We start from the raw sequence: 223,546 nt of genomic DNA on the forward strand, positions 1-223,546 counted from the left end.
GCATCGTCATGCCGTTCGGCTCGATCTTTCCGGATTTTCTCGCCCGTGACCCGATCCTCAAGGTGATCTTCGGCTATTCGCCGATCGTCTATTTCGCGCTGATCATGGTGCCGCTGGTGGCTTGGTTCCTGAAGTCGACGCGCGCCGGGCTCATCCTGCGCGCTGTCGGCGAGAACGACCATTCGGCGCATTCGATCGGCTATTCGGTGATCGGCGTGCGCTATGCGGCGATTGCTTTCGGCGGGGCGATGGCCGGCATTGGCGGCGCCTACTTCTCGATGGTGATCACGCCGATGTGGGCGGAGAAGATGACCGCGGGCAGGGGCTGGATCGCTCTTGCACTCGTCGTCTTCGCCGGCTGGCGGACGGGTCGCCTTCTGGTCGGCGCCTACTTCTTCGGCATCCTGATGGCGCTCGAACTTTACGCCAAGGCCGCCGGATTCTCCTTCCTTCCGTCACAGTTCTGGGCGGCCATGCCCTATCTGATGACCGTTGTCGCGCTGGCGGTTATTTCCGCCCGCAAGAATGCCGGGGGCAGCGCGCCTGCCTGCCTCGGCAAGCCTTTCCTACCCTCAACCTGAACATCATAAACAGGAGACCTCCATGGGAATTATCAATCGTCGCACAATGCTCAAGGCCGCTGGCGCCGCTGCGGCCCTGCCGCTGCTGGGCCGCGCCGCCTTCGCCGCTGACAAGGTCAAGATCGGTTTCGTCTTCCTCGGCCCGATCGGCGACTACGGCTGGACCTGGGCCCACAACAAGGGCCGCCTGGCCGTCGACGAAGCGCTCGGCGACAAGGTCGAGACGGTCTATGTCGAAAACGTGCCGGAAGATGCGTCCGCCATCCCGGTCATCCGCGACCTGGCGCAGCAGGGCTGCAAGCTGATCTTCACCACGTCCTACGGCTACATGGACCAGACCATCGAAGTCGCCAAGGAATTCCCGGATGTGATGTTCGAGCATTGCACGGGCTTCAAGCGCGCCGATAACGTCTCGACCTACAACTCGAAGTTCCATGAAGGCCGCGCCGTTCTCGGCACGATCGCCGGCAAGATGTCGAAGTCCGGCACGCTCGGCTACCTCGGCTCGTTCAAGGTTCCGGAAGTGGTGCTCGGCGTGAACTCCTTCTGCCTGTCGGCGCAGAAGCAGAACCCGGACGCCAAGGTCAAGCTCGTGATGATCGACAGCTGGTTCGACCCGCCGAAGGAAGCGGCTGCGACCGAAACGCTGATCAACCTCGGCTGCGATATCGTCACCACCCACACCGACAGCCCGGCTGCGCTGCAGATCCTCGAGCAGAAGGGCCTTTACGGCTTTGGCCAGGGCGCCGACATGTCGTCCTTCGCACCGAAGGCGCACCTGACCGCCATCGAAGACATCTGGGGTCCGTATTACGTCGAGCGTGCAAAGGCGATTGTCGAAGGCACGTGGAAGTCGGCCGACACCTGGGACGGCATGAAGGAAGGCACCGTGGTGATTTCGCCGTACAACGAGGTCATTCCGGAGGATGTGCGCAAGCTCGCCGACGACATTCAGGCCGGTTACAAGGACGGCAGCTATGACATCTTCACGGGCCCGATCTACGATCAGGACGGCAACCTCAAGGTCAAGGACGGTGAGGTCATGACCATGGATCAGCTCGCCGTCATCGACTGGTTCGTCAAGGGCGTCGAGAGCGCCGCCTGATTTCAACGCGGTATTCGATCAGGAAGGGCGGGGAGCGATCCCCGCCCTTTCTCGTTGCTCCGTCGAGGCTTGCTGTTCTTTTGACACTTGTCAAAGCCATGGTGTCCTGTGTGCTGTAGGAAAGACCGGTATCCTGTCGGTCTCTGGCATGAAGGGATGGCGCGCGGATGATTACCGAGGACCAGAAAGCCGTAGCCGACTTCCTGCGCAGCGCGGCGGGGAGCGCAGAAGCGGACGAGATCGAGACGCATATTTCGAGGATATTCCTCGGCCGCGACCGCGTCTTCAAGCTGAAGCGGGCGGTGGCGTTGCCCTATGTCGATTTCTCGACGGTCGGCAAACGCCTGGCAGCCTGCGAGAAGGAAGTCGCGCTCAACACGCCCACCGCGCCGGGGCTTTATCTCGGCATCGAGCGGATCGTTCGGCAGGCTGACGGCAGCCTCGGATTCGGCGGCGAGGGGGAGCTTGTCGATGCGGTCGTCGTCATGCGCCGCTTTGAGCAATCCGCGCTCATGGACGCCATGGCGGAGGTTGGCGAGTTGACGACGGCTCACGTCGAGCGGGTCGCCGAGACTGTCGCCGCATTTCACCGGGGCGCTGAGATCATCCACGGCGAGGGTGGGGCCGCCAATATCGCGGCTGTCCTTGACATCAACGAGCAGGGCTTTGCCAGCAGCCGGGTCTTCGATCCGGACGAGGTCGCGCGCCTCAATGCGCTGTTCCGCGTACATCTTTCCCGCCATGCCGGACATCTCGATGCACGAGCCGTCGCGGGAAAGGTCCGGCGCTGCCATGGCGATCTGCACCTGCGCAACATCTGCTGGCTTGATGGCGCGCCGCGGCTGTTCGATTGCATCGAGTTCAACGACCGGATCGCCACGACCGACGTGCTCTATGATCTCGCCTTCCTGTTGATGGACCTCTGGCATCGCGGCCTGACTGCCCATGCCAATCTGGTCGCCAACCGTTATTTCGACCTGAGCGGAGAAGAGGACGGCTTTGCTCTCCTGTCGTTTCTGATGGCCCTCCGCGCCGCCGTCCGCGCTCATGTGACCGCGACGGCTTTCGAGGAAAGCACAGTCGACAGGACTGATCTCGAGGCAGTCGCATTCAGCTATCTTGCGCTGGCCCGGGACCTTCTGGAGGAGCGTCCGCCACGACTTCTGGCGATCGGTGGTTTCAGCGGATCCGGCAAGAGCACCGTGGCGGAACGGCTGGCCGATCGGCTGGGGCCGCCGCCGGGTGCCCGCATTCTGGAAAGCGATACGATTCGCAAGGCGATGCACGGCGTATCGCGTGAAACGCATCTGCTACCGGAAGCCTATCGCCCGGAGGTCTCGGAACAGGTCTATGGGCAGATATTTGCCCGCAGTCAGGCCACACTTATGGAGGGGGCGGCGGTTCTTGCAAACGCAGTCTTCGATCTGCCGGCGATGCGGGCCGGGATTGCCGAAAGCGCGGTTGCGGCAAACGTGCCCTTCTGCGGTGTCTGGCTGGACATCGAACCGGAGCGCCTGCGCGAAAGGGTCGGCGCGCGCCGGGGCGGCTCGTCCGATGCCACCGTCGATGTATTGGAACGCCAGCTGCAGCGTGGCGGCGGTGACAACGACTGGGTTCGCATCGACGCGGATCGGCCGGTGGATGAGGTGGTCCGCTCCATTCTTGATATCGCCAATTGCATCTGACATGCGCATGAAGAAGACGGACCGATCGGCAGGAGGAGATTACCCATGACTATTCTCGCAGTCGCCCTCAACCCCACCATCGACATATCCAGCGAGGTGCAGCATGTGCAGCCGACGCACAAGATGCGCACGTCGCTCCAGGAGCGCCATGCCGGTGGCGGCGGCGTCAATGTCGCGCGGGTCATCGCCAAGCTTGGCGAGCGTCCGGAACTTCTGATTCTCTCAGGCGGGGCGACGGGCGCGCTGCTTGAGGAAATCCTGGCGCAACTGCCGATTACTCTCAGAACGGTCCATGTCAGCGGCTCCACGCGCATTGCCTTCATGGTCTTTGAAAGGGACACTGGGCAGGAATATCGCTTCGTGCCGGAAGGTGCGGACATCACCGCAGATGAACTCGAAAAGGCGATGGCGGCGGTGGCCGGGTTTCGCGGCGACTACATCGTTGCCAGCGGCTCGCTTCCGCGTGGGGCGCCGGACGATACCTATGCGAAGATGTCCGATATTGCTGCCGCCAATGGGGTCCGTTTCGTGCTCGACACGTCCGGCGCGCCGCTGCGCGCGACGCTTGAGAAGGGCCAGGTCTTTCTGGTCAAGCCGAGCCTCGGTGAGCTGGAGACGCTGGCAGGCCGAAAGCTCGACGAGGCGGGCCTGCGCGAAGAGGCGATGCGGCTGGTGAGAGACGGCCGTTCGCAATATGTCGCGGTCACGCTGGGGCGCGAGGGCGCGATCCTTGCCGGTGCGGACGGCATCCTGCGGGTGCCCGCCATTCACGTTCCGGTCAAGTCGGCGGTCGGCGCGGGCGACAGCTTCGTCGGCGCACTGGTGTGGATGCTTTCCAACGGCGGCACCATGGAAGAGGCCTTCCGCTTCGGGGTTGCGGCGGGTGCTGCGGCGGCCATGACACCGGGCACCGAACTCTGCCATCGCGACGATATCTTCGCGATTTACGAGGGCAGGGCGGCCTACGACACCGAAGCCTGATGGCGACGGCGTTCAGATCAGCCGCAAGCCCTTCAGGCTCGCATGCCCCTGCTTGCCGATGATGATGTGATCATGGACGGTGATGCCGAGCGGCTTGGCCGTGTCGATGATCATGCGCGTCATGTCTATGTCGGCGCGCGAGGGCGTCGGGTCGCCGGAGGGATGGTTGTGCACGAGGATGACGGCCGTTGCCGACAGTTCCAGCGCGCGTCGCACCACTTCGCGGGGATAGACCGGCGTGTGGTCGACGGTGCCCTTACCCTGCACCTCGTCGGCGATCAGCGCGTTGCGCTTGTCGAGGAACAGGATGCGGAATTGCTCGCGGGCTTCATGGGCCATCGCCGTGTGACAGTAATCGATGACGGCCGACCATGAGCCGAGAACCTGTCGGCCTTTCAGCTCGCCCTTAAGCATGCGCTGGGAGATGCTGGCGACGAGCTTGATGTCCAGCGCCACCGTTTCGCCGACGCCGCTCACCTCCTGCAGCAGCGCAGGCGGCGCGCCGAACACTTCAGCCAGCGAGCCGAAGCGGTCGATGAGCGCCTTTGCGATCGGCTTGGTGTCGCGCCGGGGGATCAGGCGGAAGAGAAAGAGCTCCAGCAATTCATAGTCGGCGAGCGCGCCGTCGCCGTTTTCACGGTAGCGGGTGCGCAGGCGTTCGCGATGGCCATGGAAATGGGAGGCCTTTGCGTCCCGACCCGCGACAATTGGCGGTCCCGCCGGCATTCCGCCGCGTTTGGGTGCCTGCTCGGCGAAGAAGCCGCGTTCGTCGTCGGGCAACGCATCTTCCGGCCCTTCAGCGAAACCGGGGAGAGCGTCGCCTTTCCCATTGTTTCCTGAACGGCTGGAGCGTGTTGCCATGTCGACCCTCTAGGTGTTCGACGCGAGGCCCGGGCGATCGAGGCCCGCCGGCGACAGGGTGAAGATCTCGCATCCATCCGCCGTCACGCCGACGGTATGCTCGTATTGCGCCGACAGTGAACGGTCGCGGGTGACGGCCGTCCAGCCGTCCGCCAATACCTTCACATGCGGTCGGCCGAGATTGATCATCGGCTCGATGGTGAAGATCATGCCTTCGCGGATTTCCGGGCCTTCGTTGGCGCGGCCGTAATGGAGGATGTTCGGCGTGTCGTGGAAAAGCTGGCCGACGCCATGGCCGCAGAAGTCGCGGACCACAGAGCAGCGCTCCGCTTCGGCGAAGGTCTGGATGGCTTCGCCGATGGCTCCGGTGCGCGCGCCCGGCCTGACGGCGGCAATGCCGAGCATCAGGCATTCATATGTCACCTCGAGGAGACGTTCCGCCGCCCGCTTGATGACGCCGACAGGATACATGCGGCTCGCATCGCCATGCCAACCGTTGAGGATGAACGTCACGTCGATGTTGACGACGTCGCCTTCGCGCAGCGGCTTGTCGTTCGGGATGCCGTGGCAGACGACGTGGTTGATCGAGGTGCAGGACGACTTGGTGTAGCCGCGGTAATTGAGGGTCGCGGGCAGGGCGCCGTGATCGAGACCGAAAGCCAGGATGAAACGGTCGATTTCGTCGGTAGTCACGCCCGGCTTGACGACATCCACGAGCGCATCAAGGCAGCGCGCCGTCAGCTGGCAGGCGGCCCGCATTCCTTCGAAAGCCTCGGAGCCATAAAGCCGGATCGCGCCGGTGTTCTTCAGCGGCGCGCCGGCCGCTTCGATGTAGTTCACCATTTGGTTGTATTCCCGATGTGTTTTTTCAATACATAAAGCAGTCTGGCGGCTCTCGTCCATGGCGCCGCCGCCGGCAAAGGCGTTTTGTGACCGGATCAGCCGAGATTTCCGCCGCAGAGGTGCAGAAATTCATGCGCAGCGCGGCTCAAATGCCGCTCCTTGTGACAGAGCGCGTAGAACCGGCGTGGCGGCAATGGGAGGTCCAGGAGCCGCAGGCGGCCGGTAGCGACGAAGGGCTCCGCCGCCGCCTTGGAGACCGCCGCCGCGCAGGCACTGCCGATCAGCGCCGTGAGGATGCTTTCGTTCGACGGCAAGATCAGGGCAATGCTCATCTGATCGCTGTCCAGCCCGAGGGTGGCGATCGCGCTTTCGAAGACGGATCGGGTGCCGGACCCCTTTTCACGCATGATCCAGCGGGTCCTCGTCAATTCCTCAAGCATCTCCTTGCGCGGCATATCTGCCAGCGGGTTCGAGGCATCGACGATGATGCCGATCTCGTCGCTGCCGACCATGATCTTGCTCAGTGCCGGCTCATCGATTTCCCCTTCGATGAAGCCCATGTCGGCGGCACCATCGCGAATCGCCCGGCTGACGGTGTCCGTGTTTCCGACATGCAGCTGAATGTCGATGTCCGGATAGCGTTCGTGAAAGCGCATCAGCCGCGGCGGGAGCCAGTAGCTGGCGACCGTCTGGCTGGCCTGGACCTCCAGCGCGCCGCGCTTCAAGCCGCCAAGTTCGCTCAGGACCAGCGAGGCCGCCTTGGCGCGGGCCAGCGTATCGCGTGCCTCCTGAAGGAAGATCACACCGGCCCTCGTCAGGCGGATGCCCCGCCCGACGCGGTCGAACAGGCTGACATTATAGAAGTTTTCCAGTGTCTTGATCGCGGCGCTGACGGCGGACGGGGTCAGGCCGAGCGCGTCGGCGGCCTTGGTCACGTGCTGGCGTTCCGCGACCGCGACGAAGATGGACAGTTGTTCGAATGTCATAGTTCATGAAATCCAAGTGCATGAAACATGCATTATTATTCGATTTTTCTGAATGAATTTCAATGCCAATGTCAGGCCACATTAGCGAGGTCGACATGAAGCACATTCAATTTGCCAAGGACGTTCTTCCGGGAATTCTGCTCTGCGTAGCCATCGCCGGGATATCCTATGGCGCGGAATGGCTCGAGGTTCACCTCACGGGTGAACGCTTCATCGACGCCCTCGTCTTTGCCATCCTGCTCGGGACGGCCTATCACAGCCTCGCCGGCCTCCATCCGCGTTTCCATCGCGGGGTCCAGTTTTCAGCCAAGACGTTGCTGGAGCTGGCAATCGTCTTTCTCGGCGCGTCTCTCAGCCTTTCGGTCATCACCGGAATGGGCGGCCTGCTGGTCGCGGTCGTTGCCGGTGTGGTGGTTGTGGCCATCATGGTCAGCTACGCGATCGGGCGATCGCTCGGCCTTCACCGGCAGCTGGCGCTTCTTGTCGCCTGCGGCAATTCCATCTGCGGCAATTCGGCGATCGTCGCGGCGGCCCCGGTCATCGAAGCCGAATCCGACGACGTCGCTGCATCGATCGCCTTCACCGCAGCGCTCGGGATTGCGGTCGTGCTTCTGCTGCCGCTCGGCGCCAGGGTCTTCGATATCGGCCAGCACAGCTATGGCATTCTCGCCGGCATGACGGTCTACGCCGTGCCGCAGGTGCTGGCCGCCACCGTGCCGGTCGGCGCGATCAGCGTGCAGCTTGGTACCGTCGTCAAGCTGATGCGCGTGCTCATGCTCGGACCTGTCATTCTTGTGCTTGGTCTGAGCAGCGGGACAAGGACCACCGGCTCGCTTAAGATCCACCACCTCGTTCCCTGGTTCATCGTCGGCTTCTTTGCCATGATGATGCTGCGCACCGCCGATGCGCTGCCGCATTGGAGCATCGCGCCGATGAGCGAGGTCGCAACGCTTCTGACGATCCTGTCGATGGCTGCGCTGGGTCTTTCCGTCGACATCCGTTCCGTTTTCGCCTCCGGCGGACGGGTTCTGGCAGCAGGCTGTCTGTCGATCCTCGCGTTGACCGCGATCAGCGGCGCGCTGATCTACTTCCTGGCGCTCTGAGGCCGGTCAGTCGACCAACGGCACGGCCTGCATGGGCGTGATCGCGTCGGGCGTTGCCTGACATTTGACGGCATAGGCCTCGACACCGAGCGCCCGGGCACTCTGGAACGCGGTTTGATAGGCCGGGTCGAGATCGCCGCAGATCGAAAACCGGTCGCAATCGTCGCGCTGGATGAGATAGACCATCACCGCCCGGTGACCCATCGCCGCCATGTCCGAAAGTTCCTGAAGATGCTTGGCGCCGCGGGCGGTGACGGTATCGGGAAACTCCGCAAGTCCGGGCTTTCGAATGAAGTGCACATTCTTGACCTCGACATAGGCGTCCGGCAGCCCGTCCGACTTGAGCAACAGGTCGATGCGGGAGTTGCGGCCGTATTTCTGCTCGCGCAGGATTGTCGTATAGTCGCCCAGATTGGCAATCATCCCCTTACGGATGGCCTCTTCGGCCAGCCGGTTGGGCAGGCCGGTGTTGACCCCGACGGTCGTGCCGTCCGCCTCGATCATCTCGAAACGGTGACGGTATTTCCGCCCGCCGGACATGTCGTGCTCTGAGAGCCAGATACGGGAGCCCGGCGTGGTCAGACCAAGCATGGAGCCGGTATTGGGGCAGGAGCCGGTGATCGCCTCGCCGGTGTCGAGGACGGCATCGAACAGGAAGCGCTTGTAGCGGCGCACCAGGGTTGCCGGAACGAGAGGCGAGGGGAACTTCATTGAGACAGTTTCGACTAGATGCGGGCGCGGACGTAGGAGCCCGGCGCTTCCTCGATCGCGTTCATGTGACCGCCGCCCGGCTGGCGCGCCGGCACCTGCTTGTCGTTGTGGCTCCTGATCCAGCCGTCCCAGTGCGGCCACCAGGAGCCAGGAGTTTCCTTGGCATTGGCAAGCCATGTTTCCAGATCGCCGACCGGTTCGCCGTTCGTCCAGTACTGGTACTTCTTCTTGTCCGGCGGATTGACCACGCCGGCGATATGTCCGGAGCCGGACAGCACGTACTCGACCGGACCGCCGAAGAACTGGCAGCCGTGAAAGACGGATTTCGGCGGGGCGATGTGATCTTCCTTGGTCGCCAGATTATAGACCGGGATCTTCACATCCTTCAGCGACAGCTTGTAGCCGGCCAGCACCATCTTGTCCTGAGCGAGCGTGTTGTCGAGGTAGCAATTGCGCAGGTAGTAGGAATGGTTGGCCGCCGCCATGCGGGTGGAATCGGAATTCCAGTAGAGCAGGTCGAATGGCGTAGGGTCCTGGCCGCGAAGGTAATTGTTGACGAAATAGGGCCAGATCAGCTCCTGCGAACGCAGCATGTTGAAGGCCATCGCCATCTTCGAGCCGTCCAGATAGCCATTGGCCATCATCTGCGTCTCGATGGTGTCCAACTGCTCCTCGTCGACGAACACCTTGAGGTCGCCGGCATAGGTGAAGTCGACCTGCGTGGTAAACAGCGTCACCGTCTTGATACGGGTGTTCTTCTCCCGCGCATGCAGGGCCAGCGTCGCGGCCAGCAATGTGCCGCCGACGCAGTAGCCGATGGCATTGACGCCCTTTTCGCCGGTCGACGTTTCCACCGCTTCGAGCGCGAAATCTATGCCTTCACGGATATAGGATTCCCAGTTCTTGCTTGCATGCCGCTCGTCCGGGTTGACCCAGGAGATCACGAAGACGGTATGCCCCTGATCGACGCACCACTTGATGAAGGATTTCTGCGGGTTGAGGTCGAGGATATAGAACTTGTTGATCCATGGCGGCACGATCAGCAGCGGACGCTTCAGCACCGTTTCCGTCGACGGATTGTACTGGATCACCTGGCAGACATCGCTCTGCGCAATCACCTGGCCGGGCGTCAGCGCCATGTTCTCGCCGACGGCGAACTTGCTCGCATCCGTCTGGCGCATGCGCAGGTCGCCCTTGCCGGCCTTGATATCCTCGGCGAACATCTTCATGCCCTTGACGAGGTTCATGCCGCTCGTGGCAACCGTTTCGCGATAGACTTCGGGATTCGTGACCGAGAAGTTGGCCGGCGACAGCGCCGCGACGATCTGCGTGACGTAGAACTGCGCCTTGTGGCGGGTGTGCTCGTCCAGCCCCTCCGCCTCGGTCACGAGCTTTGCCGCCCAATTGGACACGAGTTGATAGGCTTCGCGCAGGAAACTGTAGAAGGGATTGCTGTACCAGTCGTCGAAGGCGAAGCGCTTGTCCTTGGACGGGACGGGTGGCGCCGTTTCCTGTCCCTGCATGCGCTGCATCGTCTGCATCCAGATGCCGAAGAAGCTGTTCATCAGCATCGTCTGAGCTTCGAGCGTCCGCTTCGGGTCGGCGACCCAGTATTCCACCACCTTGGACAGCGTCTTGACCATGTCGGCCATCGGTTCGGCGACGACATCGGCCACCTCGCCGCGCTCGCGAGGGCCGATCCATTCGGATGCGGCTTCGCCCAGATTCTGGAGCGCGCGGGCGATGTTCATCGCCATGTTTTCGGGGTCCTTGACGACAAAAGGCTCTATGTCGATGGAGCCGGGAGCCTCACGGTCACCGTTTTCACCTCGCGCAGTGCGACCTCCATCAGCCAATCCAGTTTCCTCCCGAACAACGCATTTTCTTTTGGCTTTTTACATTCTGCATGAAAAAGAATACAAGCGCTAGGCATCCCGCCATTGCAGTTGCCCGCGTCTTTTCGATAATAGACGTGAATAGGGTGGTGCGGGGGTGCACCGGAATCGTTGTTGAAGGAATTTCTGTGACCTACCGTACGATGTCACTCGGGGCCAGATTTCTGCCCGTTGCTGTCCTGGGTTTCGGGCTGATCAGCGGATGCAGCGCCTTTCCGCTGGAAGACCTGGCTTTGCGCAAGCCGCCACCGCCGACCATTTCGGCGCGTTCGGCTGAGAAGTCCGCCCTTGTCGGCAAGGATGGCTATCCCAACATTTCGACGCCCCTGGTGGCCGCCAATACCCAGATGAGCGACGGCGACGCGGCCGCCCTGCAGGCGCAGCTGACAGCCCTCGGCCAGCAGCGAAAGGCCGGCACGCTTACCGATGCGCAGTACAAGGCGAAGGTCGCGGAACTGCGCAAGCTGGCCCAGTCGCACGGCACGGATATGGAAACCCAGATCAAGCAGTAGGCAAGTTTTCTCGATCGCGTGCGCCACGGGACTTGCGTTTCAGACATTTTCGCCGCAAATCACTGTGCCGAAATGCGGCGCAGGCCACAAATTCGCCAGCGTCCATGCGTTCGAATGCACTTCATGCTACCCTGTTTTTGAACCCCGTTGCCGGGTAGCGTCGAAAGAGAAAGGAAAACGGGGATCGCTGGCGGCCGGCTGAGCCGCAGATTTCCATGAGGAACGATGATGGAAGAATTTCATAAAGTCCGGCGTCTGCCGCCCTACGTTTTCGAACAGGTCAACCGTTTGAAAGCGAGCGCGCGAGCGGGCGGAGCGGACATCATCGACCTCGGCATGGGCAATCCCGACCTGCCGACCCCGAAGGCGATCGTCGACAAGCTGTGCGAAGTGGTCCAGGACCCGCGCACGCATCGCTATTCCGCGTCGAAGGGCATTCCCGGTCTTCGCCGGGCTCAGGCCGGCTATTACGCCCGCCGTTTCGGCGTGAAGCTCAATCCCGATACGCAGATCGTCGCCACGCTCGGTTCCAAGGAAGGCTTCGCCAACATGGCGCAGGCGATCACCGCCCCCGGCGATGTCATTCTCTGCCCCAACCCGACCTATCCGATCCATGCCTTCGGCTTCCTGATGGCCGGTGGCGTCATCCGTTCGCTTTCCGTCGAGCCGGATGAGAGCTTCTTCGGACCGCTGGAGCGCGCCGTGCGCCACTCCATCCCGAAGCCGCTGGCGCTGATCCTCAACTATCCGTCCAACCCGACGGCCTATGTCGCGACGCTGGACTTCTACAAGGACGTCATCGCGTTCGCCAAGAAGCACGACATCATCGTGCTGTCGGACCTGGCCTATTCGGAAATCTATTTCGACGGCAACCCGCCGCCGTCCGTTCTGGAAGTGCCCGGCGCGATCGACATCACCGTTGAATTCACCTCGATGTCGAAGACCTTCTCCATGCCCGGCTGGCGCATGGGCTTTGCCGTCGGCAACGAGCGGCTGATCTCGGCGCTGACCCGCGTTAAGTCCTATCTCGACTACGGCGCCTTCACGCCGATCCAGGTGGCAGCGACGCATGCGCTGAACGGTGACGGCAGCGACATTGCCGAAGTTCGCTCGATCTACAAGAAGCGCCGCGACGTGCTGGTCGACAGCTTCGGCAAGGCAGGCTTCGACGTGCCGCCGCCGGCGGCGACCATGTTCGCCTGGGCGAAGATCCCGGAAAAATTCCGCCATCTCGGCTCGCTGGAATTCTCCAAGCTGCTGGTTGAAAAGGCGGATGTCGCGGTGGCTCCGGGCATCGGCTTCGGCGAGCAGGGTGACGAGCATGTCCGTATCGCGCTCGTTGAAAACGAACACCGCATCCGCCAGGCCGCGCGCAACATCAAGCGCTTCCTGTCGACGGCGGACGACACGCTGCACAACGTCGTCTCGCTCAACGCCCACCGTTAAGTCCATCACCCTCCGACGGGCGGCCGTCCGGCCGCCCTTCAGCCCAAACGTCAGGAATACCCAATGGCAGATGCCCTGAAGATCGGCATTGCGGGCCTCGGCACCGTCGGTGTCGCGCTTGTCCGAATCCTCCAAAACCGTGCCAACCAGCTGGCCGTAACCTGTGGTCGCCCGATCACGATTACGGCCGTTTCGGCGCGCACGCGCAACAGGGACCGCGGCATCGACATTTCGACATACACCTGGTTCGACGATCCGGTCGCCATGGCGAAGGACGCCGACATCGACGTCTTCGTCGAGTTGATGGGCGGCGAGGGCGGTTCGGCCCATGCGTCCGTCGAGACGGCGCTGGCCCGCGGCCTTCACGTGGTGACCGCCAACAAGGCACTACTGGCCCGCCACGGCGTGGCGCTCGCCAAGCTTGCGGAAAATCAGGGCGCGCTTCTCAATTTCGAGGCCGCCGTCGCCGGTGGCATTCCGGTCATCAAGGCGCTGCGCGAATCGCTGACCGGCAACAACATCTCCCGCATCTACGGGATCATGAACGGCACCTGCAATTACATCCTGACCCGGATGGAGAAGGAAGGCCTGTCGTTCGAAGCATGCCTCGCAGAGGCCCAGCGTCTCGGCTACGCCGAGGCCGAACCCGCCTTCGACATCGAGGGCAACGATACGGCACACAAGCTGGCGATCCTGACGACGCTTGCCTTCGGCACAGAGATTGCCGCCGACGAGATCTATCTGGAAGGCATCACCAACATCACCATCGAGGACATCAATGCGGCCGCCGATCTCGGCTATCGGATCAAGCTTCTCGGCGTCGCGCAGAGGACCGAGACGGGGATCGAGCAGCGCGTCCATCCGACCATGGTGCCGCGCGATTCGGTGATCGCCCAGGTCGATGGTGTGACCAACGCCGTGGCGCTGGAAGCCGACATTCTCGGCGAACTCCTGATGGTCGGTCCTGGCGCCGGCGGCGATGCGACGGCCTCGGCCGTGCTTGGTGACATTGCCGACATTGCCAAGAGCCAGCCGGGTGCGCAAAGCGTGCCGTCGCTCGGCCGGCCGGCCGCACTTCTTGCGCCCTACAAGCGTGCGGAAATGCGCAGCCACGAAGGCGGCTATTTCATTCGTCTGACGGTCGAGGATCGCACCGGCGTCTTCGCCTCGATCGCCACACGCATGGCCGAGAACAAGATTTCGCTCGAATCGATCGTCCAGCACTCCAAGGAGCCGGTCAATTCGGCCGGCGACAAGACGATCATCCTGGTCACGCACGCGACGATGGAAGAAGCGGTGCGCCAGGCCGTGGCGTCGATCCAGCGGGAAGGCTACCTGCGCGGCGAACCGCAGGTCATCCGCATCGAGCGCCCCTGAGCGCTGCCGCAATCGTGAAGACAGGCCCGCGGCTCCGGTTGTCGCGGGCCTTTTCGTGTTTGCGGCAGAGACACAACTGCCATATGTCAAACCTTGCTAAACTTTAAGTTTCAGGCGGAATGCAACTCTGATATCGGTCTTTGAGGTGTGACGCTTTGTCACCCGATTTTTTCAACCAGTGTTGTTCTCGATGGACCGCATGCCAGATTGCGGCAGTATGTGATGAAATTCCGTTTGTTTATCTCCGCTTTGGGTCTCCTTCTTCTGATTGGCGGAGGGTACTGGATAAAGACGCGTTATTTTGGGGCCGAGACGCCGCGCTACATCGCAGCGGACGTGCACAAGGGCACGATTTCGCAAACTGTCCTGGCCACCGGCATCATCAAGCCGAAACAGCTGGTCGCCGTCGGGGCCCAGGTGTCCGGACGGATCACGTCTGTCAAGGTGGCTGCCGGGGATCAGGTCAAGAAGGGAGACCTGATCGCCGAGATCGATTCGGCGACGCAGGAAAACAACCTGAAGACGAGCCAGGCGCAGCTCGATTATGCCAAGGCCCAGCGCAACGAGAAGGCGGCCGATCTCAGAAGTGCGGAGCTTACGCTGGCACGCCAGCAGTCGATCTACAGGCAGAAGGCCGGCTCCCAGGCGGACCTTGAGACGGCCGAGGCCAATGTCGAGGCCGCCAAGGCACAGATCGCCGCGATCGATGCGCAGATCGTCGAATCGCAGGTCGACGTCGACACTGCGAAGGTCAATATCGGCTATACCCGGATTTCCGCCCCCATCGACGGCACCGTCCTTGCCGTCGTCAACCAGGAGGGCCGGACGGTCAATGCCTCGCAGTCGGCACCGACGATCGTCATCCTGGGCGACCTCAGCACCATGACCGTCAGGGCCGAAATTTCGGAGGCGGACATCGTCAGGGTCGAGCCCGGGCAAAAAGTCTATTTCAACATTCTCGGGCAACCGGATCACGAATATGAGGCGACGCTTGCCTCGATCGAACCGGCACCGGAATCAATCACCAGCGACAGCGCCGTAACGACGTCCACAAGCTCGAGTTCGTCGTCATCCTCGTCGTCCGCGGTCTACTACATCGGTGTGTTCGACATCGACAACAAGGATCGCAAGTTCCGCACCTACATGACGGCGGAAGTGAAGATCGTCCTCGGCGAGGCGAAGGACGTGCTCGTCATCCCGTCCTCGGCATTGAGCGGTGCGGGCAAGGATGGTGCATACAGCGTGCAGGTGGTCGGCAAGGACGGCACTCTCGAAAAGAGGCAGATAGAAACCGGACTGAACAACAAGACGCTGGTCGAGGTAAAGTCCGGACTGTCCGAGGGCGAACGGGTCGTCATCGGCGAGGGGACGGGGACGGCTGGTCCCTTTTCGGGCAGGGGCGGGCCGCCAGCAGGCGCCATGGGGCTCTAGCCGATGAAGGACGCAATCATCCGCCTCAAGAACGTCCGGCGTGAATATCCCGCAGGCGATCAGGTTCTGACGGTCCTCAACGATATCGATCTTGAGATCGCCCGCGGCGAAATGGTCGCGATCGTCGGGCCGTCCGGTTCGGGCAAGTCGACGCTGATGAACATCATCGGACTGCTCGACCGGCCGACATCCGGCAACTATCAGGTCTCCGGCAAGGAGACGAGCCTTCTCGATCCGGATGAGCGGTCTGCGCTGCGGCGCGAACATTTCGGATTCATCTTCCAGCGCTATCACCTTCTGGGTGAACTCTCCGCCATCGGCAATGTCGAGGTGCCGGCAATCTATGCGGGCCGAACGCGGCGAGACCGTCTGTCCCGGGCAAGCCAGCTTCTCGACCGGCTCGGCATGCATGAGAGGCTCGATCACCGTCCGGGTCAGCTTTCCGGCGGCCAGCAGCAGCGCGTCTCGATTGCCCGCGCGCTGATGAACGACGGCGATGTCATCCTGGCCGACGAGCCGACCGGCGCGCTCGATCAGGCGAGCGGCGACGAGGTGCTGCGAATCCTCGACGAACTCAACCGTGACGGCCGAACGGTCATTATCGTCACGCACGACATGAATGTCGCCCGCCGCGCCAACCGGATCATCGAGATCGCCGACGGCGTCATCGTCGGCGACAGCCTCTCCAAGGAGAAGCGGGCGGCGTCGGACGTACCCGCCAAGGCTTTGGCAGGGCGGGGGCGCTCGGCGGTCGGGGCTACGCTCGACCGCTTCCGGGAGGCGTTCTTCATGGCGCTTCTGGCGCTGAAGGCGCATCGGCTGCGGACCTTCCTGACGATGCTCGGCATCATTATCGGCATTGCATCGGTCGTCTGTGTCGTCGCGCTCGGCGAAGGATCGCAGCGCAAGGTGCTGGAGAACATCTCCAGCCTCGGAACCAACACGCTTGAGGTGTTTCCCGGCTCGGGATTCGGCGACGTGCGGTCTGGCAGGGTGACGACGCTGGTCGTCTCCGACGCGAATGCGCTGGCACAACTGCCCTATGTCGCCGCGGTCACTCCGACCGTTTCGACCAATGGCACGGTACGCTTCCGCGCGACGGTGGCCAACGCGCTCGTCAACGGCGTCGGCGCGCAATATTTCGCCGTCAAGGGCTCCAGGCTCGTCGACGGACAGTTCTTCGACCAAAGCGATGTCGATTCCATGTCGCAGAATGCCGTCATCGACGAGGATGCGGCCAAGGCGCTGTTCGGCGACAGCGGCGTCGATCCGCTGGGTCAGGTGGTCTTCATCGGCGATGTACCGTGCCGGATCGTCGGCGTCATCGCGGCTTCCCAGAGCGGCTTCGGCGGGCGCAACAACCTCCCCATTTACCTACCCTACAGAAGCGTGCAGGCGCGCTTCCTCGGCAGCATGTCGCTTCGCAGCATCACCGTCAGGGTCTCCGACGACACTGATACCGGCGTGGCGGAAAAAGCGGTCACGGATTATCTGACCGCGCGGCACGGGACCAAGGACTTCTTCATCCTCAATACCGACGACATCCGCCAGACGATCACATCGACCACACAGACGCTGACGCTTCTGGTGGCGGCGATCGCGGTCATTTCCCTCGTCGTCGGCGGGATCGGGGTGATGAACATCATGCTGGTCTCCGTCTCCGAGCGCGTCGGCGAGATCGGCGTGCGCATGGCTGTCGGCGCGCGTCGCTACGACATCCTGCAGCAGTTTCTGATCGAGGCCGTGCTTGTCTGCCTGATCGGCGGAGCGCTCGGTATCGGCACCGCGCTCGGTTTCGGCGCTGTGTTCAACGCCTTTGTTCCGAGCTTCAGCCTCGTCTTCTCGACGGAATCGATCGTATTGGCCTTCCTCTGCTCCTTCATGATCGGCGTCGCCTTCGGCTTCCTGCCGGCGCGGAATGCCTCGCGCCTCGATCCGGTGGCGGCGCTGGCCCGCTGATCTTTCTCGCGCCGCTGGTGTTGACGACGGGCCAGGAAAAAGGACAAGGAAGGGCAAGCGAAGGGCATATATGACGAAAGCCATGAACGAACCCGCCGATCCTGTACAAAGGGCCTTTCTCAACGTCGAAAAGTCGGCCAGCGGGCAGAGCTGGATCTCCCGGCTCGACCAGGCGGCGCAGAACCGCGCGCTGGCGATCGCGCAGGTGCACGGCATTCCCGAGCTGATCGCCCGGGTGCTGGCGGGACGCGGCGTCGGGATCGACGAGGCGCCGGCCTTTCTCGACCCCACCATTCGCAACCTGATGCCGGATCCTTCGACGCTGACCGATTGCAACAAGGCCGCCGAACGCATCGTCGACGCGATCGGTCGGGATGAACATGTGGCGATCTTCGGGGACTACGACGTCGACGGTGCAGCCTCTTCGGCACTGCTCTACCGGTTCCTCACGCATTTCGGCGTGAAAGCGCATATCTACATTCCCGACAGGATCTTCGAAGGCTATGGCCCCAACCCGCAGGCGATCAACCAGCTGATCGACGAGGGTGCGCAACTGATCGTCACCGTCGATTGCGGCTCCACGAGCCACACCTCTCTGGAGGCCGCGGCAAAGCGCGGCATCGAGGTGGTCGTCATCGATCACCATCAGGTCAACCATGACCTGCCGGTCTGCCATGCGCTGGTCAATCCGAACCGGGAAGACGATCTGTCGGGGCAGGGGCATCTCTGCGCAGCGGGCGTCGTCTTTCTCGTTATGGTCGCCTGCATGCGGCTCCTGCGCGAGCGCGGCGACAAGCGGGTTGGCAGCTTCGACCTGCTGGCACTGCTCGACCTGGTGGCGCTGGCCACGGTCTGCGATGTCGTGCCGCTCAAGGGACTGAACCGCGCCTATGTGGTCAAGGGCATGCTCGCCGCCCGGCTGATGTCGAACCCGGGGTTGGCCGCCCTGTTTCGCAAGGCGGGCGTCAATGGTCCTGTGACGCCCTATCATCTGGGCTTCCTGATCGGCCCCCGGATCAATGCCGGTGGACGGATCGGTGACGCAGCGCTCGGCAGCCGGATTCTGACGCTTGACGATCCGATCGCGGCCGAAGAGGTCGCCGGCGAGCTCGACGAGTTGAACCGCGAGCGTCAGGCGATGGAGGCCGTGATGCTGGAGGAGGCGGAAGCCGAGGCGCTGGCGGAATACGGGGACGGCTCGGCCGCCTCGGTGATCATCACGGCGCGCGACAACTGGCATCCGGGGATCGTCGGTCTTCTGTCCTCGCGGCTGAAGGACCGGTTTCACAGACCAGCCTTTGCCATCGCCTTCGATCCATCAGGCAAGGGGACGGGTTCCGGACGCTCGATTGCCGGCTTCGATCTCGGACGCATGGTGCGCGCCGCCGTCGACGAGGGCCTGCTTGTGAAGGGCGGAGGGCATGCGATGGCGGCCGGCCTGACGGTCGAGCGCAGCAATCTGGGCAAACTCCGGCAGTTCTTCGACGAGCGTACTCAGAAAATCGTTCCGACACTCACCGACAACCGCACGCTCAAGGTGGACGGCGCGCTCTCCGCCTCCGGTGCCACGCTGGAGCTGGTGGACAGGCTGGAGACCGGCGGTCCCTACGGCTCGGGCCATCCGCAGCCGATCTTCGCGTTGCCCTCCCATCGCATCACCGATGTCCGGGTCGTCGGCACGACTCATGTGAAGATCAGTGCAGCGGCCGCCGACGGCAGCCGGATCGACGGCATTGCCTTCCGCGCCGCGGAGACGCCGCTCGGACAGTTCCTGCTGAACGGCCGCGGCACGCAGATGCATCTGGCCGGTTCGCTGTCAGCCGATCACTGGCAGGGTTCGCGGCGCGTACAGATCCGCGTCGTCGATGCGGCAAGTCCGCTTTGACATATTAAGGATGATGTTTGGGAGATTTGGGTGGCACGCCCTAGGGGAATCGAACCCCTCTTTCCAGAATGAAAATCTGGCGTCCTAACCGATAGACGAAGGGCGCATGCCGTTCCGCGGGGCGCCGATCCGTCGGCGTCTTGCGGTGTGGCGCCCTTATAGTCAGGGCTTTGCTGCGCCGCAAGTAGAAAAATTCAGCCCGGCCGGATTTTTTCGGAGATTCTCAAGTAAGGAATGCAAGCGTTGATAACGTCACGATATCAGCGCGATAGAAGTATATCTTAAAGTCAATACCGAGGGGAGAGGGTGGCACGCCCTAGGGGAGTCGAACCCCTCTTTTCAGAATGAAAATCTGACGTCCTAACCGATAGACGAAGGGCGCATGCCTTTGTCGCTTTCGCCTTGCGGCGTCTCGCGACGTGGCGACCTTATAGTCAGGACTTCGGATTCCCGCAAGCGGGATTTCCGTTTTTTTTGCAAAAAGATGACAGCCGGGGTACGTGCTGTGAACTTCATGCAAACATCCATTGAAAACAGATATTTACCGATCCGCTGGGGAAGGCCTGCGCCCGGCTACTTTCGCGAGGCGACGTCGCAGGTCCAGTTCCAGTCGCGCGGGCGGCCGGTATCGATATGGATGGACTTGGTGTGACAATAGGTGCCGACGCCGCCGCGATCCGGAAGCGCGCGGACGTAATTGGCGAGTTCGACGTTGGTAACGCCCTTCACCTGGATATCGGCGGCGTCGCAATGGGTGTGGAGCGATCCTTCGACACCGCCGACGCGGCGATTCCTTTCCTTGTCGCGGTAACCGGAAGTGACCAGCACCTTCTTGCCGAAATGGCTTTCGATATTGTGGATCATGCCCATCAGCTCGGGCTTGAAGCAGGAGACATCGATATCCGGCGTCTGGATGGCGAGACCGTTGGGCGCGATGCGCGTCATGCCGGAGAGGGAGACGAGACGTGCGAGGCCTCGCGGCTTTTCGTCCTCCTCCGAATCCTCATCCACCGCCATGCGCGTCGAGAGTTCCGGATGGGTTTCCTTCGGCGATTCGATCTGCAGGCTCTGATAGAGGCCGGGCGAGGCCGCGTAGGCCTGCTCGGGCATCGAGTAGACCTGTGCGAAGAACGAGCGCGTTCCCGTATCCGGCGCATAGGACGCGACCTGGACCGGCTGGGCAGCGGAGCGGGCGTTGGCGAAGATGCTCATGGCCGACGCGTTGATCGCGGTCGGCTGCATCACGGCGTTCTGGAAGGAGGCGGCCGGATCGGATGCGGGCACGGATGCAGTCTGGAGATTGTCGGGTGTCTGGCTGGCATCGGCCAGATTGGGCGTCTGCAGCCGGTCGGAGTTTTCGGCGTTGCTGCGGGCAACGTCGGTTGCGCTCGTCTCGGCGGCGTCGGCATCTGCGGCCTGCGAGAGGACCGAATCGACATCAGCCTTGCCGGATGTCGTGCAGGCGCTCAACGGCGCAACGGTCATCAGGATCGCCAGGCCGCCAAGGAGATGGCGGCGGGATGGAATGGAAACTGGCTTTTGCCGCACCTTCGAGAAATCCCCGCAAACAACACATGGCCGCCTTCATTCCGGGCTGGACATGAAGGCGGCCAATGCAGTTGAGCATGCAGGGCTTGCGTTAAGCTGTGCGGTTTGACGCGGTTCGTCTCGGCAAGCGCCGATGCGAGCGGTTGTTACCAGCTGCCGGTGTTCGGCATGGAGGCCCAGGGTTCCTGCGCGGGAAGCGCTTCCGTCTTCTGCAGGATCTCGATCGAAATGCCGTCCGGCGAACGGACGAACGCCATGTGGCCGTCGCGCGGCGGGCGGTTGATCGTCACGCCATTGTCCATCAGCTTCTGGCAGAAGGCGTAGATGTCATCGACCTCATAGGCGAGGTGACCGAAATTGCGGCCGCCGGAGTAGTCTTCCGGATCCCAGTTGTAGGTGAGCTCCAGGCAGGGCGCCTTGTTCTCCTTGGCGGCCGGGACATCCTCCGGCGCGGCCAGGAAAATCAGCGTGAAGCGGCCCTTTTCGTTCTCGATGCGGCGGACTTCCTCGAGCCCGAACAGCTCGCAGTAGAAACGCATGGATGCGTCGACGTCCTTGACCCGGACCATGGTGTGCAGATAGCGCATGACCTCTCCCTTTGTTTGTTGCAACGCATATTTGGTCGCAAATCAGCTTCAGGCAAGGCATGGCCCATAAAAAGCCCATGGGATAATTGCAATCTGGGGCTTGCGCCCTATGGTTAACCGGATGTTAATCTCGTCTGCAAGAATCAAAATTGCACGTATCCTTTATTGTGGTAACGCGTATTCGAGGGGCTGACTTAGGCATGGCTGACAGGATTTCATCCAAAGGGATACCGCAGCTTGAAGATCTTGCGGGCGAACCGGTAGACCTCATCGAAATCACCGGCGTCGTGAAATGGTTCGACGTCGCCAAGGGATACGGTTTCATCATTCCGGACAACGGCATGCAGGACATTCTCCTGCATGTGAGCTGCCTCAGACGGGACGGCTACCAGACCATTCTCGAAGGCACGCGCATCGTGGCGCTGATCCAGAAGCGCGACCGCGGCTTCCAGGCCTTCCGCATTCTCTCCATGGACCAGTCGACGGCGGTGCATCCGTCGCAGCTGCCGCCGGTCAAGACGCATGTGCAGGTGACGCCGACGAGCGGCCTGGAACGGGCGATCGTCAAGTGGTTCAACCGCACCAAGGGTTTTGGGTTCCTTACGCGCGGCGAGGGCACCGAGGACATCTTCATCCACATGGAAACGCTACGCCGGTTCGGGCTCACCGAATTGCGTCCGGGCCAGGTGGTGCTGGTCCGTTTCGGCGACGGCGACAAGGGGCTTATGGCTGCCGAAATCCATCCGGACATGCCCAATCCGGGCAGCCGCGCGCACTGATGCGACTCCTGTCCAGAACGCTCCTGCATTTCAGCGCCGTCATGGCGCTGTTTTCGTTTGTGCTCGTCGCTTCGAATTTCACGGCCAGCGCCGGTGGCACGCGGGCGCTGGAGATTGCCCGCGCCAGCGGTGGCACGGTAACGTTCCAGGTCGAGATCGCCGCGACCCAGGCCGAACGGGAAAAGGGCCTGATGGAGCGCAAGACGCTCGACGAGACCGCCGGCATGCTCTTCGATTTCGGCACGACGCGGATGGTATCGATGTGGATGCACGACACGCCGCTGCCGCTCGACATGCTGTTCATCGACGAGGACGGCAACATCCGGAATATCGCCGAGAACACCGAACCGTACTCCGACACGATCATTTCATCCGGCCAGCCGGTCGCCTATGTGCTGGAGATCAACGGTGGCGCCGCCAAGCGGGCAGGGGTAGCCATCGGGGACAAGGTCATCTCCGGCCTGAAATGAGAGTTTGAAAATATTCGGCGGCCGCAATGTCCGGCTTGCAAAGCGGGCGGCCATTGTTCATAAGGCAGCCGTTGGATGGGTGTCCGAGTGGTTTAAGGAACCGGTCTTGAAAACCGGCGTGCGGGAGACCGTACCGTGGGTTCGAATCCCACCCCATCCGCCATAACCATATGAAAACATATTATATAGCTACACTCCCCCAAGCGTCTCAATTTGAGGCGGCTTGCAACATTCTCGATTCTTTTCTGCAACAATGCTGCAACTGCATACGTGTTGCAAAACTGCCGATTGGCTGTTGCATCTTCAAATACTCAGATTGACGGCGCGGAAATCGGTTAAAATCGGGTGAGGACGCTCGCGACGGGCGCTGGACTGCTCCATTTGCAGTGCCTGCGCACGGCTATGGTCAGCCTACTTGGGAATCAGTGTGTTGTGCGATTCCTTCCAGACCCCTTGGTACGAACTATGCTGACTATTTTAATGCCTCTTTTCCAAGATCGGTCAAAGCGCCGCGCGGGCGGCCCATGAGTTTTCCACTGACAACGAGATGTTCGAAGGTTGTTAGGAACTGCTGGCGCGCGGCATTGACCAGATAAGATTTAGATGCCTCGCTGCGTTCGGCTAGATAAATTGTCCTCTGAAATTTTGGCTGCCGAATGGGAATTGCCACCAAGTCTCCTGCTGCAAGTTCAGGTGCTGCAGCCGAGCGCGACAGCACCATGCCGCAACGTCCGGCAATGCCTTGCCGGATGAGTTGATGGCCCGCGTCGATGGAAAGGATGTTAAGCTCCAGTCCGGCCTCCGCTGCTGCCGATTCAAGCAGATATCTCGTTGAATGCCGACGGCTCGGCGCAACCAGCGGAAGCCGGGCAATATCGCGAATGGTGACCGACGCTGGCAGGTCGGCCGCGAGCTCAGGGATGACCAACAAATAAAGTTCCTCATCCAGAAGCGGCGTGGTTGATATTCCTTCGACATGCGGCCTTTGAAAAACGATCGCGAAATCGGTTTCACCATTTTCCAGCCAGCCTTCCAGATAGCCAGACATAGCTTCTGTCAGGGAAATCTGAACATTAGGCAAGTGGAGGGCGAAGTCATTTATGAGAGGTTCGACAAGCGTCGGCGTCAAGGAAGGGGGGAGGCCGAAAGTGATCGAGCCACTTGGCGAGGACAGCCATTCGTTGAGCTCTTGGTTGGCATTGAAGAGCAATGTCTCGAAGCTCTCGGCCAGCCGCAACATGACTTTCCCTTGGTCAGAGGGAGACACGCCCCTTGAGTGACGAACCAGAAGCTCGGTTCCGCAAGCCTCTTCCAATCGTTGAACGCGCTGGGTTATCGCCGACTGCACTGTGTTCAACTCGCGAGCCGCGGCGCTGATGCTTCCGCTTCGGCAGACAGCAACGAAATCCATCAAGAGCGGCAGATCTCTCGACCTCAGCATGTGGCATCTCCAAATTTGATATCAGATATCTATTCCCATAATTTTTCCCGATCCGCAATTTCTGTTAAAAAGCCTCGTGTTTCCGTGGCAGGCAGATGAGCAGGCCACATCAACTTGGGAGGAATAAATGGGAAAGTTACTGGCGTCTTACGCGCTTGCGATCGCCGCTGTGCTGACAACGGCCGCGCAGGCGGCCGAATATAAGCTTGAGATTGCATTGGAGTCTCCGCCCACGCATGTTCGCAGCAAGGCGATGATCCGTTTTGGTGAAGAGCTTGAAAAGAATTCAAACGGCGAGATCAAGGTAACCGTCTTTTCATCGGGTTCGAAATACAGCGGAGCCACCGTTCCGATCGCCTTGGCGCAAGGCGCCATCGACATGGGCGCGCCGCTGCACCAGCATCTGACCAAGGTCGTTCCCGAGGCGAATGTCCCGCTTCTGCCCATGTTTTACGGCCTCGATCCGGATACAATTGCAAAACTCTGGGATGGTCCCGCCGGTGACAAGCTCAATGAGCTGATCGAAGCGAAGCTGGGCGTCAAGGTCATCGGCCACTATTTCGATCTGGGGTATGGCAGTGTATTTACGACCCAGAAAAAGCTGCTTGTTCCGGAAGACATGGCGGGTCTGAAGATCCGTGTTCCCGGCGGCGCAGCGACAATCCAACGATATGAAGCGCTGGGTTCAACGCCTGTGGTCATTCCCATTTCTGATGTGCCTCAGGCGCTTCAGCGAGGTACGGTCGACGGAATTTGGAGCACTCAGGAATCTGTCCGCAGCTCCAAACTGTTTGAAAGCGGCATCAAGTACGGCTTCGAGGATCGTCAGGCTTTCCTTCAATATGTGCCGATGATCAGCAAGAAGGCGTGGGACGGATACCCGCCGGAAATTCAGGCTTTGATCGAGGAAACCTGGAACACGCTGGTTGCGGATGCCCGCAAGTCTGCTCTCACCTCCCAGGAAGAAGCGCGTCGCTTCAATTCCGACAATGGGGTGGAGACGATTGATCCGGATCCGGCTGCGCTGGACGCGACGCGTCGAAAGCTGCTGGAAGGTCAGCCTGACCTGATCAAGGAACTTGGCATCGATCCGGCGTTCATCAAATTGGTATCCGACGAACTAGCCAAATCGAATTAAAGGCCGGTCTCCCTCATAAGGAAATCATCTCAAAGGCACGGACACCAAACCTTCATTAGGTTGCGTGTCCGTGCGTTCCGTGGGTCTTAAATCTATGAAATACATTAGGAAACTGTGCCATTTCTCCGAGTATGTTTCGGGGATCATTGGCCTCCTGGCGCTTCTTCTCGTTTGCTACGAGGTTGTGGGACGATATTTTGCTCCGCAAATCCTGACCGATTGGGGATCTGAAGTCACTGTATATGCGGTGATCTGGGCGGTGTTTCTTTCATTTGGAGAACTCGCCTTGCGAAACGAGCATGTCAGCGCAGACTTTTTGGTTGCCCGCTTGGAGGGGGGTGCCAAACGCGCCTATCTGATCGGGACATGGTGCATCGGTCTCGCATTTTCCGCGGCGCTGGCTTGGGCTGGTTGGAAAATGGTGGGTTTTGCGCTGATGCTGGGCGAAGTCGGTGATACGTCTCTGCATTTCCCGAAGGCCTACTATTACCTCGCCTTGCCGGTCGGAATGCTATTCCAGTGCCTCGTCTATGGGGCCAGTCTTGTGACACGCCGCCACGCAGCAGCTGAAACGGAAGAGGGCTAAGCCATGGAATATATTCTGGTAGCCTTCGCCCTGTTTGCGCTTTTGGCGGTGGGCATTCCAATCTACATTGTTCTGGGTTTGATATCCGGTGTCATGCTGCTCCTTGAAGGCATGCCTCCCGTCAGCGTAGCCCAGATCTACATGGATCATCTGAACTCGCTGACATTGTTGGCAATTCCCTTCTTCATAATGTCCGCGACATTCATGGAGAGGGGCGGGATTGCTGCAGCTCTTATGGATTTCGCCAATGTATTGGTGGGGCGAATGACCGGTGGCCTTGCCGTGGCCGGCGTCCTCGCAACCACCGTCTTTGCGGCCATCTGCGGTTCCTCCGTGGCCACCGCGGTTGCGCTCGGGGTGATTCTCGTGCCTGCAATGGTGCAGCAGAATTATCCTCGCTCCTTCTCCGCCGGCTTGATCGGGGCGTCGGGTACGCTCGGAATCCTGATCCCTCCGAGCCTGGCGTTCATCGTTTACGCGATGCTTGCGGAGCAATCCGTGCCACGCCTTTTTCTTGCAGGAGTGCTGCCGGGGCTGATACAGGCCGGTTTGTTCATCGCCTATTCGGTATGGACAGCCCATCGCAAAAATTATTCGAAGTCTCCACCAATTGCACGTGCCGAGGCAATCAAGCGGACATGGAGCGCACTGCCCGCGTTGTCGATCCCCGTCGTCATCCTGGGCGGCATCTATTCGGGAATTGTCACAGTAACGGAAGCCGCCGGCATTGCTGCACTCCTGTCGATCATCGTGAGTGTTGTCTTCTACGAAGGCTGCACACTACGCAGCGTAATCCCGATTATCGGGGAATCGATGCGCAGAACCGCCACCATCATCGCGATTATCATGACGGCGGTTACCTTCGGACATTGGTTGACAGGATCCGGGGGGCCGCAGGCACTTGCGGATGTTATTGCTGACGCCAATCTCAAGTCATGGCAGTTCCTCATCATTATCAACATTTTCTTCCTGATACTTGGAACGTTTCTGGAAGTGATGGCCATCATGTTGATCACGTTGCCAATAATATTGCCGTTGCTAGGGCCGTTGGGAATCGATCCCATCCACTTCGCGGTGGTTATGGTGATCAACATGGAGCTGGCTCTCATTACTCCACCGATTGGCCTGAACCTGTTCGTTCTTTCGTCGTCAACCAATACGCCATTGTCGGAGGTCACCCGCGGTGTCATGCCCTTCATTGCGATTATGGTGGCTTTGCTGATTTTGGTGACCTTTGTTCCCGAACTGGCACTATGGCTACCAACGCTTGTCTATGGGTGAGAATTTTCCGCTGCAAACGTCACACAGGGCAAGGTTGAAATGAAGAAATTACGTGTTCGCGGTTACGAGTTTTCCTACATTTGCGAGGGCAATGGACCGCCGCTTGTCTTCATTCACGGATCGGCATTGGATCTGCGGTACTGGAACGATGCGATAAAGGGTCTTTCCGACTCGTATCATTGCATCGCGCCCAGTCGCAGATTCCATTGGCCAGTCCCGACAGACCACGAGAACGTTCCATACCGCGCCCAAGACCAGATTGAGGATATGATTGCATTCATAGATGCACTCGGCTTGGGGCCTGTACATCTTGTGGGGCATTCCTATGGCGGGTATCTCGCAGCGTCCCTGGCAGGTTTGCGGCCTGATCTGACGAGATCCCTCATTCTCATGGAGCCGGGCGGATCAGCGGAAGGGCAGCGGCCAGCGCGCAGCCTTGCCGAGGACCAGAAAGAGGCGCTACTTCTGCTGCAGGCCGGCGAGACGCGAAAGGGAGTAGCCCGTTATCTTGACAGTGTCTGCGGCGGGCTGAAATGGGAGGAGCGCTTGCCGGAATTGAAGGCGATATCTCTGGCGAATGCCTCCTCCATTCTGCTTCAGATGCAAGACAAAAGTCGGCCGCCGCTTTCCGCAACTCTATTGGGCGCGGTAAAGGCTCCAACACTCGTGCTTGTCGGCAGCATGTCTCCATCTCCGTTCCCGACCATTGCGGAACGAGTCAACGAGTTGGTGCCAGATTCGCAACTCGTGCAGGTACGAAACGCTGCTCACCTTATCAACCAAGACAATCTTGAGGAATTTTTGGTGCTGGTGGAAGGCTTCTTGCGAGATATCCAAGCTTGAAGCCGAAACTGCTCAGAAATTGTGGAATCTCTGGGAAGGCAGAGCAGATCGTTGGTGAGCTCCGAGAGACTGGTTCTGAAGAGGGCATCGCGTTGGTTTCGCCCGCCGTATCGCTGGCTGGCGGGCCATTCGAACGGCGCAGGCGGGATTCGTCCTCGATGCTTTCGACCAGGCACTGCATGATCGGCGCGCCCTCAAACGTGGCGGGCTGATTCACCATTCCGACCATGGCTCGCAATGCGTGTCCATTGGATTTTCCGAACGACTGGCGGAGGCGGGCATCGAGCCGTATCAAGTCTGGCCTGGAAATTGACGTCAGCTTGTGCAAGATAACGACATGAAATCCGCAGATTGTACCACCTCCATAGCGCTTCCCCGTCCTTGACGTGAGAAGCGCTCGGCCAGCGATCCTGGGGATTGCTGCCGGAGGTGCCCGCGCGAGCGGGTGAGTGCCGCTTTATGCGCGGTTTGCTTATCAATGGTACTTCACTATGCACAATGTTTTCGAAAGCCCGTTCAGGGGCATCACTCTCGATCGTCTCGTCACCAATCCAAACATTCAGGTCGGACGATACAGCTACTATTCCGGCTATTATCACGGTCACGGATTCGATGACTGCGCCCGCTTCCTATTGCCGGACGAAGGCGTGGATCGGCTCATCATCGGCTCCTTCTGCTCGATCGGTTCGGGTGCCGCATTCATCATGGCGGGAAACCAGGGGCACAGAAACGACTGGATCAGCACGTTTCCGTTCTACTGGATGAATGAAGTTCCGTTCTTCGAGGGGGCCGAGAACGGATATCGGTCGGCCGGCGACACCATCATCGGCAATGATGTGTGGATCGGGTCCGAGGCAATCGTGATGCCGGGCATCAGCATCGGGGATGGGGCGATCATCGGAACAAGAGCGCTGGTCACAAAAGACGTCGAACCTTATGCGATCGTTGGCGGCAACCCCGCCAGAGTGATCCGAAAGCGGTTTGACGACGCCCAAATAGCGATGCTTCTCGAACTTCGCTGGTGGGACTGGAAAGACGAGGACTTGCAGAAGGCCATGCCAATCCTGACCGGCGGCGACATTGCGGCACTGCATCGCCACTGGAGGGCGGTTATTCAGCCGACGGAGTAACAGGCGCGCAAATACCGGTGTCTGCCCGTGCCCTTTGCATATGCGGCCGGGAAGGGCGTGGCGATCACAGCGCCACCGTCTTCCCCGGCCAAGGATTTCGGCCGTCCCTCAGCCAGTGAAGCGTATCCGTCCAGAATCCATCCCTGTGGCTGTCGTGGAACAGGTTGAAATGACCGATCGCCTGCCGACCATAGTCGGCAGGTGCCAGTTGGGCAATCTGCCTGTTGGCGGACGTGTAGTAGTCAAGCGTCCGGCGGATGGCGGGCAGGGTGCCGAGTTCGTCGTCGGCCATGGCGACGGCGAGGATCGGGGCCTTGACGGCTGCCATGCGTGACAATGCTGACTTGCGCTCGGGGGCCGGATGGCTGCGTTCAAATTTCGGGCCGCGAAACGACCATTCATTGGCGACGCCGGCGGGCAGGTCCTCCAGCCAGCCGAGCCGCTTTCCCGGAAAATAGCCGAACAGAGCGGTCGCGGCCGGCATCACCATGTGCCACTTCCAGAACAGTGCGGCGCGCCGGCGTACGGCATAGTCGCCCCACCAGGCGTATTGCGCGCCCATGGTCAGCATGCGGTCGATGGCCGCCGCGTTCTCCGACAGGCCCGGCAGGAAGCCGCCAATGCTGTGGCCGACGACCATGATCGGCCCGTCCGGCTGCCATGCGGTGGCAAAGCGCAAGGCTGCATCGAAGTCCTGCTCGCCCCATTCCCGCCAGAGATAGCCGCAGCCGCGAAGGTCTTGCGGTCGGGATAGGCCGATGCCGCGATAGTCATAGGTCAGGACATGGAAGCCGTGTTCGGCCAGGAAGCGCGCGTAGCGATGATAGTAGCGCGCCTGCACCCCGGTCGCCGGATTGACGATGACGCAACCCGATTGCCCGCCTGTGCGCGCCGGCCATCTGTGACCGGACAAATGCACGCCGTCGCGGCAGTACAGGCTGACGGGAATCATGACGTCATCTTGTGCGGCGGGCGGCGTATCAGGCATGTGCAAACGATAGGCACAAGCCTCGCGCATGTATATTCAAGAATAGTCATGAAACCATGAAAAATATTGGGGTCGCGTACCGTTAACCAACCGCTAACCATAGCGGAATTCATGGCAGGGAAATTGAGCGTTCCGTTCTCAATTTTGCCATGTTATAAGGCGTTACATATCGTGATTGCATATTGTAATCGGGTCTTGCAAACTGAGCTTTCGATCGATCGAACCATGCGGGTGGAGCATTGATCGGAAATGAGAATTTCGCGGCAGGGGACAGATAGCATTGCGAATTGGCGGGGTTAAAGGCGGCGCGCAGGCGCGATGGCTGGCGGTAGTGGCAATGTGTGCCGCAGCTGCTTCTTGCACGACGACGGAGACCAAGCCGGTCAAGACCTCCGCGACGAAGGAATATTTTTCCGAGAAGGAATATGGCGTAAAGGCCAGCCCGCGCGTGACGACCGCCTCGGCGAAAATCCCGCGCGGCGGCGGTCGGGCGCTTGTCGGCCAGCCCTATCAGGTTCGCGGCAAATGGTATTTCCCCTCAGAAGACGAAAACTACGCCAAGACGGGCCTAGCCTCCTGGTACGGTTCCGCGTTCCATGGCCGCCTGACCGCCAACGGCGAAATCTATGACCAGCAGTTCATTTCCGCGGCCCATCCGACCTTCCCGCTGCCGAGCTATGCCCGCGTCACCAATCTTGAAAACGGCTCTTCGCTGATCGTCCGCGTGAACGATCGCGGGCCGTACCATCCGGGTCGTATCATCGACGTTTCCGGCAAGGCTGCCGAGCTCCTCGACATGAAGCAGGCAGGCACCGCGAAGGTAAAGGTCGAATATGTCGGCCGTGCGCCGCTGAACGGCAACGACATGCAGTATATGATGGCCTCCTATGTCAAGAAGGGTGGCCGGGTTCCGCAGGACGGCTTCCCGGGCAATCTCGCTGGTGGCATCATGATGGCCGCCAACAAGATCCTGCCGAACTCGCTGTCGCACAGCGAGAATGTTCCGGTTCCGACACCTGTTCCGTCGCTGAAGGGATCGCGGCTGCCGAGCGCTCAGCCGTCGTTTGACGCCACCGCATCGAGCCTCTATTCCCAGACCGCCTTCGCCGGCCCGACACCGACGGGCGGCTATAGTGGCGATGTTCCGGTGCCGAGCGCCGAGCCGACCTCTGCCTTCGATCAGTTCGTACTTCTGCCGGAAGAAGGCCCGATTCCGCTGGCCCGTCCGGGCGGCTACATGGCCATGACGACGTCCGGCAGCAGCCTGGTCGCCGGTTATCAGGATGACGCGTCCGCCGGCGCTTCGCAGGCGCCGTTCGATGCGGTCTTGCGGCCGCAGGGCGATCTGACACCTGCCTCGATCGTCGCCTTTTACCACAAGATGCAGAACGCAGACGCCGGCAATTGACGGCCGGTCCTTCAGCCCGCATTGTCCCGGATGGATGCTTGGACGGGGTGTGAGCTGAACCATCATGCGCATTTCGCAAATCAGACAGGTTTTCGGCTGGCTGGCCTTGGTGATGGCACTGGCCGCGATGCCAGCAGCCGCCTTCGGCCAGGACTTCGAGACCAAGGCGGACCGGGTGCTGCTGCTCGAGGCGAACACCGGCACGGTGCTGATGTCGCGCAACGCCGACAGCCCGCTCCCGCCTGCCTCTCTCGCCAAGCTGATGACCATGGAAGTGGTGTTCGACGCGCTGAAGAAGGGCGAGATCACCCTCGATACGCAGTTTCCGGTTTCCGAGCACGCCTGGCGGACGGGCGGCGCGCCCTCGCGCACGACCACCATGTTTGCGGCGATCAAGTCGCAGATCCGGGTGGAAGATCTCATTCGCGGCGCTGCGGTCCAGCTCGCCAACGATGCCTGCATCATCCTCGCGGAAGGCATGGACGGGTCGGAGGAGAAATTCGCCGAACGGATGACCCGCAGGGCCGCCGCGATCGGCTTGAAGAATACGTTCTACTCCAATCCGACAGGGTTGCCGCATCCCGGCAACCGGACGACCATCGGCGATCTCGTCAGGCTCGCCGAGCATCTGAAGAAAACCTACCCTGAGTATTACCGCTACTTTTCGGAGGAATCGTTCGAATGGAACGGGATCTTCCAGCGCAACAAGAACCCGCTGATCCGGATTGACAGCGGTGTCGACGGCCTCGGCCTCGGCTATTCCGACGGCTATGGCTACGCCTATGTCGGCTCGATGCAGCGTGACGGGCGCCAGCTTTATCTCGCCTTCAGCGGCGTTGCCACGGAGAAGGACAGGGCAAGCGAGGCGGAGGCGCTGTTCAACTGGGGCATGACCGCCTTCAAGCCGCGGCACATGTTCGACGGCGGTGAAGTGGTGGGGCAGGCAAACGTTTATGGCGGCATCGCGCCAACGGTGGCGCTCAAGGTGGCGAAGCCGCTCGATCTTTACGTGCCTGCCGCCGAGAGCGCCGGCATCAGGGGCAAAATCCGCTACAACTGGCCCCTCAAGGCACCGGTGGAGGCGGGCAGCGAGATGGCGTCGCTGCAGATCCTCTCCGGCGATCAGGTGCTCGGCGAGGTGCCGCTTCTGGCCGGAGAGGCGGTCAGCCGCGGCTCTCTGGAAAGCCGGGCGATGGATGCCGCGAAATCGCTCATATTCTTCTGGATGTAGAAACCGGCCGTTTTCTGTGGCGGCCGTCGGCGGATTGTGTGCGGGACGGTTGCGGCACGATCTCGATTGAAGGTAAGGATAGCCCAACGACGGGAAATGCGCATTGGCGAACGAACCAGGATTATTCATCAGCTTCGAAGGCGGGGAAGGGGCCGGCAAGTCGACCCAGATTCGCCGGCTTGCCGAATGGCTGCGGTCGCGCGGCTATGACGTCTTGACGACCCGCGAGCCCGGCGGCTCTCCCGGTGCCGAGGCCGTGCGCCATGTGCTTCTTTCAGGCGCTGCGGAAAATTACGGCGTGCGCATGGAGGCCGTGCTGTTTGCCGCAGCCCGCTCCGATCATGTCGAACAGGTTCTGCGGCCGGCGCTGAAGCGCGGTGTAATCGTGCTCTGTGACCGCTTCATGGATTCCTCGCGCGTCTATCAGGGCGTGACCGGAAATCTGGAGCCGGAATTCATCGAATCGCTCGAGCGCGTGGCGGTGAACGGCACAGTGCCGGACTGCACCATCATCTTCGACATTCCGGCAGCCATCGGGCTGGAGCGGGCGAGAAAGCGGGCGGACGCGGCAGCGGGCAGCCTGCCGGTCGAGCCGGACCGTTTCGAGCGCGAAAAGATCGACACCCACGAGAAGCGCCGCGAAGCATTCCTGGAGATTGCTGCCAACGAGCCCGGGCGTTGCCGGGTCGTCGATGCGCAGCGCGGCGAGGAACAGATCGCCGCCTACGTTCGCGACATCGTCGAACCGCTGCTCGACAGGGTGGCCCGCGTCTCGGCCACGCATACGGAAACCGTGCAATGAGCGACGAGAGCGAGCGCATCCTCGACGGCGCGATTGCGCCGGCGCGCAACACCATGCTCTTCGGCCATGAGGATGCGGAGCGCTTTCTGGCGCAATCCTATCGGTCCGGCAAGGGACACCATGCCATCCTGATCGAAGGGCCGGAGGGCATCGGCAAGGCGACGCTCGCCTACCGGTTTGCCAACCACATCCTCACCCATCCGGAGCCTGAACATGCGCCCGATCATATATCGGATCCGGATCCCGACAGCCCGGTGAGCCGTCAGCTTGCCAGCGGCGCGTCGCACAATCTCCTGCACCTGGAGCGGCCCTTCGACGAGAAGAGCGGACGATTCAAGACAGCGATCACTGTCGACGAGGTCCGCCGGGCCGGCAAGTTCTTCGCTCAGACCTCCGGCAGCGGCAACTGGCGGATCATCATTCTCGACCCGGCCGACGACCTGAACCGGAGCGCCGCCAACGCCATCCTGAAAATTCTCGAGGAGCCGCCGAAGCGGGCGCTGTTCCTGGTGCTGTCGCATGCGCCGGGCAAGCTGTTGCCGACCATCCGCTCGCGATGCCTGTCGCTCAGACTGTCACCGCTCGATGACCTGGCCTTGCAGAAGGCTCTGGACCACCTGCAGGTGCGTGTGGAGCCGGGTGCTGCCGGTAGCCTTCTGGCGGCTGCCAAGGGCAGCGTCTCGGAGGCGCTGAAGCTTTTGAACTATGGCGGCGGAGAAATTATCTCCGCCTATCAGGATGTGCTGGCGCAGCGGGGACCGGCGGCGCGCCAGGCCATGCATCGGCTGGCGGACGCCTTGTCACAGAAGGGTGCGGATACGATCTACACCTTCTTCACGGCCCATATCGCCACGGAGCTGATGGATCGGGCCCGGCAAGCGGCTCATTCGGGTGATCTCGCGGCCGCAGAGCGCTATGCGACGCTGACCAGCGCCGTCAACGAACAGCTTACGGTGGCCGATGCCTACAATCTCGATCGCAAGCAGACGATCATCTCCGTGCTGGAATCGATCAGCCAGTGAAGACGGTTCAGTCCGTTATGGATTGTCGTTCTTTGTGACCTTGCGCGCGACCCAGGAATAGCTGTCGGTCACGACATGGACGGGCGCTTCGACGATCTTCTTGAAATCCTTGCCGGTCGGCAGAATTTTCTTGATTCGCGTCATCGCGCGGGCGGCGAAGCCGGGATCTTCCTCCTCGGGCGGCATGGGCACGACGACCGGGGCAGGGGCCGCCGGAGGCTCGGCGCTCGCCTGGAGGCCATTGCCTGTCGGTTGTTCGCTCTGCGTGGCCGGCGCCGGCGTCGGCACAGGGACCTTTGCCGGCAGCGTGGTCTTGGCCTGCTGTTTGGGCTTGACCTCCGGGGCGGCAGGCTTCTCAGGCGTGGCGGCCGGAGTTGCCTCGGAACTGGCCTTGGCCGCGGCGGCGGCTGCCTGCATGGAGCCGGGCTCGTCCGCCTGGCAAACGGCGATCACCATCGGAAATTCAGCATCGGAATAGCCGTCGAGGACATTGGCCGTATCCTGATCGCAGGCGGCGACGGTCGTCCATTGCTGGTTCGCCGTCGCGATGAAATTGCACTTGGTAGCGGTGTCGTCACATCCAAGGATGGTCATGATCACCAATGCTGCAGGTTGCATGACTGCCGACCTTTTTTCTTCGGTTGCCGTGTTGCTATTGCTTATAGGGGAGACATTGCCGCAAAACCAAGGCGGGTAATGTAAAATTTGGAATCATCTCAGTCGGCCGACCAACAAGCGGGAGCGACATCTTGCGGATATCTATTGCAACAGAAACGCCGCGCCAGCCGGAAATCCTGCGCCTGATCGCGCTTTCGGACGAATACATGGCGTCTCTCTATCCGCCGGAAAGCAATCATCTTCTTGACATCGAGACGCTGGAGCGGCCGGAGGTCAGCTTTCTCGTGGCGCGAGGTGACGGAAAGGTGCTCGGATGCGGGTCGTATGTCGCCCATGACGGCTACGGGGAGATCAAGCGGATGTTCGTCGACCCGCAGGCGCGCGGATTGAAGATCGGCGCGCGCTTGCTGGAAACGATCGAGCGGCTGGCCATGGAGGCGGGTCTGGCGGTTCTGAGGCTGGAAACCGGCATCCACCAGCCAGAAGCGATCGGGCTCTACCGTCGCTTCGGCTATGTGGAGATCGAGCCTTTTGCGGACTATCGTCCCGATCCGCTCAGCCTGTTCATGGAGAAGCGGCTGTCCTGAGGCCCGTGCTGTGCCGGATCAGATATCCAGATTGTCGGCAAACTCTGCGCGGTCCTGGATGAAGCGGAAACGCGCCTCGGGCTTGGTGCCCATCAGGCTGTCGACCGCATCGCGCGTGCCTTCGAAATCCACCTGGTCGATATCGACGCGGAGCAGCGTGCGCTTGCCCGGATCCATGGTGGTTTCCTTGAGCTGCGCCGGCAGCATTTCGCCGAGACCCTTGAATCGGCCGATTTCGACCTTCTTGCCCTTGAACACCGTTTCCATCAGTTCCGCCCGGTGCGCGTCGTCGCGGGCGTAGAGCGTCTTGCCGCCCTGCGACAGCCGGTAGAGCGGCGGTACGGCAAGGAAGAGATGGCCCTGACGGATGAGGTCGGGCATCTCCTGATAGAAGAAGGTGATCAGCAGCGAAGCGATGTGCGCACCGTCGACGTCGGCATCGGTCATGACGATGATGCGTTCGTAGCGGAGGTCCTCCTCGCGGTATTTCGACCGCGTGCCGCAGCCAAGCGCCTGGATGAGGTCGGCCAGCTGCTGGTTGGCCGTCAGCTTTTCGCGGCCGGCGCTGGCGACGTTGAGGATCTTGCCGCGCAACGGCAGGATGGCCTGATTGGCGCGATTGCGCGCCTGCTTGGCGGAACCGCCGGCCGAATCGCCTTCGACGATGAACAGTTCGGCGCCCTGGGCGACGTTCTGCGAGCAATCGGCGAGCTTGCCCGGCAGGCGCAGCTTGCGGACCGCCGTCTTGCGATTGACCTCGCGCTCCTTGCGGCGGCGAAGGCGTTCCTCGGCGCGTTCGATCACCCAGTCGAGCAGCTTCTCTGCTTCTGCCGGGTTGTCGGTCAGGAAGTGGTCGAAGGGATCGCGCAGGACGTTCTCGACAATGCGCTGCGCTTCGATCGTCGCAAGCCTGTCCTTCGTCTGGCCGACGAATTCCGGCTCGCGGATGAAGACCGACAGCATGCCGACGGCCGAGATCATCACGTCGTCCGTGGTGATCTGGGCTGCCCGCTTGTTCTGCGTCAGTTCCGCGTAGTTCTTCAGGCCGCGCAGCAGCGCCATGCGCAGGCCGGCCTCATGTGTGCCGCCTTCGGGCGTGGGGATGGTATTGCAGTAGGAGTGAAGCTGCGCGTCGCCGCCGTACCAGGTGACTGCCCATTCGACCGCGCCGTGGCCGCCGGTCTTCTCCGTTTTGCCGGCGAAGATTTCGCGCGTGACGGTGAAGTCTTTGCCAAGCGTCGCCTTCAGATAGTCTTTCAGCCCGTCGGGGAAGTGGAACACCGCCTTGTCGGGGATGTCCGAACCTTCGGGCAGGACGCCGGGATCGCAGGCCCAGCGGATTTCCACGCCGCCGAAGAGATAGGCCTTCGAGCGGGCCATCCGGAAGATCCGACCGGGATCGAAGCGGGCGGCGGGGCCGAAGATCTCGGGATCGGGATGGAAGCGGACACGCGTTCCGCGGCGATTGTGGATGTCGCCCAGATCCTCGATGCCGCCAAGCGGAATGCCGCGCGAGAAGCACTGCCGGTAGAGGCGGCGGTTGCGGGCGACCTCGACCTCGAGACTGTCGGACAGCGCGTTGACGACCGAGACGCCGACGCCGTGCAGACCGCCGGAGGTCTCGTAGGCCTTGCCGTCGAACTTGCCGCCGGCGTGCAGCTTGGTGAGGATGACTTCGAGCGTCGACTTGCCAGGCACCTGCGGATGGTTTTCGACCGGAATGCCGCGGCCGTTGTCGGTCACCGTCAGGAAGCCTTCCGTATCGAGATGGACCTCGATGAAGTTGGCATGTCCGGCGACGGCTTCGTCCATCGAGTTGTCGATGACTTCGGCGAAGAGATGGTGCAGCGCCTTTTCGTCCGTCCCGCCGATATACATGCCCGGCCGCATGCGGACAGGCTCAAGGCCCTCCAGTACGCGGATGGCGGAGGCGTCGTAGTTGTCGGAGGAGGCAGTCACCGGTGCGGGTGGCGCGGCCGGTGCAGGTCGCGGCTTCACTTCCGCTGCCTTGGGGGCAGGCGGGGTTGCCTCGTCGCTTCTGGCCGGTGTTCCGGTTGCGAGGGTCGAAAAGAGATCGTTGCTATCGTCCATATGACCGTTCGAATTCCAGGCTCAATCTGTGAGAGAAGCATCCGCATCCCATATTTCAGTCGCATTTTGCAACTCGGATGCGAATCAACTCAATTCTGCCAGAAAGCGCGGATGCGCGCGATTCCCGGCACATTTTTCGTTTCAGGTTTGCTTTCGCGCGGACCCGATGGCAAGGCAATAAGGGGTGGGGAGCGCGACTGCATGCCGATGTCCACAGTTCATTTCATTCTACGCACCGGCTTGGCCGTCTTCCTGGCGCTCTCTGCCGAAAGTGCTGTGGCCGGGGATCTTGTCGGCCCCTACAAGGACAAGCTCTTTTCCGACCAGACGGTGCTCGAAAGCCGCGACAATGGCAATTTCCGCGTGATCGACTACCAGGAGATGCGCGACATCAACGGCCGCGACCGCATTCCCGAACGTTATGTGAAGTCCGAATACCAGTCTCTCGGCGTCCGGCGCAAGCAGGTGATGGAGACGCTCGACATTGGCGGACTGAAGCTCGATGTCGGGCGGGTGGGGCCGGATGGCGGCCAACGGTTCACGGTGATCTTCATTCACGGACGCGGTGGAGACCGGCGGCTCGGGATGAACGACAATTCCTTCGGCGGCAATTTCAACCGGCTGAAGAACCTTGCTGACCGAAACGGCGGCACCTACTACGCGCCCAGCATTCCGGTGTTCGATCAATCCGGCGTCGATCGCGTCACGGCGCTGATCGACTATGCCAGCCGGCGCGCACCCGGCACTCCGGTGATCCTCAGCTGTGCGTCCATGGGCAGCTTCCTCTGCTGGGCGGTGGCCAAGGAGCCGGCGGCGGTCGCCGAACTCAAGGGGATGGCCATTCTCGGCGGCGCGACCGATCCCGATTTCACCAAGAGCGCCGCCTACAAGGCGAAATTGCCGATCTATTTTACCCATGGCGGCAATGATCCGGTCTATGCGGCGAAGGATCAGGTGGCGCTCTACGAGACGCTGCACGGCAAGGGATATCCGACCCGCTTCGACCTGTTCAACAGCGGCTCGCACGGCACGCCGGTGCGCATGAGCGACTGGAAACGGATGCTGAACTGGATCGTCACCGCGCAGTGACTGACGTTATTTTCCCGCTCAGGTAGCCGATTGCGGAAGAAATCGCCAAAATTGGCGAAAAATTGAATGCAAACAGGCCTCCGCTGCTTTGCAATCCGGGCATGCTCCTTTAAGAACACAGATGGTGGATCAAGGCCGGGACGGAGGCCTTTTTCCGATTGGCGATGAGGAAAGGGCGGAGCCTCTCGTCTACCAGCAAACAGGCGCCTTACGACCAACCTCATCAATGGCACCAACGCCTGTCCTGGCATCATGTTGTTACTGCCCCACAAATTTAAGGATGGTATTTGCGGATGACCCCGAATGTCCGACCGCTTGTTGCGGGTAACTGGAAGATGAACGGAACGCGCGCGTCGCTTGACCAGATCAAGGCGATCGCAGCCGGTGTGAACAAGCCGCTGTCGGAGAAGGTCGACAGCCTGATCTGCCCGCCTGCGACCCTGCTTTACGTTGCGACGTCACTGGCGACCGACAGTCCGCTGGCGATCGGATCGCAGGATTGCCACCAGAACGTGTCGGGGGCACATACCGGCGACATTTCCGCCGAGATGGTCGCGGACTGCTTCGGCACCCATGCCATCGTCGGTCATTCCGAACGCCGCACCGACCATGCCGAAACCGATCACCTCGTCTGCGCCAAGGCAGAGGCGGCCTATGGTGCCGGCCTGACGGCGATCATCTGCATCGGCGAAACGCAGGCGGAACGCGAAGCCGGCCAGACGCTCGATATCCTCAAGCGTCAGCTTTCCGGGTCCGTGCCGGACAACGCCACGGCAGAAAATACCGTGATCGCATACGAACCAGTCTGGGCGATCGGCAGCGGCCTGACGCCGACGCTCGACGACGTCGCCGAGGCGCATGCCTTCATGCGGGCAGAACTGACAGCGCGTTTTGGCGCGGAGGGCCTGTCGATGCGCATCCTCTATGGCGGCTCGGTCAAGCCGGGCAATGCCAAGGAACTGATGGGAGTCGCCAATGTCGACGGCGCACTCATTGGCGGCGCCAGCTTGAAAGCGAGCGACTTCCTCGCCATATGGTCGGTCTATGAAGAGCTTACCGCCTGAAATGCGGCAATAGACCGCGTCAAAGGGCTTGGAATGCGAGCGCGGCTCATGTAAAGAGCCGCAATCCAATCATTTCGTATGCCCGCGACCATTCGCGGGCAGGACCGGAAAATCATGCAGACTGTTCTTATCGTAATCCATCTGATGATCGTGCTCGCGCTGGTCGGGCTGGTGCTTATCCAGCGTTCCGAAGGCGGCGGCCTCGGCATCGGTGGGGGCTCCGGCTTCATGTCGGCCCGCGGCACGGCCAATGCGCTGACCCGCACGACCGCCATCCTGGCGACGCTGTTCTTCATCACGTCGCTCGGCATGAGCATCCTTGCCCGCTATCAGGGCGATCCGACCGACATTCTCGACCGCATTCCGCAGTCGACGTCGACCGACGGCACCGGTAGCGGCGCCGGCGTTCTCGACAAGCTTGGCGGCTCGGTCAACAGCCAGACGCCTGCCGCGAATGGCACGACGCAAGCTCCGACCACGACGGCTCCGTCGACCACAGCTCCGGCTGCGGGCGCGGAAACCCCGGCTCAGGGCTCGACGGCCCCGACACAGACCCCTCCGGCCGATAATTCGGGCGTCCCGACCGGTCAGTAAGGGCCAGTCACCAGCATCACTCTCCGGCAGGTCAATGACCTGCCGGTTTTCTTTTGTGCGTATTTTGCTTGTCCACCTAAAATTTCGGGAAGCGGAATTTAGGGGCTAGCGGAATCAGTTTTGAAACGGTATCCGGTGAATCCCATGGCGCGATATGTATTCATCACCGGCGGCGTGGTTTCCTCCCTTGGTAAGGGAATTGCGGCCGCAGCTCTTGGAGCACTCCTGCAGGCCCGTGGCTACAGAGTCCGGCTTCGCAAACTAGACCCCTATCTCAATGTCGATCCCGGCACGATGAGCCCGACCCAGCACGGGGAAGTGTTCGTGACCGACGACGGCGCGGAGACGGACCTCGATCTCGGTCACTATGAACGCTTTACTGGCCGTTCGGCGACCAAGACCGACAACATCACCACGGGTCGCATCTACAAGAACATCATCGACAAGGAACGTCGCGGCGACTATCTCGGCGCGACGGTGCAGGTCATTCCCCACGTGACGAACGAGATCAAGGACTTCGTTCTCGAGGGCAATGACGACTATGATTTCGTCCTCTGCGAAATTGGCGGCACTGTGGGCGACATCGAGGCGATGCCGTTCATGGAAGCGATCCGCCAGCTCGGCAACGACCTGCCGCGCGGCACAGCCGTCTACGTCCACCTGACCCTCATGCCGTATATCCCGGCGGCAGGTGAGCTGAAGACCAAGCCGACGCAGCATTCGGTCAAGGAACTGCAGGCGCTGGGCATCCATCCGGATATCCTGCTGGTGCGTGCCGACCGGGAAATCCCCGAGGCGGAACGCCGCAAGCTTTCTCTGTTCTGCAACGTTCGCCCGTCGGCGGTCATCCAGGCGCTCGACGTCGCCAACATCTATGACGTGCCGATGGCCTATCACAAGGAAGGCCTCGACAACGAGGTACTAGCGGCTTTCGGGATCGAACCGGCGCCGAAGCCGCGCATGGCGGCCTGGGAACAGGTTGCCGACCGCATCCACAATCCGGAAGGCGAAGTCACAATTGCCGTCGTCGGCAAGTACACCGAGCTCAAGGACGCCTACAAGTCGCTGATCGAAGCGCTTCACCACGGCGGCATCGCCAACCAGGTGAAGGTCAATATCGAGTGGATCGAATCCTCGATCTTCGAGGAAAAAGATCCGGCGCCCTATCTTGAAAAGGTGCACGGCATTCTCGTCCCCGGCGGCTTCGGCGAGCGCGGATCGGAAGGCAAGATCCAGGCGGCAAAGTTCGCCCGCGAGCGCAAGGTGCCGTATTTCGGCATCTGCTTCGGCATGCAGATGGCCGTCATCGAGGCGGCTCGTCATCTGGCCGGCATCGAGAAGGCATCGTCGACCGAATTCGGCCCGACGTCCGAGCCGCTGGTCGGCCTGATGACCGAGTGGATGCGCGGCAACCAGCTGGAGAAGCGTTCGTCATCCGGCGATCTCGGCGGCACGATGCGCCTTGGCGCCTATCGCGCGGCGCTCAAGAAGGGCTCCAAGATTGCCGACATCTACGGCTCGACTGAAATTTCCGAGCGCCACCGCCACCGCTACGAAGTTAATGCCGAGTACAAGGAGAGGCTCGAAAGCTGCGGCCTGGAGTTCGCCGGCATGTCGCCGGACGGCCTGCTGCCGGAAACGGTGGAGTATCCGGATCATCCGTGGTTCATCGGCGTCCAGTACCATCCGGAACTAAAGAGCCGTCCGCTGGAGCCGCATCCGCTCTTTGCAAGCTTCGTCGAGGCAGCGCTGGAACAGAGCCGTCTGGTCTGACGCGAAAGTCGCCAAGACGCAATGACATCAGAAAACCCGGCTCAAAGGCCGGGTTTTTCATTTTTGGACAATGTCGGGTTCAAACGATCTCAGGCCTCAGGAGGATGACCGGGCAGGGGGCCGCGGCCGGCAGTTCCGGCGCATGCGGCGGCCGGACGATCAGGCAATCGGCCTGCGCGAACACCTTCATCATGGACGAATCCTGCTTGCCGAAAGGCTCGGCCAGCTGATGGCCGGAGCTGTCCTTGATGAGCCGCGCGCGCATGTAGTTCTGGCGCTGTCCGTTGGCGGGCAGGGAGCTTGCCGAGAGGACTGTTGCCTTGCGGTTGACCGGCGGCAGGTGTGCGAGCTTTCTGATCAACGGTTCGGCAAAGAGCAGGGCGCAGACGAGGCTGGAGGCGGGGTTGCCGGGAAGACCCAGCACCTGCATGCCATCGAGCCTTCCAACCATCAGCGGCTTGCCGGGACGCATGGCGATCTTCCAGAAGTCCAGTTCCATGCCGCAATTCTTCAAGGTCTTCTGGACAAGATCGTGATCGCCGACCGAGGCGCCGCCGAGCGCCACCAGGACGTCCGCATTGGCAGCCTGCGCCTTACGGATGGCGGCGGCGATCGCCTCCTCGTCGTCCGGGGCGATGCCGAGATCAAGGATATCCGCGCCGGCCTTGCGCAACAGCGCTCCGATGCCGAAGGTGTTCGAGGCGATGATCTGGCTCGGGCCGGGCCGGGAGCCGGGCTGCAGGAGCTCATCGCCGGTGGCAAGGACGGCAACCAGCGGCTTACGGAAGACCGCAACCGATGCATGGTTCATCGCTGCGGCGACGGTCAGCTTGGTGAAGTCGAGCGCAGTCCCTGCCGAAAGCACGACCTCACCCTCGGCGAAATCCTGGCCGCGGGGACGGATATGCCGTCCCGTCTCGGGCAGAAAGTTCGCACGGAAGCGGCCTTCTCCGGCGATTTCGGTGTCTTCCTGGATCAGCACCGTGTCCGCGCCGACAGGCACCGGCGCGCCGGTGAAGATGCGGACGGCTTCGTTCCTGCCGATGTCGCCATCGAAACCATGGCCGGCAGAGGATGTCCCGATGACGGAGAGTTCCGCGCCGATGGACGCGATGTCCTTGGCCCGTATCGCATAACCGTCCATTGCGGAGGCGTCGAACGGCGGCTGGGTGAGACGGGCTGCGAGATCGGTGGCGAGAACACGGTCGCCGGCCATGGCGAGCGGTAGCTCTTCGGTGGCGGTGACGGGGTTGGCCGCTCTCAGCAGCCGCTCAAGGGCATCTTCGACCGGCAGCAGGCTCATGGCTTCAGGCCTTCGTGTTGCGGAAATGACCGGACTTGCCGCCCGTTTTCTCCATCAGCCGGATGCCGCTGATTTCCATTTCCTTGTCCGCGGCCTTTGCCATGTCGTAGATCGTCAGGCAGGTCACGGAGACCGCCGTCAGCGCTTCCATCTCGACGCCGGTCTTGCCGGTGAGCTTTGCGGTGGCCGAAACCCGAAGGCCGGGCAGGGTGGCGTCTTCCGTGATGTCGACCGTCACCTTGGTGAGCATCAGCGGATGACAGAGCGGAATGAGGTTGGCGGTCTGCTTGGCGGCCATGATGCCGGCAATGCGCGCCGTGCCGATCACGTCGCCCTTCTTGGCGTTGCCCTCGGCGATCAGCTTGAGCGTTTCCGCACGCATGCGGACATAACCTTCAGCAACCGCAACGCGCTCGGTCTCGGTCTTGTCGCCGACGTCGACCATGTGCGCTTCGCCGGACGCGCCGATATGGGTGAGGCTGGCTTTCCCGGTCGTCATTCGGCAGCCATCGCGCCGGACGCACCGGTCAGCAGTTGGCGGGTCGCGGCGGTGACATCGTCCTGCCGCATCAGGCTTTCGCCGACGAGGAAGGTCGAGATGCCGGCCGCCTTCAGCCGTTCGCAGTCGGCATGGGTGAAGATGCCGCTTTCGCCGACCAGCAGGCGGTCCGCCGGCACCATGGGCGCCAGTGCCTCGCTGACGGCGAGGCTGACCTCGAAGGTGCGCAGATTGCGGTTGTTGATGCCGACGAGCGGCGAGGTGAGCTTGAGGGCTCTTTCCATCTCGGGTGCATCGTGGACCTCGATGAGGACGTCCATCCCGAGGCCAAGGGCCTCGTCTTCCAAACGCCTTGCATCGTCATCGGAAAGCGATGCCATGATCAGGAGAATGCAGTCAGCCCCCCAGGCGCGGGCTTCGTGCACCTGATAGGTCTCGAACATGAAATCCTTGCGCAGCGCCGGAAGGCCGCAGGCATCCCGCGCCTTGGTCAGGAATTCGGGCGCCCCCTGGAAACTTGGTGTGTCGGTCAGAACGGACAGGCAGGCAGCGCCGCCCTCTTCGTAGGCCCTGGCGAGCGCGGGGGGATCGAAATCCGGACGGATCAGCCCTTTCGACGGGCTCGCCTTCTTGATCTCGGCGGTCAGGCCGAAGGAGCCGTCCTGCCTGCGGGCTTCGAGCGCCTTATAGAAGCCGCGTGGCGGAGCCTGGTCGGCGGCCATCGCCTTCAGTTCGGCGAGCGGCACGGCCGATTTCGCAGCGGCGATCTCTTCGCGCTTGTAAGCTTCGATCTTGCGCAGAATGTCGGTCATGAACTTTAACCTATCCTCATTCGCCGCTGTTGGAAACGGCGACGAGCTTTTCCAGTGCGGAAGACGCACCGCCGTCCTCGAGCGAGTGCGTGGCGATCTTCATCGCGTCGGCGATCGTCTCGCCCTTGCCGGCCACGATCAGCGCTGCCGCCGCATTGCAAAGCGCGACATCGCGATAGGCGTTCTTCTTGCCCATCAGCACCTCGCGCAGCGCCTTGGCGTTGGCGACGCCGTCGCCGCCCTTGAGGTCGGCAAGCGTGGCGGTTTCGACGCCGAAATCCTTCGGCGTCAGTTCGAATTCGCGGATCTTGCCATCCTCGAGCGCCACAACATTGGTCACGCCGGTGGTGGTGATTTCATCCATGCCATCGCCGAACACCGTCCATACCGTCGTCGAGCCCATGTCCTTGAGCGATTCCGTCAACGGGCGCAGCCATTGCCGGGCAAAGACGCCGAGCAGCTGGTGCTTGACGCCGGCCGGGTTGGAGAGGGGGCCGAGAAGGTTGAAGATCGTGCGCGTGCCGAGCTCGACCCGGGTCGGGCCGACATAGCGCATGGCGGAATGATGCATCTGGGCAAACATGAAGCCGATGCCCGCTTCGGCGATGCAGCGGGCAATGGCGTCGGGGCCGATGTCGAGCTTCACGCCCAGCGCCGATAGACTGTCAGCGGCGCCGGACTTGGAGCTCAACGCCTTGTTGCCGTGCTTGGCGACGGGCACGCCGGCACCCGCCGTGATGATCGCGGCGAGCGTCGAGATGTTGTAGGTGCCCGTTCCGTCGCCGCCTGTGCCGACGATGTCGACGGCATTTGCGGGCGCTTCGACCGTCAGCATCTTGGAACGCATGGTGGTGACCGCGCCGACAATCTCGTCGATCGTCTCGCCGCGCACGCGGAGCGCCATCAGGAAGCCGCCGATCTGCGAGGGCGTTGCCTCACCCGACATCAGGATGTCGAAGGCCTGGCGCGCTTCCTCGCGGTTCAGGGCCTCGCCGGCGGCCGCCTTGGCGATAAAAGGTTTGAGTTCTGCCATCGCCTGGTAGCTCCCCTCGTTCCGGTTTACCGGACCAGCGCCTGTTCGGCGAGCTGCTGATTGATCGATACGCCGTACTTCGCCTGCAGTTCGCTCACCATTTCGTCCAGGATGTCGTCGCCGGCGGCCTTGGCCATCTGGTCGATCGTCTGGTCCTGGTTGTCGAGCGCGGTCGTTGCCGGCTTCGGATCATCCGCCGTAACCTTCAGGAGAACCTGATTGCTCCCGTCGCTGGTCGCGCCGGTCGCCACGGTCCCGACCGGGCCGGAAAAGGCTTCCTGGATGGCCGCGGAGCCGATGATCGGATCGTTGGAGTGACGGGTCAGGCCGCTCTTCTGCTCGACGGCGATCTTCAGCTCGTCAGCGATCGCCTGCAGCGTCTCACCCTTCTCGACGCGCAGCTTCAGCTTCTCGGCGAGGGCGCCCAGTGCTTCCTTCTGCTGTTCGGCAGTCCAGTCCTGCGTCGCCTGGGCCTTCACCTCGTCGAGCGTGCGGTCGCGGTCCGGAGTGATGTCCACGACCTCGTACCAGAGATAGCCGTTGCGGCCGATGTTGAGCGGCAGGTTTTCCACGCCGACATCGGTCTGGAAGGCTTCGGAGACCAGGTCCCTGCCGGTCGGCACATCGGCGACCGGCTTGCCGTCCGGACCATTGCCGTCGGCATCAATCGCGTCGATGGTGACAACCTTCAGGCCCAGTTCCTTCGCCGCGTCGGTGAGCGAGGAGCCGCCGCCGCGCAGGTCTTCGTACCGGTCGTGAACGGACTGGATTTCATCGAGCGCGTTGTTCAGCGCCAGATCCTTGCGGACCTGATCCTTGACCTCGTCGAGCGTCTTGGTCACGGCCGGCTTGATGTCCTTGACGCGCAGGATGACCGGTCCGAAGGCACCCTTGACGACGCCCGAAGTCGCGCCGTCGGTCTCGATGGCGAAAGCGGCATCGGCGATTGCGGCATCCGGAACGCGGGCCTTGGTGAAGGTGCCGAGCGTGACGTCGCTTTCGGTCTTGCCTTGTTCCTTGGCGAGATCGTCAAAGCTCTTGCCGGCCTGCAGTTCCTTGAGCGCCGCGTCTGCCTTGGCCTCGTCGGCAAAGGTCAGCTGCTCGATCGTCCGGGTCTCGGCAGTCGTGTAGCGGTCCTTGTGCTCCTCGTAGTCCTGCTTGACCGCATCGTCGGTAACGGCGGTCGGATCGGCGATATCGGAAGGCTCGAGCTTCACATAGGCGATCTTGCGGAACTCCGGCGCATGGTAGCGCGCCTTGACCGTGTCGAACCACTTCTGCAGCACTTCGTCCGAAGGCGCCTGGACCGGATCGATATTGGCGTCGGTCAGGAGCAGGTAGTCGACCGAGCGGGTCTCGTAACGGTACTGCTTCAGCGCATCGATCAACACCGGCGGGGCGGTGAAGCCGCTGCCGACAGCGTCGATGATCTGGCTGCGCACGGCGACATTGCTACGCTCGGCGATATAGTCCTGTTCGCGGATGCCGGCGTTACGCAAGAGAGCGGTGAACTGCTGGCGATCAAAGGCGCCATTCAGGGACTTGAAGGCCGGATCTTCGGCGATCAGACGGGCGAGCCGGTCCTGCGACAGGCCGAGATTCATGTCGTCGGCCAGCTGGTCGAGGGCGGCGCCCGCCGAAAGCTGCGCATAGACCTGACGGTCGACGCCGAAGGCCTTGGCCTGCTCCAGCGTCAGCTGTGTGCCGAACTGCTGGCTGAGCGCCGCCATCTGCCGCTGGAACGCGAAGTGCAGGTCGGTGACCGACACCTTCTGATCGCCAACGGTGATAACGGTGTTGCCCGCAGGCGCGAGCAATGATGCCGAAACGCCCCATATGCCGAAGGAGCCCACCAGAACGATCATCAGCAGTTTCGCCACCCATGTCTGCGACGCGCGTCTCAGTATCTGGAACATCCGGTGTCTTCCTCGTCATACGATGCTGCGCCCGTTTGTTTTTTCGGGCGCAGGAAACATTTTTGTGAACGTTCCTTAAAGCAAAGCGCAGCGGAATTGAAGGCGGCGAGCGGTGAAAAAAGGGCAGCGCGACCGACATTCGGGCACGCTCTTAACGCCGTCTGCATGGACCCGTTGGACAGGTGTCGCCGTTGTGGCCTAAATGATCGGGAAAGGAGACCCCATGACCTGTCCGTCTTACACGATTCACAGCCGGAACTGCCATTGCGGTTGGAACAATGCTTTTCCGCCGGCCTACACGGCAGAACCGGGCCAGACACTGACATTCGAGTGCAAGGATGCATCCGGCGGCTATTACACGGCCGAGAGCACCTCGGCGGATGTCGGCGGGCAGGATCCCGCGACGATCAACCCGGTGACCGGCCCGATTTTCGTCGACGGCGCGAATCCCGGGGATGTGCTGAAGATTACGCTCGACAGCTTCGCGCCGGGCGGTTTCGGCTGGACGGCGATCATTCCGGGATTCGGACTGCTGGCGGACCAGTTTAAGGATGCTCGCCTCAATCTCTGGTCCTACGAGCGGGACCTCAAGACGCCCGCCATGTTTGGTGGCCATGCCCGAGTTCCGTTGAAGCCGTTCACCGGCACGATCGGCGTTGCACCCGCGGAGCCCGGCACCCATTCCGTCATCCCACCGCGCCGGGTCGGCGGCAACATGGATATCCGCGACCTGTCGGCCGGTTCCGTTCTCTACCTGCCGGTGGAAGTGGAGGGGGCATTGCTGTCGATCGGGGATACGCATGCGGCGCAGGGTGACGGGGAGGTGTGCGGAACGGCAATCGAGAGCGCGATGTCCGTCACCGTCACAGTCGACCTGATCAAGGATCAGCCGCTGCGCTTTCCGCGTTTCGAGACCGCTGGACCGGTCACCCGTCATATCGACGGTGCGGGCTACGATGTCACAACGGGAATTGGCCAGGACCTGATGACCGCCTGCCGGGATGCCGTTTCGGGGATGATCGACCTCCTGGCCATGAGCCGTGGGATGTCGGCGGAAGATGCCTACATGCTCTGCTCGGTTTGCGGGGACTTGCGCATATCCGAGATCGTCGATGCGCCGAACTGGGTCGTCTCGTTCTACTTCCCGCGCGCTGTCTTCACCTGAAAAGCGAAACGGCCCGATTTTCGGGCCGTTCGCATTTTCGTCAGTGTGCCATGATCAGTTTCGATCTCAGCGACCCCGAGGGTTCGCGATCAAAAATCTGCGCGATATTGGGGTTGCGCAGCGGCGTGCCGCTGTCATCGACCACAATGTTCTGCTCGGACACGTAGGCCACATATTCGGACTCGTCGTTTTCGGCCAGCAGGTGGTAGAACGGCTGGTCCTTGCGCGGTCGGATTTCGGCCGGAATGGAATTCCACCATTCTTCCGAATTGGCGAATTCGGGATCGACGTCGAAGATCACGCCCCGGAAGGGAAATATCCGGTGACGCACGACATCTCCGATATTGTACTTGGCGTTCTGGATCTTCATGGGCTTTATCCTTTCCCTGAAATATTTGGGTTGGATAGGCCATGATATCAAGGGTCTGCCACGTCACGGGGCCGTGAGGTCACGATCTCCTGTTGAAAAGTGCGGCGGGGGCCGTTGCCAGCATGACACCGCCGGTCACGAGCACGATTCCATAGGCATGATAGGTCTCGAACGTCTCGCCGAGAAACAGGACGGCCATGACGATGGAGATCGGCGGCATCATGTAGAGGGTGATACCGGCAACCGCCGGACCGAAGACGTGTACGGTGTGCTGGAAGCAGTAGAAGGCCGCCAGCGACGCAAAGAAGATGATGCCCGCAAGTTTCAGGAAGTCGCTGCCCGAATCCGGCAGATTGCCGCCTGACAGGGTTTCGATGATTGCCGGCGGCAGCAGGACGATCGCGCCGGACATGGCAATCAGCCCGAACAGGGTGAGCGGCCTGACGGTGCGGACCGCAGGATGACGCAGCAGAAGCGAGTAGACCGCAAACGAGATCGCCGCACCGAGGATGCCGAGATCGCCGATGTTGAACTGCATGTGCAGCAGGGCCTGCGGCTCGCCCTTCAGCACGATGGCGACGACACCCGAGAAGGCGACGACCATGCCGGCGAGTTCGCGGGCGCTGATCCGTCCACCGGCAAACAGCCACTGGAACAGGATGATGAAGAGCGACGAGGTCGTGTAGATCAGCGTCGCGTTGGAGGCGGTCGTCCTCGTCAGCGACCAGTAGACGAAGCCGCCACAGATCCCCATGCCCAGCACGCCGAGCAGAAGCCATAGCCCGACATGGCCGCGCACGAAGGCGATCGCCGCCCGCCGGTCGGCAAGCATGAAGGGCAGCATGATCAGCGCCGATCCGGCCCAACGGATGAAGGCAGTGATGAACGGCGCGATCTCGCCGATGATGCCGCGGCCGAAGATCAGGTTGCTCGAAAAGAAGATCGGCACGGCGATGAAGATGGCCCAGGCGAGAAGGCCGGGCGACTGTTTCTGGTTCGGATCGAAGGGCGTCATCGGTGACCTGGCATTGGACCGTGATCGGAAAAGGCTTGAAAAGAAACAAGGCAGAAGCCGTTTGGCTCCTGCCTTGCTTGTCGTTCTCAGGCCCCTGGCGGGGCCGTCCGTCGGTCGATCAGACCGAGTAGTACATGTCGTATTCGACCGGATGCGGGGTCATTTCGAAGCGCATGACTTCCTGCATCTTCAGTTCGATGAAGGCATCGATCTGGTCGTCGTCGAAGACGCCGCCGGCGGTCAGGAACTTGCGGTCCTTGTCCAGGCTTTCCAGCGCTTCACGCAGCGAGCCGCAGACGGTCGGGATCTTCTTCAGTTCCTTCGGCGGCAGGTCGTAGAGATCCTTGTCCATCGGCTTGCCGGGGTGGATCTTGTTCTTGATGCCATCGAGACCGGCCATCAGCATCGCGGCAAAGCCGAGATACGGGTTGGCGGCGGGATCCGGGAAGCGGACTTCGACGCGCTTGGCCTTCGGGTTGGAGCCGAAGGGGATGCGGCAGGAGGCCGAACGGTTGCGGGCCGAGTAGGCCAAGAGAACCGGAGCTTCATAACCCGGGACCAGACGCTTGTAGGAGTTGGTCGACGGGTTGGTGAAGGCGTTGATGGCCTTGGCATGCTTGATGATGCCGCCGATGTAGTAGAGGCAGGTCTCGGAAAGACCGGCATATTCGTCACCGGCGAAGGTCGGCTTGCCGCCCTTCCAGATCGACTGATGCACGTGCATGCCGGAGCCGTTGTCGCCGAAGATCGGCTTCGGCATGAAGGTCGCCGTCTTGCCATAGGCATTGGCAACCTGATGGACGCCGTACTTGTAGATCTGGATCTTGTCGGCGTTGCGCACCAGCGTGTCGAACTTGACGCCAAGCTCGTGCTGGGCGGACGCCACTTCGTGGTGATGCTTTTCGACCACGACGCCCATCTCGGCGAGCACGGTCAGCATTTCCGAGCGCATGTCCTGGCAGCTGTCGACCGGCGGAACCGGGAAGTAGCCACCCTTGACGCGCGGACGGTGACCGAGGTTGCCGGTCTCGTATTCCGTGTCGTCGTTGGAAGGCAGTTCGGACGAATCGAGCTTGAAGCCGGTGTTGTAGGGATCGGCCTTGTACTTGACGTCATCGAAGATGAAGAATTCGGGCTCGGGGCCGACGAAGACGGTGTCGCCGATGCCGGACGCCTTCAGGTAGGCTTCTGCCTTCTTGGCGGTGCCGCGCGGATCGCGGTTATAGGCCTCGCCGGAGACCGGGTCGAGAATGTCGCACATGATGACCATGGTCGACTGGGCGAAGAAGGGATCCATGTGGACCGTATCCGTATCGGGCATCAGCACCATGTCGGATTCGTTGATGGCCTTCCAGCCGGCGATCGACGAGCCGTCGAACATGACGCCGTCGGCAAACATGTCCTCATCCACGCAGGAGACGTCCATGGTGACGTGCTGCAGCTTGCCCTTGGGATCGGTGAACCGCAGATCGACGAACTTGACGTCGTTTTCCTTGATCTGCTTCAAGATATCATTCGCTGATGTCATTTAGGCCTTCCTTCCTGGTTTTTCCCGAATTGTTATGAACCTGCCGCCACGTCGGGAACAGACGGCCCTATTGGATCACGTTATCTGGATCAGATTGCGTCGACGCCGGTCTCGCCGGTGCGGATACGGATCACTTCCTCCACGTTCGACACGAAGATCTTGCCGTCGCCGATCCGGCCGGTTTGGGCCGCGTTGCGGATGGCTTCGATCACCGCATCCGCATTCTCGTCGGCGAGGACGACTTCGACCTTAACCTTGGGCAGAAAATCGACAACGTATTCAGCGCCGCGATAGAGCTCGGTGTGGCCCTTCTGGCGTCCAAATCCCTTTGCTTCCGTTACAGTGATACCCTGCAAGCCGACTTCCTGAAGCGCTTCTTTCACTTCATCCAGCTTGAACGGCTTTATGATCGCCTCGATCTTTTTCATCAGAAAATTTCTCTCCGCTTCTCCCTTGGAGGCGGACCTCGTGTCCGCTCGGCCATGTCGATGCACGTAGCATGCCAAGACATTTGTATATCTCCGCTTGCGGTCAGTGCAATAGCAGGTCGGCGTGCGGAACGACCTGTTTTTGCCTGAATGGCAGGAAATCGCACCGCGCACGGCATCATTCCCATTTCTCACATCATGCGGAAACCAGAGGATGCGGTTAATTGAATGAAAATGCTATCGATTTTTTGAATGCAATTTATGCATATGCCTAATATTTGAGCCAAAGAGCCTGTGTTTTTTGATTGTTTTTTCCCCGGACTCGGCATCAACTTCCCGCATGACATTACCAATCGAAACAGTGCTTCTCACACCCGATGAGATGGGACAGGCGGACCGCGATGCCGCGGCATCGGGGATCGACAGCTATGGATTGATGGAGCGGGCAGGGCAGGCGGTCGCTGCCGCCGCGCTCCGGCGTTATCCCGGCGCGCGGCGCTTCGTCGTGTTCTGCGGTCCCGGCAACAATGGCGGCGATGGCTATGTTGCCGCGCGGGGCCTGAGTGAAAGCGGATGCGATATCAAGGTCTTCCATCTCGGCGATGCCGACCGGCTGAAGGGAGATGCGGCGGAGGCACGGCGGCGCTTTACCTCGGGCTCCGAACCGCTGGAAACCTACCGGCCAGAGAGCGGGGACGTCATCATCGATGCGCTCTTTGGGGCGGGCCTGGATCGCGACGTGCCAGCCGCGGTCGCAAGTCTCATCGAAACGGTAAATTCTGCCGGCATGCCGGTCATCGCTGTCGATCTTCCCTCCGGTCTTTGCGGTCGGCGCGGCGTGCCGCTGGGTGCCTCGTTCACGGCCGAGATCACCGTCACCTTCATGACGCGCAAGCCCGGCCATCTTCTGCTGCCGGGACGGGCGCTCTGCGGCGAGATCTCGGTCTTCGACATCGGCATTCCCCGGCGCATCATTACCGCGCAGGACAGCCGTCTGGCTGTCAACGGGCCGGGGCTCTGGCGGGAGGACGTGCCGACACCCGATTCGGCCGCCCACAAGTTCACCCGCGGCCATCTCGCCGTCTTTTCCGGTGGTCCGGCGGCGACCGGGGCGGCACGGCTTTCGGCACAAGCCGGTCTCGTCAGCGGCGCCGGCCTGGTGACCGTCGTCACGCCGCCGAACGCGGCACTCGTCAATGCCGGCGCGCTGACGGCGATCATGCTGAAATCCATAGCCGATGCGGACGACCTTGCCGGCTGGCTGAAGGATCGTCGCGTGACTGCAGCAGTCATCGGCCCCGGATTCGGCGTCGGTGAAAAGGCCCGGCAATTCGTGCGGGCGCTGGCGGACAGCGCAGTGCCCATGGTGCTCGACGCAGATGGCATCACCTCGTTTCAGGATGCGCCGGACGAGCTATTCAGTCTTTTTTCAGAGGGCGCTACTCGACTGGTCCTGACCCCGCACGAGGGCGAGTTCCGGCGGCTTTTCCCCGACCTAGCCAGCGACGAGCAACTCTCGAAGGTGGAGCGGGCGCTCGCCGCGGCGGAGCGCGCGCATGCGGCGATCCTCTACAAAGGAGCGGATACGGTGATCGCCGATCCGTCGGGCAATGCTGTTATCAACGACAATGCGCCGCCCTGGCTGGCGACAGCCGGCTCCGGCGACGTGCTGGCGGGCATTATTGGCGGTCTTATGGCCCAAGCCGTTGCGCCCTATCAGGCCGCCGCCGCGGGCGCGTTCCGCCACGGCGAAGCCGGAAACCGGGCAGGGCGGGGCCTGACTGCCGAGACGCTGATCACACATTTGAACGGCGTCATCGAGAGTTAGCTCGCGCCTGAAACCACTCAGAGAAGGCGGCTGTGGCGCAGCATGCCCTGGTCTTCAAGCACGGGATAGGCGATCGACACGACCAGGGAATTGACCTCCTTCAGGTCGCGCATCGTGTCGATGTGCAGCGAGCTTGAATCGAAGCTTGCGACATTGCCGGCGCGCAGGCGCTGCAGGTGCCGCTCCTCGCTCTCTCGCACCAAAGCCCGCATGGCTTCCTTACTGGCGACCAGCTGGCGGGCGTGCTCGATGTCGCGGTTGATCAAGAGGTTGAAGGCGAGGTGGGCGTTCTTCAGCACCTCGGCATGCATGGCCTTCAACTCCGCCCAGCCTTCCGCCGAGAAGGCGGTGTTGCGCTCGTGCTTCTTCTTCACCCGGTTCAGCATGTTCTGCGAGATGATGTCGGCTGCCTGCTCGATCTTGATCGTGGTCGACAGCAGGCTCTGACATTGGGCCGCCGACGCCTCGTCGAGCGCGCTTTGCGAGATGCGGGCGAGATAGAACTTTATCTCCCGGTGGATATGGTCGATCTCGTCGTCGAGTTCGTCGATACGGGCGATCTTCTTCGGATCGTTCTTCTCGAAGAGGTCGAAGATCCAGTTCAGCATTACCTCGGTCTTTTCGCAGGCCGTCAACACCTCGCGCGTCGCATTGGCGACCGCTTGGCGCGGATTGGCAAGATCGGCGGGATTGAGTGAGGAAATCCGCGCATCCAGGGGAATGCCGGCAACCGGCGCCGGGTTGGCGAAGAGCCTCTCCAGGGCCATGCCGACGATGCCGCAGAAGGGCAGACCGAAAATGACGACGGCGGCATTGATCGCCAGATGCACCATGACCACGGCGTCACCGGGGCCGTTGGCGAAATCGGTCGGCGGCAGCTGCACGGAGAACTGCAGCGCGAGCGCCAGCAGCGTGGCGGTGCCGCGGATCGCCACATTGCCGAGCGGCACGATGCGCGCGGCACTCTCGGCATTCTTGGTCAGCATGGCGCCGATGACGGCTGCGCCGAAATTGGCGCCGAGCACCAGCGGAATGATGAGGACGGACGGGATCAGCTCACGGTCGGCGAGAGAGGCGATCAGCAGGATGGTTGCGACGCTGGAGTGAAAGGCCCAGGCGAGGATGGCCGCGAGAATGAAGGCGGTGATCCAGTCGCGCGAGAGATAGTTGATGATGATTGGCAATATTTCGCTGGAGCGCAGCGGATCGGAGGCCTGGCCGATCAGCTTCAGTGCCAGCAGCAGCAGGCCGAGGCCGAACAGGATGCGGCCGATCTGGCGCCAGTTGCGCGCCTCCGACGCCCGGAAGGCGACGGTCCCGGCCAGAAGCAGGACGGGGATCAGTAGCGACAGGTCATGACGCAGAATGCGGACGACGAAGGCCGAGCCGAAATCGGCGCCGAGCAGGGTGGCAATGCCGATCGCCGAGGACACATAGCCGCCGGCGACGAAGGACGCGATGATCAGCGAGACGGCCGTGGCGCTCTGCAGCGCGACGGCAAAGAAGAAACCGGCAATGGCGGCGGTCACACGATTGCCAACGGCAAGCCGCAACTTGTCCTTCAGGATCGACCCATAGGCCCGCTCGATGCCGGTGCGCACCATGCGGGTCGCCCAGAGCAGGAGGGCGACCGCTCCCGCGAGATTGATGAAGACGACAATACCTGACATGGGCGAGACCGGATGAATGTGGCGGAGCGGGCGTAGCCGGAGCCGGCATCAACCCAAAAGACAAGCAGCGATGCTTCGCGATTATCTCCGCGGATGGCGCTGGCTCAGCGACATCCTATAGCCCAGATTCGACACCGTCACAAATTGCCCATCCTTGATTGCGTCAATTCAATCAACACAACCAAAGTTCAATCAACCAAGCTTTTCCTGCAGCGCCATTGCGCCGGCCGGGGCGTTCACCTTGCCGCTGGTGATGAAGTAGCCAAACACATCGCGCGGCTTCTTTTCTGGCTTGTCGTCGGGTGCAAGCAGCGGCAGGTCGGAAGGCTGGTCGCCGCCCGCCCATTCGCCAAATCGCCTGGCCCAGGCATCCAGCTTGTCCGGCGGATAGCAGGTCGGCACATCATCCGAGCCCTTCTGCAGGCGCGCATAGACGAAGTCGGCCGTGATATCAGCGATTTCCGGATAGTCGAAATGCTCTGCGTAAACGATCGCCACATTGTGCCGGCGGGCCAGCGCAACGAATTCCGGCACCATGAAGGAGGGATTGCGTACCTCAACGGCATGCCGCAACTTCAAGCCGTCCAGCCTTTCCGGCAGCAACGCCAGGAAGGCGCCGAAATCCGCCTCATCGAACTTCTTCGTCGGCATGAGCTGCCAGAGGATGGGCCCCAGATGGTCGCCGAGTTCGGTGACGCCCGAGGCCAGGAATTTTTCGACAGACTCGCCTGCCTCGGCCAGCACGCGCCGGTTCGTGGCATAGCGGATTGCCTTCAGCGAGAAGACGAAGCCGTCCGGCACGTCGGCCGCCCACTTGGCGAAGGTCGCCGGCTTCTGGCTGGAATAATAGGTGCCATTGATCTCGATCGTCTTCAGCTTGGAGCTGGCATATTGCAGCTGCTTCGTCTTCTTCAGATCGGCCGGATAGAAGTGCCCCTCCCACGGATCGAACGTCCAGCCGCCGATGCCGGTGCGGATTGTGCCTGAGGTGGTCATGCTATCCTCCATTGTAGTTAGCTAATGCGTTAGCTATATTGTCTGCGAATATTGGAGCGGTCCGATGGACAAGGTCACCATTCACAAGGCGAAAACAGAGTTGTCGAAGCTGATCGCCCGCGTCGAAGCTGGCGAAGAAATCGTCATATCGCGCGGCAACGAGCCTGTCGCCAAATTGGTGCCGTACACCGCACGGGACAGGGGGGCACGCAAACCTGGCTCCTGGAAAGGACGCTTTACCGTCCCGGACAGTGCACTTGCCCCACTGACGAACGAGGAGTTGGGCGATTTCGATGAAAGACCGCCATATGGCGGCTTCTCCGAGTGAGGTTGCTTCTCGACACCCACGCCTTGGCTTGGTGGGTTCTGGATGAAAAGCGCCTGTCGACAGCGGCGAAAAGTGCCATTTCTTCGCCAGACAACGAGATCGTCGTCAGTGTGGTTTCCGCGTTCGAGATGGGCACGAAACACCGTCTCGGGAAATGGGATGGAATTGGTGAATTCGTCCACTCCTTCCGCTCTGCAGTGACTGCCGAAGGCTTCGAGATTGCCGACGTAACCGCGGAACACGCCATCCTCGCCGGCGTCATGCCCGGTCATCATCGTGACCCCTTCGATCGCCTGCTGGCCGCGCAAGCGAAACTCGACTCCCTCGTTCTTGTCACAGCCGACAGCGCCTTTTCTCAGTTCGACATCGACCGTCTCTGGTGATCTCTACTCCGCTGCCTGACGCTTGCCCTGGCCGGGGCGGCGGCTCATCAGTTCGCGCAGATAATGGCCGGTGTGCGAGGCTTCGTTCTCGATGACGGCTTCCGGCGTGCCGAAGGCCACCACCTCACCACCGCCATCGCCGCCTTCGGGACCGAAGTCGATGATCCAGTCGGCGGTCTTGATGACCTCCAGATTGTGCTCGATGACGACGACCGAATTGCCCTGGTTGACCAGTTCGTGCAGCACTTCCAGGAGTTTCGCGACGTCGTGGAAATGCAGGCCGGTGGTCGGCTCGTCGAGGATGTAGAGCGTGCGGCCGGTCGAGCGCTTGGAGAGTTCCTTGGCGAGCTTGACGCGCTGCGCCTCGCCGCCGGAGAGCGTATTGGCCTGCTGGCCGACCTTGATGTAGCCGAGCCCGACATTGAACAGCGCCTGCAGCTTGTCGCGCACCGCCGGCACGGCAGAGAAGAACTCGACGCCTTCCTCGACCGTCATGTCGAGCACGTCGGAAATCGACTTGCCCTTGAAGGTCACGTCCAGCGTTTCTCGGTTGTAGCGCTTGCCGTGGCAGACGTCGCAAGTGACGTAGACATCCGGCAGGAAGTGCATTTCGATCTTGATGACGCCGTCGCCCTGGCAGGCTTCACAGCGGCCGCCCTTGACGTTGAACGAGAAGCGGCCGGGCTGATAGCCGCGCGCCTTGGCTTCCGGCAATCCGGCGAACCAGTCGCGGATCGGCGTGAATGCGCCGGTATAGGTCGCCGGGTTGGAGCGCGGCGTGCGGCCGATCGGCGACTGGTCGATATCGATCACCTTGTCGATATATTCGAAACCGTCGATGCGGTCGTGGTCGGCCGGGTGCTCACGCGCGCCCATGATACGGCGGGCTGCCGACTTGTAGAGTGTCTCGATGAGGAAGGTCGACTTGCCGCCGCCGGACACGCCGGTCACGGCCGTGAAGACGCCGAGAGGGATCGAGGCGGTGACGTTCTTCAGATTGTTGCCGCGCGCGCCGACGACGGTGATCTCCTTCTTTTTCTTCGGCTTGCGCCGTTCGGAAGGCACCGGCACGCCCATTTCGCCGGAGAGATACTTGCCGGTGAGCGACTTGGGGTTCGCCATGATGTCGCCAGGCGTTCCCTCGGCCACGACCTCGCCACCGTGAATGCCGGCGGCCGGGCCGATATCGACCACGTAGTCGGCTGTCAGGATCGCATCCTCGTCATGCTCGACGACGATCACCGTATTGCCGATGTCGCGCAGATGCTTGAGCGTCGCCAGGAGGCGGTCGTTGTCGCGCTGGTGCAGGCCGATCGACGGCTCGTCCAGCACGTAGAGCACGCCCGTGAGGCCGGAGCCGATCTGCGAGGCGAGGCGGATGCGCTGGCTTTCGCCGCCCGACAGCGTGCCGGAATTGCGCGACAGGCTCAGATATTCAAGGCCGACGTCGTTCAGGAACCGCAGCCGCTCACGGATCTCCTTGAGGATGCGGAGCGCGATCTCGTTCTGTTTGTCGGAGAGATGGGTTGGCAGTTCGTCGAACCAGTCGCGCGCGATCTTGATCGACATCTCGGTGACTTCGCCGATATGCAGCTTGCGGATCTTCACCGCCAGCGCCTCGGGCTTCAGGCGAAAGCCGTTGCAGGCCGGGCAGGGGGCGGCCGACATGTAGCGCTCGATTTCCTCGCGCGCCCAGGCACTGTCGGTTTCCTTCCAGCGGCGTTCGAGGTTCGGCACGATGCCCTCAAAGGTCTTGACCGTCTTGTAGGACCGGGCGCCGTCGGCATAGTGAAACTCGATCTTCTCGTCGGTTCCCTTGAGGATCGCCTTCTGGGCCGCAGCGCTCAGCGCGCTCCAGCGGTCGCCGAGCTTGAAGCCGAAGGTCCTCCCCAGCGCCTCCAGGGTCTGGTTGTAATAAGGTGAGCTCGATTTCGCCCAGGGGGCGATCGCACCGTCGCGCAGCGTGCGGTCCGGCTCCGGAACGATAAGGTTCTCGTCGATCTTCTGCTGCGATCCGAGACCGTCGCAGGTCGGGCAGGCGCCGGCCGGATTGTTGAAGGAAAACAGCCGCGGCTCGATCTCGGAAATCGTGAAGCCGGAAACCGGGCAGGCGAATTTTTCCGAAAACAGCACGCGCTCATGCGTCTCGTTCAGCGACTTGTTGGCGGAGCCGCCGGCAGAGGTTTCCTCCGGCGGCAACGGCTTGTCGGCGAATTCGGCGACGGCGAGGCCATCGGCAAGCGTCAGGCAGGTCTCGATGCTGTCGGCAAGGCGGGCGGCCATGTCGGGACGTACGACGATGCGGTCGACCACCACGTCGATATCGTGCTTGTACTTCTTGTCGAGGGCAGGGGCGTCGGCGATCTCGTAGAACTGGCCGTCGATCTTGACGCGCTGGAAGCCCTTCTTCATGAGCTCCGCGAGTTCCTTCTTGTACTCGCCCTTCCGGCCGCGCACCATCGGCGCCAATATATAAAGTCGCGTGCCTTCCTCGAAGGCCAGCACCCGGTCGACCATCTGGCTGACCGTCTGGCTCTCGATCGGCAGGCCGGTGGCCGGCGAATAGGGCACGCCGACACGGGCAAACAGGAGGCGCATGTAGTCATAGATCTCGGTGACCGTGCCGACCGTGGACCGCGGATTGCGCGATGTCGTCTTCTGCTCGATGGAGATTGCCGGCGACAGGCCTTCGATCTGGTCGACGTCCGGTTTCTGCATCATTTCCAGGAACTGCCGCGCATAGGCGGAAAGGCTTTCCACGTAGCGTCGCTGGCCCTCGGCATAGATCGTGTCGAAGGCAAGCGAAGACTTGCCGGAGCCCGAGAGGCCCGTCATCACGATCAGGGAATTGCGGGGAAGATCAAGATCGACGCCCTTCAGATTGTGTTCGCGCGCGCCGCGAATGGATATCGTCTTCAACTCGCTCATATTCACATAATCCGGATTGGAATTCCGCCCCTATGTAATGTTACTACGCCGCCTGTCGAGAAGCGGACGCCGCAATTGCCGCAAAAATCGATTCAGTTGACAGGATCATACATATTTAATAGAACAAAAAAAGAACAAAATTCCACATGGGGAAAGCTGTGGATTTCGCCCTCGGGGCAAGCGCGCCTCGGCGCTTTCCTTTAGAGTGGCGCAAGTTTTTACGGAATGGAAGCCGTTTCGGCGGCAATCGAGGTGAAGAGTATGGCAGGCAGCGTCAACAAAGTGATTTTGATCGGCAATCTGGGCGCGGACCCGGAAATCCGCCGTACGCAGGATGGCCGACCGATCGCCAATCTGAGGATCGCGACATCGGAAAGCTGGCGCGACCGCAACAGCGGCGAGCGTCGGGAAAAGACCGAATGGCACTCCGTGGTCATCTTCAACGAAGGCCTGTGCAAGGTGGCCGAGCAGTACCTGAAGAAGGGCTCGACCGTTTACATCGAAGGCCAGTTGCAGACCCGCAAGTGGACCGACCAGAGCGGCCAGGAACGCTACACGACGGAAGTCGTGCTGCAAGGCTTCAACGGCAACCTGACGATGCTTGGCGGCCGTGGTGACGGCGGCGGCGCACGCGGTGGCCGTGACGAAGGCTATGGTGGTGACTACGGCGGCGATTACGGCTCGCCGGCTCCGGCATCCCCGTCGCGCGGCGGCGGCGCTGCGGCACCCTCCGGCGGCGGTTTCTCGCGCGATCTCGACGACGACATCCCGTTCTGAGAACGATTTGGATCGACAGACAGACGGCGTCAGGCGAAGGCCGATTTGACGCCGTCTATCACGAACTGGACGGAGAGGGCGGCCAGCAGCACGCCCAGGAGCCGGGTGAGGATCGCCCGGCCTGTCATGCCGAGGAAGCGGTCCAGCCGTTCGGCCACCATCAGCACCACCAGCATGATCGCCAGACAGAAGGCGATGACCGTCACGAGGCCGGCCTTTTGAACAGGGCCATCCAGCGATCCCGACAAAAGGATCGTCGCCGATATGGCGCCCGGGCCGGCAATCAGCGGAATGCCGAGCGGGAAGGCGGCGAGGTCGTGGATCTGGTCCTTGGTCAACGCCACTTCCTTGGTGTTTTCATGCCGCTGCTGGCGCTTCTCGAAAATCATCTCGAAGGCGATCCAGAACAGGAGCAGTCCGCCCGCCACCCGGAATGCACCCATGGAAATGCCGAGCTGGGTCAGTACCGTGGCCCCGGCGATTGCGAAAAAGGCAAGAATGAAGAAAGCGATGATGACGCCGCGCAGCGCGACCTGCCGGCGCTGGCTGGTCGACATTCCGGCCGTCATACCGAGAAAGATCGGCGCCAGGCCGGGCGGATCCGTGGTCACCAGCAGCGTGGTGATCGAATTGATGAGAAAATCCGTCGTTGCCATGCGCCCGCCTTGCCCCTTTTCCGTTCCGTTTTAGCCCGGTGGGCGGCAGATGCCTAGAGCGGCGGCCGGTGTTTGGCGGCCAAGACTTGCAAAGGGGCATGCCAATGCCTTACTGCAGGCCAAAAGCCTGTTCAAAACCCGGCTTCAAATTGGCACCCCCGAACGCTTTCCGATATAACCCGGATAGTGATTCTGACAATGAGAACGTGAACCGTTTTGACCGAACATAGCACACCTGGCAGCGGGTCTAACCCGCCCGGCATCGAGCCGATTTCCATCATGGAGGAAATGCAGCGGTCTTATCTCGACTACGCAATGAGCGTGATCGTGAGCCGCGCGCTTCCCGACGTCCGCGACGGACTGAAGCCAGTGCACCGGCGCATCCTTTTTGGCATGTCCGAACTCGGCGTCGACTGGAACAAGAAATACGTCAAATGCGCCCGCGTGACCGGTGACGTGATGGGTAAATACCATCCGCACGGCAATTCGGCGATCTACGATGCGCTGGCCCGTATGGCGCAGGACTGGTCGTTGCGGCTGCCGCTGATCGACGGGCAGGGCAATTTCGGCTCGATCGACGGCGACCCGCCGGCAGCCGAACGCTACACCGAGTGCCGCCTGCAGAAGGCCGCCCATTCGCTCCTCGACGATCTCGACAAGGAAACGGTCGACTTCCGCGAAAACTACGACGGCACCCTGTCGGAGCCCGTTGTCGTTCCCGCCAAGTTCCCGAACCTGCTGGTCAATGGCGCGGGCGGCATCGCCGTCGGCATGGCGACCAACATCCCGCCGCACAATCTCGGCGAAGTGATCGACGGCTGCGTCGCGCTCATCGACAATCCGGCGATCGAACTGCCGGAGCTGATGGAAATCATTCCGGGACCGGACTTCCCGACGGGCGCCCTGATCCTCGGCCGCGCCGGCATCCGCTCGGCCTACGAGACGGGCCGCGGCTCGGTCATCATGCGTGGCCGGGCGACCATCGAGCCGATGCGCGGCGACCGCGAGCAGATCATCATCACCGAGGTTCCCTATCAGGTGAACAAGGCGACGATGATCGAGAAGATCGCCGAATTGGTGCGCGACAAGCGCATCGAAGGCATTTCGGACCTGCGCGACGAATCCGACCGCCAGGGCTACCGCGTGGTCGTCGAGCTGAAGCGCGACGCCAATGCCGACGTGATCCTGAACCAGCTCTACCGCTACACGCCGCTGCAGACCTCGTTTGGCTGCAACATGGTGGCGCTGAACGGCGGCAAGCCTGAACAGCTGACGCTGATCGACATGCTGAAGGCCTTCGTCTCGTTCCGCGAGGAAGTCGTCAGCCGCCGGACCAAGTACCTGCTGCGCAAGGTGCGCGATCGCGCCCATGTCCTCGTCGGTCTTGCGATCGCCGTCGCCAATATCGACGAGATCATCCGGCTGATCCGCTATGCGCCGGACCCGCAGACCGCCCGCGAGCAGTTGATGGAACGCCGCTGGCCGGCCGCCGACGTGGAAGCGCTGATCCGCCTGATCGACGACCCGCGTCACCGCATCAATGACGACATGACCTACAATCTGTCGGAAGAGCAGGCGCGCGCCATCCTCGAGCTGCGCCTTGCCCGCCTGACGGCGCTCGGCCGCGACGAAATCGGCGACGAGCTCAACACCATCGGCGCGGAGATCAAGGATTATCTTGAAATCCTGGCGTCGCGTGAGCGTATCCAGACCATCGTCAAGGACGAGCTGACGGCCGTGCGTGACGAATTCGGCACGCCGCGCCGCACCGAGATCACCTTCGGCGGTCCGGACATGGACGACGAGGACCTGATCGCCCGTGAGGACATGGTGGTGACCGTGTCGCATCTCGGCTACATCAAGCGAGTGCCGCTGGCGACCTATCGGGCCCAGCGTCGCGGCGGCAAGGGCCGTTCCGGCATGGCGACGCGCGACGAGGATTTCGTCACGCGCCTGTTCGTCGCCAACACGCACACGCCGGTGCTGTTCTTCTCCTCGCGCGGCATCGTCTACAAGGAGAAGGTCTGGCGCCTGCCGATCGGCACGCCGACCTCGCGCGGCAAGGCGCTGATCAACATGCTGCCGCTGGAACACGGCGAACGCATCACCACGATCATGCCGTTGCCCGAGGACGAAAGCGCCTGGGAAACGCTGGACGTCATGTTCTCGACGACCCGCGGCACCGTTCGCCGCAACAAGCTGTCGGACTTCGTCCAGGTCAACCGCAACGGCAAGATCGCCATGAAGCTGGACGAGGAGGGCGATGAAATCCTCTCCGTAGAGACCTGCAGCGAGCTTGACGACGTGCTGCTGACCACCGCGCTCGGCCAGTGTATCCGCTTCCCGGTTACCGAAGTCCGTGTCTTCGCGGGCCGCAATTCGGTCGGCGTGCGCGGCATCAACATGGCGGACGGCGACCGCATCATCTCGATGACGATCGTCGGCCATGTCGACGCAGAGCCATGGGAGCGCGCCGCCTACCTCAAGCGCTCGGCCGGCGAACGCCGCGCCATGGGCACGGACGAGGAAGAGATCGCGCTGGTCGGCGAAGAGGTCACAGAAGAGGGTCACCTCAATGACGACCGCTACGAAGAGCTCAAGGCACGCGAGCAGTTCGTGTTGACGATCTCCGAACGCGGATTCGGCAAGCGGTCCTCGTCCTACGATTTCCGCACCTCGGGTCGCGGCGGCAAGGGTATCCGCGCCACCGATACCTCGAAGACCGGCGAGATCGGCGAACTGGTCGCGGCCTTCCCGGTCGAGGACAAGGACCAGATCATGCTGGTATCAAACCGCGGCCAGCTGATCCGCGTGCCGGTCGACGGCATCCGCATCGCCAGCCGCGCCACCAAGGGCGTGACGATCTTCTCCACCGCCAAGGACGAGAAGGTCGTATCGGTCGAGCGCATCAGCGAGCCGGAAGGCGAGGATGTGGAAGACATTCTGGAAGCGGGCGACACCATCGTCGCGCCGGAGGGCGAGACGCCTCCGGATGCCGCACCCTCCGAGGAATGAAGAAATCAGGCCGGGCTCCAATGCCCGGCCTTTTTCGTATGCGGCGCCGCAACTCCGGTGGCCGGACAACAAAAAAAGACCGGACGCCAGGGAAGCATCCGGTCTTTTTCTTGGGAGGTCATTTCAATTCAATGCGGCACGGCGGCGAATGCGTCAGATGAAGTACTGGCGATCGTTGCCATGCTGCTTCATTTCCTTGGCTTCGTGCTGAAGCTCGCTCACGGTAAACGCGATGGACGTGATGAACATCGTGGCGATCAAGGTGCTCAAAAGAATCAAGGCAATAAACATCGGGGCATCCTTCCTAAGCTCTGCCGGCGGGGACCGGCGCGATCAGGTCAGTGAATGTAGCGGTGCGTGTTGACGGCAAAAACACGATCACCAGCGTCGGCGGTCCGGATGTTTCCATCGTGACCGATAAACATCGCTGCGAGCATCGCTGCGATAAAGCCTGTCCAGACCACGTTGATGATCATAATCTTGTCGGTCATGGCCAATTCCTTCCTGTTTACATCTTTTTAATGCGCAGCGATTGGCTTTGTTCCCGCCTTCGTCTGCTGCATACCCTTAAAACACACTCAATCTGAAGACGCCTTGAATGCCCCGTTCATCTGGCGTTCATGTAGCCTTACATTTCTTAACGTATGTGGCGAAGCTATGTCGGACGTGATTTAGCCTTTTTTAAGAGGGCTTGCGGCTCTCACGCTTCCATGACAAAAGACGGCGAAACAGAAACCCGGACGCCCATGAAAACAGCGTTTTACCCAGGCTCATTCGACCCTATGACGAACGGTCATCTTGACGTACTCGTTCAGGCGCTGAACGTGGCGGAAAAGGTGATCGTGGCGATCGGCGTCCATCCTGGCAAGACGCCGCTTTTCTCTTTCGATGAACGGAAAAAACTGATCGTCAGCTCGCTTTCGGAAGTCATGCCGGATGCCGAGGGCAGGGTCTCCGTCGTTTCCTTCGACAATCTTGTGGTCGATGCGGCTCGCGCCCATGGTGCAAGCCTCCTCATCAGGGGATTGAGGGACGGCACCGATCTCGACTATGAAATGCAGATGGCCGGCATGAACAACCAGATGGCGCCGGACATTCAGACCGTGTTTCTGCCGGCCGGCACGGCATCCCGGCCGATCACCGCCACATTGGTGCGGCAGATCGCGGGTATGGGAGGAGATGTGAGCGCATTCGTGCCGAAGGTCGTCCTGGACGCCCTCCTGGGGAAACGCAATGCCGCTCGCGGATAAGGGTCTCAAGGAGAAGATATGAAACTCGCAAAACTGGCCTTTGCAGGCGCATTGTTCCTCGCAGCCTCGATCGGATCGGCCTTTGCCGCCGAGAACGATTATCTGACCATCCAGCTGAAGGACGGCCCGGTGGTCGTCCAGCTTCTGCCGGACGTCGCGCCGAAGCACGTCAAGCAGATCGAGACGCTCGCCAAGGAAGGCAAGTATGACAACGTCGCCTTCCATCGGGTGATCGAAGGCTTCATGGCGCAGACCGGCGATGTCGAGTTCGGCAATATGAAGGACGGTTTCGACGCGTCGCGCGTCGGCACCGGCGGCTCCAAGCTGCCGGACCTGCCGGCCGAATTTTCCGACATCGGCTTCGAGCGCGGCGTGGTCGGCATGGCCCGCGCGCAGGATCCGAATTCCGCCAATTCGCAGTTCTTCATCATGTTCGCGGACGGTCCCTTCCTCAACGGCCAGTACACGGTCGTCGGCAAGGTCGTCTCTGGCATGGAATTCGTCGACAAGATCAAGCGTGGCGACGGCGCTAACGGGGAAGTCACCGATCCGGACCGCATGATCAAGGTGACTGTCGGAAAGCCCCAGTAAAAAAACCAAGCGGTACAGTCAAGGAGACATAGCATGGCCGAGATCAAGGATCCGGAAAACACGATCATCATGGAAACCACAAAGGGCAAGGTCGTGATCTCGCTCCTGCCGGACGTGGCGCCCGGCCATGTGGCCCGCATCAAGGAACTGTCGCGCGAAGGCGCCTATGACGGTGTGGTGTTCCACCGCGTGATCGAAGACTTCATGGCGCAGACCGGCGACGTGCAGTACGGCAAGCAGGGCGGTCCGAGCTTCAACCCGGCCCGCGCCGGCATGGGCGGCTCTTCCAAGCCGGACCTGAAGGCCGAATTCTCGGCCGTTTCGCACATTCGCGGCACCTGCTCGATGGCCCGTTCGCAGAACCCGAACTCCGCCAACTCGCAGTTCTTCATCTGCTTCACCGATGCGCCGTGGCTCAACAAGCAGTATTCGGTCTGGGGCCAGGTCATCGAAGGCATGGACATCATCGACCAGATCAAGCGCGGCGAGCCGGTGCGCGATCCCGACTCCATCGTCTCGATGAAGGTCGCCGCCGACGCCTGATTTTCTGACGGCTTTTCAGCACCCGCTCCGGCAATTTGCGTGCCGGGGCGGGTTCGCCTTTTCTTGGACGCCCGCATAGCCATGAAAGTTGACCTTTTCGATTTCGACCTGCCGGAAGAGCGCATTGCGCTGAGGCCCGCCAGCCCGCGCGACAGCGCCCGCATGCTGATCGTCCGGTCGGGAGAGGCGCTGGAAGACCGGAACGTCTTCGACCTGCCCACCTTCCTGCGTCGCGGCGATGCGCTGGTCTTCAACGACACCAAGGTCATTCCGGCCCAGCTCGAAGGCGTGCGACTGCGCGAAGGAGCGGAACGGACGCCCGTCTCCATCACCCTGCACATGCGCACCGCCGGCCATCAGTGGAAGGCGTTCGCGCGGCCCGGCAAGCGCATCAAGGCCGGTGACCGGATCGAATTCGGCCATGGTGGCGATACCTGCCTTCTCGGCACGCTTCTGGCGACGGTCGCGGAGAAGGGCGATGCGGGTGAGATCACGCTCGATTTCGATCTCTCGGGCCCGGCGCTGGACGAAGCGATCGCCACCGTCGGCCACATTCCGCTGCCGCCCTATATCGCGGCCAAGCGCGGCGAGGACGAGAAGGACCGGACCGACTACCAGACCATCTATGCCCGCGAGGACGGTGCCGTTGCCGCGCCGACCGCCGGGCTGCACTTCACGCCGGAGCTTTTCCGGCAGCTGGACGAGATAGGCATCGAACGCCATTTCGTGACGCTGCATGTCGGCGCCGGCACGTTCCTGCCGGTCAAGGCCGACGATACCGACGATCACAAGATGCATCTCGAGACGGGTTACGTCTCCGAGGAGACCGCGGCGGCACTGAATGCAGTGCGGGCGCGGGGAGGGCGGATCGTTTCCGTCGGCACGACGTCTCTGAGGTTGCTCGAAAGTGCTGCCGACGAGTCCGGTGCGATCCAGCCATGGGCGGGTGCCACCGGCATCTTCATCACGCCCGGCTATCGCTTTCGCGCTGTTGATGTGCTGATGACCAATTTTCACCTACCGAAGTCGACGCTGTTCATGCTCGTTTCGGCGTTCAGCGGACTGGAGGCGATGCGCGGGGCCTATGAGCACGCCATTGCCACCGGCTACCGCTTCTATTCCTATGGCGATTCCAGCCTGCTGTTTCGGAAAGACTGACAGACGATGACCGAGAATTTCCAGTTTACACTGAAGGGCAAGAGCGGCGGCGCGCGCCTTGGCGAAGTGTCCATGCCGCGCGGTACCATCCGCACGCCCGCCTTCATGCCGGTTGGCACGGTCGGCTCGGTCAAGGCGATGTATCTCGACCAGGTGCGCGACACCGGCGCCGATATCATCCTCGGCAACACCTATCACCTGATGCTCCGTCCCGGTGCGGAGCGCGTCGCAAGGCTCGGTGGTCTTCACGACCTGATCCGCTGGCCGCATCCGATCCTGACCGACAGCGGCGGCTTCCAGGTCATGTCGCTGTCGGCGCTCAGAAAGATCGACGAGCAGGGTGTCACCTTCAAGAGCCATGTCGACGGCAGCCTGCACCACATGTCGCCCGAGCGCTCCATCGAGATCCAGGGCCTGCTCGACAGCGATATCCAGATGCAGCTCGACGAATGCGTGGCGCTTCCGGCCGAGCGCAAGGAAATCGAACGGGCGATGGAAATGTCGCTGAGATGGGCCGAGCGCTGCAAGGTGCAGTTCGGCAACCAGCCGGGCAAGGCGATGTTCGGCATCGTGCAGGGCGGCGACATCCCGGACCTGCGCGTCCGTTCGGCGCGCGCGCTGAAGGATCTCGACCTCAAGGGCTATGCCATTGGCGGCCTCGCGGTCGGCGAGCCGCAGCATGTGATGCTGGAAATGCTCGAAACGACGCTGCCGGAACTGCCGACCGAGAAGCCGCGCTACCTGATGGGCGTCGGCACACCGGACGATATCCTGAAATCGGTGGCCCGTGGTATCGACATGTTCGACTGCGTGATGCCGACCCGCTCAGGTCGCCACGGCCTGGCGTTCACCCGTCGCGGCAAGGTCAATCTGCGGAATGCCCGGCATGCCGAGGATATGCGGCCGCTGGACGAGCAGTCCAATTGCCCGGCGTCCCGCGACTACTCGCGCGCCTATCTCCACCATCTGCTGCGCGCCAATGAAGCGCTCGGCGGCATGCTGCTCTCCTGGCACAATCTCGCCTACTACCAGGAACTGATGCAGGGTATCCGCAAGGCCATCGCTGAAGACCGCTTCACCGATTTCATGGGCGAGACAATGGAGACGTGGGCGAGGGGTGACATCGATCCTCTCTGAGGGTCAGATGCCCTTGCTGGCCGTGTCGACGTCCATCTGTACGCCGTTGATCTTGTAGCTGCCGTCATTGTCGCGCGTCATCTGGTAGATGGCGCGCCAGCTCTTGCCGTCGCTGCCGGTGATCAGCAGTTCCTGGAACAGCATGCTGTCGTCAGGCGCAACCGCCGAACGGCCGAAGGCGTAGTTGCCGGGCCGGATGACCGGCGCGTAGCCGCGCTTGACCATCTCGAAGAACGTATCCTTGTCCGGGAAGCGCTGCCTGATGGCCGGCGACGCGAAGGCATAGGCCGCCTCCGCGTCATCCTTGAGGAACGCATCGATCTGCTGCTGGATGACCTTCTGCGCCTCGGCGGCCGGCTCTTCCGCCATGGCGGCGACCGGCAGCAGGAATGCCATGAACGCGACTGCAACAAGTGGGATGAACGCACGCATCGTCGTCTCCTCTCCGTCTCATGAAGAAGTATACGCCCGATTTGGCGCAACGGATCGAAAAACTCAGCGAGCGGCGGGCGCTGCCTGCTGGATGGCCTGGATCAGTTCCTTCAATCCGCGATGAAGCGGCTTGTCGCGCCGGACGACGATCGCCAGCCGGCGGGCAAGCGGCGGGGTCAGGGTGCGGATGGAAAAGCGGCCGCGGTCGCGGGCATTCTGCACGGCCATGCCCGGCAGGACGGCGGCGCCAAGGCCGGCGGCGACCAGCTCCTTGGTCGCCTCGACGCTGCCCAGCGACATCACCGGCTTGATCGACGCGCCGGCGCCGGCGAGCCACTCATTGGTTATGAAGCGCGTGTTGCCGCCGGACTCGAACAGGATCACCGCCATGTCCGTCAGCCGGGCTGGCGTGATATCACCCTCGATGGCATCCTCCGGCCGGGCGATCAGCACGAACTCGTCCTCCATCACCGGGATGATCTCCAGCGAGCGGCCGGCGACGGGGAGGGTGACGAAGCCGATGTCGATGACGTTTTCTTCCACCGCGCGCACGACATCGGCCGTATTGCCGGTCATCACCGAAATGTCGATCAGCGGAAACTTGGCCCTGAGGCTGCCGAGCAGCGGCGGAAAGAAGAAGGCGCAGGCGGTGGCGCCGGTTCCGAGCCGCACCCGGCCGCCGACGCCGCCCTTGAGCGCATCCATGGCATCGATGGCGGCTGTCACGTCGGCCTCGATGCGCGCCGCATGCGAGAGAAGAAGCTCGCCCGCCGCCGTCGGTCGCGCGCGCCGGCCGACCCGTTCGATCAGCTGGACGCCAAGCGAACGCTCCAATTGCCGAACCTGCTGGCTGACCGCTGGCTGGGTAAGGTTGCGCCGCTCGGCCGCGGCAGAGAAGCTGCCAAGGGCGACGACCTGTGACAGGGTGTCGAGATAATCGAGATTGAGCCGTTTCAAACCAAACTTTTTCTTATCCAATGTATGATTTCGACAATATTCAATTATGCCTGCAATTTTTGCAAGATGGTGTCACGAACTTGCCAGCATAGAGAATTGCGTTGACCCAGAACTCAGAGAAGATGTCCGCACCAGCACACACATGGATCGTCCGCGACGCGGAAGATGTCGACATGCCGGCGATCCAGGCGATCTACGCCCACCATGTCCTCCACGGCCTCGCGAGTTTCGAGGAGACGCCGCCATCCGTGGAAGAGCTGCGGACGCGGCGCGCGGGCGTGCTGAAGGCCGGACTGCCTTATATTGTCGCCACGAGAGACGGCGCGGTGGTCGCCTACGCCTACGCCACCATGTATCGGCCGCGGCCGGCCTATCGCTACACGATCGAGGATTCGGTCTATGTGACGGAGGGTAAGGGCGGGCAGGGCATCGGCGCATTGCTTCTTGCCGAACTCATTGGCCGCTGCGAAAAGGGCCCGTGGCGCCAGATGTTCGCCGTCATCGGCAACGGCCACTTCAACACGGGCTCGGAGGCGCTGCACAGGAAGCTCGGTTTCGAAAAGGTCGGGCTGTTGACCTCGGTCGGCTTCAAGCACGGGCGCTGGGTCGACACGCTGCTGATGATGCGGCCGCTGGGGCCGGGCGACGGGGAACCGCCGGCGGACAGCCGATGATTTCGCGCCTGCAGGTCTTTTGCCTCGGGCTGACGCAGCTCGTCTCCTGGGGCATTTCCTACTACCTGATCGGCACCTTCGCGGGCACGCTTGAGGCCGAGCGCGGCTGGAGCATGGATGTGATCTATGGCGGTTTCGCCGCAGCGCTCATCGTCATGGGCCTGACCTCGGCGCTGACCGGGCGGCTGATCGACACATTCGGCGGTCGCTGGATCATGAGCACCGGGGCCTTGCTGATCGCCGTCGGCTGCACCGGGATCGCCATCAGCCATTCGCTTGCCGGCTACTATGCCTCGTGGCTCATTCTCGGGCTCGCCATGCGTCTGTCTCTGTATGATGCGGCGTTCGCCGCGCTGGTCAAACAGGCGGGGCCGGCGGCGCGTCAGCCGATCGCCCAGATCACGCTGCTCGGCGGCTTGGCCTCAACCGTCTTCTGGCCGATCGGCCATTATCTGACGGACTTCTTCGGCCTTACGGTGGCGCTGTTCTGCTACGCAGCATTTGCACTCTGTACCATCCCGCTTTATCTGGTGGCCCTCGTTTCGCCGCCGCGGCGCTCGGTGCCGGAGGGCGAGACGGCAAGGGCAGGGCTGTCTGACATCGACAACCCTGCCTCCAAGCCACGAAGCCTCGTGCCCGCCATTCTGTACGCGGTCATCGTCGCCGCGACCAACAGCCTGTCGGCCGGCCTGACGTCGCATCTGATCGGCATCCTCGGCGGCCTTGGCATGGCGACCGTTTCAGCGGTCTGGATCGCATCGCTGCCGGGCATTGCCCAATCGACGGCGCGCTTCACCAATCTCGTCATCGGCCGCAAGCTCAATCCGTTGGCATTGAATCTGATCGCCGCGAGCGTGATGCCGATTGCATTCCTGTTCAGCTTCTTCAGCGGCTGGTCCATGGGCTTGGCCACAATCTTCGTCGGGCTGTTCGGCGCAGCAAACGGCCTGCTGACGATCACGCGCGGATCATTGCCGCTGGAGCTCTTCGGCGATCGACACTACGGCCGTCTCGTCGGCAAGCTGATCACGCCGAGCTTCTTCCTGTCGGCCGCATCGCCGCTGGTCTACGCCATGTTGATCGAGCGTGCGGGCGACATGGCGGCGCTCGTTCTGTCTCTGGGGCTCGCCGTCGTCATCTTCACCGCGGCTGTTGCATTGAAGGTGCTTGGACAGCGTTCGAAGGTTTCAGGCGCTTCGTAGGAGAGAAGATTTCCGCGCGTGGGAACAGCCCCACCGAACCACATCCAAAGATCGCATAAGATAGATTATGGAACTATTCTGTATGCTGGTTCGGCTTCCAGACGGTCATCGGCGGTCTATGGAACCACTGTTTGGAGCCTGTCGTCCTCTCCCAGGAGTGCTCCCAGTTCCGTTCGACATTGAATCATCATAAAGCGTTTCAACTCAATGCCTTCTGTCGATATTCGAATTAGAGACTTCAGGTTCCTGAACTTTTGCAAGCCATGAATTCACAAATCCGGATACTGTATTGTTTCAAAAGTTCTTTTTTCGATTACAATACGGCCGGCGCATCGCTCTCGAAGGTCAGCATGTCATGGGCCGGCTCGACGTGATCCGGCGTGCCGGACATCAGCGTGTCGTAGTCCAATGGTACATGCATGTGGGTCAGGATCGCGCGCTTCGGCTGCAGCCGTTCGATCCAGCCGAGCGCCTGGTCGACCGACAGATGGCTCGGATGTTCGCGGTATTGCAGCGCGTCGATGACCAGCACATCAAGGCCCTGGAGCTTCGCAACGCTTTCCTCCGGGAAATGCGAAACGTCGCTGCAATACGCCACGTCGCCAATCCTGAAGCCCAGCGAATGGATGTCGCCGTGACGCTGCATGATCGGCATGAAGCTGATCTTTCCGCCTTCGCCGGAAATCGTCACCGGCATGTCCGGCGTCTCGATCAGGTGCGGCTTGACGATCGGCGGGTACTGGCTTTCCGGCGGCGTCACCATGCAATAGCCGAAGCCGTCTCGGATGCGTTCCATGGTGAAGGCGTCGGCCCAGATCGGAATGCGATGGCCGCGGACGAAGAAATAGCCGCGCAGGTCATCGATGCCGTGCAGATGGTCGGCATGGGCGTGGGTGTAGAGAACCGCGTCCAGCGCCTCGACTTTTGCCGCAATCATCTGTTCGCGAAAGTCCGGGCCGGTGTCGATGACGACTGTCGTCCTGCCGCCATCCGGCGCTATCTGCTCGACCAGGAACGCGGCGCGCGTGCGACGGTTCTTCGGATTGTCCGGATTGCAGGCGCCCCAGTCACCGTTGATGCGCGGCACTCCTGGCGACGACGAGCAGCCCAGGATGGTGAAGCGCCGCCGGTAACTCATCAGGCGGCAAGCCTCGGCATCTTGCTGAAGATGCGGAAGGCGTTTTCCGTCGTCCGTTCGGCGATCTCGGCATAGCTGACGCCCTTGACCTCGGCCAGCACCTCGGCGGTGTTGACGACGTAGGACGGCTCGTTGCGCTTGCCGCGCCAGCGCTTCGGCGCCAGATACGGCGCGTCGGTTTCGACCAGCAGTCGCTCCATCGGCACGGTCGCGGCAATCTCGCGCAATTCCGTCGATTTCGGGAAAGTCAGGATGCCGGAGAAGGAAACGTAGCCGCCGAGCTCAACGCCGGTCCTGGCGAGTTCGGCGCCGGAGGAAAAGCAGTGCAGGATGAAGGGGAAGGCCCCCTTCCCTGTTTCCTCGGTCAGGATCGCCGCCATGTCGTCGTCGGCGCTGCGGCTGTGGATGACCAGCGGCAATTGCGTGATGCGCGCCGCCTCGATGTGACGGCGCAGGCCGGTTTTCTGGTCCTCCGGCTTCTGCGTGTCGTAGAAGTAGTCGAGTCCGGCTTCGCCGATGGCGACCACGCGCGGATGCGCTGCGAGCTTCACCAGATCGTCCGCCTGGATGTCCAGTTCCTCGTCGGCATTGTTGGGATGCGTGCCCACCGAGCAGAACACGGACGGATAGCGCTCGGAGATCGCCAGCAGCGTGTCGAGCTTGCGCACGCGGGTCGAGATCGTCACCATCTGCTTGACGCCCGCCTGGTGGGCGCGCTTGACGATCTCGTCGCGCTCCTCCTCGAAGTCGGCGAAGTCGAGATGGCAATGGGTATCGATCAGCATGCGTTCGGTGTCCTGGTCTGTTCTTGGTCTCAGCTCTTGGCTCTCAGCTCTCTGGCGCTACATAGCGCGGGAAAACCGGTTTGGGAGCCTCGAGCGGCGTTCCGGCCTTCAGACGGCCTGCTTCACCGAGGCTCGCAAAGCTGCGCTCGTCGGCAGAGGCCGCCACGAGGTCGAGCAGCTTGCCGGCCGATTCCGGCATGAAGGGCTGCAGCAGGATGGCGATGTTGCGGACCACTTCGGCGGTGACGTAGAGGACGGTGCCCATGCGCGCCGGGTCGGTCTTCTTCAGCGCCCAGGGCTCCTGGCCGGCGAAATAGCGGTCGGCCTGCGAGACGACGGCTATGATGGCCGCCAGCGCCTTGTGCAGCTGCTGCCGGCCCATCTCTTCGCGGGTGATGGCGAGGAGCGCATCGGCTGCTTCGAGCATCGCCTTGTCCTCGTCGGTGAAGGCGCCCGGCGCCGGCACATGGCCGTCGCAATTCTTGACGATCATCGAGAGCGAGCGGCTGGCCAGATTGCCGATGCCGTTGGCGAGGTCGGAGTTGATGCGGGTGCCGATCGCCTCCTCGCTGTAGGAGCCGTCCTGGCCGAAGGAGACTTCGCGCATCAGGAAGTACCGTACCTGATCAAGACCGAAATGCTCGACGAGCTCGACCGGGCCGACGACGTTGCCGAGCGACTTCGACATCTTCTCGCCCTTGTTGAGCAGGAAGCCGTGGGCGAAGACGCGCTTGGGCAGCGGCACGCCGGCCGACATCAGGAAGGCCGGCCAGTAGACGGCGTGGAAGCGGATGATGTCCTTGCCGATGATGTGAATGTCGGCCGGCCAGTATTTCGTCCGCTCGCCGTCCGGATCGGTCAGATAGCCGGTCGCGGTGAGGTAATTGGTGAGAGCGTCGACCCAGACATACATGACGTGCTCGGGATCGCCGGGAACCTTGATGCCCCAGTCGAAGGTGGTACGCGAGACGGAGAGGTCCTTGAGCCCCGACTTGACGAAGGACACGACCTCGTTGCGGCGCTCGGCCGGCGCGATGAAGTCCGGATTGTCTTCATAATGCTTCAGCAGCCTGTCCTGGTATTCGGACAGCTTGAAGAAGTAGCTTGCCTCCTCGACCCATTCGACCGGCGTGCCCTGCGGTCCGTAGCGCACGCCGTCGCGGACTTCCGTTTCGCCTTCCTGGTAGTAGGCCTCGTCGCGCACCGAGTACCAGCCGGCATAGGAATCCCGGTAGATGTCGCCATTGGCTTCCATCCGCCGCCAGATCTCCTGGCAGGTCTCGTGGTGACGGGCCTCTGTAGTACGGATGAAATCGTCGTTCGAGGCATTCAGAAGCTTCGCCATGGAACGGAACTCCGAAGAGTTGCGCTCGGCGAGCTCCTCGACCGGAATGCCTTCGTTGCGCGCCGTCTGCTGCATCTTCTGGCCGTGCTCGTCGGTCCCGGTCAGGAAGAACACATCCTTGCCGTCCAGCCGCTGAAACCGCGCAATCGCATCCGTCGCCATGAGCTCGTAGGCATGGCCGATATGCGGCTTGCCGTTCGGATAGGAGATGGCGGTCGTGATGTAGAATTTGGACTTGTCTGTCATGGCGCGTCTTGTTCGCTTCTAGAAAATCTGCCGGACCCGGCGAATGGATGACCCGGCCTGTGCGCTTGCCGGAATAGCGTCTAGCGCTGCTCTTAACGCATGTTTTCAGGGAACGGAACACCCTGTTTCGGCAGCGGCTTCCGCTTTTCGGTCGCAGACCTCCACCGGGCATCGCGTTTTGGCCTTGCCGCCTTCTATCGGTCCGCGTGACCGGCCGCTATAGTCGCTCGTATCGATTCCGCATCGATGCCGAAATTGCCGGCGGCTCCCACGCTGCGGTGCCGCGGACAAAGTGAACGCAAAGTGCCACAAGACCGAAGGGCCGCATTCTGCCGCCGCCTTCGGGTGGGGAGAGGGTCGGATGATCTCATCGTCGCTTGACGCGCTCTACTACTCTCTGTGCGGCGGTTTTATCGGCATCCTGATCGGCCTGACAGGCGTCGGCGGCGCATCGCTGATGACCCCCCTGCTCGTTCTGCTCTTCGGCGTCCATCCGGCAACGGCGGTCGGCACGGATTTGCTTTACGCCGCGATCACCAAGTCGGCCGGTGTCGTGGTGCATGGCCGCCACGGCAACATCAACTGGCGCATCGTCGGTCTGCTGGCGGCCGGCAGCCTACCCGCCTCGCTGCTGACACTTTGGCTCGTATCCTCCGTTGACCGCAGCGACCTCGCCCTGGTCAGCGGCGTCACGGTGGCGCTCGGCGCACTCCTCATCCTGACTGCGCTCTTGCTCCTGTTGCGTCCGTGGCTGAAGAGGCTCGCCGCCCATGAACTGGAAACCTTAGGCAGCGAAAGGCACGCGACACGCATTCTGGTCCTGACCTGGGTGCTTGGCCTGGTGCTCGGCACGCTGGTGACCGTTACCTCGGTCGGCGCGGGCGCGATCGGCGTCACCATTCTCCTGCTTCTCTATCCGAGATTGCCGATCCACGAGGTGGTGGGATCGGATATCGCCCATGCCATTCCGCTGACCTTCGTCGCGGGAATGGGCTATTGGATGATCGGCGAGATCGACTGGATGATCCTTGGCGCGCTGCTGACTGGCTCAATACCCGGCATCATCGCCGGCAGCCACATCGCGCCACGCCTGCCGGAGGTCTATGTCAGAACATTGCTGGCGATCACGCTGCTGATCGTCGGCGGCAAGCTAATCCTCTGAGCCAGGCCTCAGGCTGCCTTGATGGCGGCATCCTCTGCATAGAGGCGGGCGAGACGGCGCTTCTGCTCGATCTGCAGCTTCGACACGATGTCCAGTAGCTCGTCGGCCTCGTCGTGCGAACCGCGCAAGTGACGGAACCGCGCCATCAGCTCGGACGCCAGATAGTCGACCGCGTTGTCGTAGCCGCCCTCCAGCGCGCCGCGCCAGAGCAGTGCGGCCTCGACGAAGATCGGGCTTACCGTGCGGGTGATGCCAGCCGCCTCGAAGAGCGCCCTCACCGCGTGCATGCGGCCCGAAGCCAGCACCGCGCGGGCGCGCCTGTCTTCGCATCCGGAAAGATTGACGATGGCGGCGGCGAAAAACTCCAGCCGGCCGGATACCAGAGCCTGCATCAGAAGTGCGGGCGTCAGGCGTCCGGTCTTGCGCAGATGCTCGGCGAAATCCTTGAGATCCTCGGTATCAAGATCGGCGGAGATCGCGAGCGTCGCCGCCGAACCGGCTTCCTTGACGACGCGTTCCGTCCTCGACCGGCCGATCGCGGCACTCACGAAGCCGAACCCGGCCAGCGCCTCGCCAACATGCTGGACCAGCAGCTGACGGGCCTTGCTCGGAAGCAACGGGCGTTCCAGAAGCATGCTGCGCACTTCGCCGTCGCCGCCGAAACGCTCCGCGATGCGCAGTAGCGAGAAACCGGCAATGCTGGCGCTCGAATTTTCCAGAAGACAGATGATTTCCGGCTGGTCGCCGACTTCCGCAATGGCGGCAGAGACCCCGCGCGAGACCCCTCGCCTCGTGGCGATCAACGATCGGGTGATACTGCTGCCGCGCCCGGCGAGCTCGACCAGATCACCATCCGTCAGCACGGGCGAACGCAGCAGAATTTCCGAGGCGATCTCGTCCTGATCGCCGGCAAGGCAGAGGATGACCGCATGCGGCGCGTCGGGATCGCGAGCCAGCGCATCGGCGAGCGCCTTGCGCACGAGCGGCGACGGATCGTCCAGAAGATAGGTCATCGCAAGATCGGCGGCCTGGCGTTCGCCCGGCGTCATGTCCGATTGCAGGTAGGCTCGTCCCAGGGCATTGGCCGCTTTCGCACGGTCTCCGGCTTTCGCCGTCTCGGTCCAGCACAAAAAACGCTCTATGATCACTGGCATGCCCCGCTTCGAATCGTTGCAGCCAACATCTGTCCGGCTGCAGGTTTCACGGTAGGGCCAAAAAGTTTAAGATTGGTTCACCATATCCATTAACCATGTGGGAGATGACCATCAGCCGCCTTCAACTCTGGGCAGGAGCCCTCCCCCTCGACATCGAGAGCGCGCCGCCAGATCCCGACGGCACGCCCGATGTCCTGGTCCTCGACCTTTCATCCGGCGAGGCTCTACAGTCAGTCAAGCTGGGAACGTGGCGGGCAAGCGGCGCAGGGTTGTTCCTGAAAGTCGGAGCGTCCGCCACCGGGGCGGAACTCGACACGCTGATTGCCGGGTTCTTGCCCGACGGTGTCGTGCCTTGTGGTCTCACCTCTCCCATGGAACTGCAAAAGCTCGATGCCTTGCTCGCGGTTGCGGAAACCCGATGCGGCCTCAACGAGGGACAGACAAGAATCGCGCTGCTGGTCGACAATGCGCGCATCGCGTCCAAACTGCAGGACGTGCCCGGACAGACGAAACGCCTGACAGCCGTCGGCTGGGATGGCGAACGGCTGGCCGAAAGCCTTCGCGTGCCGCACGCGTCCTCCTACGACCTTTCCGGGCCGGTATTTTCGACGATCCGGAGCATGGTGCTGATTGCAGCGCGGGCGACAGGTGTCACCGCGCTGGACTATGCCGGCCAGCGCCTGTCCGCGACCGACACGATGATGCGCCACGGCGCCGTCAGCGCCGGGGACGGGTTTGACGGCATCTTCTGCGGCAATCCGCCAACGGCGCAGACTGTCTGACGCGATTTCTCACCAGCGATCAGGCGGCAGGAACCTTCGGACGCGCCAGCTGGAAGGCGTCGCTGCCTTCGCAATAGTCCATGTAGCCCATGCGGGCCACAGGACGGGCGAGAGACATGTCGATATGGCCATCCTTCAGGATCTCGTCGCTCAGATGGATGCCCATGACCTGGCCGAAGACGACCCAGGAATCGGCAAGGCCGCCGTCGACCGTCTTCGGGCGGTAGACATCGGTCATCCGGCACTCCAACGCCGCGTAAGCTTCCCCTACGTAAGGCGCATCGACGACTTCGCCGTCGACCGGCGTGAGGCCGGTCAGCGAGAATTCATCGACGTCGTAGTCGACCAGCGCCGAGGACAGGTTCATCTGGTCGACCAGGTTGCGGCTGACGAGGTTGGCGGTGAAGACGCCGGTCTCCTCGATGTTGCGGACGCTGTCCTTGTGGCCGCTTGACGAGAACATCACCATCTTGGGGCTGTCGGATATCGCGTTGAAGAAGGAATAGGGGGCGAGATTGCGGACCCCTGCCCTGCCCTTCGTGCCGATCCAGCCGATCGGGCGCGGCGCGACGATGGCCTTGAAGGGATCGTGCGGCAGACCGTGCCGGTTGTTGTCGGTCGTGTAGAACATCTTGCTCATGCCTCGTCTCCCACCCAGGTCACGACGGTCTCCAGTTCCGGTCGCGGCCGCTCGACCGCCGGAAAATCGGTGGAGCCGATATGGATGAAGCCGGCCACCTTTTCGCCGGGCTTCACGCCGAGCAGCGGATAGGCCGTCTCGTCGAAGGCGAACCATTCCGTCAGCCAGTTCGACACGTAGCCATGGGCGTTTGCCGCCATCAGCAGGTTGAGGCAAACGGCACCCGCCGACATCACCTGTTCCCATTCCGGGATCTTGAAATGCGGCGCGGCCGTGCTGATCACACCGATGACGACCGGCGCACGGGTAAACCGGGTCCGCTCGACCTCGACCATCTCGTCCGAAAGGTCCGGCTTCCTGGCCAGCGCCATCTTCAGCAGTTCCTCGCCGATCCGGGCGCGCTCGGCGCCGCGATAGACGACGAATCGCCAGGGTGCGATCTTGCCGTGGTCCGGAACCCGCACAGCAAGCTTGAGGATCGCCTCGATCTCGTCCCGGCTCGGACCGGGCTCACGCATCTGAAAAGCCGGAATGGAGCGGCGCACCGCCAGATAATCAATCAATTTCATGTCCATGCTCATCAATATTCTCTTCCCGCTATCTGGTTTGCGGCCGTCAAATTAACTGGAATTCTCGCAAAGCCTTGAATTTGCCACCGGCTTGGTCTTCAAGTGGCTCCGGAATATCACGAAGTCAACCGGGCGCACCACATGTTTGGAACAAGCAGCATATTACGGCTGGCCGCCACGGCGGGCCTGGCCATCACGCTTGCACAGCCCGCGCTGTCCCAGGAAGAATTCAAGTCATTTGAAAGCCCTCCGGAAGGCATTCCCGGCATCAACCCGTTGACGGGCGAAGCGGTCGGCATTTCCAAGCCGGCGCAGAGGGTGGGTGTCGACTTCGAAGCAAAGCTGACCGAAGACGGCAAAGCCGTCCAGGAAGGGCTGGAATGGAACGTGTTTTCCCCCATTCCCGGCCAGGACGGCAAGCTGCCGCTGGCGGCAAGCTCGAAGGGCGGCTCCGCCCATTTCCGCCTGGCGCCCGGCGACTATTTCGTCAATGTCTCCTTCGGGCGCGCCACCGCCACGAAGAAGCTGACCGTCGTATCGTCCGGTGAGCAGCCGAAGCAGGTTCTGGTGCTGAACGCAGGCGGACTGCTGCTGAACGCCGTCTCCGGCCAGGATGTGCGCATTCCCGCCAAGGATCTCAAGTTTTCCGTTTATTCCTCCGACGTGCTCGAGAGTGGCGAGCGCGGCCTCGTCGTCGCCAACATCCCGCCGAAGACCATCGTGCGGTTGAATGCCGGCACCTATCAGGTGGTTTCCAATTACGGCTCGGTCAATGCAACGGTTCGCGCCGACATCCAGGTCGTCGCCGGCAAGCTGATCGAGGCGACGATGCAGCAGCGGGCGGCCAAGGTCACCCTGAAGCTGGTTGCCGAAAAGGGTGGCGAAGCCATCGCCGACACGGCCTGGTCCGTGCTGGCAAGCTCCGGCGACCTGATCAAGGAAAGCCTCTCGGCCTTCCCGACCATGGTGCTGTCCGAAGGCGAGTACACGGCGATCGCGCGCAACAAGGACAAGATCTACCAGCGCGACTTCGAGGTCGAAGCGGGCCGCAATTTCGACGTCGAGCTTCTGCTCGACGAGAATCAAACGGCCGCCTCGCAGGCGGCCGAAGCTGGTGAAGTTTCCGAATAGCCGTCAGGCGGAGGCGGCTTTGGCCGCCTTCGCCACGGCCTTCCGCTTCAGGTCCGGAGCCGTTGCCTCGTCGGCAAGCGATGCGATCGCTTCCACAAGCGACATCGAGACCTGATGCTGGGTGCCGAGGCGGCGGATGTTGACCGTCTTCTCCTCCGCTTCCCGCTTGCCGCACACGATGATCACCGGGACCTTCGCAAGCGAGTGCTCGCGGATCTTGTAGTTGATCTTCTCGTTGCGGAAATCGGTTTCGACATGCAGGCCCGCCTCGCGGAGTTCTTCCGCGACCTCGCGGCCGTAGTCGTCCGCATCGGAGGTGATCGTCGCGACGACGACCTGCACCGGCGCGAACCACAGCGGCATGTGGCCGGCGAAGTTCTCAATGAGGATGCCCAGGAAGCGCTCCATCGACCCGCAGACGGCGCGGTGGATCATCACCGGCTGCTTCTTCTCCGAATTCTGGTCGATGTAGAACGCGCCGAAGCGCTCCGGCAGGTTGAAGTCGACCTGCGTGGTGCCGCACTGCCATTCGCGGCCGATCGCGTCCCTCAGCGTATATTCGAACTTCGGCCCGTAGAACGCACCCTCGCCCGGCAGAATGCCGGTCTTGATGCGGCCGCCGGAACGTTCCTCGATGGTCTTGAGGACCTCGGTCATGACCGATTCCGCACGATCCCACAGGGCGTCCGAACCGACGCGCTTCTCCGGCCGGGTCGACAGCTTGACGACGACTTCCTCGAAGCCGAAGTCGTGGTAGACCGACAGGATCAGCTCGTTGATGCGCAGGCATTCGGCCGCCAGCTGCTCATCGGTGCAGAAGACGTGGGCGTCATCCTGCGTGAAGCCGCGCACGCGCATCAGCCCATGCAGCGCGCCGGACGGCTCGTAGCGATGGACGTTGCCGAATTCGGCCAGACGGATCGGCAACTCGCGATAGGACTTCAGCCCGTGCTTGAAGATCTGCACGTGACCCGGGCAGTTCATCGGCTTCAGCGCGAAGACGCGGTTGTCCGCTTCCTCGTCGTCGGGATGCGTCAGGGCATGGGCGGATTTCACCGCGAACATGTTTTCCTGGTACCAGCCCCAGTGACCGGAGGTTTCCCAAAGCGAGGAATCGAGCACCTGCGGCGCGTTGACTTCCTCATAGGTGCCGGCGAGACGGCGGCGCATGTAGGACACCAGCGTCTGGAACATGCGCCAACCCTTGCCGTGCCAGAACACAACGCCGGGACCTTCCTCCTGGAAGTGGAACAGGTCCATCTCGCGGCCCAGCTTGCGGTGGTCGCGCTTCTCGGCTTCTTCGAGGACGTGCAGATAGTTGTCGAGCTCCGACTGCTCGGCCCAGGCAGTGCCGTAGATGCGGGTCAGCATCGGGCGCGTGGAATCGCCACGCCAATAGGCGCCGGCGACCTTCATCAGCTTGAAGGCCGTGCCGATCTGACCCGTCGAGGCCATGTGCGGGCCACGGCAGAGATCGAACCAGTCGCCCTGACGGTAGATCTTCAGATCCTGGTCTTCCGGGATCGCGTCGACCAGCTCCACCTTGTAGCCTTCGCCCATCTCAGCAAACGTGTCGCGCGCCTTGTTGCGCGGCCAGATTTCCTTGGTGAAGGCGGCGTTCTGCTGAATGATCTCCTTCATCTTCTTTTCGATCTTCGGCAGATCGTCGGGCGTGAAGGGCCAATCCTCGCGGGTATCCGGGTGGACGCGCTTGAAATCGTAATAGAAGCCGTTCTCGATGACCGGACCGATGGTCACCTGCGTGCCAGGCCAAAGGGTCTGCACGGCTTCGGCCATCACATGGGCGGCGTCGTGGCGGATGAGTTCGAGCGCCCGCGGATCGGTCCGCGTGACGATTTCGATCCTGCCGTCGGTGACGGGATCGGAAAGATCGCGGAGCTCGCCGTCAAGCGCGATCGCAACGGCCTTCTTGGCCAGCGATTTGGAGATCGACTCAGCGACGTCGCGACCGGTCGTGCCGGCGTCGAACGAACGGATGGAGCCATCGGGGAAAGTCAGGGAAACGGACATGGTATCTCCTTAGTCCAGTCCCGCCTACGAATGCGGGTGGTGACAATGGGCGCCGAAGGACGGCGGCGTCGCGTGCGCATTGGCGGAAAAGACATCAGTCGGTCAAGCGCATCACGAGGCAAGCGGCGGTATAATGGGTAACGGCGAGGTTGTGAAGAGGTCCCGCCCTGCCCTTTTCATGGCACAGGCGGGTGCGGGCAGGCATGGAACACGGTCCGTGGACCAGCCTGTTGACCTGGCTTATTTTCCGCGGGCGGATTTGCGCTGAACGACCTTGGCGATCGGCATCGGCATTCCGAGATGGTAGCCCTGCATGGTGTGGACACCGAGGCGCTTCAGCAGCGTCGCCTGCTCGGCCGTTTCCACGCCTTCCACCAGCACCGTGAAGTTCTGGTGACGCAGCATGGTCACCATGTCCTTCAGCAAATTGAGCCCCTGCTGGTTCTGGCAATCCTGCAGGAAGGAACGGTCGATCTTGATCACGTCGAACTCGAAGCGGTTGAGCCAGGCGAGGCCTGCAAATCCGGTGCCGAAATCGTCGAGCCAGATGCGCACGCCGAGGTTTCGCAGATGCTGGATATTCCGATGCGCCTGGGCATCCTTGTAGATGTCCATGCCTTCCGTGACTTCGAGTGCGAGCTGGCGCGCCGGCATGCCGAGCTTCGTCAGTATGTTGGCGACCTGCAGCGGAAATCCGGCCTCACGCAGTTGCACGGCCGATACGTTCACGGACACGAACTCGCCGAGACCGTGCTCTAGCATGTCGCGGCAGGCCTGCTCGATTGCCCATTCCCCGAGACTGATGATCAGGCCGGTCTGCTCGGCCACCGGAATGAAGACCGGCGGATGGATCGGCGTTCCATCGAAGTCGCGCAGGCGCATCAGCGTCTCGTGACCACGCAGGATACCCGACTTGACGTCGAAGATCGGCTGGTAGACGAGCGAAGCAAGCCCGCGGGAGACGGCAGTCTTCAGAAGCTCGATCAGGTTTCTGCCCGAGGCATCCTCCTCGACACTTTCCGGATCGTAGATCGTGTAGGTGTTGCGCGAGCGGAATTTCGATGCGTAGAGCGCCCGGTCAGCCTGCTGCAGCAGCAGCGACATGTCCTCGACGCCCTGGTCGGTGGTCATCGCCGCGCCTGCACTGATCGTGACGATGTTCAAGGCATCGGTCCGGTCCGGATGCGGGATATTGCGTTCCCGAACGGCGGCGCAGAATGCCTCCGTGACAGTGCGCAGATGGGCCTCGTCGCGAACCCGGCAGATGACGACAAACTCCTCGCCGCCGTGGCGGCCGACGACGCCGTCGAATCGGGTTGCGGTCTCGCTGAGGATATCGCCGAGCGCAACCAGACAGTCGTCGCCGGCGTTGTGGCCGAGACTGTCGTTGTAACGCTTGAAGAAGTCGACATCCATGATAATCATGCCGATATGGCCATAGTCGCCGTAGTCCCGGCGAGACAGGTTGAGGAACTCGCGGTCGATGGCGCGGCGGTTCTTCAAGCCGGTCAGGGGATCGGTTTCAGCGATCTTCTTCAGCTGTTCGCCCTTCTCAAGGGCCGCCTGTTCCTGGATCTGAGCCTGAAGCGAATGCACAAATGTGTGGTAGCGCTCCAGATTGAGGCGCCAGGCCAGATAGAGCGATAGTGACAGTGACGTCAGGAAGAAAACGATGTTGATTGCGCGTCCGTTCAGGTCCGCGTTCATCCAGTAGATCGTCGCGTAGATATAGACCGCAGTGATCGCCACCGACGACACTGCGGCGACCGAAAACCTGAAATTAAAGAACAGGTTGGTGGCGAAAATGAAGATCGTCCCGAAGACCGAATACTGAAACGCAGTCCGCGTGTCGAACGTCGCCAGTTCCAGCAGAAGAAATCCGGTGCCCGCCACGAAAATCGCCAGTGCGGCGCCCAGGTGGAGGATATCGAGAGACACGGAGCGCCTGATGCCAAGTTCGAGACTGAAGAGCACGATGGCGGCAAGCAGTACGCGGAAGACCACGAGTTCATAGCTGACGTCGGGCAACAGAAAGATATCGAAGGCGCCGAAGACCACATGGGTCAGCACGGCGGCCCAGAGACCCCACCGCGCCAGGCGGCGATTGCTGGCCGAATTCCGCTCAATCAGGATCTTGCGCAGGACCGGGTCCGTTGGCTTCCACCACGGCTGGCCTATCGCTTCTTTCGCACGTCTCGCAATATCGTCACTCATCTGCGTATCAGCTCGACCGGTGGACATAGACCCCGGCGGAGGGCGCGGATCTGTCTAACAATGACCCACTCCCCCCTAAATTTTTGGGGCATTTGAACTCAAATTGCTCACAAGATCCCTAAACTCTCGTTAATTTCGGCTGGCGGATTTTAGGCGACCGAATCCGATACAGACAATTTTATGAAATTAACCATTAATTAATCATCTAATAGCGCTGCCCGCAAAAGTTGGTACATTTCTGGCAGGGACAACAGGAACCTGGCCATAATGCGTGCAAAAGAATTTAAGTTTGATATTGACCAGCAAAGCGTAATTACCCCCGAGCTGATGAAGCAGCACAAGCAGAACGAAGCCGAGGCCAAAGCCACCGACAAGGGCGAGTTCAGCGAGCGTGTGCTGGATCTGATGCTCATTCTTCAGATGACCCATCAATCCTTCATCAAGAAGGAGCCGACCGGCCAGATCGTCCATCAACTGGTTCTGCGGCTGCACGATTTGCGCAGTCGCTGCACCCCCGATACCTGGCAAAACCTACTTCCGGTCGCACAATCCCACCCGGTGGCGGAATTTCTGCTCGCCGATCCCTTCACCCGCTGGTCGTTCCAGAAGCCGCGCGGCTATTCGGGCGACGCGAGACTGCTCGACCTTCTCTACAAGCACCCGTCGATCAAGCACCTCGTGGACGAGAGCTCCCCTCTCGGCCAGGAGATCTACGCCTATACCAGCGATTCCAGCAGCTGCGTCGCCGTGCGCGAACGCCGGCTGATTCTGGCCGAGACCGTCGATGCGACAGCCGCAAGAACGGAGAATGCCGAAGTTCTGGCCGTTGCCTGCGGACACCTGCGCGAGGCGGAACTGTCGCAGGCCTATGCCAGCGGCAAGCTGAAGCGCTGGGTCGCTCTCGACCAGGATACGCAGAGCCTGGCGACGGTGGCGGAAAACCACGTCGGGACGGCAATCGATGCCATGGCTGGCAGCGTCGCCGGACTGATTCGTCGCTCATACGCACTCGGTGAGTTCGACCTCGTCTATGCGGCCGGCCTCTACGATTACCTGCCGAAGCACGTCTCCATCCGCCTCAACCAGCGCCTCATGGAACTGGTAAAGCCGGGCGGCGAATTCCTGTTCGCCAACTTCAGCACTGAAGTCATCCCGGACGGCTACATGGAGACTTTCATGAACTGGCCGCTGATCCTGCGGGACGAGCAGGACATGTGGGACATCGTCAACGGCTCCGTCGACCGCAACCGGGTCGAGGCCGAGGTGTTCTTCGGCGAAAACCGGCACATCATCTACGCCAAGCTGCGCAAGCTCGCCTGATCGTTCGGCTGAGACAAAAGACGCCGGCTTCTGACAGGAAGCCGGCGTTTTGCGTTTATGGGGCAGTCAGGGCAAGCCCACCGGCTTTTCAGTCCGCGCCGAGATCGGTGACCTCGACCCGGATGATCTTGCCATTCTCGTCGAAGTGGATGGTTTCCTCGCCACGTCGCACCAGTGGCGCGCCGGTGACGGAATGCGTTGCCCTCAGACGCCACACCGATTTCGCGCTCCTGTCAGAAAGCCGGTAGACGGCATCATTCTCCGCCACCTGATCCGGATAGGCATCGAAATAGCGCCGGAACGCCGTCATCACATTCACCTTGCCCTCGACATTGCCGGTGCCGCCGGAAAGGTAGACGACCTCGTCGGCGAAGCAGGCGTCGATCACGTCGAAATCGAGGGCGTTGATCGCGGCGTGGAAGCGCTTGAGGTTCTCGACGGGATCAAAAGATGGTTGAGGCGACATGTGGGCTCCGTCAATCGTGGACCGGTTTGGAAATATGCCAGTAGCGCCAGGGCGCCCACCATCTGGTGGCCTCGGGCAGTGTGTCGGGTACCGGATCAAAACCATGGGTTCCACCCGGACCGCAGCGCATGAAGCGGAACAGGGCCATGAAACCGCCGGCCCAAAGGCCGTGGCGGGCGACCGCCTCATATCCATATTCGGAGCAGGTCGGCAGATGGCGGCAGGATTGGCCGATGAAACCGGAAAGCGTCAGCTGATAGAGCCGGATCAGGCCCATGCCGAGCAGGCGCCCCGGCGTCTTGGCAAATGGCCCCTGCCAGTTGCGCGATCTTTGGCGTCCACCGTCATGCCGGCCGGAGTGCCCGTCGCACATGCGCTCAGCCTTCGGCGTCGGCCGGCGCCTTCGCCCTGATCTGTTGGATGGCGTCGACAACGGCGTCGAAGGTCAGCATCGTCGAGGCATGCCGGGCCTTGTAGTCCCTGACGGGCAAAAGGAAGCGCATGTCCTCGAACCGTCCGGATGGCCCTTCGCCGCCGGCGGTCAGCATGGCGCGCATGTCGTCGCGTGCCGTCTCGATCTCGTGCACTGTCGCGCCAATGACGTGACGGGCCATGATCGACGACGAAGCCTGACCGAGGGCACAGGCCTTAACCTCGTGCGAAAACTCGCTCACCTCGTCGCCATGCATCTTGATATAGACCTTCACCTTGGAGCCGCAGAGTTTGGAAAATGCCTCGGCCGACGCGTCTGCATCTTCCAAGCGGCCGATGGCAGGAATGTTGCCGGCGAATTCGAGAATTTTGCTGTTGTAGATGTCGTCCATGATGATCCGGTCGGCCGCGAATGACGTACTTGCGATATATATAGTGGGTCCGTTCGGGAAAGAAAAACAGTCTGTGTCGTTTTCAGGCCCTTTTCCTTAACCCGAAGGCTCATATATAAGGGTTACGGCTCATGTGGACCACTGCCTTCCACGATGGGCCTTGATCTGGGAAACCGTGCAGGAAGGCGATGGCGCAATGTGGCGCTGGAGGCCGGAACGCCCCGGGCCCGCCTCAGAAAGTCCATATCTGGCTCGGCCAGTTCGATATATGGTTGATGGCGTGTTGTCCGACAATTGTAGACGTCAGGATCCACCGGAAGACGGACTGGGATCAGGAGACCGCTAGATGGACGCCATTGTCAAAGAATTCTCGCTGCGTGATTCCAGCATGACCCGCCCTTCCCGCGAGGAAGCCGAAGAGGCCGTGCGCACGCTTCTGCGCTGGGCCGGCGAAGACCCGACCCGCGAAGGCCTGCTCGATACGCCGAGCCGTGTCGTCAAAGCCTATGGGGAGCTGTTCGGCGGATACAACGAGGATATCGAGGATGTTCTCGGCCGGACCTTCGAGGAGGTCGGTGGCTATGACGACATCGTCCTCATCAAGGATATCCCGTTCTTCTCGCACTGCGAACACCACATGGTGCCGATCATCGGCAAGGCGCATGTCGCCTATCTGCCTGCCGGCCGTGTGCTGGGCCTGTCAAAGATCGCCCGCGTGGTCGACATCTTCGCCCGCCGCCTGCAGACGCAGGAAACGATGACGGCGCAGATCGCCACGGCGATCGACCAGTCTCTCGGACCGCGCGGCGTTGCCGTGATGATCGAGGCCGAGCACATGTGCATGGCGATGCGCGGCATCCGCAAGCAGGGCTCGACGACCATCACCACGACCTTCCTGGGCGCATTCAAGGACGAAGCCCATGAGCAGGTCCGCTTCATGACCATGCTGCGCGGCTGCTAGGCCACGACCGGGGACTACGCAAACATGCCTATGACATTTGCTTCGCCGTCGAAGGACAAGGCGGATTGGGAAATCGTGACGGACTTCACGCCGCGGTTCGACGCCAACGGACTGATCACCGCCGTCGTCACCGACGCTGCGGATGGAATGCTGCTGATGGTCGCCCACATGAATGCCGAAGCCCTGGCGCTGACCATTGAGACGGGCGTGGCACATTATTACAGCCGCTCGCGCAACAGCCTCTGGAAAAAGGGCGAGACATCCGGCAATCTGCAGCAGGTGCGTGAAATCCTCACCGATTGCGACCAGGACGCGATCTGGCTGAAGGTGTCCGTATCCGGCCATGATGCGACATGCCACACCGGCCGCAGAACCTGTTTCTATCGGTCGGTGGAACAAAGCGAAGGCGGCGCACATTTGGTCTTCAGCGAAGAGAAGCCGCGGTTTGATCCCAAAGACGTTTACGACGCCTGATCGCATCCACAGGCTTCCGGCCCGAGAGGCTGCACACCGAGCGATCATTTGCCGCAATTGTGCTCAGCTCCCGTGGCCCTAAATGGTTTGGTAACCTATAACTGCATTTAATGGGCTTCTTGGGAGAGTTCAGCAGGAAGGAAGGGTCGGACATGCTGGACTGGAATTTCAGACACCGTCATTCCTCCGACGCCGCTCTCGGGCAGGCCCTGCCTCCGGAAAGCGCCATGAAGACGCCCCATATTGCGACACCCGAACCCAGAAAATCGAAAATCGCACTCGCCCTTGGCGGCGGCGCTGCCCGCGGCTGGGCGCATATCGGCGTCTTGCGGGCCCTCGACGAGGCCGGCATTCAGGTCGGCATGATCGCCGGCACCTCCATCGGCGCGCTGGTGGGCGGATGCTACCTTGCCGGCAAACTCGACGAACTGGAAGATTTCGCCCGCTCGCTGACCATGCGCCGGATCGCCAGCCTGCTCGATCTGACAATCGGCGGCGGCGGCCTGTTCGCCGGCATGCGGCTGACCAAGCGCATGCAGGAACACCTGCACGGCATCATGATCGAGGACATGGACCGGCCCTTCGTTGCCGTCGCCTCGGAACTCAACACCGGCCACGAAGTGTGGATCACCGCCGGCTCGCTGATTACCGCGATCCGTGCGTCCTACGCCCTGCCCGGCATTTTCGAGCCGATCCATTGCAACGGCCGCACGCTGGTCGACGGCGCGCTGGTCAATCCGGTACCGGTCACCGTCTGCCGCGCCTACGAGCAGCCGCTCGTCGTCGCCGTAAACCTGCATTACGACATTTACGGGCGCTCGGCGGTCGTCAAGCACAATGCCAGTACGCAGGAGCCGGAAGAACTGCCATCGCATCACGACACCGGCGGCCGTCTCGGGCTCACCCGGGTCATGGTGCAGGCGTTCAACATCATTCAGGATCGCATTTCACGCGCGAGGCTTGCCGGTGATCCGCCAGACCTCGCGCTCCAGCCCCGCCTGAGCGATATCGGACTGTCCGAATTCCATCGCGCCGCCGAAGCCATCCAGCGCGGCTACGAAGAGACGAAGGCGAGGATCGCCGACCTGCACCGGCTGCAGGAAGTCTTTGCGGCGGGCATGATCCACACCCGCCTCTGATGTCACTCACCGAAAAGCGCCGGGACGGTTGGCGTCAGCCGGCGATATAGGCCTTGATCTCCTGGGCTTCCATTTCGATCGCCCGGATATGGTTCTTCACCACGTCACCGATGGATATGATGCCGGCAAGCTTGCCATCGTGCTCGACCGGCGCGTGACGGAACCTGCGGCTGGTCATCACCTCCATCAACTGGTCGACAGTGGTGTCTTCGCGACAGGCATAGACATTGGATGTCATGTAGGCCGACACCGGATTTCCGAGGCTTTCCGGGCCATCCTTGGCGACCGCCCGTGCAAGGTCGCGCTCGGTGAAGATGCCGGCGATGGTTTCGCCGGGTCCGAGGATCACCGTTCCGCCGATCTTGTTCTCATGGAGAATTTTGGCTGCATCCAAGAGGCTCGCCGTCGACGCAATGGTTATGACGTTGCGGCCCTTTTCATTCAGAATGGCTTTCACTGATACAGACATGCTTTCCTCCTTCTTGCCAGAGCGGCGGATGCATGACATCGCCGCCCGGGCACCACCCGTGACCGAATGCCGCAGAATGCGGATGGGTGAATGGTGCCAGCCGGCTGAAGGGATAGCAATATCCCGTGTGACTATAATTCCGCGGAAAGCCGGGCCGGCCGGCGCGGATCGAAGAGGTCGAGGAGAATGAAACCGAACAGGAAGCCGCCGATATGGGCTTCCCAGGCAATGCTCTGACCCTCCATCCCGGCAAAAGGAATGCCGAAGGCGAACAACAGATTGCCCGCGAGCCAGGCGACGATGAAGATGAAGGCCGTCCGGTTGCGCAGGGCCTCCATCATTGTCATCCGCGGATTGAGGTGCACATCGGCGCTGCGCAGCCCCCTGCCCTCGGCAAACACGAATCGGCAGGCAGCACCCATCAGCGCCGACACGGAACCGGAAGCGCCGATCAGCAGGCTAGGCTCGCCCCAATGCAGTCCCATGAAGAATAATGCGGACGCGGCGGCGCTCAGGATCCAGAAGACAACAAAGCGCGCCGGGCCGATCCTCAAGGCGACCGGAGAGCCGAAGGCCGCCAGCCACAGGCTGTTGAAGACCAGATGGCTGATGCCGCCATGCAGCAGAGAATAGGTCACCGGCGTCCACAGCCAGGCAAGGTCCGTCATGCCGAGCGCATAGGCGTAGCGCGCCGGGATGAAACCGAAATTGATATAGACACGATCGTTCAGTTCAGCGGAGAGCAGATAGGTCTGGATCAGATAGATCGCCGCCAGGCCGAAAATGAAGATCAGGATCACGGTCGGCAGATTGAATATCGGCGCGCGGTCGTCGGGACCTTCGGGTCCGGGCTCGGCATGTGGCTGCTTGCGCAACGTTTCTTCCATCTGAATTCCTGTACCGACACCCTGCAATGATGACCTGCATATAGGTCCGGGCGCGCACCGGTCAAAGAAAAACCGTCCAGCCATGCGGCTGGACGGTTGCGAGCCCCCAAATTTCCCGTGCCCGACATAATCTAGTGTGCTGTGAAGACCAGGTCTTCCATGACGGGAAGCATTGCCTCCCGAAATGCGTTGATGGACTTTTGTCCCACAGGGCGACGTCCGGCGCAATCGAAAGCAAAAATTAACCTTAATTCCGGCGCGTGGCACGGTTTTCGCTCCACCTGAATCCAGCGGGCGATTTTTGCCCGAGTTTGACCCGAAACGGGACAAGGCCCCCTATGGATAACAAGGTTAGCATTGAGATCTATCAATATTGGAACAGGCTGCGCGGACAGGACGCCGCGCCGAGCCGCAAGCAGATTGTCCCCTCGCAGATCGCATCCGTTCTGCCGGACCTGTTTATTCTCGAAGACGTTGCCGGCGGAACGCCGCTCTTTCGTCTGGCGGGCACCCGAATCTGTGAGATGTTCGGGCACGAGCTTCACGGCCGCCCTTTCACCGCCCTGTGGAACGGCGACAATGTCAGGAATCCCGGAGAGGTCGCAATCACCGTCATCCGCTCGGCGACACCCGTCCTTTTGACGGCAGGCGGCTATTCATACACGAAAGAGACTGATTTTACGCTGGAGATCACCCTGCTCCCCTTGCGCACCGTCGGCGACGGATGCGACCGGGCGCTCGGCTCCATGTCCGTGATCGGCCCGCGAAAGGCCATGCATGCAAGCGTGCTGGACTTCCTGACGCTCGACCGGATCGCGGAGATCGTCGACCTCCAGGCCGTCGAAGCCGACACCGCGCAAACCCTGCCCGGCCTGGCCCGCCTCGAGCATACAGGCGTGCGTCGCATCCAGACAGGACCGTTGTTCGGGCAGGATTGAACCAGCGGGTTTCAAGAGTTGCGCCAGTTTGGGCTCGGTAAACCGCAGCATTGCGCCGAGGGCGTTGCTCATTGGATAAATTTGATGTCGGCGACAAACCTTCTGTTAATGGAATCGGCAGTATTTTCCACTGGTAGAAACGTCAGAAGATCGATGACAGATGTATTCCTTTCAGCCTGCACAAGCGGTCAGAACTGGCGGCACCGAACAGAGCCGCAGTTTTCAGCGCGTTACGGTCAATATTCGCGGCCGGCTGATGCTTTCCAACTATGAGGAATACGATTGCGCCGTCACTGAAATGTCTCCAGGCGATCTTTGCATTCTCTGTGGCGGCCTTCCCCGACTGAATGAGCGCGTCATCGCCTATCTGGATCACATCGGCCGTATCGAAGGCCGCGTGCTCGAGTTCATCAAGGATGGCTTCGTGCTGTCGATCAGCGCCACGGGCCGCAAGCGCGAGAAGCTGGCGGCGCAGCTGACCTGGATCGCCAACAAGCATGAACTCGGTCTGCCTGAAGACCGCCGCCATGACCGACTGACACCGCGCCACTCGCGCACGGAGCTGCTGCTGGAAGAGGACGGCCGCCGCTTCGAATGCAACATCATGGACCTTTCGCTGTCGGGCGCCGCGGTCGACATCGAGTTCCGTCCGCCGATCGACACCGCTGTGCAGATCGGCAATATCCGCGGCCGTATCGTCCGCCACTTCAAGGAAGGCGTCGCCGTCGAGTTCACGGCGAAGCAGACGCACGAGTCTCTCCGCGCCTTCCTCTGATCCACCTTCGCCGCCATCCAGGACCCTGCCAGCGCAAGCAGGCGCGTGCTCGCGTCAGGCGATATTCGTTCCTGCGCATCGAATAACATCGCCGTCGCACAGCCTCATGTCAGGCCCGACCTCGGCCGCGACCTCACTCTTTGGCGCACGAACAGCGATATCCGTGAACTGGAAAGCCTTCATTAAGGACGTTTGTACGGACCGAATTGTTTTCGGCGATCAATTTTCGCGCTCCGGCATCACATTTTCGGCTTCAAGCCAGGTGTAGCGAAGTGGCACAGCGTGCTCCTTCCAGCTTGATGTCATCGGCCCCGGCGTCAGTCCATGCCGGCGAGAATCGCAACGTGGCGTGAATTTTCACATCAATTCAATGACATGCCGGCGCCTTCCAGGCGACCTGGCGACACCGGTAAAATTTGATGCAAATTCATCTCAAATACAGGGCAAATTTGAACGGCATTTTAGTCGAGTTTTCAGCGCATTTAACTCTATTAAGCTCTTAATTTTACTACGGAATTTTGCGAGCGATAAAAATCTGTGTGGCACTGTTTTCTCCGTAAACGGGGAGAATAAAAATGACGAAAGCCACACAAGGGAAGTTGAGTGTCCTGTCGTTCATTCTGACACTTGCGACAGCCGGAATCGCCCAGGCGATGCCAGCCAACATGCTGACCACCGGCGCCACAAATCCGCCGATCGGCCATTACGAATTCTGCAAGAGTCATGGCAACGAGTGCAAGCCGCATGGCCGCGATCCTGGACCCATGCTGCTGACCGAAAGCACCTGGAAGGAAATCCTGCAGGTCAATTACACCGTCAACACGCAGATCCAGCCGATGACGGACGAGGAAATCTACGGCGTCGAGGAACGCTGGGCCTACCCGACCACGGTTGGCGACTGCGAGGATTTCGTCCTGTTGAAGCGGAAGATGCTGATGCAGGCCGGAATTTCGGAAGACGACCTGCTGATCACCGTCGTGCTGCAGCCGAATGGTGAAGGCCATGCCGTGCTGACCGTCCGGACGGACCGCGGCGACTTCATTCTCGACAACATGCGCAACAAGGTCCTGCTCTGGTCCGACACCGAATACACCTTCATCAAGCGTCAGGCCTCCGACAATCCTGGCCGCTGGGTGCGCCTGCAGGACGGCCGCGCAACGCTGGTGGGCTCGGTCAAGAATTAACGGTGACGTCGGATTGGTCGAAGCAACCGATCCGACATTGCCAGGAAAAGGCCCGGTCACCCCCCGCACCCCGTCCCCGACCGGAGCCCAGAGCCGATCCCGCTTCCCCGGGGTCGGCTCACTTTTTTAAGGCCAGAGCCATCTCGGTCAGGAGAGCACGACGTCGGCCACCGCGGTGAAGCCCGACAGGACGAGCGTGCCATAGCAGAGCGACCAGAGAGCCGTCAGCGCATAGAGCACAGCGAGCTCGATGCCATACTCCCATCCCTTTCCCTGAAAGCGCCTCGCCTGCTCCCACAGGATCGCGGGGCCGGCTACAAGCGCCAGCATCCAAGGCAGCAACCTTCGCTCGATGCGGAATCCCTCCTGCCGCTGGACTGGCCAACGGGCCGCGAGATGATGGCGGGTTATATCCATCAGAGCGATCGACAAGACGAAGCCGAGGGCGGCAGCCATGGCGAAACCTGCAAAGTTCATCGAATTTTAACCATAAAACAGGACTGTTGAGGTTCAGTGCTGCAAGTGGCGTGCCGCAGTCCTCCGTACCGACCTGATACAGATGTCCGTCCATCCATTCCGTTGGCCGGATGCAACAAACGGAAGCCTAGATGTCCATCCCGTCAGCCGAAGACGAACGGCAACTGCCGCTGCTGTCCAACCGCTTTCTCTATCGCGTGACCGGGACGATCGCCGTCCTGGCGGCGTTGACGGCGCTCATCAGCCTGGCGGGTCACTGGCTTGGCCGCGAACTGAGCGCCGTTGGGCACACTGACAGTCAAGAAACGGTCTCCATCGCAATCGGGCGCGACCTGCTGGCCATTCCGGAGAACGAAATACGCTTTGCGCGCCAGCGTGTTTCCGGCGCCGCCGACAGCGTCGACCTCTATCTGAGCTGGCCGGCCATGAAGGGTTACACCACCGCCTCGGCACAGACCTTCACCAATATAGAGAAGTCCAACGATCTGATTTTCCTGCAGATTTCGCAGGCAACCATGTCGCGGGACATGTCCGGCCGGCTTGAGCCGATCTACCGGCAGCTCTTCGAGGGAGAACCGCAGGCCGGACCGAACGGCCTGACACTGCACCATTTCAAGCAGGCAAGCGGCTACGGCAACGAAGTGATGCTGACCTTTGCGATGGCCAACCAGGCGGACTATGCCGTGCGCTGTATCCTGCCGAACGACCCGGCTGCAGCAACCAGCGGCGACTGCCAGCGCGACATCGCGATCGGCCAGGATCTCAGCATTCTCTACCGCTTTTCCAGCGCCCGCCTTCAGGACTGGCAGGCGCTTGATGCTGCCGTGCGGAGCCATGTGACCGCCCTGCTGGCGCGGCAGTAAGACCAGGCTCGGCCAACCTCCCTTCCCTCAAAAGCTCAAAAAAAAGGAAACCTATTGTTCATTATAAACGGATTGGTAACGGGACGGGGATAGCATCCTTAACAGTTTTCACCGCTCCAAAACGAGACGGCAATCAAACCCAAAACGACAAGAGTGTATCCGTGCAGAGCGTCCGCTTTTCAAGTTTCCGTTCCTTCTTCTCCCGCTCCTCCCTTCGCAATTTGGCTATTGCGCTTTTCTCGTTCATCTCCCTTTTGGCCGCCTCGCATACCTCTGCTGCGGCGGCGCAATATGCGGGCATCGTCATCGACGCGAAGACGGGACAGGTCCTCTACAGCAGCGATCCGGACGGACGCCGGTATCCCGCCTCGCTCACCAAGATGATGACGCTCTACCTGACCTTCGAGGCGCTGGAAGCAGGTCGAATGTCGCTCGACTCCTCGATCCCGGTGTCGTCTCATGCTGCCTCGGAACCGCCCTCCAAGCTCGGTGTGCCGGCCGGCCGCACCATCACGGTGCGCCAGGCGATCCAGTCGCTGGTCACGCGCTCGGCCAACGACATGGCGACCGCCCTTGGCGAATATCTTGGCGGCTCGGAGACCGGTTTTGCCCGGATGATGACCAACAAGGCCCGCTCGCTCGGCATGACGCGCACCGTCTACCGCAATGCCAACGGCCTTCCGGACACGCAGCAGTACACGACGGCGCGTGACCAGGCGATCCTCGGCATCGCGCTGCGCCAGCACTTCCCGCAGTATTACGACTTCTTCTCGACCCGGTCGTTCAAATACGGCAACCAGACCATCGGCAACCACAACCGCCTGCTCGGCAAGGTGCGTGGCGTCGACGGCATCAAGACCGGCTACACCCGCGCCTCTGGCTTCAATCTCGCCACGTCCGCCGAAGTCGGCAACCGTTCGATCGTCGGCGTCGTCCTCGGCGGTACCTCCGGTGCATCCCGCGACGCCAAGATGCGCCAGCTGGTCGAGGCCTACCTGCCGAAGGCCAAGAGCACTTCGCGTGTCAGTTATATCATCCCGCGCGCCGGCACGAATGCCGTTGCCATGCGCAAGCTGGATCGTCTTGACGACGCCGTTCCGGTTCCGCAGCAGCGATACGACGTCGAAGTCGCCTCGAACGCCTATGCTCCGCCGATCCCGCAAGACCGCGCCGTCTCTGCGATCAGCAGCGGCCTCGTCGAGGAAACCACGGACGAAGAGGAAGTCGCGGACGTCGTTCCCGCACCTGCCCCGGTTCCGGCACACGAAGACACCAAGCCCAACGCGGTCGACCATCTCCAGACTGCATCCACGACGACACCCTCTGGCTGGGTCATTCAGGTCGGCACGTCGCCCGACCGGGACCTCGCCCTCGGTCTCCTGCACAAAGCGCAGGCCAAAGGCGGCAAGGTATTGCGTTCCGCCACCCCATTCACCGTTGCCTTCGAGAACAGCGGGCAAAAGGTCTATCGCGCACGTTTCGGCGGCTTTTCCGGCCAGACGAGCGCAGTCAATGCATGCCGCAGCCTGAAGCGGGCGGGCATCGGATGCTGGGCATCCCAGCAGTAGCAATCGCACGCCGCAAGGCGTCCGTCGCGGCCCGCATGGTCACCGCGAGAAGAATTGGAATGGGGCCTTTCCGGGTCTTGTATCGGCCCTTGGCCCCGTTCCGGAATGTGTGCGGTATCCGCTTAGCGGATGCCTCCTCGGTCAAGTATTGAGTAGCGAGGTTTGTTATGGCTCTGAACGAAAACAGCGCGGGTGACGACATCATCCAGACGGACGAGCGGAAGGCGAAACGCCCCGGGCTTCACCCCCTTCACGAAGCGGCGATGCGGATTGCCGATCTCGGCTTTACCCGTCGGGAGAAGACCAAGGAGCTTGTGTCGGCCCTTCTGAGCCACGGCGCGCGCGCCTGGCGCAGTTCGCAGCCGCCCGCCCACATGCATCTGCATCTGGCGAACTACAGCGGCCGCTGCCCGGTCTACCTGAAACTTCGTTGACTTATTAAGCCGGCGGGCGCCAAGCCCGTCGCTTCCCTCGCCCGGCCTCTAGAGCAGACCGAGTTCCGAGAGTTCGCGCGCGAGATCTGCCGGCATGTCGGCGTCGGCGCCGCCAATCCCTTTCAGGTCCGGCGGCGCATCCTCGGGGCGCAGATATCTCCAGCCCTGAAAGGCCCGCCGCGGCTGCGGCGCGGTTTCAATGACCTCCGGTCCCAGCATCAGACGGCATCGTCCAATTCCATCGACATCGGTGAAGGTTTCAATCCCGATGATCATCTGCCGGGCCAGCACCTGCCCCTTGATCACCCAATAGAGCGAACCGCCGTCGAGGATCTCGTCGGCCTTCTTCGGCACCATCCGGGTCGTGTGAACGCTATGCGGCTCCAGGCCGGCGGCAATCGCCGTCATGGCCCGGTCCGCGACCCATTCCTTCAGGTCATCGACGCTGTCGGCGCCGACGCAGAGTTTGATCATATGGAGGCTCATGTCCCCTTGAAACGCTCAAGCGCGGCAAAGGTCAAGCGCGGACATGTCGCAGCGACCGATGATGCCCTCAGCATTCCACAACATTGACCGCAAGACCGCCGGTGGAGGTCTCCTTGTACTTCTCGCTCATGTCGTTTCCGGTCTGGCGCATGGTTTCGATGCAGGCGTCCAGCGGCACGAAGTGCTGGCCGTCGCCCTTGACGGCGAGGGACGCGGCGGTGACCGCCTTGACGGCCCCGAGAGCGTTACGCTCGATGCAGGGAACCTGGACGAGGCCGGCGACGGGATCGCAGGTCATGCCGAGGTGATGCTCGAGCGCGATCTCGGCGGCATTCTCGATATGCTCCGGTGAGCCGCCCATGACCGCCGCAAGCCCGGCGGCCGCCATCGCGGAGGCCGAGCCCACCTCACCCTGACAGCCGACCTCGGCGCCGGAAATAGACGCATTGTGCTTGATGATGCCGCCGATCGCCGCCGCGGTCAGCAGGAAGTCGCGGATGCCTTGAGCATCGGCGTCTTCGTGAAAATGCTCGTAGTAGCGGATCGTCGCCGGCACGACGCCGGCCGCCCCATTCGTCGGCGAGGTCACCACGCGACCGCCGGCGGCATTCTCCTCGTTGACCGCCATGGCGTAGACGCTGAGCCAGTCATTGGCGAGAAGCGGGTTCAGGCGGTTGGAGCGCCAATCGCTGACGAGCTTGTCGTGGATACCCTTCGCACGGCGGCGGACCTTGAGCCCGCCGGGCATGATCCCCTCCTTCTGCAGGCCGCGTTCGATACAGCTGCGCATGGCGCCCCAGATACGGTCGAGGCCGGCGTCGAGCTCCTCTGCGCTCATCACCGCCTCCTCGTTCGCACGCTTCATCTGGGCGATCGTCAGGCCGGAGGCGTGGGCCATGTCGAGCATCTGCTTGGCGCTGGCGAAGGGATAGGGAATCTTCACGTCGCTCTTCGGCGTCTTCTGCCGGCGCATGGCGTCGAGCTCCGTGTCGGTCACGACGAAGCCACCGCCGATCGAATAATAGATGCGCTTCAGGATCAGCCGGCCATCCTGGTCAAGGCCGCTGATGGTCATGCCGTTGGCGTGTCCAGCAAGCGGCTGCTTGCGATCGAAGACGAGATCGGTATCGGGCTGGAACTGGTAGCTCGGATGGCCTGGAGGCGAGATGCGGCCGCTCCTGCGCACCGCCTCGACCAGTTCGTCCATCTTTTCCGGATCGACCGTATCGGGGCGCTCGCCGACAAGACCGAGGATCACGGCGCGGTCGGTGGCATGGCCAACGCCGGTATAGGCGAGCGAACCATGGAGGCTCACCCGAATGGCCGAGACATGCGCGCCGGCGGGTCGCGGCCATTCATCCGACAGGATCAGGTCGAGAAAGCGGTTGGCCGCCGACATCGGCCCCATCGTGTGCGAACTGGACGGACCGATCCCGATCTTGAAAACGTCAAATACGGAAAGAAACATGCGTGGCCTGCCGGGTTTGGGACTATCTGACGCGAGCTTACGCGAACATCAGCTGAAAGCGACAGCAATCGCACGCCATTCCATGGCACAGCTACGACATAAGATGACCGGGAACCCAGGGCTGGATGCAAAAACAGCGTGGCTTGGGTCGGCCACGCTGTCTTCAAAACTTTCTTGTCTCGGGATCGGCTCAGATGCTGCCGAAGAGATAAGCTATCGCGAGAATTCCGACAAAGCCCATCACTGCGCGAATAGTGACGCCCCAGCAAGACTTCCGAATGGTGTCTTCCATAATGACTCCAGATTGTTCCGCATCTTCCGCGACAGGCGCTGTTGCCCGTCTGCTATGGCGATCATTTATTAAATTCCGTTAAGCTTCGCAATCGCAAAAAATGGCGAATCCAAGGCGAATTGCGCAAGCCTGTCATGCAGCTGTCGCATAACTCATTGAGTTCAATCAGATTTGAAGCGTCCCGATTCGGCACAAGAGCATTTTTCACTGGTCACAATTTGTGCCAACCTCCTAACGCTACTTAACCATAAACGGGCCTCATCCGGCCGCGCGACCGACGGCAGAGAATCAGCTAGACAAGGGACATGACGCCAGCCGACTATTTTTCCCTGCTGCTCTTTCTGGGCCTTTGGGTGTTCTTCTCCCTGGCCACCGGCGGAACGCGGCTGATCAAGCGCAAGAGCCTCAGCCAGGCGGTCGCCGATCATCGCCGCCGCTGGATCCTGCATTCACTCAAGCGCGACCTGAAGATGATCGACACGCAGATCATGGCGGGCCTGCAGAACGGCACGGCGTTTTTCGCCTCGACCTCGATCTTCGCCATGGGCGGCTGCTTCGCCCTACTCGGCGCCACGGACCAGGCCGACGCGATCTTCCGCGACCTGCCCTATTTCTTCCATGGCGGCCGGCCGATCTTCGAACTGAAGGCCGGTGGGCTGGCGGTCATTTTCGGCTATGCCTTCTTCAAGTTCGGCTGGGCCTACCGGCTCTTCAACTACTGTACCATCCTGTTCGGCGGCCTGCCGATGTCGAAGGAGGCGGAAGCCGATCCGGAGGCGGCCGCACTCGCGGCCGACAAGGTGGCCCGGATCAACATCCTTGCAGGCCGGCACTTCAACGCCGGACTTCGCGCCATCTTCCTGTCGATCGGCTATCTCGGCTGGTTCATCCACCCATACGTCTTCATCGCGACGACGCTGTTCGTGATGGCGATCCTGACCCGCCGGCAATATTTCTCGCATGCGCGGGCGATCCTGATCGAGAAGATCCCGCCATCAAAAGGCCATGCTCTCCCCCTTGATAGGCCGCGCTCCGGTGAGGAGCGGAACCAGCTGATCTGAACGGAAAGAAAAGCACCATGGCGACTGCCCTGGACGGCGCTCCCACGACCACTCCCACCAGGGGGCGCTTCAGCAGCCTCGACATGCTGCGCGGCATCGCGCTCCTGGCAATGGCGAGCTATCACTTCTCCTGGGATCTCGAATTCTTCGGCTATCTGGAACCGGGGACGGTCGCGCATGGGCTGTTCAAGGATTATGCGCGGCTGATTGCCGGCACCTTCATCCTGCTGGCCGGGATCGGGCTGGTGCTCGCCCACCGCAACGGCATCCGCTGGCCGGGCTTCTGGCGGCGCTTCGCGATGATCGTGGCGGCCGCCGCCGTCATCTCGATCGCCACATATTTCATCTTTCCTGACGCGTGGATCTTCTTCGGCATCCTGCATTCGATCGCCGCCATGAGCCTGATCGGGCTTCTGTTCCTGAGGGTGCCGTCGGTCGTGCTTTTCCTCCTGGCGGCGGCCTCGCTCGCCGCGCCCTATTATCTGAAGACGCCGGCACTCGATGCCTGGTATTTCTGGTGGACCGGCTTGCAGACCGTGGTCCCGCATTCCAACGACTATGTGCCGCTGTTCCCCTGGCTCGGGCCGTTCCTGGCGGGCATCGGCATCGGCAAGCTCATCGTTGCCTTCGGCGTCCCGGAACCTCTCAGCCGGCCGGCCGGCCCGCGCAATGTGCTGGCGTTCGCCGGCCGCCACAGCCTCAGCTTCTACCTGCTGCATCAGCCGGTGCTGATCGGCGTCGCATATGTCCTGTCGCTGGTCGTTCCGCCGGCGGCCGCCGATCCGGTCGTCGGCTATGTGAATTCCTGCCAGGCGTCCTGCAGCGCCAACAACGACGCGAAGTTCTGCCAAACCTTCTGTGGCTGCACGGTGAACCGCATGCTCGAACAAAACCTGTTCACAGAGTTCACGACCGGCAAAATCGACGCCAAGGACCAAAGGATTGCCACAATCGCCAACGAATGCAGCCTGGTGCAAGAATAAGGGTTCACCTTCAGCATCATGAACGCATATCGTATCAAGCCGCTCCGCTTTCCGTGGGCTCCGGTCTACTATCTGGCCGCAGGCCTGACGGCCGTCGGCTGTGGCGCGTTCCTGCCGGTTTCCAGCCTCGAGCACGGGCATATGCTGGCCATGTCGGCCGGCCTCGTCCTCGCGCTTGTGGGTGTTGCTCTCGTCATCTGGGCGATCGGCGTCCTGCTCAGCCATCGCACACCCGTGCTACCGATTGCCAGCGCCCGCCATCTGGTGACGTGTGGACCTTTCCGTATCTGCCGCAACCCGATCTACCTGGGTTACACGCTCGTGCTGATCGCGCTGGCGCTGGCGACGGACAATGCGTGGTTCGCCTTCTTCGGGTTCGCCGCCGCGGTGGCGACCAACCTGGTGGCGGTCAAGGCCGAGGAAAAGCATCTGCTCGCCCGTTTCGGAATCGAATTCGAGCGGTACTGCCAGCGAACCCGCCGCTGGATCTGAACCCTTTTTGGGAAAGCCCCCCGGCCCGTCGTGCAGCCGACGGATGGGCTCAGGTGCCCACGCCGATTTCTGCCAAGCGCGTCAAGCACGCTTCCTCGACGGCGTCAAGTTCGGCAAGCGTCTCCTCGATGTCCTTGCGCTTCTGGCGCAGGTCATCGCGCTTCTCGTCGACGCGCTCCATCAGCAGTCGAAGCTGACCCGCCTCGCCCGGCGGTTCCTTGTAGACCTGGATGATCTGCCGGATTTCGGCGATGGTGAAGCCGATGCGTCGGCCGCGCAGGATTTCCTGAATGAGACGACGATCCGCCGCCCGGAACAGGCGGGTCCTGCCGCGTCGCTCGGGGTGAATGAGACCTTCGTCTTCATAGAAACGCAAGGTACGCGTCGAAACCCCGAATTCGCGCGTAAGCTCGGTTATGCTGTAGTACTTTTCCACTTTAGTCCGCCCTTCAAGTCAGACGGACATTTTATTGACTTTTACGTAATAGTCAATTTTTGCGGCAATGGCGCTATATGCCAAACCCGAACCACCAGCTCGCCAGTCCGAGAAAGGCGAAGAAACCGGTGACGTCGGTGACCGTGGTGACGAACACCGACGATGCGATAGCGGGATCGGCGCCGAGCTTGTCAAGAAGCAGCGGCAGCAGGATACCCGCCATGGCGGCGGCCATCATGTTGATGATCATCGCCGCGGCGATCACCCCGCCCAACTGCGGATTTCCGAACCAGAAGCCGGCGGCCAAACCGATGAGGATGGCGAAGAGAATGCCGTTTGCCAGACCAACCCCGGCCTCTCTTCGGATGATGCGGCCGGCATTGTAGATATCGAGATCCCGGGTCGCAAGCGCCCGAACCGTGACAGTCATCGTCTGCGTGCCGGCATTGCCGCCCATGGAGGCGACGATCGGCATCAGCACGGCGAGCGCGATCATCTTCTCGATCGAGGCGTCGAACAGGCCGATGACGGAGGCCGACAGCATCGCCGTGCCCAGATTGATCAGCAGCCAGAGGAAGCGGGAGCGCACCGTGGAGGCGACATTGTCCGACAGCTCTTCGTCGCCGACGCCGCCCATGCGCTTGATGTCTTCTTCGGCTTCCTCGTGGATCATGTCGACGACGTCGTCGATGGTCAGGACGCCGACCAGACGACCGTTCTCGTCGGTGACGGCAGCCGAGAGCAAGTCGTACTGTTCGAAGAGTTGCGCGGCCTCTTCCTGGTCCATCTCGGCCGGAATCGGATGATTGGTGTCGCGCATGATGTCGTCGACCTTGGTCTGCCGCTTGGCGCGCAGGATACGGTCGAGATCGACGGCGCCGAGAAGCTTGAAGGTCGGATCGACAACGAAGATCTGGGTGAAGCTCTCCGGAAGGTCTTCGTCCTCGCGCATGTAGTCGATGGTCTGGCCGACGGTCCAGAACGGCGGCACGGCGACGAACTCCGTCTGCATCCGGCGACCGGCCGAGCTTTCCGGATAATCGAGCGCGCGGCGCAGGCGGACCCGTTCTGTGAACGGCAGCTTGGAGAGAATCTCCTCCCGATCCTCGTCGTCGAGGTCTTCGAGAATGAAGACGGCGTCGTCCGAATCGAGTTCGGTGATGGCGGCCGCCACCTTGTCGTTCGGCAGCTGCTCGACGATCTCGAGGCGGATGGCTTCGTCCACCTCCGTCAGCGCGGTCATGTCGAACTCGTCGCCGAGCAGATGGACCAGCGCCAGACGCTGTTCGGACATCAGGGATTCGAGAAGATCGCCAAGTTCGGATTCGTGAAGTGACACGACATGCTGGCGAAGGTACAAAAGATCGCGGTCGGCAATGGCGGCGCCGACCATGGCGAGGAAGTCGGAGCGAATCGAGCCGTCCTCGTCATAGATGTCTTCCTGCTCGATATCGGCAGGGCGCTCGCGGATGTCTTCGTCGGTATCTGTCATATGCCGGCTGTCTCCGCAATTCCTACGCAGCCGCCTCGCCCGGTTTCCCTCAAGGCAATGGTGGCTGAAAACCCAATGTCAACAAGACGATAAAAAGACTGCGCAGCGTCCGCGCCAAGCCCCCTTTAACTTTGCTAACCCATTAAAATGGGAACGTCCACCTTTGTTGATGGTTCCCTTGCAAATTGCCTTGACCCGGCAAAGTCTGGTTCTAGAACGATCCCAATTCCGACCTGCAGGAGCCGTCATGGCCGTCAGACAGATCCTTGCCTTCCCCGACCCGTTGCTCGAACGGAAGGCCGAAACCATCACTGAATTTGACGATAAGCTCAAGCAACTTGCGGACGATCTACTCGACACGATGCGGGCAGCGCCGGGCGTCGGTATAACGGCGCCGCATGTTGGCGTCATGATGCGGCTCACCGTCATCGAACTCGACCGCAAGGCGCCGCCTAAGTTCATGGTCAATCCCGTGATCCTGGACGCTTCAGCCGATCTCGCCACCCACGACGAAGGCAGCGTCTCCATGCCGGGCGCCATCGCGCCGGTCACGCGGCCGAAGACGATTCGCGTGCGCTACCAGACGCTGGCCGGGGACGTTAAAGAGGAGGATGCCGACGGCTTCCTCGCCACTTGCATCCAGCACGAGGTCGATCAGCTGGACGGCATCTTCTGGCTGAGACGTCTGTCCAAGCTCAAGCGCGACCGGCTCGTCAAGAAATGGTCGAAGGACAGGGCCGGTGAAGGACTGATCAAACCTCGTCGGTGACCGTCGGTCCGAAAACGGATTCGAAGGACTCGCGCAGCAGGATGTCGACGTCGTGCATGGCGACCGGCAGGCCGAGATCGACAAGGCTGGTGACGCCGAATTCGCTAATGCCGCAGGGCACGATGCCCGTGAAGTGGTCCAGATCCGGATCGACGTTCAACGAGAAACCGTGAAAGCTGACCCATCGGCGCAGGCGGATGCCAAGTGCCGCCACCTTGTCCTCGGCCACCGCGCCGTTCGGCAGCAGCGGCTTTTCCGGACGGCGTACCCAGACGCCCACCCTGTCCTCGCGTCGCTCGCCGCGAATGTTCATCAGATCGAGTGCACCGATCACGACGTCCTCCAGCGCGGCGACAAAGGCGCGGACGTCCTGCTTGCGCTTCTTCAGGTCGAGCATGACATAGCCGACGCGCTGGCCGGGGCCGTGATAGGTGTATTCTCCGCCGCGTCCGGTGGCATAAACCGGGAACCGGCCGGGCATCACGAGGTCCTTCTCGTCGGCGCTGGTGCCAGCGGTGTAGAGTGGCGGATGCTCCAGCAGCCAGACGAGTTCGGGCGACTCGCCGGCGGCGATCGCCGCCACCTCGCGTTCCATTGTCGCCAGCGCCTCGTCGTAATCGACGGGACTGCGGGCAATTCGCCAGCGAACCGGCGGCGTGCCATCCACAGGCAACATCGATGTCCTGATTTCCGTCCGCTGCATCATTTCAAACCGTTTTGAACCAGATTGTTGGCGCTTTCTGGCAGAATTGGCACCGTCCAGCAAGTTCGCCATAAATAGGCATCACCGCGAAAAATCCCCAGCCCGGAGCGTGGGAAAAAAATCTGTCACACTGCTCTTGTGCACCCCCCATGCTTTTGCTACATGCACCGCGCCGACAGCAAATCGGCCTACCACGATGCGGTCGTGGCGGAATTGGTAGACGCGCAGCGTTGAGGTCGCTGTGGGGCAACCCGTGGAAGTTCGAGTCTTCTCGACCGCACCAAAAAAACCCGGCTTCAAGCCGGGTTTTTTGTTGTCTGCAAATGAGTTGCGAGACGGAAGACGCGACAGCCTCAGGCGTCCTGCCTGGCCGTCTCCAGCCGGGCGATATTGGCGGACAGGCCATCGATCAGCCGACCCATTTCACCGTACATGTCGGTCAGGCGTGACAGTTGCGCACGCATCAGTCCGATCGACGCGCCGGCGTCCGTTTCCGGACCTGCACCCTGCCCCGTCATCAACCACACCGGCGACACGCCGAGAATGCCGGCAAGATTGACGAGCCTTGACGGGCGCGGTTCGGCCCGGTCGCTTTCCCAAGCCTGCAGTGTCGCGAGCTTGACGCCGAGCTGGTTGGCAACCGCCTTGATGTCCATGCCTGTGGCATCCCTCGCCGTCGACAGCCGGCCACCAAGCGTGTCGTCGCTGTCTCGACCCATCGCGCCGGATTCTATTGCTGCTTCCACCCTGTTCTCTCCTTGTCTGGCGCCTGCCGCCTCTTGAGCGAGACGAAAGTACGCGCGGTTACGAGGCGCTCCGGCAAAACTGGCGCGGCGTCGAGCCACGCGGCCGGAACAATCTACGTCCCAAGCGGGCGGCGCTTGTCAGCAATATTCCGCCCCCTTCAGTTGTCGGGATGGCTCTTCATAAGGCCTTGGACCGAAAAGAGCCACCCCCGGAGGCTCTTTGGCGCCTAGCGGCGGGTTCCGCTATTGATTCGCGCATCGCTTGATGATTGAGATTGCCGGCCATATCACCCGGTCGAATCCCACATGTCACACACCGCATCGCAGTCCACGGAAAGCCCGCTTCAGGGCGTCATCCTGATGGGCGCAGCCATGTTCATCCTGCCCGTCATGGACGCCATCGCCAGACATATGGCGATCAGCGAAGGCATGGCGCCGGCGCAGGTGACCTTCTATCGCTTCCTGTTCCAGCTGGTGGCAATCATCCCCTTGTTCATGATTCCCGGCACGCGGCCCACGCTCCGCTCCGAGCGCCCGTGGCTGAACATCTTTCGTGGCGTGCTGCATGGCGGCGCGACGCTCTGCTTCTTCACCGCCGTCAAATACATGCCGTTCGCGGACGTGTTCGCGATCTATTTCGTCGAACCCTTCATCCTTACCGGTCTCTCCGCCGTCTTCCTCAAGGAACAGGTCGGATGGCGACGCTGGACGGCGATCGGCATCGGCTTCATCGGCGCGCTCATCGTCATCCAGCCGAGTTTCGAGCAATTCGGGTTGATCTCGCTTCTGCCGCTCGGCTGCGCGGCACTCTTTGCGTTCTACATGTTTCTCAACCGCGCTGCTGGCGTGAAGGATGCGCCGGTGACGATGCAGACCATGGCCGCGATCGGCGGCATGGCGATCATGAGCCTGGCACTTGGAACGGCGGGCGCCGCCGGCTTGCCGGATTTCGCGCCATCGCTGCCGAAATCGCTGTCCGGCCTGCTCCTGCTTCTCCTGCTCGGGGCAATCTCCGGCTATGGCCACATCCTCGTCGTGCGCGCATTCCGGCTGGCGCCGATGTCGCTGCTCGCCCCGCTGCAATATTTCGAGATCATTGCCGCAAGCCTGCTCGGCTATTTCCTGTTCGGGGAATTTCCGAGCGCCAGCAAGTGGCTGGGGATTGCCATCATCGTGGGATCCGGCCTGTTCATCATCTGGCGAGAACAGGTGCGCGCCAGCAAGGCGTCAAAAAACGCAGCAAGCCTTCATTAACCATCGGATTTTTCATTATCTCAACGAATGCCCACTAGGCTTTCCTCAGTTTCATGATGAAACCGGAGAAAACCATGAATGGATTTCGCCTCGCATTTCCGGCAAGTGCAATTGCCGGAAAGAACGAGCTGTCGGCCGCCGACGTGGCCATATTGCGCAAATACATCTTTCCAAATGGCGTCCTCTGCCATCAGGACGTCACAACCCTTCTGGTGCTGAACGGCTGTTGCCCGGTGAAGTGTCCGGAATGGGAGCACTATTTCGTCGAATCGCTTGCCCAGTTCGTCCTCCACTATTGCTATCCGCAGGGGTCGCTGGATGAGGTCAATGCGGACTGGATAGAAGCGACGCTCGCCACCGACGGGATCGTCAACTCCAGGCTCGAACTCGATGCCCTGCTGCATATCATGGATCTCTCGGTCGAAGTGCCGCCGAGCCTGTCGCGACTGGCGCTCGACCAGCTCCGCCATGCGCTGCGGGACAACACCGGTCCGCTTCGTTCGCCGGCGAGGTCAGAAACCGCGGGGCTCGACAGTGCCGACATGGCCTATGTCATCCGTGTGCTGCGCAACGATTTCGCCGGAGAGCACCTGCGTCTTGCGAGAGAACAAATCGGTGCGCTCCTGCGGATCGGAGACGTCGTCGCGGACCGCGACAATGTCGGCGATTGGGAGCAGTTGCTACAGGCGATAAGCCTGCGCCGGGACCCCCAGCCCGTCCGCTACCCTGCCCTGCCGCTTGCCACGAGAAGGCGGGAAGGCTGAGGCCGGCGCTCGTCCGGCGGCATCAGTGACGCGACGTCTAAAATTGCGCGCATGATGGCGGGGCTTTGTTAAATCGCGCGTGGCAGGCTGATCTCGGCTGGGAAAACCATGGGAAGAGGTCGAACATGAACTATGCGATAGCCGCGGTTTCCCTTCTGGTCCTCAATCTCGGGATTCTCTGGCTGCTGATGGCAGCGCCGATCGGGCTGCGCACGATCCGGGTTCGACGGCATTTCGAGACAGAACCGTCGCGGATCTGGGAAGCGTTGTATCCGCTCGGAAAGACGGCCGACTGGCACCCGTCGGTGCTTTCCAGCCATCCCCTGCCCGCAGAACCCGGCATCGTGGAGCGCAGCCTGTCGCACCTCGACCGCAAGGGCCGCCCGATCGTGCGCCGGCTCGCCGTCGAGAAGATGCCCGGCGCGGAGTTTGCCTATGAGGCGAGGATCGTCGAGGACAGCGCCCTCGACGCCTCCTTCTGGCATGCTTATGTCGAGCGGACGGCAGTCACGCCGTCGGAAGGCGGCTGCGAGGTGACGATCGAGCATACGGATCACTATCGTGGCCTGGCATTCATGATCTTCCGCTATTTTGCGATGCGCCGCGAAGTCCGCGCCCTGGGGCAATGGCTCAAGTCGGGCCGCAGCTCCACCTCCGGTCTGTTCGAGCATCCGCTGACGCAGGTCGGCATGGCCGTGCTGTCAACGCTGATCCTGTGGCCGTTCTTCGGCCTCAACCCGGCGGGGCTGATGCTCTCCACGATGCTGACCGTGGTGATCGTCATCCACGAACTCGGACACATGGCGGCCTACCGCGCCTTCGGCCACGCATCGGCGCGCATGATCTTCATTCCCCTGCTTGGCGGCGTGGCGATCGGCGGCAGGCCATACGACACCCGCTTCGAGGTCGCGACATGCGCGTTGCTCGGCGCCGGCATGTCGGCCCTGCTCTTTCCTGTCCCCGTCCTCTTTCATCAGGCGGTGGAGGCCGGCCTCTTGCCGCAATCCCTCGATCATCCGGCGCTGATGTTCCTCTTGATCCTTGGCGCTTTCAACCTGCTCAACCTGCTGCCGATGTCGCGTTTCGACGGCGGCCAGATCCTCCGGCAGCTTTTCGATTCCAAGCGCATGCTGGTAACCGCGAGCTTCGGAATCGCCTGCGTCGTCCTGTGGATCGGCTACCGAATCGACCTGCCGCAAAATGCGCTGCTCGCCGCCATGGCGGTCTTCACGCTGGTCAGCCTGCTGGGCGCCTCGAATGTCAAGCCGCGCTTCGCGCTCGGCGAGATGTTGCCCGCGGAGCGGCTGATGGCGGGGTTCGGCCTGTATGCGGCGCTTTTCATCCACGGCTATGCCGTGATCTACGCCTGCGACCGCCTTTTCGGCTAGACGGAACCCCGCATGCCATTCGACCGGCCGCGGCGCGAAAAGGCCCTCGGGCGTCGTCTTTGCCCTTGAGATTGCCGCGCTCCCCGTGGCAAAGTCCGCGTCAATCAACGCATCTACAAGGGAGAAACATCCATGGACGTTCGCGCCGCCGTCGCCACCCAGGCAGGCAAGCCTCTCGAGATCATGACCGTTCAGCTCGAAGGCCCGAAGGCCGGCGAGGTGCTGGTCGAGGTCAAGGCAACCGGCATCTGCCATACGGACGATTTTACGCTGTCCGGCGCCGATCCGGAAGGTCTCTTCCCGGCCATTCTCGGCCATGAAGGCGCCGGTATCGTCGTCGATGTCGGCCCGGGCGTCACCTCGGTGAAGAAGGGCGACCACGTCATCCCGCTCTATACGCCGGAATGCCGTTCCTGCCCGTCCTGCCTCTCGCGCAAGACCAATCTCTGCACCGCGATCCGCGCCACCCAGGGCCAGGGCCTGATGCCCGACGGCACCTCGCGCTTCTCGATCGGCAAGGACAAGATCCACCACTACATGGGCTGCTCGACCTTCGCCAATTACACGGTTCTGCCGGAAATCGCCGTCGCCAAGGTCAATCCCGACGCGCCCTTCGACAAGATCTGCTACATCGGCTGCGGCGTGACGACGGGCATCGGCGCCGTCATCAACACCGCCAAGGTGGAGATCGGCGCGACTGCCGTCGTCTTCGGCCTCGGCGGTATCGGGCTCAACGTCATCCAGGGCCTTAAGCTTGCCGGCGCCGACATGATCATCGGCGTCGACCTGAACAACGGCAAGAAGGAATGGGGCGAGAAGTTCGGCATGACGCACTTCGTCAATCCGAGCGAGATCGGCGAAGACATCGTGCCCTATATCGTCAACATGACGAAGCGCGGGGCCGACCAGATCGGCGGCGCGGATTACACCTTCGACTGCACCGGCAACACCAAGGTCATGCGCCAGGCGCTCGAATGCTCGCATCGCGGCTGGGGCAAGTCCGTCGTCATCGGCGTCGCCGGCGCCGGCCAGGAAATCTCGACCCGTCCGTTCCAGCTGGTCACCGGCCGCAGCTGGATGGGCACGGCCTTCGGCGGCGCGCGCGGCCGCACGGACGTGCCGAAGATCGTTGACTGGTACATGGAAGGCAAGATCCAGATCGACCCGATGATCACTCACACGATGCCGCTCGAGGACATCAACAAGGGCTTCGAGCTGATGCATTCGGGCGAATCGATCCGCTCGGTCGTGCTCTACTGATGCCTGCAAAGGGCAGCTATCAGGTCGACGTGCGGAAGATGGAGGCATTTTCCGCACGCGATCTCTATGCCCTCTTGAAATTGCGGGTCGACGTCTTCGTCGTCGAGCAGGCTTGCCCCTACCCCGAGCTGGACGGCAAGGACGTCGATGCGCTGCACTTGCGGTTGCTCGACGGCCAAGAACTGCTGGCCGCCGCCCGCCTGTTCATTCCGTCAACGGAAGACGCTTCGGCGCGTATCGGACGGGTCGTCGTCTCGCCCGACCATCGCGGCCGGCGTCTCGGCGAATCGGTGATGCGCGAAGCGATCGCCATATGCGAAGAACGGGCTGCGGGCAGAGCCATAGCGCTTTCCGCCCAGAGCCATCTGGCGAAATTCTACGCCTCGCTTGGCTTTGCGCCGGTCTCGGAAGAATATCTGGAAGACAATATCCCGCATATCGACATGCTGCGGCCCGCTGCCGTGGCTGTCGCCTGACAGAATGGCCGCCTCGCAATGATTTATGTCGACGCCGATGCCTGTCCCGTCAAACCGGAAATCCTCAAGGTTGCCGAGCGCCATCACCTGCCGGTGACACTGGTCGCCAATTCCGGCCTACGGCCCTCGCGTGACCCCATGGTCAGGATCGTCATCGTCTCGGCCGCCTTCGATGCGGCCGACAACTGGATCGCCGAGCGCGCCGGCGCCGGCGACATCGTGATTACCGCGGACGTTCCGCTTGCAGTGCGTTGCGTCGAGGCCGGCGCGATGGTGACGGGGCCGACGGGCCGGATCTTCGACAGCACCAATATCGGCATGGCGAGCGCCATGCGCGACCTCTCCCAGCATCTGCGGGAGACGGGCGAAAGCAAGGGCTATAACGCCGCATTTTCGCAGCGCGACCGTTCCAACTTCCTGCAGGTCCTCGACCAGCTCTGCCGTCGAGCGGTCAGCGCCGCTTCAAACGAAGATCAGGGCTGACCCATGGCGAAGGCACTCTCGAGTTTCGTTCACACACGCCATGGACCATTCATCATCGGCGTCGCCGCTAGCGCTGTCGCCGCCATTCCATCCATCCTCGTCACGCCAGCCATCGCGGTTCAACTGATCACGATCGCCTTCTTCGTGGCCTATCTCGCCAGCATGGCGGTAAAGATCCCCCAACTGACCGCGGCGCAGTTGAAAAATCACGCGGCCAATTCGGACGAGCCCACCTGGCTCATCGTCTTCGTCGCCCTTGTGGCGGTCGCGGTCTGTGTCGTATCGCTGTTTACACTGACGATCGACAAGGGATCCACCGGGACACTCGTTCTTGCCCTCGCCTCCGTCATTCTCGGCTGGATGACGATCCATACCATGACCGCCATGCACTATGCCCACCGCTACTGGCAGCCTCACCCGACAGGCAAAGGCGGCGATCGCGGCATTGCTGGCGGGCTGGATTTCCCGGGCAACAACGAGCCGAACGGACTCGACTTCCTCTATTTCTCATTCGTCATCGGCATGACGGCGCAGACTTCGGATGTCGGTATCACCACGTCGCGCATGCGCGGCATGAACCTTCTCCACGCGGTCATTTCGTTCTTCTTCAACACCATTCTCATCGCCGCCGCAGTGAATGTCGCGGTGTCGATCGCCTGAACAGAATCAGCGGAGTTTCCCCATGAAGACCATTTCCGAAAACCTGTCCTTCGGCGGCAAGCAGGGCATCTATTCGCACGCATCAGAAGCCTGCGGCTGCGACATGACCTTCGCCGTCTTTGTTCCGCCACAGGCCAAGGACGGCCCTCGTCCCGTGCTCTGGTATCTGTCGGGTCTCACCTGCACGCATGCGAACGTCATGGAGAAGGGCGAATACCGCCGGCTCGCCGCCGAGCTGGGACTGATCATCGTCTGCCCGGATACGAGCCCGCGCGGTGACGACGTCGCCGACGAGGCGGACAACTGGCAGATGGGCAAAGGCGCAGGCTTCTATCTCGATGCAACCGAAGAGCCGTGGTCAAGGCACTACCGGATGTACAGCTACATCACTGAGGAACTGCCGGCCCTGATCGCCGAAAACTTCCCGGCCGATATGAGCCGCCAGGGGATATTCGGACACTCGATGGGCGGCCACGGCGCGATGACCATCGCGCTGAAAAATCCCGACCGCTTCAAGTCCTGCTCGGCCTTCGCGCCGATCGTCAATCCGATGACATCCTTCTGGTCGGAGCCGGGTCTTGAGAAATATCTGGGGTCCGACCGCTCCGCCTGGCGCCAGTATGACGCCTGCGCGCTGGTCGAGGACGGCGCCCGCTTTCCCGAATTCCTCATCGATCAGGGCAAGGCCGACGGTTTTCTCGATAACGGCCTGAAGCCGTGGCTGTTCGAAAACGCGATCAAGGGGACGGACATAAAGCTCTCGCTCAACATGCGCGAGGGCTACGACCATTCCTACTACTTCATCTCGACCTTCATGGATGACCATCTGCGCTGGCACGCCGAGCGGCTGGGGTGAACCTTAGCAGGCCTCGGCCCGGTAACCTTCCCAGCCGGTGCGGCGCAACTCGCAGGCGGGGCATGCGCCGCAGCCGTAGCCCCACGCGTGCAGGATCGTGCGATCGCCCCTGTAGCAGGTGTGGGTTTCGCGGCGGACGAGGTCGACCAGCGTTTCGCCGCCGAGCTCCGCCGCCAGCTTCCAGGTCTCGGCCTTGTCGATCCACATCAGCGGCGTATGGACGACGAAGCGGCTGTCGAGGCCGAGCGTCAGGGTGACCTGCAGGCTCTTCAACGTATCGTCGCGGCAATCCGGATAGCCGGAATAATCCGTCTCGCACATGCCGCCGACGAGATGGCGGGCCTTGCGGCGATAGCCAAGCGCCGCGGCGGCGGTGAAGAACAGGAGATTGCGCCCAGGCACGAAGGTGTTCGGCAGGCCCGCCTCCGTCATCTCGATTTCCATGTCGCGGGTGAGCGCGGTCTCAGAGATCGCGCCGAGCAGCCCCATGTCGATCATGTGGTCCTCGCCGAGCTTCGCCGACCAGTGCGGGAAAGCGTCGCGCAGTTCGGCGAGAAAGGTCTTGCGCACATCGAGTTCGACCGAATGCGACTGGCGATAGTCGAAGCCGACGGTTTCGACCGCATCGAAGTTTTCCAGCGCCCAGGCGAGGCAGGTAGCCGAATCCTGACCGCCCGAGAACAGAACCAGTGCTTTTCCCTGCATACTAAATCCAGTCTTTTGGCGGATCGCGGCCTGGCGCAATCAGGGGTGAGCGAGACCGAAGAGGTAGCGGACGCGGCCGGCGATCTTCTCCGCTAGCGCCTGATCGGCGACATCCGAGTCGAGCGCCTGCGTCGACACTTCGAAGCCGCCCTCGCCCGCCTGGACGCCGTTTTCAACATAGGTCGCCTTGACCAGGACCGAAGCGATGTTGTCCGTCTTGTGGATCCCCATGTCCTTCTGGACCTTGAGGATGTTGACGGTGATGACGACGCGCGGACGCACATCGTCATAGCGGGTCGCGGCGATCGACTGCTGCAGCTGCTTGTTCACCCGGTCGACGATGACCACCGGTACATTGGCGGCACCGAGAACCGCGACCTGACGGACGTTATATCCCTTGGAGCGCAGGTTGTTCTGGTCGGGCAGAAGCGTGCAGGCTGCCAGCGCCGCACAGACCGCCAAAACCGCGCCCATCATTCGCAAAATCTTCGTCATCCCAGCCATCAACCTGCCCCTGTCCAATCTGTCGCCCGAAAAATTCAGCCCTGTGCCGCCAATGCAGACAAGACCTGCGAGGCGGCGCGCATTTCCTCGAAGCGCTTGTCGCGGCGGGCCTTCGCCTCCGCGTCTTCGCCCCAGTGCTCGATGGTCCAGTCTTCGTCAAGATGGGCCAAAGTCCAGACCTCGTCCAGCGTCCATGCGCCTTCCGCGTGCGCCAGCGACAGGATCGCCGATCCCGTGAGCGTCGTCATGGAATGCAGCGCGGCCAAGGCCAGGGGATTGTCGTATTTGCGGAGCGTCACGGCGAAGGCGGAAATCGCCTCGCGCGGCTGCTCCTGGTGCATGATCCCCTCGATCAGGATGAAGCGGGCGCCCAGCACATTGGCGGCCCAGTCGATGACCGGATCCCAGTGTTCGGCCTGCCGCTCGACAAGCCGCTCCGGCTCGCCGGCGCGGTAGCAGAGAAGATCGCTCGACGAGAACCGCAGGATATCCTCGTGGACGGCCTGCGGGTCGGTTCTGACGCCATCGATCGCGGTGTTGACCAGACGGGTTACCGGCATCGTGAACGGATCGATGACCTCGCCCTGCGCGTTCCATTCGGCCGCCATCAGCTCGGCCAGAGCCGGCGTCGGCGCCTCCAGGCTCGCACGACCCGGTGTCTTGACGGGTCGGCCATCGAGCAGAACGCGGAAGGCGCCGTCATCACCAGCCTCGACGGTCGCTTCCTTGTAGAAGCGCTTCGGAAGCTGCTGCTTCTGGCCTTCCTGGGCGATCTTCGACGGATCCTTCTGATGGGTCGAAATGTCGGAAATGAAATCACGCATAGGCAGTCTCGAATACATGTGTCGTCAGGTCGGTCGGCTTCAGCGCGATGCGATCCGCGCCGGCGTCGATGAGCTTGTCGACCGTCTCGTAGCCCCAGGAAACGCCGATCGCGGAAGCGCCCGCAGCCTTGGCCATCTGCATATCATAGATCGCGTCGCCGATCACAATCGTGTCCGCAGGGCGCACGCCCATCTGGTCGCAGCACTCGGTCACCATCGCCGGATGCGGCTTGGACGGGCAATCGTCGGCAGTACGGGAAACGACAAAATGCTGGCGGAGGCCATGGGTGTCCATGATAACCTCGAGGCCGCGCCGCGACTTTCCGGTGACGGCGCCAAGCAACAGGTCCTCTTCCGCCGAAAGCGCAGAGAGAAGGTCGGCAATTCCTTCGAACATCGGCTCCTGGAAGCCCGGCTCGCGACGCACGTCCGCAAAGATCGACTTGTAATGCGCGGTCATCCGCAGCGCCTCTTCGTCGACGTGCTCGTTACCGATCAGCCGTGCAATGGCGATGTCCAGCGTCAAACCGATGATAGACCGCGTACGGGCAATTTCCAGACGCTCACGACCGAATGCTTCGAACGTGCGGGCCATCACCTCATGAATCAGCGCGCCGCTGTCGACCAGCGTCCCGTCGCAATCGAAAAGAACGAGCTTCATGGCTCAGGCCTCGTCTTCCGGTCCGTCCACGGGGAAACCGAGAAGGTTCCAGGTCTGGACCATGTGCGGCGGCAGCGGTGCGGTGACACGCAGCCGGCCGCCGTTCGGATGGGGTATGTCGATATGGCGCGCATGCAGGTGCAGGCGCTTCTGCACGCCACCGGGGAAATCCCAGTTCGGGTCGTCGACGTAATACTTCGGATCGCCGATGATCGGGTGACCGATATGGAGGGCGTGGACACGCAGCTGGTGCGTCCGGCCGGTGTAGGGCTCCATCTCCAGCCAGGCGAGATTCTGGGCCGCCGTGTCGACGACGCGGTAGTAGGACACGGCGTGATCGGCGCCATCCTCGCCGTGCTTGGCGATCCGCATGCGGTCGCCGTCCGGCGTCGCTTCCTTGACCAGCCAGGTGGAAATCTTGTCGTCGCGCTTGCGCGGCACGCCCTTGACGAGCGACCAGTAGGTCTTCTTGGTGTCGCGCTCGCGGAAGGCAGCGGTCAGCTTCTGCGCCGCGCCGCGCGTGCGGGCGATCACCAGGACACCGGACGTGTCGCGGTCGAGCCGGTGGACCAGCCTCGGCTTTTCCCCCCGCTGGTTGGTCCAGGCATCGAGCATCTTGTCGATGTGCCGGGTGACGCCCGATCCGCCCTGAACGGCCAGCCCCGCCGGCTTGTTGAGAACGAAGACCTTGTCGTCCTCGTGCAGAAGCATGCGGGCCAACAGTTCGCCGTCGCCGGAGTGTTTCAGATCCTTGCCGGAGACCGGCCGGCCCTTGTCCTTCGCATCGACGTCGAGCGGCGGAATGCGCACCATCTGTCCCGGCTGGACGCGGGTATCCGTCTTGACGCGACCGCCATCGACGCGAACCTGACCCGAGCGCAGCAGCTTCTGCAGCTGGCCGAAGCCGAGGCCCGGAAAGTGGATCTTGAACCAGCGATCGAGGCGCATGCCCGTTTCGTCCTGGTCTACCTTGATATGTTCAATTCCCGCCATGATCGTCTCTCTCCGTTCCCTCAAAAGACCGCACGGCCGAGCATCAGGCCACCGAAGACGGCGCACAGCGAAATCACCACGCTGCCTATGACGTAGACGCCGGCCAGCGTCAGCTCGCCGCGTTCGTAGAGCGTGAACGCGTCGAGGGAGAAGGCTGAAAAGGTCGTGAACCCGCCGAGAAAGCCGGTGATCAGCAACACCCGCAGTTCCGGTGAGGAATTGAGCTTGCGCGCCACTAGTTCGGCAAACAGGCCGATCACGAAGGAACCGACGACATTGACCGTCATCGTCCCCCACGGATAACCGGGGCCGAACAGCCGGAATGTCCAGTTACCGACAAGGTAGCGGAGAACGGAGCCGAATGCGCCGCCAAGAGCGGCGAGAAGTATGTGTGTCATCGCCCCCGTTTAGTCTACGGACGCGGGGATTCCAAGCGCTTTTAGGCAACGCCGCCAAGGAAGGCGTCGACAAATTCATGGAGCTTCGCCCAATCGGTAAACTCATGATCCGTCGCGGTATCGACCGGGCCGCCTTCGGCCTTCGATATGCGCTTCATCATCCAACGCTTGAAGAAGTCATATTCGGTGTAGCGCAATGCGCCCGCGGCATCATGGATCGCCCGCGGCGTCCACCCCGTTTCCGCCAGCAATTGCCGCGGATAATGCCGCGCCGCCGCCCTTTCCCCGGCATCGTCGCTGATGATCGAGAGGGTGACGGAAACGAAGGCGCTCGGCACCGCGTTCAGCCATTCGGCCTCCCTGTGCACGAAGTCGACGAAAGCGGACGGATAGCGCCCGGCATGGATCGGCGCGCACAGGATGATGCGATCGGGCCGTTCCAGTGTGTATTCGGGCATCTCGGCAATGTTCATGATGCCGACGGCGTGGCTGGCATTCTCGACATGCGCGGCAATCTCGCCCGCGATCCGCCGGGTCTGGCCTTCGACGCTCACATATCCAACGACAATCTTCATCAGAGCTTACCTCCATCTGATTGAAGCAAGGATATTGCAGGCCGCCGCATGGACATTTGACGTACGTCAACCGCCTCGAAAAACAAGTCAAAACAGAAACTTATGTATAAATAAAATTATACTTAAATACAACTGATTATATTCACGGTCGCGATACGTATATTTGCTAGCCTTCATATCAAGTGTAATCGAAGCGGATATGGACATGGCCCAGGTTCTGACTGTTTCGGCAAACACAGCTGCATATGTGAGCGAGGCAAACAAACCGCCGATCAAGGTTCCACGCAGCAGTTTTGTCGAGGAAAGTGTCAATGCATTTGCCAAGGAAGCCCTGGAAAGCGGGGATTTCCAGCTGCGCGCGATCGTCAACGTGATCCAGCCGCCGGCGCTTGCGCTGTTCTTCCTGACCGCAGGAAACGAAGAAGTACCGCCGCAAGTCACGCTGCAGGAGGCGAAAGAAGCATACGAAGACGCGGAAGCATAAATCTCCTCGACCGCAACACTCCGGATGGCCGCCGCGCGCCGCGCATGGCGGCCTTTTTCGTTCCCGACCCCTCGCGTTCCCCTCTGGTATTTCCGATCGCTTCCAAGGGCATCGCAGCGCCATTCCGCCGGGCCAATTTCCCTACGACAAAAATTTGTCCGAAAACGCCATGGAGGCCTTGCCAATCCCACCGTCTCCCCGATAATGGACGCGACCCCGTTGGGAGAAGCCGGTTCGATCCGGTGCCGAAGGAGCAACCGCCCCGGAAACTCTCAGGCCAAAGGACCAGCGGCGGGCCACTAAGGACTCTGGAGAGAATGACGGCTTGAAAAGGCCGTTGCGCGCCGAAGGGATAACAATCTCAGGCCAAAGGACAGAGGGGGCGCGACTTGGAGGCGGCGCATGCCGTCAACGCGCTCGCGCGGCGTTCGCGCAAGAACCTGGAGGCCCTGTAGTGTCGGATACCGAAACCCTATCGACAACATCCCTGCATTCGCTCCATCGCGCCGCCGGTGCGCGCATGGTGCCGTTCGCCGGCTACGACATGCCGGTACAATACCCGCTCGGCGTTCTGAAGGAACACGTGCATACGCGCACGGCCGCCGGCCTGTTCGACGTCTCGCACATGGGCCAGATCCGCGTGACGCCGAAGGACGGCAACATGGAAACGGCGGCGCTGGCGCTCGAAAGCCTCGTCCCGGTCGATGTCCTCGGCCTGAAGCCCGGTCGCCAGCGCTATGCGCTGTTCACCAGCGACGACGGCGGCATTCTGGACGACCTGATGATCGCCAATCGTGACGACCACTTCTTCCTCGTCGTCAATGCCGCCTGCAAGACGCAGGATTTCGCCCATCTGAAGGCCGGAATCAGCGACAGCTGCGATGTCGAGATGCTGGAAGACCGCTCGTTGATCGCACTGCAGGGACCGTTTGCCGAGAAGGTGCTGTCGGAGCTTTGTCCGGACGTCGTCTCGATGCGGTTCATGGATGTGCGCGGCGGCGACCTGCACGATACGGACTGCATCATCTCCCGCTCCGGCTACACCGGCGAAGACGGGTTCGAAATCTCCGTCCCCTCCGACAAGGCCGAATCGGTCGTCATCCAGCTTCTGGAACATCCCGACGTCCAGTTTATCGGGCTTGGCGCGCGCGATTCGCTGCGGCTGGAGGCCGGTCTCTGCCTCTACGGCAACGATATCGACCAGACGACGACCCCGGTGGAAGCAGCGCTCGAATGGGCCGTCCAGAAGGTGCGCCGCAATGGCGGTGCGCGCGCCGGCGGCTTTCCCGGCGCCGAGCGCATCCTGCGCGAGTTCGACAAGGGTGCCACCCGCCGCCGGGTGGGCCTGAAGCCGGAAGGTCGCGCGCCGATCCGCGCGCATACCAAACTCTATGCCGATGACGCCGGACAGACGGAACTCGGCGAAGTCACCTCGGGCACGTTCGGCCCGACCGTCGAGGGTCCCGTCGCCATGGGCTACGTGCCGACCAGCCATGCCGCCGAGGGCACGGAGATCTTCGCCGAAGTGCGCGGCAAGTACCTTCCCGTCACCGTCACGGCAATGCCTTTCACCCCCTCCTCCTACAAGCGCTGACCTGAACTTTTCCCAGAAGGATTGATCCATGTTGAAATTTACCGAAGAACACGAGTGGCTGAAGATCGAAGGCGACGTCGCGACGGTCGGCATTACCCAGCACGCCGCCGAACAGCTCGGCGATCTCGTCTTCGTCGAACTCCCGGATGTCGGCGCCAGCTTCTCGAAGGGCGATGACGCGGCAACGGTCGAGTCGGTCAAGGCGGCCTCGGAAGTCTACTGCCCGCTCGACGGCGAAATCGTCGAGGTCAACCAGGCGATCGCCGACGATCCGTCGCTGGTCAATTCCGCGCCCCAGGGCGACGGCTGGTTCTTCAAGCTGAAGCTTGCCAATCCCTCCGACGCCGAAGCCCTGCTCGACGAAGCCGCCTACAAGGAGCTTGTCGGATAATGGATACGCCGACCGAATTCACCTTCACGGACTATCAGCCCTACGACTTCGCCAACCGCCGCCACATCGGTCCCTCCCCCGATGAAATGGCGTCGATGCTGAAGACGATCGGCTTCGACAGCCTGGATGCGCTGATCGACGCCACCGTGCCCGACGCGATCCGGCTGAAGGAGCCCTTGAAATGGGCACCGCCGATGACCGAGCGGGAAGCGCTCGACACGCTGCGTGACACCGCCAACCGCAACAAGGTCCTGGTCTCGCTGATCGGCCAGGGCTATTACGGCACCATCACGCCGCCGGTCATCCAGCGCAATATCCTGGAGAACCCCGCCTGGTACACGGCCTACACGCCCTACCAGCCGGAAATCAGCCAGGGCCGCCTGGAAGCGCTGATCAACTTCCAGACCATGGTGTCGGACCTGACGGCGCTCGACGTCGCCAACGCCTCATTGCTCGATGAAGCGACTGCAGCGGCCGAAGCGATGGCGATGGCCAAGCGCGTGGCAAAATCGAAGTCGAACACGTTCTTCGCCGACGAGAACTGCCACCCGCAGACCATCGAACTGCTGCTGACCCGCGCCGCACCGCTCGGCTGGACGGTCGTCGTCGGCGACCCGGCCAAGGATCTCGTGCCGGCGGACGTCTTCGGGGCGATCTTCCAGTATCCCGGCACATACGGACATCTGACCGACTTCAGCGACGCGATTTCCAGCCTGCATGCGGAGAACGCGATCGCCATCGTCGCCGCCGACATCCTGGCACTGACGCTCCTGAAGCCGCCGGGTGAAATGGGCGCCGACATTGCCGTCGGCAGCACCCAGCGCTTCGGCGTGCCGATGGGCTATGGCGGGCCGCATGCCGCCTACATGGCGGTCAAGGACGCCTACAAGCGCTCCATGCCGGGGCGGCTTGCCGGTGTCTCGATCGATGCGCGCGGCAACCGCGCCTACCGCCTGTCGCTGCAGACCCGTGAACAGCATATCCGTCGCGAAAAGGCGACGTCGAACATCTGCACCGCGCAGGTGCTGCTCGCCGTCATGGCCTCCATGTATGCGGTCTTCCACGGTCCGAAGGGACTGAAGGCGATCGCGCAGGGCGTTCATCTGAAGACCGTCCGGCTGGTGCAGGGACTTGAAAAGCTCGGCTACGCGGTCGAACCCGAGACCTTCTTCGATACGGTGACCGTCGAGGTCGGCCACATGCAGGGGCTTATCCTGCGCGCCGCCGTCGCCGAAGGCGTCAACCTGCGCAAGGTCGGCACGACGAAGATCGGCATCAGCCTCGACGAACGGACGCGTCCGGCTACGCTGGAAGCCGTCTGGCGCGCCTTTGGCGGCAAGTTCCAGATCGGCGACTTCCAGCCGGAATACCGGCTGCCGAAGGGACAGCTGCGCAAGAGCGAATATCTGACGCATCCGATCTTCCACATGAACCGCGCCGAAAGCGAGATGACCCGCTACATGCGCCGCCTCGCCGACCGCGACCTGGCGCTCGACCGGTCAATGATCCCGCTCGGTTCGTGCACGATGAAGCTGAACGCGACCGCGGAGATGCTGCCGATCACCTGGCCGGAATTCTCCGACCTGCATCCCTTCGTCCCGGCGGATCAGGCCGAGGGCTACAAGGCGATGATCGATGATCTCTCCGACAAGCTCTGCGCGATCACCGGCTATGACGCGATCTCCATGCAGCCGAATTCCGGCGCGCAGGGCGAATATGCCGGCCTTCTCACCATTCGCGACTACCATGTCGCCAATGGCGAGGCGCACCGCACGATCTGCCTCATTCCGACATCGGCGCACGGTACCAACCCGGCCTCGGCGCAGATGGCCGGCATGGTGGTTGTCCCGGTCAAGGCGACCGAGAATGGCGATGTCGACATGGAGGACTTCCGGGCGAAGGCCGAGCAGCATTCGACGAACCTCTCCTGCTGCATGATCACCTATCCGTCGACGCATGGCGTGTTCGAGGAAACTGTGCGGGAGATCTGCGAGATCACCCACCAGCATGGCGGCCAGGTCTATCTCGACGGCGCCAACATGAACGCCATGGTCGGCCTGTCACGCCCCGGTGACATCGGCTCTGACGTCAGCCACCTCAACCTGCACAAGACGTTCTGCATTCCGCATGGCGGCGGCGGACCGGGCATGGGCCCGATCGGCGTCAAGGCGCATCTGGCCAAGCATCTGCCGGGCCACGAGGCGACCGACGGCCGCTCCGGCGCGGTGTCGGCTGCTCCCTTCGGTTCGGCGTCCATCCTGCCGATCTCTTGGAGCTACTGCCTGATGATGGGCGGCGAAGGCCTGACGCAGGCAACCAAGGTCGCCATCCTCAACGCCAACTACATCGCCGCGCGTCTCGCCGGCTCCTACGACGTGCTCTACACGTCGAAGAACGGACGAGTGGCGCATGAATGCATCATCGACACGCGGCCGCTGGCCGACGGCGCCGGCGTCACCGTTGACGATGTCGCCAAGCGTCTGATCGACTGCGGCTTCCACGCGCCGACCATGAGCTGGCCAGTCGCCGGCACGCTGATGATCGAACCGACGGAATCGGAGACCAAGGCGGAACTCGACCGCTTCTGCGATGCCATGCTGGCAATCCGCGACGAGGTTCGCGCCATCGAGGACGGTCGAATGGACAAGACCGACAATCCGCTCAAGAACGCGCCGCACACGGTCGAAGACCTCGTCGGCGAGTGGAACCGGCCCTATTCGCGCGAGCAGGCCTGCTTCCCGCCCGGCGCCTTCCGCGTCGACAAGTACTGGCCGCCGGTCAATCGCGTCGACAACGTCTATGGCGACCGCAACCTGATCTGCACCTGCCCACCGGTTGAGGCCTACGCCGAAGCCGCCGAGTAAGGTCAGTCGCATGCTCTGGAGACGGCCCGCCCCCTGGCGGGCCGTTTCTGTTTCAGCCTGGCACATCCGGTTTGCCTTATTCACCCTTTGGTGACATTGCCCCTTCAGCCTTTGCTAAATCCGCCATGCGAGACTGCGCCGATCTGAATGTGAGGTTCTGCGAAATGGGTCTTTCCGGTGTCATGAACGTTGCCATGTCCGGCATGCTGGCGAGCACCAACCGTCTCGGCGCGACCGCCCAGAACGTCGCCAACATGGACACGCCCGGCTATCGCCGGATGAACGCATCCTCCTCGACGACGGAGGGCGGCGGCGTCATCACCACCGTAACGGAAAGTGACGCAGCGAAAGGTGGCTCCTCCAACGTGGATCTCGGCACCGAGATGCTCGACATGATGGAAGCCGAAACCAGCTACAAGGCCAATGCATCGGTCTTCGAGGCCGGCGCCGACATGTGGGACGTGCTGCTGACCATCAATCGGGACGACGACGAGCAGGCCTAAAGTCCTCAGACGCTGAATTCCGGCAGACGCACAACGAAGCGCGCACCGCCGCCCGCCGTAGAGCCGAGCGAGATCGTCCCTCCCAGTCCTTCCGTCAGCGCCTTGACCACGGCGAGGCCGAGACCGGCCCCTCCCGTTTCCCGGCTCCGCGAGGCCTCGAGGCGGAAGAACGGCTCCATGACCGCCTGGCGCATGTGCGCCGGAATGCCGGGCCCGTTGTCCTCCACGACGATCGTCACATTGCCGTCCTTGACGCCACCAGACAATTGCACCTTCTGTCCGTATTTCAGGCCATTGTCGACGAGGTTGGCGATGATGCGGCGCACAGCGAGCCGATCTCCCAGGATCTGCAGCGGATCCTCGTCGTCACCGTCCAGCGACATGTCGATCGCGGCTCCGGCTTCGCGACGCGCCACGAATTCCTGGGCAAGGATCTCGCGGACATCCACCAGCTCTTCCGTCAATTCGCCGGCGCCGATGCGCGAGGCAATCAGCGCATCGTCAAGAAGGCGGATCATGTCGGAGATATCGGCAGCCGCCCTTTCGCGCTCGGCTTCGTCCTCGATCGCATCCAGCCGCAGGCGCAGCCGCGTCGCGAAGGTCCGCACATCATGCGATATGCCGCCGATCAGCGCCATGCGGTTCTGAAGCAGAACCGTCAGACGATCCTGCAGGCGGTTGTAGGCCTCCACCAGCCTGCCGACCTCGCCGCTGAAGCCACGGTAGGGCGGCAGCCTCTCGGGCGTCCCGGAGAGGTCGGTGCGGTCGAGCGCATCCGCCAGGTGTTCCAGGGAGCGGGTCGCGCGCACGACGCCGAAGAGCACCACAAGGGCAAGCAGCGAGCCTACAAGACCGGCAAGAATGCCGGGCGGCACGGCGAACACGTTTGAAAGGAGCGGACTTCTGGCGGTGATCGTCAGCGTGTCGCCGGTCTGCAATGCGACGCGAAAGATCGCGATCGGCGGATATCGAAGGAGGAAACGGGGGGCGATCCGGCGAATGCCGTCGGGCTGGGGCGTGACGATCTCGATCGCCCGCGGCGCGACGCGCATGGCGTAGGCGGCAAACGTCAGCGCGCCGAGATCCGGTGTCGGCGGCGCCTCCTTCAGCAGCGTGTTTCCGGGCTCGAATTGCAGCGTCACACCCGGTTCACCGACGAAGCGCGCGAGATCCGCCCTGCCCTCGCTGTTCAGAGTTTCGGCAAGACGGACTATGGCGGCAAACCGCAGCGGGGAGACTGGCGGCGGCTGTCGGCGGATCGCTGCAATGTAGAGGATGGCGGCGAGTGCGATCCAGAGAATGATCACGACAAGCGCGGCAATCGCCACGAACCGCGGTTTCGGGAGAAAGCGTGTCACGAGACCTCCGAGACGGCCCTGGCGGTCAGCATGTAGCCGCTGTTCCTGACCGTCGTGATCAGGTTCGGACTGCCGCCATGCTGATCGAGCTTCTTGCGCAGTCTCGACACCAGCATGTCGACGGACCTGTCGAACGGATCGGCATCGCGGCCATGCACCCAGTCGAGGATCGTCTCGCGGCTCAATACCCGGCGCGGACGCTTGGCGAAGCAGGCCAGAAGGTCGAACTCGGCGCTGGTCAGCACCACCGGCGTACCGTCGACGGTTTCCACGCTGCGGCTGTCGAAGTCCACCAGGAATGCATCGACGGCGCAGCGGTTCGGCCGGTCTTCCGGTGTCCGCGGCCTGGCGCGGCGCAGGATCGCTCGGATGCGCGCCAGCAGCTCGCGCGGTGCAAAGGGCTTGGCGAGGTAATCGTCGGCACCGACCTCCAGTCCGACAATGCGGTCGATTTCGTCGCTCTTCGCGGTCAGCATGAGAATGGGCACGGCCGATGTCGCCCGCAAGCGGCGGCAGATCGACAGGCCGTCCTCGCCGGGCAGCATCAGGTCGAGGACGATCAGATCCGGCTCTGTTGCGGCGAGAATGGCATCGAGCTCGCGGCCGTCGCCGGCGGACCGCACGGCAAAGCCCTCCCGCTCGAGGAAGGCGCCGACGAGACGCCTCACCTCCGGATCGTCCTCCACCATCACTATGTCGAGACCAGACGTGTTCATGGCGCCATCATTTTCCAGCGCAATGCGTTTCGCAAGTGGCCTCCCGCCGTTGTTACACACTGTTACACGCCGGAGACAACATTCGACAAAACCCTGCCTGCCGGTGATACGCGCAAGACATACGGGCCTCATTCTCCATCTCGTCAAGCCGGACAGCCGGCGCAAACAATCACTGGAGATAATATCATGAAAGCCCTTCTGATTGCCGCAGCAACCGCCACGCTCTCGCTTGCTGCCGTCGCAGACGCCAATGCCTGGACCCGCAACTCGACGACGACAGGTCCCTATGGCGGCAGTGTCCACTCCTCCGGCAGCGGCAGCTGCAGCGGCTACAACTGCAGCTCCTCCGGCACCTATACCGGCCGCTACGGCCAGACCGCGACCCGCAACAGCGCCACCGCCTGCAATCCGGCCACGCAGAGCTGCACCCGCAACTCGACGGTCACCGGCCCCAATGGCGGTCAGGTGAACCGTTCCTCGACGATTTCCCGCTAATTCGTCCCACCCCAGCGGGAAGTCTCCGGTCCGGCAGCAGCTCTCTCCGCAGCCGGACCGGATCCGTATCGCCACCCGGAGACACACAATGCGAAGCGTTCTCGCCGCCACGACCATTTGCCTGCTCGCAACATCCGCCGGCGCCGCACAGCCCGGCTATTTCGAACTCATGAAGGTCATGAACGCCTGCAAGGCGGACATCCAGGCCTTTTGCCCGACCGTTGAGCCTGGCGAGGGGCGCATCCTCGCCTGCCTGAAGACACAGCAAAGCAAGGTCTCCGCGGGCTGCATCTCGGCTGCGGAGCCGTATCGCGACCAGGCGGACACTCTGAAGAGCATGCCTGCGCCCGCCGGCAACTGACGACCAATGGAGTAACCACCATGCAGCACCTCAGCGATTTCTTCACCCATCCCTGGCCGATCGCGGCCGTCGCCGGCGTCGCCATGCTCGTCGAATTCATCTCGGGCTGGCTATCGGACGAGGACACGCACGATCTCAAGGAAACGGCGGCGTCCCTGACCATCGCCGTCATCAACAAGACCGTCGGCGCCCTGTCGGCGGGCATCACCGCCCTGCCGCTGATCTGGCTTCACCAATTCGCGCTGTTCGACATTCCGGCAAGCAATCCGGCAGCGCTGGTGGCGGCGTTCTTCCTCACCGATCTCTGCTACTACTGGCACCACTACGCCATGCACAAGGTGCGTCTGCTGTGGGCCAGCCACAGCGTCCATCATTCGCCGACGCGGCTCAACCTGACCGCCGCCGTGCGCCTTGGTATCGGCGGACACGTCGCGGGGGGCTTCCTGTTCTACGCGCCGCTGGTGCTGATCGGCTTTTCACCGTTGGTCATCTACGGCATGCTGGCACTCGGCCTCATCTACCAGCTGTTCCTGCACCCGGCACATGCACCCGATCTCGGGCCGCTGGAATATGTCCTGAACACGCCCAAGCACCATCACGTCCACCACGCGTCCAACACGGAATGCCTGGACAAGAACTTTGGCGGCGTCTTCATCATTTTCGACCGGATGTTCGGCACCTATGCCGAGGCGCCGCAGAACGAGCCGCTGCGCTTCGGTCTTAAGGCGGTCGAGATGAAGACCAACAACCCGTTGACCATTCTTTTCCACGAATGGATGGCGATCCTGAAAGACGCCGTCGCCAGCCGCTCCGCCGCAGCCGCATTCCGAGCGGTCTTCAGCATGAAGCGGAAGCCCAACCGCGACGCGGCATGACATACCCTTCGCAGGGCTGCCTGGAAAGGTGAGCCCTGCCGCGCTATCAAGTTGACGCTCGAAATCAAGTTTAGGGAGAAAAATTCAGAAAATACAACTCTACATGTTAAAAACTTCGACTGATATATCAATGATATTGCGCCGTGGAATAACGCGTGCAAAGCAATACAATATATCGCGGAGTAATACATGCCCGATTCACTGGAATCGTTCAGCACGAAAGCCTATCTGGCGCTCGAACATCAGATCGTCACCCTTCGGCTGCCGCCAGGCGCTTCCGTGAATGAGAAGCGCCTGATCGACATTGCCGGACAAGGCAGGACGCCCGTCCGCGAGGCCATCCAGCGGCTGGCCTGGCAGGGCCTGATCATCATTCGCCCCCGCGCGGGCATGCAGATCCGGGCGATAGACGAACTGGATTTTGCCAAGATCATGGAGGTTCGCCTGCAGCTGGAGCCCATCGCCGCACGGTTGACGGCCCAGTATGCCAACAGCATCCAGCGCGCCGCCATCGTCGATTGTGCCCAGCAGATGACGGCATCGGCGGCCAGCGGCGATGTCGAGATGTTCCTGAATGCCGACAAGCGCTTCGACACCATCATGGAAAAGACCTGCCCCAACCAGTTCCTCACCGGCGCACTGGCGCCGCTGCAAACCCATGCCCGGCGCATCTGGTTCTCGACGGCAACTCCGGAAAGGATGAAGCGCGCGATCTCGCTGCACGTGGCAGTCATCAACGCCATACAGAGGTCGCTGCCGCACGAGGCACAGGTGGCGATGGCAACGCTCCTCTCCACGCTGATCGCCGAACAGCCCCCGCTGGCGACATCGAACTGAAACCAAAAAGGCGGCCCGAAGACCGCCTTAGATATCCATGGCCCCTTGCCGGGATCAGCCGACGAACGCGCGCTCGATCACGAACTCCGCCGGCTTGTTGTTGGCGCCTTCGGTCAGGCCGGCCTTTTCCAGGACAGCCTTGGTATCCTTCAGCATGGCGGCGGAACCGCAGATCATGCCGCGATCGATCGCCGGATCCAGCGGCGGAACGCCCAAGTCGGAAAACAGCTTGCCGCTCTCGATCAGGTCGGTGATGCGGCCCTGGAAGGGGTAATCCTCGCGGGTGACCGTCGCATAATGCTTCAGCTTGTCGCCGACGATCTCGCTCAGGAGTTCGTCGTTCCTGATTTCCTCGACGAGATCGAAGCCGTATTTCAGCTCGGCGACCTCGCGGCAGGTGTGGGTCAGGATGACCTCATCGAACTTCTCATAGGTTTCCGGATCGCGGATCAGGCTGGCGAAGGGCGCGATGCCCGTGCCGGTCGAGAACATGTAGAGACGCTTTCCGGGAACCAGTGCGTCGAGAACCAGCGTGCCGGTCGGCTTCTTGCGCATCAGCACGGTATCGCCGGGAACGATCTTCTGCAGATGCTGGGTCAGCGGGCCGTCCGGAACCTTGATCGAGAAGAACTCGAGCTCTTCCGCCCAGGCCGGGCTGGCGATCGAATAGGCGCGGTAGATCGGCTTTTCGCCGACCATCAGGCCGATCATGGCAAACTCGCCCGAGCGGAACCGGAAACCGTCGGGGCGCGTCATCGAGAAGCGGAAAAGACGGTCGGTGTAGTGCGTGACACTCAGGACTTTTTCCGCGTAGACGCCGTCCGGTATGGCGGGGGCGAAATTCTCGGCTTTAGCGGGCGCGTTCATCGGTCTCTTCGATCCTCAAAGTCGATTTATTGCAGTCGGTAGGCGAATATTACAAACAGCGGCAAAATGGAAGGCAACGCATTTCAACGCAAAGGCGCACGGCGAAATATGCATTCGGCGTGAAAACACCGCTTCGGTGCGCCAGTCTTTGCCATCGGCCGCCGATCATCTCAGCGGCCGACCGCGTGTTCCTTGATTTCCATCAATACGGGAATAAAATATAGAATTTTCCCTATATCAAGCGGCCGGCTTGGCACCGCGCCGCCAGCTGTAGCTGCCGGGATTGGCAGCTTCCCGAGCTGCCGGCTGGTAATGCAGCGAGATACCGGGAATACGGCCTTCGGCGAGCCGCTTCAGCGCCGTCGCATTGGTGACCGCGAAACTGTCGATCCCGACGCGCAGCATCAGGGCCAGCGGATCGATCAGAACGTCGCCAACGGCGCGAATCTCGTCCTTGTAGCCGAGGCGATCGCGCAGCAGCGACGCATGGCTGAAGGCGCGACCGTCGTTGAAGGCCGGGAACTCGACGGCGACCAGAGCGATACGACCGAGATAGGGCTCAAGCCGGGTCACATCATCGGCCGGGCGGATCAGAACGCCAAGGCCGGTGTCGTTGCTGTCCTCGACCTTTGCCAGAAAGGCGTCCAGCGGCAGAATCGCCTTCCGGCTGCCATCCGCCTTGACCTCTTCGGTCTCGATCACCCAGGGATCGTTTTCAACGAAGCCGGTTTCCTTCCAGATTTTCGTCATCATCGGTCTCCTCAGGCTGCCTTGGCTTCGTTGCCGTAGAGCGCATCCTTGAAGGGCTGCGCACCGACGCGGCGGTAGGCTTGAAGGAAGGTTTCCTCCTTCGACTGCCTGAGGCCGAGATAGGTGTCGACGATCGTCTCGACCGCATCCGTCACCTTCTCCGGCTCAAAACCGCGACCGATGATCTCGCCGATCGAGGTGTTTTCGTCGCCCGAGCCGCCAAGCGTGATCTGGTAGAGCTCGGTGCCCTTCTTCTCCACGCCCAGGAGGCCGATATGGCCGACATGGTGGTGGCCGCAGGCATTGATGCAGCCCGAGATCTTGATCTTCAGCTCACCGATGTCGGCCTGACGCTCGGCCGCGCCGAAGCGGGTCGAGAGTTCCTGGGCCAGCGGAATGGAGCGCGCATTGGCGAGCGCGCAGTAATCCAGCCCGGGACAGGCAATGATATCGGTGATCAGGCCGGCATTGGCGGTTGCGAGCCCGTCGGAGACCAGCGCGCGGTATACGGCTTCGAGATCGGCGATCGCCACATGCGGCAGGATGATGTTCTGCTCGTGGCTGATGCGGATTTCGTCGAACGCGTATTCGGCGGCGATGTCGGCGACAGCCTCCATCTGCGCATCCGTGGCGTCACCCGGAATGCCGCCAATGGGCTTCAGCGAAATCGTCACGGAAGCATAATCCGGATGCTTGTGCGGGTGGACGTTCTGGCCGACCCATTCGGCGAATGCCGGATCGGCCTTCTTCCAGGCGGCAAGGTTGGCCCAACCTTCCGGACGCTCGGCAAGAGCCGGCGGCGCGAAATAAGCGGCGATCGCCTGAACATCGGCGTCGGGCAGCTTCAGTTCGCTGTCCTTCAGGTTGGCAAACTCGGCCTCGACCTGCGCCTTCAACTCCTCGGTGCCCGTCTCGTGCACGAGGATCTTGATGCGCGCCTTGTACTTGTTGTCGCGGCGGCCATGCAGGTTGTAGACCCGCAGGATGGCCGTCGTGTAGGTCAGCAGATCCTCTTCCGGCAGGAAGTCGCAGATCTTCTTGGCGATCATCGGGGTACGCCCCTGCCCGCCGCCGACATAGACGGCAAAGCCGAGCTCGCCCTTGTCGTTCTTCTTCAGATGCAGGCCGATGTCGTGCACCTGGATGGCGGCGCGGTCGCGCTCGGCACCGGTGACGGCGATCTTGAACTTGCGCGGCAGGAAGGAGAACTCCGGATGGACGGAGGACCACTGGCGCAGGATTTCGGCATAAGGACGCGGATCGGCAACCTCGTCGGCGGCAGCACCGGCGAAATGGTCGGCCGTCACATTGCGGATGCAGTTGCCGGACGTCTGGATGGCGTGCATCTCGACGGAGGCCAGCTCATCAAGGATATCCGGCGTATCAGACAGCTTCGGCCAGTTGTACTGGATGTTCTGGCGGGTGGTGAAGTGGCCATAGCCGCGATCGTACTTGCGGGCGATATGGGCCAGCATGCGCATCTGCTTCGAGTTGAGCGTGCCGTAGGGGATCGCGACGCGCAGCATGTAGGCGTGCAGCTGGAGATAGACGCCGTTCATCAGGCGCAGCGGCTTGAAGGCATCCTCTGAGATTTCGCCGGAGAGGCGGCGGCCGACCTGGTCGCGGAACTGGTCAACGCGCTCGGCGACAAAGGCGTGGTCGAATTCGTCGTAACGGTACATGTCTATCCTCAAACGGCAATGAATTTGGGGTCGGCGGCCTGATAGCCGGCGGCATATTCCATGGTCGGGCCGGCGGCGCGGATGCGCTCGCGCAGGCGCTGCGGACGGATGGCGCCGTCGACTTCCTCGACATCGATGACGTTGACGTCGACTACCTTGTTGCCGGCATAGTCGCGCTTGCCGATCGCTTCAAGGGCTTCGACAGCCTCGGCATGGCGGGCAACAAGGGCGTCCTGCAGCTTCTCGCTCCATTCGCCGGCGGCCGTCAACCAGACGGCGATGCCGTCGCCAAGACGGTTGGCGGTCAAAACCTTGTCGGTCATCATGCACTCCTTGCAGAAAATTCGGCGGCTATCGGGGCCGGTGCGCGGCCCACGGCCAGAGGTTCGGAATGGTCGAAATTGGCGCCGGCGACCGCATCGCCGATGACCACCATGACCGGTCCGGTCAGGTCGTCACGCGCTTCCAGCCCCGGCAGGTCGGCGAGCGTGCCGTGCAGCAGGCGGCGGTCGTCGCGGCTGGCGTTTTCGATCACGGCAACCGTGGTCTCGGCGGCAAGGCCGGCCTTCATCAGGCGACCGGCAACCGAGGCTGCGACCGTACGGCCCATATAGACGGCAATGGTCGCGCCGGAAACGGCAAGCGAAGCCCAGTCGGGCAGCACATCGCCGGTCAGGTCGTGACCGGTGGTGAAGATCAGCGACGAGGCGACGCCGCGCAGTGTCAGCGGCAGTTCGAAATCGGCGGCGGCGGCAAAGGCCGAGGTGATGCCGGGGACGACCTCGTAGGAGATCTTCGCTTCGCGCAACGCGGCCATTTCTTCCGCCGCGCGGCCATAGACCAGCGGATCGCCCGACTTCAGACGCACCACGCGCTTGCCTTCGCGGCCGAGTTCGACCAGCAGGTCGTTGATCTCATCCTGTGACTTCGAATGGCAGCCCTTGCGCTTGCCGACGGAAATGCGCTCCGCGTCGCGGCGGCCCATGTCGACGATCGCCTGCGGCACAAGGGCGTCGAAGACGATGACGTCGGCCTGCATCATGAGCCGCTGGGCGCGAAGCGTCAGCAGATCGACGGCACCCGGACCGGCACCGACGAGCGACACGTGGCCCAGTGCCTGCCCGCGCGACTGCAGCAGGAGCTGCGTGGCTTCGCGGCGGGCGTCCGCAATATCATCACGCTCGACGGCACGCGCGACGGCGCCGGAAAAGAAGTTGCGCCAGAAGCCGCGACGAGCGGAGCCCTTCTCGGTCATGCGTTCGGCGGCGGAACGGTAGTCGATTGCCAGCCGGGCCAATTTGCCGAGCGACGGCGACAGCATCTGGTCGACCTGGGCACGGATCATCTGCGCCAGCACCGGGCCGGCGCCTTCCGTGCCGATGGCAACGGCCACCGGCGCGCGGTTGACGAGAGCCGGCGTGAAAAAGTCGCAATAATCGGGCTGGTCGACGGCGTTCGCAGGGATTTTCGCCGCGCGCGCCGCAGTCACGATGTGCCGGTCAAGGGCGGCATCGCCGGTCGCGGCGAAGACCAGCTTTGCGCCGTGCAGCTGTTCGGGAGAAAACCCTTCCGCGATCACCGCAAAACCATTTGCCGCCAGGAAAGCCGCATAGTCCGGTTCGGGATCGGTCGCATAGGCGACGATGCGGGCCTGCGTGTTGGCCAGCAGACGCGCCTTGGCGTAGGCCTCATCACCATTGCCGAATACGGCAGCGACTTCATCCGCAACGCGGAAGAAGGCTGGAAATACGGCAAGTTTGTCTCTAGCTGCGCCCATGCGCCCTATACTCCTCGATATTGGCCGCACTATCGCTTTTCACCGCGCCGAAATGAAGGAACAGAAATTCATCGGCCTTCCAGCACGTATATTTCTTTGCTCCAAGACCCTGCCTTTTGAGCAAAAGTGACCGGGCGCACGGTGCACCCGGCCATGATCGCGGATGATGGCCGGTTCAGCGGCGCTCGGTGGCGAATCCGGCGAGCGCCAGCAGCGGCAAGGCGGCCCCGATCAGCGAGGCGAGCATCCAGCCGCCCTCGGCAAAGGCCCAGCCTCCGACGGCGGAACCAACCGCACCGCCGGCGAAGAAGGTTGCCATGAAGACGCCGTTCAGGCGACTGCGATGCTCTGCGCTCAAACCGTAGATCGCCCGCTGGCTGACGACGAGATTGGTGGTCACGCCGAAGTCGAGGAGGATCGCCGCCAGGACGAACAGCCCCAGCGACAGCGTCGATCCCTCGCCGGTCAGGTGGGTGATCAGGAAAGCAACGGCAACCGACAGCATGGCGAAGACGGTGGCGGGACGGATCAGGTTGCGGTCGGCTAGCCTGCCCGCAATCGGAGATGCGATGGCGCCTGCAGCGCCGGCAAGCGCGAAGAGCGCGATTCCATCCTGCCCGATACCGAAAGCCGGACCGGCCAGCACCAGCGGCGTGACCGTCCAGAACAGGCTGAACGCGCCGAACAGGCCGGCCTGATAGAGCGCCCGCCGGCGCAGTACCGGCTCGCTGACAAACAGATGTCCGAGCGACGCCAGCAGGGCGGGATAGGTCATCTTCGATGTCGGCCGCCGCGTCGGCAGGGCAACGGCGAGCACGGCGCCGACAACCACCATGGCCGCGACCGAAAACAGGAAGACGGCGTGCCAGGAGAAGAAGTTCGCGATCATGCTCGAGACCGGCCTCGCCAGCATGATGCCAACCATCAGGCCGCTCATGACGTTGCCGACGACGCGGCCACGGCTTTCCTGGGGCGCCATATGGGCCGCGAAAGGCACGAGGACCTGAACGGCGACCGAGCCGATGCCGATCAGGAAAGAGGACACGAGAAACGGCGCGGGACTGCCGGACAAAGCGCAGCCGAGCGCCGCGAGGCCGGCAAGGCCCGTCAGGATCAGCACCAGCCGCTTGTTCTCGACAAGATCCCCGAGCGGCACGATCAGCAGAAGGCCCAGGCCGTAGCCGATCTGCGTCAGCGTCACGACAAGACCGGCAGCGCCCGCCGACATGCCCAGCGACTGGCCGATCGGGCCGGCCAGCGGCTGGGCGTAATAGAGGTTGGCGACGATCAGGCCGCATGCCGCGGCAAAGAGCAGCGTCAGTGCGGCGGATATGGGTGGATGTTCCTCGGCGCCTGTCGTGGCTGAGGCGGTCGCAATGGGCGGGGCCATTCTTATCTCCAAAAAGGCAATGTCAAAAACGGTTGAAGAAAATCAGTCGAAGAGGCGCATTGCCGCCTCGACCATGGATGTCATCTCCTCCCGGCTGCGACCGGTCTTGCCGACGAGGCGCATCCCATGCAGGATGCCCACCATGAGCCTTGCGGTCGCCCTCCCGTCAATTGTCGGTGCGATCGAGCCGTCCTCCAGGCCCTCCCGGATCAAACCGAAAGCGTGTGCCTCCATGGCCGCCATCGAACGGCGGACCCGTTCGGCGGCATCCTCGTCGGCAATGGCTAGCTCCGTCGCCGTCCCGACCACCAGGCAGCCCCTGAGGCCCTCCTCGCCGCACGAAGCATCGGCATAGAACTCCAGCAGCAGCCGCAACTTCTCGCGCCCACTCGCGCCCCTGGCGACCGCCTCGTCCCGCAACGCATTGCGCACGGACTTGTAACGGTCGAATGCCGCCAGAAAGATGCCCTTCTTGTCACCGAACGCCTTGTAGACGCTGCCGGGCGTCAAACCCATGGCAGCGGTCAGTTCCGCAATCGAGGCAGCGTGATAGCCCCGCTCGGAGAATGCCACGATGGCCCTGTCCAGTGCCTCGTCCATATCGAAGCTGCGCGGTCTGCCCGGACCACGAACGGCGGCGATATCCAATGTGTTCAAATCATCCATGCACGACAATTAGGAAATGATCGTTTCCAAATCAAGCGATAAATTCAAAACTGATGATTTACACCTCCGGAATCGGGTTATAGGCTGATAAAACCATAATCATTCAGGCGATCCCCCGTGACTCAAAACATGCTTGCCGCCCGTCTTCTCGACGTGATCGAAAACGACATCCTGCCTCTGACACAAGCGGGTGTTTCGACCGGAAACAAGGTCTTCGGTGCCGCCATCCTGCGCAAGTCGGACCTGTCGCTGGTCATCGCCGGAACCAACAACGAAACCGCCAATCCGCTCTGGCATGGCGAAGTCCATACGCTGAAGCAGTTCTACGAGATGTCCGAGCCGCCGGTGACGAAGGATCTGATCTTCCTGTCGACCCACGAGCCCTGCACCATGTGCATGTCGGCGATCACCTGGGCAGGCTTCGACAATTTCTATTATTTCTTCAGCCATGAAGACAGCCGCGACGCCTTCGCCATTCCACACGATCTGAAGATCCTCAAGGAGGTCTTCGGCCTGGAGCCCGGCGGTTACAGGCGCAACAACGCCTTCTGGCACTCCGCCTGGATCACCGACATGGTCGAGACGGCGGATGAACCGATCAAAAGCCAGATGAAAGAGCAGATTGCCCGCATCAAGGCCATGTACGACGACGCCTCCGGGGTCTATCAGTCCAAGAAGGGCGAGAGCCACATCCCGCTCGCCTGAGCCAGTCACCGACCAGAGACCTTCGCATGGAACCTTCAAAAGACATCTCGCGCCTCATCGAGATCATGGCGGCGCTGCGCAATCCCGAGACGGGGTGCCCGTGGGACATCGTGCAGAATTTCGAGACGATCAAGCCCTACACGATCGAGGAGGCCTATGAGGTCGCCGACGCGATCGAGCGCAACGACATGGACGATCTTTGCGAGGAGCTGGGCGACCTGCTGCTGCAGGTGGTGTTCCACGCCCGCATGGCCGAGGAAGCCGGCGAGTTTGGCTTCGGCGACGTTGTCCATGCCGTCACCCGCAAGATGATCCGCCGCCATCCACATGTGTTTGCCGTGTCTGATGCGCAGACGCCCGATCAGGTCAAGCTGCAGTGGGACGAGATCAAGCGGCAGGAAAAGACCGAACGGGCCGAACGCCGCGCCCGGCGCGGCCTCGCAGCCGATGCCACCGATCGTCACCTCGGCTCGGTGCAGCGGTCGTTTCCCGCACTCACCGAAGCGCTGAAGATCCAGGAACGCGCTGCCAAGGTCGGCTTCGACTGGTCCGAGGCCGCCCCGATCCTCGACAAGATCGAGGAGGAGATCGGCGAATTACGCGAGGCGTTGGCAAGCAATCAGCAGGAAAAGGTCGCGGACGAACTCGGCGACCTGATTTTCGCGGTCGTCAATATCGGCCGCCATGTGAAGGCCGATCCGGAGGATGCGCTGCGCGGCACGAACACCAAGTTCCGCCGCCGCTTCGGCTATATCGAAGACAGGCTGAAGGCCGAAGGCCGAACGCTCGGCGGGGCCACGCTCGACGAAATGGAAGCCCTCTGGCAGGAAGCCAAGGGGAAGGTCTGAAGAAGCGGCGAAATCCGCCGCACGCGTCTATTCGTCGCTTGAATAGCCGAAGAACAGGACCTTCAGATCCTTCTCGGGCGTGAAATTCGTCGCGTGCCATTCGAGCGGCGCGCCTGCCTTCGTTCCCGGCGGTGTGCAAAGCGACGCAATGCTGTCGCTGCCGGGATCGACCTTCAGATTGAACTCCGCAATCGGCCCCTGCCAGTTGTTGGCGGTCGTCAGGATGTAGCCCAGCGTCAGAGCATCCGGCGCCTTGCCTTCGTCGCGCAACGCTTTCAAACGCATGCGGAAGGCATCATCCACGCAATAGGTCGAAGCCCCCTCGCCGGCCTCGAAGAAATCGCCATAGTCGGAGGGCGCGCCGGTCAGCGGCTGGTAGGCGATGTCGACCTTCGTGACACCCGGCGCGAAATCCTGGCTCCATTCGTAGACCGCCTGATACTCCCAGCGGACAATCAGGAAATCGCCGTCCTTGTGGGCCAGCCCGTCTTCCTCCAGCGCCCTGATCGTCGCATCCGGCAGATCGGACAGATCCTCGTCGGGCGGCGCGAAGACCGGGACACCAAGCGCCTTCAGCCGTTCGGTGATGTTCTCACCCTTGAACCAGGCGTATTCGTGCAGGGTCGGCGTCACCGGCTGGCCGTTCACCGACACTTCGAAATGCATGTAGTTGCGGGGATCGCCGTCATTTTCCATGCCGCCACCGAGGCTGTCGGGCGAATCGTCCTGCGGAACCTTCGGAAGCGGAAAGCCGATGACGCGCGTCAGGGTGTTGCCGGCGTCCGACTTGAAGTCATAGTGAACCTTCACGCTGTCCAAAGAGAGCGAAAGGTCCTCGCGAGCGATGGAAATCTGCGGTTCGGGCTTGAAGGTGACGCCACCGGCCGCGAATTCGGAAACGGAGCCGTTGGAGAAGGCTGGTCCGGCGACCGTCGCGGCCAGCATCAGGGCCGGCAGAAATCCGATCCGGCGCTGCCCGCTTCCCATCCCGCGCTACTCCCAGTCTTCCTTGGGCGGCTCGATGGCCTTGCCGAGACGGCGCTCGAGCGTCGTCGCAAGCTCTCCGGACAGACGCAGGTCGATCTTCACCGAGCCATCCTCTAGATCCTCGCGTCCGTCGACGATGGCATTTTCATAGAGCCACGGCAGCAATTTCAGCTGGTCGGGCGGCAGCACCACCGTCGTCTCGGAGAGAACGCCGGAAAGCCTGTCGGCGATATTGTCCAGAAGCGTATCCAGCCCCTCGCCGGAGACGGCGGAAACGGCGAACTTGCCCTCGCTCGGCTGGGCCTTGGCCAACAGCGTCTCGCGCGCTTCCGGCTCCAGCCGGTCGATCTTGTTCCAGACTTCGAGAACGCGAACGCCTTGGGCGGATTCCTCGATGCCGAGGTCGGCGAGAATGCGCGTGACGTCCTCGGCCTGGGCGGCGTTATCCGGGTCGGACATGTCGCGCACGTGCAGGATGATATCGGCTTCCAGCACCTCTTCCAGAGTGGCGCGGAAGGCGGCGACGAGATGGGTCGGGAGGTCGGAGATGAAGCCGACGGTGTCGGACAGAATCACCGTGCGTCCATGCGGCAGCTTCATGCGGCGCATGGTCGGGTCGAGGGTGGCAAACAGCATGTCCTCGGCGAGAACGCCGGCACCGGTGATACGGTTGAACAGCGTCGACTTGCCGGCATTGGTGTAGCCCGCCAGCGCCACGATGGGATGCGGCACCTTACGGCGCTTGGCGCGATGCAGCTGTCGGGTGCGCACGACCTGCTCCAGTTCGCGCTCCAGCTTGACGATCTTGTCCTGCAGGATGCGGCGGTCGGCCTCGATCTGGGTTTCACCCGGACCGCCCATGAAGCCCGCGCCACCGCGCTGGCGTTCAAGGTGCGTCCAGCTTCTGACCAGCCGGCCCTTCTGGTAGTTGAGATGCGCAAGCTCGACCTGCAGGCGGCCTTCCTTGGTGGAGGCGCGGCGGCCGAAAATTTCAAGAATGAGGCCGGTGCGGTCGATGACCTTGGCGTTCCATTCCCGTTCCAGGTTGCGCTGCTGGACCGGCGTCAGCGGATGATCGACGATCACAAGCCCGGCGTCCATCTCGTCCAGAACGGCCTTGATCTCCTCGATCTTGCCGGTGCCGATCAGGGTCGCGGGACGCGGATCGTTGACGAAGACGATGGCGCCATGGACAATTTCGAGATCGATGGCTCTGGCAAGGCCGATCGCCTCATCCAGCCGGCTTTCCGGCAGACGATCGGGCTTCGGCGGCTGGTTCGACCTGCTGTTGCGGCTTTCCTTCAGGACGGGAACGAGCACAACGGCACGCATATCGTCCCGGCGCATTTCCTGCTCCGGGACAATCATGTCCGGTGTCGTAATTCGTTTGGCGGAAATAGCCAGTATTCCTGTCAGGATGCCGTTTCTTCGCTCTCGAACATCTGCAGCGGCTGACCCGGCATGATGGTCGAGATCGCATGCTTGTAGACGAGCTGCGAATGCCCGTCACGACGCAGAAGCACACAGAAATTGTCGAAAGACGTTACCACCCCTGTCAGCTTCACGCCGTTGATCAGGAAGATGGTCAATGAGATTTTTTGCTTGCGAACTGTATTGAGAAACAGGTCTTGCAGATTCTGAGAACGTTCCGCCATCGCGCCGATTCTTTCTTTCCTTTTTTGCCGGACCGGCTCTGCCGATCCAGTGTCATGCCAAATCCTAACCGCCCCGCATGTGTAATCGAAATTTCACACGCCTCCCGTATGATGACTTGGTATCAAATCACCGCTGCTTCCGCAATGCGGGAATCGGAACCGGCACCGTCCACATGGACAGTGCACTATCCAATGGCGGATAGACAAGTCGCTTACGCGTCAAAACGGTACGGACGGCAATATCAGAAATACTGGATCGAGACCCGGAACATCTGTTCGACATGTCGGACGGACTCGGCCAGCGCGAACAGGACGACGCGATCCTTCGCCTTGATCTTCGTATCGCCGTTCAGCGTCAGCATCTTGCCGTCGCGGTAGATGGCGCCGAGACGAATGCCCTTCGGCAATTCGAGATCGCGGAACGGCACGCCGACAAGCGGCGAGGTTTCCAGTGCTTCCGCCTCGATGACTTCTGCCGCGCCCTTCTGCACGGCATAGACCGAGCGGATGCGGCCCTTTCTGACATGCTGGAGCACGCGCGAGATCGTCACCGCCCGGGGATTGATATGGGCGTCGATCCCGACGGCCTTCGTCATGTCGTGGAAGGAAGGATTGTTCAAAAGAACGAGGCTCGACTTGCAGCCGAGTTCCTTGGCCATGACGGCGCTCAGAATATTCGTCTGGTCGTTGTTGGTCAGCGCGACCAGAAGCTCGGCGTCCTGGATGTCGACCTGCTGGAGAATGTTCTGCTCGAGGACCGAACCGTTGAGGACGATGGCGTGGTTCAGCTGCTCGGAGATGGCGATCGCCCGCTCGCGGTTATTCTCGATGATCTTCAGCGACGTCTTCGGCTGCATCTCCTCGATCGTCTTGGCGACGTAGTAGCCGATATTGCCGCCGCCGGCGATGACGATGCGCCGCGCTTCCGTTTCCTCGTGGCCAAAAAGGCTCAGCGTGCGGCGGGTGTGGTCACGATGGCAGATGACATAGGCAAGATCGCCGGCGCGCAGCTGGTCGCCGGAGCGGGCGATGAACAGGCGACCCTCGCGATAGACGCCCGTGACGGTCGCCATCAGGTCCGGGAAAAGCTGCGCGAGCTGCGCCAGAGGCGTATTGAGGACCGGGCAGTCTTCCGTGCACTCGATCGCCAGCATCGCGACTTTGTCGTCGACGAATCGGACGATATCGGTGGCGCCGGGATAGGAAATGCGCCGCAGCACCATCTTGCCGACTTCGATCTCGGGCGAGATCGTCACGTCGATCGGCATGTGGTCGCGCGAAAACAGGTCGGAGTAATGCGACTGCAGATAGTTCTGCGCGCGGATGCGGGCGATCTTCGTCGGCACGTTGAACAGCGAATGGGCGACCTGGCAGGCGACCATGTTGATCTCGTCATAGAGCGTGACGGCAATGATCATGTCGGCCTGGTCGGCGCCGGCCTTGGCCAGAACATCGGGATGGGCGCCATGGCCGACATAGCCGCGCACGTCCAGCGTATCGGTCGTGGCGCTGATCAGCGATGCGGACACATCGATGACCGACACGTCGTTGCCTTCCTGGGACAAGCGTTCGGCAATGCCGTAACCGACCTGCCCTGCACCGCAAATAATGACTTTCATTCGTCTCTTTCCAATTATTCCGGCGTGCGATCCGGCCTTATACGCCCAACGACTTCAGCTTGCGATGCAGCGCCGAGCGCTCCATGCCGACGAACTCCGCCGTGCGGGAAATATTGCCCCCGAAGCGGTTGATCTGGGCGACCAGATAGTCCCGCTCGAACATCTCACGCGCCTCGCGCAGCGGCAAGGTCATGATATGCACGTCGTTCTGCGCCGAGACCTTCGGCAGCATGTCGCTCAGATCCTGCGGCAGCATGTCGGCGGTGACCGTCGTCTCCGGATTGTCGCCGCTGGCGAGAATCATCAGGCGCTCGATGTTGTTGCGCAGCTGGCGGATGTTGCCAGGCCACTCATTGGCCTGCAGGACCGCCATGGCGTCGTCGCCGATATTGCGCAGCCTGATGCCTGCCTGCTCGCAGATCTGCCGGATGAGGCTGTCGACGAGGAACGGAATGTCCTCGCGGCGTTCGGCAAGCGACGGCACCTTGACCGGCACAACCGCCAGGCGATGGTAGAGGTCCTCGCGGAACAGGCCTTCGGCGATGCGGTTTTCCAGGTTCATGGCGGTCGAGGAAATGATGCGGACGTCCACCTTCACCCGCTTGTTGCCGCCGACGCGTTCGAACTGCTGGTCGATCAGCACACGCAGGATCTTGTTCTGCGTCTCGCGCGGCATCTCGCCGATCTCGTCAAGGTAGAGCGTGCCGCGATGGGCTTCCTCCAGCGCGCCGGTCTTGCGCGGCTGGCCGGGCATGCCCTCCGTGCCGAACAGCGCGATCTCCATGCGCTCGGGCGTAATTGCGGCCGCATTCAGCGCCACGAACGGCCCGTTGGCGCGCTGCGACTTCTTGTGGATGGTGCGGGCGACGAGCTCCTTGCCCGAGCCCGACGGCCCGAGAATCATGATGCGCGAATTTGTCGGCCCGACCTTCTCGATGGTCTGGCGCAGATGGGACACGGCGACCGACGTACCGATCAGCTCGATGCCGTCACCGGCACGCTTCTTCAGCTCCGAGACTTCGCGTTTCAGGTTGGAGTTTTCCAGCGCGCGCTCGGCGACGAGGATCAACCGGTCGGTCTTGAACGGCTTTTCGATGAAGTCGAACGCACCACGCTTGATCGCCGCAACGGCGGTCTCGATGTTGCCATGACCCGAGATCATCACGACCGGCACGTCAGGGTGACGGTTCTTGATCTCCTCCAGCAGCGCCAGCCCGTCGAGCTTGCTGCCCTGCATCCAGATATCGAGGAAGATCAGCCGCGGCACGCGGTCGGAGATCGCCGCCAGCGCGCTGTCGCTGTCGAAAGCGGTGCGGGTCTCGTGCCCCTCGTCGGACAAGATGCCGGATACGATCTCGCGGATGTCTTCTTCGTCGTCGACGACAAGAATATCAGACGCCATTTACATCTTCCTCGTTCTTCTTCTTATCACCGTTCGCCGCGGCATTGATCGCCGGCAGAACGATGCGGATCATTGCGCCACGGCCGCGGTCGAATTCGGGCGGCGCGTCATGCAGTTCAATCTGGCCGCCGTGTTCCTCGATGATCTTCTTGACGATTGCCAGGCCCAGCCCGGTGCCCTTTTCGCGCATCGTCATGTAGGGCTCCAGAATGCGGCTGCGGTTTTCCTTCGGCAGGCCACGGCCGTTGTCGATCACATCGGCAACGATCTGCTCGCCGCCGGCGCTCTTATGTGCGCGCACCAGGACTTTGCGTTCGTCGCCGATCTCGTCGCTCGGCACCGCCTCGATCGCCTCGACGGCGTTCTTGATGATGTTGGTGAAGGCTTGGCCCAGCATGCGGGAATCGAAATCGCCGATCAGCGGCTCGTCGCCGAACTCGCGATGAAAGTCGATATGAGTCGTCCCCATTTCCCTGAGGAACATGGCGTCCTTCAGGATATCGCGAAGGTCGGAACGCTCCTTGGTGGGCTTCGGCATGCGGGCGAAGGCGGAGAATTCATCGACCATGCGACCGATGTCGCCGACCTGACGGACGATCGTGTCGGTGCACTGGTCGAAGACGGCGCGGTCGCTCTCGTCGATCTGCTTGCCGTAGCGGCGCTTCAACCGCTCGGCGGAAAGCTGGATCGGCGTCAGCGGGTTCTTGATCTCGTGCGCGATGCGCCGTGCGACGTCGGCCCAGGCGCTCGATCGCTGGGCAATCACGAGATCGGTGATGTCATCGACCGTCACGACATAGGAATCGCTGAAATCGCGCGATTCCTCACGCGTCACCTGCACGCTCAGCGTCCGCTCGTTGCCGCCACGCATGAACTGAATGTGCTTGGAGAAATCGCGGCGGTAGCGGCTGGCCGCTTCCGTCAGCACCTTGTCCATTTCCGGGGCGACATCCTGCAGCTTCCGGCCGATCAGATTGTCCACCGGCAGGCCGAACAGGACCTCCGCCGCCGAATTGACGATGCTGACGGTGCGGTCTGCCTCCACGCCGATTACGGCGGAGGTGACACCCGACAGAACCGCCTCGATGAACCGGCGGCGATCGTCGACATCGTCCTTGGCGACCAGGATTTCCTGCTGCTGGCTGCGGATTTCCGAAATCATCTTGTTGAAGGTGCGCGACAGGTTGCCGACGTCGCCGTCGGCGACGCGAACCGGGACCACGACATTCATGTTGCCCGAGGCCACGCTGTCGGCGGCGCTGATGAGCAACCGGATCGGCCTGACGATACGGTCGGCGATGGCGATGGCACCCCAGATGGCGGCCAGCAGAACGATCAGGGCGAAGCCCAGATAGAGAATGGCGAATGCGATCTGCAGCGACGTCCGGCCCTCCTCCATCGCCTTGTATTCGGCGGTGTTCTCCTCCATCTGCCGCATGGCGCGCATGACCTTCAGGTCGACGGCCCGGACGGTGTAGAGATAGGTTCCGGAAATCGCGTTCAACGGAATGATGGCGCCGACGAGATTGGTGATGCCCGGCGGGATCAGTGTCGGCTGGCCGTCCTTCGCCTTCGCCAGGGCGTCCTGCGGAATGGCCGGCAAGGGCTTGTCGGTCTTGATGTCGGCCTGGACCACCGCCGAGCCGTCGCCGCGCACCAGGAAGGCGCCGAGCATTCCCCTGCCCTTGGCCTGGCGTGTCAGGAATTCCACGAAGCCGTTCCTGTCGAGATAGAAGACCGCTCGGTTGCGCTCGATGTCGTTGGCCATGGAGGCGGTCTGCCCCTGCAGATAGCTGGCGTTTTCCATCATATAGGCCTGAGCGACATCGCGGGAGGATTCGATGATCGCCTGGGTGCGGATCGAAAACCAGCGATCAAGGCCGACATTGAGCGTGAGGCTGGCGAAGATCGCTACAAGGATCGCCGGCGTGATGGCGACAACGGAGAAGAGGCCGACGATACGAATGTGCAGCCGGGCCGCCGCCCGTCCGCGGCTGCGGGCGCTGATCAGGCGATAGACCTCGCGGCCGATCAGGAAGATCAGTCCTGCGACGAAGATCGCATTGATGATGGCCGAGGCGATGACGACATGCGTGGTCGGCTTGATCGGCGTCAGGCCCAGAAGCACGAACAGCGTCAGGATGGCGCACAGCAGCGCGCCGGCCGCCAGGGCCAGCCCCGGCAACGCGAAAGAAGCATGCCGGTCGTGAACCGCCGCCACCACTTCCTTCTTCAGGAAAGAACGTCTGCCAGAATGGCCTTCCAAAGGCTGCTCCCCTGTCGAGCCCTGCAACGCCGGCATGTCACTCATGACAGGTCTTCCGACGACTCAAGATCGTATTCATGTTGCCGCAAGAATCGTCGCGCGCGTCTGGCGCACCCGAAACTGAGTGACTTCCAAGCAACATTTTGTGGCGAAATTGCAACGCAACCTGGACAAATGTCAAGCGCCGCGGGAACTCCGGTAAACCGTGACACCCAGTTCGCGGATCTTCTTGCGCAGCGTATTGCGGTTCAGCCCGAGAAGATCGGCCGCCTTGATCTGATTGCCCCTGGTGGCCGTCAGCGCCGCCAGAATCAGCGGATACTCCATTTCCGACAGCACCCGTTCATAGAGACCGGGCGGCGGCAGGTTCTCGCCGAAGCCTGCGAAATAGCTGCGCATGTTCTCCTCGACCGCCTGCGAGATGGTCATCGAGCCGCTGGCGGACGACTTGTCGATCGGGCTGTCGGGAATATCGGTCCGCAACTCGGATTCGATGATCTCGCGGGTAATCACATCCTGCGGATACAGCGCCAGCAGGCGACGGATGAGGTTCTCCAGTTCGCGGACGTTGCCCGGCCACGGATAGCCCTTCATGACCTCCAGCGCTTCGCCATCGAAGCGCTTGGAGCCGAGCCCTTCCTTTTCCGCCTGCTGGATGAAATGGCGGACGAGATCGGGAATGTCCTCGGCTCGGTCGCGCAGCGGCGGCAGGCGCAGCGGCACGACGTTCAAGCGGTAATAGAGATCCTCGCGGAACAGGCCCTTGTTGATCGAAACCTTCAGGTCCTTGTTGGTTGCCGCGACGATGCGCACGTCGGTGCGGATCGGCGTGCGACCGCCGACGGTCGTGTACTCGCCCTGCTGGAGAACGCGGAGCAATCGCGTCTGCGCATCCATCGGCATGTCGCCGATCTCGTCGAGAAACAGCGTGCCGCCCTGGGCCTGCTCGAACCGGCCTGTCGAACGCGCCTGGGCGCCGGTGAAGGCACCCTTTTCATGGCCGAACAGTTCCGATTCGATCAGGTCGCGCGGAATGGCGGCCATGTTGATGGCAACGAAGGGGCCATTGCTGCGCTTGCCGTAATCATGCAACGCCCGCGCCACGAGCTCCTTGCCGGTGCCCGACTCGCCGGTGATCATCAATGTCAGGTCCGTCTGCATCAGGCGGGCCAGGACGCGGTAGATTTCCTGCATCGCGGCGGAACGGCCGACCAGCGGCATGCCGTCCTGCACGTCGTCTTCCGGCTTGGTCGGCCGGCGCTTCGGTTCGGCCAGCGCCCGGCCGATGATCGAGATCAGCTCGGTCAGGTCGAAGGGCTTCGGCAGGTAGTCGTACGCGCCCTTCTCGCTCGCCTTGATGGCGGTCATGAAAGTGTTCTGCGCACTCATTACCAGAACCGGCAGATCGGGACGGGCCTTCTTGATGCGCGGCAGCAGGTCGAAGGCATTTTCGTCCGGCATGACGACGTCAGTCACCACGATGTCGCCCTCGCCGGCCGACACCCACCGCCACAGCGTGGCGGCGTTCGAGGTAATTCTCACGTCGTAGCCGGCGCGGCTCAGCGCCTGATTGAGCACCGTGCGAATGGCTGCATCGTCATCAGCAACGAGAACCGTGGCTGTCATATGTCACTTCCTGTTTTCGTTTTGCCATCGGCAGCACGTACACTGGGCTTGGAGGCCGGCATGAGGATCCTGAACGTCGTCTTCTGGTTCTGGCTGTCGCATTCGACAATGCCGCCATGCGCGCCGATGATCTTGGCGACCAGTGCAAGCCCAAGGCCGGAGCCGTTGGTTTTCGTGGTTATGAAGGGGTCAAAGAGATGCGGCACGAGATCGGGCGCGATGCCGCCGCCATTGTCGTGCACGCAGAACTCGAGTGGCAGCGAGATCTTCTCCTTGGTACCGGCGACCGAAAGGCGGATGCCCGGTCGGTAGGCCGTCGTCAGGCGAATCTCGCCCTCAGGATTGTCGCCGATCGCCTCGGCGGCATTCTTCACCAGGTTGAGGAAGACCTGCACCAGCTGGTCGCGGTTGGCGAAGACCAGCGGCAGCGAGGGGTCGTAGTCCTCGGTGATCTTGATGTTGCGGGCAAAGCCGGCATAGGCCAGCGCCTTCACATGGTCGAGCACCGAATGGATGTTGATCGGCACCCGGTCGATCGGCCGTTCGTCGGAGAACACTTCCATGCGGTCGACGAGCGAGACGATGCGGTCGGTCTCGTCGCAGATCAGACGGGTCAGCGCCCGGTCGTCGTCGCCGACCGATGTTTCGAGCAGCTGGGCCGCACCGCGAATGCCCGACAGCGGGTTCTTGATCTCGTGCGCCAGCATGGAGGCGAGACCAGTCACCGAGCGGGCGGCGGCGCGCGAGGTCAGCTGCCGGTCGATCTTGTCAGCCATCGTGCGCTCCTGCAGGACGATGACGACGGAGCCGAAATCGGTGCCGACAGGCGCGACATAGATGTCGACCAGCTTTTCCTGCCCCAGGCGCGGCGAGCTCAGATCGACGCGGTATTCGTTGACCGGCGCGCGGCGTTCGCGAACCTGATCGATCAGCGCCAGAAGCGGGCTGCCGAACGGAATGAAGGTGGAAATCTTGTAGCGGGCGAGATGCGACGCGCTGGCCCCGAAGAAGGCCTCGGCCTGCCAGTTGGCGAAGGCGATAAAGCCCTTCTCGTTGACGAGAATGACCGGATTCTGCATCGCATTGAGGACGGAGAGCGCCAGCACCCCGTTCTCGCCGTCGCTAAACGCGTTGGCTGGAAGATCGCTCATGCGGCTTCTCCCACCGCTGCAACGGCCAACGGCGCGTCGCGGCCGAGAGCCTCGGCCATGCGGGCAGAGACGAATGCCGTATCGGTCGAGGTCATGATGGCGGCCTTGTCCTGGGAGGGCAGATCGGGCGCATAGCGGTCCAGATACCAGCCGAGGTGCTTGCGCGCATGGCGCAGGCCGCCTTCGCGGCCGTAAAATTCCAGCATCGATTCGTAATGTTCCAATATGATGTCCGTGATCTCGTGATGGGCGGGTTCTTCGCCGCCGGCCAGAACGCCCGGATGCCAGGGCCTTCCCTGGCAGGTGCGGCCGACCATGACCGCGTCGGCGCCGGTGATGGAAAGCAGATTTTCAACATCGTCCGCGCTTTCGACGTCGCCATTGGCGATGAACGGCAGCGAGACAGCCTCGCGCACGCGGGCAATGGCGTGCCAGTCCGCCGTTCCGGTGTAGAACTGCATGCGGGTACGGCCATGAACGGTGATCAGGCGAACACCTGCCAGTTCCGCCTGACGGGCGATCTCGGCGGCGTTCAGCGAGGTCTCATCCCAGCCGAGGCGCATCTTGACGGTCACCGGCACGTCGACAGCCGCGACCGTCGCCTCGATGATCGAAAGCGCCAGCTCCGGATCGCGCATCAGCGCCGAGCCGGAATAGCCGCCGATGACCTTTTTCGCCGGGCAGCCCATGTTGATGTCGATGATGTCGGCCCCGTTGTCGGCGGCGATCCTGGCGGCTTCCGCCATCCAGTGCGGTTCGCGGCCGGCGAGCTGCACGACATGCGGGCCGGTGTCGCCCGCCTTCAGCCGTGACCAGGATTCGCCGCGGCTCATCACCAGTTCACGCGACGCGACCATCTCGGTAACGACCAGTCCTGCCCCATAACGCCAGGCGAGCCGGCGGAACGGCAGATCCGTAACGCCCGACATGGGCGCAAGCACCACACGGTTGCGCACCATCACCGGACCGATGTGGAAAGCTGAACTGGGATCGCGCGCCAACAAATGACCATCTTTCGGGCAGTCTGAATTTTGCACTATTTTTAGACACTCCAGAGACGCTTGCCAAGAGAAATCGGATAGCCAAGATATTTTTTAGGCAAATGCACCAATGGCACGCTTTGTCGACATTCCGGTGACTGAAACGCGCCCTCCTAACATTCCGGGACCGCGCCGCCAACAGCCAATCCGGCATTTGCGCTGGCAAAATCCGGGCAGAATCGCTAGGACGGCGAAAGGTTTGACGCTTTCAGGCACGGTGCGCGATGCAATCCCCCAAAACTCCGCTTTCGATCGGCACGGTGGTCGTCGCCGCAGGTCGCGGCGAACGGGCCGGCGCCGGCAAGGATGGCCCGAAACAGTATCAGCGGATCGGCGGCCGACCGGTGATCGCCGAAACGCTGGCGCGTCTCATAGCCTGGCGCCCAGACATGCCGATCGCCGTCGTCATCCATCCGGATGATCGCGCACTCTGCGACGACGCGCTGGCTCCGTTTGCCGATCACGATGGGCTCACCATCGTCACCGGCGGCGCCATGCGCCAGCAGTCGGTCCTCAACGGACTGGAAGCGTTGCGGGCGGCAGGTGTAACGCATGTCTACATCCAGGATGCGGTTCGCCCCTTCATCGACGATGGCCTGCTGGATCGGGTCGAACAGGCGCTCGCCGCAGGTGCCGATGCCGCCCTGCCGGTCCTGCCGGTCGCGGATACGCTGAAGCGCGGCACGGCAGACGGCCTGGTTGCCGAAACCGTGTCCCGGCAGGGCCTGTTTGCGGCCCAGACACCGCAGGCGTTCCGCTTCGAGGCCATTCTGGAGGCGCATCGCCGGGCGGCGGAGCTGGGGCCCAGCGATTTCACCGACGACGCGGCGATCGCCGAGTGGGCCGGCATTCCGGTTCGCCTGGTGGAAGGATCACCGGACAATTTCAAGCTTACAGTCAGACGGGACATGATCATGGCGGACGAAAGGCTTGGCGGCGGACTTCTCCCGGACGTGCGGACCGGCAACGGCTACGATGTCCACCAGCTGGAGCCCGGCAACGGCGTGACGCTCTGCGGGATCTTCATCCCGCACGACCAGAGACTGAAGGGCCACTCCGACGCGGACGTCGCCCTGCACGCGCTGACCGATGCGCTGCTGGCGACCTGTGGCGCCGGCGACATCGGCGACCATTTCCCGCCCTCCGATCCGCAGTGGAAGGGCGCCGCCTCACGGATCTTTCTCGAGCATGCGGCAAGGATCGTTCGCGACAATGGCGGGACGATCATGAATGCCGACGTTTCGCTCATTGCCGAAGCTCCGAAGGTCGGCCCGCACCGCAACGCCATGCGGGAGGCGCTGTCCGACATGCTGGCGATCACGATCGACCGCTGCTCGGTGAAAGCGACGACCAACGAGACCATCGGCTTCGTCGGACGGCGCGAGGGCATCGCGGCGATCGCGACCGCAACCGTCGTCTATGGAAGGACAAGAGCATGACACGCTTTCCCGAAGAGATCGACGAGCTCGCCGCCCGCGTCGTCTACGAATTCACCGCCAAGGGACTGATGGTCGCCACGGCGGAATCCTGCACCGGCGGGCTGATTGCCGGCGCGCTCACCGAGGTTGCCGGCTCCTCCGCCGTCGTCGATCGCGGCTTCGTCACATACAGCAACGAAGCGAAGCAGGAGATGATCGGCGTCAAGGCGGAAACGCTTGCCGCCCATGGTGCCGTGTCGAAAGAGACGGCGCTGGAAATGGCTGCGGGCGCGCTTGCCAAGTCTCGGGCGGACCTGTCGGTCGCGGTCACCGGCATTGCCGGTCCGGGCGGCGGAACGGCGGAAAAGCCGGTAGGCCTCGTCCATCTCGCCGCCTGCCGCAAGGACGGTCGCAGCCAACATCTGGAAATGCGGTTCGGCACGCTCGGACGCGACGGCGTCAGGACCGCGACGGTACGCGTGGCCCTCGACCTGCTGCTGGAACTCGCTCAGGCAGAATAAATTGAAGCCGCCCGCTTCTCGAAGGCTTCGGCAAACATGCGGAAGGCGCGGTCGAACATGGCGCCCATCATCGCGCCGAGAATGCGGCTCTTGAACTCGTAGTCGATATAGAAGCGGATCTGGCAACCGCCCTCGCCTTCGGGCTCGAAGCGCCAGCGGTTGTCGAGATAGCGGAACGGTCCGTCGATGTATTTGACGTCGATCGCATGTTCGTCCGGCTTCAACAGGACCTGGGTGGTGAACGTCTCGCGGATGGCCTTGTAGCCGATGCTCATGTCGGCCACCAGCAAGGTCTTGCCCTCCCGCTCCTTGCGCGAACGCACGGTCAGCGCCTCGCAGAGCGGCAGGAATTCCGGATAGCGCTCGACATCGGCCACCAGTGCAAACATCTGATCGGGCGTGTGGGGAACGGAGCGGACTGTCTCGAACTTCGGCATGGTTCAGAGCTAGCGAGCACGCGACGAAATCTCAAGGAGTCGCTGGCCGTCATGATGCGATTTCAACACCAAAACCGGGACATCCGGACCGTATGTCGCGAATTTCTCCGCGATTTCCGGGACCTCGTCGCGTTCGAAGTTCCAGATGTAGGTGAGAAAATTCCACTCCGGCCAGTGCTCCGGGCACCCCTCCGCCATCTCCGGCCGGACCACGCCGTAAGACTTCCAGACGCGGCTGTAGACGCCCCACAGCGATCGCCAGCGCGGCGGTCGGAACCAGATGGCGAGATCCGTCCGCGGAAGCCTCAGGTCCATCGTTCCGGGACTGGTACCATCCATCAGCCAGCGATCGCCCTCGACAGCCTCGCCGATACGCCGCCGGATTTCCCCGCGCTCGCGCATCGTCCAGCCGGGAAGCCAGAAGAACTCCCTGTCCATGGAAAAATACGGCAGGTCGAACAGACCGCACAGCTTGCGCGACAGCGTGCTCTTGCCGCTGCCCGAGCACCCGAAGACGAGGATGCGGTTGGCCGCCGGCAAAAGCTCGGCGGCGCTTTCAACTGTAATGAATTTCATGAATACGGCTCCCGTCGAAGCGGCGCAAACTGCCGTATCCCTTTGCGATTTACAACACCCTCAGGGCTGTTTATGGCAGCTGTGTCAAGCCGCCTCAATCGGCCTGATGTCATCGAGCCCTTTGGCGGCTTTCATGGCCGCCGCCAAGTCACACGCCCGCTGGATATTCAACCAAAACTCCGGTGAGTTCGAGAAATAGCGGGATAGCCGCAACGCTGTCTCGGCATCCAACGGCACAAGACCGTTCAGCAAGTCATTTAAGCGACCCTGGTTGAGGCCAAGATCGCGCGCCAGCTTCTCAGTGGTAAGTCCGTAATCCGCCATAAACTCTTCCCGCAGGATTTCTCCGGGAGTAATCGGATTTTCGGGCAGAAACAGCATGACCTTACCTCAATGATAGTCGCAGATTTCGACGTCATGGGCGTCGCCATCTGCATAACGAAAGCAGATTCGCCACTGATCGTTGATCCGAATGGAGAACTGACCGTCGCGATCGCCCCTCAGCCGTTCCAATCGATTGCTGGGCGGGACACGCAAATCATCAACGACCTTCGCTGCATTCAAGGACGTCAGCTTCCGTTGCGCTCTTTCAAGAATATCGCCCGGCAGACCTCTGGCCCGTCCCGACAGAAAGAGCTTTTCCGTCCGCTTATCCTTGAAAGACCTTATCACGAAGCGCGTTCACAAATCAAAGGCACCGCCCCTACTCCGCCGCGGCCAGCTTCTTTTCCCGATTGGCCTTGAGGCGGGCGAAATCGTCGCCGGCGTGGTGCGAGGAACGCGTCAGCGGCGAGGACGAGACCATCAGGAAGCCCTTGGCATAGGCGACCGTTTCGTAGGACTTGAATTCGTCCGGCGTGACGAAGCGCTCCACCTTGTGGTGCTTGCGGGTCGGCTGCAGATACTGGCCGATCGTCAGGAAGTCGACATCGGCGGTGCGCAGGTCGTCCATCAGCTGCAGGACTTCGTTGCGCTCCTCTCCGAGGCCGACCATGATGCCGGACTTGGTGAACATGGTCGGGTCCAGTTCCTTGACCCGCTGCAGAAGCCGGATCGAGTGGAAGTAGCGGGCGCCCGGACGCACCGTCAGGTAATTGCCGGGCACCGTTTCCAGGTTGTGGTTGAAGACGTCGGGCTTGGCGGCGACGACGCGTTCCAGCGCTCCGGGCTTCTTCAGGAAGTCCGGGGTCAGGATTTCGATGGTCGTTTCCGGAGAAGCCGCGCGGATCGCAAAGATCACCTTCTCGAAATGCTCGGCACCGCCATCTTCCAGATCGTCGCGATCGACGGAGGTGATGACGACATGCTGCAGGCCCATTTCACGGACCGCCTTGGCTACATTTGCGGGCTCGTCGAGGTCGAGCGCGTTCGGCTTGCCCGTCGCCACGTTGCAGAAGGCACAGGCGCGGGTACAGATCTCGCCCATGATCATGAAGGTGGCGTGCTTCTTGTCCCAGCATTCGCCGATATTCGGGCAGCCCGCTTCCTCGCAGACCGTCACCAGCTTGTTTTCCTTCACGATCGAACGGGTTTCCATGTAACCCTTCGACGTCGGCGCCTTCACCCGGATCCAGTCCGGCTTGCGCATGACTTCCGTGTCCGGGCGGTGAGCCTTTTCCGGATGCCGCACGCGCTTGGCGTCGGGAGAAACCCTGTCGAGAATCGTGACCATGTCTGTCCTTCCGCGACGGGTCTTCTCACCCGCCGCATCGTGCCTAGTTCGTCAGCGCCTGATGGCGCGTCCGAGGAATATAAGAATGCAGGCGCCGCCGAAACCCACAATCAGGTAGGTCAGCAATCCGGTTCCTGCATAGATGCCGAACTTCCGCAGCAGGAAGTTCAGGAGCGCCGCCCCGATGATCCCCAGCAGAATGTTCATGAAGAGGCCCATATTGCTCTTCATCACGCGTTCGGCAAGCCACCCGGCTATACCGCCGACAATGATTGCACCGAGCCAGCCCACACCGTTCAAGTCCATAGAGATATCCTCGCGATAGCCAGTTGATCCGAAATCAGGCGTTCAAAGCGCGTCCATAGGCATCGAGCACGCTTTCCTTCATCATTTCAGAAAGGGTGGGATGCGGGAAGATGGTGTGCATCAGTTCTTCCTCGGTCGTCTCCAGGTTCATGGCGACGACGAAGCCCTGGATGAGTTCGGTGACTTCCGCGCCGACCATGTGGGCGCCGATCAGCTCGCCGGTCTTCTTGTCGAAGATCGTCTTGACCATGCCCTGGTCCTCGCCGAGCGCCACGGCCTTGCCGTTGGCGACGAAGGAGAAACGGCCGACGCGGATATCGCGGCCCTGCTCCTTGGCTTTCGCTTCGGTCAGGCCGACGGAGGCGACCTGCGGGTTGCAGTAGGTGCAGCCGGGGATCTTGCTCTTGTCGGTCGCATGCACGTTCGATAGGCCGGCGATCTTTTCGACGCAGACGACGCCTTCATGCTCGGCCTTGTGGGCGAGCAGCGGCGGGCCGGCGACATCGCCGATCGCATAGATGCCCGGAACGCTGGTCTTGCCGTAGCCGTCCGCGACGATGAAGCCGCGGTCGGTCTTCACGCCGACGGCCTCAAGGCCGATGTTTTCGATATTGGCCTGGACGCCAACGGCCGAGATCATCCGGTCTGCGGTGATCTTTTCCGTCTTGCCGTCCTTCAGCTCGATGGTCGCGGTCACGGAGTTCGCGCCCTTCTCGACCTTGGCGACCTTGGCTTCCAGCAGGATCTTGATGCCCTGCTTTTCGAACTGCTTCTTGGCGAGCGCCGAGATTTCGGCGTCCTCGACCGGCATGACCTGCTTCATGATCTCGACGACGGTCACGTCGACGCCCATGGTGCGGTAGAAGCTCGCAAACTCGATGCCGATCGCGCCGGAGCCCATGACCAAGAGCGACTTCGGCATTTCCTCCGGCTTCATCGCCTCGAAATAGGTCCAGATCAGTTTGCCGTCCGGCTCGATGCCAGGCAGCGCGCGCGGGCGGGCGCCGGTTGCAACGATGATGTGCTTGGCGGTGTAGGTGCCTTCGCCGAGCGTGTTCTTCGGCACAGGGCCCATCGGCTCCATCGGCTTCTTGGTCGTCTTGCCGACAACGATCTCGCCGGGCTTGGTGATCTTCGCCTCGCCCCAGATGATGTCGACCTTGTTCTTCTTGAACAGGAAGCCGACGCCGTTGTTCATGCGGTGGGCGATGCCGCGCGAACGGGCGACGATCGCCTTGACGTCCGGCTTCATCGCACCCTCGAGCGTGAGGCCGTAATCCTTGGCGTGGACGGCGGTGTGCATGACATCGGCGGTGCGCAGCAGCGCCTTGGTCGGGATACAGCCCCAGTTGGAGCAGATGCCGGCCAGATGTTCGCGCTCGACAACGGCGACCTTCATGCCCAGCTGGGCGGCGCGGATGGCGGCCACATAGCCGCCGGGGCCGGAACCGATGATGATGACGTCATAAGCATTCGACATGGGCGTTTCCACTCCTCGATTGTTATGCGAACGGCAGCGACCGCCCGCTGATCGGGAGTGGTTGCCCCGGCCTTCAGTCCTTGCTCACTTCCGAGAGGGCATCCGGCACGTCTTCGAGGCTGACCAGCATCCCGTAGATTTCATCCTTGAGCCGCATCCGCTTCTTCCGCATGTCCTCCATGCGGGTGTCATCGGTCGGCTCGATATTCGTTTCGGCGCGATGAACGGCCCGGTTTATGTCGTGATATTCCGTCCACAGGCGATGGAAGTGCCCATCGGTCTCGCGAAGAAATCGCATCTTGCTGACATATTCGGGAAATTCGTCTGCCAGTTCGTGCGGAGTGTGCGCCATGGTGAAAGCCCCTCGTTTCCGATGGGCTTCAGGCTATTGCACTCCGTCCCTACCTCCTTGATCTGCGTCAAATTCCAAGCTGCATTCTGACAATCGGCTCCAGTCCACGGCCGATCGCCCGGGTGTTCTCGGCATTGAGGTGCACGCCGTCGACCGGCGTCGCCTTTGCGACCGAGGCCGCGTCAAAGAAGCCGCAGCCCTTGTCGTCGGCGAGATCGCGGTAAAGCGTGCCGAGCATCTTCGACTGCTCGATGCCACCGCGGAAGGCTGCGGCGAAATCCTCGTTCGCCGTCTCCACCAGATGCGACGGCGAGACGACGAGGATTTCCGGCGCATCGTAGTCGAACGGCCAGGCATGATAACGCACGAGGTCGATCAGCCGCGCCATGCCGCGGGTGGCGGCATGGGCGGAACCGGCGACCGCCGGCTTCATGTCGTTCGTGCCGAGCATGATGATGACGAGGTCGAGCGGCGCGTGGGAGTGCAGGATCGTCGGCAGAACCCGCGCGCCATTGCGGTCGCAATCGGCCATGTGATCGTCGAACGCCGTGGTGCGACCATTCAGCCCTTCCGCGATGACGACAGCCCCCTCGCCCAGCGCCTTCTGCAGGACGCTCGGCCAGCGATCCTCATAGGCATGACGGCCGGCATTTTCGGCGTCATGCCCGAAGGTGAGACTGTCACCGTAGCACAGAACGGTTTTCATGGCCGGTCACCGCCCTCAGACCAGCATCGACATCGGGTTTTCGATGTAGCCCTTGAACGCGCCGAGCAGCTCGGCACCGAGAGCGCCATCGACGCAGCGGTGGTCGGTCGACAGCGTGACCGTCATCATCTGTGCGATGACCATCTCGTCGTTCTTGACGATGACACGCTTCTGGCCTGCTCCGACCGCGAGGATCGTCGCATGCGGCGGGTTGACGACGGCGGCGAAGTTGGAGACGCCCATCATGCCCATGTTGGAGACCGCAGTCGTGCCGCCCTGGTATTCCTCGGGCTTCAGCTTGCGCTCCTTGGCCCGCTTGCCGAGGTCCTTCATCTCGTTGGAGATGGTGGACAGCGCCTTGGTTTCGGCCTTCCGAATGATCGGCGTGATCAGGCCACCGGGGATCGACACGGCGACGCCGACATCGGCGTACTTGTGCTTGACCATGTTGGTGTCGGTCCAGGAGACGTTGGCATCCGGCACGTCGCGCAGCGCCAGCGCCATGGCCTTGATGACCATGTCGTTGACCGAGAGCTTGTAGGCCGGACGGTCGTCCTTGCGCGGAGCCGCATCGTTCAGCTGCGAGCGCAGCGCCAGGAGCGCGTCGAGTTCGCAATCGACCGAAACGTAGAAGTGCGGGATCGTCTGCTTGGATTCCTGCAGGCGCTTGGCGATCGTCTTGCGCATGCCGTCATGCGGCACGAGCTCGTAGGAGCCTTCCTCGAAGAGCTTGAGGACGGCTTCTTCCGACATGCCCTTGGGCGCTGCGGCCTGCGGGGCTGCTGCTGCGGCCGGAGCGGCAGCGGCTGCAGCCGGCTTGGCGGCACCGCCGGACTTCGCCTTCTCGACGTCAGCCTTCACGATGCGGCCATGCGGGCCGGAACCGGAAATGGCGGAGAGATCGAGACCGGCTTCCTTCGCCAGCCGACGGGCGAGCGGCGAGGAGAAGATGCGCTCGCCATGCGCCGTCGGCGCGGGACCGGCGGTCTGCGTGGCGGCAGGTGCTGCGGGCGCAGCAGCGGCAGCCGGCGCCGGGTCGGCCTTAGGAGCATCGGCTTTGGGGGCTTCGGATTTCGGTGCCTCGGACTTGGCGTCACCGCCGCCGCCCTTGGCAGCGTCGGCCACGTCCTCGCCCTCGGCGGCGAGGATCGCGATCAGGGCATTGACCTTGACGCCTTCGGTGCCGGCGGGAACGACGATCTTGGCGACCGTACCTTCGTCAACGGCTTCGACTTCCATCGTCGCCTTGTCGGTTTCGATTTCGGCGATGACATCACCGGGAGCGACCGCATCGCCTTCCTTGACGAGCCACTTGGCGAGATTGCCTTCTTCCATGGTCGGCGAAAGCGCCGGCATCGTAATATTGATCGGCATGTCTCCATCCCTCCCCGTTACTTGTAGCAGACGGCTTTGACCGCCTCGACGACTTCGCCAACGGTCGGCAGAGCCAGCTTTTCGAGGTTTGCCGCGTAGGGCATCGGAACGTCCTTGCCGGCAATGGTGATGACCGGGGCATCAAGATAGTCGAAGGCCTCGCGGCTGACGCGGTTGGCGATGAAGTCGCCGACCGACGACTGCGGATAGCCTTCCTCGACGGTGACGAGACGGCCGGTCTTCTTGACCGATTCGATGACCGTCGGCAGATCCATCGGACGGATGGTGCGCAGGTCGATGATCTCGACGTCGATGCCTTCCTTTTCCAGTTCGGCTGCAGCCTTGACCGCATAGGTCATGCCGATGCCGAAGGAGACAAGCGTCGCGTCCTTGCCGGAACGGTGGATGCGGGCCTTGCCAATCGGCAGGACGAAATCATCCATCTTCGGCACGTCGAAGGTCTGGCCGTAGAGGATTTCGTTTTCGAGGAAGATGATCGGGTTCGGATCGCGGATCGCAGCCTTCAGAAGGCCCTTGGCATCCGCAGCCGTATAGGGCTGGATGACCTTGAGGCCCGGAATGTGGCTGTACCAGGCAGCGTAATCCTGGCTGTGCTGGGCGGCAACGCGGGCAGCGGCACCGTTCGGACCGCGGAACACCATCGGAGCACCCATCTGTCCGCCGGACATATAAAGCGTCTTGGCGGCAGAGTTGATGATCTGGTCGATCGCCTGCATGGCGAAGTTGAAGGTCATGAACTCGACGATCGGGCGCAGGCCAGCCATGGCCGCACCGACGCCGACACCGGCAAAGCCGTGCTCGGTGATCGGCGTGTCGATGACGCGCTTGGCACCAAATTCCTGCAGAAGGCCCTGGGTTACCTTGTAGGCGCCCTGATATTCGGCCACCTCCTCGCCCATGACGAAGACGTTGCCGTCACGGCGCATTTCCTCGGCCATGGCGTCGCGAAGCGCGTCGCGCACGGTCGTCGGCACCATTTCCGTGCCTTCCGGGATGGACGGGTCGGACGGCGCGCTCGCTTGAGCGGGTGCCGCCGGAACAGGGGCTGCGGCGGCCGCGGGCTTTTCAGCCGGAGCCGGCGCTTCGGCCGGCGCTGGTGCCGCCTTCGGCTTGTCGGAAATCGCGTCGGCGCTCTCGCCTTCCTGCAAGAGGACGGCGATCGGCGTGTTGACCTTGACGCCTTCGGTGCCGGCGTCGATCAGGATCTTGCCGATCACGCCTTCATCAACGGCCTCGACTTCCATCGTCGCCTTGTCGGTTTCGATTTCCGCGATCACGTCGCCGGAGGTGACGGTGTCGCCCTCCTTCTTCAGCCATTTGGACAGCGTACCTTCTTCCATCGTCGGAGAAAGGGCGGGCATAAGAATTTCAATCGTCATGGATATCCCTCCCCGAGATCAAAGCAGGATGTCAGTGTAGAGCTCGGAGGTATCCGGCTCCGGATCGTTCTGCGCAAAATCGGCGCTGTCGGCGACGATGTTGCGGACGTCCTTGTCCAGTTCCTTGAGCTCGTCTTCGCTGGCCCAGCCCTTTTCGAGGAGCCGTGCCTTGACCTGTTCGATCGGGTCGTGTTCGGAGCGCATCTTCTGCACTTCGTCCTTGGAGCGGTATTTCGCCGGGTCGGACATGGAGTGGCCGCGGTAGCGGTAGGTCATCATTTCGAGAATGAACGGACCCTTGCCGGTGCGGGCATGTTCGAGGGCTGCCTCGCCGGCCGCCATGACGGCGCGGACATCCATGCCGTCGACCTGCATGCCGGGGATACCAAAGGAGGCGCCGCGCTGCGAATAATCGGTCTGCGCCGTCGAACGCGCGTTCGAGGTGCCCATGGCGTAGCGGTTGTTCTCGATCACGTAGACGACCGGCAGCTTCCACAGCTGCGCCATGTTGAAGCTTTCATAGACCTGGCCCTGGTTGGCCGCGCCGTCGCCGAAATAGGCGACCGAGACGTTGCCGTTCTCGCGGTACCAGTTGGAGAAGCCGAGACCCGTGCCGAGCGACACCTGGGCGCCGACGATGCCGTGACCGCCGTAGAACTGCTTCTCCTTGGAGAACATGTGCATGGAACCGCCCTTGCCCTTGGAGTATCCACCCCGTCGGCCGGTAAGCTCCGCCATCACGCCACGCGCTTCCATGCCGGTTGCCAGCATGTGTCCGTGGTCGCGATAACCGGTGATGACCTGGTCGCCATCCTTCATCGCCATCTGCATGCCAATAACGACTGCTTCCTGGCCGATGTAGAGGTGACAGAAGCCACCGATGAAGCCCATGCCATAGAGCTGGCCGGCCTTTTCCTCGAACCGGCGGATGAGGAGCATTTCGCGGTACGCGGAAAGTTCCTGCTCCTTCGAGAACTCGACGACCGAGCCCGAAACGGTATCTTTTTTAGCTTGAGACTTCGCCGCTGGCTTGCGGCTGGAAGCAGACGCGGTTTTTCGCGGCGCCATGTAGCCCTCCCTTAAAGGTGCTTCGACTGTTCTTGTCGCGAAATACCATAGGGAAGAAAGCGGCTGTCAGCAATGCCATAAATGCATAGCTACTATTCTCATAACTTTCTGTTTTATCTGTGAAAAATTCAATTAACCGAATTTCGGTTAATTCTTTGCAGTGCGAAAAATGACGATCTCGTCTGCGCGCGAAAGATTGAGAGCGTAGCGGGCGCGCTCGTCCAGCATGTCCTTGTCGATCGAACCGTCACTCAAAAGTGCAACTCGCTTCTGCAGGCTCTCGGCCTGGCGAGTCAAACCATCCAGCTCCTCCTGCAACCGGACAATCCTGCCGTCGAGCTTCTGACCGGCCTCGAGACCATAGGTCCCGTGGATGCAATAGTACCCGAAATAGGACAGGAAGGCGACCGAAATGGCCGGAATGATCAGACGGACAGTCTTTTTCTGCTTGTGATGTTTTGTCCACATACTCACGAAACCTGGAACGCATTACGCTACTGCCGATCAAACTAACGCGGATTGATTAATCGTCCGTTGACCATGACGGGCAGCAAAACAAAAACCGCGCCCCTTGCGGGACGCGGTTCGAGAAACCGTCAGTTGACTGCAGGCTTTGAAAAAATCAGACGCGCAGGATCGAGCGGCCGGCAAATTCCGCCTGAAGGCCCAGCTGCTCCTCGATGCGGATCAGCTGGTTGTACTTGGCGATACGGTCCGAGCGCGACAGCGAACCGGTCTTGATCTGCCCGCAATTGGTGGCGACTGCCAGGTCGGCGATCGTCGAATCTTCGGTTTCGCCCGAGCGGTGCGACATGACGGCGGTATAACCGGCCTTGTGCGCCGTCTCGACGGCATCCAGTGTTTCGGTAAGCGAGCCGATCTGGTTAACCTTGACGAGGATGGAGTTGGCGACACCCATCTTGATGCCGTCGCGCAGGCGGGCTGAATTGGTGACGAACAGGTCGTCGCCGACGAGCTGGCACTTGGAACCGATCTTGTCGGTCAGGTACTTCCAGCCATCCCAGTCGTCTTCGGCCATGCCATCCTCGATCGAGATGATCGGGTACTTAGCGGCCAGCTCTGCGAGGTAGTCCGCCATGGCTTCCGGCTCCAGCGTGCGGCCTTCGCCTTCCATGACGTACTTGCCGTCCTTGAAGAATTCGGTCGAGGCGCAATCGAGCGCCAGCTGGATGTCGTCGCCCGGACGATAGCCGGCCTTCTCGATGGACTTCATGATGAAGTCGAGGGCTTCCGAAGCGCTTTTCAGGCCCGGTGCGAAACCGCCTTCGTCGCCGACATTGGTGTTGTGACCGCCGGCGGCCAGTTGCTTCTTCAGGACATGGAAGACTTCCGAGCCCATGCGCACGGCATCGCGCAGCGTGTCGGCGCCGACCGGCATGATCATGAATTCCTGGAAGTCGATCGGGTTGTCGGCATGCGCGCCGCCATTGATGATGTTCATCATCGGCACCGGCAGGAGACGGGCGTTCGGGCCGCCGACGTAACGGTAGAGCGGCAGGCCGGACGATTCGGCGGCAGCCTTGGCGACGGCCAGCGAAACGCCGAGGATGGCGTTGGCGCCGAGGCGCGACTTGTTCGGCGTGCCGTCAAGCTCGATCATCGCCTTGTCGATCTGGATCTGGTTTTCGGCATCGAAACCGCCGATCGCGTCGAAGATCTCGGTGTTGACCGCCTCGACCGCCTTCTCGACGCCCTTGCCGTGATAGCGCTCGCCGCCATCGCGCAGTTCGACGGCTTCGTGCGCGCCGGTCGACGCACCCGACGGAACCGCAGCGCGGCCCATGCTGCCGTCTTCGAGATAGACGTCGACTTCAACAGTCGGATTGCCGCGGCTGTCGAGGATTTCACGGCCGATGATATCGATGATAGCGGTCATTTTCGTTTCCTGCCTGGGGTCGTTTGTGGAACTTCCGTCACGAAGTTTTCCGGGGAATAGCCTGTCATAATCGAACAGGCCGGAATTTCAATGCCGCCGGCCCGCAACGGCCCGGCGGCGGCGTAATTTCATCTCTCCGTCATCAACCGGACTTGGCGATGGCGTCGAAGGCGAGCAGCTTTTCCAGGAGCGCCTCGAGCTTGTCGATCTGCACCATGTTCGGGCCGTCGGAGGGCGCATTGTCGGGGTCCTCATGCGTCTCGATGAAGACACCGGCGACACCAACGGCAACGGCCGCGCGCGCCAGCGTTTCGACGAATTCGCGCTGGCCGCCGGAAGAGCCGCCCTGCCCGCCCGGCTGCTGCACGGAATGGGTGGCGTCGAAGATCACCGGCGCACCCATCGCCGCCATGATCGGCAGCGAGCGCATGTCGGAGACCAGCGTGTTGTAGCCGAAAGACGCGCCGCGTTCGCACAGCAGCACGTTCGGATTGCCGCTGACATTCAATTTCTTCAGGACGTTCTTCATGTCCCAGGGCGCAAGGAACTGTCCCTTCTTCACATTGATCACCCGCCCCGTCTTCGCCGCAGCGACCAGAAGATCGGTCTGACGGCAAAGGAAGGCCGGGATCTGCAGGATGTCGACGGTCGGCGCGACGAGCGCACACTGCTCTTCGGTATGAATGTCGGTCAGAACCGGAAAGCCGTATTCCTTCTTGAGGTCGGCAAAGACTTCCATTGCCTTGTCGAGACCGATGCCGCGCTCGGCACCGATCGAGGTGCGGTTCGCCTTGTCGTAGGAACTCTTGTAGACGAGGCCAATTCCGAGGCGATTGCAGATCTCGCTCAGCCTGCCCGCCATCATGAACGCGTGATCGCGGCTCTCCATCTGGCACGGGCCGGCAATCAGCGACAGTTTACCCGTATTCGAAAACGTCACCTTCCCAGCGCCGTTACCGACAACGACTGCAGAATTGGTTTGATCGCTCATTTTTCTTCCTCGAATGCAAAAAGAACGCCCTGACCGGGCTCATGCGGCACCAGAATGCGGCTGGCGCGCTCCTCGAAGGCGACGCCGTTTTCGGCGAGACAGGCCTTCAACCGCTCGATATCCATGACCTTGAACACGACCGCCCGGCCACGCAAGCCGCGGGCATGGGTGGAACCCTTGAGGCCGAACCGATCCTTCAGGCCAGCGGGATTAAGCGTGGCGATGATGGCGTTATCGAGCCCGACATCCATGCCGAACGGATGCTCGGCCGTGTCGTGACTGACCGCGACCATCTGCAGAAAGTCCTTGAAGTCGGCCGGGTTCGGCTCGGAAAGCACAACCTGGGCAATACCGGTCACCCCATTCTCGTGGGTTTCCAGCGCCTTGCCGGCGGACGGCAAGGCCGCGATGCGCTGGCAGGCGAAGGCAAAGAAGTCCGGCGACCTGAGGTCGGCGGCAAAGGCGAGCTTGAAACTGGCCATCCTTTCGGTGCCGTCCGGCAGGCGGCCGACCCGGGAGAAGGACAGCATGGGACCGGCGGAGACGCCGCTTGCGGCAAAACGCTGGTGATCGGCATCGGCGTCGCTCGTGTTGACGACGATGGCGGTTAGTCCCTCATCGCCGTGGCGAAAGCGAATGGCCTGATCGCGGGCGATGAAGGTGTTGCCGTTGAGCGCGGCCGCCTCGCAGGCCTCACGATCGGCTACGGCCAGCGGCTCCAGATAGGTGCCGTCGGACAGGAAGACGCAGGAATTCGCAGTGCCGAAGGGATGAATGCCGTCGGGGGCGACGGTGAAGCCGAGTTGGGCGAGCCGCGCGCGGGACATCGCAATTGACGTCACCGGCAGAACCAGATGATCCAGAAGGCGGCGGCCGGCAGACCCGGTTGCATCCATGTGCGACTTCCTCCATTTCGCCGCTGATGTGCTTCATCCGTGGCCGATTTGCAAGTCTTGGCGCGAACATTCGTCGCCCCACCCCGCCATCGGTTGATTTGCCGGCAAAAATGTGGACACAGGTGACCGCACAACGCATCAATGGGAAACCGCGCCGACATGCCGCAGACGCTTGCCGCTATTGCGAGTTCGAACCGCACGATCGCGGCGATCTTCGTCATTGCCTTCCTGGTCGCGATCTTTCCCTTCGCCGAGAGCATGATCCTGCATTATCCGGACGAGCGCCATTATTCGCAGGGCGCGGCGCTGATGATGGAGAGCGGCGACTACCTGACACCGCGCACCGGCGAGGATGCTGTGCGGCTGAAGAAGCCGCCGTTCGCCTACTGGATGAGCGTCGCCGGCATGGAAATCTTCGGCATCGGTGTCATCGGCTCGCGCATCTTCTGGCTGCTCGGCGCGGCCGCCATCCTGTTCGTCACCTACAGGCTGGCCAAGCGGCTGACGGGCGACGATGAGATCGCCCTGTTCTCGCTCGCCATGCTCGCCGGCAATTTCGTCTTCCTGCGCTCCGCCGTCACGGCGATTCCCGACATTCCGCTGACGCTGTTCATGCTCATCGCCCTTTACGGCTTTGCCGGCCTGCTCTTCGCCGGCGAAGAAGACAGATGGGACGCCTGGCTTGCCTATGGCGGAACGGCGATGGCGATCCTGACGAAGGGCATTCCGGCGCTGGCGCCACCGGCCTGCGTCTTCGGTCTGATCGTCCTCTTTCCCTCGTGCCGCGTTCATTTTCGCCGGCTGATCGCCCCGCTGCCGATTCTCTTCTCCATGGCTCTCGCCGGCTGGTGGTTCGTCTACCAGGTGCTGCGGTCGAGCTCGGCGCTCGACAACCAGTTCGTCGGCGATCAGGTGCGCACCAAGCTGGAATTCTCGGTTTTCGCGGTGTTCGACTCCGTCGGTCTCAGCCTTGCCGGCCTGCTGGCGCCCGTGATCGGCTGGCTTTTCGTGATTGCGGCGACCGCGATCGCTACGCGCAAAGTGCCGGGCTTCCGGCAGCTCGGCGCGTCGGCCCTGCTGCTTGCAGGCTGGATTGCGCTCAACATCGCCATGTTCGCGCCCGCCTTCAAACCGGACCATCGCTACATCATTCCGTCTCTTCCCGCTCTGTCGATCCTGATGGCGGTCGGCCTCGCCTCGCTGGAGCGCGAGACGACATCGCGCTATCTGAGCCTGTTTCTCAAATTCTCGGTGATCGGCCTGGCCCTCACCTTCGCCATCCTCTACGGCGTTTCGGCCCAGCTGCTGAGTGCCAAGGTAACGGTTGCGATCGTGGTTGCCATCGCCCTCGGCCTGTTGCTCGTCTGGCGCATCGCCAATCGCGAGGCCTTCCGGCCCATGGTTCTGGCACTCTCCGCCCTGCCAATGGCGATCCTGCTTGCCATCTATCCCGTCGTCGCCGCCTTCGGCATGCCCGACCTTGGAAAGCCGATTGCCGACAAGGTCGCCCAGCTCGACCTGCCCGCCGACGACATCGTCTTCCTTGGGTCTGACATCGTCGCCTCCGAGGCACGATTGCACAGCGGCGTCGAACGACCTTTCCTGCAGCGACGAAAGCTTGCGGACGTCGAAGCCGGCGATCGCTTCAAGGCCGTCATCACGCTGGAGAAGACGGAAGCCGACCGGCTCGCCGCCGACGGGTACGACGTGACGGCGGTCAGTGGCGGCTGGCGTTCGATCGATCCGGCCGTCCTCATGAAGGCCGTTCTCTCCGGCACGCTCGCCGAGACACGCGCAGCGGAAGCCGAGCGCGCCTACATCGCACTCGATCCGACGCGCTAACGCTCATAGCCGACCGGCGGCAGCAAAAATCGGCAGTTCCTGCGACACCGGGCCCCGCTTTCACGATATTTTAGGCACTTGCGGAACACAGTGGGAACATATAGTGTCCGTTCTGTATTTGTTTCATGATTCTGGAAGGTGCCGATTCATGCTGACGCGAAAGCAACAGGAACTGCTTCTCTTCATTCACGAGCGGATGAAGGAATCCGGCGTTCCGCCATCCTTTGACGAGATGAAGGATGCACTCAATCTCGCGTCCAAGTCCGGCATTCACCGGCTGATCACGGCGCTCGAGGAGCGCGGCTTCATCCGCCGCCTGCCGAACCGGGCGCGTGCGCTGGAAGTCATCAAGCTTCCCGAAGCCTATTCGCCGAGCCTGCAGCCGCGCCGCGGCTTTTCGCCAAGCGTCATCGAAGGCAGCCTCGGCAAGCCGAAGCCCGCGCCCACCCCCAAGGCACCGGAACCGGCGAACGACACCGTCAGCGTCCCGGTCATGGGCCGCATCGCCGCCGGTGTGCCGATCTCCGCCATCCAGAACAACACGCACAGCCTGTCCGTGCCGATGGAAATGCTGGGCTCCGGCGAACACTATGCGCTGGAGGTCAAGGGCGACTCGATGATCGAAGCCGGCATCCTCGATGGCGATACTGTCATCATCAAGAATGTCAGCAGCGCCAATCCGGGCGAGATCGTCGTGGCATTGGTCGACGACGAGGAAGCAACGCTCAAGCGCTTCCGCCGCAAGGGTGCGTCGATTGCACTCGAAGCCGCCAACCCGGCCTATGAGACGCGTATCTTCGCCTCCGATCGGGTCAAGGTTCAGGGCAAGCTCGTCGGCCTCATCCGCCGCTATCACTGACCGGTGACACGCCTGGCTGCGTCCGTATAACGCGGACGTGGAACAAGCGGCCATGTGCCCGTTTCCTGCGTGATCGGGAAGGCGTTTGTCCGCCAGTCGTAGTATCGATGCCGGGTCCAGGGCCGGTCGATTGCGCCGACTGCCGTCCTGGCCTCAAAGCCAATGCCGTCCGATGCCGCATGGAGTTCGATCGATCCGGTTCTTCGCAGCCGTTCCGCCATAAGCAATGTCGCGCCCGAGCGGCACGTGTCGTAGCCGAGGCGGAACGGCACGATGACCACATCGGCGATGTCGCAGGCGGGTCCGGCATAGGCGGGTTTCTCCACCGTCACCACCCGCAATGCGGTTCCGCCCGACGCCGTAACCTGACCGGCGCACCAGGCGGCCTTCCTGCAGTGGAAGCGGGATATCTCCCCATTCAGGGCCTTTTCCATAGCCAGTCGCTCCGCATTCAAGACGGAGGCCGGCAGCCGTGGCTGCTCTCCTCCTTTTTCTGTCTGGTCGGCCGGAACGGGCTCCCCATCCGCCATGTCCGGCCCCTCGCCCTTCGGCATGGCGAGCGCCCGCTGCCATTGTTCGAAGATGAAGGATGGCGGACGACTGCGGTTCGTCTCTAGCCGTCCATCGGCAATGAGGGCCGCCAGCCTGCCGTCCTCGCTGATAATCAGCGCAGGAGACGAGTTTGTCGGTCCGTATGCGATCAGCGCAACCGCCACGGCCATCAGCGGCAGGCCGACATATCTGAGGCGACTGCGCAGCAGGACCAGAAGCAGAAAGCCGGCGACCGAGAGTTCGAAGGCATAGGGCGGCAGGCGTCCGGATGAAACTCCGCTGTCCCAGCCGGCGACCTCTCGGGCCACCGCGATGACGATGTCCAGCCCAACCCCCATGAGGCGCAGCGGCCAATGCTCGAGCCCGAACGGCATGGCGAGGACGGATACCAGGCCGGCCGGCATGACCACGAAGGTGACGACCGGCATGGCGATGAGATTGGCGGCGAAGCCATAGGGCGCGAGGCGGTAGAAATGCTCCAGCGCGAAGATCGCCGTTGCAGTCCCGCCGATCGCCGATGTAAGCGCCAACGCCGAAGCAAACCCGCCGGCTTTCGCGGCAAGGGCGATGATACCGGACCGGCGGCGCGGCGCGCTCCGGTCCACCGATCGCATCCGCCACCATCTATATCCCGCCACAAGCGCCACCGTCGCGGCAAACGACATCTGGAAGCTCGGCCCCATGACGGCGGACGGCGTGACGGCAAGAATGATCAGCGCCGCGAGCGCGACGTTCCTGAGGCTGATCGCCGGCCGGTCGATGAGGACTGCGACCAGCATCAATGCCAGCATGATGAAGGCACGGATCGCCGATACCTGCAATCCGGAAATCAGCAGATAGCCGAATGCCCCGGCCAGGGCGGCGGCAGCGGCCCATTTCTTGACCGGGAAGCGTTGCACGAGGGCCGGGAACAGGGCGAGTGTCGTGCGCAGGCCGGCAAAGAAGAGGCCTGCCGCGAGCGCCATGTGCAGGCCAGAAATGGCGATCACATGCGCCAATCCCGACATGCGCAAGGCTTCCGCCGTCTCATCCGACAGCGCGCGTCTCTGACCGGTGACGATGGCCGAGGCAAACGCCCCGGTATCGCCTGCGAGCGTCGCCCGTATACGGGCGGAAATCGTGTCGCGCAGCATCTCGATCGCAAGACGGGCGCGGTCAAGAAGGGATGCACGCTGCCCCACAGCCACTCTTTCGGGAGAACCGTAGAAGAAGCCGACCGCACCGATCCCCTGATAGTAAGAGAAGAATGCGAAGTTATAGCTGCCCGGCAGGGCCGGACCGGAGGGCGGCGAGAGCCGCGCCTTGCCGCTGATCATTTCGCCGGGCAGCAATGGCTCATGGTCGTTTCGCGCCAGCACGGCCACTCTTTCAGGAGGGCGACGAAGGGCCGGCTCGCTGGTCGCCGAGACATTGATCAGATAGCGCCAGCCGCCATTGTCATCGATTTCGCGGCTCTCGATCCGGCCGGTGATCCGGGTGACGATCGGCGTATCCAGCACGACGGTCCCGGTCCGCCATGTCTCGAAAGCAGCCAGCCCCATGCCGAGCGCCAGAAGCAGCACGGCGATTGCGGCATATCGCATCAGCGGGCGATGATGCCCGGCGGCAACAGCACCCACTAAAGCCACGGCAGCCAACAGGAAAATGGCAGGCGTGGGCGGGTCGTGCGCCAGGCTGAACCAGACGACGGCTCCCAGTCCGAGCAGGACCGGCGAGAAGAGAAAGTCATGACGAAAGCGGCGCTCTTCGGCCAGGGCAAGCCGCAGTTTTCCGTGAAGGTCGCCCAGACGGAACGTGCGATGGCGCCCGGCCCCGCCGCGCTCTGGCGCCGGCAGATCAAGCGGAACCACGCGCTGCGGGTCGCGCGCCAGCGCCCGGTTGCCAAGACGCCTCTTCTCTCCGGCATCGGCCATATGCGGCCCCCGTCAAAGACCACCCTCACCCGGTTGCATTCTGCAATCGCAAGGCGATTTCGACAAACGAAAAATCAACCGAAGCCCCCGCATGGCGCGTCATTCGACTACGGTTGATGCCAAAGTTCGAGGTTGCGGCTCGGCTTGGCCACGGGAAAGTCGCAAAGTTGATTTCGCGATGCACAATTTGGCCGCCGGATAGCTTGGCATCCGCGCCAGGATCATATAGCTAAGCGATTGACGCTAATAACCGTGGCGCCACTTAGAGGCGCCAGCCCGCCCTATCTGGAGGAAGAGCATGACAGACAAAAGCGCTGCCTTGACACTTGGAGACAAGCAGGTCGAATTGCCGGTTCGAGAAGGCACCATTGGCCCGAGCGTCGTCGATATCGGCACGCTTTACAAGCACACCGGCTCCTTTACCTACGATCCGGGTTTCACCTCGACCGCCGCCTGTGAATCGAAGATCACCTTTATCGACGGCGACGAAGGCGTGCTCCTGCACCGCGGCTACCCGATCGAGCAGCTCGCAGAACACGGCGACTTCCTCGAGACCTGCTATCTGCTGCTGTACGGCGAACTGCCGACCGAAACGCAGAAGAAGGACTTCGACTACCGCGTGACGCATCACACGATGGTTCACGAGCAAATGAGCCGCTTCTTCACCGGCTTCCGCCGCGACGCCCACCCTATGGCCGTCATGTGCGGTTGCGTCGGCGCGCTGTCGGCCTTCTATCACGACTCGACCGACATCACCGATCCGCATCAGCGCATGGTCGCAAGCCTGCGCATGATCGCCAAGATGCCGACGATCGCGGCCATGGCCTACAAATACCATATCGGCCAGCCCTTCGTTTATCCGAAGAACGATCTCGACTACTCGTCGAACTTCCTGCGCATGTGCTTCGCCGTGCCGTGTGAAGAGTACAAGGTCAATCCGGTGCTTTCGCGCGCCATGGACCGCATCTTCATCCTGCACGCCGACCACGAGCAGAACGCCTCGACGTCGACGGTTCGCCTGGCCGGTTCGTCGGGCGCCAATCCGTTCGCCTGCATCGCGGCCGGCATTGCCTGCCTCTGGGGCCCGGCACATGGCGGCGCCAACGAAGCGGCACTGAACATGCTCTCGGAAATCGGCACCGCCGATCGGATCCCGGAATATGTCGAACGCGCCAAGGACAAGAACGATCCGTTCCGCCTGATGGGCTTTGGCCACCGCGTCTACAAGAACTATGATCCGCGCGCCAAGATCATGCAGAAGACCTGCCATGAAGTGCTCGGCGAGCTCGGCATCAAGGACGATCCGCTTCTGGAAGTCGCCATGGAGCTGGAGCGCATCGCGCTCACCGACAGCTACTTCATCGAGAAGAAGCTCTATCCGAACATCGACTTCTATTCCGGCATCACGCTGAAGGCGCTGGGCTTCCCCACGACCATGTTCACCGTGCTGTTCGCTCTCGCCCGCACCGTCGGCTGGATCGCACAGTGGGCGGAAATGATCGAGGATCCGCAGCAGCGCATCGGCCGTCCGCGTCAGCTTTACACCGGTTCGCCGAAGCGCGACTACATTCCGGTTTCCAAGCGCTAAGACGTCGCCTCTCGGCGGACATAAAAAACCCGGTCAGAAATGACCGGGTTTTTTCGTTTTCAGCACATCGAGGATGATCTCGGCAGCCAGTTCTCCGGGTGGCCTTTCGGTCGAAAGACGTTCCCAGACCGTGTCGTATCCCTGCAGCATCGCCTGCCGTTCCAGGCTCGGCACGATCAGGCGCTCGACCCATCGCACCAGCCGGCCGGGCCGCAGCATGTCGTTGAAATATTCGGGCACGACGGTGTAGTCGGCAATCAGGTTCGGCAGGGCGGCACTCCAGACCTTGATGCGGTTGGCAACCAGATTGATGATCCAGTCGCCACGATAGATGGAGACGACCGGCACGCGTGCGAGCGCCAGTTCGAGGATCACCGTGCCGGACGCCGCAATCGCGGCATCCGCGACGGCAAGCGCCTTCCATTTTGCTTCTGCACCGACGACGATCTCCGGCTGCTCCGGCCAGTCGGCAATAACCTCGCGAATGCGCGCCTCCTGCCGGGGCACTGCCGGCAGAACGAAGCGCATGTCGGGATGTCGCTCGCGCAGGGCGCGCATCGCCTCGCCGAGGACAGGCAACAGGAACTTGATCTCGACGCCGCGCGAGCCCGGCATCAAAAGCACCGTCTTCGGCTCCGCAGCCTGTGGGTCCGGCCTGTCCAGCCGGGCGCGGCGCACCGCCAGAAGATCCCCGTCATTCGTCAGGCGATGGCCGACGAAATCCGTCTTCGGCCCGCCAAGCCGCTCCATCACGGCAGGCTCAAAGGGCAGCAGGGCCAGAACACGATCGACATAGGCCAGCATCTTTGTCGCCCGGTATTCCTTCCAGGCCCATACGCTCGGGCAGACGTAATTGACGACCGGAAGGTCCGGCAGGGCCTTCTTCACGCGCCTGGCGACGCGATGGGTGAAATCCGGGCTATCGATGATCAGCAGAATATCCGGCCTGGCCGCGACGATGGCATCCGCCGTCTGGCGGATCCGCCGGATAAGTTGCGGCAGTTTGGCGACGACGGCGGAAATGCCCATGATCGACAATTCGGAAAAGTCGAACAGCGATTTCAGCCCCTCGGCCTCCATCGCCTCTCCGCCGACACCAATGATCTCCATGGGTCCGTCCAAGCGGCGGCGCAACGCTGAGAGAACATCCGCGCCGAGAAGATCACCCGAAACCTCGCCTGCGATGACCGCGATCTTCAGGGGCTCAGCTGCCATGTCAGGTCTTCCTTTTCGTGGGTTCGAACCCGATGACGAACAGGCCAAGCCTGTCGGCCTCCCTGACCATCTCGTCGCGGTCGAGCACCAGCGACCGGCCGGCCTCGACGGCGATCCCCGCCAGTCCGGCGGCCGCCGCATTGGCGACCGTCGACGGACCGATGGATGGCAGGTCCGCGCGCAGATCCTGCTGCGGCTTGCAGAGCTTGACCAGAACACCTTTCGCCCGGCTCGAGATGCGGCTTTCGCGGCGCATGCGCGCGACGCGTTCCAGCATCTGGTCCGTGCCCTCCGCGCCTTCCAGCGCGACGACCCTGCCCTTGACGCTGACGGCGCCCTGCCCGACGTCCAGCCGGCCGAGTTCCTCGGCAGCCTGCCGTGCCTGGCGAATATCGGTCCAGTCCGCCTCGGCGGGTTGGACCGCGCCGAGCGGCCCGACCTCGGCCAGAAGATTGGGCGCGATATCCTGCGCGCCGATCACCTTGCAGCCATAGAGCTCGATGACCTCGATCACCAGCCGCAACAGCTTGTCGTCGCCGGCAGACGCCAGTGACCGCACGATGCGCGGAAAGTTCAGCAATGCCTTGATGTCGGGACGGATGGCGCGCCAGTCGGGGCGGCGCTTGACGGAACCGGACATGACCACGCGGTCTATGCCCTTCTCGCTGATCGTCTTCTTCAGACCAGCAAGATTCCCGGTGTCGATGTCGATATGTTCGAAGGACTGCCAGTCGCGCTCGGATTCACCGCGCAACGCCAGAATGAAGGGATCCTCACCCTGCTCCCTGGCAGCCTCGGCGAGATAGACCGGCAACAGCCCCCCTCCGGCAATGATCGCCAGGCGGCCGGTCTCGCGGGAGCGCTCGCCGTCCATGCCGCGCCCCTATTTCCGGGCAGGCGAAGTCAGGGCCCGGTCGCTGTCTGCCGCGATGAAGTCGAGGATTTCGATGACCTGCGGGCAATCGGCGTATTCGTCACGGATCGCGGCGGCATTCAGCCGGATCGACTGTTCGCCCTCGAATATCTGCTTGTAGGCGCGGCGCACGGTATGAAGCACCGCACGGTCGAGACCGGCGCGGGTCATCCCGACGATGTTCAGGCCACCGAGAACTGCCGGATTGCCGTTCGCCATCCCGTAGGGAATGACGTCATAGGCCACACCCGTCAGGCCGCCGATGAAGGCCTGGCGGCCGATGCGCGAGAACTGGTGGACGGCGGAGCCGCCGCCGAAAATCACCCGGTCGCTAACCGTCACATGGCCGGCCAGCATCACATTGTTCGACAGGATGATGTGATCGCCGAGAATGCAGTCATGCGCCACATGCGAATTGGCGAGGAACAGGTTGTTGTTGCCAACCGTCGTCTTGCCCTTGTCCTGCGCGGTCCCGGCATTGATGGTGACGCCCTCGCGCATCGTGCAGTTGTCGCCGATGGAAAGCGTAGTCTCCTCGCCATGGTGATGAACGCTCTGGGGCTCGCCGCCGATCACCGCCATCGGATGGACCGTGCAGCCGGAACCAAGCCGGGTGATGCCGGTAACCACCGCGTGATTGTGCAAGGTGACGTTATCGCCGAGCACCACACGGGGTCCGACATAGGCCATCGGCCCGATTGACGCGTTCTCGCCGATCACGGCGCCGTCTTCAACGACGGCCGTCGGATGGATCCTGGCAGATGCCGCAATCAGGCTCATTTATCACCTTTTTTCACCATCATGGCGCCGACGTCGGCTTCAGCGACAAGCTGACCATCGACCTTGGCGTCACAATGGAACTTCCAGATATTGCCGCGCTGCTTCTGCTTGACGACGTGGAACTTGACCTGATCACCGGGAACCACAGGCTTGCGGAACCGAGCGTTGTCGATGGTCATGAAGTAGACCAGATTGTCTGTCGAGCCGCTCTTGTGCGCACAGATCGCGCCGGCAGTCTGAGCCATGGCCTCGATCAGCAGCACGCCCGGCATGATCGGATTTTCCGGAAAGTGGCCGGTGAAATGCGGTTCGTTGACCGTCACGTTCTTGATGCCGACGGCGGAATTGTCGCCATCGACCTCGACGATCTTGTCGACCAGAAGAAACGGATAGCGATGCGGCAGGAGCTTCATCAACTCCATGATGTCGATCGTCGCAAGCTCGCTCGTATTGGCCTCTGTCATTCCTCTTTCCCCTCTTTCCGCTCTTGAGCCCGCGGCCGATTGACCGATCGCGCCATGACCTCCGCCGTCTCCTTGAGGAAGTCGCGGATCGGCCGCGCCGGGAAGCCACCATAGACCTGCCCTGCCGGGATATCAGCAGCCACCGCGCTGGCGCCGGCGATCTGTACACCGTCACCGATCGAGATGTGGCCGTTGAACCCGGATTGCCCCCCGATCTGAACACCGTTGCCGATCGTCGTGCTGCCGGCGATGCCCACCTGGCTGGCAATGCCGCAATGGCGGCCAATGCGCACATTGTGGGCAATCTGCACCTGGTTGTCGATCTTCGTGCCTTCGCCGATCACCGTGTCGTCCATGGTGCCACGATCGATCGTGGTGTTAGCGCCAATCTCCACATTGTCCTGGATGATCACCCGCCCGATCTGGACGATCTTCAGCAGTCCGCGCGGACCCGGTGCATAGCCGAACCCGTCCTGCCCGATGCGGGCGCCATTGTGGATGATGACATTGTCGCCGATCAGCGAGCAAAGAACGCTCGCCCCGGCCGCGATCGTGCAATTGCGGCCGATCTTGACATGGGGGCCGATGACGACGCCGGCGCCAATGCGCGTGCCGCTACCGATCACCGCGCCTGCGCCGATCACCGCGAAAGGCTCGACCTCGACATCACCCTCGAGCTGGGCGGACGGATCCACGGCGGCCTGCTTCGACACGCGGTCCTCCGCGGGCGCGGTACGCTCCGGGCGCATGGCGTCCGGATGCAGCAAAGCACCGACACGGGCGAAATCCGTATGCGGATGATTGCTGATCAAGACCGGAATATTATCGGGAACCAGTGGACGCAAGGCCCTTGTGCAAAGCACCGCCGTCGCGTTGCACGTGACGAAATCGGCCTTGTTGCGTCGAGCGAGAATATAGCAAATCTCGCCTTGCTTGGCGCGGGCGACCGGAGAAACGGTACGCACCCTCAAATCGCCATTTGCAGCATTCTCAAGTTCCGCCCCAAGAAACTCAGCAAGCTCTTTCAAGCTTACGCCATCATGGGGCGGAAAGAATTCATTATGCATCATAGATCAGCCAAAGCTCCGGAGCGGATGGGCCCGCAGTTCTGGTCTGCCGATATCAGAATTGGTTAGCGATGCCAAACCGGAAATTCTGAGTCTTGTCGTAGTCTTCCTTCAGGACCGGCACAGCGTAGTCGAAGCGGATCGCGCCGAACGGCGAACCCCAGACAACACCGAGACCCACGGATGCACGCAGGGACGCGTCCGTTCCCTCGGCGCTATCTCCGCCCAGGCTGACCTCGTTACCGAACAGCGTACCGGCATCCGCGAATACGGCGCCACGCAGGTTCAGGTCCGTCGGGATACCCGGAAGGGGGAACGACGCTTCGGCAGAAGCCGTGAAGTAAGTCGTGCCGCCAAGCGCGTCGCCGTTGGACATGCGCGGGCCGATGCCGTTGTTCTCGAAGCCGCGGATTTCACGTCCGCCGATCTGGAACTGGTCAAAGACGTTGAGGTTGCCGCCGAGCGAAGCAACATATCCGGCCGAACCGCTGAGGGATGCGACGACGTCCGCGTAATCGGAGACCGTGTAGAATGCCTTCGCCTTCGCAGTGATCTTGTAGAATTGCGAGTCACCGCCAAGACCGGCGATTTCGTTCGTCAGGCTTGCGTAAATACCCTCACGCGGCATCTGCATGTCATCGATCGTGTTGTAGACGATCGTGTTCGAGACAGACGACTTTGTCCACGGGCTATTGTCGACCAGATCCTTGTAGGGCTGGGACAGATCATCGTAGTCGGAGCCGCTGGAATCGTACTTCATCTGCTTGTAGTTATAGGCAAATGTGGTGCGCAGATCCTCGGTGATCGGAGCCGTCACGCGGAGCGTGAAGCCCTGTTCCTCGTAATCATAGTTATCGGCGCTGTCGCTTTCACTCCTGAAGATGTCAAAGCCAGCTGCGAGACGGTAGCCGAGGAAGTAAGGTTCCGTGAAGCTCAGCGAGTAGGTTCGAGCACCTTCGGTGCCGGCACCTGCAGCAACCTTGATATACTGACCGCGACCGAGGAAGTTCTTTTCCTCGATGGAGGCTTCCAGCATCAGGCCGTCGCCGCCGGCCGAATAGCCCGCGCCGATGCCGAATGAACCTGTCGGCTGGTCTTCCACATTCACGATGATGACCACACGGTCAGGTTCGCTGCCCGGCTGCGTCGAAATATCGACGGTCGTGAAGTAGCCAAGCGCTTCCAGGCGGCGCTTCGCACGCGAAATCAACTCGCGGTTAAACGCATCGCCTTCGCTGATGTCGAACTCGCGGCGGATGACGTAGTCACGGGTCCGGGTATTGCCGCGGATTTCGATGCGCTCGATATAGGCGCGCTCGCCCTGATCGACCAGATAGTTCACACCAATGGTATTGTTGGAGAAATCGCGGTCGCCACGCGGCGTCACGCGAGCGAAGGGATAACCCTGCGACGCAACCTTTGCCGCAATCGCTTCCATGGTCTTCTGCACGTCATCGGCGCTGTAGGTCTTGCCGGAGCGGGATTCGACCAGCGACTGCAATTCGCTCGGATCCACGCCTTCGACGCTCGATTCGACGTTCACGGCGCCGAAATTGTACTTCTCGCCTTCTTCGACAGTGAAGGTGATCGTATAGGTGTTGCTCGCCTCGTCCAGAACGGCGTCGGACGACACCACGCGGAAATCGGCGTAACCGTGATTGTAATAGAACTTGCGGAGCGCCGCTTCGTCAGCCTTCAGCTTGTCGGGGTTGTAAACGTCACGGCGCGTCAGGAATGACAGGAAGTTGGACTTCTTGGTGTTGACGATGGCTGCAAGCCGGCCGTCGGAGAACGCGTGGTTGCCGACGAAGTTGATCTGGTCGATCTTGGTGCGGTCACCTTCATTGATGACAAACGCGACGTTGAGGCGGCCCTGGCCAACATCGAAGGTCTGGGTCGTCACGCTGACATCGCTGCGGCCGATCGAGGCGTAGGCGTCCTTGATCGTCTGGATGTCGTTTTCGATCATGACCTGGTTATAAGGACCAAGCGGCTTCGTCTCGACGGCGGCGGCCAGCTTCTCGTCCTTGATCTTGCGGTTGCCGTTGAAGACCACCTGGTTGACCAGCTGACCTTCTGCAACATTCACGATCAGGCTGCTGCCGGAGACGCTGATGCTCACATTGGAAAAATAGCCGGTCGCATAGAGGTTCTTGATCGACTCATCGATATCGGCGTTGCTGAAACTCTTGCCGGGCTTGATCGTCAGGTTGGATCGAACGGTATCTGCGCCAACGCGGCCAGCACCCCGGACCACGATATTCTTGACGACCGCGGCCTCGGCCACCGTTGCGGATGCGATCACGACAGCTGCCGTGCCGGTAACCACCAAACTCGTGGACAGTGCAACCGCTGACACCGCGTTCAAGAACTTTGAACCAGCCTTCATTTTAAACTTACCTTTTCCGTTGCCCCAAAGTCGCCCTACCCGACTCTGGCCACATGTGCCGTTTTAACCGCTTTTGCACCACAAGCAAGGTCGCGGGTTAAAATCCATTTACTTTCAAATCAGCAAGTGGCCTGAAGGCCACTATCGTTTGCAATTATCGTAAACAGTTGGTTTTTCCGACCGTCCCTTCGGTTAACCGACCAGCGAACTTAGGTCGTTCCAGGTCGAAAACAGCATCAGCATCAAGACCATTACCAAGCCGATGCGAAATGCGATCTCCTGCGTCCTCCCCCCAATCGGTTTACCGCGTAGTGCTTCGACTCCATAAAACAACAGATGGCCACCGTCCAGCACCGGAACGGGCATCAGGTTAAGCAATCCGATAGATACCGACAGCACGGCCGCCAACTGTAGCAATGCGGCAACACCAAGCGTCGCCATCTGGCCGGAGGCCTGCGCAACCCTGATCGGGCCGCCGAGCTGATCGGCCTTCATCCGGCCTGTAATAATGTTCGAAATGTAGTCAAAGGTGCCGGTGACGATGTGCCAGCATTGCTGGACTGCCGCGCCAACCGCCGCGAACGGCCCGAATTTTTCCGTCCGGAACTTGCCCACCTGTTCATTGGTGATCACGCCGATGAGGCCGATCTCCGCCTTGTTGCCGAACCGGTCGGTCATTTCCTGGAGCTTCGGCGTCAACGGCAGATCGATCTCGCGGCCATCGCGCTCTAGCACCACCGACATGGTGATTCCCGGACGAACGCTCACATAGCGCCGGATGTCGTCGAAAGTGGAAATGCGTTCGCCGTCGATGGACACGAATCTGTCGCCAGGCAATATGCCGGCGGCCTGCGCCGCGCTCCCCGGCTGGACGTCGGCCACGACCGGATCGGCAACCGGCTTGCCGTACAGTGTGAACATCACCGCAAAGACGAGAATGGCGAACAGGAAGTTGGCAATCGGGCCGGCGGCGACCGTGATCGCCCGCTTCCAGAGCTTTGCGCCGCTGAAGCTTCTCGCCCGTTCCTCGTCCGTCATCGCGGCAAGCCCTTCCTGGTCGGGCCTGCTTGCGGCATCGTCATCACCGAAGAAGCGGACATAGCCGCCCAGCGGAATCGCCGACAGTTTCCAGCGTGTACCATGCTTGTCGGTGAAGCCGGCGATCTCGGGGCCGAAGCCGATGGAGAACGCCAATATCCGGATGCCGGACCAGCGTCCGGCCAGATAATGGCCCATCTCGTGGACGAAGACGATCAGGGACAGGACAATCACGAAAGGCAGGATATAGCCGATGATGAAGCCCGGAGCGCCTATGATATGTTCGAGCATGCTTTCACGATCCTTCCGGCCTCAGCCGCTCAGGCCAATCAGGTAGGCGCCGACGGATTCGATTGCCCCGCCGCTCGCCGCGTAGACGGCCCCCATCAGAAACGCCGCAAAACAGGCAAAAACAAGCCCATCCACCCGATCCATCACCCCGCCATGGCCGGGGATCAGGTGGCTGGAATCCTTTACGCCAAAACGGCGCTTTACGAAAGACTCGAACAGGTCACCGGCCTGGCTGCAGACCGAAAGCGCAAAGGCGATGACAATGATCCAGAGACCCGGCTCGGCAAATTCCGCATAGATGACCGCGCAGCCGGCCAAAACACCGAAAACAGCCCCGCCGATTGCTCCCGACCAGGTCTTGCCGGGGGAAATGCGCGGCGCCAGCTTCGGTCCGCCGATGGCGCGGCCGGTGAAATAGGCCAGCACGTCCGTGCCCCACACCACCGCAAATACAAACAGCATGGCCACAAGGCCCGGCTGGCTGTCGCCACGGATGGCCGCCAGCGAGATCGACGACAGTCCGGCGTAGAGTATGCCGCCGGGAAGCCACCAGCTTCTCTTTCGCACGGCCACCAGCAATGCGGCCGCCGCCACGGCGCCAAAAAGAAGCGGAACGGCAAAGGAATCGTCGCCGAACACGACGTTCAGGCCGATGACCGCCACCGATATCCAGCCCCAGGCATTGCCCTGCAGATCGACATCGGGCAGTCGCGTGATCGTCGACCATTCGTAATAGATGAGGAGGCCGATCGCAGCGGCCATAACGCGGAACGGCAAGCCGCCGTACCAGGTCACCACGAGAACGACGGCGGCCATGACGACGCCGGAGATGATTCTCAACTGCAATTCCCGCTGCATCAGGTTCCCGCCATCTTGCCGGGCTCGGCGAGCGCGCCGAAGCGCCGGTTGCGCATGGCGAATTTCTTCAATGCCTCGACCAGCAGAGCCTCCGTGAAATCGGGCCAGAACTCCGGAACGAATATCAGTTCCGAATAGGCGACCTGCCAGAGCAGGAAGTTGGAAAGCCGTTCCTCACCGCTTGTGCGGATGATGAGATCCGGATCGGGAATGCCGGCGGTGTCGAGCCGCGAGGAAATCAGGTCGGTGGTGATGTTGTCGGCCGCAAGCCGCCCGGCCTCGACGTCACGGGCGAGCGAAACAACCGCTCGGGTGATCTCGTCGCGCGAGCCATAGTTGAAGGCGATCACCAGCGTCAGGCCGGAATTGTTGCGCGTCGTCTCTTCCGCTTCGAGCAGCAGCGGCAGGATGTCGCCGCGCAGACCCGTGCGGTCGCCGATGATGCGGATGCGGACATTTTCGTTGTGCAGCTCTGCCAAGTCACGGCGAATGAAGAGCTTCAAAAGGCCGAGAAGATCGTTGATCTCCGTCTCCGGCCGCCGCCAGTTCTCCGACGAGAAGGCGTAAAGCGTCAGATAGCGAATGCCCAGCCGGCCAGCCGCCCTGACAGCGTCGCGTACGGCCTCCACGCCCTTGCGGTGCCCCATCGTGCGGGTAAGCCCCCGCGCATTGGCCCACCGCCCGTTGCCATCCATGATGATGGCCACGTGCTCAGGGACATGAGGCACTAGAGGCTCAGACATTCGCAATCCATCAAACAGAGCGCCGCCTTCATCCGCAGACCGCGCACATTAGACCTGCATGATTTCCTTTTCCTTGTCGACGAGCAAGTGGTCGATCTGAGAAATCGTCTCGTCGGTCAGCTTCTGCACCCTTTCCGACTGCGTGCGGCTGTCGTCCTGGCTGATGTCGCCGTCCTTCTCCGCCTTCTTCAGGCCGTCCATGCCGTCGCGGCGCACGTGGCGAATCGCGACCTTGGCCTTCTCGGCGTAGTCATGCGCGACCTTGACCAGCGACTTGCGGCGCTCTTCGTTGAGCTCCGGCAGCGGAATGCGCAGGTTCTGGCCGTCGATGATCGGGTTAAGACCGAGGTTGGATTCGCGGATCCCACGATCGACGGCGCCGACCATCTGCTTGTCCCAGACGTTGACCGCCAGCATGCGCGGCTCCGGAACGGTGATGTTGGCAACCTGGTTCAACGGCACGCGCGAACCGTAGGCTTCCACCGTCACCGGATCGAGAACGTTGGCCGAAGCGCGGCCGGTGCGCAGCGAGGCAATATCGCTTTTGAACGCGTTGATCGCGCCTTCCATGCGGCGCTTCAGATCGTTGAAGTCAATCCCTTCACTCATGGTCATTCTCCTGTCTAGTCCAGGGCCGCCGGTTTTCCAGGCGTAGCCCCTACGTCATTGTCAGTTGTCGGAGACGATCGTCTTGCAACCGCCGCCCTTCAGGATATCGGCAAAGCCACCCTTCTCGTGAATCGAGAAGACGATGATCGGAATGGAATTTTCGCGGGCCAGCGCAACGGCGGCGACGTCCATGACGGCCAGTCCGCGGTTGAGCACTTCGTTATGGGTCAGGTGATCGAAGCGGGTCGCGGTCGGATCCTTCTTCGGATCGGCCGAATAGATGCCGTCGACCTGCGTGCCCTTGAAGATCGCCTCGGCGCCCATTTCGGCGGCGCGGAGCGCTGCGGCGGAATCGGTCGTGAAGAACGGGTTGCCGGTGCCGCCGGCGAAGATCACCACGCGGCCCATCTGCAGGTGATAGAGCGTCGCGCGCTGGGAAAAGCTTTCGCAGAGTTCCGGCATGGCGATGGCCGAGAGAACCACGGTGTCGATGTTGAGCTTGCGCAGCGACGTGGCAAGCGCCAGCGCGTTGATCACGGTTGCCAGCATGCCCATGTGGTCGCCGGTCACCCGGTCGCCGCCCTTGGAGGCAACCGCCACGCCGCGGAAGATGTTGCCGCCGCCGACAACGACCCCGACTTCGACACCCATGGCCTTTGCCTCGGCGATATCGGAGGCAATCCGGTCGGCGACAGCCACGTCGATCCCGAACCCCTGGCTGCCCATCAGCGCCTCGCCCGAGGCTTTCAACAGAACGCGTTTATAGAGCGGCTGCACGGACATGTGATCTCCCGAATTTCGATTTCAAAGCCGGATACACGAAGGGCATCGCGTTGTCACGCGATGCCCTTCGTTTTCCATCAAGAAACGGTTTGGCCCGTTAATCAGCCCTTGGCGACTGCGGCAACTTCGGCAGCGAAGTCGCTCTCTTCCTTTTCGACACCTTCGCCGAGCAGCAGGCGGGCGATGCCCGTCACTTCGATCGCGGCGCCGGCTTCCTTTTCGGCTTCCTTCAGCGCGGCGGCGACGGTCAGCTCCGGATTGATGACGAAGGCCTGCGAGAGAAGTGCGACTTCCTCGAAGAACTTGCGCATGCGGCCCTCAACCATCTTTTCGATGATGGCGTCCGGCTTGCCGGATTCGCGGGCCTGCTCGATGAAGATCGCGCGCTCGCGGTCGGCAGCAGCCTGGTCGACGTCTTCGGCGCGAACGGCGAGCGGCGCCGTTGCAGCGACGTGCATGGCGACCTGGCGGCCGATCGAGGTCAGGACGGCCTTGTCGCCGACAGACTTCAGGGCGACCAGAACGCCGAGCTTGCCGATGCCGTCGCCGGCAGCGTTGTGGATGTAGGTGGCGACGACGCCGTGCTCGACTTCGAGCATGACCGAACGGCGCAGAGCCATGTTTTCGCCGATGGTGGCGATGGCATCCTTGATCGTGTCTGCAACGGACTTGCCGGTTGCCGGGTAGGTCGCGGCAGATACAGCATCGACGGTGCCGTCGGTGTGGAGCGCAACCTCGGCAATGCCGCGGACGATGTCCTGGAAGGCGTCGTTGCGGGCAACGAAGTCGGTTTCGGAGTTGACTTCGACGAGAACAGCCTTGTGGCCGGCGCTGGCGACGCCGATCAGGCCTTCAGCAGCGGTGCGGCCCGACTTCTTGTCGGCCTTGGCGATGCCCTTGGCGCGCAGCCAGTCGATTGCGGCTTCCATGTCGCCGTTGGTTTCGGCCAGCGCCTTCTTGCAATCCATCATGCCTGCGCCGCTCTTCTCGCGCAGTTCCTTCACCATAGCTGCGGTAATGTTGCTCATGTAATGCCTCTTTCAGCGTTCGTCGGGTGCCCTGCCCTCAGTCCCTCGCGGGTGAACCGGCACCGCATTTCGTTTTGGGCACGACTGTACCCGGAAGTATGACGGCGTGATGACAGTGAGAACGCCTCGGGGACGTTTACCGACCGGACATCAGGCCAGAAATGGAACAAGGCCGCTGGCGCTCTGAAAAGACACTGCAAACGGCCTTGCCCGGGATATGCTGAACTCTCGATGGCGGACCTTCCCGAGGAACGTCCGCCAAATCGCCGGATCAGGCTTCTGCTTCGCCTTCCAGGGCGGGCTCGACCGGAACTTCTTCCGAAGCGCCGAGGTCGCGGCCGGATGCACCCTGCTGGCGGGCGATGCCGTCGATGGCAGCGCGGGCGATCAGGTCGCAATAGAGAGCGATGGCGCGCGAGGCGTCGTCATTGCCCGGGATCGGGAAGTCGACATTGTCCGGATCGCAGTTGGAGTCGATGACGGCAACAACCGGAATGCCAAGACGCTTGGCTTCCTCGATGGCGATCTTTTCCTTGTTGGTGTCGATGATGAACATCAGGTCCGGAACGCCGCCCATGTCGCGGATACCGCCGAGAGCCTTTTCAAGCTTCTCGCGTTCGCGCTCGAGGTTCAGGCGCTCCTTCTTGGTGAAGCCCTGTGCGTCGGAAGCCAGGATCTCGTCAACCTTGCGCAGACGCGCGATCGAGTTGGAGATGGTCTTCCAGTTGGTCATCATGCCGCCGAGCCAGCGGGAGTTGACGTAGTACTGGGCCGAACGCTTGGCGCTGTCGGCGATGATTTCGGACGCCTGGCGCTTGGTGCCGACGAACAGAACGCGGCCGCCACGAGCGACGGTGTCGGACACGACCTGAAGGGCGCGCGACAGCATCGGAACGGTCTGACCGAGGTCGATGATGTGGATGTTGTTGCGGTCACCAAAGATGTACGGCTTCATCTTCGGGTTCCAGCGGTGAGTCTGATGACCAAAATGTATGCCTGCTTCGAGAAGCTGGCGCATGGAAAAATCGGGCAATGCCATGCCTTGTTACTCCTTTTCCGGTTGAACCTCCGTGGAGCAATGAACACCGCTTGGAACGGCGCCACCGGCGGAAAGGACCGGATTTCTCCCGGTCATTCCCAAGCTCCACGTGTGGAATGGTCGTGCCGTTACCGGCTCCGGCCCGGAAAATCAAGCCTTGGAGGCGAAAAAACAGGAAGTCCGTGACGATTCAGCCGATTGACGTCACTTGCACAGGGTGACGTTGGTCTTCAGGCCATCGAGGCGGGCAAGGCGACCGCCGAGCACGAAGTCACCATAGTCCATGGCAAGATCGTCGACGATGCCGTTTTCGAACAGCCTGAACGACATGCGGTAGACCGGCATGGCGTCATTGCTGTTGCTGTCCTTGTAGTAGGCGATCGTAACCGGCCAGGAGGGCACGGTGTCGAGCAGACGTTCGTCGACCGGGTTCTTGCCGGCCACGTCCTTGGCGTCTGCTTCATCACCAATCCGCTTGCCGATGACCGTGGTGGTCAAAAGGCTCTCGGCGGCATCGTCCGTTCCATCGAAAAGCCGCGACTGCACGAGCGTCTTGCCTTCCTTGGCCTGGTTGATGACTTCCATGAGATGTTCGGTGGGGAAGCGGCTCGCGGCCAGCTCCAGGGATTTTTTCTCGGGCTGGGAGAGTTTCACCGTCAGGGCGTCCGCGTTCTCGTGCGCCTCCCCCTTGACCTCCTTGTCGAGCTGGGACCCGGTGAAGGACTTCGTCTGGAAGGCGAAGTCACCGGTGCTCGGATTTTCAAACGTGATGGTCTGCTGATCCGTCGTCTTGGTGTCATCGTCGGTCGCTATGCGAGTGACGAAACGAAACTTTGTCGAATAGCCCTTGCAGCTGGAACCATCGAATTCATAGACCATGCGGCCCGTCATGCCGGATATGCCGGAACGCTCCGAGGCGCTCAGCAGGCTGATGTCGTAGACGGCGCGGTGCGGAGCCAGACTGGCATTCTGGTTGGCATCATCGACGGCGGCGAGGGCTGTGGCCTGAGAGCAGGACAGAGCCAGGGTGAAACCAGCGGCCAGGCGCAGATGATGCATTCAATTCCTCCTGTTGGACTCAGGCCCGATGCGATAGAAGCAATCAGCCGTCCGGCATAAAAGTCTGCCGGTCCTCGAACACTGTACAGCAAAAAAGGGAGTCAACAAGTGTCCGCGACAATTACAGCCCGCCTTAAGGAAATGGGATACGAGCTTCCCGTCGCCGCTGCTCCGGCAGCCAATTACGTTCCTTACGTCGTCAGCGGCAACCTTCTCTACCTTTCCGGCCAATTGCCGATGGAAGGCGGCAAAATTGCGGTGACCGGTCTCGTCGGCCGTGACCAGGACGTCGCCTCCGCCCAGCGCGCGGCCGAGCTTTGCGCGCTCAACATTCTGGCCCAGGCCAGTGCTGCGCTCGGCGGCGATCTCTCCCGCATCAAGCGCGTGATCAAGCTCAACGGCTTCGTCGCCTCGACGCCGGATTTCACCGAGCAGCACCTGGTCATCAACGGCGCCTCCAACCTCATCGCCAATGCGCTCGGCGAGCCTGGCAAGCATGCGCGCGCCGCCGTCGGCATGGCCGCCCTGCCGATGAACGCATCGGTCGAAATCGACGCCATCATCGAGATCGAAGCATGAGCGAGCTTGGCTGGCTGACAGAACGTCCGATCGCCCACCGCGGCTATCACGACACCAACAAGACAGTCTGGGAAAACACGCTTTCGGCCTTCCAGCGAGCCGTCGACGCGGGCTTTGCCATCGAATGCGACCTTCATTACGCCTCCAACGGCGTGCCGGTCGTCTTCCACGACCATACGCTCGAACGCCTCTGCGGCATTCCCGGCAATGTGCGCGATCGGACGTCGGCCGAACTCGGTCTGCTGTCGATCGGCGGCACCGCCGACAAGGTGCCGACGCTCAAGCAGCTTCTGCAACTGGTCAAGGGACGGGTTCCGCTCGTCATCGAACTGAAGGGCAGCGAAGGCGACGACGAGGGTTTTCCCGAGACGGTGCTCGAGGAGCTCGAGAGCTATGACGGGCCGGTGGCGCTGATGAGCTTCGACCACTGGCTTCTCAAAGACCTGAAGTCGCTCGGCTCGCCCCGCCCCGTCGGCCTGACGGCCGAAGGCGTCAAGCCGGAAGACTTCTTCAAGCACGACGAGGCCATGCAATACGGGCTGGACTTCATTTCCTATTGCGCTGCACACCTTCCGAATGCTTTCATTGAAGGACAGAAGAAGCGCGGTGTGCCGATCATCACCTGGACGGTGCGCGACGAGATAGGCCGCAAGCAGACCGCGCTCTATGCAGACCAGATGACCTTCGAAGGTTTCGATCCAAGGGAAGTAACCGGCGTTTCATGACCGGAACGGTATCCATTCGTGTCGAACAGAGCTTTCCGGCCATTTCGCCGGAAAGCTGGGGCCGCCTGTCGGGCACTTCCAAAGGCCAGGAAACGGCCTACAACCCCTTCCTGTCGCATGCGTTTCTCTCCTCGCTGGAGGAATCCGGATCGGCGACGCGACGGACGGGCTGGCTGGGTCACCACCTGGTGATGGAGACGGAGAAGGGCGAGCTTCTCGGCGCCCTGCCCTGTTACATGAAAAGCCACAGCCAGGGGGAATATGTCTTCGATCACGCCTGGGCGGATGCCTTCGAACGGGCCGGCGGGGACTATTACCCGAAGCTCCAGTCCGCGATCCCCTTCACGCCCGCCACCGGACCGCGCCTCTTGGTCTCGGAGGGGCAAGACAAGGCGATGGTGCGCGAGACGCTTGCCGCCGGATACCGCGAGGTTGCCACACGCCTCGGCGTCTCCTCGGCGCATGCCACCTTCCTTCCTGAAGACGAGGTCGGCCTTTTCGAGGATGCCGGCTTCCTGCACCGCACCGACCAGCAATTCCATTTCATCAACGAGGGGTACCGCGATCACGCTGACTTCCTCGACACGCTTGCCTCGCGGAAACGCAAGGCGCTGAAGAAGGAGCGGCGGTCGGCGCTGGAAGGCGGCATAGAAATCGACTGGCTGAGCGGCAGCGACCTTACGGAAGAGATCTGGGACCAGTTCTTTGCCTTCTACATGGATACCGGCAGCCGCAAATGGGGCCGGCCCTACCTGACCCGCGAATTCTATTCGCTGATCGGCGAGCGCATGGCCGACGACATCCTGCTGGTGATGGCCAGGCGCGAGGGACGCTATATCGCCGGCGCGATCAATTTCATCGGCGACGACGTCCTCTTCGGTCGCCACTGGGGCTGCATCGAGGACCACCCGTTCCTGCATTTCGAGGTCTGCTATCACCAGGCGATCGACTTTGCTTTGGAAAAGAAGCTGAAGCGCGTCGAGGCCGGCGCGCAAGGGGAACACAAGCTCGCGCGCGGCTACGTGCCGGTGACGACCCACTCCGCGCATTACATCGCCCACAAGGGCCTGCGCGATGCCGTTGCCAACTACCTCGTCCACGAGCGTCAGGACGTCGAGCACATGGGCGAGCTCCTGACAGCGCACAGTCCCTTCCGCAAGGGCGCGCCCGAGCAGGACTGATCCCGGCACTATCCGCTTGAAGGCCTGCCTGTCGGCTTGCTAGACAGGAGCAAACGAGAACAGGGAGAGAGGCACCATGCCGAAGAGCCAAGTCTACGACAGCGACAACATCTTCGCGAAGATCCTGCGCGGCGAAATTCCGTCGCATCGCGTCTACGAGGATGCCGACACGGTTGCCTTCATGGATGTGATGCCGCAGGGCACCGGCCATACGCTGGTCGTGCCGAAAGCCCCTTCCCGCAACCTGCTCGACGCCGACGCCCGCACGCTCGAAAAGCTGCTGCCGGTCGTCCAGAAGATCGCCATCGCCGCCAAGGTCGCCTTCGAGGCCGACGGCGTGCAGATCGTGCAGTTCAATGAAGCCCCGGCCGGCCAGTCGGTCTTCCACCTGCACTTCCACGTCATCCCGCGCTTCGACGGTATCCCGCTGAAGCCGCATACGGGGACGATGGAAAACAACGACGTTCTTGCAGCCAATGCGGCAAAGCTGAAATCGGCGCTCTAGGCGTGTACGATTACGATTGGCAAAGTTTGCCAATCTCTTTGACAGAAGCCGCAATCGATCCTATCGTCTCGACGATACGGAGGCTGTCATGGCGACAATGAATGTGTCACTTCCCGAGCAGATGAAGTCCTGGGTGGAAGAGCAGGCAAGCAAGGGCCGCTACAGCAATTCCAGCGACTACGTGCGCGACCTGATCCGCAAGGATCAGGAGCGCCAGCAGGCGCTGGCCGCCCTTCAAGCCGCGGTCACCGAGGGTCTTGAAAGCGGAGAGGCCCAGGCGTTCGACGCAATGTCCTTCAAGCGGCGGATGCGCGAAGGTCATGGCGCCGAATAGGCCCGCCACCTACAGGCTTTCTCCCAAGGCCCTGCAGGATATCGAAGGCATCTGGCGCTACACCGCCGAGACCTGGTCGGACGATCAGGCTGACGCCTACATCGATGAGCTCGTCGGCGTCTTCGGGCTTGTTGTCGACACGCCCGGACTGGGACGGCTCTATCGGGAGATCGATCCGCCCGTTCATATCCACGTCCACAAATGGCATCTGATCGTTTATCTGCCGGAGCCCGATACGATCACCGTGCTGCGTGTCCTAGGCGGCCGGCAGAACTGGCAGGCGATCCTCAAGGCAATCGAACCCTGAGACACACTCAGTAACCCAACGCATACAATCCGGCGATCAGCAGTCCTAAGCTCGCGCCAATGCCGATCGCAGGCTTGCGGCCGGTTGCCAGGAAGATGGCGAAACCGATGGCGGCGGAGCCGAGGCGCAGCCAGAGCGGTGTGCCGGCCAGGGTTCCGGATGGAAACAGGATCAGCTTGGCGATCACCGCGGCAACCAACGAGGTGGCGACCGCTCTCACCCATTGCAGGCTTTCGGAATTCTCATCCAGCCGGTTGCCGATCAGCACGCCGAGCCAGCGCCAGATGTCGGTCGCCAGCCAACCGGCGATCAGGATGAAGACGTAAGGCCACCACCACGGTCCGGGCACCATCATCAGCGCGCCCCCCAACCCTTGCGCCGCACGCGGTCGATGAGGTAGGCGGCCGTGCCGCCGACAAGGCCTGCGTAAAGAATGTCGAAGCCCGGCGCCAGAATGGTGAAGACGGGACCGGCAACAAGCCCCGTCAGCAGTGCGATATTGACCACCGGATGCTGCGCGGAAGCCCAGAGCGAGGTCAGGAAATAGATCGGCGTCAGGAAGAACAGCGCGCCGGCCAGGATCGGCGGCAGATCGGACACGACGCCGAAGCAGACCGTCACCAGGATGATGTTGGCAGTGGTCAGCGTCATGCCGAAGCCGGCAAAGAAGGCGATCCGCCGGTCGCGCGGCACATCCTTGATGCGCTGCATGGTGAAGACCCAGGCGGTGACGGCGATGAAATGCGACAGGAACAAGAGAAGCCATGTCGGCGTGCGTTCCGTCTTGATCTCGGGGATGAGCGCCGCCACCATCGGCATCAGCCGGATGGCCGAGAGCGCCACGGCGATGAAGCTCGCCAGAAGCCCCGCTCCGCCGGTTGCAGAACCGACAAGGATCATCTTCGACGGCAGGGCCCAGACAGCGCCGACCATGAAGGCCGCCTCGCCGCGGCTCACGCCCGACTGCACCGCGAAGGCGCAGAAGCCCACGAACGACGACATCAGGATCAGGGCCGGCAGCGAGTAGATGCCGCGCATGCCGGTTGCAAACCAGTAAGCGTTCGACTTCCCGCCCGTGATACCTGTCGCCATTTCCATGGATAAGTCGTTAGCTCAAAACATAAATGCCGGGCAAGAGAGCCCGGCATTTAATTTGTCACCCTTACGTTTCGGGCGGTCGACTACTTCTTCGCGGAAGCCTTCGAGGACCGTTTCGGCTTGGTGGCCGTTTCGCCGCCCTTGTCGCCATCCAGATCGGGTTCCGCCTCGATCGCGACCTCTTCCTTCTTCGGCTTCAGCGGCGCACCGTCCGGGATCGCCTCGAGGATGAGCCCGGTCGAACCGTCGTCCTTCTTGCCGGTCGTCACATGCACGACGCCGCCCTTCTTGAGCTTGCCAAACAGGATCTCGTTGGCGAGTTCCTTCTTGATATGCTCCTGAATGACGCGGGCGAGAGGACGCGCGCCCATCTTCTCGTCGTAGCCCTTCTCGGCCAGCCAGGCGATCGCGTCCTCTTCGAGATCGAAGGTGACGTTGCGCTCGGACAGCTGGGCCTCCAGCTGCATGATGAACTTCTGCACGACCTGATGGATGATCGTCGTCGGCAGCGGGGCAAACGGGATCGTCGCATCGAGACGGTTGCGGAACTCCGGCGTGAACAGGCGGTTGAGCGCCTCTTCGTCCTCGCCGGTGCGTCTGGACGAACCGAAACCGATCGCCGACTTCGACATTTCCGACGCGCCCGCATTGGTCGTCATGATCAGGATGACGTTGCGGAAGTCGATCTTCTTGCCGTTGTGGTCGGTCAACGAACCGTGGTCCATGACCTGCAGCAGGATGTTGAAGATGTCCGGATGCGCCTTCTCGATTTCATCAAGCAGCACGACAGAGTGCGGATGCTGGTCGACGCTGTCGGTCAGGAGCCCGCCCTGGTCGAAGCCGACATAGCCGGGAGGTGCGCCGAGCAGTCGCGAGACCGTGTGGCGTTCCATGTATTCCGACATGTCGAAGCGCAGGAGCTCGACGCCGAGCGACGACGCCAACTGCTTGGCGACCTCGGTCTTGCCCACCCCGGTCGGACCGGAGAAGACATAGGCGCCGATCGGCTTGTTCGGCTCGCGCAGGCCGGCGCGGGCAAGCTTGATCGAGGTCGAGAGCGCCTCGATCGCCTTGTCCTGACCGTAGACGACGGAGCGCAGTTCCTGCTCGAGATTGGCAAGCACCATCTCGTCGTCCTTCGACACCGTCTTCGGCGGGATGCGGGCCATGGTCGCGATCGTCGCCTCGATCTCCTTCTCGGTGATCATCTTGCGGCGACGCGAGGCCGGCAGCAGCATCTGGGCGGCACCGGTTTCGTCGATCACGTCGATGGCCTTGTCCGGCAGCTTGCGATCGGAGATGTAGCGCGCCGAAAGCTCGACGGCCGCCTTGATCGCCTCGTTCGTGTAACGAAGGTTATGATACTCCTCGAAATACGGCTTCAGGCCCTTCATGATGGCGACGGCATCGTCGATCGACGGTTCGTTGACGTCGATCTTCTGGAAGCGACGGACGAGCGCCCGGTCCTTCTCGAAGAACTGGCGGTACTCCTTGTAGGTGGTCGAACCGATGCAGCGGATCGCGCCCGACGACAGGGCCGGCTTCAGGAGGTTCGACGCATCCATAGCACCGCCCGAGGTGGCGCCGGCGCCAATGACCGTATGGATCTCGTCGATGAACAGCACGGCACCCGGAAACTCCTCGAGTTCCTTGACGACCTGCTTCAGCCGCTCCTCGAAATCGCCGCGGTAACGCGTGCCGGCCAGCAGCGTACCCATGTCGAGCGAGAAGATGGTCGCATCTTCCAGCGCTTCCGGCACCTTGCCTTCGACGATCCGCTTGGCCAGGCCCTCGGCAATCGCCGTCTTGCCGACACCGGGATCACCGACGTAGAGCGGGTTGTTCTTCGACCGGCGGCACAAGACCTGAATCGTCCGGTTGACTTCGGCCTCGCGGCCGATCAGCGGATCGATCTTGCCCTTCAGCGCCTTCTCGTTGAGATTGACGCAATAGGCCTTCAGCGCATCCTGCTGCTTCTTCGGACCGTCTTCGTCGCTGGAACGGGATGCCGACGGCTTGCTTTCGGCAGGACCGTCATCGGCACCGCGCGGCGCACGCGGCTGAGAGGCGCCGGGGCGCTTGCCGATGCCGTGCGAGATGTAGTTGACCGCGTCGTAGCGGGTCATCTCCTGTTCCTGCAGGAAGAAGGCCGCATGGCTTTCCCGCTCGGCGAAGATGGCAACGAGGACGTTGGCGCCGGTCACCTCTTCCCGTCCGGAGGACTGGACGTGAATGACGGCGCGCTGGATCACCCGCTGGAAGCCGGCGGTCGGTTTGGAATCCTCGTCATATCCGGTGATCAGATTGGCGAGTTCGGTGTCGACATAGTCGACCAGTGTCTTTCGAAGGGTGTCGAGATTGACATTGCAGGCACCCATGACCGCTGACGCATCCGGATCGTCTATCAAGGCGAGAAGCAGATGCTCGAGCGTCGCGTATTCCTGATGACGCTCGTTTGCGTAGGTCAGTGCCTGATGCAGTGCCTTTTCCAGGCTCGGCGAAAATGTTGGCACGCTTGGTTCCTCACTTCTTTTCCATGACACATTGCAGCGGATGCTGGTGCTGGCGGGCGAAGTCCATCACCTGACTGACTTTGGTCTCAGCGATTTCGTAGGTAAAGACGCCGCATTCTCCGACTCCGTGATTGTGGACATGAAGCATGATTATGGTCGCGCTCTCCCGGTCCTTCTGGAAGAACCGTTCGAGAATGTGGATGACGAACTCCATGGGGGTGTAGTCGTCATTGAGAAGAAGAACGCGATACAGACTGGGTTTCTTGGTCTTTGGTTTGGTCTTGGTGATGACAGAGGTGCCGCGCCCCGCGCCGTCGCCGCGGCCATCGTCATCTTGTTGCATAAGGATCGGCTCAGCGATCATTCTATCACTTTCCTGTTGGCGCAAGATCGGCCGCCATGATGGCCGCCGTGCAAATCATCCTATTAACTTAGATCATTGCCGCGAAATTTTAAGTCCCCAATTCTGCGGTGCAAACATATTTGAACGCGGATCGCTGCAATTCGCGCCTTCGGGGCCTTCCGGAACGCAGAGAGGCCGGTCGCGTTTCAGCAACCGGCCTCTCGAACGAGATCCGTAGATATTATTTCTGTCGGCCTTCTCAGGCGGCGACGGCTTCCTCGGCCTTGGCGACCGCGCTCTCGTACGGCTTGTAGGCAGCCTTGGCGAGATCGGCGTACATTTCGCTCATCTTGGTCGACTGGGCGACGAAGCCTTCATAAGAGGACTTCACGAAGCTGGTCTGCAGTTCCATGGCAGCCTCGATGCTGCGCGTGCCGGCAAGCGCCTCGATATGGGCGACGCCGTCCTGGAAAGACTTCTTGGAATAATCGGCGGCTTCCGCAGCGATACCCTGAAAGCCCTTGGTGATGTCCGAATAGGTCTTCAGCATCGCGTCCATGGCTTCCTTGCCCTTCAGGCTTGCTTCCTCGAAATTATACATGATGCAGTTCCTTCCGATAACGACTGTTGCTGAAAGGATTAGTGCGTCGCACAATGGATGTCAAGATTTTTGTGCGATGCAGCAATTCAATCGAATGCCATTTCACACCAAGCCATTGTCCGAATGGCCTGCGTCAGGATGATGACGCTGGCGCTCCGAAAACCTCTTTTTTGCGGGGTCTCGCCAGCTACAAGATGCCGCATGGCGAAACCAGCAGCCCGAGACCGAAAACGCCGAAAGCCGGTGGCATGGCCACCGGCTTTCGGGTTCGTTTCGTCCGTGACTGAACGGCGACGCGCCGCTCAGAGATCGATGTCGAGGATCGCCATCGAGAAATTGTAGGAAAGATCACCATCCTCGTCGTCCCGGAAGACGACGCCGAGGAACTCTTCGCCGAGATAGACTTCCGCCGAGTCGTCCTTGCGCGGGCGCGCCTTGACCACCATCGTCGGATTGAAATTGCTCTTGAAATAGGCGTCGAGCTTCTTGATCTCTTCAGGTTTCACTGAATCTTCTCCATCGAGGTCCACAGATTTGCCGCGCTTCTCGCATGCAGGTTGCAGGCTGTAAAGGCCCGATCGAGCGAAGTGAGCAAAAGCGGCGACGCACTCAGTCGCACGGCAGGTGGGTCTGGTCCATCGACCGCGAAGGCTCCGAGCAACCGGCCTCGCCGACCACCTTGGCCGGTACCCCGGCGACCGTCGTGCTGGGCGGAACGGCCTTCAGGACCACGGATCCCGACGCAATGCGCGAGCAGCAGCCGATCTCGATATTGCCGAGCACCTTGGCGCCGGCACCGATCAGCACGCCGTTACCGATCTTCGGATGACGGTCACCGCTTTCCTTGCCGGTGCCGCCAAGCGTGACGTCCTGCAGGATGGATACATTGTCGCCGATGACGGCGGTCGAACCGACAACCAGCCCCGTCGCGTGATCGAGAAAGATGCCCTTGCCCATGCGCGCCGCCGGATTGATGTCCGTCTGGAAGACGCTCGAGGAACGGGACTGCAGATAGAGCGCGAAATCGCGGCGGCCCTTGTTCCAGAGCCAGTGCGCCAGACGATGCGTCTGGATCGCATGGAAGCCCTTGAAGTAGAGGACCGGCTCTAGAAAGCGCGTGCAGGCCGGGTCGCGGTCGTAGACGGCCTGGATGTCGACCCGGAGGATGCTGCTCCATTCCGGTTCCTCGGCGAGCATTTCCTCAAACGTCTGGCGCAGGAGCGTCGCCTGGATGTCCGGATGATCGAGACGCTCGCAGATGCGATAGATCACGCAATCCTCGAGGCTCTTGTGATTGAGAACCGTCGAATAGAGGAAGGCCGTCAGCACGGGATCACCGAGCGCGGCAGAACTTGCCTCCTGGCGCATGCTATCCCAGATCGGGTCCATCGACTTGACCTGTTCGGCCCTGCGGGCCTCGTGTGTTGCGACCATCGGTCGTCTCCTTGCTGGCAACGAGCATCGGCTCAATATAGAGGACGCCGGGCCTTTTACAAATAGGCGGCCGCAACGCGATTAACGGCCGGTTTCCGCATTGGCATCGCGCCCGTCGCGATGCGCTGATGTCACTGGCCGGAGACGTGCTCCAGAAACTCCAGAACGGCCTTCTTGAACACCTTGTCGCCGACGGCCAGCATGTGGTCGCGGCCGGGAATGTCGAGCGCAACGGCATTCGGGATCAGGTCGGCAAGTTCCTGAGCCGAGCCGGCAATATCGTCCTTCGTGCCGACGCCGATCAGGACCGGCAGATCGAGCTTTGCGATCTTCTCGCGGGAGACGAGATCGCGCGACGTGGCGATGCAGGCGGCGAGCGCGAGCCGGTCGCTCTTCGTCTGGTCGGCGAAGGCGCGGAACATGCGCCCGCGTTCATGCGTGACGTCATCCAGGGAGGGGGCGAGCAAGGCATCGGCGATCGGATCCCAATCCCCTACCCCGTCACACATGCCGATGCCGAGGCCGCCGAAGATTACCGAGCGCAGCCGGTGCGGATCGGAGAGCGCCAGGAAGGCGGAAATGCGCGCGCCCATGGAGTAGCCCATGACATGCGCCTGGTGAATGCCGAGATGATCGAGAAGCGCCAGCGCGTCGCCGGCCATCATCTGCGGATGATAGACCTCCGGCTCATGTGGCTTGTCGCTGCGGCCATGGCCACGATTGTCGAGCGCGATCACCCGATAGCCGGCATCGCCGAGCGTCTTCAGCCAGCCCGGATGCACCCAGTTGACCGTTGCAGTCGAGGCGAAACCATGGATGAGAAGGATCGCCTCCCCGCTCGCATCGCCCTCATCGAAATAGGCGATGTTCAGGCCGTCGTGGACGAAGGAGGAAAAGCTCGGCGCATTCAGGTTCATGGCGTATCGGGGGCTCCGGTCTTGACGCTCTGACCGCTCACATCGGCCAGCGCATGGAAGATGCGGTGAAAAACCACGGCGATGACGCGATTTCAACCCTACACATTTCAAATGATCGGCGATAATGTCCGCCGCAATCGATAACCGCTACGGAGACCATCATGGCCGGCCACTCAATTCCGCACTTCCAGAACGACGGCGGATACCGCGAAATCCAGATCGGTGTGAAGGAATTCATGTGCACGGGCGCGTCCGTTCCCTTCGACCATCCACACATCTTCATCGACATGGGCGACGACAACGAAAAGGTCTGTTCCTACTGCTCGACCCTCTACAAGTACAATCCGGCGCTCAAGGCGGAAGAAACCGTTCCGGCCGGCTGCACCTTTCACATGAACGCCGCCTGACAGACAGGCTGGCATCCGGCCGCGTGGCGCCTGCCCCAGCGCCCCCGGCCGTGAAAAAGAGAACGGCGGCATTTCCATGACCATAAAATCCGCATTGATCGCCGGCGCCGGCATTGCCGGCCTGACCTCGGCGCTTGCGCTTGCGCGCGCCGGCATAGCCTCGCGCATCATCGAGCAGGCCGAGGAACTCCAGGAGGTCGGCGCCGGCCTGCAGATCTCGCCGAACGCCTCCCGGCTGCTGGCCGAGGTCGGCGTGCTGCAACGGCTGGAGCCCCGATGGCTGGAGCCAGAGGCAATCAGGCTGGTCTCGGGCCAGAGCCTGAGCACGCTCGCAACCGTGCCGCTCGGCGCGTCCGGACGCATCCGCTGGGGCGCACCCTACGGCGTCCTGCACCGCGCGACGCTGCAAAAGGCGCTCGTCGAAGCCGTTCTGGAAAATCCCCTATGCCGGCTCGAGCTCGGCCACCGACTGGAACCGGAGACGCTTGAGGGCGCGATGGCGGAGAGCGGCGCGGAGCTGCTCATCGGAGCCGACGGCGTCTGGTCGCGGGTCAGAAGCCGCGTGCCCGGCGCGCCCATCCCGCGCTTCTCCGGCAATGTCGCCTGGCGCTTCGTCGTGCCCGCCGATCAGGCGCCGGAAGTGCTGAGGCGCGATTCGGTGACCGCGCTGCTCGGCCCGTCCGCCCACCTCGTCTGCTATCCGCTGAAGGAAAGCGGCGGCTTCAACCTCGTCGCCATCACCTCCGGCATCAATCCCGGCGAGACCTGGAACGCCCCAAGCGACCCGGCCGGCCGGCTATTGATGGAGACCGCATTCAAGAGCTGGCATCCGACGATCCGCAAACTTCTTGACGATGGCGAATGGCCGGTCTTCTGGCCATTGAACGAGGTCGGCTCCGGCCGCTGGCAGAACGGTAGCGATACCGTGCTGATCGGCGATGCTGCCCATGCGATGATGCCGTTTGCCGCCCAGGGCGCGGCGATGGCGATCGAGGATGCCTTCGAACTGGCCGCCCTCCTCGCCCGCCTGCAGCTTGGACCGGCGCTTGCCACCTTCGAGAGCCGGCGGCGGGAGCGCGCGACGAAACTCTCTCGGCGCGCCGCCTTCAACAAGTTCGCCTATCATGCGACCGGTCCCGTCCGCTTCGGACGCGACCTGGTCCTTTCGATGCGATCGCCGCAGTCGCTTGCCGGCGATCTCGACTGGATCTACGGCTACCGGATCGGGGGCTGAGCGCCCCCGAAGCCTTCAGACGGCGGCAGCGGCGGCCAGACCCGCCTCGATGTCCTTTTTGATGTCGGCGACATCTTCCAGACCGATCTGCAGGCGCAGCACCGGACCTTCCGTCGGCCCCTTGCGGATGGTGCGGTCAGACAGGTTCACGTGCACGGCCAGGCTTTCAAACCCGCCCCAGGAATAGCCGAGGCCGAACAGCCGCAGCGCATCGAGGAAAGCATGCGCCTTCGCCTTGAAGCGGTCGGGGTTATCGGCAGCCAGCACGACGGAGAAGATGCCGCTCGCGCCGGTAAAATCCCGCTTCCAGATCTCATGGCCGGGGAAGCTCTCCAGCGCCGGGTGCAGGACCCGCGCCACGTCGTCGCGCGTCTCCAGCCAGCGGGCGATCTCCAATGCGCTTTCCTGATGGCGTTCGAGCCTGATGCCCATCGTCCTCAGGCCGCGCAGGATCTGGTAGGCGTCATCAGGCGCCGCGCACATGCCGAGCGAAAAGTTGCCTTCCCAGAGCCTGGCCCAGCATTCCTTGTTGGCCGACACCGTGCCGAACAGGACGTCGGAATGGCCGGACGGATATTTGGTCGCCGCGTGAATGGAAATGTCGACACCATGGTCGAGCGGACGGAAATAGAGCGGCGTCGCCCAGGTATTGTCCATGGTCACCACCGCGCCATGGCGGTGGGCTACGGCCGAAATCGCGCCGATGTCCTGCATCTCGAATGTGTTGGAGCCCGGCGCTTCGGTGTGGACGAGCTTGGTATTCGCACGCATCAGCGATTCGATGCCGGCGCCGATTTCCGGATCGTAGTACTCGGCCTCGACGCCCAGACGCTTCAGCATCGTGTCGCAGAAATGGCGGGTCGGACCATAGACCGAATCAACGATCAGGGCGTGGTCGCCGGCCGACAGGAAGGCGAGAAACGGAACGGTGACGGCAGCAAGACCGGACGGGACCAGGATCGTGCCCTCGGAGCCTTCCAGCTCGTTGATCGCGTCGGCCAGCGCATCGGAGGTCGGCGTGCCCCGCGTGCCGTAGGTGTATTTCTGCCCGCGCGTCTCCATGGTACGCGCATCGGGAAACAAGACCGTCGAAGCGTGCACGACCGGCGGATTGACGAATCCATGGAACTCGCGCGGATTGTGTCCGCTGTGTGCCAGGCGCGTGTTGATGCCAGCGCCTTCCATCTTTGACTTCATATCGTTCATCGGGGGGTCTGCCTATCGTTCAAAAACTGTGGATATGGGGAGGATTTCGACGCCAGACATGGCCCGGATGAACAATCCCGTCAAGCACGACACGTCCCGGAAAACTGCCGTTACGTCAGTCAATCCGGAAAGGCCCCGTTGTCACTTTTTTATGCAGCAAACTGCCTCATCTGGCACTTTTTGCCCGTTTTCCGGCCTGTTTTTACCAAAAGCCGCAATTGCGAAGACGATTTTTTAGATAAGGGTTGACCCTCAGCATTTTTTACGACTGTGATAGCGATACTCGCACCGGGAGGTTTCGCGAGACGTGCAGGGCTGGTCTGGAAACATGGATCGGTTTTGCGCCAAAACAGTCTTAAGACAACAGACAAACATAAGGTTGGGAAAAATGAAAAAGACACTTCTGTCCGCCGCTCTCGGCGCAGCAGTCTTTGGCCTCGGCGCACACGCCGCTTCTGCTGCGACGCTGGACGACGTCAAAGCCAAGGGCTTCGTGCAGTGCGGTGTAAGCCAGGGTATTCCGGGCTTCTCGAACCCTGACGATAAAGGGGAATGGTCTGGTCTCGACGTCGATTATTGCCGCGGCATCGCTGCCGCCGTCTTCGGCGACGCAACCAAGGCGAAGTTCACGCCTCTCTCCAGCAAGGACCGCTTCCCGGCCCTGCAGTCCGGCGAAGTTGACGTCCTGACGCGTAACACCACCTGGACGATCAGCCGCGACACGTCGCTCGGCTTCAACTTCCGCACCGTCAACTACTATGACGGCCAGGGCTTCATGGTGAAGAAGAGCCTCGGGGTTTCGTCGGCTCTCGAACTCTCCGGCGCCGCCGTCTGCGTTCAGACCGGCACGACGACCGAACTCAACCTCGCCGACTACTTCAAGGCCAACGGCCTCGAGTACAAGCCGGTCGTGTTCGAGAAGGAAGCCGATGCAACCGGCGCCTATGACGCCGGCCGTTGCGACGTCTACACCACCGACCAGTCGGGCCTCTATGCTATCCGCCTGACGCTCAGCAGCCCGGATGACAACATGGTTCTGCCGGAAGTCATCTCCAAGGAGCCGCTTGGCCCGGCAGTGCGCCAGGGCGACGACCAGTGGTTCGATATCGTCAGCTGGGTACACTACGCCATGGTCAATGCTGAAGAACTCGGCATCACCTCGGCCAATGTCGACGACATGAAGGCCAACGGCAGCCCGGACATCAAGCGCATGCTCGGCTCCGAAGAAGGCACCAAGATCGGTACCGACCTCGGCGTCTCCAACGACTGGGCCTACAGCATCATCAAGCAGGTCGGTAACTACGGTGAAGTTTTCGCCCGCAACGTCGGTCCGGAAACGCCTCTGAAGATCGACCGCGGCATCAACGCGCTGTGGACCAAGGGCGGCCTGCAGTACGCTCCGCCGATCCGCTAAGACAAGTTCAGATACTGACTTGATGTGGGGAGGCAGTGGCAACGCTGCCTCCCCATGTGCAACCCGACAAGGGCAATTAAGACTCCCGCAAAGGGAGAATAAGGGGAAAAGGCAAAATGGCTGACCATGCGTTAAGCTCGCCAAACGCCGGATCCAGCAGTGGCACGTCTCTCATCTACGACCCGAAAGTCCGCGGGATTTTCTATCAGGTCGTGACCGTCGCCTTGCTGGTCCTTTTCGTCTGGACAGTGACGAACAACACTATTCACAACCTTCAGAAAGCCAATATCGCCTCAGGTTTCGGCTTCTTGAGCGGTCGCGCCGGTTTCGACATCGGCCAGCACCTGATCGACTATTCCAGCGACTCGACCTATGGTCGGGCGCTCATCGTCGGCATCCTCAACACCATCCAGGTCGCGGTCTTCGGCATTATCACGGCCTCGATCATCGGCTTCCTGGTCGGCATCGGCCGGCTGTCGCACAACTGGCTGATTGCCAAGATCTGCCAGGTCTATGTGGAAATCTTCCGCAACATTCCACCGCTCCTCGTCATCTTCTTCTGGTACAAGGGCGTTCTGGCGATCCTTCCGCAGCCGAAGGATGCCATCCAGCTTCCCTTCGACATCTTCCTCAGCAATCGCGGCTTCGCCTTTCCCAAGCCGATTTTCGGCGAGACCTTCCTGATCGTCGTCGCGGCATTCGTGATCGGCATCATCGCGTCGATCTTCATCTCGTCCTGGGCGACAAAGCGGCAGATGGCGACCGGGCAGCAGTTTCCGAAGGGTTGGACCAGTCTTGGCCTGATCATCGGTCTGCCGATCCTGGTCTTCCTCGTCCTCGGCATGCCGATCACCTTCGACATTCCCGTTGCCGGTCGCTTCAACCTGCAGGGCGGATCGCTGATCGGTCCGGAATTCATGTCGCTCTATCTGGCGCTCTCCTTCTACACGGCAGCCTTCATCGCGGAAATCGTCCGTGGTGGCATCAAGGCGGTCGCCAAGGGGCAGACCGAAGCCGCCAACGCGCTTGGACTGCGGTCCGGCGTGACCACGCGACTGATCATCATCCCGCAGGCGCTCAGGATCATCATTCCGCCGCTGACCAGCCAGTACCTGAACCTCACCAAGAACTCCTCGCTCGCCGTCGCCGTAGGCTTCGCCGACGTGGTGGCCGTTGGGGGAACGATGCTGAACCAGACCGGCCAGGCCGTCGAAATCGTCGGGCTCTGGCTGCTGATCTACCTTTCCATGTCGATCAGCACGGCCATGTTCATGAACTGGTTCAACGCCAAGATGGCACTGGTGGAGAGATAAGCACATGGCTACGAATAATCTCGCCTTCGTGCGTCGCGACATGGCCCCGGCCCAGCCGGCGCCTTCAAGCGTGGTCGGACCCGTCCACTGGATCCGCGAAAACCTGCTGGCAACGCCGAAGGACGTCGTTCTGACGATCGTCGCCCTGGCGCTGCTGGCCTATATCCTGCCGGGCATCATCGACTGGCTGCTGATCAATGCGGTATGGACCGGCAGCGACCGCACCGCCTGCGCCACCATCGCACAGGGCGGCGTCCTGCCGGACGGCCAGGCAGGCGCCTGCTGGGCCTTCGTCGGCGCGAAGTTCCAGCAGTTCATCTTCGGGCGCTACCCGTTCGACGAACGCTGGCGGCCGATCCTGGTCATGGCGATGTTCGTCGTGCTGCTGATCCCGATGCTCATCCCGAAGGCGCCCCACAAGGGCTTGAACGCATTCCTTCTGTTCCTGGTGCTGCCCTTCGTGTCGTTCTTCCTGCTGTCGGGCGGCTTCGGCCTCCGCCACGTGGAGACGCCGCTGTGGGGCGGTCTGATGATCACCCTGATCCTGTCCTTCTTCGGCATCGTCGTTTCGCTGCCGGTGGGGATCGTGCTCGCGCTCGGACGACGGTCCAACATGCCGGTCATCCGGCTGCTCTGCGTCGTCTTCATCGAGGTCATCCGCGGCGTGCCGCTGATCACGGTCCTGTTCATGGCGAGCGTCATGCTGCCGTTGTTCCTGCCGGACGGCTGGACCTTCGACAAGCTCCTGCGTGCGCTGATCGGCGTGTCGCTGTTCTCGTCCGCCTATATGGCGGAAGTGATCCGCGGCGGCCTGCAGGCGATCCCGAAAGGACAGTTCGAAGGTGCGGATTCCCTGGGTCTCAGCTACTGGCACAAAATGCGGCTCGTCATCCTGCCGCAGGCGCTGAAGCTGGTCATCCCGGGCATCGTCAACACCTTCATCGGTCTCTTCAAGGATACCTCCCTCGTCTCCATCATCGGTATGTTCGACCTGCTCGGCATCGTCACGCTGAACTTCTCGGACGCGAACTGGGCGACCCCTGTGACCCCGATTACCGCCTTTGTCTTTGCAGGTCTGGTCTACTGGATCTTCTGCTTCGGCATGTCTCGGTACTCGCAGTTCATGGAACGTCACCTCGACACCGGTCACAAACGCTAAAAACCTCAGGGGAATACAAATATGGCACAAGCTCAAACAACTGGCGCCGCCAAGCCCAAGACCGATACCGCCATCGAAATCATCGGCATGAACAAGTGGTACGGCGAGTTCCACGTGCTGCGCGACATCAACCTGAAGGTGACGTCGGGCGAGCGCATCGTCATCGCCGGCCCGTCGGGCTCCGGCAAGTCGACGATGATCCGCTGCATCAACCGCCTGGAAGAACACCAGAAGGGCAGAATCATCGTCGATGGCATCGAACTGACGAACGACCTGAAGAAGATCGACGAGATCCGCCGCGAAGTCGGCATGGTGTTCCAGCACTTCAACCTCTTCCCGCATCTGACGATCCTGGAGAACTGCACGCTGGCGCCGATCTGGGTTCGCAAGATGCCGAAGCGCGAAGCCGAACAGATCGCCATGCACTTCCTGGAGCGCGTCAAGATCCCGGAACAGGCCAACAAGTATCCGGGCCAGCTCTCGGGCGGGCAGCAGCAGCGCGTGGCGATCGCCCGCTCGCTGTGCATGAAGCCGAAGATCATGCTGTTCGACGAACCGACCTCGGCACTTGACCCGGAAATGGTCAAGGAAGTGCTCGACACCATGGTCGGTCTCGCCGAGGAAGGCATGACCATGCTGTGCGTGACCCACGAAATGGGCTTTGCGCGCCAGGTCGCCGACCGGGTCATCTTCATGGACCAGGGCCAGATCGTCGAACAGAATTCGCCGGCCGAATTCTTCGACAATCCGCAGCACGAGCGCACCAAGCTCTTCCTCAGCCAGATCCTGCACTAGTTATCTGCCTGCAGTTCAGTCATCTCAGCGGGGCCCTTCACGGGCCCCGTTTTTCTTTGCGTGCAGAATGTCCGTCCCGCGCGTCCCGGCGGTTGCGGTCGTGCCTGCCTCATGCATACTGCCCCATCATCGACCCGCTTCCGGAGGCCCCATGTCGCATCACCTGAAATTCTTCATCGACGGCGCCTGGGTGGACCCCGACGAGGCACGGACGCTCGACGTCATCGATCCATCGACCGAAGAGCCCTTCACGCAGATTGCGATCGGCGGGCCCGCCGACGTCGACAGGGCCGTAGCGGCCGCCAGGACGGCGTTCGAGACATTTGGCTACTCAGCCCGGGAAGATCGCCTCGCGCTGCTCAGGCGCATCCTCGCGGCCTATAATGACCGCTTTGAAGACATCGCGCGGGCGGTCAGCCAGGAAATGGGCGCGCCGCTTGCCTTTGCGCGCGACAGCCAGGCCTGGGCCGGCCGCGCGCATCTGGAGGCAACCATCGCCGCCTTCGAGTCCATGCACTTTTCGGAGAGCATCGGCACGACGACCGTGCTGCGCGAACCGATCGGCGTCTGCGCCTTGATCACGCCTTGGAACTGGCCGCTGAACCAGATCGTCTGCAAGGTCGCGCCGGCGATCGCCGCTGGCTGCACCGTGGTGCTGAAGCCGTCCGAGATCGCGCCGATCAGCGGCATCATCTTCGCCGAGGTCATGGAAGCCGCCGCGACGCCGAAGGGTGTCTTCAATCTCATCAACGGCACCGGCCCCGATGTCGGCCAGGTCATGGCGGGTCACCCGGACGTGGACATGGTCTCCTTCACCGGCTCGACGCGCGCCGGCATCATCGTCGCCAGGACGGCGGCCGACACCGTCAAGCGGGTCGCGCAGGAGCTTGGTGGCAAATCGGCCAACATCATCCTGCCGGATGCCGACTTCGACACCGCCGTCACCGAGGGCGTGAAGGGCTGCTTCGGCAATTCCGGCCAGTCCTGCGATGCGCCGACACGCATGCTGGTGCCGAAGGACCGGCACGACGATGCCCTGGCAATCGCCAAGATGGCCGCGGAGGCGTTCACCACCGGAGACCCGCGCAAGGATGGGACCGATCTTGGGCCCGTCGTCAGCCAGGTGCAGTACGACAAGATCCAGCGGCTGATCGAGACAGGCATCGCCGAAGGCGCAACGCTGGTGACCGGCGGCCCCGGCCGGCCGGAAGGCCTCAATCGCGGCTATTACATCCGGCCGACGGTCTTTGGCCACGTCACCCCCGACATGACGATCGCCCGCGAGGAGATTTTTGGACCGGTGCTCTCGATCCTCTCCTACGAGGACGAAGAGGAAGCGATCCGGATTGCCAACGACACGGTCTACGGGCTCGCCGCCTACATCCAGTCCGGCGACATCGAGCATGCCCGCGCGGTGGCCAAGCGCATGCGGGCCGGCTCGGTCTACCTGAACTATCCCGACTGGGACACGTTCGCTCCCTTCGGCGGCTACAAGCAGTCCGGCAATGGGCGCGAATATGCCGGCTGGGGCATTCACGACTTCCTGGAGATCAAGGGCGTCGTCGGCTGGGGATCGTGACGCCTCCGAGGATGGTCCGGGCGGCTACGCTGCCGCTCGGGATTCCCTCGCCTGTCGACGACCGCAGTTCCTGTCCAGGCCCTATTTTTCGGCTGCCAGCATATGACCGTCATACAATCCCGCTAGATCACGGCGATCAACGGGATATGGTGGCGTCGATCATATTGCATCGCAGCATGATTCTTGTTGATATGTGGGGGAATCACATTGTCAGGCACGGACACCACCATGAACCGATATGATCTCGTCGTCATCGGCAGCGGCCCGGCAGGACGCCGCGCCGCCATCCAGGCCGCCAAGCTTGGCAAGGATGTGATTGTCGTCGAACAGGGCCGCCGCGTCGGCGGCGTGTCGGTCCATACCGGCACCATTCCCTCCAAGACGCTCCGAGAAACGGCGCTCAACCTGACCGGCTGGCGCGAGCGCGGCTTCTATGGCCGCTCCTACCGGGTCAAGCAGGAGATCAGCGCCGACGACCTGCGCATGCGCCTCCTGAAGACGCTCGACTACGAAGTCGAGGTGCTCGAGCATCAGTTTGCCCGCAACCATGTCCATCACCTGCGCGGGCGCGCGCATTTCGTCGATCCGCACACGCTTGAAGTCGAGAAGACCGACGGCGAGATCCAGCGGGTCGAGGGCAAGGCGATCCTGCTGTCGATCGGCACGCGACCGTTCCGACCGGACTATATTCCCTTCGACCATGAGGCCATCATCGACAGCGACGAACTGCTGGAGTTGAAGACCCTGCCCCGCTCCCTTGCGGTCATCGGCGCCGGCGTCATCGGCATCGAATATGCGACGATCTTCTCGGCCCTCGATGTGCAGGTCACGCTGATCGAGCCGCGCCAGACAATGCTCGATTTCATCGACAGGGAAATCGTCAACGACTTCGTCTACCAGCTGCGTGACCGCAACATGAAGCTGATGCTTGGCGAGACGGCCGAGAAGATCGAGCGCGAACCCGGCGGAAAATGCCGGATCACGCTGAAGACAGGGCGGCTGATCACGACAGACATGGTGCTGTTTGCCGCCGGGCGCATGGGTGCGACGGACACGATCGGCCTCGAGGCGGCGGGCCTGACGGCCGACAGCCGCGGCCGGCTGAAGGTCAATCCCACGACCTTCCAGACGGACGTGCCGCACATCTACGCCGCAGGCGACGTGGTCGGCTTTCCGTCGCTTGCCTCGACCTCGATGGAACAGGGGCGCATTGCGGCCCGCCATGCGGTCGGCGCCAGCCATGCCGACCCGCCGCATTATTTCCCCTACGGCATCTACGCCGTACCGGAAATCTCCACCTGCGGGCTGACGGAAGAAGAGGTCAAGGAACGCAACATTCCCTATGAATGCGGCATCGCCCGCTTCCGCGAGACCTCGCGCGGGCACATCATGGGGCTCGACACCGGCCTCCTGAAGCTGATCTTCTCGCTGAAGACGCGCCGCCTGCTTGGCGTTCACATCGTCGGCGAAGGTGCCACGGAGCTCGTCCATATCGGCCAGGCGGTGCTGAACCTCAAGGGAACGGTCGAATACTTCGTCGAGAACACCTTCAACTATCCGACGCTCGCGGAGGCCTACAAGATTGCCGGCCTCGACGCCTGGAACCGCATGGGCGAGCTGCGCGACGAGGCCAAGGCGGCGGAATAGCCCGGATCGCGGGCCGGCCTCTCGGCGACGTGACGACATGAAAACGGCCTCCCGCATTCGGGAGGCCGTTTCGCATTGGAACTGTAGAGTTCGTGCTCAGGCAGCGTTCTGATGGCGCGTCCTGTGGTTTGCCGTATCCGTGCCCGGCTCGCGGATCGTGCTGCGCCGGTTGAGCTTGAAGCGATTGACCAGCTCGGCCAGGCGTGCAGCACCGGCCGCCAGCCGTTCGCTGATATGGGCGGTATTGGCCACGAGCCCGGAATTCTGCTGCGTCATCTGATCGAGCTGATTGACCGCGGAGTTGATTTCTCCAAGGCTCGTCGATTGCTCGCGTGCGGCGGTGGCGATCGCATCGACGTTGCGGTCGATCGCTTCGACGAATTCCTCGATCTTCTTCAGCGCCTCGCCAGTCTCGCCGACGAAGCGGACGCCCTCGCCCACTTCTTTGGACGAATTGTTGATCAACCCGGCGATTTCCTTCGCGGCCTGTGCGGAGCGCTGGGCGAGGTCGCGGACTTCCTGCGCGACGACGGCAAATCCCTTGCCCGCGTCACCCGCCCGCGCCGCCTCGACACCGGCATTGAGCGCCAGAAGGTTGGTCTGGAAGGCAATCTGGTCGATCACGTCGATGATCTTGCCGATCTCCTGCGATGCATTCTGGATGCGGTTGATCGCCTGGATGGCGTTCTCCACGACGTCAACCGATGCGGAAGCGGCCTTGCGGGCGTCGCCCACCAGCCGGCGCGTCTCGAGCGTGCGCTCGGATGACTGCCGCACCGTCACGGTGATCTCCTCGAGCGCGGCGGAGGTTTGCTCCAGGGCTGCGGCCTGCTGCTCTGTGCGCCGTGCCAGACCTTCCGAGGCTCCGCTCATCGACTGGCTCTCGTTCGCCACGTCGTTGGTCTGTTTCAGTACCTCTACCAGCGTCTCCTGGAACTTTGCGATGGAGGTGTTGAAATCCTTGCGCAGATGCTCGAATTCGAGGATGAACGGCTCATCGATGGTCATGCGGATGTTGCAGTCCGACAAGCGATTGAGGCCGGCGCCGACTGCTTCCAGCGCCTTGACGCGCCCGGAAATGTCGGTCGCAAACTTGACCACCTTGACCACCCGGCCGTCGGCATCGATCACCGGATTGTAGGACGCCTGAATGAAGATCTTCTCGCCGGTCTTCGAAATGCGGGTAAACTGGTCGGACTTGAACTGGCCGGCGGCCAGATCCCGCCAGAGAGAGGCATACTCGGGAGTGCGAACATAGTCCGCTTCGCAGAACATCGAATGATGCTTGCCGCGAATTTCCGCGAGGTCATAGCCGAAGGTCTTCAGAAAATTGGCGTTGGCCGTGACGATCTCGCCCTTCGGCGTAAACTCGATGATCGCCTGCGCCCGGTCCAGGGCGTCCAGCTTGCCCTTGTTCTCGATGCTTTCCATCTTCGAAGCGCTGATGTCGGTGGCGATCTTGACGATCCGGTAGGGCTTGCCGCCCTTGAAGACCGGGTTGTAGGAAGCTTCGATCCAGACCTCGCGGCCACCCTTGCCTATCCGCTTGTACTGCCGCTGCTGGTAGTTGCCGGCCGTCAGATCATTCCAGAACTGGCGGTAAGCGTCGGATCCGGCTTCGCTCGGCTCGACGAACAGGCTGTGCTTCTTGCCGACGATCTCGGCGAGTTCGTAGCCCATCGCGTCGCAGAAGTTCTTGTTCGCGTGACGGATGGTGCCGTCCATGTCGAATTCAATGATCGCCTGGGAACGATCCAGCGCCGCGAGAACCGACTTTTCGTAGCCGCCAAAACCAAGTGAAAACATCGAACCGGTACCCTCCACACGTTTGGAAGGACTATCCGGGTTCATAGTTACCGGCCAATTAATTCAGAAACACCTAAATTAATCGAGCATAACTTGTAGTCGATGACAGCGCCTGCCGGTGATGGCGACATCACGCCCAAGAGCCATGCTCAGGCCCCAAAAGCAATTTGGGAGGCCGAAGCCTCCCAAATCCCTGATCACTCAGCGGCGTCGTCCGCCTTCTTCTTCTTCGGAGCCGCCTTCTTCTTCGGAGCGGCGGCCTCTTCGCTGGCCTCGGCGGCGTCGGCTGCTTCAGCCTTAGCCTTCTTCGGGGCTGCCTTCTTCTTCGGCGCGGCCTTCTTCTCGTCCGAGCCTTCGGCTTCGTCATCGGCCATCAGCTCTTCCTTGCTGACGGTCTTGTCGGTGACCTTCACTTCGCCGAGCAGGTGGTCGACCACCTTTTCTTCGAAGATCGGAGCGCGAAGCGATGCGGAAGCGCCGGGGGTGTTGCGGAAGAAGTTGATGATTTCCTTCTCCTGGCCCGGGAAGTTGCGCAGCTGGTCGTAGAGGGCGCGCTGCATTTCGTCTTCGGTCACTTCAATGCCGGCCTTTTCGCCGATTTCGGAGAGAACGAGACCGAGGCGGACGCGGCGTTCAGCAAGCTTGGCGTATTCCTCACGTGCCTTTTCTTCCGTGGTGTCTTCGTCCTCGAAGGTCTTGCCGGACTGTTCCAGATCGGTGTTGATCTGGCGCCAGATGTTTTCGAACTCGGCGTCGACGAGCGACTGCGGCGTGTCGAACTTGTAGAGTTCGTCCAGCTGGTCGAGGATCTGACGCTTGACCTTCTGGCGCGTAACCTGGCCGTACTGGCCTTCGATCTGGCTGCGGACGATTTCCTTCAGCTTGTCGGCGGATTCGAGGCCGAGCTTGGAAGCGAGGTCGTCATTGATCTCGACTTCGGCCGGTGCTGCCACTTCTTTGACCTTGACGTCGAAGGTGGCTTCCTTGCCGGCAAGATTTGCCGCCGGATACTCTTCCGGGAAGGTCACGGTGATGGTCTTCTCGTCGCCAGCTTTGACGCCGACGAGCTGGTCTTCGAAGCCCGGGATGAAGCGGCCGGAACCGAGAACCAGATCGGCATCTTCGGCAGCGCCGCCTTCAAAGGCTTCGCCGTCGACCTTGCCGAGGTAATCCATGGTGACGCGGTCGCCGTTGGCAGCCTTGCCCTTCTTGGCTTCGTAGGAACGGGCGCTCTCGGCGATCTTGAGGATCTGCTCGGTAACTTCCTCTTCCTCGATCTCGACGACCTCACGGGTCACCTTGATGCCATCGACCGACTTCAGTTCGATCGGCGGGATGACTTCGTAGGAGAGCGTGAATTCGAAGTCGGCTTCAGCGGACAGGATCTTGTCGGCTTCGGCTTCGTCCTCGGTCATGGCGACGGCCGGCTGGGTCGCAGACTTCTCACCGCGCTCGGAGAGGATTTCGGTCGGCTTTTCACGAACGATCTCGTTGACGAGTTCGGCCATGATCGACTTGCCGTAGACCTTCTTCAGGTGCGAGACCGGCACCTTGCCGGGACGGAAACCGTTGATGCGAACCTTGTCCTTGGCTTCCGCCAGGCGCTCGTTCATCTTGGCTTCCATGTCCTTCGCCGGAACGACGACCTTGATTTCGCGCTTCAGCCCTTCAGCGAGCGTTTCGATAACCTGCATTGTCTTACCTTCACTTCGTAGCGGCCGTGACGGGACAGCCGATCGTTTCTCTGCCGGTGCGGGAGCGTCCGTCCTGCCGCGACGTGTCAAATTCCTAGGCATTCCAGCGGGCTGTCGTAAGCCTCAGCCGGATGCCGCGCTTATCCCGGATACGCTCTCAAATGCTATCAAGAGTTCCGTTCCTCCCAGCCCGATCGCAATAGTGGTGCGGGTAGAGAGACTTGAACTCCCACGCCTTGCGGCACCAGAACCTAAATCTGGCGTGTCTACCAATTTCACCATACCCGCTTTCCAGATTGCCGCAGGCCATGAAAACATGGGCCCTCCGGGAAGCGGCGTCTCTATATCATCCGAACTGCCAAGCGCAAAGGAAAAATGACGGTTTGGCAACAGGATCGGCGCCACCACGCGATCCTTCGCTTTCAAAGTCAGACATTACGTTGCGTAAACTCGCGTTCAGGCTTTTCCTAACGTCAGTATAGCGGCTCCTCGTAAGCGGGTTTGCCGTCATTATAAAGCGCGCGGATCTGCGGCTTGCCGTCGCTCGAAACGCGCACGGCGACCTGCAGCTTGCCTTCGTTGCGCAGATCCTCCAGTGCCCTTCCCTCGCCTTCCGGAACGTAATAGCGCTCGATTCCGTAGCTCACGCGAAAGTCCGAGGCATTCAAGTAGTCCGTATAGCGGAACGGCAATGTCCTCATCATGACCTCGCCATCGGTGGCCGGCGGGGGATCGCCGAAGGTCGCACCAACAATTCCGAACGCGCCATCCTCCTGCTTCTTCAAGAGCACCGACAGAGTGACAGTCTCGCCCTCGGAAGGCTTGGGCCCCGTGACCAGTGCCCTCGGCACATTGGAGATGTCGTAGTTCAAGGTCACGTAGTCGCCGCGCAGGAAATCGCGCGGATCGACGGCGCGCGTCTGCAACAGCACTTCCGCGCCGTCGCGCAGGATCGCCGCCCTGCTCAACGTCATGTAGCCGATCAGGCCTATCTGCAGGACCACCATGCAGGCAGCCGCGATGACGAGCCTTGCCCGCTTGCGATTCGACATGCCGAAACTTGCCTCGTTCATGCAGACACCTCCTTCGGCTTGGCCGCCAGCCGCTTTTCCAGCCGGATGACGGCGAAGGCGGCCAGCGCGACGAAGACACCGGACAGGAGGAAGAAGCCCGACGTCCCGATCAGGCTGCCGATCGTCTCGTTGCAGAGATAGATGAGTTCGGCGGCAAAGATCAGGTAGGCGAGATAACGCACCACGCCGTTGTCGCGGCCGTTCAGCATCAGGGCGGCGACGGTGGCGACGATCACCGCGATCGCCACGGAAATCCTGCCGCTCGTTCCATCGAAGCGGTCATGCAGGAATGCCAGGCCGGCGATCATCAGCAGGAAGGCGTAGGTCGCGGGAATGCCGCCCGCTGCCGCATTCAACCGTTGCAGCGGCGACCTCGGCAGAACGGCAACCAGGAAGGCGGCGGCGCCCGCCAGCGTGAAGACAATCGCCAGCCCGTCGCTCTCGTGCTCGAAATAGAACCAGAAGAGCCAGGCGAGGATCAGCAGATAGGACAAATGCCGCGCCCGCCCCGGCCCGGTATAATAGACCAGTGCGATGACGGCCGCCGCCATGGCGAGCGGCATCAGTCCTTCAACGGAATTCCAGGCCGAATAGTCATCAAACATCAGATTGCTGAAATAAGCCCAGGAGAGAAACCCGGCGATCACTGTCGGCCCGCCGGACTTGAAGAGGACGGAGGCCAGCATGGCGAACAGGAACCACGTCATGAGGAAGGTCTGGCTGTCGCCGGAGATGTGGTACATCTGCGCCGTCAATGACACCGTGCCGCCGAAGCACAGCACCGCCAGGATGAGGAGCGCGCCGCCAAGGTAGTCGGCGCCGCGCATGAAGAAGGCGGCCGCTCCCATATAGAAGGCCGTGACCATCGCCAGCATCGCCACGAGCCGCAGGCCGCGCGGCAGCGCATCCCAGTTGGAGGCGATCAGCATGGCGATAGCAGCAGCGATCAGGAGCGCGGCCAGCACCATCAGGACACGGCCAACGCTGAAGACGCCGGACGGCCGCGCATCATACTCCGCCAGCATGGCATCGGCGGCGGGCCTGGCGACCAGCCCCTTCGCCACCCAGCGCTCCATGTCCTGCTGCAAGCGATTCCTGTACATGCACATCACCCGATTCAAACACCGCCGTTGGAAACAAAAATTCCGCGGCCCAATGCTGCCGGAAACATGGACCACATCGGCGCAATCAACAAGACCGGCGAATAGCGGCAAAGCTGCATGGCTACGATCAGCCCCGGTTTTCTTTTTATTTCAATAAATTACAGATATTTGGCGGCGAATAAGCCATGCACTCAACGCATATCTTGCATGCGATTATTGCACTGCACAAAACGGAATGATCATACTATATTCCAATCATCAGATGACGGCGGAAACATTCTCTCTTGCTTCCCCTCATCGACAAGAATTCGGATGAAGCGCGCTCCTCCTCCCAGCGCTCTTCCGATATAGACTGGCAAGCACTCCTCCTCCCAGCTTCCCAGTCGACCAAAATGACGCTCACCGGATCTCCTCCCCCGGTGGGCGTTATTTTTTTGCCCATCTCCCTGTCCTTGCTCAGCATTTTCCAAAGCCTTGCGCTTGGCGCATGACCGATATGCCGTTGCCCCTCTACCTAGATGCGGCAGCGCAACATATATCTCGCTCATCAACGGAGCACGGCAAATGCCGCTGCCAAAATGAACCAAAGGAACACGATCATGAACATCAGCCGCTCTTTCGCCAACTGGCGCAAATACCGTCAGACCGTCAATGAACTGCAGAAGATGAACAGCCGCGAACTGGCCGATCTCGGCATCAGCCGCGCCGACATCAACCGCGTTGCCCGCGGCGCAGTTCTCTAAAGTCTCCTCTTCAAAAGAGACTTTCAAAATGCCTCCGCCCCGGCGGGGGCTTTTTTGTTTGGGGCGCCAGACACGCCTTTCTTACCCCTTTGGGGCAACGCGAGCCTTGCAAGAATGCATAGGTGCCATGCCGAAGACCCTCTAGCTCAATGCTGCAATGCAACATACATTGAGATCAACAGATGGGGCGGCAGCAAGCGCTGCCAATTGATCGACTAGAAAGGAACACGACCATGAACCTGACCCGCTCTTTTTCCAGCTGGCGCAAGTACCGTCAGACCGTCAGCGAGCTTGACCGCATGTCCAACCGCGAACTCGCAGACCTCGGCATCAGCCGCACCGACATCCGTCGCGTTGCCCGCGCTGCAGCCTTCTAATTCCAGACCTCCTTCAGGTCTTCAAAACCGCCCTCCGCTCCTACGAGCCGAGGGCGTTTTCTTTTGTCCGCCGACATGCGGTTTCGCATGGCCGAAAGATGCCTAAAATTGCAGCCTTATTGCCGCCGCAAGTATTAATCGGGACGCTACTTGCCCGAAGGCCCTCATCTGGACCGGTCCGGCGACTTCGAAATCCTGCCAATCCATTGAATTAAATTACATTTTCCCGCACACAGGTGTACCGGCACCGACCGCGGACGCGCGGCCTCTTTTTTAATCTGACCAAATAAGAAGCCTGTTTTTTATTCAACCCACTGCACAATTGCATAGCAGTAGCCTATTTTTTGCACTCGTTATTGCACAACGAAAGAGCTACATAAGGGTCAACGAACAGCCGCACAGACATTGATGCCGAGGCTGTCCCGAAGATCTTGAGGAAACCAACATGAGCCCGATTCGCTATGCAAAAAATTGGATCAATTATCGCCGCACTCTCAAGGAGCTCGGCAACCTCTCCAGCCAGACCCTGGATGACATTGGCCTCAGCCGCTATGACATCCGCTCTATTGCAGCAAAGTCCTTCCGCTAATAAGCGCTGAGACCACTGCCTGGATCTACCCAAAAACGGCGCCCGAGTGGCGCCGTTTTCGTTTGCGGGCTTTTGCGCATGCAGCACGTCATGTTAAGGAGGCGCGCATGAGCAAGACATCTTCAAACGACACTCCCATCCACGTCATCGGCGGCGGGCTCGCCGGGTCGGAAGCTGCCTGGCAGATCGCCAGTGCCGGCATTCCCGTCATTCTCCACGAGATGCGCGGCGTGCGCGGCACGGATGCCCACAAGACCGATGGCCTTGCCGAACTGGTCTGCTCGAACTCCTTCCGCTCTGACGATGCGACGAGCAATGCCGTCGGCGTCATCCATGCGGAGATGCGGCTCGCCGGTTCGCTGATCATGCGCTCGGCGGATGCCCATCAGGTGCCGGCCGGCGGCGCACTGGCCGTCGACCGCGACGGATTTTCCGATGCGGTCACCGCCACGATTGCCGATCATCCGCTGATCACCGTCGTGCGCGAGGAAATCACCGGCCTGCCACCGGCGGACTGGGGACAGGCAATCATCGCCACCGGGCCGCTCACCGCCCCCTCGCTTGCCGCCGCCATCCAGGAAGAGACCGGCGCCGATGCGCTCGCCTTCTTCGACGCCATCGCGCCGATCGTGCACACCGATTCCATCGACATGGACATCTGCTGGTACCAGTCGCGCTACGACAAGGTCGGACCGGGCGGCACGGGCAAGGACTACATCAACTGCCCGATGACCGAGGAGCAGTACAACGCCTTTGTCGACGCGCTGATTGCCGGCGACACCGTCGGCTTCAAGGAATGGGAAGGCACGCCCTATTTCGACGGCTGCCTGCCGATCGAGGTGATGGCCGAGCGCGGCCGTGAAACGCTGCGCCACGGGCCGATGAAGCCGATGGGGCTCACCAATGCCCACAATCCGACCGTCAAGGCCTATGCCGTCGTCCAGCTGCGCCAGGACAATGCGCTCGGCACGCTCTACAACATGGTCGGCTTCCAGACGAAGCTGAAATACGGCACCCAGGCCGAGATCTTCCGCATGATTCCCGGGCTCGAGAATGCCGAATTCGCCCGTCTCGGCGGCCTGCACCGCAATACCTACATCAACTCACCCGTGCTGCTAGATCCATCGCTAACGCTCAAGGGCCGTCCCGGCCTGCGTTTTGCCGGCCAGATCACCGGCTGCGAAGGCTATGTAGAGAGTGCTGCCATCGGCCTTCTGGCGGGCCGCTTCGCCGCTGCCGAACACAAGGGCCAGCCGATCTCGCTGCCGCCGGCAACCACCGCCTTCGGATCGCTGCTCAATCACATCACCGGCGGCCACATCGTTTCCGACGACGAGCCCGGCAAGCGCTCCTTCCAGCCGATGAACATCAATTTCGGCCTGTTTCCGGAACTCGCGCCCGGTTCGATCGTCAAGCCGGTCGAAGGCAAGCGTTTCCGCGGCAAGGAAAAGGCAGCGATGAAGAAGCGGCTGATGGCCGAACGCGCGCTTGCCGATTGCGCCGAGTGGCTGGGCGTCGAGAAGCGCGAGAAGCAGGCCGTCTGATTCCGGCTCGATTTCAAGACCGGTGAGGACGGCGCGCCGACTTTGCCCGCTCAACCGGCCTTCTTGTCGGCTTCCGTCAGCAGATTGCCCAGAAGCCAGAGCGAGACCTCCGAGGCCTCCTTGGCGCTTTTGAACTGGTAGGTGCCGTTGTGATAGGGCGCGTCCAGGAATTCCACCTTCAGGCTGTTCTTCGCTGCACCTTCGCCGGCCCGCACCCGACCCGGTTCGATCAGGTGGCAGGCAAAGTGATTCTTCAAACTGCGCATGAAGCCCGCCTTGTCGTCATACAGGCGCACGAAGACGGCATTGCCGTCGGCAGTCGAATGCAATGCACGAATAGCTTCGTCGGGATAGGCGCGGCCGAATTCCATGATGGCGATGCCGGTGTCGTGCAGGCCGTCGTCGTCATCCTGCTTGGCCATGCGTGTCGCCACGATCGCCAGCAGAGCCAGCCCGCCAAAGAGGATGCCCCAGATGATCAATCCCACGGGTGTTCTCCAATCTCCTGTGCAACGCTACAGGTTGTATCAGATTAAGGGACGAGGCTTGCGCGAATATGAAATCGACCGTTGTCAGAACCGTTTGGTGAAGGCGGCCCTGGCAAGGGTCAGCTGGCGGCGCCATTGCGACAGCTGCAAAGCTTCATCGAAAATGGAAGCCTTCAGCTTCATGGCTTTCTTCAGGACCGATTCGGCAAGAGCCACCGGCAGGAAGGCCGGAAAGACCTCGGGCGAAGGCCGCTCTTCCGCCCTCGCCTTCTTCAGATGATCCATGCCGAGCGCCGCAAAGGCGGTGATGGCAGCGCCGATGCGCTCCCTGTCCTGCCCTTCGAGAAAGCTTTCCCGGTCGAGCCCGGTTGCCGACAGAATGTCGAGCGGCAGATAAAGCTGCCCGCGCTGGCGATGGCGCGGCATCAGGAGAAGCAGACCGGCAACGGTCTGGGCAACGCCCGCATGGCCGGCGGCGGCCGCGCTCTCGCCCGCCTTTTCCGGCGATAGCACCAGGCTTGCCAGCTGGATCAGCGCCGACGCCGTTTCGCCGGCATAGGCCTCCAGCGTCGCCACATCGGGCATCGGATCGTCATAGAGGTCGAATATCCGAGCTTCGCTCATGGCGATCAGCGGTGCGGTCGGCAGGCGACAGGCATGGACCGCCGCCATCAGTTCGGCCGAAAGCGGATTGGCCTCGGCCTGGCCGGGGTTCTGCCCCTCGATGATATCGCGCCACCACTGCAGGCGCACCTCGCCCGGCAGCGGCTCGTGCACGAGATCCCGCACCTTGGCGATTTCCGCATTGTAGACATAGAGGGCGACCAGTGCGCGCCGACGTGCCTCCGGCGACAGCAGCGCGACCAGATAGCGGTCGCGGTCGGTCTCACGCAGCGTCGACAGGCAGATGATATCGTTCGAGGCAGGCTCTGCGCTCATGGGGACAATCCCGGTTTGTCAGTCGACGGCGATCAGGGCGGCGGCCACGGGCCGGTCTTCCGACAGCATGACATTGTACGTCCTGACGGCAGCACCGGTGTTCATCGGATCACTGCCGATGCCGTGCTCCTTGAGCTTCGCCTTGAGCGGCGTCGGCAGCAATCGAAGGTCCGTGCCCGTGCCGAGCAGCAGGAATTCGATGTCTCCGGCATCCTGGAACACGCGCTCGAAGAGGTCGACCGTCAGATCATCCCCGTCGGCCACGTCCCAGCCGTAGACGCCGGACGGCAGGCAGAGCAGCGAACCGCGATGCGACATGTCGGCAAACCGGAAGCCGCCGTTTCCGTAGGCGTCGATCGGCGGACGCCCCGGAAAATGTGCCTCGCGGATGATGATGCCCTTGGCCAAGACGTCAGGCCGTCGCTTTGTTCTTGTCGTCGCCTTCCACACCTTCGCCGTCGGCATCGTTCTGGAAGCTCTCCGGACGCAGCTTGAAGGCAATCAGGACCGGCGCGGCGATATAGATCGACGAGAAGGTACCGACGGCGACGCCGAACAGCATGGCAAAGGTGAACGAACGGATGACTTCGCCGCCAAAGACATAGAGCGCGGTCAGAGCGAGAAGGGTCGTAGCCGACGTCAGAACCGTTCGCGACAGTGTCTGGTTGATCGACGTGTCGATCAGGAGCGGCAATGGCATCTTGCGATAGCGCCTGAGGTTCTCGCGCATTCGGTCGTAGACGACGACGGTATCGTTCAGCGAATAACCGACGATCGTCAGCACGGCCGCGATACTGGTCAGGTTGAACTCGACACCGGTCAGCACGAACAGTCCGATTGTCAGGATGACGTCGTGCACCGTCGCAATGATGGCGCCGACGGCGAACTGCCACTCGAAACGGAACCAGATGTAGATCAGGATCGCCGCAAGCGAGACCAGAACGCCGAGCGTTGCCGACTGGGTCAATTCGCTGGAAACGACCGGGCCAACGACTTCCACGCGACGGAACTCGTAGGTGCTCTCGAGCTCGTTGCGCACCAGCGCCAGCGCGGACTGCTCGGCATTGTCGCCACCGCCCTGCGCCTGCAGGCGGACGAGGACTTCGGACGGATCGCCGAATTCCTGTGCCTGGATGTCGCCGAGGTTGAGTTCGGACAGGCGGTCGCGGATGTCGCCGATATCGGCATTGCCGCTCCTCGCCTTCAGTTCGATGACCGAACCACCCTTGAAGTCGATGCCGAGGTTCATGCCGACCGTGGCAAAGCCGACGAGAGCGGCAATCGACAGCGCGGCCGAGATGACGAAGGTGTAACGGCGGAAGCCCATGAAGCGAATGTTGGCACCGTCGAACACGCCGGTACGAATGCCGTTCGGCAGGTGCTTCGGGCGTCGACGACGGATCCATTCGGCCACCAGCCAGCGGGTCAGCGTGAAGGCGGTGAAGACCGTCGTCAGGATACCGATGGCAAGCGTCACGGCGAAGCCGCGAACCGGGCCGGAGCCGAGATAGAACAGGATAACGGCGGCAATCAGCGTCGTGACGTTGGCGTCGACAATGGTCGCATAGGCCTTGGAGAAGCCGGTATCGATCGCCTGGATCAACGGCCTGCCGTTTTTGACCTCTTCGCGTATTCGCTCGTAGATCAGCACGTTGGAGTCGACCGCCATGCCCATGGTCAAGACGATACCCGCGATACCGGGCAAGGTCAGCGTCGATCCGATCAGTGACAGGACCGCGATCAGCATGACGATGTTGACGAAGAGCGCGATGTTGGCGATGACGCCGAAGAAGCCGTAGAACACCAGCATGAAGACGACGACGGCGACGGCGCCGATAACGCCGGCGACGATGCCCGCATTGATCGAGTCGGCGCCGAGGCTCGGACCGACCGTGCGCTCCTCAACGACCGTCAGCGTCGCCGGCAGTGCGCCGGCCCGGAGCAGGACGGCGAGGTCGTTGGCGGACTGGACGGTGAAGTTTCCGGAGATCTGGCCCGTGCCGCCGGTGATCGGCTCGCGAATGACCGGCGCCGAAATTACCTGGTCGTCGAGGACGATCGCAAACGGCTTGCCGACATTGGCGGTGGTCGCCCGCGAGAATGCGGTGGCGCCCTTGGAATCGAAGCGGAAGTTGACGACCGGCTCGTTGGAGCGCTGGTCAAAGCTTGCCTGCGCGTCCACGAGTTCATCGCCCGAAACCAGTGCCTGCTTTTCGATCAGGTACGGGACCGGCGGATCATCGGTCGAATAGAGAACTTCGGATGTGACGGGCGGACGACCGTTGATCGCCTCCTGCACCGGCATCGAGTCGTCGACCATGTGGAAGGAAAGCTTGGCGGTCTGGTTCAGAAGCGCCTTCAGGCGCTGCGGGTCCTGAAGGCCCGGAACCTGGACGATGATGCGGTCGTCACCCTGGCGCTGGATCAGCGGCTCGGTGTTGCCGAGTTCGTCGACGCGGCGGCGAACGACTTCGATCGACTGCTTCAGGGCCGAGGACAGACGATAGTTGATGCCCTGCTCGGTCAGCTCCAGCCGGATGGTGTTGTTCTGGCCATCCTGCATGTTGACTTCCTGAATCGTGCCGCCGGTCAATGTACCGGCGCTGATCAGTTCGGTCAGCGGACGAAGTGCCTCCTTGGCGGCGTCATATTCATTCGGGTCGGTGATCTTCACCTGAACCGTCTGGCCGGCGCCGGAAAGGCCGGTGTAGCGGATCTTGGCGGCGCGCAGCTTGGCGCGCACGTCGGCGACCGTCGTTTCAAGACGCTCCTTGACGATGTCGGAGCGCTCGATCTTGAGCATGATGTGGGAGCCACCCTGAAGGTCGAGGCCGAGGGTCACCTTGCTGTCCGGAAGCCAGGAAGGAAGTGAGGCCAGCTGCTTGTCGCTGAAAAGGTTCGGCGCCGCGGTCAGGAAGGCCACAAGGACGGCAAGCCAGATGAAGGTGGTTTTCCAGCGGGAGAAATAGAGCATGGGTTTCTCGGCTTCAGAGTGTCTGTATCATGCGGAAGGCGTGCGCGCGGGCCGTATGAAGGACCCGCGCGCGATCTGGCAGCCTCAGTTGGCGGCTTCGGCCTTGACCGGCTCGCCCTTGACGCGGACGTCGGAGACGTGAGCACGAACGACACGAACGCGCACGCCGTCGGCAATTTCCACTTCGAGTTCGTTATCGTCGATCACCTTGGTGACCTTGCCGAGAACGCCCCCACCGGTGACGACCTGGTCGCCACGACGGATGGCCTTGAGGGTTTCCTCGCGCTTCTTCATCTGCTGGCGCTGCGGACGGATCAGCAGGAAGTACCAGACGACCATCAAAGGCACGAACAGGAACAACATTTCCATGCCGGAACCGAAACCGGCAGCACCACCGGCCGCGTCTTGGGCAAATGCCTGGGTAAAGAACATCAAAAACTCCTCGAATTCCAAAACACTGTGCCGTTTCCGGCCATACAGAAAGCCGCCGGAATATAGGCGCGATCGCAGTGATTGCAACAGCGCGCCCGGCCGGACAGGACGATTTCCCGCCCTATTAGCCTTTTCCGGTCTGAAACGCCATGCTACCGCGCTTTAAAAATGACAGTTCGGCCATGCCGGCCGTTTCCAAGGGAGGCCTCGGATGAAAGACAAGACAAAACACGCCCTGCTTTCAGAACTCCGCCGTCTGGCGGATGCCGTGGAGCGGCTCGCCGGACCCGCGCCGGCGGACAACGACCTCGACGCCGCCCACTGCTTCGTCTGGCAGCCGGCGCGCCAGAAATTGCAGCCCGTGCAAAGACCGAACCGCATCGCCCTCAAGCTGATCAAGGGCGTCGATCATGTGCGTGATATCCTTCACGAAAACACCGAGCGTTTCGCGGAAGGCTATCCGGCCAACAACGTCCTCCTGTGGGGCGCGCGCGGCATGGGCAAGTCCTCACTGGTGAAATCCGTCCATGACGACGTGCGGGCGTCTTCCGGCGTCTCGCTGAAACTCATCGAAGTGCACCGCGAGGACATCTCCAGCCTCCCTCTCCTCCTCGACATGCTGAAGGATGGTCCGCACCGGGTCATCATCTTCTGCGACGATCTGTCTTTCGACCATGACGACACGGCCTACAAGTCGCTGAAAGCGGCGCTTGACGGCGGCGTCGAGGGGCGGCCGGACAACGTGCTTTTCTACGCGACGTCGAACCGCCGCCACCTTCTGCCGCGCGACATGATCGAAAACGAGCGCTCGACGGCGATCAATCCGTCCGAGGCGGTCGAGGAGAAGGTCTCGCTTTCCGATCGTTTCGGCCTCTGGCTCGGCTTCCACAAGTGCAGCCAGGAAGACTATCTGCTGATGATCGACGGCTATGCCGAGCATTTCTCCCTGCCGATCGACCGCGACGACCTGCACAAGCAGGCGCTCGAATGGGCGACCACGCGCGGCGGACGTTCAGGCCGCGTCGCCTGGCAGTTCATCCAGGATCTCGCCGGACGCCTCAGGGTCCGGATCGATCGCTGATGCGGCTCATCAGACTGCCAACATGAAAAGGCCCGGCTGGAGCGACCAGCCGGGCCTTTCTTTATTCCCCGATACGCAAAACCACTATTCGAGGTAAGTGATGGGATTGACCGGCGTGGCATCCTTGCGCACTTCGAAGTGCAGCATCGGACGGCTGGCATTGCCGCTCATGCCCGAGGAAGCGATGACCTGGCCGCGGGTGACCTTCTGGCCGCGGGCAACGTTCAGGTTGCCGGCATGGCCGTAGACCGTGACCGTGCCGTCGTCGTGGCGCAGCAGCACCGTGTTGCCGAGTTCCTTCAGGCCGTTGCTCGCATAGATGACAACGCCGTTCTCGGCAGCCTTGACCGGCGTGCCTTCCGGTACCGAGATGTCGATACCGTCATTGCGGCTGCCGTTGACGTTGGCGCCATAGGCGGCAATCACCTGACCGCGCACCGGCCAGCGATACTTGCTGATGCCGGTCGAGGCCGGAGCCGAAACCGACGGATCCCTGGAGGCGACTTCTGTAACGGACTTGTTGGCGGCCGGCGCCACATAGGGCTTCGGATCGTTGCGCGATGCCGTATCGGTCGTCTTCGGCTGAGCGGCCGGCTTGGAGGCGCTTGCCACCGCGGCGGGCTTGACAGCACTGGTCTTGACCGGATCC

The 223,546-nt window shown here is 62.0% G+C and carries 222 protein-coding genes, 5 tRNA genes, 2 pseudogenes and 2 riboswitches (2 of these 231 cut by a window edge); of the genes and pseudogenes, 103 read left to right on the forward strand and 126 right to left on the reverse strand.

Annotated features, from left to right (window positions below; all coding sequences use genetic code 11):
- The 4 genes from ACU5AY_RS07415 to ACU5AY_RS07430 all read left to right on the forward strand — a co-directional run.
- Nucleotides 1–581: the 3' portion of an ABC transporter permease gene (locus ACU5AY_RS07415; protein WP_446828584.1), read on the forward strand. Its footprint begins 343 nt before the window's first position; only the last 581 of its 924 coding nucleotides appear in the window; the start codon falls outside the window, past its left edge; its stop codon occupies nt 579–581.
- Between the two features lie 22 nt (nt 582–603).
- Nucleotides 604–1,686, forward strand: coding sequence for a BMP family ABC transporter substrate-binding protein (locus tag ACU5AY_RS07420; RefSeq protein ID WP_446824138.1), 1,083 nt, complete (start codon nt 604–606; stop codon nt 1,684–1,686).
- Between the two features lie 167 nt (nt 1,687–1,853).
- A complete protein-coding gene (locus ACU5AY_RS07425) occupies nt 1,854–3,371 on the forward strand; it encodes a bifunctional aminoglycoside phosphotransferase/ATP-binding protein (protein ID WP_446828585.1) in 1,518 nt (505 codons plus the stop codon).
- Between the two features lie 45 nt (nt 3,372–3,416).
- The gene (locus ACU5AY_RS07430) at nt 3,417–4,352 is read left to right on the forward strand and encodes a 1-phosphofructokinase family hexose kinase (protein ID WP_446828586.1); all 936 of its coding nucleotides are present in this window, start codon (nt 3,417–3,419) and stop codon (nt 4,350–4,352) included.
- A gap of 12 nt (nt 4,353–4,364) precedes the next feature.
- Here ACU5AY_RS07430 and radC read toward each other — a convergent pair whose 3' ends face one another.
- The 3 genes from radC to ACU5AY_RS07445 all read right to left on the reverse strand — a co-directional run bounded on the left by radC (nt 4,365) and on the right by ACU5AY_RS07445 (nt 7,042).
- Nucleotides 4,365–5,213, reverse strand: a complete 849-nt coding sequence (gene radC / locus ACU5AY_RS07435; protein WP_446828587.1) for a RadC family protein — start codon at nt 5,211–5,213, stop codon at nt 4,365–4,367.
- 9 nt (nt 5,214–5,222) lie between these two features.
- Nucleotides 5,223–6,056, reverse strand: a complete 834-nt coding sequence (gene map, locus ACU5AY_RS07440; RefSeq protein ID WP_446828588.1) for a type I methionyl aminopeptidase — start codon at nt 6,054–6,056, stop codon at nt 5,223–5,225.
- Nucleotides 6,057–6,151: 95 nt separating this feature from the next.
- Nucleotides 6,152–7,042 carry a LysR substrate-binding domain-containing protein gene (locus ACU5AY_RS07445; RefSeq protein ID WP_446828589.1) on the reverse strand — a complete coding sequence of 297 codons (891 nt, stop codon included), beginning with the start codon at nt 7,040–7,042 and terminating at the stop codon, nt 6,152–6,154.
- Nucleotides 7,043–7,137: 95 nt separating this feature from the next.
- Here ACU5AY_RS07445 and ACU5AY_RS07450 point away from each other — a divergent pair, with 95 nt between their 5' ends.
- Nucleotides 7,138–8,145 carry a YeiH family protein gene (locus ACU5AY_RS07450; protein WP_446828590.1) on the forward strand — a complete coding sequence of 336 codons (1,008 nt, stop codon included), beginning with the start codon at nt 7,138–7,140 and terminating at the stop codon, nt 8,143–8,145.
- Between the two features lie 6 nt (nt 8,146–8,151).
- Here the strand turns inward: ACU5AY_RS07450 and sfsA are convergent, their stop codons facing one another.
- Both sfsA and ACU5AY_RS07460 read right to left on the reverse strand, forming a co-directional pair.
- On the reverse strand, nt 8,152–8,856 hold the full coding sequence (gene sfsA / locus ACU5AY_RS07455) for a DNA/RNA nuclease SfsA (protein WP_446828591.1): 705 nt from the start codon (nt 8,854–8,856) through the stop codon (nt 8,152–8,154).
- A 14-nt stretch (nt 8,857–8,870) separates the two neighbouring features.
- Entirely contained in the window at nt 8,871–10,652 is a 1,782-nt protein-coding gene (locus ACU5AY_RS07460; protein ID WP_446828967.1) for a PHA/PHB synthase family protein, read from the reverse strand.
- A 227-nt stretch (nt 10,653–10,879) separates the two neighbouring features.
- On the opposite strand from ACU5AY_RS07460, the gene ACU5AY_RS07465 reads away from it, so the two are divergent.
- From ACU5AY_RS07465 to recJ, 6 genes are all read left to right on the forward strand, one after another.
- A complete protein-coding gene (locus ACU5AY_RS07465; protein ID WP_446828592.1) occupies nt 10,880–11,263 on the forward strand; it encodes a hypothetical protein in 384 nt (127 codons plus the stop codon).
- Between the two features lie 228 nt (nt 11,264–11,491).
- Nucleotides 11,492–12,709 (forward strand): LL-diaminopimelate aminotransferase, encoded by a 1,218-nt coding sequence (locus ACU5AY_RS07470; protein WP_446828968.1) that lies wholly within the window; start codon nt 11,492–11,494, stop codon nt 12,707–12,709.
- Nucleotides 12,710–12,772: 63 nt separating this feature from the next.
- Entirely contained in the window at nt 12,773–14,086 is a 1,314-nt protein-coding gene (locus ACU5AY_RS07475) for a homoserine dehydrogenase (RefSeq protein ID WP_446828593.1), read from the forward strand.
- Nucleotides 14,087–14,308: 222 nt separating this feature from the next.
- A complete protein-coding gene (locus tag ACU5AY_RS07480; protein WP_446824149.1) occupies nt 14,309–15,517 on the forward strand; it encodes an efflux RND transporter periplasmic adaptor subunit in 1,209 nt (402 codons plus the stop codon).
- A gap of 3 nt (nt 15,518–15,520) precedes the next feature.
- Nucleotides 15,521–17,476 carry a MacB family efflux pump subunit gene (locus ACU5AY_RS07485; RefSeq protein WP_446828594.1) on the forward strand — a complete coding sequence of 652 codons (1,956 nt, stop codon included), beginning with the start codon at nt 15,521–15,523 and terminating at the stop codon, nt 17,474–17,476.
- 82 nt (nt 17,477–17,558) lie between these two features.
- Nucleotides 17,559–19,361 (forward strand): single-stranded-DNA-specific exonuclease RecJ, encoded by a 1,803-nt coding sequence (gene recJ, locus ACU5AY_RS07490; protein WP_446828969.1) that lies wholly within the window; start codon nt 17,559–17,561, stop codon nt 19,359–19,361.
- Between the two features lie 31 nt (nt 19,362–19,392).
- On the opposite strand, the gene ACU5AY_RS07495 is transcribed toward recJ, so the two are convergent.
- From ACU5AY_RS07495 to ACU5AY_RS07510, 4 genes are all read right to left on the reverse strand, one after another.
- Nucleotides 19,393–19,467, reverse strand: a tRNA-Glu gene (locus ACU5AY_RS07495).
- A 201-nt stretch (nt 19,468–19,668) separates the two neighbouring features.
- Nucleotides 19,669–19,743: transfer RNA gene (locus tag ACU5AY_RS07500), tRNA-Glu, on the reverse strand.
- Nucleotides 19,744–19,934: 191 nt separating this feature from the next.
- Nucleotides 19,935–20,909 (reverse strand): D-Ala-D-Ala carboxypeptidase family metallohydrolase, encoded by a 975-nt coding sequence (locus ACU5AY_RS07505; protein ID WP_446828595.1) that lies wholly within the window; start codon nt 20,907–20,909, stop codon nt 19,935–19,937.
- Between the two features lie 146 nt (nt 20,910–21,055).
- Nucleotides 21,056–21,496: a VOC family protein gene (locus ACU5AY_RS07510; protein ID WP_446828596.1), complete on the reverse strand. Its 441-nt coding sequence runs from the start codon at nt 21,494–21,496 to the stop codon at nt 21,056–21,058.
- 200 nt (nt 21,497–21,696) lie between these two features.
- On the opposite strand from ACU5AY_RS07510, the gene ACU5AY_RS07515 reads away from it, so the two are divergent.
- The 3 genes from ACU5AY_RS07515 to ACU5AY_RS07525 all read left to right on the forward strand — a co-directional run bounded on the left by ACU5AY_RS07515 (nt 21,697) and on the right by ACU5AY_RS07525 (nt 22,908).
- Nucleotides 21,697–22,275 (forward strand): cold-shock protein, encoded by a 579-nt coding sequence (locus tag ACU5AY_RS07515; protein ID WP_261930061.1) that lies wholly within the window; start codon nt 21,697–21,699, stop codon nt 22,273–22,275.
- On the forward strand, nt 22,275–22,745 hold the full coding sequence (locus tag ACU5AY_RS07520; RefSeq protein ID WP_446828597.1) for a DUF192 domain-containing protein: 471 nt from the start codon (nt 22,275–22,277) through the stop codon (nt 22,743–22,745). Before ACU5AY_RS07515 ends, ACU5AY_RS07520 begins: the two co-directional genes overlap by 1 nt.
- A 73-nt stretch (nt 22,746–22,818) precedes the next feature.
- Nucleotides 22,819–22,908: transfer RNA gene (locus ACU5AY_RS07525), tRNA-Ser, on the forward strand.
- A 309-nt stretch (nt 22,909–23,217) separates the two neighbouring features.
- Here ACU5AY_RS07525 and ACU5AY_RS07530 read toward each other — a convergent pair.
- Nucleotides 23,218–24,156 carry a LysR family transcriptional regulator gene (locus tag ACU5AY_RS07530; RefSeq protein ID WP_446828970.1) on the reverse strand — a complete coding sequence of 313 codons (939 nt, stop codon included), beginning with the start codon at nt 24,154–24,156 and terminating at the stop codon, nt 23,218–23,220.
- Nucleotides 24,157–24,313: 157 nt separating this feature from the next.
- On the opposite strand from ACU5AY_RS07530, the gene dctP reads away from it, so the two are divergent.
- The 6 genes and pseudogenes from dctP (at nt 24,314) to catB (ending at nt 29,164) form a co-directional block, all read left to right on the forward strand.
- A complete protein-coding gene (gene dctP / locus ACU5AY_RS07535) occupies nt 24,314–25,324 on the forward strand; it encodes a TRAP transporter substrate-binding protein DctP (RefSeq protein ID WP_446828598.1) in 1,011 nt (336 codons plus the stop codon).
- A 94-nt stretch (nt 25,325–25,418) separates the two neighbouring features.
- On the forward strand, nt 25,419–25,910 hold the full coding sequence (locus tag ACU5AY_RS07540; RefSeq protein ID WP_446824156.1) for a TRAP transporter small permease: 492 nt from the start codon (nt 25,419–25,421) through the stop codon (nt 25,908–25,910).
- A 3-nt stretch (nt 25,911–25,913) separates the two neighbouring features.
- Nucleotides 25,914–27,191, forward strand: a complete 1,278-nt coding sequence (locus ACU5AY_RS07545; RefSeq protein ID WP_446828599.1) for a TRAP transporter large permease — start codon at nt 25,914–25,916, stop codon at nt 27,189–27,191.
- 39 nt (nt 27,192–27,230) lie between these two features.
- Nucleotides 27,231–28,034: an alpha/beta fold hydrolase gene (locus tag ACU5AY_RS07550; RefSeq protein WP_446828600.1), complete on the forward strand. Its 804-nt coding sequence runs from the start codon at nt 27,231–27,233 to the stop codon at nt 28,032–28,034.
- 97 nt (nt 28,035–28,131) lie between these two features.
- Nucleotides 28,132–28,323, forward strand: a pseudogene (locus tag ACU5AY_RS07555) (IS3 family transposase); the annotation flags it as partial.
- A 202-nt stretch (nt 28,324–28,525) separates the two neighbouring features.
- Entirely contained in the window at nt 28,526–29,164 is a 639-nt protein-coding gene (gene catB / locus ACU5AY_RS07560; RefSeq protein ID WP_446828971.1) for a type B chloramphenicol O-acetyltransferase, read from the forward strand.
- Between the two features lie 64 nt (nt 29,165–29,228).
- Here the strand turns inward: catB and ACU5AY_RS07565 are convergent, their stop codons facing one another.
- Nucleotides 29,229–30,116: an alpha/beta hydrolase family protein gene (locus ACU5AY_RS07565; protein WP_446828601.1), complete on the reverse strand. Its 888-nt coding sequence runs from the start codon at nt 30,114–30,116 to the stop codon at nt 29,229–29,231.
- A 310-nt stretch (nt 30,117–30,426) separates the two neighbouring features.
- Here ACU5AY_RS07565 and ACU5AY_RS07570 point away from each other — a divergent pair, with 310 nt between their 5' ends.
- The 4 genes from ACU5AY_RS07570 (at nt 30,427) to ACU5AY_RS07585 (ending at nt 34,615) form a co-directional block, all read left to right on the forward strand.
- On the forward strand, nt 30,427–31,560 hold the full coding sequence (locus tag ACU5AY_RS07570) for a septal ring lytic transglycosylase RlpA family protein (protein ID WP_446828972.1): 1,134 nt from the start codon (nt 30,427–30,429) through the stop codon (nt 31,558–31,560).
- A 64-nt stretch (nt 31,561–31,624) separates the two neighbouring features.
- On the forward strand, nt 31,625–32,791 hold the full coding sequence (locus ACU5AY_RS07575; protein ID WP_446828602.1) for a D-alanyl-D-alanine carboxypeptidase family protein: 1,167 nt from the start codon (nt 31,625–31,627) through the stop codon (nt 32,789–32,791).
- A 103-nt stretch (nt 32,792–32,894) separates the two neighbouring features.
- Entirely contained in the window at nt 32,895–33,593 is a 699-nt protein-coding gene (gene tmk, locus ACU5AY_RS07580) for a dTMP kinase (protein ID WP_446828603.1), read from the forward strand.
- Nucleotides 33,590–34,615, forward strand: a complete 1,026-nt coding sequence (locus tag ACU5AY_RS07585) for a DNA polymerase III subunit delta' (protein ID WP_446828604.1) — start codon at nt 33,590–33,592, stop codon at nt 34,613–34,615. The genes tmk and ACU5AY_RS07585 overlap by 4 nt, the downstream gene beginning before the upstream one ends.
- Nucleotides 34,616–34,630: 15 nt before the next feature.
- Here the strand turns inward: ACU5AY_RS07585 and ACU5AY_RS07590 are convergent, their stop codons facing one another.
- On the reverse strand, nt 34,631–35,233 hold the full coding sequence (locus tag ACU5AY_RS07590) for a hypothetical protein (RefSeq protein ID WP_446828605.1): 603 nt from the start codon (nt 35,231–35,233) through the stop codon (nt 34,631–34,633).
- Between the two features lie 131 nt (nt 35,234–35,364).
- Between ACU5AY_RS07590 and ACU5AY_RS07595 the strand changes: the two genes are divergently transcribed.
- The gene (locus tag ACU5AY_RS07595; RefSeq protein WP_446828606.1) at nt 35,365–35,820 is read left to right on the forward strand and encodes a GNAT family N-acetyltransferase; all 456 of its coding nucleotides are present in this window, start codon (nt 35,365–35,367) and stop codon (nt 35,818–35,820) included.
- Nucleotides 35,821–35,838: 18 nt separating this feature from the next.
- On the opposite strand, the gene parE is transcribed toward ACU5AY_RS07595, so the two are convergent.
- The gene (gene parE / locus ACU5AY_RS07600; protein WP_446824164.1) at nt 35,839–37,911 is read right to left on the reverse strand and encodes a DNA topoisomerase IV subunit B; all 2,073 of its coding nucleotides are present in this window, start codon (nt 37,909–37,911) and stop codon (nt 35,839–35,841) included.
- A 201-nt stretch (nt 37,912–38,112) separates the two neighbouring features.
- Between parE and ACU5AY_RS07605 the strand changes: the two genes are divergently transcribed.
- The 4 genes from ACU5AY_RS07605 (at nt 38,113) to ACU5AY_RS07620 (ending at nt 42,431) form a co-directional block, all read left to right on the forward strand.
- Entirely contained in the window at nt 38,113–39,000 is an 888-nt protein-coding gene (locus ACU5AY_RS07605) for a dienelactone hydrolase family protein (RefSeq protein ID WP_446828607.1), read from the forward strand.
- Nucleotides 39,001–39,293: 293 nt separating this feature from the next.
- Nucleotides 39,294–40,064, forward strand: a complete 771-nt coding sequence (gene tpiA / locus ACU5AY_RS07610; protein WP_446824166.1) for a triose-phosphate isomerase — start codon at nt 39,294–39,296, stop codon at nt 40,062–40,064.
- Nucleotides 40,065–40,178: 114 nt separating this feature from the next.
- Complete coding sequence (gene secG, locus ACU5AY_RS07615) at nt 40,179–40,658, forward strand: preprotein translocase subunit SecG (protein ID WP_446824167.1); 480 nt, start codon at nt 40,179–40,181, stop codon at nt 40,656–40,658.
- Nucleotides 40,659–40,793: 135 nt separating this feature from the next.
- The gene (locus ACU5AY_RS07620; protein ID WP_446828973.1) at nt 40,794–42,431 is read left to right on the forward strand and encodes a CTP synthase; all 1,638 of its coding nucleotides are present in this window, start codon (nt 40,794–40,796) and stop codon (nt 42,429–42,431) included.
- 79 nt (nt 42,432–42,510) lie between these two features.
- On the opposite strand, the gene ACU5AY_RS07625 is transcribed toward ACU5AY_RS07620, so the two are convergent.
- From ACU5AY_RS07625 to ACU5AY_RS07645, 5 genes are read right to left on the reverse strand one after another with little or no spacing between them, the layout of a single operon-like run.
- Complete coding sequence (locus ACU5AY_RS07625; protein ID WP_446828608.1) at nt 42,511–43,734, reverse strand: molybdopterin molybdotransferase MoeA; 1,224 nt, start codon at nt 43,732–43,734, stop codon at nt 42,511–42,513.
- Nucleotides 43,735–43,738: 4 nt separating this feature from the next.
- Complete coding sequence (gene moaC / locus ACU5AY_RS07630) at nt 43,739–44,233, reverse strand: cyclic pyranopterin monophosphate synthase MoaC (RefSeq protein WP_446828609.1); 495 nt, start codon at nt 44,231–44,233, stop codon at nt 43,739–43,741.
- Nucleotides 44,230–45,045, reverse strand: coding sequence for an indole-3-glycerol phosphate synthase TrpC (trpC, locus tag ACU5AY_RS07635; RefSeq protein WP_446828610.1), 816 nt, complete (start codon nt 45,043–45,045; stop codon nt 44,230–44,232). Before trpC ends, moaC begins: the two co-directional genes overlap by 4 nt.
- A gap of 16 nt (nt 45,046–45,061) precedes the next feature.
- A complete protein-coding gene (trpD, locus tag ACU5AY_RS07640; protein ID WP_446828611.1) occupies nt 45,062–46,078 on the reverse strand; it encodes an anthranilate phosphoribosyltransferase in 1,017 nt (338 codons plus the stop codon).
- A 26-nt stretch (nt 46,079–46,104) separates the two neighbouring features.
- Complete coding sequence (locus ACU5AY_RS07645) at nt 46,105–47,994, reverse strand: SurA N-terminal domain-containing protein (RefSeq protein WP_446828612.1); 1,890 nt, start codon at nt 47,992–47,994, stop codon at nt 46,105–46,107.
- Nucleotides 47,995–48,217: 223 nt separating this feature from the next.
- On the opposite strand from ACU5AY_RS07645, the gene ACU5AY_RS07650 reads away from it, so the two are divergent.
- Nucleotides 48,218–49,159 (forward strand): acetamidase/formamidase family protein, encoded by a 942-nt coding sequence (locus ACU5AY_RS07650; RefSeq protein WP_446828613.1) that lies wholly within the window; start codon nt 48,218–48,220, stop codon nt 49,157–49,159.
- Between the two features lie 40 nt (nt 49,160–49,199).
- Here the strand turns inward: ACU5AY_RS07650 and hspQ are convergent, their stop codons facing one another.
- From hspQ to ACU5AY_RS07670, 4 genes are all read right to left on the reverse strand, one after another.
- Complete coding sequence (gene hspQ / locus ACU5AY_RS07655; RefSeq protein WP_261930081.1) at nt 49,200–49,529, reverse strand: heat shock protein HspQ; 330 nt, start codon at nt 49,527–49,529, stop codon at nt 49,200–49,202.
- Between the two features lie 79 nt (nt 49,530–49,608).
- Nucleotides 49,609–50,544, reverse strand: coding sequence for a DMT family transporter (locus ACU5AY_RS07660; protein WP_446828614.1), 936 nt, complete (start codon nt 50,542–50,544; stop codon nt 49,609–49,611).
- 118 nt (nt 50,545–50,662) lie between these two features.
- Nucleotides 50,663–52,072, reverse strand: coding sequence for a type I glutamate--ammonia ligase (gene glnA / locus ACU5AY_RS07665; RefSeq protein ID WP_446828615.1), 1,410 nt, complete (start codon nt 52,070–52,072; stop codon nt 50,663–50,665).
- Nucleotides 52,073–52,161: 89 nt separating this feature from the next.
- A complete protein-coding gene (locus tag ACU5AY_RS07670; protein ID WP_007753933.1) occupies nt 52,162–52,500 on the reverse strand; it encodes a P-II family nitrogen regulator in 339 nt (112 codons plus the stop codon).
- Between the two features lie 340 nt (nt 52,501–52,840).
- Between ACU5AY_RS07670 and ACU5AY_RS07675 the strand changes: the two genes are divergently transcribed.
- A complete protein-coding gene (locus ACU5AY_RS07675) occupies nt 52,841–54,328 on the forward strand; it encodes an NAD(P)H-hydrate dehydratase (protein ID WP_446828616.1) in 1,488 nt (495 codons plus the stop codon).
- A 17-nt stretch (nt 54,329–54,345) separates the two neighbouring features.
- Here the strand turns inward: ACU5AY_RS07675 and ACU5AY_RS07680 are convergent, their stop codons facing one another.
- Together ACU5AY_RS07680 and ACU5AY_RS07685 are read right to left on the reverse strand one after the other, a co-directional pair.
- The gene (locus ACU5AY_RS07680; RefSeq protein ID WP_446828617.1) at nt 54,346–55,998 is read right to left on the reverse strand and encodes a Na/Pi cotransporter family protein; all 1,653 of its coding nucleotides are present in this window, start codon (nt 55,996–55,998) and stop codon (nt 54,346–54,348) included.
- Nucleotides 55,999–56,190: 192 nt separating this feature from the next.
- On the reverse strand, nt 56,191–56,994 hold the full coding sequence (locus tag ACU5AY_RS07685) for a DUF72 domain-containing protein (protein ID WP_446828618.1): 804 nt from the start codon (nt 56,992–56,994) through the stop codon (nt 56,191–56,193).
- Nucleotides 56,995–57,058: 64 nt separating this feature from the next.
- Here ACU5AY_RS07685 and ACU5AY_RS07690 point away from each other — a divergent pair, with 64 nt between their 5' ends.
- Nucleotides 57,059–57,322, forward strand: coding sequence for a type II toxin-antitoxin system Phd/YefM family antitoxin (locus ACU5AY_RS07690; RefSeq protein WP_446828619.1), 264 nt, complete (start codon nt 57,059–57,061; stop codon nt 57,320–57,322).
- Nucleotides 57,319–57,705 (forward strand): type II toxin-antitoxin system VapC family toxin, encoded by a 387-nt coding sequence (locus ACU5AY_RS07695; RefSeq protein WP_446828620.1) that lies wholly within the window; start codon nt 57,319–57,321, stop codon nt 57,703–57,705. Before ACU5AY_RS07690 ends, ACU5AY_RS07695 begins: the two co-directional genes overlap by 4 nt.
- 3 nt (nt 57,706–57,708) lie before the next feature.
- Here ACU5AY_RS07695 and uvrA read toward each other — a convergent pair whose 3' ends face one another.
- On the reverse strand, nt 57,709–60,633 hold the full coding sequence (uvrA, locus tag ACU5AY_RS07700; RefSeq protein ID WP_446828621.1) for an excinuclease ABC subunit UvrA: 2,925 nt from the start codon (nt 60,631–60,633) through the stop codon (nt 57,709–57,711).
- A gap of 261 nt (nt 60,634–60,894) precedes the next feature.
- Between uvrA and ACU5AY_RS07705 the strand changes: the two genes are divergently transcribed.
- Nucleotides 60,895–61,410 (forward strand): single-stranded DNA-binding protein, encoded by a 516-nt coding sequence (locus tag ACU5AY_RS07705; protein ID WP_446828622.1) that lies wholly within the window; start codon nt 60,895–60,897, stop codon nt 61,408–61,410.
- 29 nt (nt 61,411–61,439) lie between these two features.
- Here the strand turns inward: ACU5AY_RS07705 and ACU5AY_RS07710 are convergent, their stop codons facing one another.
- Nucleotides 61,440–62,066, reverse strand: a complete 627-nt coding sequence (locus ACU5AY_RS07710) for a MarC family protein (RefSeq protein WP_446828623.1) — start codon at nt 62,064–62,066, stop codon at nt 61,440–61,442.
- Nucleotides 62,067–62,282: 216 nt separating this feature from the next.
- Here ACU5AY_RS07710 and gyrA point away from each other — a divergent pair, with 216 nt between their 5' ends.
- The gene (gyrA, locus tag ACU5AY_RS07715) at nt 62,283–65,081 is read left to right on the forward strand and encodes a DNA gyrase subunit A (RefSeq protein WP_446824185.1); all 2,799 of its coding nucleotides are present in this window, start codon (nt 62,283–62,285) and stop codon (nt 65,079–65,081) included.
- Between the two features lie 153 nt (nt 65,082–65,234).
- Here the strand turns inward: gyrA and ACU5AY_RS07720 are convergent, their stop codons facing one another.
- Entirely contained in the window at nt 65,235–65,372 is a 138-nt protein-coding gene (locus ACU5AY_RS07720; protein ID WP_446824186.1) for a hypothetical protein, read from the reverse strand.
- A gap of 47 nt (nt 65,373–65,419) precedes the next feature.
- A complete protein-coding gene (locus ACU5AY_RS07725; RefSeq protein ID WP_261930096.1) occupies nt 65,420–65,572 on the reverse strand; it encodes a hypothetical protein in 153 nt (50 codons plus the stop codon).
- 255 nt (nt 65,573–65,827) lie between these two features.
- On the opposite strand from ACU5AY_RS07725, the gene coaD reads away from it, so the two are divergent.
- The 5 genes from coaD (at nt 65,828) to tgt (ending at nt 69,760) form a co-directional block, all read left to right on the forward strand.
- Nucleotides 65,828–66,331: a pantetheine-phosphate adenylyltransferase gene (gene coaD, locus ACU5AY_RS07730; protein WP_446824187.1), complete on the forward strand. Its 504-nt coding sequence runs from the start codon at nt 65,828–65,830 to the stop codon at nt 66,329–66,331.
- Nucleotides 66,332–66,349: 18 nt separating this feature from the next.
- Nucleotides 66,350–66,922 (forward strand): peptidylprolyl isomerase, encoded by a 573-nt coding sequence (locus ACU5AY_RS07735; protein ID WP_446824188.1) that lies wholly within the window; start codon nt 66,350–66,352, stop codon nt 66,920–66,922.
- Between the two features lie 33 nt (nt 66,923–66,955).
- On the forward strand, nt 66,956–67,465 hold the full coding sequence (locus tag ACU5AY_RS07740) for a peptidylprolyl isomerase (protein ID WP_261930099.1): 510 nt from the start codon (nt 66,956–66,958) through the stop codon (nt 67,463–67,465).
- An 81-nt stretch (nt 67,466–67,546) separates the two neighbouring features.
- On the forward strand, nt 67,547–68,623 hold the full coding sequence (queA, locus tag ACU5AY_RS07745) for a tRNA preQ1(34) S-adenosylmethionine ribosyltransferase-isomerase QueA (RefSeq protein ID WP_446828624.1): 1,077 nt from the start codon (nt 67,547–67,549) through the stop codon (nt 68,621–68,623).
- 6 nt (nt 68,624–68,629) lie between these two features.
- Nucleotides 68,630–69,760 carry a tRNA guanosine(34) transglycosylase Tgt gene (gene tgt, locus ACU5AY_RS07750; protein ID WP_446828625.1) on the forward strand — a complete coding sequence of 377 codons (1,131 nt, stop codon included), beginning with the start codon at nt 68,630–68,632 and terminating at the stop codon, nt 69,758–69,760.
- 3 nt (nt 69,761–69,763) lie between these two features.
- Here the strand turns inward: tgt and ACU5AY_RS07755 are convergent, their stop codons facing one another.
- Together ACU5AY_RS07755 and ACU5AY_RS07760 are read right to left on the reverse strand one after the other, a co-directional pair.
- On the reverse strand, nt 69,764–70,192 hold the full coding sequence (locus tag ACU5AY_RS07755; RefSeq protein ID WP_446828626.1) for a DUF4864 domain-containing protein: 429 nt from the start codon (nt 70,190–70,192) through the stop codon (nt 69,764–69,766).
- 63 nt (nt 70,193–70,255) lie between these two features.
- Entirely contained in the window at nt 70,256–71,149 is an 894-nt protein-coding gene (locus ACU5AY_RS07760) for a LysR family transcriptional regulator (RefSeq protein WP_446828627.1), read from the reverse strand.
- Between the two features lie 122 nt (nt 71,150–71,271).
- On the opposite strand from ACU5AY_RS07760, the gene ACU5AY_RS07765 reads away from it, so the two are divergent.
- On the forward strand, nt 71,272–71,823 hold the full coding sequence (locus tag ACU5AY_RS07765) for an N-acetyltransferase family protein (protein WP_446828628.1): 552 nt from the start codon (nt 71,272–71,274) through the stop codon (nt 71,821–71,823).
- Entirely contained in the window at nt 71,820–73,025 is a 1,206-nt protein-coding gene (locus ACU5AY_RS07770; RefSeq protein WP_446828629.1) for an MFS transporter, read from the forward strand. Before ACU5AY_RS07765 ends, ACU5AY_RS07770 begins: the two co-directional genes overlap by 4 nt.
- Nucleotides 73,026–73,338: 313 nt before the next feature.
- On the opposite strand, the gene ACU5AY_RS07775 is transcribed toward ACU5AY_RS07770, so the two are convergent.
- From ACU5AY_RS07775 to metG, 3 genes are read right to left on the reverse strand one after another with little or no spacing between them, the layout of a single operon-like run.
- Nucleotides 73,339–74,163 carry an MBL fold metallo-hydrolase gene (locus ACU5AY_RS07775; protein WP_446828630.1) on the reverse strand — a complete coding sequence of 275 codons (825 nt, stop codon included), beginning with the start codon at nt 74,161–74,163 and terminating at the stop codon, nt 73,339–73,341.
- On the reverse strand, nt 74,163–74,948 hold the full coding sequence (locus ACU5AY_RS07780; RefSeq protein WP_446828631.1) for a TatD family hydrolase: 786 nt from the start codon (nt 74,946–74,948) through the stop codon (nt 74,163–74,165). The genes ACU5AY_RS07775 and ACU5AY_RS07780 overlap by 1 nt, the downstream gene beginning before the upstream one ends.
- A 43-nt stretch (nt 74,949–74,991) precedes the next feature.
- Nucleotides 74,992–76,539, reverse strand: a complete 1,548-nt coding sequence (gene metG / locus ACU5AY_RS07785; RefSeq protein WP_446828632.1) for a methionine--tRNA ligase — start codon at nt 76,537–76,539, stop codon at nt 74,992–74,994.
- Between the two features lie 361 nt (nt 76,540–76,900).
- On the opposite strand from metG, the gene ACU5AY_RS07790 reads away from it, so the two are divergent.
- Entirely contained in the window at nt 76,901–77,701 is an 801-nt protein-coding gene (locus tag ACU5AY_RS07790) for a sulfite exporter TauE/SafE family protein (protein WP_446828633.1), read from the forward strand.
- Nucleotides 77,702–77,709: 8 nt separating this feature from the next.
- Here the strand turns inward: ACU5AY_RS07790 and ACU5AY_RS07795 are convergent, their stop codons facing one another.
- Complete coding sequence (locus tag ACU5AY_RS07795; protein ID WP_446828634.1) at nt 77,710–78,855, reverse strand: DUF2336 domain-containing protein; 1,146 nt, start codon at nt 78,853–78,855, stop codon at nt 77,710–77,712.
- 104 nt (nt 78,856–78,959) lie between these two features.
- Between ACU5AY_RS07795 and ACU5AY_RS07800 the strand changes: the two genes are divergently transcribed.
- Nucleotides 78,960–79,637 (forward strand): aldolase/citrate lyase family protein, encoded by a 678-nt coding sequence (locus tag ACU5AY_RS07800; RefSeq protein ID WP_446828635.1) that lies wholly within the window; start codon nt 78,960–78,962, stop codon nt 79,635–79,637.
- A 19-nt stretch (nt 79,638–79,656) separates the two neighbouring features.
- Here ACU5AY_RS07800 and ACU5AY_RS07805 read toward each other — a convergent pair whose 3' ends face one another.
- On the reverse strand, nt 79,657–80,268 hold the full coding sequence (locus tag ACU5AY_RS07805) for a flavin reductase family protein (protein ID WP_446828974.1): 612 nt from the start codon (nt 80,266–80,268) through the stop codon (nt 79,657–79,659).
- Between the two features lie 5 nt (nt 80,269–80,273).
- On the reverse strand, nt 80,274–80,858 hold the full coding sequence (locus tag ACU5AY_RS07810) for a nitroreductase family protein (protein ID WP_446828636.1): 585 nt from the start codon (nt 80,856–80,858) through the stop codon (nt 80,274–80,276).
- 129 nt (nt 80,859–80,987) lie between these two features.
- Here ACU5AY_RS07810 and ACU5AY_RS07815 point away from each other — a divergent pair, with 129 nt between their 5' ends.
- Nucleotides 80,988–81,977 (forward strand): hypothetical protein, encoded by a 990-nt coding sequence (locus ACU5AY_RS07815; RefSeq protein WP_446824201.1) that lies wholly within the window; start codon nt 80,988–80,990, stop codon nt 81,975–81,977.
- A gap of 3 nt (nt 81,978–81,980) precedes the next feature.
- On the opposite strand, the gene thrS is transcribed toward ACU5AY_RS07815, so the two are convergent.
- Nucleotides 81,981–84,008: a threonine--tRNA ligase gene (gene thrS, locus ACU5AY_RS07820; RefSeq protein ID WP_446828637.1), complete on the reverse strand. Its 2,028-nt coding sequence runs from the start codon at nt 84,006–84,008 to the stop codon at nt 81,981–81,983.
- Between the two features lie 240 nt (nt 84,009–84,248).
- Complete coding sequence (locus ACU5AY_RS07825) at nt 84,249–86,222, reverse strand: putative bifunctional diguanylate cyclase/phosphodiesterase (RefSeq protein WP_446828638.1); 1,974 nt, start codon at nt 86,220–86,222, stop codon at nt 84,249–84,251.
- Nucleotides 86,223–86,549: 327 nt separating this feature from the next.
- Between ACU5AY_RS07825 and ACU5AY_RS07830 the strand changes: the two genes are divergently transcribed.
- Complete coding sequence (locus ACU5AY_RS07830) at nt 86,550–87,542, forward strand: class I SAM-dependent methyltransferase (protein ID WP_446828639.1); 993 nt, start codon at nt 86,550–86,552, stop codon at nt 87,540–87,542.
- Nucleotides 87,543–87,630: 88 nt separating this feature from the next.
- On the opposite strand, the gene ACU5AY_RS07835 is transcribed toward ACU5AY_RS07830, so the two are convergent.
- From ACU5AY_RS07835 to ACU5AY_RS07845, 3 genes are read right to left on the reverse strand one after another with little or no spacing between them, the layout of a single operon-like run.
- Nucleotides 87,631–88,008: a nuclear transport factor 2 family protein gene (locus ACU5AY_RS07835; RefSeq protein WP_446828640.1), complete on the reverse strand. Its 378-nt coding sequence runs from the start codon at nt 88,006–88,008 to the stop codon at nt 87,631–87,633.
- Between the two features lie 10 nt (nt 88,009–88,018).
- Nucleotides 88,019–88,381 (reverse strand): membrane protein insertion efficiency factor YidD, encoded by a 363-nt coding sequence (gene yidD, locus ACU5AY_RS07840; protein ID WP_446824206.1) that lies wholly within the window; start codon nt 88,379–88,381, stop codon nt 88,019–88,021.
- Between the two features lie 4 nt (nt 88,382–88,385).
- Nucleotides 88,386–88,832 carry an iron-sulfur cluster assembly scaffold protein gene (locus ACU5AY_RS07845; protein WP_446824207.1) on the reverse strand — a complete coding sequence of 149 codons (447 nt, stop codon included), beginning with the start codon at nt 88,830–88,832 and terminating at the stop codon, nt 88,386–88,388.
- Nucleotides 88,833–89,178: 346 nt separating this feature from the next.
- On the opposite strand from ACU5AY_RS07845, the gene folE reads away from it, so the two are divergent.
- The 3 genes from folE (at nt 89,179) to ACU5AY_RS07860 (ending at nt 91,406) form a co-directional block, all read left to right on the forward strand.
- Nucleotides 89,179–89,793 carry a GTP cyclohydrolase I FolE gene (folE, locus tag ACU5AY_RS07850; protein ID WP_446828641.1) on the forward strand — a complete coding sequence of 205 codons (615 nt, stop codon included), beginning with the start codon at nt 89,179–89,181 and terminating at the stop codon, nt 89,791–89,793.
- A 24-nt stretch (nt 89,794–89,817) separates the two neighbouring features.
- The gene (gene hisI / locus ACU5AY_RS07855; RefSeq protein ID WP_446828642.1) at nt 89,818–90,267 is read left to right on the forward strand and encodes a phosphoribosyl-AMP cyclohydrolase; all 450 of its coding nucleotides are present in this window, start codon (nt 89,818–89,820) and stop codon (nt 90,265–90,267) included.
- 152 nt (nt 90,268–90,419) lie between these two features.
- Nucleotides 90,420–91,406: a patatin-like phospholipase family protein gene (locus tag ACU5AY_RS07860; protein WP_446824210.1), complete on the forward strand. Its 987-nt coding sequence runs from the start codon at nt 90,420–90,422 to the stop codon at nt 91,404–91,406.
- 34 nt (nt 91,407–91,440) lie between these two features.
- Here ACU5AY_RS07860 and ACU5AY_RS07865 read toward each other — a convergent pair whose 3' ends face one another.
- Together ACU5AY_RS07865 and ACU5AY_RS07870 are read right to left on the reverse strand one after the other, a co-directional pair.
- Nucleotides 91,441–91,875: a CBS domain-containing protein gene (locus ACU5AY_RS07865; protein ID WP_446824211.1), complete on the reverse strand. Its 435-nt coding sequence runs from the start codon at nt 91,873–91,875 to the stop codon at nt 91,441–91,443.
- A 131-nt stretch (nt 91,876–92,006) separates the two neighbouring features.
- Entirely contained in the window at nt 92,007–92,762 is a 756-nt protein-coding gene (locus ACU5AY_RS07870; protein ID WP_446828643.1) for a rhomboid family intramembrane serine protease, read from the reverse strand.
- A gap of 338 nt (nt 92,763–93,100) precedes the next feature.
- Here ACU5AY_RS07870 and ACU5AY_RS07875 point away from each other — a divergent pair, with 338 nt between their 5' ends.
- The 3 genes from ACU5AY_RS07875 (at nt 93,101) to ACU5AY_RS07885 (ending at nt 95,659) form a co-directional block, all read left to right on the forward strand.
- Nucleotides 93,101–93,700: a PAS domain-containing protein gene (locus tag ACU5AY_RS07875; protein WP_446828644.1), complete on the forward strand. Its 600-nt coding sequence runs from the start codon at nt 93,101–93,103 to the stop codon at nt 93,698–93,700.
- Between the two features lie 160 nt (nt 93,701–93,860).
- Nucleotides 93,861–94,475: a PilZ domain-containing protein gene (locus tag ACU5AY_RS07880; RefSeq protein ID WP_446824214.1), complete on the forward strand. Its 615-nt coding sequence runs from the start codon at nt 93,861–93,863 to the stop codon at nt 94,473–94,475.
- A gap of 575 nt (nt 94,476–95,050) precedes the next feature.
- Complete coding sequence (locus tag ACU5AY_RS07885) at nt 95,051–95,659, forward strand: transglutaminase-like cysteine peptidase (RefSeq protein WP_446824215.1); 609 nt, start codon at nt 95,051–95,053, stop codon at nt 95,657–95,659.
- Between the two features lie 147 nt (nt 95,660–95,806).
- On the opposite strand, the gene ACU5AY_RS07890 is transcribed toward ACU5AY_RS07885, so the two are convergent.
- Complete coding sequence (locus ACU5AY_RS07890; protein WP_446828645.1) at nt 95,807–96,136, reverse strand: hypothetical protein; 330 nt, start codon at nt 96,134–96,136, stop codon at nt 95,807–95,809.
- Between the two features lie 131 nt (nt 96,137–96,267).
- On the opposite strand from ACU5AY_RS07890, the gene ACU5AY_RS07895 reads away from it, so the two are divergent.
- The 3 genes from ACU5AY_RS07895 (at nt 96,268) to ACU5AY_RS07905 (ending at nt 99,001) form a co-directional block, all read left to right on the forward strand.
- A complete protein-coding gene (locus ACU5AY_RS07895; RefSeq protein ID WP_446828646.1) occupies nt 96,268–96,999 on the forward strand; it encodes a hypothetical protein in 732 nt (243 codons plus the stop codon).
- Nucleotides 97,000–97,160: 161 nt separating this feature from the next.
- Entirely contained in the window at nt 97,161–98,567 is a 1,407-nt protein-coding gene (locus ACU5AY_RS07900) for a D-alanyl-D-alanine carboxypeptidase (protein ID WP_446828647.1), read from the forward strand.
- Between the two features lie 167 nt (nt 98,568–98,734).
- Complete coding sequence (locus ACU5AY_RS07905; RefSeq protein ID WP_446828648.1) at nt 98,735–99,001, forward strand: hypothetical protein; 267 nt, start codon at nt 98,735–98,737, stop codon at nt 98,999–99,001.
- Between the two features lie 48 nt (nt 99,002–99,049).
- On the opposite strand, the gene ACU5AY_RS07910 is transcribed toward ACU5AY_RS07905, so the two are convergent.
- Together ACU5AY_RS07910 and ACU5AY_RS07915 are read right to left on the reverse strand one after the other, a co-directional pair.
- Nucleotides 99,050–99,487 carry a DUF1489 family protein gene (locus ACU5AY_RS07910; protein WP_446824219.1) on the reverse strand — a complete coding sequence of 146 codons (438 nt, stop codon included), beginning with the start codon at nt 99,485–99,487 and terminating at the stop codon, nt 99,050–99,052.
- A gap of 67 nt (nt 99,488–99,554) precedes the next feature.
- The gene (locus ACU5AY_RS07915) at nt 99,555–100,955 is read right to left on the reverse strand and encodes an L-serine ammonia-lyase (protein WP_446828649.1); all 1,401 of its coding nucleotides are present in this window, start codon (nt 100,953–100,955) and stop codon (nt 99,555–99,557) included.
- 597 nt (nt 100,956–101,552) lie between these two features.
- Here ACU5AY_RS07915 and ACU5AY_RS07920 point away from each other — a divergent pair.
- From ACU5AY_RS07920 to ACU5AY_RS07930, 3 genes are read left to right on the forward strand one after another with little or no spacing between them, the layout of a single operon-like run.
- Complete coding sequence (locus tag ACU5AY_RS07920) at nt 101,553–102,308, forward strand: DUF599 domain-containing protein (protein ID WP_446828650.1); 756 nt, start codon at nt 101,553–101,555, stop codon at nt 102,306–102,308.
- Nucleotides 102,309–102,325: 17 nt separating this feature from the next.
- Nucleotides 102,326–103,291, forward strand: coding sequence for a DUF1624 domain-containing protein (locus tag ACU5AY_RS07925; protein ID WP_446828651.1), 966 nt, complete (start codon nt 102,326–102,328; stop codon nt 103,289–103,291).
- 18 nt (nt 103,292–103,309) lie between these two features.
- Nucleotides 103,310–103,783, forward strand: a complete 474-nt coding sequence (locus tag ACU5AY_RS07930; protein ID WP_446828652.1) for a methyltransferase family protein — start codon at nt 103,310–103,312, stop codon at nt 103,781–103,783.
- Nucleotides 103,784–103,832: 49 nt separating this feature from the next.
- Here ACU5AY_RS07930 and ACU5AY_RS07935 read toward each other — a convergent pair whose 3' ends face one another.
- Both ACU5AY_RS07935 and mgtE read right to left on the reverse strand, forming a co-directional pair.
- Nucleotides 103,833–104,219: a MerR family transcriptional regulator gene (locus ACU5AY_RS07935; RefSeq protein ID WP_446824225.1), complete on the reverse strand. Its 387-nt coding sequence runs from the start codon at nt 104,217–104,219 to the stop codon at nt 103,833–103,835.
- Between the two features lie 73 nt (nt 104,220–104,292).
- Complete coding sequence (mgtE, locus tag ACU5AY_RS07940; protein WP_446824226.1) at nt 104,293–105,711, reverse strand: magnesium transporter; 1,419 nt, start codon at nt 105,709–105,711, stop codon at nt 104,293–104,295.
- Between the two features lie 247 nt (nt 105,712–105,958).
- On the opposite strand from mgtE, the gene ACU5AY_RS07945 reads away from it, so the two are divergent.
- Nucleotides 105,959–106,480: a peptide deformylase gene (locus ACU5AY_RS07945; protein ID WP_446828653.1), complete on the forward strand. Its 522-nt coding sequence runs from the start codon at nt 105,959–105,961 to the stop codon at nt 106,478–106,480.
- Here ACU5AY_RS07945 and lipB read toward each other — a convergent pair.
- Entirely contained in the window at nt 106,464–107,186 is a 723-nt protein-coding gene (gene lipB / locus ACU5AY_RS07950; protein WP_446828654.1) for a lipoyl(octanoyl) transferase LipB, read from the reverse strand. The genes ACU5AY_RS07945 and lipB overlap by 17 nt on opposite strands.
- A gap of 195 nt (nt 107,187–107,381) precedes the next feature.
- On the opposite strand from lipB, the gene ACU5AY_RS07955 reads away from it, so the two are divergent.
- A tRNA-Leu gene (locus tag ACU5AY_RS07955) sits at nt 107,382–107,466 on the forward strand.
- A gap of 70 nt (nt 107,467–107,536) precedes the next feature.
- Here the strand turns inward: ACU5AY_RS07955 and ACU5AY_RS07960 are convergent.
- On the reverse strand, nt 107,537–107,929 hold the full coding sequence (locus tag ACU5AY_RS07960; RefSeq protein WP_446824229.1) for a helix-turn-helix domain-containing protein: 393 nt from the start codon (nt 107,927–107,929) through the stop codon (nt 107,537–107,539).
- 306 nt (nt 107,930–108,235) lie between these two features.
- Here ACU5AY_RS07960 and ACU5AY_RS07965 point away from each other — a divergent pair, with 306 nt between their 5' ends.
- From ACU5AY_RS07965 to fghA, 8 genes are all read left to right on the forward strand, one after another.
- Nucleotides 108,236–109,183: a DMT family transporter gene (locus ACU5AY_RS07965; protein WP_446828655.1), complete on the forward strand. Its 948-nt coding sequence runs from the start codon at nt 108,236–108,238 to the stop codon at nt 109,181–109,183.
- Between the two features lie 74 nt (nt 109,184–109,257).
- A complete protein-coding gene (locus ACU5AY_RS07970) occupies nt 109,258–109,947 on the forward strand; it encodes a hypothetical protein (protein ID WP_446828656.1) in 690 nt (229 codons plus the stop codon).
- 125 nt (nt 109,948–110,072) lie between these two features.
- Entirely contained in the window at nt 110,073–111,335 is a 1,263-nt protein-coding gene (locus tag ACU5AY_RS07975; RefSeq protein WP_446828657.1) for an SRPBCC family protein, read from the forward strand.
- Between the two features lie 132 nt (nt 111,336–111,467).
- Nucleotides 111,468–112,595 (forward strand): S-(hydroxymethyl)glutathione dehydrogenase/class III alcohol dehydrogenase, encoded by a 1,128-nt coding sequence (locus ACU5AY_RS07980; RefSeq protein WP_446824233.1) that lies wholly within the window; start codon nt 111,468–111,470, stop codon nt 112,593–112,595.
- Complete coding sequence (locus ACU5AY_RS07985; protein ID WP_446828658.1) at nt 112,595–113,071, forward strand: GNAT family N-acetyltransferase; 477 nt, start codon at nt 112,595–112,597, stop codon at nt 113,069–113,071. The genes ACU5AY_RS07980 and ACU5AY_RS07985 overlap by 1 nt, the downstream gene beginning before the upstream one ends.
- 18 nt (nt 113,072–113,089) lie before the next feature.
- The gene (locus tag ACU5AY_RS07990; protein WP_446824235.1) at nt 113,090–113,554 is read left to right on the forward strand and encodes a YaiI/YqxD family protein; all 465 of its coding nucleotides are present in this window, start codon (nt 113,090–113,092) and stop codon (nt 113,552–113,554) included.
- A 3-nt stretch (nt 113,555–113,557) separates the two neighbouring features.
- Entirely contained in the window at nt 113,558–114,214 is a 657-nt protein-coding gene (locus tag ACU5AY_RS07995) for a DUF1345 domain-containing protein (protein ID WP_446828659.1), read from the forward strand.
- Between the two features lie 22 nt (nt 114,215–114,236).
- Nucleotides 114,237–115,070: an S-formylglutathione hydrolase gene (gene fghA, locus ACU5AY_RS08000; protein ID WP_446828660.1), complete on the forward strand. Its 834-nt coding sequence runs from the start codon at nt 114,237–114,239 to the stop codon at nt 115,068–115,070.
- 3 nt (nt 115,071–115,073) lie between these two features.
- Here the strand turns inward: fghA and queC are convergent, their stop codons facing one another.
- The 7 genes from queC to ACU5AY_RS08035 are packed head-to-tail and all read right to left on the reverse strand — an operon-like array spanning nt 115,074 to nt 119,730.
- A complete protein-coding gene (gene queC / locus ACU5AY_RS08005; RefSeq protein ID WP_446828661.1) occupies nt 115,074–115,775 on the reverse strand; it encodes a 7-cyano-7-deazaguanine synthase QueC in 702 nt (233 codons plus the stop codon).
- Nucleotides 115,776–115,814: 39 nt separating this feature from the next.
- Nucleotides 115,815–116,270 carry a hypothetical protein gene (locus ACU5AY_RS08010; RefSeq protein ID WP_446828662.1) on the reverse strand — a complete coding sequence of 152 codons (456 nt, stop codon included), beginning with the start codon at nt 116,268–116,270 and terminating at the stop codon, nt 115,815–115,817.
- Nucleotides 116,271–116,314: 44 nt separating this feature from the next.
- Nucleotides 116,315–117,103: an ATP12 family chaperone protein gene (locus ACU5AY_RS08015; RefSeq protein WP_446828663.1), complete on the reverse strand. Its 789-nt coding sequence runs from the start codon at nt 117,101–117,103 to the stop codon at nt 116,315–116,317.
- A complete protein-coding gene (locus ACU5AY_RS08020; protein ID WP_446824242.1) occupies nt 117,096–117,764 on the reverse strand; it encodes an HAD-IA family hydrolase in 669 nt (222 codons plus the stop codon). Before ACU5AY_RS08020 ends, ACU5AY_RS08015 begins: the two co-directional genes overlap by 8 nt.
- Nucleotides 117,765–117,767: 3 nt before the next feature.
- Entirely contained in the window at nt 117,768–118,757 is a 990-nt protein-coding gene (locus ACU5AY_RS08025) for an RluA family pseudouridine synthase (protein ID WP_446828664.1), read from the reverse strand.
- A 20-nt stretch (nt 118,758–118,777) separates the two neighbouring features.
- Nucleotides 118,778–119,155 (reverse strand): fluoride efflux transporter CrcB, encoded by a 378-nt coding sequence (crcB, locus tag ACU5AY_RS08030; RefSeq protein ID WP_446828665.1) that lies wholly within the window; start codon nt 119,153–119,155, stop codon nt 118,778–118,780.
- A 41-nt stretch (nt 119,156–119,196) separates the two neighbouring features.
- The gene (locus tag ACU5AY_RS08035; protein WP_446828666.1) at nt 119,197–119,730 is read right to left on the reverse strand and encodes a flavodoxin domain-containing protein; all 534 of its coding nucleotides are present in this window, start codon (nt 119,728–119,730) and stop codon (nt 119,197–119,199) included.
- 205 nt (nt 119,731–119,935) lie between these two features.
- Here ACU5AY_RS08035 and ACU5AY_RS08040 point away from each other — a divergent pair, with 205 nt between their 5' ends.
- The 5 genes from ACU5AY_RS08040 to ACU5AY_RS08060 all read left to right on the forward strand — a co-directional run bounded on the left by ACU5AY_RS08040 (nt 119,936) and on the right by ACU5AY_RS08060 (nt 125,566).
- A complete protein-coding gene (locus tag ACU5AY_RS08040; RefSeq protein ID WP_446824246.1) occupies nt 119,936–120,214 on the forward strand; it encodes a hypothetical protein in 279 nt (92 codons plus the stop codon).
- A gap of 210 nt (nt 120,215–120,424) precedes the next feature.
- Nucleotides 120,425–120,512: riboswitch (glycine riboswitch) on the forward strand.
- Nucleotides 120,513–120,601: riboswitch (glycine riboswitch) on the forward strand.
- Between the two features lie 67 nt (nt 120,602–120,668).
- Entirely contained in the window at nt 120,669–121,808 is a 1,140-nt protein-coding gene (gene gcvT / locus ACU5AY_RS08045; protein ID WP_446828667.1) for a glycine cleavage system aminomethyltransferase GcvT, read from the forward strand.
- 28 nt (nt 121,809–121,836) lie between these two features.
- Nucleotides 121,837–122,199 (forward strand): glycine cleavage system protein GcvH, encoded by a 363-nt coding sequence (gene gcvH, locus ACU5AY_RS08050; protein ID WP_446824248.1) that lies wholly within the window; start codon nt 121,837–121,839, stop codon nt 122,197–122,199.
- Nucleotides 122,199–125,063 (forward strand): aminomethyl-transferring glycine dehydrogenase, encoded by a 2,865-nt coding sequence (gene gcvP / locus ACU5AY_RS08055; RefSeq protein WP_446828668.1) that lies wholly within the window; start codon nt 122,199–122,201, stop codon nt 125,061–125,063. The genes gcvH and gcvP overlap by 1 nt, the downstream gene beginning before the upstream one ends.
- 164 nt (nt 125,064–125,227) lie before the next feature.
- The gene (locus tag ACU5AY_RS08060; protein ID WP_446828669.1) at nt 125,228–125,566 is read left to right on the forward strand and encodes a flagellar basal body rod protein FlgC; all 339 of its coding nucleotides are present in this window, start codon (nt 125,228–125,230) and stop codon (nt 125,564–125,566) included.
- Nucleotides 125,567–125,571: 5 nt separating this feature from the next.
- On the opposite strand, the gene ACU5AY_RS08065 is transcribed toward ACU5AY_RS08060, so the two are convergent.
- Both ACU5AY_RS08065 and ACU5AY_RS08070 read right to left on the reverse strand, forming a co-directional pair.
- A complete protein-coding gene (locus ACU5AY_RS08065) occupies nt 125,572–126,924 on the reverse strand; it encodes a sensor histidine kinase (protein WP_446828670.1) in 1,353 nt (450 codons plus the stop codon).
- Nucleotides 126,921–127,640: a response regulator gene (locus tag ACU5AY_RS08070; protein WP_446828671.1), complete on the reverse strand. Its 720-nt coding sequence runs from the start codon at nt 127,638–127,640 to the stop codon at nt 126,921–126,923. Before ACU5AY_RS08070 ends, ACU5AY_RS08065 begins: the two co-directional genes overlap by 4 nt.
- A gap of 186 nt (nt 127,641–127,826) precedes the next feature.
- On the opposite strand from ACU5AY_RS08070, the gene ACU5AY_RS08075 reads away from it, so the two are divergent.
- The 4 genes from ACU5AY_RS08075 (at nt 127,827) to ACU5AY_RS08090 (ending at nt 130,208) form a co-directional block, all read left to right on the forward strand.
- Complete coding sequence (locus ACU5AY_RS08075; protein ID WP_446824253.1) at nt 127,827–128,135, forward strand: hypothetical protein; 309 nt, start codon at nt 127,827–127,829, stop codon at nt 128,133–128,135.
- Nucleotides 128,136–128,223: 88 nt separating this feature from the next.
- Entirely contained in the window at nt 128,224–128,496 is a 273-nt protein-coding gene (locus ACU5AY_RS08080; protein ID WP_446828672.1) for a cysteine rich repeat-containing protein, read from the forward strand.
- Nucleotides 128,497–128,516: 20 nt separating this feature from the next.
- Nucleotides 128,517–129,371, forward strand: coding sequence for a sterol desaturase family protein (locus ACU5AY_RS08085; RefSeq protein WP_446828673.1), 855 nt, complete (start codon nt 128,517–128,519; stop codon nt 129,369–129,371).
- Between the two features lie 189 nt (nt 129,372–129,560).
- Nucleotides 129,561–130,208: a GntR family transcriptional regulator gene (locus ACU5AY_RS08090; protein ID WP_446828674.1), complete on the forward strand. Its 648-nt coding sequence runs from the start codon at nt 129,561–129,563 to the stop codon at nt 130,206–130,208.
- A 54-nt stretch (nt 130,209–130,262) separates the two neighbouring features.
- Here ACU5AY_RS08090 and ACU5AY_RS08095 read toward each other — a convergent pair whose 3' ends face one another.
- The 7 genes from ACU5AY_RS08095 to ACU5AY_RS08125 form a co-directional block, all read right to left on the reverse strand.
- Nucleotides 130,263–131,075 carry a ferredoxin--NADP reductase gene (locus tag ACU5AY_RS08095; RefSeq protein ID WP_446824257.1) on the reverse strand — a complete coding sequence of 271 codons (813 nt, stop codon included), beginning with the start codon at nt 131,073–131,075 and terminating at the stop codon, nt 130,263–130,265.
- A 237-nt stretch (nt 131,076–131,312) separates the two neighbouring features.
- Complete coding sequence (locus ACU5AY_RS08100; protein ID WP_446828675.1) at nt 131,313–131,825, reverse strand: DUF934 domain-containing protein; 513 nt, start codon at nt 131,823–131,825, stop codon at nt 131,313–131,315.
- Nucleotides 131,826–131,836: 11 nt separating this feature from the next.
- The gene (locus tag ACU5AY_RS08105; protein WP_446828676.1) at nt 131,837–133,507 is read right to left on the reverse strand and encodes a nitrite/sulfite reductase; all 1,671 of its coding nucleotides are present in this window, start codon (nt 133,505–133,507) and stop codon (nt 131,837–131,839) included.
- 8 nt (nt 133,508–133,515) lie between these two features.
- Nucleotides 133,516–133,830 carry a DUF2849 domain-containing protein gene (locus ACU5AY_RS08110; RefSeq protein WP_446824260.1) on the reverse strand — a complete coding sequence of 105 codons (315 nt, stop codon included), beginning with the start codon at nt 133,828–133,830 and terminating at the stop codon, nt 133,516–133,518.
- Nucleotides 133,830–135,284, reverse strand: a complete 1,455-nt coding sequence (cysG, locus tag ACU5AY_RS08115) for a siroheme synthase CysG (RefSeq protein ID WP_446828677.1) — start codon at nt 135,282–135,284, stop codon at nt 133,830–133,832. Before cysG ends, ACU5AY_RS08110 begins: the two co-directional genes overlap by 1 nt.
- 175 nt (nt 135,285–135,459) lie before the next feature.
- A complete protein-coding gene (locus ACU5AY_RS08120) occupies nt 135,460–136,674 on the reverse strand; it encodes an MFS transporter (RefSeq protein ID WP_446828678.1) in 1,215 nt (404 codons plus the stop codon).
- A 42-nt stretch (nt 136,675–136,716) separates the two neighbouring features.
- Nucleotides 136,717–137,340 carry a TetR/AcrR family transcriptional regulator gene (locus ACU5AY_RS08125; RefSeq protein ID WP_446828679.1) on the reverse strand — a complete coding sequence of 208 codons (624 nt, stop codon included), beginning with the start codon at nt 137,338–137,340 and terminating at the stop codon, nt 136,717–136,719.
- 117 nt (nt 137,341–137,457) lie between these two features.
- Between ACU5AY_RS08125 and ACU5AY_RS08130 the strand changes: the two genes are divergently transcribed.
- Together ACU5AY_RS08130 and mazG are read left to right on the forward strand one after the other, a co-directional pair.
- Nucleotides 137,458–138,045: a deaminase gene (locus ACU5AY_RS08130; protein WP_446824264.1), complete on the forward strand. Its 588-nt coding sequence runs from the start codon at nt 137,458–137,460 to the stop codon at nt 138,043–138,045.
- A 26-nt stretch (nt 138,046–138,071) separates the two neighbouring features.
- Nucleotides 138,072–138,893: a nucleoside triphosphate pyrophosphohydrolase gene (mazG, locus tag ACU5AY_RS08135; RefSeq protein ID WP_446828680.1), complete on the forward strand. Its 822-nt coding sequence runs from the start codon at nt 138,072–138,074 to the stop codon at nt 138,891–138,893.
- 27 nt (nt 138,894–138,920) lie between these two features.
- Here the strand turns inward: mazG and ACU5AY_RS08140 are convergent, their stop codons facing one another.
- From ACU5AY_RS08140 to dusB, 9 genes are all read right to left on the reverse strand, one after another.
- Nucleotides 138,921–139,880 carry a DUF4424 family protein gene (locus ACU5AY_RS08140; protein WP_446828681.1) on the reverse strand — a complete coding sequence of 320 codons (960 nt, stop codon included), beginning with the start codon at nt 139,878–139,880 and terminating at the stop codon, nt 138,921–138,923.
- Nucleotides 139,881–139,886: 6 nt separating this feature from the next.
- Nucleotides 139,887–141,212: a GTPase HflX gene (gene hflX / locus ACU5AY_RS08145; RefSeq protein WP_446828975.1), complete on the reverse strand. Its 1,326-nt coding sequence runs from the start codon at nt 141,210–141,212 to the stop codon at nt 139,887–139,889.
- Between the two features lie 80 nt (nt 141,213–141,292).
- Complete coding sequence (gene hfq / locus ACU5AY_RS08150; protein WP_446824267.1) at nt 141,293–141,535, reverse strand: RNA chaperone Hfq; 243 nt, start codon at nt 141,533–141,535, stop codon at nt 141,293–141,295.
- Between the two features lie 242 nt (nt 141,536–141,777).
- Nucleotides 141,778–143,154: a Trk system potassium transporter TrkA gene (gene trkA, locus ACU5AY_RS08155; protein ID WP_446824268.1), complete on the reverse strand. Its 1,377-nt coding sequence runs from the start codon at nt 143,152–143,154 to the stop codon at nt 141,778–141,780.
- A gap of 37 nt (nt 143,155–143,191) precedes the next feature.
- On the reverse strand, nt 143,192–144,556 hold the full coding sequence (gene ntrX / locus ACU5AY_RS08160) for a nitrogen assimilation response regulator NtrX (protein WP_446824269.1): 1,365 nt from the start codon (nt 144,554–144,556) through the stop codon (nt 143,192–143,194).
- Nucleotides 144,546–146,858 carry an ATP-binding protein gene (locus ACU5AY_RS08165; protein WP_446826078.1) on the reverse strand — a complete coding sequence of 771 codons (2,313 nt, stop codon included), beginning with the start codon at nt 146,856–146,858 and terminating at the stop codon, nt 144,546–144,548. Before ACU5AY_RS08165 ends, ntrX begins: the two co-directional genes overlap by 11 nt.
- Nucleotides 146,859–146,999: 141 nt before the next feature.
- Nucleotides 147,000–148,448, reverse strand: coding sequence for a nitrogen regulation protein NR(I) (gene ntrC, locus ACU5AY_RS08170; RefSeq protein WP_446824270.1), 1,449 nt, complete (start codon nt 148,446–148,448; stop codon nt 147,000–147,002).
- Nucleotides 148,445–149,599 carry a two-component system sensor histidine kinase NtrB gene (locus ACU5AY_RS08175; RefSeq protein ID WP_446828682.1) on the reverse strand — a complete coding sequence of 385 codons (1,155 nt, stop codon included), beginning with the start codon at nt 149,597–149,599 and terminating at the stop codon, nt 148,445–148,447. The genes ntrC and ACU5AY_RS08175 overlap by 4 nt, the downstream gene beginning before the upstream one ends.
- The gene (dusB, locus tag ACU5AY_RS08180; RefSeq protein ID WP_446828976.1) at nt 149,596–150,558 is read right to left on the reverse strand and encodes a tRNA dihydrouridine synthase DusB; all 963 of its coding nucleotides are present in this window, start codon (nt 150,556–150,558) and stop codon (nt 149,596–149,598) included. Before dusB ends, ACU5AY_RS08175 begins: the two co-directional genes overlap by 4 nt.
- A gap of 305 nt (nt 150,559–150,863) precedes the next feature.
- Between dusB and ACU5AY_RS08185 the strand changes: the two genes are divergently transcribed.
- Both ACU5AY_RS08185 and ACU5AY_RS08190 read left to right on the forward strand, forming a co-directional pair.
- On the forward strand, nt 150,864–152,078 hold the full coding sequence (locus ACU5AY_RS08185) for a bifunctional 2-C-methyl-D-erythritol 4-phosphate cytidylyltransferase/2-C-methyl-D-erythritol 2,4-cyclodiphosphate synthase (RefSeq protein ID WP_446828683.1): 1,215 nt from the start codon (nt 150,864–150,866) through the stop codon (nt 152,076–152,078).
- Nucleotides 152,075–152,578 (forward strand): CinA family protein, encoded by a 504-nt coding sequence (locus ACU5AY_RS08190; RefSeq protein WP_446828684.1) that lies wholly within the window; start codon nt 152,075–152,077, stop codon nt 152,576–152,578. The genes ACU5AY_RS08185 and ACU5AY_RS08190 overlap by 4 nt, the downstream gene beginning before the upstream one ends.
- Here ACU5AY_RS08190 and ACU5AY_RS08195 read toward each other — a convergent pair.
- The 16 genes from ACU5AY_RS08195 to ACU5AY_RS08270 form a co-directional block, all read right to left on the reverse strand.
- Complete coding sequence (locus ACU5AY_RS08195; protein ID WP_446828685.1) at nt 152,566–153,015, reverse strand: type II toxin-antitoxin system RatA family toxin; 450 nt, start codon at nt 153,013–153,015, stop codon at nt 152,566–152,568. The two genes, ACU5AY_RS08190 and ACU5AY_RS08195, sit on opposite strands and share 13 nt — an antisense overlap.
- A gap of 9 nt (nt 153,016–153,024) precedes the next feature.
- Complete coding sequence (locus tag ACU5AY_RS08200) at nt 153,025–153,591, reverse strand: AAA family ATPase (protein WP_446828686.1); 567 nt, start codon at nt 153,589–153,591, stop codon at nt 153,025–153,027.
- An 84-nt stretch (nt 153,592–153,675) separates the two neighbouring features.
- Nucleotides 153,676–153,972 carry a HigA family addiction module antitoxin gene (locus ACU5AY_RS08205; protein WP_446824276.1) on the reverse strand — a complete coding sequence of 99 codons (297 nt, stop codon included), beginning with the start codon at nt 153,970–153,972 and terminating at the stop codon, nt 153,676–153,678.
- Between the two features lie 9 nt (nt 153,973–153,981).
- Nucleotides 153,982–154,263: a type II toxin-antitoxin system RelE/ParE family toxin gene (locus tag ACU5AY_RS08210; RefSeq protein ID WP_446828687.1), complete on the reverse strand. Its 282-nt coding sequence runs from the start codon at nt 154,261–154,263 to the stop codon at nt 153,982–153,984.
- Nucleotides 154,264–154,294: 31 nt separating this feature from the next.
- Entirely contained in the window at nt 154,295–155,263 is a 969-nt protein-coding gene (gene lipA / locus ACU5AY_RS08215) for a lipoyl synthase (RefSeq protein ID WP_446828688.1), read from the reverse strand.
- A gap of 51 nt (nt 155,264–155,314) precedes the next feature.
- A complete protein-coding gene (locus tag ACU5AY_RS08220) occupies nt 155,315–155,569 on the reverse strand; it encodes a GlsB/YeaQ/YmgE family stress response membrane protein (protein ID WP_446824279.1) in 255 nt (84 codons plus the stop codon).
- A gap of 34 nt (nt 155,570–155,603) precedes the next feature.
- Nucleotides 155,604–157,049: a dihydrolipoyl dehydrogenase gene (lpdA, locus tag ACU5AY_RS08225; RefSeq protein WP_446828689.1), complete on the reverse strand. Its 1,446-nt coding sequence runs from the start codon at nt 157,047–157,049 to the stop codon at nt 155,604–155,606.
- Nucleotides 157,050–157,122: 73 nt separating this feature from the next.
- Nucleotides 157,123–157,401, reverse strand: a complete 279-nt coding sequence (locus ACU5AY_RS08230) for a YdcH family protein (RefSeq protein WP_446828690.1) — start codon at nt 157,399–157,401, stop codon at nt 157,123–157,125.
- Nucleotides 157,402–157,468: 67 nt separating this feature from the next.
- Nucleotides 157,469–158,107 carry an SGNH/GDSL hydrolase family protein gene (locus ACU5AY_RS08235; protein ID WP_446828691.1) on the reverse strand — a complete coding sequence of 213 codons (639 nt, stop codon included), beginning with the start codon at nt 158,105–158,107 and terminating at the stop codon, nt 157,469–157,471.
- A gap of 15 nt (nt 158,108–158,122) precedes the next feature.
- Nucleotides 158,123–159,481, reverse strand: coding sequence for a pyruvate dehydrogenase complex dihydrolipoamide acetyltransferase (locus tag ACU5AY_RS08240; RefSeq protein ID WP_446828692.1), 1,359 nt, complete (start codon nt 159,479–159,481; stop codon nt 158,123–158,125).
- A gap of 17 nt (nt 159,482–159,498) precedes the next feature.
- Nucleotides 159,499–160,881: a pyruvate dehydrogenase complex E1 component subunit beta gene (locus tag ACU5AY_RS08245; protein ID WP_446828693.1), complete on the reverse strand. Its 1,383-nt coding sequence runs from the start codon at nt 160,879–160,881 to the stop codon at nt 159,499–159,501.
- A gap of 18 nt (nt 160,882–160,899) precedes the next feature.
- Nucleotides 160,900–161,949 carry a pyruvate dehydrogenase (acetyl-transferring) E1 component subunit alpha gene (pdhA, locus tag ACU5AY_RS08250; RefSeq protein ID WP_446828694.1) on the reverse strand — a complete coding sequence of 350 codons (1,050 nt, stop codon included), beginning with the start codon at nt 161,947–161,949 and terminating at the stop codon, nt 160,900–160,902.
- 147 nt (nt 161,950–162,096) lie between these two features.
- Nucleotides 162,097–162,417: an FtsB family cell division protein gene (locus ACU5AY_RS08255; RefSeq protein ID WP_446824285.1), complete on the reverse strand. Its 321-nt coding sequence runs from the start codon at nt 162,415–162,417 to the stop codon at nt 162,097–162,099.
- Nucleotides 162,418–162,571: 154 nt separating this feature from the next.
- On the reverse strand, nt 162,572–163,846 hold the full coding sequence (eno, locus tag ACU5AY_RS08260; RefSeq protein ID WP_446828695.1) for a phosphopyruvate hydratase: 1,275 nt from the start codon (nt 163,844–163,846) through the stop codon (nt 162,572–162,574).
- 142 nt (nt 163,847–163,988) lie between these two features.
- Nucleotides 163,989–164,837, reverse strand: a complete 849-nt coding sequence (gene kdsA, locus ACU5AY_RS08265) for a 3-deoxy-8-phosphooctulonate synthase (RefSeq protein WP_446828696.1) — start codon at nt 164,835–164,837, stop codon at nt 163,989–163,991.
- Entirely contained in the window at nt 164,834–165,733 is a 900-nt protein-coding gene (locus ACU5AY_RS08270) for a VOC family protein (RefSeq protein WP_446828697.1), read from the reverse strand. The genes kdsA and ACU5AY_RS08270 overlap by 4 nt, the downstream gene beginning before the upstream one ends.
- A 159-nt stretch (nt 165,734–165,892) precedes the next feature.
- On the opposite strand from ACU5AY_RS08270, the gene ACU5AY_RS08275 reads away from it, so the two are divergent.
- Nucleotides 165,893–167,575: an ArnT family glycosyltransferase gene (locus ACU5AY_RS08275; RefSeq protein WP_446828698.1), complete on the forward strand. Its 1,683-nt coding sequence runs from the start codon at nt 165,893–165,895 to the stop codon at nt 167,573–167,575.
- A gap of 148 nt (nt 167,576–167,723) precedes the next feature.
- A complete protein-coding gene (gene lexA / locus ACU5AY_RS08280; protein WP_446828699.1) occupies nt 167,724–168,434 on the forward strand; it encodes a transcriptional repressor LexA in 711 nt (236 codons plus the stop codon).
- Here lexA and ACU5AY_RS08285 read toward each other — a convergent pair.
- Nucleotides 168,428–170,899: a ComEC/Rec2 family competence protein gene (locus ACU5AY_RS08285; protein ID WP_446828700.1), complete on the reverse strand. Its 2,472-nt coding sequence runs from the start codon at nt 170,897–170,899 to the stop codon at nt 168,428–168,430. The two genes, lexA and ACU5AY_RS08285, sit on opposite strands and share 7 nt — an antisense overlap.
- Before the next feature lie 298 nt (nt 170,900–171,197).
- Between ACU5AY_RS08285 and gltA the strand changes: the two genes are divergently transcribed.
- Nucleotides 171,198–172,487, forward strand: coding sequence for a citrate synthase (gene gltA, locus ACU5AY_RS08290; protein WP_446824291.1), 1,290 nt, complete (start codon nt 171,198–171,200; stop codon nt 172,485–172,487).
- A gap of 33 nt (nt 172,488–172,520) precedes the next feature.
- Here gltA and lpxB read toward each other — a convergent pair whose 3' ends face one another.
- The 14 genes from lpxB to ACU5AY_RS08360 all read right to left on the reverse strand — a co-directional run bounded on the left by lpxB (nt 172,521) and on the right by ACU5AY_RS08360 (nt 186,763).
- Nucleotides 172,521–173,702 (reverse strand): lipid-A-disaccharide synthase, encoded by a 1,182-nt coding sequence (gene lpxB, locus ACU5AY_RS08295; protein ID WP_446828701.1) that lies wholly within the window; start codon nt 173,700–173,702, stop codon nt 172,521–172,523.
- Nucleotide 173,703: 1 nt separating this feature from the next.
- Nucleotides 173,704–174,576, reverse strand: a complete 873-nt coding sequence (locus ACU5AY_RS08300) for an LpxI family protein (protein ID WP_446828702.1) — start codon at nt 174,574–174,576, stop codon at nt 173,704–173,706.
- Nucleotides 174,577–174,585: 9 nt separating this feature from the next.
- Entirely contained in the window at nt 174,586–175,395 is an 810-nt protein-coding gene (gene lpxA / locus ACU5AY_RS08305; RefSeq protein WP_446828703.1) for an acyl-ACP--UDP-N-acetylglucosamine O-acyltransferase, read from the reverse strand.
- Nucleotides 175,392–175,859: a 3-hydroxyacyl-ACP dehydratase FabZ gene (gene fabZ, locus ACU5AY_RS08310; RefSeq protein ID WP_446824295.1), complete on the reverse strand. Its 468-nt coding sequence runs from the start codon at nt 175,857–175,859 to the stop codon at nt 175,392–175,394. The genes lpxA and fabZ overlap by 4 nt, the downstream gene beginning before the upstream one ends.
- Nucleotides 175,856–176,929: a UDP-3-O-(3-hydroxymyristoyl)glucosamine N-acyltransferase gene (gene lpxD / locus ACU5AY_RS08315; RefSeq protein WP_446828704.1), complete on the reverse strand. Its 1,074-nt coding sequence runs from the start codon at nt 176,927–176,929 to the stop codon at nt 175,856–175,858. The genes fabZ and lpxD overlap by 4 nt, the downstream gene beginning before the upstream one ends.
- A gap of 52 nt (nt 176,930–176,981) precedes the next feature.
- Nucleotides 176,982–179,315: an outer membrane protein assembly factor BamA gene (gene bamA / locus ACU5AY_RS08320; RefSeq protein WP_446828705.1), complete on the reverse strand. Its 2,334-nt coding sequence runs from the start codon at nt 179,313–179,315 to the stop codon at nt 176,982–176,984.
- A gap of 192 nt (nt 179,316–179,507) precedes the next feature.
- Nucleotides 179,508–180,644 (reverse strand): RIP metalloprotease RseP, encoded by a 1,137-nt coding sequence (gene rseP, locus ACU5AY_RS08325; RefSeq protein ID WP_446828706.1) that lies wholly within the window; start codon nt 180,642–180,644, stop codon nt 179,508–179,510.
- A gap of 21 nt (nt 180,645–180,665) precedes the next feature.
- Complete coding sequence (locus tag ACU5AY_RS08330) at nt 180,666–181,502, reverse strand: phosphatidate cytidylyltransferase (protein ID WP_446824299.1); 837 nt, start codon at nt 181,500–181,502, stop codon at nt 180,666–180,668.
- Entirely contained in the window at nt 181,502–182,245 is a 744-nt protein-coding gene (locus ACU5AY_RS08335) for an isoprenyl transferase (RefSeq protein ID WP_446824300.1), read from the reverse strand. The genes ACU5AY_RS08330 and ACU5AY_RS08335 overlap by 1 nt, the downstream gene beginning before the upstream one ends.
- Before the next feature lie 48 nt (nt 182,246–182,293).
- Nucleotides 182,294–182,854 carry a ribosome recycling factor gene (frr, locus tag ACU5AY_RS08340; protein WP_446824301.1) on the reverse strand — a complete coding sequence of 187 codons (561 nt, stop codon included), beginning with the start codon at nt 182,852–182,854 and terminating at the stop codon, nt 182,294–182,296.
- A gap of 60 nt (nt 182,855–182,914) precedes the next feature.
- Nucleotides 182,915–183,637: a UMP kinase gene (gene pyrH, locus ACU5AY_RS08345; protein ID WP_446824302.1), complete on the reverse strand. Its 723-nt coding sequence runs from the start codon at nt 183,635–183,637 to the stop codon at nt 182,915–182,917.
- A gap of 101 nt (nt 183,638–183,738) precedes the next feature.
- Nucleotides 183,739–184,665, reverse strand: a complete 927-nt coding sequence (gene tsf / locus ACU5AY_RS08350) for a translation elongation factor Ts (protein ID WP_446824303.1) — start codon at nt 184,663–184,665, stop codon at nt 183,739–183,741.
- A gap of 271 nt (nt 184,666–184,936) precedes the next feature.
- Nucleotides 184,937–185,704: a 30S ribosomal protein S2 gene (rpsB, locus tag ACU5AY_RS08355; RefSeq protein ID WP_446824304.1), complete on the reverse strand. Its 768-nt coding sequence runs from the start codon at nt 185,702–185,704 to the stop codon at nt 184,937–184,939.
- A gap of 204 nt (nt 185,705–185,908) precedes the next feature.
- The gene (locus tag ACU5AY_RS08360; RefSeq protein ID WP_446828707.1) at nt 185,909–186,763 is read right to left on the reverse strand and encodes a cell envelope integrity EipB family protein; all 855 of its coding nucleotides are present in this window, start codon (nt 186,761–186,763) and stop codon (nt 185,909–185,911) included.
- Nucleotides 186,764–186,904: 141 nt separating this feature from the next.
- On the opposite strand from ACU5AY_RS08360, the gene ACU5AY_RS08365 reads away from it, so the two are divergent.
- From ACU5AY_RS08365 to ACU5AY_RS08390, 6 genes are all read left to right on the forward strand, one after another.
- Complete coding sequence (locus tag ACU5AY_RS08365) at nt 186,905–187,342, forward strand: RidA family protein (protein ID WP_446828977.1); 438 nt, start codon at nt 186,905–186,907, stop codon at nt 187,340–187,342.
- The gene (locus ACU5AY_RS08370; protein ID WP_446828708.1) at nt 187,339–188,067 is read left to right on the forward strand and encodes a glycerophosphodiester phosphodiesterase; all 729 of its coding nucleotides are present in this window, start codon (nt 187,339–187,341) and stop codon (nt 188,065–188,067) included. The genes ACU5AY_RS08365 and ACU5AY_RS08370 overlap by 4 nt, the downstream gene beginning before the upstream one ends.
- Nucleotides 188,064–189,248, forward strand: a complete 1,185-nt coding sequence (locus ACU5AY_RS08375) for a GNAT family N-acetyltransferase (protein WP_446828709.1) — start codon at nt 188,064–188,066, stop codon at nt 189,246–189,248. Before ACU5AY_RS08370 ends, ACU5AY_RS08375 begins: the two co-directional genes overlap by 4 nt.
- A gap of 76 nt (nt 189,249–189,324) precedes the next feature.
- Nucleotides 189,325–189,753, forward strand: a complete 429-nt coding sequence (locus ACU5AY_RS08380; RefSeq protein WP_446824309.1) for an HIT family protein — start codon at nt 189,325–189,327, stop codon at nt 189,751–189,753.
- 88 nt (nt 189,754–189,841) lie between these two features.
- Entirely contained in the window at nt 189,842–190,087 is a 246-nt protein-coding gene (locus tag ACU5AY_RS08385) for a type II toxin-antitoxin system ParD family antitoxin (protein WP_446828710.1), read from the forward strand.
- Nucleotides 190,074–190,394, forward strand: coding sequence for a type II toxin-antitoxin system RelE/ParE family toxin (locus ACU5AY_RS08390; RefSeq protein WP_446828711.1), 321 nt, complete (start codon nt 190,074–190,076; stop codon nt 190,392–190,394). Before ACU5AY_RS08385 ends, ACU5AY_RS08390 begins: the two co-directional genes overlap by 14 nt.
- Nucleotides 190,395–190,401: 7 nt before the next feature.
- Here ACU5AY_RS08390 and ACU5AY_RS08395 read toward each other — a convergent pair whose 3' ends face one another.
- From ACU5AY_RS08395 to ACU5AY_RS08430, 8 genes and pseudogenes are all read right to left on the reverse strand, one after another.
- Nucleotides 190,402–190,746 (reverse strand): AzlD domain-containing protein, encoded by a 345-nt coding sequence (locus tag ACU5AY_RS08395; protein WP_446828978.1) that lies wholly within the window; start codon nt 190,744–190,746, stop codon nt 190,402–190,404.
- A gap of 2 nt (nt 190,747–190,748) precedes the next feature.
- Entirely contained in the window at nt 190,749–191,486 is a 738-nt protein-coding gene (locus ACU5AY_RS08400; RefSeq protein ID WP_446828712.1) for an AzlC family ABC transporter permease, read from the reverse strand.
- A gap of 107 nt (nt 191,487–191,593) precedes the next feature.
- Nucleotides 191,594–194,005: pseudogene (gene clpA, locus ACU5AY_RS08405) on the reverse strand (ATP-dependent Clp protease ATP-binding subunit ClpA); the annotation flags it as partial.
- Nucleotides 194,006–194,015: 10 nt separating this feature from the next.
- On the reverse strand, nt 194,016–194,369 hold the full coding sequence (gene clpS, locus ACU5AY_RS08410; protein ID WP_261930222.1) for an ATP-dependent Clp protease adapter ClpS: 354 nt from the start codon (nt 194,367–194,369) through the stop codon (nt 194,016–194,018).
- 238 nt (nt 194,370–194,607) lie between these two features.
- Entirely contained in the window at nt 194,608–194,949 is a 342-nt protein-coding gene (locus ACU5AY_RS08415) for a phasin family protein (protein WP_446824312.1), read from the reverse strand.
- A gap of 302 nt (nt 194,950–195,251) precedes the next feature.
- On the reverse strand, nt 195,252–195,455 hold the full coding sequence (locus tag ACU5AY_RS08420; RefSeq protein ID WP_261930224.1) for a DUF3126 family protein: 204 nt from the start codon (nt 195,453–195,455) through the stop codon (nt 195,252–195,254).
- 103 nt (nt 195,456–195,558) lie between these two features.
- Entirely contained in the window at nt 195,559–196,383 is an 825-nt protein-coding gene (gene cysE / locus ACU5AY_RS08425) for a serine O-acetyltransferase (protein ID WP_446824314.1), read from the reverse strand.
- 131 nt (nt 196,384–196,514) lie between these two features.
- Nucleotides 196,515–197,300: an alpha/beta fold hydrolase gene (locus tag ACU5AY_RS08430; protein ID WP_446828713.1), complete on the reverse strand. Its 786-nt coding sequence runs from the start codon at nt 197,298–197,300 to the stop codon at nt 196,515–196,517.
- A 161-nt stretch (nt 197,301–197,461) separates the two neighbouring features.
- Between ACU5AY_RS08430 and ACU5AY_RS08435 the strand changes: the two genes are divergently transcribed.
- The gene (locus tag ACU5AY_RS08435; RefSeq protein WP_446824316.1) at nt 197,462–197,707 is read left to right on the forward strand and encodes a zinc-finger domain-containing protein; all 246 of its coding nucleotides are present in this window, start codon (nt 197,462–197,464) and stop codon (nt 197,705–197,707) included.
- Nucleotides 197,708–197,783: 76 nt separating this feature from the next.
- Entirely contained in the window at nt 197,784–198,941 is a 1,158-nt protein-coding gene (locus ACU5AY_RS08440; RefSeq protein ID WP_446828714.1) for an FAD-dependent monooxygenase, read from the forward strand.
- A 15-nt stretch (nt 198,942–198,956) separates the two neighbouring features.
- Here the strand turns inward: ACU5AY_RS08440 and ACU5AY_RS08445 are convergent, their stop codons facing one another.
- Nucleotides 198,957–200,147, reverse strand: coding sequence for a cystathionine beta-lyase (locus ACU5AY_RS08445; RefSeq protein WP_446828715.1), 1,191 nt, complete (start codon nt 200,145–200,147; stop codon nt 198,957–198,959).
- A 388-nt stretch (nt 200,148–200,535) separates the two neighbouring features.
- On the opposite strand from ACU5AY_RS08445, the gene ACU5AY_RS08450 reads away from it, so the two are divergent.
- From ACU5AY_RS08450 to sthA, 6 genes are all read left to right on the forward strand, one after another.
- Nucleotides 200,536–201,561, forward strand: a complete 1,026-nt coding sequence (locus ACU5AY_RS08450; protein WP_446828716.1) for an amino acid ABC transporter substrate-binding protein — start codon at nt 200,536–200,538, stop codon at nt 201,559–201,561.
- Between the two features lie 116 nt (nt 201,562–201,677).
- Nucleotides 201,678–202,874: an amino acid ABC transporter permease gene (locus ACU5AY_RS08455; protein ID WP_446828717.1), complete on the forward strand. Its 1,197-nt coding sequence runs from the start codon at nt 201,678–201,680 to the stop codon at nt 202,872–202,874.
- A gap of 4 nt (nt 202,875–202,878) precedes the next feature.
- Nucleotides 202,879–204,033 carry an amino acid ABC transporter permease gene (locus ACU5AY_RS08460; protein ID WP_446828718.1) on the forward strand — a complete coding sequence of 385 codons (1,155 nt, stop codon included), beginning with the start codon at nt 202,879–202,881 and terminating at the stop codon, nt 204,031–204,033.
- A gap of 21 nt (nt 204,034–204,054) precedes the next feature.
- On the forward strand, nt 204,055–204,828 hold the full coding sequence (locus ACU5AY_RS08465) for an amino acid ABC transporter ATP-binding protein (RefSeq protein WP_446824322.1): 774 nt from the start codon (nt 204,055–204,057) through the stop codon (nt 204,826–204,828).
- Between the two features lie 151 nt (nt 204,829–204,979).
- On the forward strand, nt 204,980–206,407 hold the full coding sequence (locus ACU5AY_RS08470; protein ID WP_446828719.1) for an aldehyde dehydrogenase family protein: 1,428 nt from the start codon (nt 204,980–204,982) through the stop codon (nt 206,405–206,407).
- 228 nt (nt 206,408–206,635) lie between these two features.
- Nucleotides 206,636–208,054 (forward strand): Si-specific NAD(P)(+) transhydrogenase, encoded by a 1,419-nt coding sequence (gene sthA, locus ACU5AY_RS08475; protein ID WP_446828720.1) that lies wholly within the window; start codon nt 206,636–206,638, stop codon nt 208,052–208,054.
- A gap of 96 nt (nt 208,055–208,150) precedes the next feature.
- On the opposite strand, the gene ACU5AY_RS08480 is transcribed toward sthA, so the two are convergent.
- The 5 genes from ACU5AY_RS08480 to ACU5AY_RS08500 all read right to left on the reverse strand — a co-directional run bounded on the left by ACU5AY_RS08480 (nt 208,151) and on the right by ACU5AY_RS08500 (nt 213,730).
- Nucleotides 208,151–209,860 (reverse strand): methyl-accepting chemotaxis protein, encoded by a 1,710-nt coding sequence (locus ACU5AY_RS08480; RefSeq protein ID WP_446828721.1) that lies wholly within the window; start codon nt 209,858–209,860, stop codon nt 208,151–208,153.
- 197 nt (nt 209,861–210,057) lie between these two features.
- Entirely contained in the window at nt 210,058–211,554 is a 1,497-nt protein-coding gene (gene tig / locus ACU5AY_RS08485) for a trigger factor (RefSeq protein WP_446824326.1), read from the reverse strand.
- A 203-nt stretch (nt 211,555–211,757) separates the two neighbouring features.
- Nucleotides 211,758–211,842: transfer RNA gene (locus tag ACU5AY_RS08490), tRNA-Leu, on the reverse strand.
- 185 nt (nt 211,843–212,027) lie between these two features.
- Nucleotides 212,028–212,627, reverse strand: coding sequence for a GDYXXLXY domain-containing protein (locus ACU5AY_RS08495; RefSeq protein WP_446828722.1), 600 nt, complete (start codon nt 212,625–212,627; stop codon nt 212,028–212,030).
- A complete protein-coding gene (locus ACU5AY_RS08500) occupies nt 212,624–213,730 on the reverse strand; it encodes a DUF2157 domain-containing protein (RefSeq protein ID WP_446828723.1) in 1,107 nt (368 codons plus the stop codon). Before ACU5AY_RS08500 ends, ACU5AY_RS08495 begins: the two co-directional genes overlap by 4 nt.
- A gap of 599 nt (nt 213,731–214,329) precedes the next feature.
- Between ACU5AY_RS08500 and ACU5AY_RS08505 the strand changes: the two genes are divergently transcribed.
- The 4 genes from ACU5AY_RS08505 to trmFO all read left to right on the forward strand — a co-directional run bounded on the left by ACU5AY_RS08505 (nt 214,330) and on the right by trmFO (nt 216,983).
- The gene (locus tag ACU5AY_RS08505; RefSeq protein WP_446824329.1) at nt 214,330–214,473 is read left to right on the forward strand and encodes a DUF1127 domain-containing protein; all 144 of its coding nucleotides are present in this window, start codon (nt 214,330–214,332) and stop codon (nt 214,471–214,473) included.
- A 233-nt stretch (nt 214,474–214,706) separates the two neighbouring features.
- Nucleotides 214,707–214,850, forward strand: coding sequence for a DUF1127 domain-containing protein (locus ACU5AY_RS08510; protein WP_446824330.1), 144 nt, complete (start codon nt 214,707–214,709; stop codon nt 214,848–214,850).
- A gap of 445 nt (nt 214,851–215,295) precedes the next feature.
- Nucleotides 215,296–215,439 (forward strand): DUF1127 domain-containing protein, encoded by a 144-nt coding sequence (locus tag ACU5AY_RS08515; RefSeq protein WP_261930241.1) that lies wholly within the window; start codon nt 215,296–215,298, stop codon nt 215,437–215,439.
- A 107-nt stretch (nt 215,440–215,546) separates the two neighbouring features.
- A complete protein-coding gene (gene trmFO / locus ACU5AY_RS08520) occupies nt 215,547–216,983 on the forward strand; it encodes a methylenetetrahydrofolate--tRNA-(uracil(54)-C(5))-methyltransferase (FADH(2)-oxidizing) TrmFO (RefSeq protein WP_446828724.1) in 1,437 nt (478 codons plus the stop codon).
- A gap of 50 nt (nt 216,984–217,033) precedes the next feature.
- Here the strand turns inward: trmFO and ACU5AY_RS08525 are convergent, their stop codons facing one another.
- The 5 genes from ACU5AY_RS08525 to yajC all read right to left on the reverse strand — a co-directional run bounded on the left by ACU5AY_RS08525 (nt 217,034) and on the right by yajC (nt 221,816).
- Nucleotides 217,034–217,471, reverse strand: a complete 438-nt coding sequence (locus ACU5AY_RS08525) for a hypothetical protein (RefSeq protein WP_446828725.1) — start codon at nt 217,469–217,471, stop codon at nt 217,034–217,036.
- A gap of 84 nt (nt 217,472–217,555) precedes the next feature.
- Entirely contained in the window at nt 217,556–218,410 is an 855-nt protein-coding gene (locus tag ACU5AY_RS08530) for a phytoene/squalene synthase family protein (protein WP_446824333.1), read from the reverse strand.
- Between the two features lie 18 nt (nt 218,411–218,428).
- Nucleotides 218,429–218,818: an Mth938-like domain-containing protein gene (locus ACU5AY_RS08535; protein ID WP_446828726.1), complete on the reverse strand. Its 390-nt coding sequence runs from the start codon at nt 218,816–218,818 to the stop codon at nt 218,429–218,431.
- Between the two features lie 4 nt (nt 218,819–218,822).
- Complete coding sequence (secDF, locus tag ACU5AY_RS08540) at nt 218,823–221,384, reverse strand: protein translocase subunit SecDF (protein ID WP_446828727.1); 2,562 nt, start codon at nt 221,382–221,384, stop codon at nt 218,823–218,825.
- Nucleotides 221,385–221,468: 84 nt separating this feature from the next.
- Nucleotides 221,469–221,816: a preprotein translocase subunit YajC gene (gene yajC, locus ACU5AY_RS08545; RefSeq protein WP_446824336.1), complete on the reverse strand. Its 348-nt coding sequence runs from the start codon at nt 221,814–221,816 to the stop codon at nt 221,469–221,471.
- Nucleotides 221,817–222,027: 211 nt separating this feature from the next.
- Here yajC and ACU5AY_RS08550 point away from each other — a divergent pair, with 211 nt between their 5' ends.
- Nucleotides 222,028–222,897, forward strand: coding sequence for an ATP-binding protein (locus tag ACU5AY_RS08550; RefSeq protein ID WP_446824337.1), 870 nt, complete (start codon nt 222,028–222,030; stop codon nt 222,895–222,897).
- Between the two features lie 84 nt (nt 222,898–222,981).
- Here the strand turns inward: ACU5AY_RS08550 and ACU5AY_RS08555 are convergent, their stop codons facing one another.
- Nucleotides 222,982–223,546: the final stretch of a peptidoglycan DD-metalloendopeptidase family protein gene (locus tag ACU5AY_RS08555; protein ID WP_446828728.1), read on the reverse strand. Its footprint extends 884 nt past the window's final position; the window shows 565 of its 1,449 coding nt (coding positions 885–1,449); its start codon lies off the right edge, out of view — the gene reads right to left on this strand; the stop codon is at nt 222,982–222,984.

Source organism: Rhizobium sp. PAMB 3174 (assembly GCF_052908375.1).

Bases quoted from the DNA above. Each gene is read 5' to 3' on its own strand.
- ACU5AY_RS07515 (WP_261930061.1), top strand. From the start codon at position 21,697: ATGGCTGACAGGATTTCATCCAAAGGGATACCGCAGCTTGAAGATCTT.
- ACU5AY_RS07845 (WP_446824207.1), bottom strand. From the start codon at position 88,832: ATGGACGACATCTACAACAGCAAAATTCTCGAATTCGCCGGCAACATT.
- ACU5AY_RS07470 (WP_446828968.1), top strand. From the start codon at position 11,492: ATGGAAGAATTTCATAAAGTCCGGCGTCTGCCGCCCTACGTTTTCGAA.
- ACU5AY_RS08285 (WP_446828700.1), bottom strand. From the start codon at position 170,899: ATGGCCGATGCCGGAGAGAAGAGGCGTCTTGGCAACCGGGCGCTGGCG.
- mgtE (WP_446824226.1), bottom strand. From the start codon at position 105,711: ATGACAGATACCGACGAAGACATCCGCGAGCGCCCTGCCGATATCGAG.
- ACU5AY_RS07815 (WP_446824201.1), top strand. From the start codon at position 80,988: ATGTTTGGAACAAGCAGCATATTACGGCTGGCCGCCACGGCGGGCCTG.
- ACU5AY_RS08205 (WP_446824276.1), bottom strand. From the start codon at position 153,972: ATGCTGTTTCTGCCCGAAAATCCGATTACTCCCGGAGAAATCCTGCGG.
- ACU5AY_RS07670 (WP_007753933.1), bottom strand. From the start codon at position 52,500: ATGAAAAAGATCGAGGCGATCATAAAGCCGTTCAAGCTGGATGAAGTG.
- ACU5AY_RS08240 (WP_446828692.1), bottom strand. From the start codon at position 159,481: ATGCCGATCAATATTACGATGCCGGCGCTTTCGCCGACCATGGAAGAA.
- ACU5AY_RS08390 (WP_446828711.1), top strand. From the start codon at position 190,074: ATGGCGCCGAATAGGCCCGCCACCTACAGGCTTTCTCCCAAGGCCCTG.
- ACU5AY_RS08395 (WP_446828978.1), bottom strand. From the start codon at position 190,746: ATGGTGCCCGGACCGTGGTGGTGGCCTTACGTCTTCATCCTGATCGCC.
- ACU5AY_RS07660 (WP_446828614.1), bottom strand. From the start codon at position 50,544: ATGACGCCCTTCGATCCGAACCAGAAACAGTCGCCCGGCCTTCTCGCC.
- hflX (WP_446828975.1), bottom strand. From the start codon at position 141,212: ATGCGTGCCGTTGTGCTCGTTCCCGTCCTGAAGGAAAGCCGCAACAGC.
- recJ (WP_446828969.1), top strand. From the start codon at position 17,559: ATGAACGAACCCGCCGATCCTGTACAAAGGGCCTTTCTCAACGTCGAA.
- ACU5AY_RS08080 (WP_446828672.1), top strand. From the start codon at position 128,224: ATGCGAAGCGTTCTCGCCGCCACGACCATTTGCCTGCTCGCAACATCC.
- ACU5AY_RS07865 (WP_446824211.1), bottom strand. From the start codon at position 91,875: ATGTCTGTATCAGTGAAAGCCATTCTGAATGAAAAGGGCCGCAACGTC.
- ACU5AY_RS07645 (WP_446828612.1), bottom strand. From the start codon at position 47,994: ATGTTCCAGATACTGAGACGCGCGTCGCAGACATGGGTGGCGAAACTG.
- ACU5AY_RS08515 (WP_261930241.1), top strand. From the start codon at position 215,296: ATGAGCCCGATTCGCTATGCAAAAAATTGGATCAATTATCGCCGCACT.
- ACU5AY_RS07680 (WP_446828617.1), bottom strand. From the start codon at position 55,998: ATGTCAGGTATTGTCGTCTTCATCAATCTCGCGGGAGCGGTCGCCCTC.
- ACU5AY_RS08010 (WP_446828662.1), bottom strand. From the start codon at position 116,270: ATGACGAAGATTTTGCGAATGATGGGCGCGGTTTTGGCGGTCTGTGCG.
- bamA (WP_446828705.1), bottom strand. From the start codon at position 179,315: ATGAAGGCTGGTTCAAAGTTCTTGAACGCGGTGTCAGCGGTTGCACTG.
- ACU5AY_RS07735 (WP_446824188.1), top strand. From the start codon at position 66,350: ATGAAACTCGCAAAACTGGCCTTTGCAGGCGCATTGTTCCTCGCAGCC.
- ACU5AY_RS08190 (WP_446828684.1), top strand. From the start codon at position 152,075: ATGACACGCTTTCCCGAAGAGATCGACGAGCTCGCCGCCCGCGTCGTC.
- ACU5AY_RS07480 (WP_446824149.1), top strand. From the start codon at position 14,309: ATGAAATTCCGTTTGTTTATCTCCGCTTTGGGTCTCCTTCTTCTGATT.
- ACU5AY_RS07980 (WP_446824233.1), top strand. From the start codon at position 111,468: ATGGACGTTCGCGCCGCCGTCGCCACCCAGGCAGGCAAGCCTCTCGAG.
- ACU5AY_RS07775 (WP_446828630.1), bottom strand. From the start codon at position 74,163: ATGAGTTACCGGCGGCGCTTCACCATCCTGGGCTGCTCGTCGTCGCCA.
- ACU5AY_RS07800 (WP_446828635.1), top strand. From the start codon at position 78,960: ATGACCATCAGCCGCCTTCAACTCTGGGCAGGAGCCCTCCCCCTCGAC.
- trmFO (WP_446828724.1), top strand. From the start codon at position 215,547: ATGAGCAAGACATCTTCAAACGACACTCCCATCCACGTCATCGGCGGC.
- ACU5AY_RS07995 (WP_446828659.1), top strand. From the start codon at position 113,558: ATGGCGAAGGCACTCTCGAGTTTCGTTCACACACGCCATGGACCATTC.
- secG (WP_446824167.1), top strand. From the start codon at position 40,179: ATGCAGACTGTTCTTATCGTAATCCATCTGATGATCGTGCTCGCGCTG.
- lipB (WP_446828654.1), bottom strand. From the start codon at position 107,186: ATGATGCAGCGGACGGAAATCAGGACATCGATGTTGCCTGTGGATGGC.
- ACU5AY_RS08330 (WP_446824299.1), bottom strand. From the start codon at position 181,502: ATGCAGCGGGAATTGCAGTTGAGAATCATCTCCGGCGTCGTCATGGCC.
- ACU5AY_RS08230 (WP_446828690.1), bottom strand. From the start codon at position 157,401: ATGGCGCACACTCCGCACGAACTGGCAGACGAATTTCCCGAATATGTC.
- parE (WP_446824164.1), bottom strand. From the start codon at position 37,911: ATGGACGATAGCAACGATCTCTTTTCGACCCTCGCAACCGGAACACCG.
- gcvP (WP_446828668.1), top strand. From the start codon at position 122,199: ATGGATACGCCGACCGAATTCACCTTCACGGACTATCAGCCCTACGAC.
- ACU5AY_RS08090 (WP_446828674.1), top strand. From the start codon at position 129,561: ATGCCCGATTCACTGGAATCGTTCAGCACGAAAGCCTATCTGGCGCTC.
- tgt (WP_446828625.1), top strand. From the start codon at position 68,630: ATGACCGAGAATTTCCAGTTTACACTGAAGGGCAAGAGCGGCGGCGCG.
- ACU5AY_RS07740 (WP_261930099.1), top strand. From the start codon at position 66,956: ATGGCCGAGATCAAGGATCCGGAAAACACGATCATCATGGAAACCACA.
- ACU5AY_RS08040 (WP_446824246.1), top strand. From the start codon at position 119,936: ATGGCCCAGGTTCTGACTGTTTCGGCAAACACAGCTGCATATGTGAGC.
- ACU5AY_RS07575 (WP_446828602.1), top strand. From the start codon at position 31,625: ATGCGCATTTCGCAAATCAGACAGGTTTTCGGCTGGCTGGCCTTGGTG.
- ACU5AY_RS08495 (WP_446828722.1), bottom strand. From the start codon at position 212,627: ATGAACGAGGCAAGTTTCGGCATGTCGAATCGCAAGCGGGCAAGGCTC.
- glnA (WP_446828615.1), bottom strand. From the start codon at position 52,072: ATGACATCAGCGAATGATATCTTGAAGCAGATCAAGGAAAACGACGTC.
- ACU5AY_RS08480 (WP_446828721.1), bottom strand. From the start codon at position 209,860: ATGTTTTCACTTGGTTTTGGCGGCTACGAAAAGTCGGTTCTCGCGGCG.
- catB (WP_446828971.1), top strand. From the start codon at position 28,526: ATGCACAATGTTTTCGAAAGCCCGTTCAGGGGCATCACTCTCGATCGT.
- ACU5AY_RS08140 (WP_446828681.1), bottom strand. From the start codon at position 139,880: ATGGGAAGCGGGCAGCGCCGGATCGGATTTCTGCCGGCCCTGATGCTG.
- ACU5AY_RS07965 (WP_446828655.1), top strand. From the start codon at position 108,236: ATGTCACACACCGCATCGCAGTCCACGGAAAGCCCGCTTCAGGGCGTC.
- ACU5AY_RS08505 (WP_446824329.1), top strand. From the start codon at position 214,330: ATGAACATCAGCCGCTCTTTCGCCAACTGGCGCAAATACCGTCAGACC.
- kdsA (WP_446828696.1), bottom strand. From the start codon at position 164,837: ATGAGCGATCAAACCAATTCTGCAGTCGTTGTCGGTAACGGCGCTGGG.
- sthA (WP_446828720.1), top strand. From the start codon at position 206,636: ATGAACCGATATGATCTCGTCGTCATCGGCAGCGGCCCGGCAGGACGC.
- lipA (WP_446828688.1), bottom strand. From the start codon at position 155,263: ATGGTCACGATTCTCGACAGGGTTTCTCCCGACGCCAAGCGCGTGCGG.
- lpxD (WP_446828704.1), bottom strand. From the start codon at position 176,929: ATGATGCATAATGAATTCTTTCCGCCCCATGATGGCGTAAGCTTGAAA.
- cysG (WP_446828677.1), bottom strand. From the start codon at position 135,284: ATGGGCGCAGCTAGAGACAAACTTGCCGTATTTCCAGCCTTCTTCCGC.
- ACU5AY_RS07835 (WP_446828640.1), bottom strand. From the start codon at position 88,008: ATGTCGCCTCAACCATCTTTTGATCCCGTCGAGAACCTCAAGCGCTTC.
- ACU5AY_RS07925 (WP_446828651.1), top strand. From the start codon at position 102,326: ATGGCGACTGCCCTGGACGGCGCTCCCACGACCACTCCCACCAGGGGG.
- ACU5AY_RS07590 (WP_446828605.1), bottom strand. From the start codon at position 35,233: ATGCAACCTGCAGCATTGGTGATCATGACCATCCTTGGATGTGACGAC.
- ACU5AY_RS07430 (WP_446828586.1), top strand. From the start codon at position 3,417: ATGACTATTCTCGCAGTCGCCCTCAACCCCACCATCGACATATCCAGC.
- tig (WP_446824326.1), bottom strand. From the start codon at position 211,554: ATGCAGGTTATCGAAACGCTCGCTGAAGGGCTGAAGCGCGAAATCAAG.
- queC (WP_446828661.1), bottom strand. From the start codon at position 115,775: ATGCAGGGAAAAGCACTGGTTCTGTTCTCGGGCGGTCAGGATTCGGCT.
- ACU5AY_RS07685 (WP_446828618.1), bottom strand. From the start codon at position 56,994: ATGACCACCTCAGGCACAATCCGCACCGGCATCGGCGGCTGGACGTTC.
- metG (WP_446828632.1), bottom strand. From the start codon at position 76,539: ATGACAGACAAGTCCAAATTCTACATCACGACCGCCATCTCCTATCCG.
- ACU5AY_RS08200 (WP_446828686.1), bottom strand. From the start codon at position 153,591: ATGAAATTCATTACAGTTGAAAGCGCCGCCGAGCTTTTGCCGGCGGCC.
- ACU5AY_RS07945 (WP_446828653.1), top strand. From the start codon at position 105,959: ATGGCCGTCAGACAGATCCTTGCCTTCCCCGACCCGTTGCTCGAACGG.
- ACU5AY_RS07990 (WP_446824235.1), top strand. From the start codon at position 113,090: ATGATTTATGTCGACGCCGATGCCTGTCCCGTCAAACCGGAAATCCTC.
- ACU5AY_RS07675 (WP_446828616.1), top strand. From the start codon at position 52,841: ATGACATTACCAATCGAAACAGTGCTTCTCACACCCGATGAGATGGGA.
- ACU5AY_RS08025 (WP_446828664.1), bottom strand. From the start codon at position 118,757: ATGGCGGGAATTGAACATATCAAGGTAGACCAGGACGAAACGGGCATG.
- ACU5AY_RS07475 (WP_446828593.1), top strand. From the start codon at position 12,773: ATGGCAGATGCCCTGAAGATCGGCATTGCGGGCCTCGGCACCGTCGGT.
- ACU5AY_RS07870 (WP_446828643.1), bottom strand. From the start codon at position 92,762: ATGGAAGAAACGTTGCGCAAGCAGCCACATGCCGAGCCCGGACCCGAA.
- ACU5AY_RS08440 (WP_446828714.1), top strand. From the start codon at position 197,784: ATGACCATAAAATCCGCATTGATCGCCGGCGCCGGCATTGCCGGCCTG.
- ACU5AY_RS07920 (WP_446828650.1), top strand. From the start codon at position 101,553: ATGACGCCAGCCGACTATTTTTCCCTGCTGCTCTTTCTGGGCCTTTGG.
- hisI (WP_446828642.1), top strand. From the start codon at position 89,818: ATGCCTATGACATTTGCTTCGCCGTCGAAGGACAAGGCGGATTGGGAA.
- ACU5AY_RS08335 (WP_446824300.1), bottom strand. From the start codon at position 182,245: ATGTCTGAGCCTCTAGTGCCTCATGTCCCTGAGCACGTGGCCATCATC.
- crcB (WP_446828665.1), bottom strand. From the start codon at position 119,155: ATGACACACATACTTCTCGCCGCTCTTGGCGGCGCATTCGGCTCCGTT.
- lpdA (WP_446828689.1), bottom strand. From the start codon at position 157,049: ATGTCGAATGCTTATGACGTCATCATCATCGGTTCCGGCCCCGGCGGC.
- ACU5AY_RS08185 (WP_446828683.1), top strand. From the start codon at position 150,864: ATGCAATCCCCCAAAACTCCGCTTTCGATCGGCACGGTGGTCGTCGCC.
- ACU5AY_RS08460 (WP_446828718.1), top strand. From the start codon at position 202,879: ATGGCTACGAATAATCTCGCCTTCGTGCGTCGCGACATGGCCCCGGCC.
- ACU5AY_RS07605 (WP_446828607.1), top strand. From the start codon at position 38,113: ATGCCGATGTCCACAGTTCATTTCATTCTACGCACCGGCTTGGCCGTC.
- secDF (WP_446828727.1), bottom strand. From the start codon at position 221,384: ATGCTCTATTTCTCCCGCTGGAAAACCACCTTCATCTGGCTTGCCGTC.
- ACU5AY_RS08270 (WP_446828697.1), bottom strand. From the start codon at position 165,733: ATGGATGCAACCGGGTCTGCCGGCCGCCGCCTTCTGGATCATCTGGTT.
- ACU5AY_RS07805 (WP_446828974.1), bottom strand. From the start codon at position 80,268: ATGTTCTACACGACCGACAACAACCGGCACGGTCTGCCGCACGATCCC.
- ACU5AY_RS07975 (WP_446828657.1), top strand. From the start codon at position 110,073: ATGAACTATGCGATAGCCGCGGTTTCCCTTCTGGTCCTCAATCTCGGG.
- ACU5AY_RS08370 (WP_446828708.1), top strand. From the start codon at position 187,339: ATGAGCGAGCTTGGCTGGCTGACAGAACGTCCGATCGCCCACCGCGGC.
- ACU5AY_RS07985 (WP_446828658.1), top strand. From the start codon at position 112,595: ATGCCTGCAAAGGGCAGCTATCAGGTCGACGTGCGGAAGATGGAGGCA.
- ACU5AY_RS08500 (WP_446828723.1), bottom strand. From the start codon at position 213,730: ATGTACAGGAATCGCTTGCAGCAGGACATGGAGCGCTGGGTGGCGAAG.
- ACU5AY_RS07915 (WP_446828649.1), bottom strand. From the start codon at position 100,955: ATGTTTCTTTCCGTATTTGACGTTTTCAAGATCGGGATCGGTCCGTCC.
- ACU5AY_RS08110 (WP_446824260.1), bottom strand. From the start codon at position 133,830: ATGACCGACAAGGTTTTGACCGCCAACCGTCTTGGCGACGGCATCGCC.
- ntrX (WP_446824269.1), bottom strand. From the start codon at position 144,556: ATGGCGTCTGATATTCTTGTCGTCGACGACGAAGAAGACATCCGCGAG.
- ACU5AY_RS08435 (WP_446824316.1), top strand. From the start codon at position 197,462: ATGGCCGGCCACTCAATTCCGCACTTCCAGAACGACGGCGGATACCGC.
- ACU5AY_RS07545 (WP_446828599.1), top strand. From the start codon at position 25,914: ATGGAATATATTCTGGTAGCCTTCGCCCTGTTTGCGCTTTTGGCGGTG.
- ACU5AY_RS07705 (WP_446828622.1), top strand. From the start codon at position 60,895: ATGGCAGGCAGCGTCAACAAAGTGATTTTGATCGGCAATCTGGGCGCG.
- ACU5AY_RS07825 (WP_446828638.1), bottom strand. From the start codon at position 86,222: ATGAGTGACGATATTGCGAGACGTGCGAAAGAAGCGATAGGCCAGCCG.
- ACU5AY_RS08375 (WP_446828709.1), top strand. From the start codon at position 188,064: ATGACCGGAACGGTATCCATTCGTGTCGAACAGAGCTTTCCGGCCATT.
- sfsA (WP_446828591.1), bottom strand. From the start codon at position 8,856: ATGAAGTTCCCCTCGCCTCTCGTTCCGGCAACCCTGGTGCGCCGCTAC.
- ACU5AY_RS08020 (WP_446824242.1), bottom strand. From the start codon at position 117,764: ATGAAGCTCGTTCTTTTCGATTGCGACGGGACGCTGGTCGACAGCGGC.
- ACU5AY_RS07810 (WP_446828636.1), bottom strand. From the start codon at position 80,858: ATGAGCATGGACATGAAATTGATTGATTATCTGGCGGTGCGCCGCTCC.
- ACU5AY_RS08275 (WP_446828698.1), top strand. From the start codon at position 165,893: ATGCCGCAGACGCTTGCCGCTATTGCGAGTTCGAACCGCACGATCGCG.
- ACU5AY_RS08470 (WP_446828719.1), top strand. From the start codon at position 204,980: ATGTCGCATCACCTGAAATTCTTCATCGACGGCGCCTGGGTGGACCCC.
- ACU5AY_RS07895 (WP_446828646.1), top strand. From the start codon at position 96,268: ATGTCCATCCCGTCAGCCGAAGACGAACGGCAACTGCCGCTGCTGTCC.
- ACU5AY_RS07550 (WP_446828600.1), top strand. From the start codon at position 27,231: ATGAAGAAATTACGTGTTCGCGGTTACGAGTTTTCCTACATTTGCGAG.
- uvrA (WP_446828621.1), bottom strand. From the start codon at position 60,633: ATGAGCGAGTTGAAGACGATATCCATTCGCGGCGCGCGCGAACACAAT.
- ACU5AY_RS07765 (WP_446828628.1), top strand. From the start codon at position 71,272: ATGTCCGCACCAGCACACACATGGATCGTCCGCGACGCGGAAGATGTC.
- ACU5AY_RS08510 (WP_446824330.1), top strand. From the start codon at position 214,707: ATGAACCTGACCCGCTCTTTTTCCAGCTGGCGCAAGTACCGTCAGACC.
- dusB (WP_446828976.1), bottom strand. From the start codon at position 150,558: ATGGTGCGCAACCGTGTGGTGCTTGCGCCCATGTCGGGCGTTACGGAT.
- ACU5AY_RS07720 (WP_446824186.1), bottom strand. From the start codon at position 65,372: ATGTTTATTGCCTTGATTCTTTTGAGCACCTTGATCGCCACGATGTTC.
- ACU5AY_RS07910 (WP_446824219.1), bottom strand. From the start codon at position 99,487: ATGAGCCTCCATATGATCAAACTCTGCGTCGGCGCCGACAGCGTCGAT.
- map (WP_446828588.1), bottom strand. From the start codon at position 6,056: ATGGTGAACTACATCGAAGCGGCCGGCGCGCCGCTGAAGAACACCGGC.
- ACU5AY_RS07520 (WP_446828597.1), top strand. From the start codon at position 22,275: ATGCGACTCCTGTCCAGAACGCTCCTGCATTTCAGCGCCGTCATGGCG.
- ACU5AY_RS07755 (WP_446828626.1), bottom strand. From the start codon at position 70,192: ATGCGTGCGTTCATCCCACTTGTTGCAGTCGCGTTCATGGCATTCCTG.
- clpS (WP_261930222.1), bottom strand. From the start codon at position 194,369: ATGATCGCTGAGCCGATCCTTATGCAACAAGATGACGATGGCCGCGGC.
- ACU5AY_RS07425 (WP_446828585.1), top strand. From the start codon at position 1,854: ATGATTACCGAGGACCAGAAAGCCGTAGCCGACTTCCTGCGCAGCGCG.
- ACU5AY_RS08415 (WP_446824312.1), bottom strand. From the start codon at position 194,949: ATGTATAATTTCGAGGAAGCAAGCCTGAAGGGCAAGGAAGCCATGGAC.
- ntrC (WP_446824270.1), bottom strand. From the start codon at position 148,448: ATGACAGCCACGGTTCTCGTTGCTGATGACGATGCAGCCATTCGCACG.
- frr (WP_446824301.1), bottom strand. From the start codon at position 182,854: ATGAGTGAAGGGATTGACTTCAACGATCTGAAGCGCCGCATGGAAGGC.
- ACU5AY_RS07625 (WP_446828608.1), bottom strand. From the start codon at position 43,734: ATGAGCCTGCTGCCGGTCGAAGATGCCCTTGAGCGGCTGCTGAGAGCG.
- rseP (WP_446828706.1), bottom strand. From the start codon at position 180,644: ATGCTCGAACATATCATAGGCGCTCCGGGCTTCATCATCGGCTATATC.
- lexA (WP_446828699.1), top strand. From the start codon at position 167,724: ATGCTGACGCGAAAGCAACAGGAACTGCTTCTCTTCATTCACGAGCGG.
- ACU5AY_RS08450 (WP_446828716.1), top strand. From the start codon at position 200,536: ATGAAAAAGACACTTCTGTCCGCCGCTCTCGGCGCAGCAGTCTTTGGC.
- ACU5AY_RS07450 (WP_446828590.1), top strand. From the start codon at position 7,138: ATGAAGCACATTCAATTTGCCAAGGACGTTCTTCCGGGAATTCTGCTC.
- coaD (WP_446824187.1), top strand. From the start codon at position 65,828: ATGAAAACAGCGTTTTACCCAGGCTCATTCGACCCTATGACGAACGGT.
- ACU5AY_RS08165 (WP_446826078.1), bottom strand. From the start codon at position 146,858: ATGCCGGCGTTGCAGGGCTCGACAGGGGAGCAGCCTTTGGAAGGCCAT.
- pdhA (WP_446828694.1), bottom strand. From the start codon at position 161,949: ATGGCGCCGCGAAAAACCGCGTCTGCTTCCAGCCGCAAGCCAGCGGCG.
- lpxB (WP_446828701.1), bottom strand. From the start codon at position 173,702: ATGGCAGCTGAGCCCCTGAAGATCGCGGTCATCGCAGGCGAGGTTTCG.
- ACU5AY_RS08400 (WP_446828712.1), bottom strand. From the start codon at position 191,486: ATGGCGACAGGTATCACGGGCGGGAAGTCGAACGCTTACTGGTTTGCA.
- ACU5AY_RS07930 (WP_446828652.1), top strand. From the start codon at position 103,310: ATGAACGCATATCGTATCAAGCCGCTCCGCTTTCCGTGGGCTCCGGTC.
- ACU5AY_RS08380 (WP_446824309.1), top strand. From the start codon at position 189,325: ATGCCGAAGAGCCAAGTCTACGACAGCGACAACATCTTCGCGAAGATC.
- ACU5AY_RS08365 (WP_446828977.1), top strand. From the start codon at position 186,905: ATGGGATACGAGCTTCCCGTCGCCGCTGCTCCGGCAGCCAATTACGTT.
- ACU5AY_RS08125 (WP_446828679.1), bottom strand. From the start codon at position 137,340: ATGGATGATTTGAACACATTGGATATCGCCGCCGTTCGTGGTCCGGGC.
- ACU5AY_RS07860 (WP_446824210.1), top strand. From the start codon at position 90,420: ATGCTGGACTGGAATTTCAGACACCGTCATTCCTCCGACGCCGCTCTC.
- ACU5AY_RS07650 (WP_446828613.1), top strand. From the start codon at position 48,218: ATGACCTGTCCGTCTTACACGATTCACAGCCGGAACTGCCATTGCGGT.
- ACU5AY_RS07970 (WP_446828656.1), top strand. From the start codon at position 109,258: ATGAATGGATTTCGCCTCGCATTTCCGGCAAGTGCAATTGCCGGAAAG.
- pyrH (WP_446824302.1), bottom strand. From the start codon at position 183,637: ATGTCCGTGCAGCCGCTCTATAAACGCGTTCTGTTGAAAGCCTCGGGC.
- ACU5AY_RS07530 (WP_446828970.1), bottom strand. From the start codon at position 24,156: ATGGATTTCGTTGCTGTCTGCCGAAGCGGAAGCATCAGCGCCGCGGCT.
- tsf (WP_446824303.1), bottom strand. From the start codon at position 184,665: ATGAGCAACATTACCGCAGCTATGGTGAAGGAACTGCGCGAGAAGAGC.
- ACU5AY_RS08075 (WP_446824253.1), top strand. From the start codon at position 127,827: ATGAAAGCCCTTCTGATTGCCGCAGCAACCGCCACGCTCTCGCTTGCT.
- ACU5AY_RS08430 (WP_446828713.1), bottom strand. From the start codon at position 197,300: ATGAACCTGAATGCGCCGAGCTTTTCCTCCTTCGTCCACGACGGCCTG.
- ACU5AY_RS07510 (WP_446828596.1), bottom strand. From the start codon at position 21,496: ATGCGCTATCTGCACACCATGGTCCGGGTCAAGGACGTCGACGCATCC.
- ACU5AY_RS07780 (WP_446828631.1), bottom strand. From the start codon at position 74,948: ATGCTGATCGATACCCATTGCCATCTCGACTTCGCCGACTTCGAGGAG.
- ACU5AY_RS08015 (WP_446828663.1), bottom strand. From the start codon at position 117,103: ATGCGTGATTTCATTTCCGACATTTCGACCCATCAGAAGGATCCGTCG.
- trpD (WP_446828611.1), bottom strand. From the start codon at position 46,078: ATGGCAGAACTCAAACCTTTTATCGCCAAGGCGGCCGCCGGCGAGGCC.
- thrS (WP_446828637.1), bottom strand. From the start codon at position 84,008: ATGTCCGTTTCCCTGACTTTCCCCGATGGCTCCATCCGTTCGTTCGAC.
- ACU5AY_RS07485 (WP_446828594.1), top strand. From the start codon at position 15,521: ATGAAGGACGCAATCATCCGCCTCAAGAACGTCCGGCGTGAATATCCC.
- ACU5AY_RS08550 (WP_446824337.1), top strand. From the start codon at position 222,028: ATGAAAGACAAGACAAAACACGCCCTGCTTTCAGAACTCCGCCGTCTG.
- ACU5AY_RS08385 (WP_446828710.1), top strand. From the start codon at position 189,842: ATGGCGACAATGAATGTGTCACTTCCCGAGCAGATGAAGTCCTGGGTG.
- ACU5AY_RS08105 (WP_446828676.1), bottom strand. From the start codon at position 133,507: ATGTACCGTTACGACGAATTCGACCACGCCTTTGTCGCCGAGCGCGTT.
- dctP (WP_446828598.1), top strand. From the start codon at position 24,314: ATGGGAAAGTTACTGGCGTCTTACGCGCTTGCGATCGCCGCTGTGCTG.
- ACU5AY_RS08255 (WP_446824285.1), bottom strand. From the start codon at position 162,417: ATGTGGACAAAACATCACAAGCAGAAAAAGACTGTCCGTCTGATCATT.
- ACU5AY_RS07420 (WP_446824138.1), top strand. From the start codon at position 604: ATGGGAATTATCAATCGTCGCACAATGCTCAAGGCCGCTGGCGCCGCT.
- ACU5AY_RS08175 (WP_446828682.1), bottom strand. From the start codon at position 149,599: ATGAGCGATCTTCCAGCCAACGCGTTTAGCGACGGCGAGAACGGGGTG.
- ACU5AY_RS08245 (WP_446828693.1), bottom strand. From the start codon at position 160,881: ATGACGATTGAAATTCTTATGCCCGCCCTTTCTCCGACGATGGAAGAA.
- ACU5AY_RS07885 (WP_446824215.1), top strand. From the start codon at position 95,051: ATGACGAAAGCCACACAAGGGAAGTTGAGTGTCCTGTCGTTCATTCTG.
- ACU5AY_RS08235 (WP_446828691.1), bottom strand. From the start codon at position 158,107: ATGAAAACCGTTCTGTGCTACGGTGACAGTCTCACCTTCGGGCATGAC.
- ACU5AY_RS08530 (WP_446824333.1), bottom strand. From the start codon at position 218,410: ATGAGCGCAGAGCCTGCCTCGAACGATATCATCTGCCTGTCGACGCTG.
- ACU5AY_RS07710 (WP_446828623.1), bottom strand. From the start codon at position 62,066: ATGGCAACGACGGATTTTCTCATCAATTCGATCACCACGCTGCTGGTG.
- trpC (WP_446828610.1), bottom strand. From the start codon at position 45,045: ATGACCGACATTCTGCGCAAGATCGAAGCTTACAAGCGCGAAGAGATC.
- ACU5AY_RS08455 (WP_446828717.1), top strand. From the start codon at position 201,678: ATGGCTGACCATGCGTTAAGCTCGCCAAACGCCGGATCCAGCAGTGGC.
- ACU5AY_RS07890 (WP_446828645.1), bottom strand. From the start codon at position 96,136: ATGAACTTTGCAGGTTTCGCCATGGCTGCCGCCCTCGGCTTCGTCTTG.
- ACU5AY_RS07790 (WP_446828633.1), top strand. From the start codon at position 76,901: ATGATCTCATCGTCGCTTGACGCGCTCTACTACTCTCTGTGCGGCGGT.
- gltA (WP_446824291.1), top strand. From the start codon at position 171,198: ATGACAGACAAAAGCGCTGCCTTGACACTTGGAGACAAGCAGGTCGAA.
- yajC (WP_446824336.1), bottom strand. From the start codon at position 221,816: ATGTTCTTTACCCAGGCATTTGCCCAAGACGCGGCCGGTGGTGCTGCC.
- yidD (WP_446824206.1), bottom strand. From the start codon at position 88,381: ATGTGCGACGGGCACTCCGGCCGGCATGACGGTGGACGCCAAAGATCG.
- rpsB (WP_446824304.1), bottom strand. From the start codon at position 185,704: ATGGCATTGCCCGATTTTTCCATGCGCCAGCTTCTCGAAGCAGGCATA.
- cysE (WP_446824314.1), bottom strand. From the start codon at position 196,383: ATGGTCGCAACACACGAGGCCCGCAGGGCCGAACAGGTCAAGTCGATG.
- eno (WP_446828695.1), bottom strand. From the start codon at position 163,846: ATGACCGCTATCATCGATATCATCGGCCGTGAAATCCTCGACAGCCGC.
- ACU5AY_RS07875 (WP_446828644.1), top strand. From the start codon at position 93,101: ATGGATAACAAGGTTAGCATTGAGATCTATCAATATTGGAACAGGCTG.
- ACU5AY_RS08220 (WP_446824279.1), bottom strand. From the start codon at position 155,569: ATGGACTTGAACGGTGTGGGCTGGCTCGGTGCAATCATTGTCGGCGGT.
- radC (WP_446828587.1), bottom strand. From the start codon at position 5,213: ATGGCAACACGCTCCAGCCGTTCAGGAAACAATGGGAAAGGCGACGCT.
- hfq (WP_446824267.1), bottom strand. From the start codon at position 141,535: ATGGCGGAACGTTCTCAGAATCTGCAAGACCTGTTTCTCAATACAGTT.
- hspQ (WP_261930081.1), bottom strand. From the start codon at position 49,529: ATGAAGATCCAGAACGCCAAGTACAATATCGGAGATGTCGTGCGTCAC.
- ACU5AY_RS08070 (WP_446828671.1), bottom strand. From the start codon at position 127,640: ATGAACACGTCTGGTCTCGACATAGTGATGGTGGAGGACGATCCGGAG.
- fghA (WP_446828660.1), top strand. From the start codon at position 114,237: ATGAAGACCATTTCCGAAAACCTGTCCTTCGGCGGCAAGCAGGGCATC.
- ACU5AY_RS07905 (WP_446828648.1), top strand. From the start codon at position 98,735: ATGGCTCTGAACGAAAACAGCGCGGGTGACGACATCATCCAGACGGAC.
- ACU5AY_RS08095 (WP_446824257.1), bottom strand. From the start codon at position 131,075: ATGAACGCGCCCGCTAAAGCCGAGAATTTCGCCCCCGCCATACCGGAC.
- ACU5AY_RS07565 (WP_446828601.1), bottom strand. From the start codon at position 30,116: ATGATTCCCGTCAGCCTGTACTGCCGCGACGGCGTGCATTTGTCCGGT.
- gcvH (WP_446824248.1), top strand. From the start codon at position 121,837: ATGTTGAAATTTACCGAAGAACACGAGTGGCTGAAGATCGAAGGCGAC.
- lpxA (WP_446828703.1), bottom strand. From the start codon at position 175,395: ATGAGCCTGATTGCGGCATCTGCCAGGATCCATCCGACGGCCGTCGTT.
- ACU5AY_RS08085 (WP_446828673.1), top strand. From the start codon at position 128,517: ATGCAGCACCTCAGCGATTTCTTCACCCATCCCTGGCCGATCGCGGCC.
- ACU5AY_RS08360 (WP_446828707.1), bottom strand. From the start codon at position 186,763: ATGCATCATCTGCGCCTGGCCGCTGGTTTCACCCTGGCTCTGTCCTGC.
- ACU5AY_RS08120 (WP_446828678.1), bottom strand. From the start codon at position 136,674: ATGGCCCCGCCCATTGCGACCGCCTCAGCCACGACAGGCGCCGAGGAA.
- moaC (WP_446828609.1), bottom strand. From the start codon at position 44,233: ATGACGACCGGGAAAGCCAGCCTCACCCATATCGGCGCGTCCGGCGAA.
- ACU5AY_RS08035 (WP_446828666.1), bottom strand. From the start codon at position 119,730: ATGAAGATTGTCGTTGGATATGTGAGCGTCGAAGGCCAGACCCGGCGG.
- ACU5AY_RS08300 (WP_446828702.1), bottom strand. From the start codon at position 174,576: ATGGACGGCGAGCGCTCCCGCGAGACCGGCCGCCTGGCGATCATTGCC.
- folE (WP_446828641.1), top strand. From the start codon at position 89,179: ATGGACGCCATTGTCAAAGAATTCTCGCTGCGTGATTCCAGCATGACC.
- ACU5AY_RS07540 (WP_446824156.1), top strand. From the start codon at position 25,419: ATGAAATACATTAGGAAACTGTGCCATTTCTCCGAGTATGTTTCGGGG.
- ACU5AY_RS08465 (WP_446824322.1), top strand. From the start codon at position 204,055: ATGGCACAAGCTCAAACAACTGGCGCCGCCAAGCCCAAGACCGATACC.
- ACU5AY_RS07445 (WP_446828589.1), bottom strand. From the start codon at position 7,042: ATGACATTCGAACAACTGTCCATCTTCGTCGCGGTCGCGGAACGCCAG.
- ACU5AY_RS07585 (WP_446828604.1), top strand. From the start codon at position 33,590: ATGAGCGACGAGAGCGAGCGCATCCTCGACGGCGCGATTGCGCCGGCG.
- ACU5AY_RS08100 (WP_446828675.1), bottom strand. From the start codon at position 131,825: ATGACGAAAATCTGGAAGGAAACCGGCTTCGTTGAAAACGATCCCTGG.
- ACU5AY_RS07880 (WP_446824214.1), top strand. From the start codon at position 93,861: ATGTATTCCTTTCAGCCTGCACAAGCGGTCAGAACTGGCGGCACCGAA.
- tpiA (WP_446824166.1), top strand. From the start codon at position 39,294: ATGACCCCGAATGTCCGACCGCTTGTTGCGGGTAACTGGAAGATGAAC.
- fabZ (WP_446824295.1), bottom strand. From the start codon at position 175,859: ATGACAGAGGCCAATACGAGCGAGCTTGCGACGATCGACATCATGGAG.
- mazG (WP_446828680.1), top strand. From the start codon at position 138,072: ATGGAACCTTCAAAAGACATCTCGCGCCTCATCGAGATCATGGCGGCG.
- ACU5AY_RS07795 (WP_446828634.1), bottom strand. From the start codon at position 78,855: ATGCCAGTGATCATAGAGCGTTTTTTGTGCTGGACCGAGACGGCGAAA.
- ACU5AY_RS07725 (WP_261930096.1), bottom strand. From the start codon at position 65,572: ATGACCGACAAGATTATGATCATCAACGTGGTCTGGACAGGCTTTATC.
- ACU5AY_RS07830 (WP_446828639.1), top strand. From the start codon at position 86,550: ATGAAGCAGCACAAGCAGAACGAAGCCGAGGCCAAAGCCACCGACAAG.
- ACU5AY_RS08445 (WP_446828715.1), bottom strand. From the start codon at position 200,147: ATGAACGATATGAAGTCAAAGATGGAAGGCGCTGGCATCAACACGCGC.
- ACU5AY_RS08060 (WP_446828669.1), top strand. From the start codon at position 125,228: ATGGGTCTTTCCGGTGTCATGAACGTTGCCATGTCCGGCATGCTGGCG.
- ACU5AY_RS07770 (WP_446828629.1), top strand. From the start codon at position 71,820: ATGATTTCGCGCCTGCAGGTCTTTTGCCTCGGGCTGACGCAGCTCGTC.
- ACU5AY_RS07690 (WP_446828619.1), top strand. From the start codon at position 57,059: ATGGACAAGGTCACCATTCACAAGGCGAAAACAGAGTTGTCGAAGCTG.
- ACU5AY_RS08195 (WP_446828685.1), bottom strand. From the start codon at position 153,015: ATGCCGAAGTTCGAGACAGTCCGCTCCGTTCCCCACACGCCCGATCAG.
- trkA (WP_446824268.1), bottom strand. From the start codon at position 143,154: ATGAAAGTCATTATTTGCGGTGCAGGGCAGGTCGGTTACGGCATTGCC.
- queA (WP_446828624.1), top strand. From the start codon at position 67,547: ATGAAAGTTGACCTTTTCGATTTCGACCTGCCGGAAGAGCGCATTGCG.